The 222,806-nt window shown below is 65.2% G+C and carries 211 protein-coding genes, 2 tRNA genes, 7 pseudogenes and 1 riboswitch (2 of these 221 cut by a window edge); of the genes and pseudogenes, 115 read left to right on the top strand and 105 right to left on the bottom strand.

Annotated features, from left to right (window positions below; genetic code table 11):
• A pseudogene (locus AB7M16_RS30690) lies at positions 1 to 1,709 on the top strand (SulP family inorganic anion transporter); it begins 33 nt to the left of the window's first position.
• A gap of 184 nt (positions 1,710 to 1,893) precedes the next feature.
• Here AB7M16_RS30690 and AB7M16_RS30685 read toward each other — a convergent pair.
• From AB7M16_RS30685 to AB7M16_RS30665, 5 genes are all read right to left on the bottom strand, one after another.
• Positions 1,894 to 2,505 (bottom strand): DsrE family protein, encoded by a 612-nt coding sequence (locus AB7M16_RS30685; RefSeq protein ID WP_453946215.1) that lies wholly within the window; start codon positions 2,503 to 2,505, stop codon positions 1,894 to 1,896.
• A gap of 24 nt (positions 2,506 to 2,529) precedes the next feature.
• On the bottom strand, positions 2,530 to 3,159 hold the full coding sequence (locus AB7M16_RS30680) for a hypothetical protein (protein WP_453946213.1): 630 nt from the start codon (positions 3,157 to 3,159) through the stop codon (positions 2,530 to 2,532).
• On the bottom strand, positions 3,156 to 4,190 hold the full coding sequence (locus tag AB7M16_RS30675) for a TAXI family TRAP transporter solute-binding subunit (protein WP_439363887.1): 1,035 nt from the start codon (positions 4,188 to 4,190) through the stop codon (positions 3,156 to 3,158). The genes AB7M16_RS30680 and AB7M16_RS30675 overlap by 4 nt, the downstream gene beginning before the upstream one ends.
• A gap of 62 nt (positions 4,191 to 4,252) precedes the next feature.
• The gene (locus tag AB7M16_RS30670) at positions 4,253 to 5,881 is read right to left on the bottom strand and encodes a hypothetical protein (RefSeq protein ID WP_453946211.1); all 1,629 of its coding nucleotides are present in this window, start codon (positions 5,879 to 5,881) and stop codon (positions 4,253 to 4,255) included.
• 967 nt (positions 5,882 to 6,848) lie between these two features.
• Positions 6,849 to 7,160 (bottom strand): hypothetical protein, encoded by a 312-nt coding sequence (locus tag AB7M16_RS30665; protein WP_212254743.1) that lies wholly within the window; start codon positions 7,158 to 7,160, stop codon positions 6,849 to 6,851.
• A gap of 169 nt (positions 7,161 to 7,329) precedes the next feature.
• On the opposite strand from AB7M16_RS30665, the gene AB7M16_RS30660 reads away from it, so the two are divergent.
• The gene (locus tag AB7M16_RS30660; RefSeq protein ID WP_172783897.1) at positions 7,330 to 8,373 is read left to right on the top strand and encodes a medium chain dehydrogenase/reductase family protein; all 1,044 of its coding nucleotides are present in this window, start codon (positions 7,330 to 7,332) and stop codon (positions 8,371 to 8,373) included.
• Between the two features lie 88 nt (positions 8,374 to 8,461).
• On the opposite strand, the gene AB7M16_RS30655 is transcribed toward AB7M16_RS30660, so the two are convergent.
• Together AB7M16_RS30655 and cax are read right to left on the bottom strand one after the other, a co-directional pair.
• The gene (locus AB7M16_RS30655; RefSeq protein WP_453946208.1) at positions 8,462 to 9,463 is read right to left on the bottom strand and encodes an ABC transporter substrate-binding protein; all 1,002 of its coding nucleotides are present in this window, start codon (positions 9,461 to 9,463) and stop codon (positions 8,462 to 8,464) included.
• A gap of 423 nt (positions 9,464 to 9,886) precedes the next feature.
• A complete protein-coding gene (gene cax / locus AB7M16_RS30650; protein ID WP_172783895.1) occupies positions 9,887 to 10,990 on the bottom strand; it encodes a calcium/proton exchanger in 1,104 nt (367 codons plus the stop codon).
• Positions 10,991 to 11,419: 429 nt separating this feature from the next.
• Between cax and AB7M16_RS30645 the strand changes: the two genes are divergently transcribed.
• The 3 genes from AB7M16_RS30645 to AB7M16_RS30635 all read left to right on the top strand — a co-directional run bounded on the left by AB7M16_RS30645 (position 11,420) and on the right by AB7M16_RS30635 (position 13,826).
• Complete coding sequence (locus tag AB7M16_RS30645; RefSeq protein ID WP_453946206.1) at positions 11,420 to 11,833, top strand: pyridoxamine 5'-phosphate oxidase family protein; 414 nt, start codon at positions 11,420 to 11,422, stop codon at positions 11,831 to 11,833.
• Positions 11,834 to 11,845: 12 nt separating this feature from the next.
• Positions 11,846 to 12,121 carry a hypothetical protein gene (locus AB7M16_RS30640; RefSeq protein ID WP_172783893.1) on the top strand — a complete coding sequence of 92 codons (276 nt, stop codon included), beginning with the start codon at positions 11,846 to 11,848 and terminating at the stop codon, positions 12,119 to 12,121.
• 316 nt (positions 12,122 to 12,437) lie between these two features.
• Positions 12,438 to 13,826, top strand: coding sequence for an MFS transporter (locus tag AB7M16_RS30635; protein WP_453946204.1), 1,389 nt, complete (start codon positions 12,438 to 12,440; stop codon positions 13,824 to 13,826).
• A 4-nt stretch (positions 13,827 to 13,830) separates the two neighbouring features.
• On the opposite strand, the gene AB7M16_RS30630 is transcribed toward AB7M16_RS30635, so the two are convergent.
• A complete protein-coding gene (locus AB7M16_RS30630; RefSeq protein WP_212254738.1) occupies positions 13,831 to 15,435 on the bottom strand; it encodes a B12-binding domain-containing radical SAM protein in 1,605 nt (534 codons plus the stop codon).
• Between the two features lie 340 nt (positions 15,436 to 15,775).
• On the opposite strand from AB7M16_RS30630, the gene AB7M16_RS30625 reads away from it, so the two are divergent.
• The 10 genes from AB7M16_RS30625 (at position 15,776) to AB7M16_RS30580 (ending at position 25,065) form a co-directional block, all read left to right on the top strand.
• Positions 15,776 to 16,225, top strand: coding sequence for a (2Fe-2S)-binding protein (locus AB7M16_RS30625; RefSeq protein WP_212254737.1), 450 nt, complete (start codon positions 15,776 to 15,778; stop codon positions 16,223 to 16,225).
• A gap of 12 nt (positions 16,226 to 16,237) precedes the next feature.
• Positions 16,238 to 18,424 (top strand): molybdopterin cofactor-binding domain-containing protein, encoded by a 2,187-nt coding sequence (locus tag AB7M16_RS30620; RefSeq protein ID WP_453946201.1) that lies wholly within the window; start codon positions 16,238 to 16,240, stop codon positions 18,422 to 18,424.
• A gap of 105 nt (positions 18,425 to 18,529) precedes the next feature.
• Positions 18,530 to 19,798: an FCSD flavin-binding domain-containing protein gene (locus AB7M16_RS30615; protein ID WP_453946199.1), complete on the top strand. Its 1,269-nt coding sequence runs from the start codon at positions 18,530 to 18,532 to the stop codon at positions 19,796 to 19,798.
• A 124-nt stretch (positions 19,799 to 19,922) separates the two neighbouring features.
• Positions 19,923 to 20,339, top strand: coding sequence for a sulfur oxidation c-type cytochrome SoxX (gene soxX / locus AB7M16_RS30610; protein WP_260382718.1), 417 nt, complete (start codon positions 19,923 to 19,925; stop codon positions 20,337 to 20,339).
• A gap of 4 nt (positions 20,340 to 20,343) precedes the next feature.
• Complete coding sequence (locus AB7M16_RS30605) at positions 20,344 to 20,811, top strand: SoxY-related AACIE arm protein (protein WP_453946197.1); 468 nt, start codon at positions 20,344 to 20,346, stop codon at positions 20,809 to 20,811.
• On the top strand, positions 20,811 to 21,128 hold the full coding sequence (gene soxZ, locus AB7M16_RS30600; protein WP_212254734.1) for a thiosulfate oxidation carrier complex protein SoxZ: 318 nt from the start codon (positions 20,811 to 20,813) through the stop codon (positions 21,126 to 21,128). Before AB7M16_RS30605 ends, soxZ begins: the two co-directional genes overlap by 1 nt.
• Positions 21,125 to 21,904 (top strand): sulfur oxidation c-type cytochrome SoxA, encoded by a 780-nt coding sequence (gene soxA, locus AB7M16_RS30595; RefSeq protein WP_453946195.1) that lies wholly within the window; start codon positions 21,125 to 21,127, stop codon positions 21,902 to 21,904. Before soxZ ends, soxA begins: the two co-directional genes overlap by 4 nt.
• A gap of 79 nt (positions 21,905 to 21,983) precedes the next feature.
• Positions 21,984 to 23,309 (top strand): ABC transporter substrate-binding protein, encoded by a 1,326-nt coding sequence (locus AB7M16_RS30590; protein ID WP_212254732.1) that lies wholly within the window; start codon positions 21,984 to 21,986, stop codon positions 23,307 to 23,309.
• Positions 23,306 to 24,244, top strand: a complete 939-nt coding sequence (locus AB7M16_RS30585; RefSeq protein ID WP_453946193.1) for a carbohydrate ABC transporter permease — start codon at positions 23,306 to 23,308, stop codon at positions 24,242 to 24,244. The genes AB7M16_RS30590 and AB7M16_RS30585 overlap by 4 nt, the downstream gene beginning before the upstream one ends.
• Positions 24,241 to 25,065 carry a carbohydrate ABC transporter permease gene (locus AB7M16_RS30580; RefSeq protein ID WP_260382714.1) on the top strand — a complete coding sequence of 275 codons (825 nt, stop codon included), beginning with the start codon at positions 24,241 to 24,243 and terminating at the stop codon, positions 25,063 to 25,065. Before AB7M16_RS30585 ends, AB7M16_RS30580 begins: the two co-directional genes overlap by 4 nt.
• 57 nt (positions 25,066 to 25,122) lie before the next feature.
• On the opposite strand, the gene AB7M16_RS30575 is transcribed toward AB7M16_RS30580, so the two are convergent.
• The 3 genes from AB7M16_RS30575 to AB7M16_RS30565 form a co-directional block, all read right to left on the bottom strand.
• Positions 25,123 to 26,775, bottom strand: coding sequence for a regulator (locus tag AB7M16_RS30575; RefSeq protein WP_453946190.1), 1,653 nt, complete (start codon positions 26,773 to 26,775; stop codon positions 25,123 to 25,125).
• A gap of 11 nt (positions 26,776 to 26,786) precedes the next feature.
• Positions 26,787 to 27,485, bottom strand: coding sequence for an isochorismatase family protein (locus AB7M16_RS30570; protein ID WP_439363897.1), 699 nt, complete (start codon positions 27,483 to 27,485; stop codon positions 26,787 to 26,789).
• A 317-nt stretch (positions 27,486 to 27,802) separates the two neighbouring features.
• On the bottom strand, positions 27,803 to 28,744 hold the full coding sequence (locus AB7M16_RS30565) for a hypothetical protein (protein WP_453946188.1): 942 nt from the start codon (positions 28,742 to 28,744) through the stop codon (positions 27,803 to 27,805).
• 165 nt (positions 28,745 to 28,909) lie between these two features.
• On the opposite strand from AB7M16_RS30565, the gene AB7M16_RS30560 reads away from it, so the two are divergent.
• Positions 28,910 to 32,386 (top strand): indolepyruvate ferredoxin oxidoreductase family protein, encoded by a 3,477-nt coding sequence (locus tag AB7M16_RS30560; protein WP_453946186.1) that lies wholly within the window; start codon positions 28,910 to 28,912, stop codon positions 32,384 to 32,386.
• Positions 32,387 to 32,564: 178 nt separating this feature from the next.
• Here AB7M16_RS30560 and AB7M16_RS30555 read toward each other — a convergent pair whose 3' ends face one another.
• The 3 genes from AB7M16_RS30555 to AB7M16_RS30545 all read right to left on the bottom strand — a co-directional run bounded on the left by AB7M16_RS30555 (position 32,565) and on the right by AB7M16_RS30545 (position 35,916).
• Positions 32,565 to 33,584, bottom strand: coding sequence for a S1C family serine protease (locus AB7M16_RS30555; RefSeq protein WP_172783877.1), 1,020 nt, complete (start codon positions 33,582 to 33,584; stop codon positions 32,565 to 32,567).
• A gap of 91 nt (positions 33,585 to 33,675) precedes the next feature.
• Positions 33,676 to 34,122 carry a hypothetical protein gene (locus tag AB7M16_RS30550; RefSeq protein WP_453946184.1) on the bottom strand — a complete coding sequence of 149 codons (447 nt, stop codon included), beginning with the start codon at positions 34,120 to 34,122 and terminating at the stop codon, positions 33,676 to 33,678.
• Between the two features lie 195 nt (positions 34,123 to 34,317).
• Complete coding sequence (locus tag AB7M16_RS30545) at positions 34,318 to 35,916, bottom strand: GMC family oxidoreductase (RefSeq protein WP_453946182.1); 1,599 nt, start codon at positions 35,914 to 35,916, stop codon at positions 34,318 to 34,320.
• Positions 35,917 to 36,118: 202 nt separating this feature from the next.
• On the opposite strand from AB7M16_RS30545, the gene AB7M16_RS30540 reads away from it, so the two are divergent.
• Positions 36,119 to 36,907 (top strand): thermonuclease family protein, encoded by a 789-nt coding sequence (locus AB7M16_RS30540; protein WP_212254724.1) that lies wholly within the window; start codon positions 36,119 to 36,121, stop codon positions 36,905 to 36,907.
• Positions 36,908 to 37,136: 229 nt separating this feature from the next.
• On the opposite strand, the gene cyoD is transcribed toward AB7M16_RS30540, so the two are convergent.
• The 4 genes from cyoD to AB7M16_RS30520 are packed head-to-tail and all read right to left on the bottom strand — an operon-like array spanning position 37,137 to position 40,984.
• Positions 37,137 to 37,523, bottom strand: coding sequence for a cytochrome o ubiquinol oxidase subunit IV (gene cyoD, locus AB7M16_RS30535; protein WP_172783873.1), 387 nt, complete (start codon positions 37,521 to 37,523; stop codon positions 37,137 to 37,139).
• Complete coding sequence (locus AB7M16_RS30530; protein ID WP_212254723.1) at positions 37,520 to 38,161, bottom strand: cytochrome (ubi)quinol oxidase subunit III; 642 nt, start codon at positions 38,159 to 38,161, stop codon at positions 37,520 to 37,522. Before AB7M16_RS30530 ends, cyoD begins: the two co-directional genes overlap by 4 nt.
• Positions 38,161 to 40,161: a cytochrome o ubiquinol oxidase subunit I gene (gene cyoB, locus AB7M16_RS30525; protein WP_453947285.1), complete on the bottom strand. Its 2,001-nt coding sequence runs from the start codon at positions 40,159 to 40,161 to the stop codon at positions 38,161 to 38,163. Before cyoB ends, AB7M16_RS30530 begins: the two co-directional genes overlap by 1 nt.
• Positions 40,151 to 40,984 (bottom strand): cytochrome ubiquinol oxidase subunit II family protein, encoded by an 834-nt coding sequence (locus tag AB7M16_RS30520; protein ID WP_212254721.1) that lies wholly within the window; start codon positions 40,982 to 40,984, stop codon positions 40,151 to 40,153. Before AB7M16_RS30520 ends, cyoB begins: the two co-directional genes overlap by 11 nt.
• A gap of 243 nt (positions 40,985 to 41,227) precedes the next feature.
• On the opposite strand from AB7M16_RS30520, the gene AB7M16_RS30515 reads away from it, so the two are divergent.
• On the top strand, positions 41,228 to 42,028 hold the full coding sequence (locus AB7M16_RS30515) for an SDR family NAD(P)-dependent oxidoreductase (RefSeq protein ID WP_453946179.1): 801 nt from the start codon (positions 41,228 to 41,230) through the stop codon (positions 42,026 to 42,028).
• Between the two features lie 51 nt (positions 42,029 to 42,079).
• On the opposite strand, the gene AB7M16_RS30510 is transcribed toward AB7M16_RS30515, so the two are convergent.
• On the bottom strand, positions 42,080 to 43,384 hold the full coding sequence (locus tag AB7M16_RS30510) for a PQQ-dependent sugar dehydrogenase (RefSeq protein ID WP_453947284.1): 1,305 nt from the start codon (positions 43,382 to 43,384) through the stop codon (positions 42,080 to 42,082).
• A 259-nt stretch (positions 43,385 to 43,643) separates the two neighbouring features.
• Here AB7M16_RS30510 and AB7M16_RS30505 point away from each other — a divergent pair, with 259 nt between their 5' ends.
• The 3 genes from AB7M16_RS30505 (at position 43,644) to AB7M16_RS30495 (ending at position 46,191) form a co-directional block, all read left to right on the top strand.
• Positions 43,644 to 44,834 (top strand): urate hydroxylase PuuD, encoded by a 1,191-nt coding sequence (locus AB7M16_RS30505; protein WP_453946177.1) that lies wholly within the window; start codon positions 43,644 to 43,646, stop codon positions 44,832 to 44,834.
• A 146-nt stretch (positions 44,835 to 44,980) separates the two neighbouring features.
• Positions 44,981 to 45,838 carry a VOC family protein gene (locus tag AB7M16_RS30500; RefSeq protein ID WP_453946176.1) on the top strand — a complete coding sequence of 286 codons (858 nt, stop codon included), beginning with the start codon at positions 44,981 to 44,983 and terminating at the stop codon, positions 45,836 to 45,838.
• 77 nt (positions 45,839 to 45,915) lie between these two features.
• Positions 45,916 to 46,191 carry a hypothetical protein gene (locus AB7M16_RS30495; protein WP_453946174.1) on the top strand — a complete coding sequence of 92 codons (276 nt, stop codon included), beginning with the start codon at positions 45,916 to 45,918 and terminating at the stop codon, positions 46,189 to 46,191.
• On the opposite strand, the gene AB7M16_RS30490 is transcribed toward AB7M16_RS30495, so the two are convergent.
• Complete coding sequence (locus AB7M16_RS30490) at positions 46,188 to 47,198, bottom strand: L,D-transpeptidase family protein (protein ID WP_453946172.1); 1,011 nt, start codon at positions 47,196 to 47,198, stop codon at positions 46,188 to 46,190. The genes AB7M16_RS30495 and AB7M16_RS30490 overlap by 4 nt on opposite strands.
• Before the next feature lie 204 nt (positions 47,199 to 47,402).
• Here AB7M16_RS30490 and AB7M16_RS30485 point away from each other — a divergent pair, with 204 nt between their 5' ends.
• Positions 47,403 to 48,365: a lytic transglycosylase domain-containing protein gene (locus AB7M16_RS30485; protein WP_453946171.1), complete on the top strand. Its 963-nt coding sequence runs from the start codon at positions 47,403 to 47,405 to the stop codon at positions 48,363 to 48,365.
• A 42-nt stretch (positions 48,366 to 48,407) separates the two neighbouring features.
• Here AB7M16_RS30485 and AB7M16_RS30480 read toward each other — a convergent pair whose 3' ends face one another.
• Positions 48,408 to 49,475: a DUF1236 domain-containing protein gene (locus tag AB7M16_RS30480; RefSeq protein ID WP_453946169.1), complete on the bottom strand. Its 1,068-nt coding sequence runs from the start codon at positions 49,473 to 49,475 to the stop codon at positions 48,408 to 48,410.
• Between the two features lie 106 nt (positions 49,476 to 49,581).
• Here AB7M16_RS30480 and AB7M16_RS30475 point away from each other — a divergent pair, with 106 nt between their 5' ends.
• Positions 49,582 to 50,040 (top strand): NUDIX domain-containing protein, encoded by a 459-nt coding sequence (locus AB7M16_RS30475; protein ID WP_453946167.1) that lies wholly within the window; start codon positions 49,582 to 49,584, stop codon positions 50,038 to 50,040.
• Between the two features lie 9 nt (positions 50,041 to 50,049).
• Here the strand turns inward: AB7M16_RS30475 and AB7M16_RS30470 are convergent, their stop codons facing one another.
• Positions 50,050 to 51,033: a Bug family tripartite tricarboxylate transporter substrate binding protein gene (locus tag AB7M16_RS30470; protein WP_453946165.1), complete on the bottom strand. Its 984-nt coding sequence runs from the start codon at positions 51,031 to 51,033 to the stop codon at positions 50,050 to 50,052.
• 427 nt (positions 51,034 to 51,460) lie between these two features.
• Between AB7M16_RS30470 and AB7M16_RS30465 the strand changes: the two genes are divergently transcribed.
• The 6 genes from AB7M16_RS30465 to AB7M16_RS30440 all read left to right on the top strand — a co-directional run bounded on the left by AB7M16_RS30465 (position 51,461) and on the right by AB7M16_RS30440 (position 57,637).
• Positions 51,461 to 52,066 (top strand): hypothetical protein, encoded by a 606-nt coding sequence (locus AB7M16_RS30465; RefSeq protein ID WP_453946163.1) that lies wholly within the window; start codon positions 51,461 to 51,463, stop codon positions 52,064 to 52,066.
• Complete coding sequence (locus tag AB7M16_RS30460; protein ID WP_453946161.1) at positions 52,063 to 52,332, top strand: HGGxSTG domain-containing protein; 270 nt, start codon at positions 52,063 to 52,065, stop codon at positions 52,330 to 52,332. Before AB7M16_RS30465 ends, AB7M16_RS30460 begins: the two co-directional genes overlap by 4 nt.
• A 129-nt stretch (positions 52,333 to 52,461) precedes the next feature.
• Positions 52,462 to 55,566, top strand: coding sequence for a hypothetical protein (locus AB7M16_RS30455; protein WP_453946159.1), 3,105 nt, complete (start codon positions 52,462 to 52,464; stop codon positions 55,564 to 55,566).
• Positions 55,567 to 55,738: 172 nt separating this feature from the next.
• Positions 55,739 to 56,218 carry a CYTH domain-containing protein gene (locus AB7M16_RS30450; RefSeq protein WP_453946157.1) on the top strand — a complete coding sequence of 160 codons (480 nt, stop codon included), beginning with the start codon at positions 55,739 to 55,741 and terminating at the stop codon, positions 56,216 to 56,218.
• On the top strand, positions 56,125 to 57,252 hold the full coding sequence (locus tag AB7M16_RS30445) for a CYTH and CHAD domain-containing protein (protein ID WP_453946155.1): 1,128 nt from the start codon (positions 56,125 to 56,127) through the stop codon (positions 57,250 to 57,252). Before AB7M16_RS30450 ends, AB7M16_RS30445 begins: the two co-directional genes overlap by 94 nt.
• 16 nt (positions 57,253 to 57,268) lie before the next feature.
• Entirely contained in the window at positions 57,269 to 57,637 is a 369-nt protein-coding gene (locus AB7M16_RS30440; RefSeq protein WP_453946153.1) for an avidin/streptavidin family protein, read from the top strand.
• 274 nt (positions 57,638 to 57,911) lie between these two features.
• On the opposite strand, the gene AB7M16_RS30435 is transcribed toward AB7M16_RS30440, so the two are convergent.
• The 3 genes from AB7M16_RS30435 to AB7M16_RS30425 all read right to left on the bottom strand — a co-directional run bounded on the left by AB7M16_RS30435 (position 57,912) and on the right by AB7M16_RS30425 (position 60,061).
• Entirely contained in the window at positions 57,912 to 58,094 is a 183-nt protein-coding gene (locus tag AB7M16_RS30435) for a hypothetical protein (protein WP_172783856.1), read from the bottom strand.
• A gap of 170 nt (positions 58,095 to 58,264) precedes the next feature.
• Positions 58,265 to 58,489, bottom strand: a complete 225-nt coding sequence (locus tag AB7M16_RS30430; protein ID WP_172783855.1) for a hypothetical protein — start codon at positions 58,487 to 58,489, stop codon at positions 58,265 to 58,267.
• A 141-nt stretch (positions 58,490 to 58,630) separates the two neighbouring features.
• Positions 58,631 to 60,061, bottom strand: coding sequence for a TAXI family TRAP transporter solute-binding subunit (locus tag AB7M16_RS30425; RefSeq protein WP_439401047.1), 1,431 nt, complete (start codon positions 60,059 to 60,061; stop codon positions 58,631 to 58,633).
• A 236-nt stretch (positions 60,062 to 60,297) separates the two neighbouring features.
• Between AB7M16_RS30425 and AB7M16_RS30420 the strand changes: the two are divergent.
• The 4 genes and pseudogenes from AB7M16_RS30420 (at position 60,298) to AB7M16_RS30405 (ending at position 65,428) form a co-directional block, all read left to right on the top strand.
• Positions 60,298 to 61,541, top strand: a pseudogene (locus tag AB7M16_RS30420) (MFS transporter).
• Positions 61,542 to 61,608: 67 nt separating this feature from the next.
• Positions 61,609 to 62,802, top strand: coding sequence for a M20/M25/M40 family metallo-hydrolase (locus tag AB7M16_RS30415; protein ID WP_453946151.1), 1,194 nt, complete (start codon positions 61,609 to 61,611; stop codon positions 62,800 to 62,802).
• 148 nt (positions 62,803 to 62,950) lie between these two features.
• Positions 62,951 to 64,036: a mandelate racemase/muconate lactonizing enzyme family protein gene (locus tag AB7M16_RS30410; protein ID WP_453946149.1), complete on the top strand. Its 1,086-nt coding sequence runs from the start codon at positions 62,951 to 62,953 to the stop codon at positions 64,034 to 64,036.
• 243 nt (positions 64,037 to 64,279) lie between these two features.
• Entirely contained in the window at positions 64,280 to 65,428 is a 1,149-nt protein-coding gene (locus AB7M16_RS30405; protein ID WP_453946148.1) for an amidohydrolase, read from the top strand.
• 1 nt (position 65,429) lies between these two features.
• Here AB7M16_RS30405 and AB7M16_RS30400 read toward each other — a convergent pair whose 3' ends face one another.
• The gene (locus tag AB7M16_RS30400) at positions 65,430 to 65,645 is read right to left on the bottom strand and encodes a hypothetical protein (protein WP_212254704.1); all 216 of its coding nucleotides are present in this window, start codon (positions 65,643 to 65,645) and stop codon (positions 65,430 to 65,432) included.
• A 90-nt stretch (positions 65,646 to 65,735) separates the two neighbouring features.
• Between AB7M16_RS30400 and AB7M16_RS30395 the strand changes: the two genes are divergently transcribed.
• Positions 65,736 to 66,458 (top strand): DUF72 domain-containing protein, encoded by a 723-nt coding sequence (locus AB7M16_RS30395; protein WP_212254703.1) that lies wholly within the window; start codon positions 65,736 to 65,738, stop codon positions 66,456 to 66,458.
• 2 nt (positions 66,459 to 66,460) lie between these two features.
• On the opposite strand, the gene AB7M16_RS30390 is transcribed toward AB7M16_RS30395, so the two are convergent.
• Positions 66,461 to 67,648 carry a CaiB/BaiF CoA transferase family protein gene (locus AB7M16_RS30390; protein WP_453946145.1) on the bottom strand — a complete coding sequence of 396 codons (1,188 nt, stop codon included), beginning with the start codon at positions 67,646 to 67,648 and terminating at the stop codon, positions 66,461 to 66,463.
• Between the two features lie 328 nt (positions 67,649 to 67,976).
• Between AB7M16_RS30390 and AB7M16_RS30385 the strand changes: the two genes are divergently transcribed.
• Together AB7M16_RS30385 and ftsH are read left to right on the top strand one after the other, a co-directional pair.
• Positions 67,977 to 68,258 (top strand): hypothetical protein, encoded by a 282-nt coding sequence (locus AB7M16_RS30385; RefSeq protein ID WP_453946144.1) that lies wholly within the window; start codon positions 67,977 to 67,979, stop codon positions 68,256 to 68,258.
• 243 nt (positions 68,259 to 68,501) lie between these two features.
• Positions 68,502 to 70,343: an ATP-dependent zinc metalloprotease FtsH gene (gene ftsH / locus AB7M16_RS30380; RefSeq protein ID WP_453946142.1), complete on the top strand. Its 1,842-nt coding sequence runs from the start codon at positions 68,502 to 68,504 to the stop codon at positions 70,341 to 70,343.
• Positions 70,344 to 70,351: 8 nt separating this feature from the next.
• Here the strand turns inward: ftsH and AB7M16_RS30375 are convergent, their stop codons facing one another.
• Positions 70,352 to 70,699, bottom strand: a complete 348-nt coding sequence (locus AB7M16_RS30375; RefSeq protein ID WP_453946140.1) for a hypothetical protein — start codon at positions 70,697 to 70,699, stop codon at positions 70,352 to 70,354.
• Between the two features lie 296 nt (positions 70,700 to 70,995).
• Here AB7M16_RS30375 and rpoH point away from each other — a divergent pair, with 296 nt between their 5' ends.
• The gene (gene rpoH, locus AB7M16_RS30370) at positions 70,996 to 71,886 is read left to right on the top strand and encodes an RNA polymerase sigma factor RpoH (RefSeq protein WP_453946138.1); all 891 of its coding nucleotides are present in this window, start codon (positions 70,996 to 70,998) and stop codon (positions 71,884 to 71,886) included.
• Positions 71,887 to 71,940: 54 nt separating this feature from the next.
• Here rpoH and AB7M16_RS30365 read toward each other — a convergent pair whose 3' ends face one another.
• The gene (locus AB7M16_RS30365; RefSeq protein ID WP_439363920.1) at positions 71,941 to 72,624 is read right to left on the bottom strand and encodes an FCD domain-containing protein; all 684 of its coding nucleotides are present in this window, start codon (positions 72,622 to 72,624) and stop codon (positions 71,941 to 71,943) included.
• Positions 72,625 to 72,746: 122 nt separating this feature from the next.
• On the opposite strand from AB7M16_RS30365, the gene dctP reads away from it, so the two are divergent.
• From dctP to AB7M16_RS30335, 6 genes are read left to right on the top strand one after another with little or no spacing between them, the layout of a single operon-like run.
• Positions 72,747 to 73,778, top strand: a complete 1,032-nt coding sequence (gene dctP / locus AB7M16_RS30360) for a TRAP transporter substrate-binding protein DctP (protein ID WP_453946136.1) — start codon at positions 72,747 to 72,749, stop codon at positions 73,776 to 73,778.
• The gene (locus AB7M16_RS30355) at positions 73,775 to 74,332 is read left to right on the top strand and encodes a TRAP transporter small permease (RefSeq protein WP_212254699.1); all 558 of its coding nucleotides are present in this window, start codon (positions 73,775 to 73,777) and stop codon (positions 74,330 to 74,332) included. The genes dctP and AB7M16_RS30355 overlap by 4 nt, the downstream gene beginning before the upstream one ends.
• Entirely contained in the window at positions 74,329 to 75,684 is a 1,356-nt protein-coding gene (locus tag AB7M16_RS30350) for a TRAP transporter large permease (protein WP_212254698.1), read from the top strand. The genes AB7M16_RS30355 and AB7M16_RS30350 overlap by 4 nt, the downstream gene beginning before the upstream one ends.
• 17 nt (positions 75,685 to 75,701) lie before the next feature.
• On the top strand, positions 75,702 to 77,111 hold the full coding sequence (locus tag AB7M16_RS30345; RefSeq protein ID WP_212254697.1) for a malonyl-CoA decarboxylase: 1,410 nt from the start codon (positions 75,702 to 75,704) through the stop codon (positions 77,109 to 77,111).
• Positions 77,108 to 78,628 carry a malonate--CoA ligase gene (locus AB7M16_RS30340; RefSeq protein WP_453946133.1) on the top strand — a complete coding sequence of 507 codons (1,521 nt, stop codon included), beginning with the start codon at positions 77,108 to 77,110 and terminating at the stop codon, positions 78,626 to 78,628. Before AB7M16_RS30345 ends, AB7M16_RS30340 begins: the two co-directional genes overlap by 4 nt.
• A gap of 48 nt (positions 78,629 to 78,676) precedes the next feature.
• Positions 78,677 to 79,564: a VOC family protein gene (locus AB7M16_RS30335; RefSeq protein ID WP_453946131.1), complete on the top strand. Its 888-nt coding sequence runs from the start codon at positions 78,677 to 78,679 to the stop codon at positions 79,562 to 79,564.
• A gap of 28 nt (positions 79,565 to 79,592) precedes the next feature.
• On the opposite strand, the gene AB7M16_RS30330 is transcribed toward AB7M16_RS30335, so the two are convergent.
• The 6 genes and pseudogenes from AB7M16_RS30330 to AB7M16_RS30305 form a co-directional block, all read right to left on the bottom strand.
• Positions 79,593 to 80,642 carry a LacI family DNA-binding transcriptional regulator gene (locus AB7M16_RS30330; RefSeq protein WP_172783845.1) on the bottom strand — a complete coding sequence of 350 codons (1,050 nt, stop codon included), beginning with the start codon at positions 80,640 to 80,642 and terminating at the stop codon, positions 79,593 to 79,595.
• On the bottom strand, positions 80,639 to 81,283 hold the full coding sequence (locus tag AB7M16_RS30325) for a ThuA domain-containing protein (RefSeq protein WP_172783844.1): 645 nt from the start codon (positions 81,281 to 81,283) through the stop codon (positions 80,639 to 80,641). The genes AB7M16_RS30330 and AB7M16_RS30325 overlap by 4 nt, the downstream gene beginning before the upstream one ends.
• Positions 81,284 to 81,293: 10 nt before the next feature.
• A complete protein-coding gene (locus tag AB7M16_RS30320) occupies positions 81,294 to 82,391 on the bottom strand; it encodes a Gfo/Idh/MocA family protein (protein WP_453946128.1) in 1,098 nt (365 codons plus the stop codon).
• A gap of 19 nt (positions 82,392 to 82,410) precedes the next feature.
• Positions 82,411 to 83,256, bottom strand: coding sequence for a carbohydrate ABC transporter permease (locus AB7M16_RS30315; RefSeq protein ID WP_453946127.1), 846 nt, complete (start codon positions 83,254 to 83,256; stop codon positions 82,411 to 82,413).
• The gene (locus tag AB7M16_RS30310) at positions 83,249 to 84,190 is read right to left on the bottom strand and encodes an ABC transporter permease subunit (RefSeq protein ID WP_439401052.1); all 942 of its coding nucleotides are present in this window, start codon (positions 84,188 to 84,190) and stop codon (positions 83,249 to 83,251) included. Before AB7M16_RS30310 ends, AB7M16_RS30315 begins: the two co-directional genes overlap by 8 nt.
• 2 nt (positions 84,191 to 84,192) lie before the next feature.
• Positions 84,193 to 85,458 (bottom strand): annotated as a pseudogene (locus AB7M16_RS30305) (extracellular solute-binding protein).
• Between the two features lie 164 nt (positions 85,459 to 85,622).
• Here AB7M16_RS30305 and AB7M16_RS30300 point away from each other — a divergent pair.
• Both AB7M16_RS30300 and AB7M16_RS30295 read left to right on the top strand, forming a co-directional pair.
• A complete protein-coding gene (locus AB7M16_RS30300) occupies positions 85,623 to 86,381 on the top strand; it encodes an SDR family NAD(P)-dependent oxidoreductase (protein ID WP_453946125.1) in 759 nt (252 codons plus the stop codon).
• A gap of 495 nt (positions 86,382 to 86,876) precedes the next feature.
• Positions 86,877 to 87,155, top strand: coding sequence for a hypothetical protein (locus AB7M16_RS30295; protein ID WP_172783838.1), 279 nt, complete (start codon positions 86,877 to 86,879; stop codon positions 87,153 to 87,155).
• 349 nt (positions 87,156 to 87,504) lie between these two features.
• Here the strand turns inward: AB7M16_RS30295 and AB7M16_RS30290 are convergent.
• Positions 87,505 to 87,579, bottom strand: a tRNA-Gln gene (locus AB7M16_RS30290).
• 249 nt (positions 87,580 to 87,828) lie between these two features.
• Between AB7M16_RS30290 and AB7M16_RS30285 the strand changes: the two genes are divergently transcribed.
• The 9 genes from AB7M16_RS30285 (at position 87,829) to AB7M16_RS30245 (ending at position 99,103) form a co-directional block, all read left to right on the top strand.
• Positions 87,829 to 89,607 (top strand): acyl-CoA dehydrogenase, encoded by a 1,779-nt coding sequence (locus AB7M16_RS30285; protein ID WP_453946123.1) that lies wholly within the window; start codon positions 87,829 to 87,831, stop codon positions 89,605 to 89,607.
• A 221-nt stretch (positions 89,608 to 89,828) separates the two neighbouring features.
• Complete coding sequence (locus AB7M16_RS30280) at positions 89,829 to 90,587, top strand: enoyl-CoA hydratase-related protein (RefSeq protein WP_271500467.1); 759 nt, start codon at positions 89,829 to 89,831, stop codon at positions 90,585 to 90,587.
• Between the two features lie 179 nt (positions 90,588 to 90,766).
• A complete protein-coding gene (locus tag AB7M16_RS30275) occupies positions 90,767 to 92,419 on the top strand; it encodes a bifunctional metallophosphatase/5'-nucleotidase (protein WP_453946121.1) in 1,653 nt (550 codons plus the stop codon).
• A 122-nt stretch (positions 92,420 to 92,541) separates the two neighbouring features.
• Positions 92,542 to 93,471: a histone deacetylase family protein gene (locus AB7M16_RS30270; RefSeq protein ID WP_172787367.1), complete on the top strand. Its 930-nt coding sequence runs from the start codon at positions 92,542 to 92,544 to the stop codon at positions 93,469 to 93,471.
• A gap of 73 nt (positions 93,472 to 93,544) precedes the next feature.
• A complete protein-coding gene (locus tag AB7M16_RS30265; protein WP_008132970.1) occupies positions 93,545 to 93,796 on the top strand; it encodes an exodeoxyribonuclease VII small subunit in 252 nt (83 codons plus the stop codon).
• A 630-nt stretch (positions 93,797 to 94,426) separates the two neighbouring features.
• Positions 94,427 to 96,355: a 1-deoxy-D-xylulose-5-phosphate synthase gene (gene dxs, locus AB7M16_RS30260; protein ID WP_172787366.1), complete on the top strand. Its 1,929-nt coding sequence runs from the start codon at positions 94,427 to 94,429 to the stop codon at positions 96,353 to 96,355.
• A gap of 193 nt (positions 96,356 to 96,548) precedes the next feature.
• Entirely contained in the window at positions 96,549 to 97,103 is a 555-nt protein-coding gene (locus tag AB7M16_RS30255) for a nucleoside 2-deoxyribosyltransferase (RefSeq protein ID WP_453946117.1), read from the top strand.
• Positions 97,104 to 97,128: 25 nt separating this feature from the next.
• Positions 97,129 to 97,863 carry a TlyA family RNA methyltransferase gene (locus tag AB7M16_RS30250; RefSeq protein WP_172787364.1) on the top strand — a complete coding sequence of 245 codons (735 nt, stop codon included), beginning with the start codon at positions 97,129 to 97,131 and terminating at the stop codon, positions 97,861 to 97,863.
• A complete protein-coding gene (locus AB7M16_RS30245; RefSeq protein WP_453946115.1) occupies positions 97,856 to 99,103 on the top strand; it encodes a class I SAM-dependent RNA methyltransferase in 1,248 nt (415 codons plus the stop codon). Before AB7M16_RS30250 ends, AB7M16_RS30245 begins: the two co-directional genes overlap by 8 nt.
• Before the next feature lie 209 nt (positions 99,104 to 99,312).
• On the opposite strand, the gene AB7M16_RS30240 is transcribed toward AB7M16_RS30245, so the two are convergent.
• Positions 99,313 to 99,912, bottom strand: a complete 600-nt coding sequence (locus tag AB7M16_RS30240; RefSeq protein ID WP_453946113.1) for a hypothetical protein — start codon at positions 99,910 to 99,912, stop codon at positions 99,313 to 99,315.
• A gap of 111 nt (positions 99,913 to 100,023) precedes the next feature.
• Between AB7M16_RS30240 and AB7M16_RS30235 the strand changes: the two genes are divergently transcribed.
• A complete protein-coding gene (locus AB7M16_RS30235) occupies positions 100,024 to 100,869 on the top strand; it encodes a nucleotidyltransferase domain-containing protein (RefSeq protein WP_453946112.1) in 846 nt (281 codons plus the stop codon).
• Between the two features lie 3 nt (positions 100,870 to 100,872).
• Here AB7M16_RS30235 and AB7M16_RS30230 read toward each other — a convergent pair whose 3' ends face one another.
• On the bottom strand, positions 100,873 to 101,508 hold the full coding sequence (locus tag AB7M16_RS30230) for a hypothetical protein (RefSeq protein ID WP_172787361.1): 636 nt from the start codon (positions 101,506 to 101,508) through the stop codon (positions 100,873 to 100,875).
• A gap of 186 nt (positions 101,509 to 101,694) precedes the next feature.
• On the bottom strand, positions 101,695 to 102,558 hold the full coding sequence (locus AB7M16_RS30225; RefSeq protein WP_172787360.1) for a DUF1194 domain-containing protein: 864 nt from the start codon (positions 102,556 to 102,558) through the stop codon (positions 101,695 to 101,697).
• A gap of 231 nt (positions 102,559 to 102,789) precedes the next feature.
• Positions 102,790 to 102,866: riboswitch (Fluoride riboswitch) on the top strand.
• A 73-nt stretch (positions 102,867 to 102,939) separates the two neighbouring features.
• Between AB7M16_RS30225 and AB7M16_RS30220 the strand changes: the two genes are divergently transcribed.
• The 6 genes from AB7M16_RS30220 to AB7M16_RS30195 all read left to right on the top strand — a co-directional run bounded on the left by AB7M16_RS30220 (position 102,940) and on the right by AB7M16_RS30195 (position 106,557).
• A complete protein-coding gene (locus AB7M16_RS30220) occupies positions 102,940 to 104,184 on the top strand; it encodes an MFS transporter (protein WP_453946109.1) in 1,245 nt (414 codons plus the stop codon).
• Between the two features lie 19 nt (positions 104,185 to 104,203).
• The gene (crcB, locus tag AB7M16_RS30215) at positions 104,204 to 104,593 is read left to right on the top strand and encodes a fluoride efflux transporter CrcB (RefSeq protein WP_042336065.1); all 390 of its coding nucleotides are present in this window, start codon (positions 104,204 to 104,206) and stop codon (positions 104,591 to 104,593) included.
• A 6-nt stretch (positions 104,594 to 104,599) separates the two neighbouring features.
• Positions 104,600 to 105,025 carry a fluoride efflux transporter CrcB gene (gene crcB / locus AB7M16_RS30210; protein ID WP_453946107.1) on the top strand — a complete coding sequence of 142 codons (426 nt, stop codon included), beginning with the start codon at positions 104,600 to 104,602 and terminating at the stop codon, positions 105,023 to 105,025.
• A gap of 2 nt (positions 105,026 to 105,027) precedes the next feature.
• On the top strand, positions 105,028 to 105,369 hold the full coding sequence (locus tag AB7M16_RS30205; RefSeq protein WP_172787358.1) for a DUF190 domain-containing protein: 342 nt from the start codon (positions 105,028 to 105,030) through the stop codon (positions 105,367 to 105,369).
• Between the two features lie 43 nt (positions 105,370 to 105,412).
• On the top strand, positions 105,413 to 105,718 hold the full coding sequence (clpS, locus tag AB7M16_RS30200) for an ATP-dependent Clp protease adapter ClpS (protein WP_025034645.1): 306 nt from the start codon (positions 105,413 to 105,415) through the stop codon (positions 105,716 to 105,718).
• Between the two features lie 77 nt (positions 105,719 to 105,795).
• Entirely contained in the window at positions 105,796 to 106,557 is a 762-nt protein-coding gene (locus AB7M16_RS30195; RefSeq protein WP_453946104.1) for a hypothetical protein, read from the top strand.
• A gap of 17 nt (positions 106,558 to 106,574) precedes the next feature.
• Here the strand turns inward: AB7M16_RS30195 and AB7M16_RS30190 are convergent, their stop codons facing one another.
• The 4 genes from AB7M16_RS30190 to fabI all read right to left on the bottom strand — a co-directional run bounded on the left by AB7M16_RS30190 (position 106,575) and on the right by fabI (position 110,609).
• Entirely contained in the window at positions 106,575 to 107,765 is a 1,191-nt protein-coding gene (locus tag AB7M16_RS30190; protein ID WP_453946102.1) for an adenylate/guanylate cyclase domain-containing protein, read from the bottom strand.
• 114 nt (positions 107,766 to 107,879) lie between these two features.
• Positions 107,880 to 108,968 (bottom strand): chorismate synthase, encoded by a 1,089-nt coding sequence (gene aroC, locus AB7M16_RS30185; protein ID WP_172787355.1) that lies wholly within the window; start codon positions 108,966 to 108,968, stop codon positions 107,880 to 107,882.
• Positions 108,969 to 109,181: 213 nt separating this feature from the next.
• Positions 109,182 to 109,781: a histidine phosphatase family protein gene (locus tag AB7M16_RS30180; protein ID WP_453946100.1), complete on the bottom strand. Its 600-nt coding sequence runs from the start codon at positions 109,779 to 109,781 to the stop codon at positions 109,182 to 109,184.
• Positions 109,782 to 109,793: 12 nt separating this feature from the next.
• Complete coding sequence (gene fabI, locus AB7M16_RS30175; protein WP_080135587.1) at positions 109,794 to 110,609, bottom strand: enoyl-ACP reductase FabI; 816 nt, start codon at positions 110,607 to 110,609, stop codon at positions 109,794 to 109,796.
• 172 nt (positions 110,610 to 110,781) lie between these two features.
• Between fabI and AB7M16_RS30170 the strand changes: the two genes are divergently transcribed.
• On the top strand, positions 110,782 to 111,270 hold the full coding sequence (locus tag AB7M16_RS30170) for an RNA polymerase sigma factor (RefSeq protein WP_025034639.1): 489 nt from the start codon (positions 110,782 to 110,784) through the stop codon (positions 111,268 to 111,270).
• A 52-nt stretch (positions 111,271 to 111,322) separates the two neighbouring features.
• The gene (locus AB7M16_RS30165; RefSeq protein WP_172787353.1) at positions 111,323 to 112,093 is read left to right on the top strand and encodes an anti-sigma factor family protein; all 771 of its coding nucleotides are present in this window, start codon (positions 111,323 to 111,325) and stop codon (positions 112,091 to 112,093) included.
• A gap of 421 nt (positions 112,094 to 112,514) precedes the next feature.
• On the opposite strand, the gene AB7M16_RS30160 is transcribed toward AB7M16_RS30165, so the two are convergent.
• Both AB7M16_RS30160 and AB7M16_RS30155 read right to left on the bottom strand, forming a co-directional pair.
• Positions 112,515 to 113,474, bottom strand: a complete 960-nt coding sequence (locus AB7M16_RS30160) for a DnaJ C-terminal domain-containing protein (RefSeq protein ID WP_453946097.1) — start codon at positions 113,472 to 113,474, stop codon at positions 112,515 to 112,517.
• A gap of 167 nt (positions 113,475 to 113,641) precedes the next feature.
• Complete coding sequence (locus AB7M16_RS30155) at positions 113,642 to 114,049, bottom strand: RT0821/Lpp0805 family surface protein (protein WP_172787351.1); 408 nt, start codon at positions 114,047 to 114,049, stop codon at positions 113,642 to 113,644.
• Positions 114,050 to 114,162: 113 nt separating this feature from the next.
• On the opposite strand from AB7M16_RS30155, the gene pdxH reads away from it, so the two are divergent.
• Entirely contained in the window at positions 114,163 to 114,804 is a 642-nt protein-coding gene (gene pdxH, locus AB7M16_RS30150; RefSeq protein WP_172787350.1) for a pyridoxamine 5'-phosphate oxidase, read from the top strand.
• 26 nt (positions 114,805 to 114,830) lie between these two features.
• Positions 114,831 to 115,583 carry an SDR family NAD(P)-dependent oxidoreductase gene (locus tag AB7M16_RS30145; protein WP_172787349.1) on the top strand — a complete coding sequence of 251 codons (753 nt, stop codon included), beginning with the start codon at positions 114,831 to 114,833 and terminating at the stop codon, positions 115,581 to 115,583.
• Between the two features lie 214 nt (positions 115,584 to 115,797).
• Here AB7M16_RS30145 and AB7M16_RS30140 read toward each other — a convergent pair whose 3' ends face one another.
• Positions 115,798 to 116,016, bottom strand: coding sequence for a hypothetical protein (locus AB7M16_RS30140; RefSeq protein ID WP_172787348.1), 219 nt, complete (start codon positions 116,014 to 116,016; stop codon positions 115,798 to 115,800).
• 205 nt (positions 116,017 to 116,221) lie between these two features.
• Complete coding sequence (locus AB7M16_RS30135; protein WP_172787347.1) at positions 116,222 to 117,199, bottom strand: magnesium transporter CorA family protein; 978 nt, start codon at positions 117,197 to 117,199, stop codon at positions 116,222 to 116,224.
• A gap of 338 nt (positions 117,200 to 117,537) precedes the next feature.
• On the opposite strand from AB7M16_RS30135, the gene AB7M16_RS30130 reads away from it, so the two are divergent.
• Positions 117,538 to 118,218, top strand: coding sequence for a L,D-transpeptidase (locus AB7M16_RS30130; protein ID WP_453946094.1), 681 nt, complete (start codon positions 117,538 to 117,540; stop codon positions 118,216 to 118,218).
• 36 nt (positions 118,219 to 118,254) lie between these two features.
• Here the strand turns inward: AB7M16_RS30130 and AB7M16_RS30125 are convergent, their stop codons facing one another.
• Positions 118,255 to 119,337, bottom strand: coding sequence for an extensin family protein (locus tag AB7M16_RS30125; RefSeq protein WP_453946092.1), 1,083 nt, complete (start codon positions 119,335 to 119,337; stop codon positions 118,255 to 118,257).
• Between the two features lie 65 nt (positions 119,338 to 119,402).
• On the opposite strand from AB7M16_RS30125, the gene AB7M16_RS30120 reads away from it, so the two are divergent.
• Complete coding sequence (locus AB7M16_RS30120) at positions 119,403 to 121,031, top strand: fatty-acid--CoA ligase (protein ID WP_172787344.1); 1,629 nt, start codon at positions 119,403 to 119,405, stop codon at positions 121,029 to 121,031.
• A gap of 266 nt (positions 121,032 to 121,297) precedes the next feature.
• Positions 121,298 to 122,152, top strand: a complete 855-nt coding sequence (locus tag AB7M16_RS30115; RefSeq protein ID WP_453946090.1) for a DUF1499 domain-containing protein — start codon at positions 121,298 to 121,300, stop codon at positions 122,150 to 122,152.
• 71 nt (positions 122,153 to 122,223) lie between these two features.
• Here the strand turns inward: AB7M16_RS30115 and AB7M16_RS30110 are convergent, their stop codons facing one another.
• The 4 genes from AB7M16_RS30110 to AB7M16_RS30095 all read right to left on the bottom strand — a co-directional run bounded on the left by AB7M16_RS30110 (position 122,224) and on the right by AB7M16_RS30095 (position 127,664).
• The gene (locus AB7M16_RS30110; RefSeq protein WP_453946088.1) at positions 122,224 to 123,141 is read right to left on the bottom strand and encodes an MBL fold metallo-hydrolase; all 918 of its coding nucleotides are present in this window, start codon (positions 123,139 to 123,141) and stop codon (positions 122,224 to 122,226) included.
• A gap of 181 nt (positions 123,142 to 123,322) precedes the next feature.
• Entirely contained in the window at positions 123,323 to 124,537 is a 1,215-nt protein-coding gene (locus tag AB7M16_RS30105; RefSeq protein ID WP_036004014.1) for an acyl-CoA dehydrogenase, read from the bottom strand.
• A 131-nt stretch (positions 124,538 to 124,668) separates the two neighbouring features.
• Positions 124,669 to 125,745, bottom strand: a complete 1,077-nt coding sequence (gene ribB / locus AB7M16_RS30100; RefSeq protein ID WP_453946086.1) for a 3,4-dihydroxy-2-butanone-4-phosphate synthase — start codon at positions 125,743 to 125,745, stop codon at positions 124,669 to 124,671.
• 188 nt (positions 125,746 to 125,933) lie between these two features.
• A complete protein-coding gene (locus AB7M16_RS30095) occupies positions 125,934 to 127,664 on the bottom strand; it encodes a cation:proton antiporter (RefSeq protein ID WP_453946084.1) in 1,731 nt (576 codons plus the stop codon).
• Positions 127,665 to 127,731: 67 nt separating this feature from the next.
• On the opposite strand from AB7M16_RS30095, the gene AB7M16_RS30090 reads away from it, so the two are divergent.
• The gene (locus AB7M16_RS30090; RefSeq protein ID WP_439363942.1) at positions 127,732 to 128,259 is read left to right on the top strand and encodes a DUF3124 domain-containing protein; all 528 of its coding nucleotides are present in this window, start codon (positions 127,732 to 127,734) and stop codon (positions 128,257 to 128,259) included.
• 85 nt (positions 128,260 to 128,344) lie between these two features.
• Positions 128,345 to 129,577 carry an aminotransferase-like domain-containing protein gene (locus AB7M16_RS30085; protein ID WP_453946081.1) on the top strand — a complete coding sequence of 411 codons (1,233 nt, stop codon included), beginning with the start codon at positions 128,345 to 128,347 and terminating at the stop codon, positions 129,575 to 129,577.
• A 19-nt stretch (positions 129,578 to 129,596) separates the two neighbouring features.
• Here the strand turns inward: AB7M16_RS30085 and AB7M16_RS30080 are convergent, their stop codons facing one another.
• On the bottom strand, positions 129,597 to 129,869 hold the full coding sequence (locus tag AB7M16_RS30080) for a helix-turn-helix domain-containing protein (RefSeq protein WP_172787337.1): 273 nt from the start codon (positions 129,867 to 129,869) through the stop codon (positions 129,597 to 129,599).
• Positions 129,870 to 130,027: 158 nt separating this feature from the next.
• Here AB7M16_RS30080 and AB7M16_RS30075 point away from each other — a divergent pair, with 158 nt between their 5' ends.
• Together AB7M16_RS30075 and AB7M16_RS30070 are read left to right on the top strand one after the other, a co-directional pair.
• Entirely contained in the window at positions 130,028 to 130,480 is a 453-nt protein-coding gene (locus AB7M16_RS30075) for a hypothetical protein (RefSeq protein WP_453946079.1), read from the top strand.
• A 102-nt stretch (positions 130,481 to 130,582) separates the two neighbouring features.
• Positions 130,583 to 130,816, top strand: coding sequence for a hypothetical protein (locus tag AB7M16_RS30070; RefSeq protein WP_212254669.1), 234 nt, complete (start codon positions 130,583 to 130,585; stop codon positions 130,814 to 130,816).
• A 216-nt stretch (positions 130,817 to 131,032) separates the two neighbouring features.
• On the opposite strand, the gene AB7M16_RS30065 is transcribed toward AB7M16_RS30070, so the two are convergent.
• The 5 genes from AB7M16_RS30065 to AB7M16_RS30045 form a co-directional block, all read right to left on the bottom strand.
• Positions 131,033 to 131,851 carry an aldo/keto reductase gene (locus AB7M16_RS30065; RefSeq protein WP_453946077.1) on the bottom strand — a complete coding sequence of 273 codons (819 nt, stop codon included), beginning with the start codon at positions 131,849 to 131,851 and terminating at the stop codon, positions 131,033 to 131,035.
• Between the two features lie 147 nt (positions 131,852 to 131,998).
• Positions 131,999 to 133,564, bottom strand: coding sequence for an alkaline phosphatase D family protein (locus tag AB7M16_RS30060; protein ID WP_453946075.1), 1,566 nt, complete (start codon positions 133,562 to 133,564; stop codon positions 131,999 to 132,001).
• Between the two features lie 112 nt (positions 133,565 to 133,676).
• The gene (locus tag AB7M16_RS30055; RefSeq protein ID WP_260382663.1) at positions 133,677 to 134,096 is read right to left on the bottom strand and encodes a hypothetical protein; all 420 of its coding nucleotides are present in this window, start codon (positions 134,094 to 134,096) and stop codon (positions 133,677 to 133,679) included.
• A 110-nt stretch (positions 134,097 to 134,206) separates the two neighbouring features.
• The gene (locus tag AB7M16_RS30050) at positions 134,207 to 135,208 is read right to left on the bottom strand and encodes an NAD(P)H-dependent flavin oxidoreductase (RefSeq protein WP_172787331.1); all 1,002 of its coding nucleotides are present in this window, start codon (positions 135,206 to 135,208) and stop codon (positions 134,207 to 134,209) included.
• 62 nt (positions 135,209 to 135,270) lie between these two features.
• Entirely contained in the window at positions 135,271 to 136,008 is a 738-nt protein-coding gene (locus AB7M16_RS30045; protein ID WP_453946073.1) for an SDR family oxidoreductase, read from the bottom strand.
• Positions 136,009 to 136,183: 175 nt separating this feature from the next.
• Here AB7M16_RS30045 and AB7M16_RS30040 point away from each other — a divergent pair, with 175 nt between their 5' ends.
• On the top strand, positions 136,184 to 136,648 hold the full coding sequence (locus AB7M16_RS30040) for a winged helix-turn-helix transcriptional regulator (protein ID WP_453946071.1): 465 nt from the start codon (positions 136,184 to 136,186) through the stop codon (positions 136,646 to 136,648).
• Positions 136,649 to 136,669: 21 nt separating this feature from the next.
• Here AB7M16_RS30040 and AB7M16_RS30035 read toward each other — a convergent pair whose 3' ends face one another.
• Entirely contained in the window at positions 136,670 to 137,044 is a 375-nt protein-coding gene (locus AB7M16_RS30035) for a PRC-barrel domain-containing protein (protein ID WP_172787328.1), read from the bottom strand.
• 145 nt (positions 137,045 to 137,189) lie between these two features.
• On the opposite strand from AB7M16_RS30035, the gene AB7M16_RS30030 reads away from it, so the two are divergent.
• The 6 genes from AB7M16_RS30030 (at position 137,190) to AB7M16_RS30005 (ending at position 141,428) form a co-directional block, all read left to right on the top strand.
• On the top strand, positions 137,190 to 138,977 hold the full coding sequence (locus tag AB7M16_RS30030) for a thiamine pyrophosphate-requiring protein (protein WP_453946069.1): 1,788 nt from the start codon (positions 137,190 to 137,192) through the stop codon (positions 138,975 to 138,977).
• Between the two features lie 8 nt (positions 138,978 to 138,985).
• Positions 138,986 to 139,213 (top strand): hypothetical protein, encoded by a 228-nt coding sequence (locus tag AB7M16_RS30025; protein ID WP_172787326.1) that lies wholly within the window; start codon positions 138,986 to 138,988, stop codon positions 139,211 to 139,213.
• 85 nt (positions 139,214 to 139,298) lie between these two features.
• Entirely contained in the window at positions 139,299 to 139,850 is a 552-nt protein-coding gene (locus tag AB7M16_RS30020; protein ID WP_453946067.1) for a DUF4142 domain-containing protein, read from the top strand.
• A gap of 161 nt (positions 139,851 to 140,011) precedes the next feature.
• Positions 140,012 to 140,596 carry a phosphatase PAP2 family protein gene (locus tag AB7M16_RS30015; RefSeq protein ID WP_453946066.1) on the top strand — a complete coding sequence of 195 codons (585 nt, stop codon included), beginning with the start codon at positions 140,012 to 140,014 and terminating at the stop codon, positions 140,594 to 140,596.
• Positions 140,593 to 140,940: a DUF3147 family protein gene (locus tag AB7M16_RS30010; protein WP_453946064.1), complete on the top strand. Its 348-nt coding sequence runs from the start codon at positions 140,593 to 140,595 to the stop codon at positions 140,938 to 140,940. Before AB7M16_RS30015 ends, AB7M16_RS30010 begins: the two co-directional genes overlap by 4 nt.
• Positions 140,940 to 141,428 (top strand): DUF3147 family protein, encoded by a 489-nt coding sequence (locus AB7M16_RS30005; RefSeq protein ID WP_453946062.1) that lies wholly within the window; start codon positions 140,940 to 140,942, stop codon positions 141,426 to 141,428. Before AB7M16_RS30010 ends, AB7M16_RS30005 begins: the two co-directional genes overlap by 1 nt.
• Here the strand turns inward: AB7M16_RS30005 and AB7M16_RS30000 are convergent.
• Positions 141,425 to 141,592, bottom strand: coding sequence for a hypothetical protein (locus AB7M16_RS30000; protein WP_271500348.1), 168 nt, complete (start codon positions 141,590 to 141,592; stop codon positions 141,425 to 141,427). The two genes, AB7M16_RS30005 and AB7M16_RS30000, sit on opposite strands and share 4 nt — an antisense overlap.
• A gap of 162 nt (positions 141,593 to 141,754) precedes the next feature.
• Here AB7M16_RS30000 and AB7M16_RS29995 point away from each other — a divergent pair, with 162 nt between their 5' ends.
• Positions 141,755 to 142,000 (top strand): hypothetical protein, encoded by a 246-nt coding sequence (locus AB7M16_RS29995; RefSeq protein WP_271500345.1) that lies wholly within the window; start codon positions 141,755 to 141,757, stop codon positions 141,998 to 142,000.
• Positions 142,001 to 142,144: 144 nt separating this feature from the next.
• Here AB7M16_RS29995 and AB7M16_RS29990 read toward each other — a convergent pair whose 3' ends face one another.
• The 3 genes from AB7M16_RS29990 to AB7M16_RS29980 all read right to left on the bottom strand — a co-directional run bounded on the left by AB7M16_RS29990 (position 142,145) and on the right by AB7M16_RS29980 (position 142,857).
• Positions 142,145 to 142,348 carry a hypothetical protein gene (locus AB7M16_RS29990; protein ID WP_172787319.1) on the bottom strand — a complete coding sequence of 68 codons (204 nt, stop codon included), beginning with the start codon at positions 142,346 to 142,348 and terminating at the stop codon, positions 142,145 to 142,147.
• 71 nt (positions 142,349 to 142,419) lie between these two features.
• On the bottom strand, positions 142,420 to 142,548 hold the full coding sequence (locus AB7M16_RS29985; protein ID WP_257187568.1) for a hypothetical protein: 129 nt from the start codon (positions 142,546 to 142,548) through the stop codon (positions 142,420 to 142,422).
• 114 nt (positions 142,549 to 142,662) lie between these two features.
• A complete protein-coding gene (locus AB7M16_RS29980; protein WP_172787378.1) occupies positions 142,663 to 142,857 on the bottom strand; it encodes a hypothetical protein in 195 nt (64 codons plus the stop codon).
• A 96-nt stretch (positions 142,858 to 142,953) separates the two neighbouring features.
• On the opposite strand from AB7M16_RS29980, the gene AB7M16_RS29975 reads away from it, so the two are divergent.
• Entirely contained in the window at positions 142,954 to 143,472 is a 519-nt protein-coding gene (locus tag AB7M16_RS29975; RefSeq protein ID WP_453946059.1) for a DUF4142 domain-containing protein, read from the top strand.
• A gap of 3 nt (positions 143,473 to 143,475) precedes the next feature.
• Here AB7M16_RS29975 and AB7M16_RS29970 read toward each other — a convergent pair whose 3' ends face one another.
• A complete protein-coding gene (locus tag AB7M16_RS29970; RefSeq protein WP_172787317.1) occupies positions 143,476 to 143,769 on the bottom strand; it encodes a hypothetical protein in 294 nt (97 codons plus the stop codon).
• A gap of 279 nt (positions 143,770 to 144,048) precedes the next feature.
• Here AB7M16_RS29970 and AB7M16_RS29965 point away from each other — a divergent pair, with 279 nt between their 5' ends.
• The gene (locus AB7M16_RS29965) at positions 144,049 to 150,342 is read left to right on the top strand and encodes a HAMP domain-containing protein (RefSeq protein WP_453946057.1); all 6,294 of its coding nucleotides are present in this window, start codon (positions 144,049 to 144,051) and stop codon (positions 150,340 to 150,342) included.
• Positions 150,343 to 150,355: 13 nt separating this feature from the next.
• The gene (locus tag AB7M16_RS29960) at positions 150,356 to 151,843 is read left to right on the top strand and encodes an HWE histidine kinase domain-containing protein (RefSeq protein WP_453946055.1); all 1,488 of its coding nucleotides are present in this window, start codon (positions 150,356 to 150,358) and stop codon (positions 151,841 to 151,843) included.
• Here the strand turns inward: AB7M16_RS29960 and AB7M16_RS29955 are convergent.
• Positions 151,840 to 152,061, bottom strand: coding sequence for a hypothetical protein (locus tag AB7M16_RS29955; protein ID WP_453946053.1), 222 nt, complete (start codon positions 152,059 to 152,061; stop codon positions 151,840 to 151,842). The genes AB7M16_RS29960 and AB7M16_RS29955 overlap by 4 nt on opposite strands.
• A gap of 153 nt (positions 152,062 to 152,214) precedes the next feature.
• Between AB7M16_RS29955 and AB7M16_RS29950 the strand changes: the two genes are divergently transcribed.
• Together AB7M16_RS29950 and AB7M16_RS29945 are read left to right on the top strand one after the other, a co-directional pair.
• On the top strand, positions 152,215 to 152,478 hold the full coding sequence (locus AB7M16_RS29950; RefSeq protein ID WP_212254659.1) for a hypothetical protein: 264 nt from the start codon (positions 152,215 to 152,217) through the stop codon (positions 152,476 to 152,478).
• 95 nt (positions 152,479 to 152,573) lie between these two features.
• A pseudogene (locus tag AB7M16_RS29945) lies at positions 152,574 to 152,817 on the top strand (hypothetical protein).
• A 96-nt stretch (positions 152,818 to 152,913) separates the two neighbouring features.
• On the opposite strand, the gene AB7M16_RS29940 reads toward AB7M16_RS29945, so the two are convergent.
• The gene (locus AB7M16_RS29940; RefSeq protein WP_172787311.1) at positions 152,914 to 153,135 is read right to left on the bottom strand and encodes a hypothetical protein; all 222 of its coding nucleotides are present in this window, start codon (positions 153,133 to 153,135) and stop codon (positions 152,914 to 152,916) included.
• A gap of 115 nt (positions 153,136 to 153,250) precedes the next feature.
• On the opposite strand from AB7M16_RS29940, the gene AB7M16_RS29935 reads away from it, so the two are divergent.
• Positions 153,251 to 153,445, top strand: coding sequence for a DUF3072 domain-containing protein (locus AB7M16_RS29935; protein WP_172787310.1), 195 nt, complete (start codon positions 153,251 to 153,253; stop codon positions 153,443 to 153,445).
• Positions 153,446 to 153,613: 168 nt separating this feature from the next.
• On the top strand, positions 153,614 to 153,922 hold the full coding sequence (locus tag AB7M16_RS29930) for a DUF6496 domain-containing protein (RefSeq protein WP_453946051.1): 309 nt from the start codon (positions 153,614 to 153,616) through the stop codon (positions 153,920 to 153,922).
• 6 nt (positions 153,923 to 153,928) lie between these two features.
• Here the strand turns inward: AB7M16_RS29930 and AB7M16_RS29925 are convergent, their stop codons facing one another.
• Positions 153,929 to 154,291, bottom strand: a complete 363-nt coding sequence (locus tag AB7M16_RS29925) for a hypothetical protein (RefSeq protein WP_172787308.1) — start codon at positions 154,289 to 154,291, stop codon at positions 153,929 to 153,931.
• 263 nt (positions 154,292 to 154,554) lie between these two features.
• Positions 154,555 to 156,090, bottom strand: a complete 1,536-nt coding sequence (locus AB7M16_RS29920; RefSeq protein ID WP_453946049.1) for a Do family serine endopeptidase — start codon at positions 156,088 to 156,090, stop codon at positions 154,555 to 154,557.
• Positions 156,091 to 156,295: 205 nt separating this feature from the next.
• Here AB7M16_RS29920 and AB7M16_RS29915 point away from each other — a divergent pair, with 205 nt between their 5' ends.
• Positions 156,296 to 157,132: a universal stress protein gene (locus AB7M16_RS29915; protein WP_453946047.1), complete on the top strand. Its 837-nt coding sequence runs from the start codon at positions 156,296 to 156,298 to the stop codon at positions 157,130 to 157,132.
• A gap of 21 nt (positions 157,133 to 157,153) precedes the next feature.
• Here AB7M16_RS29915 and AB7M16_RS29910 read toward each other — a convergent pair whose 3' ends face one another.
• The 10 genes and pseudogenes from AB7M16_RS29910 to AB7M16_RS29865 all read right to left on the bottom strand — a co-directional run bounded on the left by AB7M16_RS29910 (position 157,154) and on the right by AB7M16_RS29865 (position 168,372).
• Positions 157,154 to 157,366, bottom strand: a complete 213-nt coding sequence (locus tag AB7M16_RS29910) for a hypothetical protein (RefSeq protein ID WP_439401065.1) — start codon at positions 157,364 to 157,366, stop codon at positions 157,154 to 157,156.
• Positions 157,367 to 157,531: 165 nt separating this feature from the next.
• Positions 157,532 to 159,389, bottom strand: a pseudogene (locus AB7M16_RS29905) (putative bifunctional diguanylate cyclase/phosphodiesterase).
• A 244-nt stretch (positions 159,390 to 159,633) separates the two neighbouring features.
• On the bottom strand, positions 159,634 to 160,371 hold the full coding sequence (rpe, locus tag AB7M16_RS29900; protein WP_453946045.1) for a ribulose-phosphate 3-epimerase: 738 nt from the start codon (positions 160,369 to 160,371) through the stop codon (positions 159,634 to 159,636).
• Positions 160,368 to 161,303, bottom strand: a complete 936-nt coding sequence (cbbX, locus tag AB7M16_RS29895) for a CbbX protein (RefSeq protein WP_453946044.1) — start codon at positions 161,301 to 161,303, stop codon at positions 160,368 to 160,370. Before cbbX ends, rpe begins: the two co-directional genes overlap by 4 nt.
• A 97-nt stretch (positions 161,304 to 161,400) precedes the next feature.
• Positions 161,401 to 161,805: a ribulose bisphosphate carboxylase small subunit gene (locus AB7M16_RS29890; RefSeq protein ID WP_453946042.1), complete on the bottom strand. Its 405-nt coding sequence runs from the start codon at positions 161,803 to 161,805 to the stop codon at positions 161,401 to 161,403.
• Positions 161,806 to 161,816: 11 nt separating this feature from the next.
• A complete protein-coding gene (locus AB7M16_RS29885; protein WP_453946040.1) occupies positions 161,817 to 163,277 on the bottom strand; it encodes a form I ribulose bisphosphate carboxylase large subunit in 1,461 nt (486 codons plus the stop codon).
• Between the two features lie 38 nt (positions 163,278 to 163,315).
• Positions 163,316 to 164,398, bottom strand: coding sequence for a class II fructose-bisphosphate aldolase (gene fba / locus AB7M16_RS29880; protein ID WP_260382647.1), 1,083 nt, complete (start codon positions 164,396 to 164,398; stop codon positions 163,316 to 163,318).
• A gap of 12 nt (positions 164,399 to 164,410) precedes the next feature.
• Entirely contained in the window at positions 164,411 to 166,429 is a 2,019-nt protein-coding gene (gene tkt / locus AB7M16_RS29875; protein ID WP_453946038.1) for a transketolase, read from the bottom strand.
• A 16-nt stretch (positions 166,430 to 166,445) separates the two neighbouring features.
• Positions 166,446 to 167,321, bottom strand: a complete 876-nt coding sequence (locus AB7M16_RS29870; protein WP_035716173.1) for a phosphoribulokinase — start codon at positions 167,319 to 167,321, stop codon at positions 166,446 to 166,448.
• Positions 167,322 to 167,334: 13 nt separating this feature from the next.
• Positions 167,335 to 168,372, bottom strand: coding sequence for a class 1 fructose-bisphosphatase (locus AB7M16_RS29865; RefSeq protein WP_453946036.1), 1,038 nt, complete (start codon positions 168,370 to 168,372; stop codon positions 167,335 to 167,337).
• 118 nt (positions 168,373 to 168,490) lie between these two features.
• Here AB7M16_RS29865 and AB7M16_RS29860 point away from each other — a divergent pair, with 118 nt between their 5' ends.
• Complete coding sequence (locus AB7M16_RS29860) at positions 168,491 to 169,468, top strand: LysR family transcriptional regulator (protein ID WP_453946034.1); 978 nt, start codon at positions 168,491 to 168,493, stop codon at positions 169,466 to 169,468.
• Positions 169,469 to 169,710: 242 nt separating this feature from the next.
• Here the strand turns inward: AB7M16_RS29860 and AB7M16_RS29855 are convergent, their stop codons facing one another.
• The 5 genes from AB7M16_RS29855 to AB7M16_RS29835 form a co-directional block, all read right to left on the bottom strand.
• The gene (locus AB7M16_RS29855) at positions 169,711 to 169,908 is read right to left on the bottom strand and encodes a hypothetical protein (RefSeq protein WP_172787295.1); all 198 of its coding nucleotides are present in this window, start codon (positions 169,906 to 169,908) and stop codon (positions 169,711 to 169,713) included.
• Positions 169,909 to 170,040: 132 nt separating this feature from the next.
• Entirely contained in the window at positions 170,041 to 170,457 is a 417-nt protein-coding gene (locus AB7M16_RS29850; protein WP_260382643.1) for a DUF4118 domain-containing protein, read from the bottom strand.
• A gap of 136 nt (positions 170,458 to 170,593) precedes the next feature.
• Complete coding sequence (locus tag AB7M16_RS29845; RefSeq protein ID WP_453946032.1) at positions 170,594 to 171,787, bottom strand: MFS transporter; 1,194 nt, start codon at positions 171,785 to 171,787, stop codon at positions 170,594 to 170,596.
• A 56-nt stretch (positions 171,788 to 171,843) separates the two neighbouring features.
• The gene (locus AB7M16_RS29840) at positions 171,844 to 172,464 is read right to left on the bottom strand and encodes a TetR/AcrR family transcriptional regulator (RefSeq protein WP_453947283.1); all 621 of its coding nucleotides are present in this window, start codon (positions 172,462 to 172,464) and stop codon (positions 171,844 to 171,846) included.
• Positions 172,465 to 172,702: 238 nt separating this feature from the next.
• Positions 172,703 to 173,650: an N-carbamoyl-D-amino-acid hydrolase gene (locus tag AB7M16_RS29835; protein ID WP_453946030.1), complete on the bottom strand. Its 948-nt coding sequence runs from the start codon at positions 173,648 to 173,650 to the stop codon at positions 172,703 to 172,705.
• Positions 173,651 to 173,928: 278 nt separating this feature from the next.
• Between AB7M16_RS29835 and AB7M16_RS29830 the strand changes: the two genes are divergently transcribed.
• The 4 genes from AB7M16_RS29830 (at position 173,929) to AB7M16_RS29815 (ending at position 175,153) form a co-directional block, all read left to right on the top strand.
• Positions 173,929 to 174,153, top strand: coding sequence for a hypothetical protein (locus tag AB7M16_RS29830; RefSeq protein WP_018648745.1), 225 nt, complete (start codon positions 173,929 to 173,931; stop codon positions 174,151 to 174,153).
• Between the two features lie 80 nt (positions 174,154 to 174,233).
• Positions 174,234 to 174,362: a hypothetical protein gene (locus tag AB7M16_RS29825; protein WP_453946028.1), complete on the top strand. Its 129-nt coding sequence runs from the start codon at positions 174,234 to 174,236 to the stop codon at positions 174,360 to 174,362.
• Positions 174,363 to 174,372: 10 nt separating this feature from the next.
• Positions 174,373 to 174,699 (top strand): hypothetical protein, encoded by a 327-nt coding sequence (locus tag AB7M16_RS29820; RefSeq protein ID WP_453946026.1) that lies wholly within the window; start codon positions 174,373 to 174,375, stop codon positions 174,697 to 174,699.
• Positions 174,700 to 174,856: 157 nt separating this feature from the next.
• Positions 174,857 to 175,153, top strand: a complete 297-nt coding sequence (locus AB7M16_RS29815; RefSeq protein ID WP_172787290.1) for a hypothetical protein — start codon at positions 174,857 to 174,859, stop codon at positions 175,151 to 175,153.
• 185 nt (positions 175,154 to 175,338) lie between these two features.
• On the opposite strand, the gene AB7M16_RS29810 is transcribed toward AB7M16_RS29815, so the two are convergent.
• Positions 175,339 to 176,250: a LysR family transcriptional regulator gene (locus AB7M16_RS29810; protein WP_172787289.1), complete on the bottom strand. Its 912-nt coding sequence runs from the start codon at positions 176,248 to 176,250 to the stop codon at positions 175,339 to 175,341.
• Positions 176,251 to 176,321: 71 nt separating this feature from the next.
• Here AB7M16_RS29810 and AB7M16_RS29805 point away from each other — a divergent pair, with 71 nt between their 5' ends.
• The 3 genes and pseudogenes from AB7M16_RS29805 to AB7M16_RS29795 all read left to right on the top strand — a co-directional run bounded on the left by AB7M16_RS29805 (position 176,322) and on the right by AB7M16_RS29795 (position 179,054).
• The gene (locus tag AB7M16_RS29805) at positions 176,322 to 176,951 is read left to right on the top strand and encodes an HAD-IA family hydrolase (RefSeq protein ID WP_453946024.1); all 630 of its coding nucleotides are present in this window, start codon (positions 176,322 to 176,324) and stop codon (positions 176,949 to 176,951) included.
• Between the two features lie 80 nt (positions 176,952 to 177,031).
• Positions 177,032 to 177,922, top strand: coding sequence for a tripartite tricarboxylate transporter substrate-binding protein (locus tag AB7M16_RS29800; RefSeq protein WP_453946022.1), 891 nt, complete (start codon positions 177,032 to 177,034; stop codon positions 177,920 to 177,922).
• A 2-nt stretch (positions 177,923 to 177,924) separates the two neighbouring features.
• Positions 177,925 to 179,054: pseudogene (locus AB7M16_RS29795) on the top strand (DSD1 family PLP-dependent enzyme).
• A 448-nt stretch (positions 179,055 to 179,502) separates the two neighbouring features.
• Here the strand turns inward: AB7M16_RS29795 and AB7M16_RS29790 are convergent.
• Positions 179,503 to 179,579 (bottom strand) — tRNA-Pro (locus AB7M16_RS29790).
• A gap of 68 nt (positions 179,580 to 179,647) precedes the next feature.
• Between AB7M16_RS29790 and AB7M16_RS29785 the strand changes: the two genes are divergently transcribed.
• The 6 genes from AB7M16_RS29785 to AB7M16_RS29760 all read left to right on the top strand — a co-directional run bounded on the left by AB7M16_RS29785 (position 179,648) and on the right by AB7M16_RS29760 (position 185,742).
• Positions 179,648 to 180,637, top strand: a complete 990-nt coding sequence (locus AB7M16_RS29785) for an L-threonylcarbamoyladenylate synthase (protein ID WP_212254643.1) — start codon at positions 179,648 to 179,650, stop codon at positions 180,635 to 180,637.
• Positions 180,638 to 180,653: 16 nt separating this feature from the next.
• The gene (locus tag AB7M16_RS29780; RefSeq protein WP_453946020.1) at positions 180,654 to 182,081 is read left to right on the top strand and encodes an FAD-binding oxidoreductase; all 1,428 of its coding nucleotides are present in this window, start codon (positions 180,654 to 180,656) and stop codon (positions 182,079 to 182,081) included.
• Entirely contained in the window at positions 182,078 to 182,521 is a 444-nt protein-coding gene (locus AB7M16_RS29775) for a GNAT family acetyltransferase (protein ID WP_453946018.1), read from the top strand. Before AB7M16_RS29780 ends, AB7M16_RS29775 begins: the two co-directional genes overlap by 4 nt.
• 188 nt (positions 182,522 to 182,709) lie before the next feature.
• Complete coding sequence (locus AB7M16_RS29770; protein WP_260382632.1) at positions 182,710 to 183,291, top strand: NUDIX domain-containing protein; 582 nt, start codon at positions 182,710 to 182,712, stop codon at positions 183,289 to 183,291.
• 293 nt (positions 183,292 to 183,584) lie between these two features.
• On the top strand, positions 183,585 to 184,514 hold the full coding sequence (locus AB7M16_RS29765; protein ID WP_439363992.1) for a glycine reductase: 930 nt from the start codon (positions 183,585 to 183,587) through the stop codon (positions 184,512 to 184,514).
• A 34-nt stretch (positions 184,515 to 184,548) separates the two neighbouring features.
• A complete protein-coding gene (locus AB7M16_RS29760) occupies positions 184,549 to 185,742 on the top strand; it encodes a CaiB/BaiF CoA transferase family protein (RefSeq protein WP_453946016.1) in 1,194 nt (397 codons plus the stop codon).
• Between the two features lie 110 nt (positions 185,743 to 185,852).
• Here the strand turns inward: AB7M16_RS29760 and AB7M16_RS29755 are convergent, their stop codons facing one another.
• Positions 185,853 to 186,617, bottom strand: coding sequence for an SOS response-associated peptidase (locus tag AB7M16_RS29755; protein WP_172787279.1), 765 nt, complete (start codon positions 186,615 to 186,617; stop codon positions 185,853 to 185,855).
• 63 nt (positions 186,618 to 186,680) lie between these two features.
• Here AB7M16_RS29755 and AB7M16_RS29750 point away from each other — a divergent pair, with 63 nt between their 5' ends.
• The 4 genes from AB7M16_RS29750 to AB7M16_RS29735 all read left to right on the top strand — a co-directional run bounded on the left by AB7M16_RS29750 (position 186,681) and on the right by AB7M16_RS29735 (position 188,574).
• The gene (locus tag AB7M16_RS29750) at positions 186,681 to 187,190 is read left to right on the top strand and encodes a hypothetical protein (RefSeq protein WP_453946014.1); all 510 of its coding nucleotides are present in this window, start codon (positions 186,681 to 186,683) and stop codon (positions 187,188 to 187,190) included.
• A 9-nt stretch (positions 187,191 to 187,199) separates the two neighbouring features.
• Positions 187,200 to 187,634: an NUDIX domain-containing protein gene (locus tag AB7M16_RS29745; RefSeq protein ID WP_439363995.1), complete on the top strand. Its 435-nt coding sequence runs from the start codon at positions 187,200 to 187,202 to the stop codon at positions 187,632 to 187,634.
• 45 nt (positions 187,635 to 187,679) lie between these two features.
• Positions 187,680 to 188,057 (top strand): TIGR02301 family protein, encoded by a 378-nt coding sequence (locus tag AB7M16_RS29740; protein WP_453946012.1) that lies wholly within the window; start codon positions 187,680 to 187,682, stop codon positions 188,055 to 188,057.
• Between the two features lie 250 nt (positions 188,058 to 188,307).
• A complete protein-coding gene (locus tag AB7M16_RS29735) occupies positions 188,308 to 188,574 on the top strand; it encodes a hypothetical protein (protein ID WP_025034564.1) in 267 nt (88 codons plus the stop codon).
• 176 nt (positions 188,575 to 188,750) lie between these two features.
• Here the strand turns inward: AB7M16_RS29735 and AB7M16_RS29730 are convergent, their stop codons facing one another.
• The 5 genes from AB7M16_RS29730 to AB7M16_RS29710 all read right to left on the bottom strand — a co-directional run bounded on the left by AB7M16_RS29730 (position 188,751) and on the right by AB7M16_RS29710 (position 192,884).
• Complete coding sequence (locus tag AB7M16_RS29730; protein WP_453946010.1) at positions 188,751 to 189,077, bottom strand: cupredoxin domain-containing protein; 327 nt, start codon at positions 189,075 to 189,077, stop codon at positions 188,751 to 188,753.
• A 9-nt stretch (positions 189,078 to 189,086) separates the two neighbouring features.
• Complete coding sequence (locus AB7M16_RS29725) at positions 189,087 to 189,620, bottom strand: DUF4142 domain-containing protein (RefSeq protein ID WP_453946008.1); 534 nt, start codon at positions 189,618 to 189,620, stop codon at positions 189,087 to 189,089.
• Positions 189,621 to 189,706: 86 nt separating this feature from the next.
• Positions 189,707 to 190,399, bottom strand: a complete 693-nt coding sequence (locus AB7M16_RS29720; protein ID WP_453946007.1) for an RNA polymerase sigma factor — start codon at positions 190,397 to 190,399, stop codon at positions 189,707 to 189,709.
• A 110-nt stretch (positions 190,400 to 190,509) separates the two neighbouring features.
• Positions 190,510 to 191,379 carry a sulfurtransferase gene (locus AB7M16_RS29715; protein ID WP_453946005.1) on the bottom strand — a complete coding sequence of 290 codons (870 nt, stop codon included), beginning with the start codon at positions 191,377 to 191,379 and terminating at the stop codon, positions 190,510 to 190,512.
• A gap of 170 nt (positions 191,380 to 191,549) precedes the next feature.
• Positions 191,550 to 192,884 (bottom strand): dihydroorotase, encoded by a 1,335-nt coding sequence (locus tag AB7M16_RS29710; protein ID WP_453946003.1) that lies wholly within the window; start codon positions 192,882 to 192,884, stop codon positions 191,550 to 191,552.
• A gap of 97 nt (positions 192,885 to 192,981) precedes the next feature.
• Between AB7M16_RS29710 and ygfZ the strand changes: the two genes are divergently transcribed.
• The 6 genes from ygfZ (at position 192,982) to AB7M16_RS29680 (ending at position 199,754) form a co-directional block, all read left to right on the top strand.
• On the top strand, positions 192,982 to 193,857 hold the full coding sequence (gene ygfZ / locus AB7M16_RS29705) for a CAF17-like 4Fe-4S cluster assembly/insertion protein YgfZ (RefSeq protein WP_453946001.1): 876 nt from the start codon (positions 192,982 to 192,984) through the stop codon (positions 193,855 to 193,857).
• Positions 193,854 to 194,480, top strand: a complete 627-nt coding sequence (locus AB7M16_RS29700) for a DNA-3-methyladenine glycosylase I (RefSeq protein WP_453945999.1) — start codon at positions 193,854 to 193,856, stop codon at positions 194,478 to 194,480. The genes ygfZ and AB7M16_RS29700 overlap by 4 nt, the downstream gene beginning before the upstream one ends.
• On the top strand, positions 194,477 to 195,091 hold the full coding sequence (locus AB7M16_RS29695; RefSeq protein ID WP_439364001.1) for a YfbR-like 5'-deoxynucleotidase: 615 nt from the start codon (positions 194,477 to 194,479) through the stop codon (positions 195,089 to 195,091). The genes AB7M16_RS29700 and AB7M16_RS29695 overlap by 4 nt, the downstream gene beginning before the upstream one ends.
• A gap of 145 nt (positions 195,092 to 195,236) precedes the next feature.
• A complete protein-coding gene (locus AB7M16_RS29690) occupies positions 195,237 to 195,743 on the top strand; it encodes a tyrosine phosphatase family protein (RefSeq protein ID WP_172787267.1) in 507 nt (168 codons plus the stop codon).
• 280 nt (positions 195,744 to 196,023) lie between these two features.
• Positions 196,024 to 196,992: an NUDIX hydrolase gene (locus AB7M16_RS29685; RefSeq protein WP_260382620.1), complete on the top strand. Its 969-nt coding sequence runs from the start codon at positions 196,024 to 196,026 to the stop codon at positions 196,990 to 196,992.
• Between the two features lie 50 nt (positions 196,993 to 197,042).
• Positions 197,043 to 199,754 (top strand): DUF2339 domain-containing protein, encoded by a 2,712-nt coding sequence (locus AB7M16_RS29680; RefSeq protein ID WP_453945996.1) that lies wholly within the window; start codon positions 197,043 to 197,045, stop codon positions 199,752 to 199,754.
• A 4-nt stretch (positions 199,755 to 199,758) separates the two neighbouring features.
• Here AB7M16_RS29680 and AB7M16_RS29675 read toward each other — a convergent pair whose 3' ends face one another.
• The 6 genes from AB7M16_RS29675 to AB7M16_RS29650 all read right to left on the bottom strand — a co-directional run bounded on the left by AB7M16_RS29675 (position 199,759) and on the right by AB7M16_RS29650 (position 207,170).
• A complete protein-coding gene (locus AB7M16_RS29675; RefSeq protein ID WP_439364005.1) occupies positions 199,759 to 201,447 on the bottom strand; it encodes a methyl-accepting chemotaxis protein in 1,689 nt (562 codons plus the stop codon).
• Between the two features lie 388 nt (positions 201,448 to 201,835).
• Positions 201,836 to 203,572, bottom strand: a complete 1,737-nt coding sequence (locus tag AB7M16_RS29670) for a methyl-accepting chemotaxis protein (RefSeq protein ID WP_453945994.1) — start codon at positions 203,570 to 203,572, stop codon at positions 201,836 to 201,838.
• Between the two features lie 206 nt (positions 203,573 to 203,778).
• Positions 203,779 to 204,024 (bottom strand): DUF6894 family protein, encoded by a 246-nt coding sequence (locus AB7M16_RS29665; protein WP_453945992.1) that lies wholly within the window; start codon positions 204,022 to 204,024, stop codon positions 203,779 to 203,781.
• A 161-nt stretch (positions 204,025 to 204,185) separates the two neighbouring features.
• Positions 204,186 to 204,773, bottom strand: a complete 588-nt coding sequence (locus AB7M16_RS29660) for a hypothetical protein (RefSeq protein WP_453945990.1) — start codon at positions 204,771 to 204,773, stop codon at positions 204,186 to 204,188.
• A gap of 114 nt (positions 204,774 to 204,887) precedes the next feature.
• Entirely contained in the window at positions 204,888 to 205,874 is a 987-nt protein-coding gene (gene acuI / locus AB7M16_RS29655) for an acrylyl-CoA reductase (NADPH) (protein WP_212254622.1), read from the bottom strand.
• Positions 205,875 to 205,916: 42 nt separating this feature from the next.
• Positions 205,917 to 207,170 (bottom strand): MFS transporter, encoded by a 1,254-nt coding sequence (locus tag AB7M16_RS29650; RefSeq protein WP_453945988.1) that lies wholly within the window; start codon positions 207,168 to 207,170, stop codon positions 205,917 to 205,919.
• A 347-nt stretch (positions 207,171 to 207,517) separates the two neighbouring features.
• Between AB7M16_RS29650 and nadA the strand changes: the two are divergent.
• The 3 genes and pseudogenes from nadA to nadC all read left to right on the top strand — a co-directional run bounded on the left by nadA (position 207,518) and on the right by nadC (position 211,130).
• Positions 207,518 to 208,625, top strand: a pseudogene (gene nadA, locus AB7M16_RS29645) (quinolinate synthase NadA).
• An 11-nt stretch (positions 208,626 to 208,636) separates the two neighbouring features.
• Positions 208,637 to 210,241, top strand: coding sequence for an L-aspartate oxidase (locus AB7M16_RS29640; protein ID WP_453945986.1), 1,605 nt, complete (start codon positions 208,637 to 208,639; stop codon positions 210,239 to 210,241).
• A gap of 10 nt (positions 210,242 to 210,251) precedes the next feature.
• Complete coding sequence (gene nadC / locus AB7M16_RS29635) at positions 210,252 to 211,130, top strand: carboxylating nicotinate-nucleotide diphosphorylase (RefSeq protein WP_260382612.1); 879 nt, start codon at positions 210,252 to 210,254, stop codon at positions 211,128 to 211,130.
• 186 nt (positions 211,131 to 211,316) lie between these two features.
• Here nadC and AB7M16_RS29630 read toward each other — a convergent pair whose 3' ends face one another.
• The 8 genes from AB7M16_RS29630 to AB7M16_RS29595 all read right to left on the bottom strand — a co-directional run.
• Complete coding sequence (locus AB7M16_RS29630) at positions 211,317 to 212,771, bottom strand: cell wall hydrolase (protein WP_453945984.1); 1,455 nt, start codon at positions 212,769 to 212,771, stop codon at positions 211,317 to 211,319.
• Between the two features lie 308 nt (positions 212,772 to 213,079).
• Positions 213,080 to 215,233, bottom strand: coding sequence for an NAD-dependent DNA ligase LigA (gene ligA, locus AB7M16_RS29625; RefSeq protein WP_453945983.1), 2,154 nt, complete (start codon positions 215,231 to 215,233; stop codon positions 213,080 to 213,082).
• A gap of 160 nt (positions 215,234 to 215,393) precedes the next feature.
• On the bottom strand, positions 215,394 to 217,067 hold the full coding sequence (recN, locus tag AB7M16_RS29620; protein ID WP_172787253.1) for a DNA repair protein RecN: 1,674 nt from the start codon (positions 217,065 to 217,067) through the stop codon (positions 215,394 to 215,396).
• 13 nt (positions 217,068 to 217,080) lie between these two features.
• Positions 217,081 to 217,971, bottom strand: a complete 891-nt coding sequence (locus AB7M16_RS29615; protein WP_172787252.1) for an outer membrane protein assembly factor BamD — start codon at positions 217,969 to 217,971, stop codon at positions 217,081 to 217,083.
• Positions 217,972 to 218,212: 241 nt separating this feature from the next.
• The gene (gene lpxC, locus AB7M16_RS29610) at positions 218,213 to 219,175 is read right to left on the bottom strand and encodes a UDP-3-O-acyl-N-acetylglucosamine deacetylase (protein ID WP_172787251.1); all 963 of its coding nucleotides are present in this window, start codon (positions 219,173 to 219,175) and stop codon (positions 218,213 to 218,215) included.
• A 364-nt stretch (positions 219,176 to 219,539) separates the two neighbouring features.
• Positions 219,540 to 221,327, bottom strand: coding sequence for a cell division protein FtsZ (gene ftsZ, locus AB7M16_RS29605; RefSeq protein WP_172787250.1), 1,788 nt, complete (start codon positions 221,325 to 221,327; stop codon positions 219,540 to 219,542).
• Positions 221,328 to 221,414: 87 nt separating this feature from the next.
• The gene (gene ftsA, locus AB7M16_RS29600; RefSeq protein ID WP_212254613.1) at positions 221,415 to 222,737 is read right to left on the bottom strand and encodes a cell division protein FtsA; all 1,323 of its coding nucleotides are present in this window, start codon (positions 222,735 to 222,737) and stop codon (positions 221,415 to 221,417) included.
• Positions 222,734 to 222,806, bottom strand: partial view of an FtsQ-type POTRA domain-containing protein gene (locus AB7M16_RS29595; RefSeq protein ID WP_439364017.1) — the 3' end only. Its footprint extends 956 nt past the window's final position; only the last 73 of its 1,029 coding nucleotides appear in the window; the start codon falls outside the window, past its right edge — the gene reads right to left on this strand; its stop codon occupies positions 222,734 to 222,736. The genes ftsA and AB7M16_RS29595 overlap by 4 nt, the downstream gene beginning before the upstream one ends.

The following is a 222,806-nucleotide window of genomic DNA, read 5'->3' as shown; positions in this document are numbered from 1 at the left end:
AACACGCTTCGCCACTACGAAGCTGATTGGCTTCGGCATGATGTATTCGCAGGTCTCGTGCTGGCGACCATGCTGGTCCCGGTCGGGATCGCCTATGCCGTCGCGTCTGGACTGCCGGGCATCCATGGCCTCTACGCGACCATCGTCCCGCTTCTGGCCTACGCGATGTTCGGTCCGAGCCGCATCATCGTGCTCGGACCGGACTCGGCGCTGGCCGCCGTCATCCTCGGTGTCATTGTCCCCTTGTCCGCCGGCGATCCGGTCCGCGCGGCCATGCTTGCCGCGATGATGGCGCTCGTTTCCGGAGCGGTGCTCGTTGTAGCGGGCATCGCACGGTTGGGGTTCGTGACCGAGCTGCTGTCCAAGCCGATCCGATACGGCTACATGAACGGGATCGCGCTGACCGTTTTGATCAGCCAGCTGCCAAAGCTGCTCGGCTTCTCGATCGAAAGCGAAGGACCGCTGAGAGACCTGTGGGCGATCGCCGTTGGGATCGGCGATGGCAAGATCAATTGGGCCGCATTCGCAGTCGGACTTGGCACGTTGATGGTCATCCTGCTGCTCAAGGACAACAAACGACTGCCGGGAATCCTGATCGCCGTCGTCGGAGCGACGCTTGTCGTCTCACTCCTCGACCTGGGAACCGGTTATGGTGTGAAAGTCCTGGGGCCACTCCCCCAGGGGCTGCCGGCCTTCTCCATCCCCAAGATCGGCTATAGCGATCTGATCCCCGTGCTGGCCGGCGGCTGCGCCATCGCTCTGGTCTCGTTCGCCGATACCAGCGTGTTGTCGCGAACCTATGCTGCTCGCTTGGGCGACAAGGTCGATCCGAACCAGGAGATGGTGGGCCTCGGCGCCGCCAACCTGGCAACCGGATTTTTTCAGGGCTTTCCGATCAGCAGCAGCTCCTCGCGCACGCCCGTTGCCGAAGCGGCCGGCGCCCGCACCCAACTCACCTGCGTCGTCGGCGCGCTTGCGATCGCGTTCCTTCTGTTGGCTGCGCCAAACCTGTTGCAGCACCTGCCGAATGCCGCCTTGGCGGCGGTGGTGATCGCAGCCGCGATCGGTCTGATCGAGATCGGTGACCTCAAACGGATCTACCGGATCCAGCGCTGGGATTCTGGTTGACCGTGCTGTGCTTCGTCGGCGTGGCCGTGCTGGGCGCGATTCCGGGAATCGGCCTCGCCATCGCGGTGGCCATCGCCGAGTTTCTGTGGGACGGCTGGCGTCCACACTCCGCGATTCTGGGGCGGGCGCACGGCGTCAAGGGCTATCACGACATCACGAGATATCCCGATGCCCGCCTGATACCCGGACTGGTGCTGTTCCGCTGGGACGCGCCGCTGTTCTTCGCCAATGCCGAGTTCTTCAAGGAGCGTATTTTGGCCGCGGTCGAAAAATCGCCGACGCCCGTGCGCTGGCTGGTCGTCGCCGCCGAACCGGTCACGAGCGTAGACGTCACCGCCTGCGATACCGTTGCCGAACTGGACAAGGCGCTGCACGCCAGGGGCATCGAACTTTGCTTTGCCGAGCTCAAGGATCCCGTGAAGGACAAGCTGAAGCGGTTTGGTTTGTATGCGCAGGTCGGCGAAGCCCAGTTCTTTCCGACCATCGGCTCGGCGGTCTCGAGCTACCTGGATATCAACAATGTCGAATGGGAGGACTGGGAAGATCAGGTCAAGGTCGGTTCGCAGCCCGTCGGATTGTAGAGCGAAAGCGAAACCGATCGTCGGAGCCGAGATGTCCTGCCAAAGCGGAATGGCTTTGCGTCGAAACGGCTGCCGCGGCCTCCCCCGCTTGCGGGAGAGGGAGTGCATCTCCGTCGACGCAGCGATCAAGCCTCACGCCATCATGCTCCAGCCGCGCATCCGATGGCCCCATTGCCGCCGGACCTCACGGCTTGACGTAGCTCCAGCCCTGTTCCTGCAGCTCCATGACGCGGACGACACCCGATTTGACCACCGTCGCCTGAGGAATCAGATTGATGTCCTTGCTCTCCGCCTTCCGCATATTGTCCTGGGTATTGCCGCAGGCTTTGAAGGAGATTTCGGGATTGCTCATCGCGAGCACCTCGATGCGTGGCTTTACCGGCGAGGTATCATCGCGCAGCATATGAAGACCCGGACCAAAGGTTACGATCTCGATTGACACTGGTTCACCGAGATCGCGGTAATATTGCGCGACATTGCTCGCATTGTTGAGCGTGAGGTTCATCATCGCGGGGTCGTTGGAATTGACCTGCAATATCAGCTGATGCGGCTTTTTGGCGATCTCGGCCTTTGTCGCCTGAGCCATCGCCGCCCTGGTCGCAGCGGTTTGCTTGCCCGTGCGAGTCTGTCCCGGCTTGCTCGCCTGCGCCTGTCTACTCGGTTGCTTCGGATCGCTTACTTGATTCGTCGCGCTCGAGTGCGGATTCAACTGGTTGTCCTGCTGCGCCTGCACGCTTGGTACGACCAGAAGCACCATCGCCAGGCTCGCTGCCATCGCCAACTTCGGATTGATCATCTCGTGTCTCCCGTTTCCTGACCATCACCTTCCTGGTCTGGCGACGCTATGTGGCCATTTGCATGCAGCCGCCATTCTCTTGCGCACGTTCCCAAATCCGCTGAGCAGGAATTGTCCGTCTTGCACCTGACCAGTGCGGGCGAAAAGGCGCACAACGATGTGACCTTCGTCGGGTAGCGCGTTCAGCAACTTTACGACGTCGCCCCCGAAAGCGACGCCGGAGCCGAATGACGGCGACGCTGCCGCGAGTTGCGTTGGCGTGTCCGCATTCAGCCGAAAGGAGATGACGTATTCGTTGGCGCTCCGTGACAGCGCCGGTCCGGCAATCGTGACTTCGGTGCGGCCTTTGCGGCAGTGGATTGCGAGCTGCATGGCGGCTCCATCGGAGCCGCCGACAGAGGATGTGGTGGCGGTGACGATCGGCGAATAGTCGACCGGCGAGGTGGTCTCGCTGACCAGCCAGTTATCGTCCGACACCCGCCGGGCAGGCGGTGACAGCTTGCGTGACGAATCTTGAAGACATTCCAGCCGGGCCGATCCGTCCATTCCCGAACAAGCCCGAAGTGCTTCCATGGAATCGCTCGCGCTTTGCGCGTAGGCAATTCCGCAGGCAACGTTGAAGACGACGGCGAGCGGGGCAACGGCAGTGTTCATGGCTTCGCCTGGGCGCTGCGCGCCTGGCGATCCAGCCATTCCTGCGCTGCCTGGAAGCGGGTCAGCCCCGGGATGGTTGCGGCAAGATTGATCGACCGCCATTTCGGATCAAAGCCTGGTGCCTGCAGGCGGTCGATCCGCGAGAACAGGTAGTCGACGAGGCGCGCCACGCGTTGATAGCGATTCGAGCCCGGCCGCCAGTTGAACGCAACGAGCGCTGTCGGCACCGCGATGGTCGAGACCCGGTCGCCCTGCTTGATCAGATTGGGATACTCGATCGCGTCCAAGGTCGCGGGCAGATAATAATCCTCGAATCTCCTGTCGTAGTGGACCGGGAGAAACTTGAATCCGGCCTCCCAACGACCGCGTACGAAGGCATCGACGGGCTTCGACGTGATGAACACGACGGCCGACATCTCACCCTTGCGCATCTGTTCCAGGGCAAGCTGATGCGGAATGAACGTCTTGTCGACGTCGATGCCGAGGCGGCTGAAGATCAGCGGTCCGGAATAGGCGGCTGCGGTGCCCTGGGTATTGAAGTTCACTTTCTTGCCGGCAAGGTCCTGCAGGCTCGTGATCTCCGGCCGTACGAAGATGTGCAGCTCGGACGGGAACAGATTGAGCAGGTAGGTAATGCGGCTTTGGATCTGCGGAACCTGAAGCTTGTACTCGTCGAGCGCATCGGAATTGATGATGGCGGTATCGACACCACGCAGATAGAGCAGCGCGTTCAGATTGTCGGTGGCGCCCCGGGTGACGATCGGCAGCAGATGCAGCTCTGCTCCGTCGTCGACGACACGGGCCATTTCTGCGGCGAGACGAATCGGCGCGCCCTCGAGCAGACCGCCGGCGAGCCCGACGGTCCAGGCGTTCATCCGGTCCTTTTCTCTCTCCTGAGGGAGCGGCCCTCGTGCATCCGCCTTGGCGGGTCTTGCGGTCTGTGCTTCCAGGCAAGCCGGTTGAAGCAGCACGGCAATCGGCACCAGCGCGACGAGCAGGAGCGACGAGAGCGACCTTGGCACCTTGTTCATGTCGTTCCTTTCCGGATGACCCACTGCAACCACTCGTCCCAGCATGAATGCAAAGCCCACGCTCAGTGATGCAATGCATCCAGTCGTTCCTTGGCTCCGCGGATGCCGCTCCTCTGTGCCTTCGCGTAGAGCTCTCGCGCCTTGGCCGCCTCGCCGCGCGTTCCATAGGCCCCCCAAGCGGACAGAACCGCGGGATCATATGTCTCCGCGAGCATGAAGGTCGCCTGCGCGATGTTCTTCTCGGCAGCGAGCTCGAGGACAATCCGCGCTGCACCGATATTGCCCTGATCGAGCAACGCTCTGGCACGCGGGATCAATCGGGCCTCCACTTCGTCCTGGCCTGGACTCGTCGGCGGCTCCGCTGCGGTCACGTTCTGCGCCGTCGATGGAATCGGACCGTCGTTTCTTTGCGCAACCGGGGCGCGCTCATCGGTGAGGCGCGATACCGAGGCGAGGCTTCTCTCCCTGGCTTCAGTCCTGCTCCGCTCCTGCTGCAGCGACTGCCGCAATTCGGCGATCTCCCGGTTCGCCGCCTGTCTCTGCTGCGAGGCTGCATCGTTCGCCTCGCGCAGATGCTCGTTCAGGGTTTCGATGTCTCCGCGCATTTGCGCAAGTTTGCCCTCCAGCGCGGCAGCGTGAGCCTGGGCCTCTTCGAGGGCACGGCGTTGTTGCTCGGCGTTCTCCGTTGCGGACCGCGCAGCGTCCTCCTGTTGTGCGAGGGCTGCGTTCTTGTCGCGCTCCCGCTGCAGGGACTGCCGCAATTCCGCGATCTCCCGTCCCGCCGCCTCGCTTTGCTCCGCCGCCGCATTGTCGGCCGTAGCCGATCCGCGAGCCATGCCGGCCAGCTCGCTCGCGAGCGCCGCGGCGCGTGACTGCGCTTCGTAGCGTTCTTGCTCGGCGCTTGCCGCTAGCGCCTGCGCGGCGCTCACTCGCTTCGCCTGGACGGCGCTCTTCTCCCGCTCCTGCTGCAGGGACTGCCGAAGTTCAGCGATCTCCCACGCCGCCGCATCCCTCTGCTGCGTGGCCACCTCGTCCGCGTCGCGCGCCTGCGCGATACGGGCCTCGATGTCGCGGCGGGTTCCGGCAAGTTCGTCTGCGAACGCGGCGCTGCGGGCTTGCTCATTTTGAAGTGACTGCCGCAGCTCCTCCGCGGCAATTTCCGCCGCGTGCGTGCGCTGGACCGCCTCGTCAAGCTCTCTGCGCGCGCCGGCCAGCTCACCGGAGAGCGCGTCACTGCGCGGAGCGTCGGCGTCGAGCCGTTGTCGAGGTCCCGCCGTGCTTGCCGAGACCGCCTGCGCCAGGACCTCGGACGTTTCGCTCTGAAGGAGTGCTAGCGATCCGGTCCCGATGTTCGGCCGCGGGTCGATGCTGGCGGCGCTCCCGCCGTCAATGCGTGTCATTTCGAGAGCCGTTTGTGCCTTGAACGGGTCGAATGCACCGAGCAGGGTCACCCCAATGAAGATGAGGGGGACCAGAACGACAGCCGCAACGAGCGAACTGCCCGATGTTGCCTCCTCCGGATCGACATCCTGGGTCTCAGGATCCAATGGGGTCGGTGAAAAGCCGATCGGCGAGCCGTCCTTGGCTACCCATCTGCCCGTCTCGAGCGACCCGTGACCGAGTTCCCCCGCCGCGTCTTCTATCCGGGTGTTTTCTCGATCCCTGGGTGCAGTATCGATTGATCGGCGCATGCATTACGCCTCTCTTGCGGCGCGGCGGGACGTCCAAATTAAATATAATAATTAACTGAAATACATATAATTTCGACGGTATTCAAGAGTCAAATTAAATATGCTCGTCGATGCCGTTACACGGCTCAATACATCGCATGGAATATAGGGCTGGCGCCCCGAATCTGCGTATCTGACCATGTTCTCGTCGCGTCTCGGCATCGAGGAGTGACCATGCGCATTGCATTGCCGTATTTGGGAATTGGCGTCTGTTTGTCTGTTGCTACCTGGTTGGCGCTTGGGCTTGTGCTCTAGCAGCGGTTTACCGCAAACGAGTTCGGAATCGACTTGGGACGGTCCCCCGAAATCACCGCTCCAACGGCGGTTTGACCTTTGGCTTGTCCGACCGCGTCGGCCACGTCTCCTCCCGCGCGTTGTCGACCCAATTCACACCTTGTGAATGAACCTGTGTTATAGTCATTAAGACTATAGGTTTGAGCCATTCTGTTTTGTCTGTTTTGTCGCCCAAGTCGGTCATTTTCTTAAAGGTCACAGTTTGGGGCGCGTCATGAGTACTCATGGTCAGTGCGACCGTATTGCGATTCTGCGTCAACGTGTTTCGTCTCTCAGCTCTCAACTGGCAGAGCTTCAGAACCTTCGTATCCGCCTGGAAAAAGCTCAGGAAAGACGAATCCGCAGACGTTCAAAGGTCACAGCTACCTCGGCGAGGCGACGCCGATCTTGGCAGTAGGGGCGCCTCGACAGCCAAGCCCGCGGGCGGCGGCGATCAGGCCGGCGAGAGCGAAGCGAACCCATCGACAACGTTCGCCGCCAAGCCTGATCGGCTTCGCAACGACTCTACCTATCCAACGCGCTGACCGAACTTCAACAAGGGGTCCGACTTCGGTGCCGGGCCAGCAGGTGACATCGGTCGTGCAGCAAGAGACCGCCCGAAGGCGGTCTCGTAGGCGCGAGGGAAGGCGCTCCTTCAAAGATCAACCTGGACGGCAACGTTGGAGCGCACCCAATCCGATTGCCCCGCCTTCAGCCGCTTGGCTTGAAATTCAACGAAAGCCGGATCGGCGCCCAGTGACGCCAAGGTGCGACCATAGGCTTCGACGCTATCAAAGCGGGCCACGAAGGCGTAGTTCCCGATCTCGCCACCGATCACCGACCAATAGCTGACATCGGCCCCGTGTTTCCTCCAGAGTGTCGCGCCCTCTTTTGCCAGCTGTAGGACCGTCGCAAGATCGCTACCGGGTCTTGGATGCGAAACGAACTGCATAATGACTGCAGGCATATTCCCCTCCAATGATGAATGATGGCGCCAGACAACCTAGTTTGGTCATTTGGCCCGAGGAGAATTCCAAGCGGTGCACGCTCAAGCTTGATCTGGATCAATCCACTGTTCAAGCTCGACTGCAGTCTGCCTCCCTTGCGCTGAATTGCGGCATTGCATGGAGATTGCCATGATGGAGCAGCGCAATCGAGTTGTTCAGGTCGGCAGCTTCGGTGATCCCGAGACGCTGGAGGTTGTCGACGGTCCCCTGCCGAACGCTGGCCGGGGCGAGGTGCGCGTTCGCGTGCTCGCATCGAGCCTCAACTACACCGAGGTGCTGATCAGGCGCCACCTATACCCGCAAACGATGCGCCTCCGGCCGCCGTTCGTGATGGGCTACGACGTCGTGGGAGCAATCGATCAGCTCGGCGAAAGCGTGCGCGACTTTCAGATCGGCGACCGCGTGGCCGACATGACGGTGGTCGGATCAAACGCCGAGTATCGCACGCTTCGGGCCAACGACCTGACCCGCGTGCCCTTGGGCGTGGACGCCGCTGAAGCGGCCGCTCTGATCTTGAGCTGGACCACCGCGTACCAGCTTCTACACCGCGCGGCCAAGGTGCGGCGAGGCCAACGTGTGCTCGTTCATGGGGCCGCCGGCGCGGTCGGCCAGGCTCTGCTCGTCCTTGGGAGACTGGCCGGTCTCGAGTTGTGGGGCACCGTACGCGGCGAGCACATGGCGCTCGTCCGAAACCTAGGGGCAGCGCCGATCGACTACCAGCATGAGGACTTCACGCGGATTCTGCCGGGTGGATTCGATGTCATCGTCGACGGCGTTGGCGAAGACGGCTATCGCCGCTCATACGCGGCGCTCAAGCCCGGTGGACTGCTCTGTGCCATCGGCTTTTCGGCGAGTGTGCAGGCACAGCGTCGGATGCTCCCTGTCATGATGGAGATCGCGCGACTGTACCTGTGGAGATTGTTGCCCGGTGGCAAGCGAGCCCGCTTCTACTCGGTCAATGCCATGCGGGCGCGACATCCCAGCTGGTTCAAGGAGGACCTGGAGCAACTGTTCGGGCTGCTGGCAAGTGGTGCCATTCGGCCGCGCATCGCCGAGCGGATCTCCTTCGAGGAGGTCGCCGATGCTCACCGTCGCCTCGAGGCTGGCGGTCTCGAAGGCAAGCTCGTGCTTTGCCCGGATCTCTCCTCGCGACGAAGCCAGCGCGCCGTCTGACACGACGGCACGGTGCACCCCACCGGCGCGACATCGAAGCCGCGCTCGCACGCGAACCCGCTTCGGTGCAGGAAGGCTGGTGGGCTGCTCATTCGATCACCTCGTCGGCGACCAAGAGAAAGTCTCGACCAATCGACAAGCCAAGCGTCCTGGCCGTTGCAAGATTTATGACCAGCTCGAACTTGGTCGGCTGCTGTATCGGCAATTCGGCCGGCTTTGCGCCTTTGAGAATTCTGGCCAGGTAGCTGGCGGTGGCACGCGACAAGTCAGGCAGGTTGACGCCGTAGGAAACCAGGCCCCCCAGATCCACTGCCTCTCTGGCGGCGTAGATCGCCGGCAGGCGGTTCTTCTCGGCAAATGGCACAATCCGCGCGTACTGGCTGTACAGCATCGGGCTGGGAAACAGGACGAGGCCATCGGCGCGCGCCTTGGCCAAGTCCGCGAACGCGCCTTCGAGATCGGCAGGACCGTCCGCCGACACAAGCTGAAGCTTGGCTCCGAGAGATTGAGCGGCACTCTCGATTTCGTTCAGCATCCCCTTCATCGTGCGCTCACCGTATGCCCGGGGGTGCCACAGCACGACGACGCGCGAAAGACCTGGAACGATCACCTTGAGCAATTGAAGCCGTTTGGACAACAGCTCCGGGCCAAGAAATGTCGTCCCGGTAACATTGCCGCCCGGCCGCGCCAGGCTGGAAGCGAGTTCGTCCTCGACGGGATCGGCCATGCCGATGCCGACAATGGGAACGGTGGAAGTCGCTTTCCTGGCGGCGCGGACAGCCGGGGTAGCCAAAGCAACGATTGCGTCGACCCGTTGCGCCACGAATTCCTGTGCGAGCTCGCTGAGCTTGTCGGCATCGCCGTCGGCGAATCTGCGGTGAAATGCGACATCCTTTCCTTCGGAATAGCCGAGCTCACGCAAGGCCGGGACAAACGCATCGAGCGTCTTCAGACTTGCGTCGGATTTGTCGCCACGGCCGAGCGAAAGGACGCCAATCTGGCGAAGCCTGGTCAATTGCTGAGCATGAGCTGCGAACGGCCACGTGGCAGCCACACCCCCGATGACAGTGATGAACTGGCGCCGTTTCATGGGGCCCTCAGCCAAAGCACGAAACATCGTACAGACAAAGGGCGCCGCCATGGAAGTGCAATCGGGCCGGGGAAAGCCCGCTTCGGGCCCGGTGCCCAACACGTCCGCCTGACAGGGGGCAAGTCGGCTTCAGAGGCGAAGCGCCGCTTCTTCGGTTCGGCAATCGCGTGCCTCGCCACGCCTCAAATGCTTGATCCAGATCAAGCCCGTCACGGCAGCGCCACACCGGAATAGGCCGGATGGCCGCGCAGTGGGGCTATCGCGGCTATGGCTATCGCGGCCTCGATTATGGCTTGGCCGGCGCCGTCGGCGGCGGCGCGATCGCGCGAGGATTGAGAAGCGCTTTCGCTTCTTCGGAGAATGGCTCGCCGAGAGCCGCCATTCTCCAGCCAACCAATTCAACCGGTGACGCGAAAGCCCCCTTCATCCCTGGCCCGCCGGCGGGACCACGTACAGCGTCAGCGCGAACACCGCATAGATGAAGATCATCAGGGCGCCGACGAACCAGGCCGAGCGCCCGCTGGCCGTGATGAAGGCCGACGTCACCGTCGCGATCATCACCATGGTGACGGCCCCCGGCCAGAACTGCAGGTCCATCGGCTTCGGCCCCACCACATAGCTGAGCAGCACCAAAGCGGGTGCGACGAACAGCGCGATCTGGGAAGCGCTGCCGAGCGCGATGCTGACGGCCATGTCCAGCCGGTTCTTGCGCGCCGCGGCGAAGGCCACCGCAAATTCGGCGGCGGCGCCGACCAGCGAGACGACGATGAAGCCGACGAAGGCTGGGCTCATTCCGAAGGTTTCCGCCGCCTTCTGCACCGATTCCACGAAGATCTCGCTGACCAGCGCCACCAGCACGGTGACAACCAGCAGCGTGCCGACGGCTGTTCCGATCGGCCAGTGCGCCTCCTTGTCGTCCTCGCCGTGATCGGCGCTGGCGAACAATTCCTTGTGGGTTCGAAGCGAGAACAACAGGCCGAGCCCGTAAGCGAGGATGAGCAGGATCGAAATGCCGAGGCTGAGCTTGTTGAGGATGCCCCCGCCCTGCGGCAGGTGGTCGAGTTCGGCAACCGCCGACGGCGCAAGCAGGGCAACGGTCGCCATCAGCAACAGGCCGGACGAAAGCCGCGCGCCGGCGCGGTTATACTCCTGCACGTGATAGCGCAGGCCGCCGAGCAGCAGGCAGGCGCCCAGCATGAACACCGCGTTGGTGACGATCGCACCCGCGATCGAGGCCTTCACCAGCATGTACTGGCCTGCGCGCAGCGCCGCGATGGCGATGATCAGCTCGGTCAAATTGCCGAGGGTTGCATTGAGCAATCCGCCCACGGCATCGCCTGTCTTCGCGGCGACCGCCTCGGTGGCGTGGCTGAGCAGCGCCGCCAGCGGCACGATGGCCAGCACCGACAGCACGAACAGCAGCGTGTGAGAATGCGGCGCCACCGCCTCGGCCACCAGCACGATGGGCACGAAGGCCAGCATCCAGAGCAAAGGGGTATTCCGGATTTCCCTGAGCAGGGTCTGCATGTGGGCCGCCCTTCCATCGATGCGCTGATAGGAGAGTCCGGCGCGTTCGCCGCGCGAGTCTTGATCTGGCTCAACGAGAAGGGATTAGAGGCGCCACCGCATGGCCAGAGGCGATGCTCAGGCCCGAGGCACGACGAGGATCCGTCCCCAGGTCATCGGGCATCAGGATGGCAGGGCTCGCGCCAACTGCAGCGCGGATTGGACGCCGTCCTCCAGGATTTGCCGTGCCCTGGCGCGGTCGGGCACCGCTCGCGCGATTTGCAGAATGCCCACCATGAGCCCGAAGATGGTCAATAGCGGTATCGCCGACACATGTTCGTGAGACCGGCTTGCGATTCACCAGCTGATATGTAGGCACGTACCCCATTCCATCCTTCTGGGAACACGGGCCTGATTCCGCAGTTGCTCCAGCTCACTGGAGAAAAATTCATGCCCAAGACATCGCTCGCCGAGATCGCCAAGGACATGGCCGGCATCGACATTGCCATTTTGTCGACCCACACCGAGAACGGCGAGATCGCCAACCGTCCCATGAGCAACAATGGCGACGTCGCCTATGACGGCACCTCGTACTACTTCACCTACTCGGATATCCAGCGCAATCCGAAAGTGGCGCTCGGATTTTCGTCGGAAGCGGGCCTTTTCTCGAAGGGGACCTACGTGGCCGTCGAAGGGACTGCCGAACTGATCTGGGACAAGGCGGCCTTCCAGCAGCACTGGACGAGCGATCTCGACAGATGGTTCGACGACGGGGTCGATACGCCGGGCATCGTCCTGATCAAGGTCAAGGCCAACCGCGTGACCTATTGGAAAGGTCGTGAAGAGGGTGAGGTCGAGCTCTGATCGGAAAGGATCGTGAGGCGGATTCTTGAGTGGTTCTTCCGGAGCCGCGAAACAGGCGCCATCACCATCGCCCAGTGGCCCAATCTCGTTCTATGGATCGTGATCGTTGCGGCCGTTCTGCTTTGGCTATGGCCGTCTGCCGGCAAGGCCAGCATCGGCTTGACGGTCGTCGTGAAAGGCGGACTCATCATGTGGGGCGCCGATGAGATCCTCCGCGGCGTGAACCCTTGGCGACGCTGCCTCGGCGCTGCCGTGGTGCTCTATGTGCTCGTGACGCTTTTGCCGTGAAGGCTTCTGTCCAGGCGCTCCGTCACGATAGCATCCTGCCAGTGTTTTGCCCGACGGGTCAACTTGATCGCGGCTGCGACCGCCGTTTGCGACACGGCGGGAAAATGCCTTGTCGATCAAAGGGCCTCCTACTGTGCATGGGGTTGTTTTTCGACTTTTTTGTTGTGGCCTCGCCCTGCGCACGCAGCGCGAGCCGCATCGCCTGACCTTCGCGCATACTCAGCATGCAAGCTTGCGCCTGTGGAAGCCGGCGCCTCCGTAGTACATGCCGAACATCCCACCATGGCTACGCCGCCGGAGCAGCGCGCCAACGAAAATGACGATCACGTTACCTGCCGCCGCGCGCGAGCCCGACCATCCCACCGCCGACGGCCTTCCGGCGACGCAGCGGCGCTGGGCGGTCGCGGCGATCTTCACTGCGCTCGCGATGGCCTCGCTCGACACCGCGATCGCCAACATCGCCCTGCCCTCCATCGCCGCCGACCTGCACGTCACGCCGGAGCAGTCGGTGTGGGTGGTCAACGTCTACCAGATCGCGCTGGTGGCGACGCTGCTGCCGCTGGGGGCGCTCGGCGAGATCATCGGGCACCAGCGCATCTATCTCGGCGGCCTGATCCTGTTCACCATCGCCTCGCTGTTCTGCGCGGTGGCATGGTCGCTCGACAGCCTCCTGGTGGCGCGCACCCTGCAAGGCCTGGGGGCGAGCGGCATCATGAGCGTCAACACGGCGCTGGTGCGCTTCGTCTATCCCGGCCGCATGCTCGGCCGGGGTTTCGGTCACAACGCGCTCGTGGTCGCGACCGCCTTCACCTTCGGGCCCTCGATCGCCTCCGCCATCCTGGCGCTCGGACCGTGGCCGTGGCTGTTCGCCGTCAACATCCCGTTCGGCCTCATCGCCATTGGCATCGGCTTTGCGATGCTGCCGAAGACCCCGCGCGCCGATCACGGCTTCGACTTGCTCGGCGCGATCCTGGCCACCGCCTGCCTCGGCCTGTTCATCACCGGCATCGGCAGCGCCGCGCACAATCTGTCGCCAATCGTTGTCGGCATCGAGCTGGTCACCGCCCTCGTGCTTGGCGTGATCCTGACCCGCCGCCATGCCGATCATCCCGCGCCGATGCTGCCGATCGACCTGTTCGCCAGGCCGATGTTCGCCCTGTCGGCGGCAACGGCCGTGTGCTCCTTCGCAGTCCAGGGGCTCGCCTTCGTCTCGCTGCCGTTCTATTTCGAGGACGTGCTCGGCCGCTCGCAGGTCGAGACCGGCTTCTTCATGACGCCGTGGCCGCTGGTGGTCGGCATCATGGCGCCGATCGCAGGCCGTCTCTCCGACCGCCATGCCGTCGGCCTGCTCGGCGGCATCGGTCTCGTGCTGCTCGGTCTCGGCATGGCGCTGCTGGCGGCACTGCCGGCCAATCCCGCGATCCCTGACATCATCTGGCGAATGGTGATCTGCGGCACGGGGTTCGGCTTCTTCCAGGCGCCGAACATGAAGGCGGTGATGGCAAGCGCGCCGGCTCACCGCAGCGGCAGCGCCTCCGGCATCGTCGCGACCGCGCGCCTGACGGGGCAGACGACCGGCGCGGCGCTTGCCGCCGCCTGCTTCGCGCTCGCAGGTCATGACGGCGCGACACTGGCACTGGCGCTCGGCGCGGGCTTTGCCGCGCTCGGCAGCGTGATGAGCTTGCTGCGGCTCGCGGTGAAGTAAGCCGTCAGGCCGCCGTCACGCCGACGGCCACCGGAGCGACGGTCTCGTTGTCCAGCGCGGCCAGGCGCTCGTCGATGGCCGCGATGACCTTGCGCGAGTACGGTCCGAGATGTGCATAGGCCGCGATCATCTGCACGGCGATGCGCGCCGACGACGTGTCGCGCTTGGCGCAGTTCATGAAGGTCTGCCAGAGCGGCGCCCGCGCCTCGGGAAGGGCGGAGACCACCTTGTGCACGGTCTCCATGGCGCCGAGCTTGGAGCGGATATCACCTTCGGCAAGCTCGGAACGCTGCCTGGACCGGTCGAGCAGCGTCATCAGGCGATCGACGCGTGCTGCGTAGGCGGCCGGGCTGTAGACGTGCTCCAGCACCCGCTTGTAGTCCGTCAGGATGTCGCGCAACGGGCGGACCGGATCGAAGTTGATGCCGGCCGTGCACTGATCGGCACCGATGGTCGGCGCCACGTCGTGGCCCGAATGCAGCCGGCCTTCGCGCTCCAGCCGGCGCGTGAGCTGCGTGTTCGGCAAGGCATAGAGCAGGCCGACCATGGCTACGGGGATAGCCGCCTCCTCGATGAACTCGATCATCGACTCCGCCATCGAGACCTTCTCGTTGTCGAAGCCGACGATGAAGCCCGCGGTGACGAGCATGCCAGCGGCGTAGATCTTGTGGATGCTCTCGGCGATGTTGCGCCGCGTGTTCTGCTTCTTGCGCATCGCGACCAGCGTCTCGGGGTCCGGACTTTCGATGCCGACGAAGATGCCGAAGAAATTGGCCGCACCCATCAGCTCCAGGAGCTCCGGATCGTCGGCGAGGTTGACGGAGGCTTCCGTGGAGAATTCGAACGGATAGCCGTGCGTGCGCTGCCATTCGGCGAGCTTCGGCAGGAATTGCCGCAGCGACTTCTTGTTGCCGATGAAATTGTCGTCGACGAAATCCAGATGGCCGCGATAGCCCATCTTGTAGATCGTCTCGAGCTCGACGAACATCTGCTCGATCGTCTTGGTCCGCGGCACGCGCCCGTAGAGCTCGATGATGTCGCAGAACTCGCAGGTGAAGGGACAGCCGCGCGAATACTGCACCCCGAGATAGAGATAGTCCTCGAACTTGAGCAGGTCGAAGCGAGGCACCGGCGTCTTGGTGACGTCGGCCTGGAACTTCGGCGCAGTGAAGACGCCGGACCGCGCGCCGCTCTCCCAGGCCGCGATGAATTCGTCGATGACGCTCTCGGCCTCGCCGAGCACCCGGAAATCGGCCCGCTCGTAGATGTGGGGGCTCGAGGTCGGATCTGGTCCGCCGACCACGACCGGCTTGCCCGCGGCGCGGCAGAGCTCGATCAGGCGCAACGTGTCGGCCTGCTGGGGTAACATACCGCCAGTGAACACAACGTCGGCCCAGGCGAGATCCTCCTCGCCGAAGGGCGCCGTGTTGCAATCGATCAGCCGGACCGTCCAGCTCTCGGGCAGCATCGCGGCAACGGTGATCAGGCCCAGGGGGGCGGCCGGGCGCTTGACACCCAGCACTTTGCAGGATTCGCCGAAGGTCCAGAAGGACTCTGCCGAGAACAGCGGGTAGAGCATCAGTACGTTGCAGGGACTCGGCACGTTCATGGAACTCCTTTTGCGTCGGCGCAGTGTACCAAAGCGCCCGCGACTTGCACCCCGGCAAAAGAGACAAACTGTCGCCGCTGCGCAAGCCGCGCAGGGCCCTGGAACCGGCCTTCGCAGCCGGACGTCGCCTCAAGCCACGGATTGACGCCCTCGGAATAAGGCGTCAACCCGAATCGATTGCGAAGGGATGAGCCAAAACGGCGTCCCGGTCCATACTCCAGAGCGACACGGCCATGCGTCCCCGCCACCCCTCGGACTGTTGATTTGAACCGTTCCAGTTTGCCGGACAGATTGCGCCCCTGAGTTCAATCGGTGGATTGGGCCAATCAGGGGACTTGCGATGGCAAACCTAACAATCAACGGAAAAACCTTCACGCTCGACGTCGAGCCGGATACGCCGCTGCTCTGGGCGATCCGCGAGAATGCCGGCCTGACCGGCACCAAGTATGGTTGCGGCATTGCACAATGCGGCGCCTGCACGGTTCACCTCGACGGCGTCGCGATGCGCTCCTGCGGGATCTCGGTCAGCGAGGCCGAGGGCAAGAAGATCACCACTATCGAGGGGCTCGCCTCGGGCAATGCGCTGCACAAGGTGCAGGAGGCCTGGATCGCCCAGGACGTGCCGCAATGCGGCTATTGCCAGAGCGGCATGATCATGGCGGTGGCCGCGCTCTTGAACGAGAAGCCGAAGCCGACCGACGCCGACATCGACGAGGCCATCACCAATATCTGCCGCTGCGGCACCTTCCAGCAGGTCCGCGAGGCGATCCACACGATCGCGAGCGCGTAAGGAAATCCTCACATGAACAAGCATATCTCGCCGCGGCTCAATCGCCGCGCCTTCGTCATTGGCACGGCCGCGGTCGGTGCGGGCCTCGCCATCGGCCTCGACCTCCCCTTCGGCGGCCCCGCCGTGGTCCGCGCGGCCGACGGCTCGCCCGAGATCGGCGCCTGGGTCGTGGTCAGGCCGGACGACACCGTGGTGATTCGCATCGCCCGCTCGGAGATGGGCCAGGGCTCGCTGACCGGCCTCGCCCAGCTGGTGGCCGAGGAGCTCGAATGCGACTGGACCAAGGTCACCACCGAATATCCGACGCCGGGCCAGAGCGTCGCCCGCAAGCGCGTGTGGGGTGATTTCTCCACCGGCGGCAGCCGCGGCATCCGCTCCTCGCAAGACTATGTCCGCAAGGGCGGCGCCACCGCGCGCGTGATGCTGATCCAGGCCGCCGCCGACGCATGGAAAGCGCCCGCCTCCGAATGCAAGGCCGAGAACAGTGTCATCACCCATACGCCGTCGGGCCGGACCACGACCTACGGCAAGGTCGCCGAGGCTGCGGCGAAACTGACGCCGCCGGCGGACGTCAAGCTGAAGGATCCGAAAGACTGGAAGCTGATCGGCAAGGGCGTCAATCGGCTCGACACCGCCGACAAGACCACCGGCGCGATGGTCTACGGCATCGATGTCAAGCTGCCGGGCATGCTGAACGCCGCGATCAAGGATTGCCCCGTGTTCGGCGGCAAGCTGAAGAGCTTCGACGAAGCCAAGATCGCCGGCATGAAAGGCGTCAAGAAGGTCGTCAAGGTCGGCGACACCGCGGTCGCCGTCGTCGCCGACACCTGGTGGCACGCCAAGACCGCGCTCGAGGCGCTGCCGATCGTCTGGGACGAAGGCGACAACGCAAAGGTTTCCAGCGAGTCGATCGCGAAATGGCTGGCGGAGGGGCTCGACAATTCGCAGCCGGCCTATGTCGGCAACAAGAACGGCGACGCCAAGGCTGCGATTGCCGGTGCCGCCAAGAAGGTCGAGGCTGTCTACGCCTATCCCTACCAGAACCACGCCACCATGGAGCCGATGAACGCCACCGCGCTCTACACCGCGGACAAATGCGAGGTCTGGTGCGGCACGCAGAACGGCGAGGCGGCGTTTGCAGCGGTGCTGGAAGCGTCCGGCCTGCCGGCCGAAAAGTGTGACGTGCACAAGGTGATGCCAGGCGGCGGCTTCGGCCGGCGCGGCCAGACCGACTATGTCCGCCAGGCCGTCATGATCGCCAAGCAAATGCCGGGCACGCCGATCAAGCTGTTGTGGTCGCGCGAAGAGGACATGGCGCACGGCAGGTATCACCCCATCACCCAGTGCAAGATGACCGGCGCGTTCGATGCCAACAACAATTTGATCGCCCTACACTACCGCCTGTCCGGGCAATCGATCCTGTTCTCGCTCCGCCCCGAAGCGTTGCAGAACGGGATGGACCCCGCGGCATTCCAGGGCGTCGCCCAATCCGGCGAAGCCGCGTTCGGCTATTCGGTGCCGAACCTTCTGGTCGAGCATGCGATGCGCAACCCGCACGTCCCGCCCGGCTTCTGGCGCGGCGTCAACGTCAATCACAACGCGATCTACATGGAATGCTTCATGGACGAGCTCGCCCAGGCCGCAGGCCAGGACCCGCTCGAATTCCGCCGCAAGCTGATGGGCAACCACCCCAAGCACCTTGCGGTGCTCAACGCGGTTGCCGAGAAGATCGGCTGGACCACGCCGGCGCCGCAAGGCGTCTATCGCGGCATCGCGCAGGTGATGGGCTACGGCAGCTATGTCGCCGGCGCCGCCGAGATCTCGGTGACCGATGGCAGCAAGATCAAGGTGCATCGCATCGTCGCCTCCACCGACCCCGGCTACGTCGTCAATCCGGCGCAGGTGGAGCGACAGGTCGCCGGCTCCTTCGTCTATGGCCTCTCCGCGCTGTTCTACGGCGGCTGCACGGTGAAGGACGGCAAGATCGAGCAGACCAACTTCGACACCTACAATTCGATGCGCATCAACGAGATGCCGAAGGTGGAGACGGTGATGGTGCCGAGCGGCGGATTCTGGGGCGGCGTCGGCGAGCCGACCATCGGCGTCGCGGCCCCGGCGGTGCTGAATGCGTACTTTGCCGCGACCGGCAAGCGCATCCGCCAGGTGCCGCTGCGCGACCAGAACATCACCTTCGCGTAAAGCATGATCAGGAAAAGTGTGGAGCGGTTTTTCCGAAAGGATCATGCTCAAACGACAAATCGCGGCGGCCATATCGGCCGCCGCAGCATTTTCCGGACAGGTCTCATGAATGCGCCGGTGACGCGGCGGAATGCCGTTCTCGGCATCGCCGTCGCGGCCACATCGCTCGCCGCACCTTCGATCCTGCGCGCGCAATCGGCGGGGCGCGTCGTCGTGGTCGGCGGCGGCTTTGGCGGCGCGGCTTGCGTCCGCGCGCTCAAGCGCGCCGATGCAAAATTGCAGGTCACCCTGATCGAGCCGAACAAGACCTACGTCTCCTGCCCCTTCAGCAACGAGGTGATCGCGGGCCTGCGCGAGATCGAGGCGCAGCAGTTCGGCTATGACAAGCTTGCCGCCGGGGGCATCGGCATCGTCACCCAGGCTGCGGCGGGCATCGACACGCAAACGCGTGGTGTGACGACGGGCGATGGCACCACGTTTGGCTATGACCGCCTCGTGCTCTCGCCCGGCATCGACTTCCATCTCGAAGCCCTGCCCGGCTACGACGAGGCCGCGTCGGAGACGATGCCGCACGCCTGGAAAGCCGGCGCGCAAACGCTTTTGCTGCGCCGGCAATTGGAAGCGATGGAAGACGGCGGCACGGTCGCCATTGCAATCCCGGCCAATCCTTCCCGGTGCCCGCCAGCGCCTTACGAGCGCGCGAGCCTGATCGCGCATTACCTGACGTCGAGAAAGCCGCGCTCGAAAGTTCTGATCCTCGACGCCAAGGACGCGTTCTCGCAGCAGCGGCTGTTCGAGAAGGCGTGGAAGGAGCTCTATGGCGACATGATCGAGCGCGTCGCACTGTCGCAAGGCGGCCGCGTCACCTCGGTCGATCCGACGACGCGAACCATCGTCACCGAATTCGGCAACTACACCCCTGATGTCGCCAACGTCATCCCGCCGCAGCGCGCGGGGCGCATCGCCGGCGTCGCAGGCGTTGCGGACGCGACCGGCTGGTGCCCGATCGATCCCGTCACGTTCGAGTCAAAACTCGTTCCGAACGTCCACGTCGTTGGCGATGCCTGCCTCGGCGGCGGCATTCCCAAATCGGCGTCCGCTGCGAGCGCGCAAGGCAAGGCTTGCGCTAGCGCGATCGTGAATCTCCTCGCCGGCCGCGCGCCGGACACGCCACGCCTGACCGGCGTCTGTTACAACGTCGTCGCGCCCGGCTACGGCTTCTCGCTCGCCGGCCACTACCAGCCGCGCGGCGACATCTTTGCCGAGGTCGAGGGCGGCACCAGCCCGGTCGATGCACCGCGCGAATTGCGCGCCCGCGAGGCCACGGAAGCGGAGCGCTGGTTTGAGACCATCACGGCGGACACCTTTGGCTAGGGCCATGATGGAAAGAGCCCTCACCCGGCGCTGCGCGCCGACCTCTCCCGCAAGCGGGAGAGGTAAGTGGAGCTCGCGGCGACCTCAGCCATCCTATCCGGTAGCTGCGATCGCCGCGCTCATCGTGGCAAGCCTCGCCCTCGCCTTGCCGACCCAAGCCGAAGAGCTCGTGCCCTACACAATCGTCGGCGACGGCATTCCCGACTCGCTCACAGGCTCACCCGGCGATGCCGCGCGCGGGCGCGCGCTGGTGCTCGCACGCACGACGACCTGCATCCTCTGCCATTCCGGCCCATTCCCGGAAACGCGGTTCCAGGGCGACCTCGCGCCTGATCTCGGCGGTGCCGGGAACCGGTGGTCCGTGAGCCAGTTGCGGCTCCGACTGGTCGATGCCTCCCGCTTCAATCCGGAGACCATCATGCCGTCCTATTATCGTAACGACGGCCTCGTTCGGGTCGGACGCAATTTTGCCGGGAAGCCAATCTTGTCGGCTGCGGAGATCGAAGACATCGTGGCTTTTCTTGCAACGCTTCGGGACTAGTTTCATGCCAACCACGCGACGACAATTCTTGAACCTCGCCGGAGGCGTGACAATCGCGGGGACGATTCCAATCGTAACGCTGCGCCCGATTCAAGCGACGCCGGCGATGCTCAACACCGCGATCCGCAACGTCGTCGGCGAAGCACAGCTTCGCAGCGGCCGGGTCAAGCTCGACATTCCGCCGCTGGTCGAGAACGGCAACACGGTGCCGATGACGGTCAGCGTGATGAGCCCGATGACGGCGGACGACTACGTCAAGAGCGTCCACGTCTTCAACGAAAAGAACCCGCAGCCGAACATTGGCAATTTCTATTTTGGCCCATCTTCCGGCCGAGCCCAGGTCTCGACCCGGATCCGGCTCGCCGACACCCAGAAGGTCGTCGCGATCGCGCGCCTGTCAGACGACACGTTCTGGCAGGTTGCCGCCGAAATCGTCGTGACGCTGGCGGCATGCACCGAGGAGCTGAACTGATGTCCGCTCTCATCAACGTTCCCTCGAGAGCCAAACGCGGCGAGATCATCGAGATTCGCACGCTGACCTCGCACATCATGGAAACAGGCTTCCGCCACACCGCGGACGGCAAGCTCGTGCCGCGCGACATCATCACAAGCTTCGTCTGCCGCTACAACGGCGCCGAGATCTTTCGCGCCGACCTGTTTCCGGCGATCGCGGCGAACCCATATTTGTCGTTCTTTACGGTCGCCAAGGAGAGCGGCAAGTTCGAGTTCGAGTGGATCGGCGACAACGGCTATTCGTCCACCGCATCGGCATCGATCACGGTCGAATGAGCTCCTGGCGCGCGATAGCGGTGGCGATATTGCTCGTCACGGGCCCCGCCCTACTCGCCGGAGAGATCCCGTCGGATTCGCGCCGCTCCGGCTATTCGTTCATGGGTCCGGACACGCGCGCGATGCAGGATGACGACACCGCCAATCCCGGCATGCTGTTCGTGCTCGACGGCGAGCAGCTGTGGAAGAAGACGATCGGCACCGCCGACAAGGCCTGCGCGGACTGTCATGGCGATGCGCGCAGCAGCATGAAGGGCGTCGCGGCGCGCTACCCCGCCTTCGACAAGGCGCTGGGGCGCCCAATCACGCTCGATCAGCGGATCAATCTCTGCCGCGTCAATCACCAGCAGGCGACGCCGCTGCCCTACGAGAGCCGCGACCTGCTCGCATTGTCCGCCTTCGTCGGCCACCAGTCACGCGGCATTCCGATCACGGCGGGCGATGATCCGCAAGCAAAGCCATTCGTCGAGCAGGGCCGCGACCTCTTCGTGCAGCGCGAAGGCCAGCTCAACCTTGCCTGCACCAATTGCCATGACGACAATTTCGACAAGCGCCTCGCCGGCGCCCCGATCACGCAAGCGCAGCCGACCGGCTATCCGCTCTACCGCCTGGAGTGGCAGACGTTGGGCTCAGTAGAGCGTCGGTTGCGCAGCTGCATGAGCGGGGTCCGCGCCCAGGCCTATGATTACGGCTCGCCCGAGCTGGTCGCGCTCGAACTCTACCTGATGTCGCGGGCGCGCGGCCTGCCGATGGAAACGCCGGCCGTACGTCCCTGATGGCAGATTAGGACTAGGCAGGCGTGGTACGGCCGCTAGTATCCGTCCCAAAGAATATGAATCAAAGGGAGGATCTACATTGGCCAATTACGACATCTCGCGCCGTAGCCTGCTCAAGGGCACCGCCGCGGCCGGCGCGCTCAGCCTGACCGGCCTGCCCGCCCGCGCCGAGGTCAACTGGAAGAAATACGCCGGGACCAAGCTGGAGGTGATCCTCGCCAAGGGTCCGCGCGGCGACAACCTGCAAAAGAACATCAAGGAGTTCACCGAGCTCACCGGCATCCAGGTCGAGTCCGAGCAGATCCCCGAGCAACAGCAGCGCCAGAAGGTCGTGATCGAGCTCACCTCGGGACGGCCGAGCTTCGACGTGGTGCACCTCAGCTATCACGTGCAGAAGCGGCAGTTCGAGAAAGCCGGCTGGCTCGCCGACATGACGCCGTTCATGAAGGACCCGACGCTGACCGCACCGGATCTGGTCGAAAGCGATTTCTCGGCCGCGGGCCTGCAATACGCCAAGAACGACAAGGGCCAGATGCTGTCGCTGCCCTGGTCGGTCGACTATTTCATCCTCTACTACAACAAGGAGCTGTTCGAGAAGAAGGGCGTCGCGGTCCCCAAGACCTTCGACGAGATGGTCGCGGCCGCCGAAAAGCTCACCGACGCCAAGGACGGCACCTACGGCTTCGTCGGGCGCGGCCTGCGCAACGCCAACATGACGTTGTGGACCAATTTCTTCCTCAACTATGGCGGCGAATTCCTCGACGCCAAGGGCAACATCCAGACCGACGGCCCGGAAGCGGTTGCGGCCACAAAGCTCTATCAGACACTGCTGACCAAGGTCGCCCCGCCCGGCGTCGCCGGCTTCAACTGGATGGAGTCGATGGCTTCCTTCACGCAGGGACGTTCGGCGATGTGGATCGACGGCGTCGGCTGGGCGCCGCCGCTGGAGGATCCCGCCGCCTCGCGCGTCGTCGGCAAGGTCGGTTACACCGTCGTGCCGGCCGGACCGAAGGGGCAGTATTCGGCCACTTACGGCGACGGCATCGGCATTGCCGCGGCCAGCAAGAACAAGGAAGCCGCCTATCTGCTCTGCCAATGGGTGGTCTCGAAGAAGCAGGGTGCGCGGCTGCTGCAGGCCGGCGGCGGCGTGCCGTTCCGCAACTCGATCCTGAACGATCCCGAGATCCAGAGCGGCGTGAAGATGCCCAAGGAGTGGCTGCAATCGGTGATCGATTCCGCCAAGATCAGCAAGCTCGGCCTGCCCGTCGTGATTCCGGTCGCCGAGTTCCGCGATCTCGTCGGCGCGGCGCTCACCTCGACATTGTCAGGCGCCGATCCCGCAACCGAGTTGAAGAAGGCGCACGAACAATATCGGCCGATCCTGGAGCGTAGCGAAAAGGCGTGAGTGCGTTGACACAATCGACTCCGGCCGCGGCTTCGACCGAGGCCGCGCCGGAGAAGGAGCTGCGGCCGCCATCCTACTGGCCGTTCGTGGTGCCGGCGCTGGTCGTCGTGCTCGCCATCATCATCTTCCCGTGGGTCTTCACCATCTGGATGAGCCTGAACGAATGGAAGGTCGGCTCGCCCACCACCTTTGTCGGGTTCTCCAACTATCTGCGGCTGACGAGCGATCCGCGCTTTCTCGAGGCGGTCGGCCACACGCTTGTGTACACCGTGCTGTCGGTGGTGCTGCCGCTGATCCTCGGCACACTCTCTGCCGTGGTGTTTCACCAGAACTTCGCCGGCCGCGGGTTTCTGCGCGGCGTCTTCATCATGCCGATGATGGCGACGCCGGTGGCGATCGCGCTGGTCTGGACCATGATGTTCCACCCGCAGCTCGGTGTGCTCAATTACCTGCTGTCGCTGGTCGGATTCCCGGCGCAGCTCTGGGTGTTTCATCCCGCGACCGTCATTCCCTCGCTGGTGCTGGTCGAGACCTGGCAGTGGACGCCTCTGGTGATGCTGATCGTGCTCGGCGGCCTCGCCGCGATCCCGACCGAGCCCTATGAGAGCGCGCAGATCGACGGCGCCAGCTTCTGGCAGGTGTTCCGCTTCATCACGCTGCCGCTGATCATGCCGTTCCTGTTCATCGCGGGCATGATCCGCATGATCGACGCGGTGAAGAGCTTCGACATCATCTTCGCGATCACGCAAGGCGGACCGGGTTCGGCATCGGAGACGATCAACATCTATCTCTACAGCGTCGCCTTCACCTATTACGACCTCGGCTACGGCTCGGCCATCGCGGTCGTGTTCTTCCTGCTGATCGTCCTGCTTGCGGCGGTGATGCTCTACGCCCGCCAGCGCATGCTGTGGACCGAGATCGCGAGCGGCGCATGACACCTCGTCAGATCATCGGCAAAATCGGCCTGTGGCTGTCCGTGCTCGTCATCGTCTCACCGGCGATCCTGTTCTTCCTCTGGATGCTCTCGCTGTCGCTCAAGTTCGAGGTCGACAATGCAGCCTACCCGCCGGTGTTCTTTCCGGATCGCATCGCCTGGAAGAACTATGCCGACGTGCTCGCCTCCAACCGCTTCCTGACCTATTTCATCAACAGTCTGATCGTCACCGGCAGCGCGACGGTGCTGGCGCTCATGGTCGGCGTCCCCGCCGGCTACGGCATCGCCCGCATGGCCGCGCACAAATCCGCGATCGTGATCCTGATTGCCCGCATCACGCCGGGCCTGTCCTATTTGATCCCGCTGTTCCTGCTGTTCCAATGGCTCGGCCTGCTCGGCACGCTGGTGCCGCAGATCATCATCCATCTCGTCGTCACCGTGCCGATCGTGATCTGGATCATGATCGGCTATTTCGAGACGACTCCGATGGAGCTGGAGGAAGCCGCCCTGATCGATGGCGCCGGCCGCTGGCAGGTCTTCCGCCACGTTGCGCTGCCGATTGCCAAGCCCGGCATCGCGGTCGCCTTCATCCTCGCCGTGATCTTCTCCTGGAACAACTTTGTGTTCGGCATCGTGCTGGCCGGGCGCGAGACCCGCACCCTGCCGGTTGCGGTCTATAACATGATCTCGTTCGACCAGCTGAGCTGGGGACCGCTGGCCGCCGCCGCGCTGATCGTGACCTTCCCGGTGCTGCTGCTCACCGTGCTGGCGCAGCGGCAGATCGTGGCTGGGCTGACTGCGGGGGCCGTGAAGGGCGGATGAAAAATGAAGCGGCCGGACGCCTCCTCGTCGCCCGGCCGCTCTTGTTGCGATTTCGCCTTATTCCGCCGGCGCTGCCGACATCTCAGGATGCGCGGCGTAGTGCTCGCTGGCGCCGAGCTTGCTGGCGGCGAACAGGCCGGCGGCCACCACGGCGTAGGCCAGCGCGACCGCCGGCGTCACGCCAAAGCCGCCGCCAATACCGACGGCCTCGCCGTGCATGAAGCCGAAATAGGTCAGCACCGCACCGACGAGCGCGAACGCCGAGGCCTTCTCGAAATCGCGCTCGATGATGAAGACGCCGATCGCACCTAAGATGAGGCCGCCGAGGATGGAGCCGCCGCCCATCACCTCGAGGCCGTGATAGAACACGCCCTGCTGCGGCAGCGCGGCAATCGCGGCCGCCTTGACCGCGTCCGCCTTGTCGGCGGCGAGCCCGCCAACCGATGCCGCGGCCATCATGGTCGAGCCCAGCATGGTGTCGATCTGGAGCTTGGCCCAGGCGGCCAAATGCGGCGTCAGCGCCAGCACGATCGCGGGCGCATGCTTGACCGGCGTGGTCTGGAACGCCTGCGCGCCGATCAGCATGCCGATGTAGAGCAGGATCGGCGAGATCGCGACGACGGGCACCAGCGCCAGCAGCACCGAGATGATGCCGAACCAGGACAGCACCACCACCATGATGCCGGTCGCCGCCGAATAGCCGATGCGGCCGCCCATCGCCTTCCATCCGGGATGGCCGATATAGACGGCGTTGATGAAGGGATTGCCCATCAGGCAGCCGATCAGGCTGACGACACCGTCGGCGGTGAGCACCCGCGTGGTCGGATAGTCGTCGCCGGCAGCTTCCGCGCTCTCGACATTGTCCATGGCCTCGACGAGGTCGTAGATGCCGAACGGAATGGCGGTGACCAGGATGATGCCGAGGAACTCGAAGCCGGAGAAGACGTAGCCCACCGCCGGGATTGGCACCGAGAAGCCGAAATTGGCAAAGGCCGCGCCGACACCCGCGATGCTCAGGCCGCCGAGGCCGAGCCCGAACAGGTTCGAGCCCCAGGCGATGATCATGCCGGCCGCGATGGCGACGAGGCCCGCGGGAATGCCGCGCCAGTATTTCACGCCGCCGAACCAGCTCAGCAGGATGATGGCGAAGCAGACGAGGCCGATCTGCGGCGTCATGTACATCTCGAGCGCCGGCCGCATCGAGATGAAGGTGACGGAAACGCCGGCGAGCGTGCCGAGCAGCGCCGCGCGCGGCGTGATCTTGCGGATGAACGGCGCGATAAAGCCGCCGATCATCAGGATAAAGCTCTGGAAGAACACCCAGACGAGACCCGCCGACCAGCCCTTGAGCGGATCGCCGGTCTTGAGCGTGATCGGCAGCATGATCACGAAGGTGACGATGAACATGTGCGGCACGCTGACGCCCGACGGCAGCGCGCAGACGTCGTTGCGGCCGGTCTTCTGGGCGAGGCGATAGGCGAGATAGGCGTAATAGAAGGTGGACAGGCACATCATCAGCCCCAGCGCGGGCAGGATGCGGCCGAACACGAGGCTATCGGGCATCTTCAGCACGAAGCGCAACAGGCCCGTGAGCACCAGCATGTTGACGAGGATGTTGGTGCCGAAGCCGAAAAACGCGTTCCAGTCGCCCGATGTCCATAGCGCCGGCTTGAATCCAGACTTGCCGGCCGTCCCCGTCAATGTGCTCATGATAGTACCCCCTATGTGGTCGAAATCTTCATCGCCTCCAAAACTGCGGCTGAATCCGCGACCCAGCCGAAGATGCCGCCCTGGGCCTTGATCATCTTCAGGCCCATCTCGTGAAACTCGGGGAAGTAGGACGCACAGCCATCGGCAATGACGACGCAGCGATAGCCGCGGTCATTGGCCTCGCGCACCGTGGTGTTGACGCACACTTCCGTGGTGACGCCGCACACGAGCAAATTCTCGATGCCGTATTTCTCCAGGACCTCGCCGAGCTCGGTCGCGTAGAATGCCCCCTTGCCGGGCTTGTCGATCACGATTTCGCTGTCGAGCGGATAGAGCTCGGGAATGATGTCGTGGCCGGCCTCGCCGCGAATGAGGATGCGCCCCATCGGACCGGGATCGCCGATGCGAAGGCTCGGCGCGCCGCGCTCGACCTTCGCCGGCGGCGCGTCGGAGAGATCGGGCAGATGGCCCTCGCGCGTGTGGATGACCAACATGCCGCTGTCGCGCGCCGCCGTCAGCACTGCGCCGATCGGCTTCACCGCGCGCGCGAGCTGGCTGACGTCGTTGCCCAGCGTCTCGCCGAAGCCGCCGGGCTCCATGAAATCCCGCTGCATGTCGATGATGAGAAGCGCGGTGGCGGGCCAGTCGAGCGTGATCGGCTCGGGCTCGGCGCTGACGACGCCCTTTGTCGGCTTGGCTGAGTTCAACATGACGGCCCCGCGAGAACTCTCCTGGCCGGGAGTTCTGCAAGCGCCGTGCCATTGTGTACAATTGCGGTCCGGAGCACCGCGCGGGGAAATTTTCTGCGCTATCAAAATGTTATCGGAAGAGCCCGCGCCTGCTCATTCACTGTGCGACGGCTTTGCGACGTGCATTTGCTTAAAGGATAAGCGGGCCACGACTCTCGTTCCGCCGTCATTCCGGGGCGACGCGTCAGCGTCGAGCCCGGAATCCATCGGGCCGCGGTACGCGAGGTGAAATGGATTCCGGGTTCGCGCTAAGCGCGCGCCGGAATGATGAGCAGAGGCTACCGCCCTGCCCCATACAGCCGCCGATACTCCTCCTCATACGGCGCATAAGAGTCCTTCAACGTTGCCGCGTTGAGCAGCATGGTTGCGACCATCGTGCCCGCCTTGTCGAACACGCGCGTCTTGACCCAGGCGCTTTCGGTGCGGCGGCTGCCCGAGAGTGCGACCACTTCGCGCTCGACTTCGTATTCTTCGTCGACGAAGAGTGGGCCCTTCAGCAGGCGGATCTCCTGGTCGGCGAACAGACCGACGGCCGGGCCCTTGGCCGGCAGCGGATCGTCCTTGGAGCGGTACTGGAACAGCACGCTCAGCATCTCCATCGGAATGATCGGCTTGCCCCACGGATTGTCCGCGCCCGAATAGTACGGCGAGCTCTCGGTGATGACGGCGAGCTTCTGCCGAAGCGAGAACGGATAGAGGTCGCCCATGGTCTGGTCGAACGCCATGCGCACCGATTGCCGCTTGCCGGTCACACCGACTTGCACGTCGCGAAGGATCACCGGGTCGGCGAGCGGCTTGAGCTCGCGCAGACGCAGACCAAGAGCCGTTGGGCTGTCGACGATGGAAGCCGTGCCGCGCAGCACCTCGGTGCCGTCCCGCTTGACCATTTGAATTTGACACTCCGGTTGCTCACCCGAAGAAGCCATCAGGATCGCCTGCACCTCTTCACCCTCGTAGCAGACGCTGCGATAGTGGGCAGAAAGGCAACCTCTTTCGAACCAGACCTGCCCCCATTGCCGCTCGCAAAGCGGGGCAAATTGGCTGAAATGCGTCGGGCCCTCGATCGTCCCGCCCTTGAAGCCGAGCTTCTGCGCGGTGGCGTCGTCATGAATCGAGGCATGCGCGTCATAGGTTTGCGCCTGCAGCATCTGTCGCGGCCGGCGCCACGGCCCGACCAAGGCGCCTCCGGTCTGAGTGATCTCGGTATCGAACGCCGTCATGTTTTCCTCCGCTTGCAAGCCATGACTAGCAGGAGCGCCACGGATGCGGCCAGCGATATTGACTTCGCTGACCCATCCTTTTGACTGTCACAATTCGCGTCGCGCAGCCGCACTCCCTCCCGCAGCGCAAACCCCATGCCGAGCCAAGAGACGAGGACTCCCGAAATGACGCTGTTGCAGGTCGAGCTGGACGACAAATACCGGCTCGCATCGAAGCGGATCTTCCTGTCCGGCACGCAGGCCCTGGTCCGCCTGCCCATGTTGCAGCGCGAACGCGACCGGCTTCAGGGCCTCAACACCGGCGGCTTCATCTCGGGCTATCGCGGTTCCCCGCTCGGCATGTACGACCACGCCCTGTGGCGCGCGAAATCGCATCTCCAGCAGCACGACATCGCCTTCGTGCCCGGCCTCAACGAGGATCTCGCCGCCACCGCCGTCTGGGGCAGCCAGCAGGTCGGCCTGTTTCCCGGCGCCAAGGTCGATGGCGTGTTCGGCATCTGGTACGGCAAGGGCCCGGGCGTGGACCGCTCGGTGGATGCGCTCAAGCATGCCAATGCCGCCGGCACCTCGCGCAATGGCGGCGTGCTCGCGCTCGCCGGCGACGACCATGGCTGCCAGTCCTCGACGCTGGCGCATCAGAGCGAGCAGGTGTTCGCGGCGGCGCTGATCCCCGTCATCAACCCGGCAACGCTCCAGGACTATCTCGACCTCGGCCTCTACGGCTTTGCGCTGTCGCGCTTCTCCGGCTGCTGGGTCGGCTTCAAGGCGATCAGCGAGACCGTCGAGAGCTCGGCCTCGATCGACAGCGACCCGGAACGCATCAGGATCGCGCTTCCCGACGATTTCGAGATGCCGCCCGGCGGCCTCAACATCCGCTGGCCCGATCCGCCGCTGGAGGCGGAGAAGCGACTGTTCGGGCCGAAGATGGCGGCGGTGCAGGCCTTCGCCCGCGCCAACCAGCTCGACCGCATCGTGCTCGATTCCAAGCCCGCACGGCTCGGCATCGTCGCGACCGGCAAGGCCTATCTCGATCTGCGCCAGGCGCTCGCCGATCTGGGCATCACCGACAAGGACGCGCAGGACCTGGGCTTGCGCATCTACAAGGTCGCACTGACCTGGCCCCTGGAGGAAAGCGGCGCGAAGCGCTTCGCCGAGGGCCTGCAGGACGTGCTGGTGGTCGAGGAGAAGCGCGGCTTCATCGAAGACCAGCTGATGCGCATCCTCTACAACGTCGATGCGTCGAAGCGCCCGACCGTGACGGGCAAGCGCGACGAGCGCGGCGCACCGCTGTTGCCGAGCGAGGGCGAGCTGACGCCGACCATCGTCGCTGGCGCGCTGGTGGCGCGCTTGCGCAAGCTCGGCCATCACAGCCCGGTGCTGGAGCAGCGCCTGGCCCGGCTCGAGGCCTTCGACAATCCGGTCACGACGAGCACGCCGATCAAGCTCGCGCGCACGCCGTTCTTCTGCTCGGGCTGCCCGCACAACACCTCGACGCGCGTGCCCGAGGGCAGCCGCGCCATGGCCGGCATCGGCTGCCACGGCATGGCCCTGAGCATGCCGACCCGCCGCACCGATCTGATCTCGCATATGGGCGCCGAGGGCGTGAACTGGATCGGCCAATCGCCCTTCACTACCGAGAATCACATCTTCCAGAATCTCGGCGACGGCACCTATACGCATTCCGGCTTGCTGGCGCTGCGCGCCGCCTCCGCGGCCGGCATCAACATCACCTACAAGATCCTCTACAACGACGCCGTCGCCATGACCGGCGGCCAGCCGGCCGAAGGCGCCTTCAACGTCGCGCAGATCGCCCATCAGGTCTGGGCCGAAGGCGTCAAGCGGCTCGCGATCGTCTCGGACGATCCGAGCAAGTATCCGCAAGGCAATTACTTCCCGCAAGGCGCGACCATCCACCACCGCCGCGAGCTCGACGCCGTGCAGCGCGAGCTGCGCGATATCAAGGGCCTCACGGTCATCATCTACGACCAGACCTGCGCCGCCGAGAAGCGCCGTCGCCGCAAGCGCGGGCTCTATCCCGATCCCGCCAAGCGTGCCTTCATCAACGAGCTGGTTTGCGAAGGCTGCGGCGATTGCTCGCAGGCCTCCAACTGCGTCTCGGTGCAGCCGCTGGAAACCGAATTCGGCCGCAAGCGCCAGATCGACCAGTCGAACTGCAACAAGGACTTTTCCTGCATCGAGGGCTTTTGCCCGAGCTTCGTCACCGTCCATGGCGGCACGCTGAAGCGGATGAAGACCTCGGCTGTGGATTCAGGCCAGCTGTTCGCCGATCTGCCGCTGCCGCCGGCGCGTGAGCTGGACGGCCCCTACAACATCCTGGTCACCGGCATCGGCGGCACCGGCGTCATCACCATCGGTGCCCTCCTCGGCATGGCCGCCCATGTCGACGGCCGCGGCTGCTCGGCGCTCGACTTCACCGGCCTGTCGCAAAAGAACGGGGCGGTGATGAGCCATGTGCGCATCGCACGGAGGCCGGAAGACATTTCCGCGGTCCGCATCACCACGGGCGGCGCCCACGTCATCCTCGGCTGCGACATGATCGTCTCGGCCGGCCCGACGGCGCTGAGCCGGGCCGAGCGCGGCGAGACCAAGGCCTACATCAACGCCGATCTGCAGCCGACCGCGAGCTTCGTGCAAAACCCCGATCTCGACTTCGAGATGGGCGCGATGCAGACCGTGCTGCGCGACGCCATCGGCGACAACAACCTCGACATTATCGACGCCACAGGCATTGCCGCGGCGCTGATGGGCGATTCCATCGCGACCAATCCCTTCATGCTCGGCTTCGCGTTCCAGAAGGGCGCGATCCCGCTGTCGCTGGAGGCCCTGCTCCGCGCCATCGAGATCAACGGCGCCGCGATCGAGATGAACAAGCTCGCCTTCACCTGGGGCCGCCTCGCCGCCCATGACATGTCGCGCGTGCGCAGCGTGCTCCAGTTCAAGGCTCGCGCGTCCGCGCCGACCAAATCGCTCGACGACATCATCGCGACGCGCGCGGAATTCCTGACCTCCTATCAGGACAAGGCCTATGCCGACCGCTACCTTGCAGCCCTCGCCAAGGTGCGCAAGGCGGAGAGCGCGGTTTCGCCCGCGTCAACCGAGCTCACCGAAGCGGTTGCCAAGAACCTGTTCAAGCTGATGTCCTACAAGGACGAATACGAGGTCGCCCGGCTCTACACCGACGGCAGCTTCGCCAAGAAAGTGTCGGAGAAATTCGACGGCGATTTCACGCTGAAGTATCATTTGGCACCGCCGATCTTCGCCAAGCGCGACAAGGTGACCGGACATCTGCAGAAGCAGGAGTTCGGCAGCTGGATGATCCACGCCTTCCGCGTGCTGGCAAAACTCAAATTCCTGCGCGGCGGCGCGTTCGACCCGTTCGGCCGCACCGAGGAGAGACGGACGGAGCAGAAGCTGATCGAGGACTATTTTGCCATGATAGATCGTTGGATCGCCGGGCTGAGGGCGGAGCAGATCCCGCTGCTGGCGCGGCTCGCGCGCGTGCCGGAGACCATCCGCGGCTTCGGGCATGTCAAGGAAGCCAGTATCAGGCTGGCGGCCGCCGAGACGGCGCGGCTCGAGGCGGAGTTCGAGAACAGCCGCTTTGCGGCGGCGGCGGAGTAGCGGTTAAAGGCGCACAGCTCTCGCCACCGTCATTGCGAGGAGCCCTCGCGACGAAGCAATCCAGAGTCTTTCCGCGGAGACAGTCTGGATTGCTTCGCTTCGCTCGCAATGACGAGATCGTGGACACGTGCTCGCCACACCTTCTGCATCATCGCTGGACCGGGCGATTCAGTACAGTTCAGCGCGCCGGCTTGCGCTCTACGGGATCGATATCGATCGTCCGCAGGCGGCCGAGCCGCAGCACGTCCATGGCGAGCCGGCGACCGATCCGATCGCGGTCGAGCACGCGGATCAGGTCGTCGACCCCGTTGATCTCGACGCCGTCGAGCCTGATCACGACGTCGCCGGGCAACAGGCCTGCCTTGGCTGCCGGGCCGTCCGGCTCGATCTGCATCAACAGCGCGCCCATCTTGTTCTCGACGCCGGCCAGCACCGCGTGCCGCCGCGGCACCGGTGCGGTCTGCCCGGCGACACCGATATAGGCGCGACGGACATAGCCGTGGCGGATGATCTCCGACAGCACGAATTGCGCGGTGTTGCTGGCGACCGCGAAGCAGATGCCCTGCGCGCCGTTGATGATCGCCGTGTTGATGCCGATCACCTCGGCATGCGACGACACCAGCGGCCCGCCGGAATTGCCGGGATTGAGCGCGGCATCGGTCTGGATCACGTCCTCGATGGTGCGCCCGCTCACCGAGCGGATCGAGCGCCCGAGCGCCGAGACCACGCCGGCCGTCACGGTGGATTCGAAGCCGAGCGGATTGCCGATCGCGATCACGAGCTGGCCACGCCGCAACGTCTTGGAATTGCCGAGCGCGGCATAGGGCAGATCGCGCACGCCGTTGGCGCGCAGCAGCGCAAGATCGGTGTCGGGATCAACGCCGAGCACCTGGGCGTCGCCAACATGGCCCTCGACGTCGCGCAGCCGGATCTCCTTCGAGGTGCCGACCACATGGCTGTTGGTGAGCACGAGTCCGTCCGGCGAGATCACGATGCCCGAGCCGAGCCCGCCGCGCTCGCGTCTATCAGGCACTTTCGGCCCGGTCTCGACCCGCACGACCGCAGGGCCGACCCGGTCGGTGACGTCGATCACGGCATTGGAATAGGCGTCCAGCAGCGCCCGGTCATCGACCGGGGCGGCCGCCGTCGTTCGCGATGACGGTGCGTCATCGGCGATATCTGAGGTGAAATCCAACATGGCAATGGTCCTTGAGGCTCACACAAATGGTGGCCTGTTCCCGCCGGCGCAAGTGGCCCGCCTGGAGCGCAGGGCCGGACTGCCCAGATGGCTAGGGCGCCCGCCTCAGCGCGCCGCCCCTCGCCTTGACCGGATCGAGCAGCGACCAGTCGCCGTCCGGAAGCACATGGCCCTTGGGGAATGGCGCGCGCAGCTCGATCCCAAGCGAGCCCAGCACGCGGTCGTCGCGGTAGTAGCATTGCAGCACGACACGGACGAGGGTTGCGGCGGCAACGCCGTTATCGCGAAACTCCTGCGCCACCGCATCGCGCCTGGCGGCATCAAGCTCGGCGAGCGGCGCTCCGGCGAGCCGCGCCAGATGATCCAGTGCCGCCGCCACCAACTTGGTGTCGCGGCCGAGCGTTGCCAGCATGTCGGCCTGGATCGCTGGATCGTCGGCGCCCGGCACCTTGTACTCCTCGCTGGCAGGAATGATCATCGCGGCGATGGCGCGGAGATCGTCGCGTTGCCGCGGCGTGAGGGTGGGTTGATCAGACATGGCGTGCTCTTTCAAAGCTCGTGCGGCGATGACAGTGCGCTCCCTCCCCCGCTTGCGGGGGAGGGTTGGGGAGAGGGTGTCTCCGCGGAGGGATTCCCCGAGAGGAGGCAGCCCTCACCCGGCGCTCCGCGCCGACCTCTCCCGCAAGCGGGAGAGGTGCACCGAGGTCGCCGCTTGCTTGGATCCGCATCATGGTCAATCAAACAAATTGGCGAGGCGCTGCTTCATCTGGTCGGCGATGTAGAGCGCGAGGGCCTGGATGGTGGAGGTCGGGTTCACGCCGCCGGAGGTGACGAAGATGCTGCCGTCGACGATGAAGAGGTTCTTCACGTCGTGCGAGCGGCCCCATTCGTTGACGACGGAGCGCTCGGGGTCGGTGCCCATGCGCGCGGTGCCGAGCAGGTGCCAGCCGCCCCAGGGGATCGGCGAGTTGACGCAGATGTCGGTCGCGCCGGCCGTCTCGAGAAACTCGCGGCCGCGCGCCAGCGCATGCTCCATCATCTTCCGGCTGTTCTCGCTGATCGTGTAGTCGATCTTCGGCGCGGGTATGCCGTGGCTGTCCTTCAGCACCGGATCGAGCGTGACGCGATTGTGCTCCTCGGGCAGATCCTCGCAGATTGCGGAGAAACCAAGCCGGTGGCCGTTGAGCTTGCGGAAGACGCGGTGATGATCCTCGCCCCAGGGCAAAATGCCCTTCTGCTCGCTAACGACGGCCTCGAACACCGGCCCGGCTCCGCGCACGAACTGGACGCCGTAGCCGCGCACGAAGCCGCGCGACAGGTCGGTGTCATACCATTGCTTGCTCCACAGGCAGGTCGGCGGCGCGCGGTTAGAGTCGGTCGTCTCCTTCACATAGCCATAGATCTGCGCATAGGGATGGAACATCAGGTTCTTGCCGACGAGGCCGGAAGAATTGGCAAGCCCGTTCGGAAAGCGGCTGGACGCCGAGTTCAGCAGCAGCCGCGGCGTGCCGACGCCGTTGCAGGCGATGATGACGACATGCGCAGGCTGAAACTGCTCGAGGCCGTCCTTGTCATAATAGACCACGCCCGAGGCCATGCCGTTCTCGTCGGTGGTGATCTCGCGCACCCGGCAATGGGTGCGTAGCTCGACGCCGGCGCGGATCGCATGCGGCCAATAGGTGATGTCGGTCGAGGATTTTGCGCCTTGCGCGCAGGCCGGCGTGCAATGGCCGAGATTGATGCAGCGCGCCCGCCCCTCATAGTCCATCGTCGCGACCGTGGTGTCCGACGGCCACCAATGCCAGCCGAGCTTGTTCATGGCCTTGGCGATGATGGCCCCGGACAAGCCCATCGGCTGCTGCGGCATGGGCGGATGCGTCAGCGGCGAAAGCGGATCGCCTGATAGCCCCGACGTGCCCATCATGCGGTCGTTCTCCTCGAAGAACGGGGTCAGCGCGTCGTAGTCGATCGGCCAGTCGTCGGCGACGCCGTCCAGCGTCTTCACCTTGAAATCGGAGGGATGCAGCCGCGGCCAGTGCGCGGTGTACATCACGGTCGAGCCGCCGACGGCGTTGTAGTTCACGACCTTGATCGGAGAGTTGTCGTCGTTGATCGGATAGTCCTCGGGCCGGCCACGGACATTCGGGCTCGACGACCATTCGCCGTAGAACTTGGCCTCCCAGTCGCGGCCCGTGCTGGGATATTCCGCCGGGTTCATCCAGCCGCCCTGCTCCAGGCAGAGGATGTGCATCTTGGTCTCGGCCAGCGACCACGCCACCGCCGCGCCCGAAGCGCCGGCGCCGATGATCAGGACGTCCACGGGGTCTTTCATCGCAACCTTGTCCTCCCCCCTCGCCGCTTACCGGGCGATTCGGCCTTTCGCGCGTCGCGAGGGCCGGTAAACGATAGGGGCAGAGCGACGGCGGAGTAAAGCTGCGGGGCGGGAATGTCGCACTTCGCGCGGCGCAGACCATTGGTCTCGCCACATCCGGATGCTAGGAACAGGGCGCACGAGCCATCGATAGCGAGACCGTATGTCCTTCCAGAAATTCTTTGCCGCCGCCCGCGCTTTTGCGCTCGTTTCGTTTCTCGCCTTGTCCGGATTTCTGGCCTCGTCCGGACCGGTTTCCGCGCTGACCGGCGCCGCGACGGTCCGTGACGGCAACTCCATCCAGGTCGGAGACGTCACCTACCGGCTCGACGGCGTCGACGCGCCGGAGCTGGACCAGGTCTGCATCGACGATCACGCCGATACCTGGACCTGCGGCATCGAGGCCCGCGATCAGCTGGCCAAGCTGATCAACAAGCGGACGGTGCGCTGCGACGATGTCGGACCCGAGAAGAGTTTTGGCAAGCGCCACCGCGCCATCTGCACGGCCGAGGGCGACAAGGCCAGCTTGAACGAGCAGCTGATCAAGCTCGGCTTTGCCCTCGCCCGCGAGCCGATCAAGGCCAACGTGAAGCCGGCGGCCAACGAGGCCAAGACGGCGGCGGCCGGGATCTGGAAGGGCTGCTTTGTTGCGCCGCAAGATTTCCGCAGCGGCAAGAAGGACGGCGCACTGCTGGGCGCCGCCTGCCGGCCCGACCGCGACAAGGAGATCCGCGCCGTGCTGTTTCCGGAGGAGCTGACCATGCCGCCCAGCTGCAGCATCAAGGGCAAGCTCGCGGTGCGCGCCCGCGTCACCGGCAATATCGGCATCTATCATCTGCGCGGCTGCCCGAGCTATCCGGCGACCACCAAGCCGGACCGCTGGTTCTGCTCCGAGGACGACGCCCAGGCCGCCGGCTTTCGGAAGGCCTACAATTGCCGTCGGCCGAAGTGAACATTTCCTTCACGCACGCGTGAGTGGTAGTCCGAGACCGTATTGATCCGGAATTGAACTTCATCGGGAGTTGCGGCACTTATCAAAGTGCGCACGCGCTTTGCGCGAGCGTTTCCTTGGCAGACGATCCTCATCGGATTGTCTTTGCTCGGGCGTTTCCTCCCTAGACTTGGGCCGCTTGTCACCACAAGCGGCTCTTCTTTTTTGTGCGGCATTCGTGCGGGGTCTGTCACTGCGTCCGCATGATCTGGTCCATCGGCGGCATATTGGCGTTGAGATGCGCCATGATCCAGACCGTCCCGCCCACCACCAGGAACACCACCAGCAGCCCGAAGGCGAGCGCCAGCACGTTGTTGGTGTTGTCGGGGCCGGTGGTGATGTGCAGGAAGAATACGAGGTGCACGCCCATCTGCGCGATCGCAAGCACGATCAGCGCGACGGGGATCGAAGGCTGCCAGACCAGGTCGGTGCCGGCGATGAAGAACGACGTCGCCGTGAGCAACAGCGCCAGAACAAGACCGACGACATAACCCAGGATCCGCTCACCGACGCTATGCTGCTCTTCCTCGCCCGGTGCGAGGTCGCGCCCGGCCGGAATATGCGTCTGATCGCTCATGGGGCACCCCCAAGCAGGTAGACGACGGAGAACACCCCGACCCAGATGATGTCGAGTGCGTGCCAGAACAGCGCAAAGCACATCATCCGCCGCAGCACGTCGGCGCGAAAGCCTTTCGCGAAGACCTGGGCCATCATGGTGAGCAGCCAGAGCACGCCGGCGGAGACGTGCAGGCCGTGGCATCCGACCAGCGAGAAGAACGCGGTCAGGAACGCACTGCGTGACGGCCCGTAGCCACGGCCGACAAGGTCGGCGAATTCGCGGAACTCGATCACCAGGAAGATGAGGCCGAGCACGCAGGTCACGCTCATGCCGAGATAGAACCAGAACCGGTTGCGCACGTCGGCGGCGATGCTGGCCATGCCGCAGGTGAAGCTCGACAGCAGCAGGCAGACCGTCTCGATCGCGACGTTCCTCTGCTCGAAGATCTCCGCGCCCTTGGGGCCGCCGGCGGTCTGGCCTGACAGCACCGCATAGGCCGCAAAGAAGCAGGAGAACATCACGATGTCGGAGAGCAGGAAGACCCAAAAGCCGTAGGCGGTCACGATCCGCTTCGGCGCGGGCCCGGGATGCTCGATGACCACGCCGATGTGATGGGGATCGGCATGGGCGTGGCCGACGGTCGCGCTCATCGCCATCAGACCGCTCCCGCCATGCTGACGAGGCTGCGCCGTTCCTCGATATTGACGCGGTCGATCGCGGCGACCTCCGCGGCCGGAATGACGTACTCGTCATGGTCGCGCCAGGCGAACACGACGAAGGTCGCGAACGCGCCGATCCCCCCCAGGATCACCATCCACCAGATGTGCCAGATCAGGGCGAAGCCCATGATGGTGGCGAAGAACGCGCAGACGAAGCCGGTAGGAGAATTGCGCGGCATCTCGATGTCCTGATATTCGGGCTCTTCATGCTCGAACGATTGCTGCCGGGCATGCGCCTTCATCTCCCAGTAGGCATCCTCGCCACGCACATCTGGATTGAATGCGAAGTTGAACACCGGCGGCGGCGACGAGGTCGCCCATTCCAGCGAGCGACCGTCCCAGGGATCGCCGGTGCGGTCGCGCAGCGCCTCGCGATTGCGGATGCTGACCACGAGCTGCACGATCTGGCAGATCACACCCATCGTCAGCACGGCCATGCCGAGTGCAGCGATGATCATCCAGGGCCGCCAGGCCGCGACGTCATAGTGCTGCATGCGCCGGGTCATGCCGAGCATGCCGACGATATAGAGCGGCATGAAGGTGACGTAGAAGCCCGTGAAGGTGAACCAGAACGCCGCCTTGCCCCAGCGCTCGTCGAGGCGGAAACCGAACGCCTTCGGAAACCAGTATTCGAAGCCGGCGAAGGCGCCGAACAGCACGCCGCCGATGATGACGTTGTGGAAATGCGCGACCAGGAACATGCTGTTGTGGAGCATGAAGTCCGCCGGCGGCACCGCGACCAGGACGCCCGTCAATCCGCCGATGATGAAGGTGACCATGAAGCCGACCGACCACAACATCGGTGTCGCAAAGCGGATGCGGCCGCCATACATCGTGAACAGCCAGTTATAGATCTTCACGCCGGTCGGCACCGCGATGATCATGCTGGCGATGCCGAAGATGGCGTTGACGTTCGGCCCTGCCCCCATCGTGAAGAAATGGTGCAGCCAGACCATGAAGGAGATGACGCAGATCGCCATGGTCGCAAGCACCATGGAGCGGTAGCCGAACAGCGCCTTGCCGGAGAAGGTCGAGACCACCTCGGAGAAGATGCCGAAGGCCGGCAGCACCAAAATATAGACCTCGGGATGGCCCCAGGCCCAGATCAGGTTCATGAACATCATGACGTTGCCGCCGGCCTCGTTGGTGAAGAAGTGGAAGCCGAGATAGCGGTCGAGCAGCAGCATCGCGAGCGTCGCGGTGAGGATCGGGAACGCCGCGACGATGAGGAGGTTCGAGGCCAGCGTGGTCCAGCAGAACATCGGCATGCGCAGGTAGTTCATGCCCCTGGTACGCAGCTTCAGCACGGTGGTGACGAGATTGATGCCGGCCACCAGCGTGCCGACGCCGGAGATCTGCAGCGACCAGGCATAATAATCGACGCCGACGCCGGGCGAGTAGGACAATTCCGATAGCGGCGGAAAGGCGAGCCAGCCGGTGCGCGCGAACTCGCCGACCACGAGCGAGACATTGACCAGCAGCGCGCCGGTCGCCGTCAGCCAGAAGCCGACCGAATTGAGCGTCGGGAAGGCGACGTCGCGCACGCCGAGTTGGAGCGGCACGACGAGGTTCATCAGCCCGATCACGAACGGCATCGCAACGAAGAAGATCATGATGGTGCCATGCGCCGAGAAGATCTGATTGTAGTGCTCCGGCGGCAGATAGCCCTGCGACTGATAGGCCACCGCTTGCTGGATCCGCATCATGATGGCGTCGCTGCCGCCGCGCAGCAGCATCACCGATGCCAGCAGGATGTACATGATGCCGATGCGCTTGTGATCGACGCTGGTGATCCATTCGTGCCAGAGATAGGGCAGATGTCCCTTCACGACGACCCAAGCCAGCACGCCGAGGATGGCGACCAGCACTACCGCGCCGGCGACGAGCGGAATCGGCTGGTCGAACGGGATGGCCGACCAATCGAGCTTACCGAGCATCATGGCCTCCACTGTGCGACCGGCCTGCTTCGGACGCGAGCTCCGGCCCGGGCCCGGGCGGAATGTGCTGGGTCGCGATCAGATCGAACAGGCGCGGGTCTTCGAGGCGGTAGGTCGGCCGGCCCCGCTCGACACCCTGCTGCATCAGCTTCTTGTAGCTGTCCTCGTTCAGCACCGCATCCGTCTTCGCCGTATTCGCCACCCAGTCCGGAAAGGCGAGCGGCGAGATCACGTGGACGTCGAACATCATGTCCGGGAAGCCGTCGCCGGAGAAATGTGCCGACAGGCCCTGAAGCTTGCCTTCGTTGTCGGCGCGCAGGTTCAGCTTCGTCACCATGCCGTTCATGGTGTAGATCATGCTGCCGAGCTGCGGGATGAAGAACGTGTTCATCACGCTCGACGATGTCAGCTGGAAATTCAGCTCGGCGCCGGTCGGCACCGTCAGCGTGTTGACGGTGGCGATGCGCTGGTCCGGATAGATGAAGAGCCATTTCCAATCGAGCGAGACGGCCTGGATCCGCACCGGGCTGCCGGTACCGGGCACGGGCGCTGCGGGATCGAGCTGGTGCGAGCCGATCCAGGCGACGCCGCCGAGCAGGATCACGGTGAGCGCCGGGATCGCCCACACCACCATCTCGACGCGGCCGGAATAGACGAACTCCGGCTGATAGCGCGCCCTCGGATTCGAGGCGCGAAACCAGAACGCAAAGGCCAGAATCGCGAAAATGGTCGGCACCACGATCACGAGCATGATGAAGACGGAATCGACCAGGATGGTGCTGTTGGCGGCAGCCACGGGCCCTTGTGGGTCGAGCAGATTCATCGGCAAGCCACTGGTGGTTGGGAAGCCCCGGGGCTGAGCCTAGCGCGGGAAAGGCTCCGCAACAAACGCTGCGAGGTCGGAACGGTTCCGGGACTGCAACGGCCAGCCATGCGCGATGGGCCGGCCGCCACAGGCAATTCCGTGTGATGTCAATGACATGAAGGCGGAAAGCGCGCTCTTCTCTCCCATCAGGGCGATTGCTAGTCTGCACGAAAATAATGACGAGGACGGGAGTGAACCGAGATGCGCTTAAAGGACAAGGTCGCGATCGTCGTCGGGGCCGGGCAAAGCCCCGGCGAAGGCATGGGCAACGGCCGGGCGACTGCGCTCACCTTCGCGCGCGAGGGCGCCAAGGTTTTGTGCGTCGACCACAATCTGGAATCGGCGCAGGAAACAGTGGCGATGATCGCCGCGAAAGGCGGCACGGCCGCGGGCTTCAAGGCGGACGTGACCAAAGCTGCGGACATCAAGGCGATGGTTGCGGATGCGCAATCGCGCTGGGGGCGTATCGACGTGCTGCACAACAATGTCGGCGTCAGCCTCGCCGGCGGCGATGCCGAGCTGCTGCAATTGACCGAGGAGGCGTTCGATCGCGTCGTTGCCATCAATCTGAAGAGCTGCATCCTGGCGGCGAAGGAAGTGATCCCGATCATGCGCGCGCAGAGGAGCGGCGCCATCATCAACATCTCGTCGATGGCAGCAATCACGACCTATCCTTACGTCGCCTACAAGGCGACGAAGTCGGCGATGATCGCCTTCACCGAACAGCTCGCCTACCAGAACGCCGAATACGGCATACGCGCCAACGTCATCCTGCCCGGCCTGATGAACACGCCGATGGCCGTCGATACCCGCGCCCGCGAATGGCAGAAGACCCGCGCCGAAGTCGAAGCCGAACGCGACAGCAAGGTGCCGCTGCGCAGGAAGATGGGCACGGGCTGGGACGTCGCCAACGCCGCGCTGTTCCTGGTGAGCGATGAGGCGAATTTCATTACCGGTGTCACGCTGCCGGTGGATGGGGGTGCCAGCGTGAGGCGGGGGTAGGTCGTTCTTCTCCCTCTCCTCGCACGCGGGGAGAGGCAAAGAGTAAGGCGCTCATCGCGAATATGTCACCCGCCAGATCGTGCCGTTGCCATCTTCCGATACCAGCAGCGATCCATCCTTCGCCACAGCCATTCCCACCGGCCTGCCCCACACCTCGCTGTCGTTCACGACGAACCCCGTGACGAAATCCTCGTACTCGCCGGTCGGCTTGCCGTCCTTCATGCGGATGCGGATCACCTTGTAGCCGGTGCGTTTCGACCTGTTCCAGGAGCCGTGCTCGGCGGCGAAGCCGTCGCCCTGGTATTCGGGCGGAAACTGCGTGCTGTGGTAGAACGTCATGCCGAGCGAGGCCGAGTGCGGCTGGATCAGCACATCAGGCACCGTCACCTTGTCTTTGAGATCAGGCCGCGCGCCGGCGTGGCGCGGGTCTTCATTGTTGCCGATATAGAACCACGGCCAACCGTAGAACGCGCCCTCCTTCACGCTGGTGACGTAATCGGGCACGAGATCGTCGCCGAGGCCGTCGCGCTCGTTGGTCGAGCACCAGGGCAGCCCGGTCTGCGGCTGGATCGCGAGGCCCACGCAGTTGCGGATACCGGTGGCATAGATCTTTCGCTCCTTGCCGTCGGGATTGAAGGCCAGCACCGCGGCACGTTCGAGCTCGCTGGCCCATGTTGCGCCGAGCGGCTGCGTCTTCGACCACGCGTCCATCCCGCCCGGCGGTGTGCCCATGCCCTCGGCGACATTGCTGAGAGAGCCCACCGACACCAGCATACGCTTGTTGTCGGGCGTGAAGACGATATCGCGCGTGGAATGCCCGCCGTCATGCGGCAGGCTCGCGACAATCGTCTCCGCCTTGCCGCGCGCCTTGAGATCGCCGGCCTGGTAGGGAAAGCGGACGACGCTGTCGGTGTTGGCGATGTAGACCCATTGCGGATTGTCGCCATTGGGAAAGAACGCGATGCCGAATGGCTGCCGCAGGCCGCTGGCGAACACCTCGTTGGTCGCGACCTTGCCGCCCTCGCCCGCGCGCAGCACGCGGATGGTCCCGGCTCGTGTTTCGGCGACGAACACATCGCCATTCGGTGCCACGCGGATGATACGCGGCGCGCGCAGGCCTTCGGCGAACAGCTCGATCTTGAAGCCGGCCGGAACCTGGAGCTCGGCTTCCGGCGGACGCGGCACCACGCGCGACGAGCTCGCAACCGATCGCGTGGCGCCAGGCCTGACCAGATCCTGCGGCCGGATCAGCCTGACCGTGCCGGGCTTGTCGGCGCGCCAATCGCCATAGGCGTCCTTGCCTTGCAACACCGGCTCGGCCTGCGCGCCGGCCGCAACCAGCAGCGCTGCGAGCATCGCCACGAACGTTATTCTGTCGCTCACGTCGTCCTCCGCCTTGCCCGTGTCGTGCGTCAACGCCGATCAACCGAAAAAGGTCTGCGGCGAGTTTGGCGCCTGCCGAATCCCACGTCAGTTCATGCCCGCACGATGTGCATCAGCCGCAGCCCATCATACTGGAAAACGCGGTTGAACGGTGCGACACATTGTGGGGGCGGCGAGCGCCGGTTACGGTCATGGAGGCTGCGGCATCCAGGTCGCGTCGGATGGGGAGATCATGTGGGGATCCATCATATCGGAATGGGCGAGCCTGCTGCTGCGCTGGCTGCACGTGGTGGCCGCGATCGCCTGGATCGGCAGTTCCTTCTATTTCATCGCCCTCGACCTCAGCCTGAAGCCGAAGACGGACCTGCCTGACGGCGTGCAGGGCGAGGCCTGGCAGGTCCATGGCGGCGGGTTCTACCGGATCGTGAAATACCTGGTCGCGCCCAGCCAGATGCCGAACGAGCTGACCTGGTTCAAATGGGAAGCCTACACCACCTGGCTGTCCGGCTTCGCGCTGATGGTGGTGGTCTATTATCTCGAGGCCGACCTGTTCCTGGTCGACAAGTCGATCCTCGATCTCACGCCATTCCAGGCCGGGCTGTTCAGCTTCTGCAGCCTCGCGCTGGCGTGGCTGCTCTATGAGGCCGCCTGCCGCACCGGGCTCGCGCAGCGCGAGCTGCCTTTCGCCATCGGCGGCTATCTGTTCCTGGTCGCGCTCACTTACGCCTTCACACATGTGCTGAGCGGCCGCGGCGCCTTCAATCAGATCGGTGCGATCATCGGCACCATCATGGTGGCCAATGTCTTTACCCTGATCATCCCGAACCAGAAGAAGATCGTGGCCAGCCTGATCGCCGGACAGGCGCCCGACCCGAAGCTCGGCAAGGCCAGCAAGGAGCGCTCGGTCCACAACAATTACCTGACGCTTCCCGTGGTGGTGCTGATGATCAGCAACCATTATCCCCTGCTCTACGCCACGCGCTTCAACTGGATCATCGTCGCGATCATCCTGGCGCTCGGGCCGGTGATCCGCCACTTCTTCAACGAGCGCCATGCCGGCCGCCAATCGCCGTGGTGGGTGTGGGGCGTAGCCGCTGCCGGCGTGATTGCGATCCTCCTCCTCTCCGCCGCCGGCCCGCGCGAGGTGAAGACGGGCGCATTGTCGGCGCCGGTCACGGTCGCCAATGTCGAGGAGATCGTGATGTCCCGCTGCAGCATGTGCCATGCAGCCGAACCGGTCTGGGCCGGCATCGTCACCGCGCCGAAGGGCATTTTGCTCGACACGCCCGAGCACATCCATCGCAACATCCGCCTGATCGGGCGGGCCGCGGCCTGGTCGAATGCGATGCCGCCTGGCAACATCACGGAAATGACCGGCGAGGAGCGCGCCGTCCTCGCGGCCTATATCGAGCAGGCGCGCTGAGGCGCGTCCAACGAGGATGCCTTGCGCGGAATGAAATTCCGCTTCTCCCCGCCGAATTGAAAATGACTTGGCCGTTCATCCGGCGTAGACATGGCCGGCAGCCGCCGGCGCGGCGCAAAGTCAGCTTGCAATCGGGGATAAGAACAGTGGCCCTCAAGAACGTCATCGGTATCGACCACGCCGTCGTCATGGTGAAGGACCTCGACAAGGCCGCCGAGAATTATCGGCAACTGGGCTTCACCGTGTCCCCGCGCGGCACCCACAGCGTTCATATGGGCACCGGCAACTACACCATCATGTTCGACCCCGACTATATGGAGCTGCTCGGCGTGCTCGCCCCGACCGAGCTCAATGTTCCCGCGCGCGCCTTCCTGGACAAGCGCGGCGAAGGGATCGAGCGCATCGCTTTCACCGCGGTCGATAGCGCGGCCGGCGCCGAGGAGATCCGTGCACGGGGACTGGAGCCGATCGGCCCGACCGATTTCGAACGCCCTGTCACGCTGCCTGATGGTACGATCTCGGCAGCGAAATTCCGCACCTTCATGTGGCCGACGGCGGAAGCGCCCGGCGGCGTGCGCATCTTCGCCTGCCAGCACAAGACCCGCGAGACCGTGTGGATTCCCGACCTGATGATCCACGCCAATGCGGCCAAGCGGATCAAGCAGACGCTGATCGCAACGCCGGAGCCCGCCAAGGAGGCCGCGCATCTCGCCCGCCTGATCGACCGCGAAGCCAAGACCGACGCGGACGGCGCGGTCAGCGTGCCCTCCGGCGGCGATCGCGCCGACTTCGTCTATCTGACGCTGGACCAGCTCGCCAAGCGCTATCCCGGCGTGCCGCTGACCGGCCTCTCCGAGCGCGGCGGCGCCGCGCTGGTGCTGGTCAGCGGCGATCTCGCGGCGACCGAGATGGCGCTGGGGTCGGCCGCCGTGCGGAGCGGAGCTGCGATCTGCGTGCCGCCGGCCAAGGCCAACGGCACCCTGCTCGCCTTCGTTGCCGGCTGATTTGAACCAATTCTTTAACGGGTGTTTACCCGGCGGCTGTAGGCTTCGCGGCCATCCAAGCCACCGGGGCCAAACGCATGTTCAAAGAGGGGTCGCCGATCGCCTATGACGCGCCGGCCGAACTGAAGAAATGGCCGTCGCTGAAAGGCGAGAGGCAGAAGGATCGCGGTCCGCCCTATCTCGTCTACCACGGCACGCTCGCCGAATGCGTCCGCGAGCTCATGGGCAAGCCGATCAAGGGCATCTCGCTCTACGACATCATGACGACGCCGCAGGCCGCCTTCGACCAGACCGTGTTGTCGCCCGGCGACGCGGCGGAGATCGCGATGCGCAAGGATTTTCCCAAGGACTAATTCGCGGCACGCTTCGCAGCTGGCGTGCCCTGCCGCCTCGATGAGGATTCCGTCGGCGCATCGAGGAAGACGACTTGTGTACCGCGCTTCACGTTCTCGCCGAGCACACGCGCGTCCCAATTGGTCAGGCGGACGCAGCCGTGCGATGCCGACTTGCTGACCTTGTCCGGCTCTGCCGTTCCGTGGATGCCGTAGCCCTGGGCCGACAGGCCGATCCAGTATGCGCCCACGGGATTGTTGGGCCCCGGCTGGATGTCGAACGGCTTGTTGGATTTGACGCTCTTGAACTTGTACTCGGGATTGTAATGGTAGGTCGGCTGCGCGTTGGTGCCGGTGACCTTCAGCGTTCCAGTCGGCGTCGGGCGGTCCGGACTGCCGACTGACGCCGGATAGAACGCCAGCAGAGCGCCGCTGGCATCGAACACTTTCAAGGTCCCGTGCGTCTTGTCGACTTCGAGCCGGGCGATGCGCGGCAGCTCGCGCCGTGCCGGAACGTTGGTCACGACGATCGTCTCTCCTGCCTTGTCGAACGTCTTGCCCGGATTGAGCGCCCTGAGCAGATCCGCACTCGTGTGGAATTTCTCGGCAAGTCCTTCGAGAGGGCTGGTATAGCTCAGCGCCTTCAGCGATTTCATGTCCTCGAGCTTGCTCGGCAACTGCTTCAGGAACGGCCCTTTCACATCGGCGTCCGTGATCTTGTAGTCGACGAGAATGGGGCCCTCGCTCGCTGCGGTCAGCTTGTCCCAAAGCTCGGGCGCGAGAACCTTGTCGGATGCGATGCCGTTCTGCTCCGCGAACGCCTTGAGCGCCTTCTGCGCGTTCTCGCCGAACTTGCCGTCAATCTCGCCGGGCGAGAATTGCGCGCGATCGAGCAGCACCTGAAGTTTCACCACGGCTGCATTCAGCTTGTCGGTGGCCGGCGGCTTCGCAGGACGCGCAGCTTCGTTCACCGCAGCCGGATCGAGATTGCCTGCGAGCGCCGGGCCGACGAGCCACAGCGAAATCATAGCGCCAAGCATCCATCGCATCGTCATCGCACATCCCACTCGCAAGCGGCCCGCAAACCCGCGGAAGGTTTCTCTTCGGGAACACCGTACTAACACCGAAGGAACCGAGGAGACCGCAGCTTTGCCGCAATCGGACGGTTAAGAACTTCCTATCGCCGGCGCAGCGCTGGCCGTTCATCCCACAGTTCGAGGTTGTCCCAGCAAATGCGATTTGTCGTCGCGGCTTGCGCCGCGTTTCTGCTTCTGATGTGCGACCTCGATCCGTCGGCGTCCCGGCAAGCATCACGTTTCGACACTACTGTTCTCCAGAACAATCATGCCTCGTCACTTGTTCCGGTGGTCGAACTCTTCGTCGCCAGCGTGCAGGCGATCGAGCTCGCCAACGCGCACGCGGCCTATGAGCAGGTGATCGAGCCACCACGCGCGGTCGAGCCGGCGGTGCAGGCCGAGCCCTCGCCAACCGAACGATTTTGTCACGCGCTGCGCGCGGCCGCCGAATCCAGCGGCATTCCGGTGCCGTTCTTCGCACGCCTGATCTGGCAGGAGAGCCGCTTCAAGTCCAACGAGGTCAGCCACGCCGGCGCGCAGGGCGTCGCCCAGTTCATGCCGGGGACGGCGGCCGAGGTCGGGCTCGACGATCCCTTCGATCCGATGAAGGCGCTGCCGGCGTCGGCGAAATTCCTGCGCAAGCTGCGCGACGATTTCGGCAATCTCGGCCTTGCTGCCGCCGCCTACAATGCCGGTCCCGGCCGCATCCAGAAATGGCTTGCCAGGGAGAGCGAGCTGCCGCGCGAAACGCGCGACTATGTCCGGATCATCACCGGCACCAAAGCCGAAGACTGGATCGAACGCTCGGAGGCGCTCGCGATCAGGATCGACCTGCCGCGCGAAGCGCCGTGCGAAGGCATCGGCAGTCTTTCGAAAGCCAAGGACGTCGCCTGGGTTCCGGTGAACCTGACGCCTTCGGTTGCGGGCATCATTCGCAAGGCCGAGCAGCTCGCGGCCCGCCTGACGACGAACCGCGCGCGCAAGCAGTTCGCAACCTTGCTGCGGAAGAATGCCACAGGCCCCGGCAAAGCGCGCAGCATGATCGCGGCACGCGCGGCCGGAAAGAGCGCGAAGGCGCGCGCCGTTCGCATCGCATCGCGCGAACGGACGTCCGGCTAGCGATCGGAGCCGCTCGCTTGCGCGGCTCCGATCTCCACCGGCCTAGTCGATCTCCTCGATCACCCGCCGCTCGCGCGGCTCGATGACGTAGGTCCGGCTGTCGCGATGGATATAGCGATATTCGCGCAAGCCCGGCGCATCGCGGTAGACCGTGGTCGGGAATTCCTCGACCTCGACGGTCTCCGGGACCCGATCACCGATGCGCATCTCCGTGCGTGCGGTGCTGCCGGTGGTCCGCGCCTCGCTGCGTCCTTCGGTGCGGGTCTTCGCATGCTTGCGGATCACCTCGCGATCGCGATCCGAGAACTTGCTGGCGCTACGCTCGCGCGTGGTCGTCGTCGTTGTCGCCGTGGACTGGCCCGAATACGGCAGCACCGTTACGATCTTGTAGGTCGCCGGATCGACTACGACGATCTGATCTTTCACCAGCGCAAAGCTGTAGCCGCGATATTGCGGCACGATCTCGACGACGTCGGGCGGCAGTGTCGAGAGGTGCACGTCGCGCGGAACCACCGTGCCGACATTCAGCGAGAAATTGACGCTGGTCAGCGGCCGCACGTTGAGGTGCGAGATCGACGCGCTGATCCTGGTCTCCTGCTGCTTGCTGATATTGACGTCGGTCTGGGCGGCCGCCTGATTGCTTGTCGGCGCAGTCGGTGCCTGCTGGGCCTGGTTGGTTCCAGATGCGGCAGGTGCCTGCTGGGCTTGATTGCTGGCCGGCGGCGGATTGGACCGGTCCTGCGCCTGGTTGGTGTTCGCAGGAGGCGGGTTGGCGCTCTGCTGCGTTGCAGGCTGGTTGCCGGCTGCATTGGAATTTGCTGCACCGCTCTGTGACTGCGCGGTCGAGCCCGTATTGGCGGTGCCGGAGCCGGACGATGGTGGGTTGGCCTGCGTGGTCTGGGCTGGCGTTCCCGACGTCGTTGATTGCTGCGGTTGCGATGTGGTCTGCTGCTTGTCGGCCGCGCTCGAAGGCGAGGTCGCGGATGGCGCGGTGGTATTCGACTGGGACTGCGGCGTCTGCTGAGACGGCGTAGTCGTGCTCGGCGATTGCGCAAACGCGGCATTCGCCAGCACCACCCCCAAGGCGGTGGTTGCCAACAGGCGGATCATGGTTCACTCCCTTTCAACTAATGAAACTGGGCTACTAACCTGCGTTAAAACGAGCAGTTCCAGTTTTTCCCGAAGGAAGGCCGCGCTCTTTTCTGCGGAACCTGCAATGCCAGCGAAGAGTGCCGGGATCATCGCCTATCGCAAACGTGGGAACATCGAGGTGCTCCTCGTCCATCCCGGCGGGCCGTTCTGGCGCAACAAGGATCTCGGCGCATGGTCGATCCCGAAGGGCGAGTACGCGGACGGAGACGGCGCAGAGCTCGCCGCGCGACGGGAGTTCGCGGAAGAGCTGGGACTCGAGCTGTCCGTGCCGCTGACCCCGCTTGGCGAGGTCAGGCAGCGCGGGGGCAAGCGCGTCACCGCCTTCGCGGCCGAGCTCGATCTCGACGTGCGCAGCATTCGCAGCAACACGTTCGAGATGGAATGGCCGCCGCGCAGCGGCAAGCGGCAGGCCTTTCCGGAAGTCGACCGCGCCGAATGGTTCACGCTCGAGGCGGCGCAGGCGAAGATCAACGCAGGACAACGTCCGCTGCTCGACCGGCTTACGCTGCTGATCGGCGGCTAGCGCGCCGCCTCACTCCGCCTTGATGTTCGCGGCCGCGACCACCTCGGCGAGCTCCTTGGTCTCCTTGGCGATCTTCGCAGCGTAGTCAGCCGGGCTGAGCACGCTGACGACGCCTTGCGAGCCGAGCTTCTCCTCGGCCGCCGGATCCTTGGCGGCGGCGACGATCTCCCGGTGCAGCGTTTCCAGGATTGGCGCGGGCGTCGCCTTGGGCATGAAGAACCCGACCCAGAACGAGATGTCGAAGCCGGGATAACCGGCTTCCGCCACGGTCGGCACATCGGGCAGCGCCGGCAGCCGCTCGGCCGAGGACACCGCCAGCGCGCGCAGCTTGCCGGCCTTGACCAGCGGCACGGCGGAGAGCGGATCGAACACCGCCAGCACCTCCTGCGCGAGGATGCCGACCTCGGCGGCCGAGCCGCCGCGATAGGGCACGTGGATCAGCTTGATGCCGGCCTTTTGGCTGAGCAGCTCCATGGCGAGATGGGCGAGATTGCCGTTACCGCCGGAGCCGTAGGCGAGCGCGCCGGGCGCGGCCTTGGCCGCAGCGACGAGATCGGCGACCGACTTGACGTTCGCCGTCTTTGGATTCTCGGGGTTGACGACGAGGACGAGCGGCGCCGACACCACCGTGGTGAGCGGCGCAAAGTCCACTTGCGGATCGTAGCGGATATCCTTGAACAGCGTCTTGTTCAGCGTGATCGTCGACGAGTTGCAGGCGAGCATGGTGTAGCCGTCCGCATCCGCGCGCGCGACGCCCTCGGCGGCGATCATGCCGTTGGCGCCGGCGCGGTTCTCGACCACGAAGGGCTGGCCGAGCTTGTTGCCGAGGCGGTCGCCGATGATGCGCGCGACGACGTCGACCGGCCCGCCCGCGCTGAAGCCGACCATGATCTTGACCGGCCGCGACGGATATTTCTGCGCCGGGGCCTCTGTCGCCAGCGCCAAGGCGCAAAGTCCTGCGATGACTGCCAGCAGGCGGGCCGTTCGTTGCATTCGTTCTCTCCCAGACCTCTTGGCGCCGCTTGTGCATGCTTGTTGGTGCGACGCCTTGGAGTCATGAATAGCGGCCGTGCGGGATTTCGCAATCGCGTTTGGCTGCCGGCATTCCGTGGCACGGCACATGCGCGCCGCTTCCAAAACAAAAATGCGAAAACAACCCCATGCACAGTAGACCGCCCCTGTCAGAACAAGGACTTGCGGGCGGCGGACGAATTTTTCGGTTTCACGAAATAAATTCTGAGGCGTCGGGCAAAACAGTGGCATACTGGCATCATCGCAACAGTCGCGAGCGTCATGGCCCGCCAGGCCGAAGCCGTCCGACGCGGTTGCGCCTAAACCCTTCATCGACATTTCAAAATATCGCATTCGCGCCCGGCAGCGAACGGCCGTTCGCGCCTGCGCCGCCAGAAGGACACAGCACATGACGACAGCTCTCTCACGTCCCATCACTTCGCCGCTCGCGGCATCCGATCGTAGCGCCCCCACCGCGAACCCGCGCGTAAAACTCTACAAGCGGCGCATTGCGATCAGCCATCCCGACCCGCAAGCCGGCGAGCAGCTGCTGGTCGAGGCGCTCGGCGCCCCCGACCGTGACGCGATGCACGGCATATTGAGGCAATTGGTCAAGGCCAGCGCGGTCGGGCAGAAGCCCGACGAAGCCAACCTCGCCTTCATGATCTCGACGATCAGGAGCATCGCGCCGAAGGATTCCGTCGAGGCCATGCTGGTGTCGCAGATGGTGTCGGTGCACATGGCGGCGATGCGCTGTGCCTGCCGGCTGGCCTGCACCGACGATCTCGCGCAGCAGGAGGGCATCGCCCGCGCGTTGACCCGGCTCTCCCGCACCTTCGCCGCTCAGGTCGAAGCGCTGAATCGCCATCGCAACAGCGACGAGCGCGCAATCACGGTGCAGAACCTGTCGGTGCAGGACGGCGGACGGGCGATCGTGGGCAACGTCACGCAGCATGCGGGCGTGCTCGTTGCGGAGACAGGCCAAAGCGACGCAAGGCAGGGGCCGAGCCGATGACCGGCGCCCACGCCCGCAACACGGCACCGATGCAGTCGAGCCCTCGCTGCTGCGCGAGGACTCGCGACGGCGGCCCGTGCCGCGCCCCGGCCAGGCGGGGGAAGCAGCGATGTCGCATGCACGGTGGGGCAAGGCGATCAGGGGCGCCGAGAGGAAACCGGAACGCACAGAAGCACGGCCTGTTCACGCGAGCGGCCAAAGCCGAGTCGGGACAGCAGCGACTGCTGCTCGAAGAGGCGCAAAGACTGCTGGAGGAGCTGAAGTGATGCCGCTGTCACGAGCGGGGCCGGCTGCCATCCTCCGGTCCTGACGCGCGTGCTGACAGCCTCGCCCCTTAACAATTTACGCGTGTTTGTGAATTACTTCACACGCCCGTTATTCCCGTTATCGCTAGCTTGGGACCGATATCGGAAAAACAGCGGGAGGGTGTCATGGGCGCATTGAATCTTGCGCAGGTCCTCTGGGAGGAACGACGGGCGCTCCGCGGAGATCCTCTGGAATTCCCGCCAAAGACCGAGAACGATGGGGCGGCCAGCGCCCCGCCAGTCCCGGCACCGCCAGCGTCTGAGCCCTCTTCGATACTACCCTTCGACCTAACGATTACAAATCGGCTCGCCTCCTCCGAAATCCCGCCAGGGCCATTGCCGCCACAGACCGAGCAGGTCCCCGATCAGCTCCTAGAAATCTATCGGACCTTCAACGCAGACGACCGATGGGCGCTGTGCCTGTCCGGTGGCGGAATCCGCAGCGCGGCGTTTGCGCTCGGTATCCTGCAAAGGATTGCCGCGCTGGAGGTCACGTCGAAACGCAAGAACGAGAAGGCCGGCTCGGCCCTGAAGCAGTTCGAGTATCTGTCGACAGTATCGGGAGGCGGTTATATCGGCAGTTGGCTGTCGGCCTGGCTGTATCAGGAGCGCCAGCGCGAGAAGGGACGCCAGGCTCTGATTGTCCCCCCACTCTGCGGAACGGCCGGTCCAAGCGTCCCGCCGGATAAGGTGGTTCCAGCACTCACCATGCGCGAGAGCCGCGGTCCGCTCGGAGACCACGAGGAAGCCGAGCCGATTTCCAACCTTCGGCGCAACTCGCACTTCCTCTCTCCAAGCTTCTCGTCGCTTTCTCCCGACCTGTGGAGCGATGTCGCCAGCGTCCTGCGCAATCTGTTCCTGAACTGGATCCTGCTCGTCCCTCCGATGATCCTTGCGGTGCTCGTCACCAAGGCGCTCTACTTTGCGCTTATCGACGCCCACAGCATCACGGAAAGGTCGATATGGTTTCTGGTCGTGATGGCCATACCAACGCTGTGCTTGTTGGTTTCCCTGTCCTTCTCCGTCGCAAACCGCCCGGCGCGCGGCTGGATCAACGTCTCGCAGCCCCGCTTTCTCCTGTGCGATCTCGCTCCCTTCCTTGTCGGAGCCGCACTGCTGGTGCTCGTGCTGCAGAGCCCGTATGGTTTGAAGACGCTCACGGATGTGCTTCGCGTCAGCGGCTTCGAATTTATCGAGAAATTCAACAACCAGCATCCGGCCGCGGGGGTGCTGATCCGCGGAACGATCCTTGGCATGATCTTTTTCCTGGCGTCCTGGGCGCTGGCGCCCCTGTGGACGATCATCTTCGGGAGATCGTCCCGGCCGCCGCCCGAGTCGCGCCCCAAGCATCCGTGGATGGAGCTGATCGCCTGGGCTGTCGCCGGCGCGGCTTTCGGTCTGCTGAGCGCCGTGGGACTGATTTTGCTCTGGAGCATCAACCCCTCCGGCTCCGCCGCCACGGCAGCGGGTTTTGCCTGCGTATTCGGGTTGCCCTGGATCGTGCTGGCGCGCATCGTCGCCGACGTGACCTATATTTCGTTTGCCGAGTTCCTGTCCGAAGTGGATGTCGGGCTGGAATTTCAGGCGCGGTCGAGCGGGCTCTTCACGCTGGCCTATCTCGGCTGGCTCGTGTGGTTCGGGCTCGTGCTCGGCGCGCCACCGGCTGCAAGATGGATCGAGACCCAGATTGGCAGTGCAACCGTGCCCTCGCTCGCAGCCGGAGGAGGTCTTTCCGGCTTGCTCTCCATCCTCCTCGGAGCGAGCTCGAAGACCAAGACCGCCGCCGAGCAGATTTCAGGCTTGCGCCAATATCTCGGACTCAACACGATCGCGGCCGTCGCCGCGGCGATCTTCGCGGCCGTCTTGGTCGCTCTGCTGTCCATCGGCTGGGACGCAGCTTTCAGATCGCTTGCCTCCGGCGCAGACGGTCACATGCCCTGGACCATGGTGTTCCTGGCGGGCATCTTGCTCGGCGCGCTGATCTACGCGGCCGCACATGTCCTCAGCATCAACCGATACTCACTCCACGGCCTCTACCGGAATCGGCTGGTTCGCGCCTTTCTGGGCGCGTCGCGCAACGAGAAGGAGCGTGACAAGACGAAGAACGCCTTTACGGATTTCGACGGCCGGGACAGCCCGCTCCTGCACGAGCTTTGGGAGCATGGCGTCGCGCCGACAGGGGCCAAATGGAAGCCGTTCCACGTCATCAGCGGGGCGCTCAACCTCGTGTCATCCAAGAACCTGGCATGGCAGGAACGGATGGCCGCGCCCTTCACGTTCTCGCCGCTCCATTGCGGCAGCGGCAGCGCGGTCTTTTCGGACGGTGCATACCGAACGACCTACGCCACGGCCCACCAGCCGCAGCCTTACGGTGGAAAGCTGACGCTCGGGACCGCGATGGCGATTTCCGGCGCGGCCGTGAGCCCGAGCATGGGTTACAACTCCTCGCCGGGCGTCGCCTTCCTGATGGCGCTGTTCAATGTGCGGCTCGGCTGGTGGCTCGCCAATCCGCGCGGCGACAATCCCTACTATTCGGAGGTCAAGCCAACGAACGCGCTCCGACCGTTCTTCATGGAGATGTTCGGACTGACCAGCGAGACCGAGCGCTGGGTCTACCTCACCGACGGCGGGCACTTCGAAAATCTAGGCCTCTACGAGATGGTCCGCCGGCGCTGCCGCGTGATCGTGGTCAGCGACGCCGGCTGCGACCCCGATTATTCCTTCGAGGACCTCGGCAATGCGCTGCGCAAGATCTGGATCGATCTCGGAGTACGCATCGACCTGGACGGGCTTGACCTCCTCAAGAAGCGCTTCAAGGAACGTCCAACCCCCGCCGAGCAAGCGCCCTACTGGGCGATCGGCGACATTCTCTATCGTGAGGCCGATGGCGGCGACTCGCAGAACGGACTGCTCCTGTATTTCAAGTCGGGCCTGCACGGCACGGAGCCCATGGGTGTGTTGAGCTATGCGATAGCCCACGCGACCTTTCCGCACGAGACCACGCTGAACCAGTTCTTCTCGGAATCGCAATTCGAGAGCTATCGAGCACTCGGCTACGAGATCGCAGAACGTGCATTCGAGTGCGGCGAAGGTCTTTCGGTCGACGCGAAGACCGGGGCGCCCCCGACATTCCTCTCGATTGTCGAGAAGCTGAAAGCATCGCCGCCTTCGCCACCGCCCCCGCCGCCGCAATGAACTGACCGGATTCATTCTAGCCTGCGCCTCAATCGATTCGCGGCAAGTTCCGTGAATTTCCATAACCGGCGGACGCGGCAATTGGCCGACGCGCATCACCATCCGAAATGCGCGTTGCACACGGAACTTCTCGCGGTGGCGCCACTTTGAATGGGCAACGGAAGCGTGCCCGATGAATGCCGAAACGGAACTCAAATTCCGCCTTGCGCCACGAAAGCTGTCATCCGTCCTGCGCGATGGCGCGTTAAACGGACAGCGCGGCGACCGGTCGGAGCAGGATCTGGTGTCGACCTATTACGACACCAGCAAGCAGAAGCTCAGGCGACATGGTCTCACGCTCCGCATCCGCAAGGTCGGCGACCGCTATGTGCAGACCGTGAAGGCCGGCGGCGCCGGAACCGTGACGCGCGGCGAATGGGAGCATGAGGTCGCAGGCGCAAGGCCCGACTTCAAGCAGATCAAGAACACGCCTCTTGCGAATCTCGCGTCCAAGAAACTTCCGCGCAAGCTGCGGGCGGGTTTCGGACCGAGGTCCACCGCACGACTGAAGCAAGGCGGGTGCGACGGAGCCAGATCGAGCTCGCCGTCGACCGCGGCCGCATCGGCGCCGGACGGCGTTCCCGGCCGGTGGCTGAGCTCGAACTGGAGTTGAAGTCCGGACAGGCCGTCGACCTGTTCCGGCTGGCGCGCAATCTCGAACGCAGAACGGGCGCGGAGCTCGATCTGCGCTCGAAAGCCGAGCGAGGCTTTGAACTCGTGACGGGAAACGGCGCGGGCGCGCAACATGCCGAGCCGATCGAGCTGACACACGAGCTGTCGCCGCGCAATGCCTTCGGCGTGATCGCGCATTCGACGCTGCGTCAGATCACGGCGAATGCCGATCCGGTGCGGGACATGGATTCGGAAGGCGTCCACCAGATGCGCGTCGGCCTGCGACGCTTACGGGCCGCGATCTCGCTGTTCTCCGACATCCTGCCGCGCGCCAGCACGGAGCGGATCAAGACCGAGCTCAAATGGCTCACGGGCGAGCTGGCGCCGGCACGCGAGATCGACGTCTTTCTCAATGAAAGCATTCGGCCGATCGCCGATCAGGGCGTGCCGAAACGCGGCGCTCGCGCGATCGCCAAGAAGTTTTCCGCGGAGCGGAGGGCCGCCTTCGCGCGCGCCCGCCAGGCCGTCGAATCACCCCGCTACCGCCGCCTGCTGATCGACGTGCTCGAGTGGATCGAGACCGGACAGTCCCGCGCCGATGACGATCGGTCGATTGCTGCTTACGCCGCCTCGGTACTGGACCGCCGGATCAGGAAGGCGCGCAAGCAGGGCAAGCATCTGGACGATCTCGATGCGATGCAACGCCACAAGTTGCGGATCAGGATCAAGAAGATCCGTTATGCCGTCGACTTCTTCGTGAGCCTCTACAGTGATCGCGACCAGGGGCAGCTCGCAAGCCTCTCCGGCCGGCTGAAGGCGATTCAATCCGCGTTGGGATCGCTCAACGACTTCATGACGCATCGCGAGCTGGCGACGGAGACGGCGTTGTCGGCGCCGCCGGCGAACCGGCGCGCCCAGGCTTTCGCATCTGGGTTCATCGTCGGCCAGGAGCGAGAGGCGGCGCGCAGCCTGATGAAGGACGCCGCCGGGGAGCTGCATCGATTGCACCGGCTGCGCGTCGCGCCGGGCAAGTGACCGTGGGAGAACCGGAATGTCGTGGGTCGGCACCTGGCGAAATCAGTTCGGCTCCATCCTACGCATCATCAGCGAGACGGAGGGGCGCATCGAAGGCACTTTCGAGACGGCGCTCGAAGATAGCGGCTTCTATGGACAAACGGTGCAGGTCACCGGGTTTCACAGGGGCAATTGCATCGGCTTTGTCGCCGTGGGCTCGTCTGCGACAGGCGACCGCGTGGTTTCCTACACGGGGCTGTTGCGGCATGGAAAGATGGAGACCGCCTGGTTCGTCGTCGCCGACCAGGCGCTGAGTGCCGCCAGGGAGGGCGAGCCTGCCAGGCTCGAGCCGTTGAACTGGTGGTGCGCCGTGACGACCAACGTCGATAGTTTCGAACGGATCTAGCGCCTCCCCCGCCTGATGGAGCTTCAAGCCAGAAAGCCCGGTGCCGCAGCCATGGAGCTAGAGCGGAATGGCTTTGGGTCAAATCGATTGCCGCGGGCTCGGTGCAACCTCTCTCGCTTGCGCTTGCGGGAAAGGTCGCGCCGAAGGCGCGGGTGAGGGCTTTCTCCTCTCGGGGGCTATCCCACTGCGGAAACACCCTCTCCCCAACCCTCTCCCGCAAGCGGGAGAGGGAGTGCACTTACGTTGTAGCAATCAAACCTGATCTCATCACGCTCTAAGGCCGTTTGATCGCCGGATCCACAGGGACGATCTGCAGCCCAGCTGCGTTCAGCGCTTCAGTGATCTGCTTCGCCAGCAGCTTGGCTTCTTCAGTTCCGATTTGAGCGTCGGGAAGGTCCTTGAAGACCGCGCAGACCGTCGTCGCTATGATGGTATTGACCTGGTGCGGATCAACCATTTTGGTGCACGCGAGATTGCTTCACCGGATCGGTGGTGCGTCGGGCTGCAGGACCGTCGCGCTCATCGCAAGCCAAAGAACGAAAGAATGGCCGCGACCACAACGACGAGCCCTATGAGGTAGATCAGACCGTTCATCGCAATTCTCCTTTTCGACGTGATGGCTCGGATTCATTCGAGGGTTGTCGTCGCGTCCCTGGCATTACACTGCTGAGCGGCCAGTTTCTCGAGCTCCACTTCCTTCTCGATGGCCGTCAGAGAATTGCCGATCTTGTCGACGATCCTGACCAGATCGGCATTGGTGATGCGAAGGCGCCTGCGTACCGACTTGACCTGACCGGCGTTCGCAAGATCGAGCGTTGTGCGAATGGGCCGCGGTGGTCTCGAGGACAGCATGATCAGGTCTCCTTACCGAGGTAAGAGAGACGATGTCTTTTTTGTTCCTATATCCGCCGACGGAAGCGCTCGATGACGAAGACGAGTATGCCGAGGCAATTACTGCAACCGTCGCGCGCAGTACGGAGGCGCCACGACGCTTTATCCCCGCGGCGTAACGCCGTGGCTCCCTACCGCGCCCCGAACCGTTTCGAGGGTGGTACGTTGCAGTGCGGTTCGCCTCTCGGCAATGGCATTGCTCAAGAGGTCGAGCACCAGTCCGAATGCCGCGAGCTCCTCTTGCTCGATCGCGCCGTCATCATAGCATTCGAGCGTCTCGGCGATGATAATATCGGCCTCGCGCTGCAATGCCACAAGCTCCTGATTGGATTCCGCGGTCCTCGCGCTGGAAACCATGGCCAGGATTCTGTTGCGATGGCTGGTATTGTCGTCCCTTTCGTCGCGGTTCAAATAGCGCCGCAACCAAGCGGCAGCGGAGCCGATTCCAGAGAGAAGCAGGAGCCCGAACCAGAAAAAGTCGCCATACCGGTCGAGAAACGTGCGTTCGTTGCCGTCGATGACGGCCGCCGCGCCCCGGTGGACCTGCAGCTCGGCCTCCTTCTCGAGGTCGGGCTTGGTGATGTGTGCAGCGCCAGGGACCTGCCTCGCGATCGCCTGGCGAACGGCAAAGAGCTGACGGAAAAACGCGGCGACCGTCGCTTCGGGCAGGCTCTTTCTCGCCACGATCAGATGGCTGACGCTGAGAGTTTCAACCTTGTCACCTGGCCAAGCCGGATCCGCATTGAAGATGCTGGGTGGAATCTCCTCCGATTCATACCGGGGATGCTTGATGGCGATCGCTTCCGATGCCTCGATGGCGAGAAACTTCGGCTCGCCGCGCGCCCGCGCCGTGGCGGCAACGGCATCGGAGGTGATCTTGCTGTCGAGGGGCCCGACCGCCATGAAGGCATCGAGGGTGAGATCGCGCGCGAGCTCATCGATCTGGTCAGTGCCGAACTGCGCCACGGCGACCTTGTCGGGCTGCACTCCGGCGGCGCTCAGGATGACGCGCAGCAGCGCGGGATTCACCGGCGTCCGCCCGATCACCCCGACACGGCGCCCTGAGAGATCGGCGACCTCCTTGATCTTCGGCGACGGCTTTCTTTTCGAACTCTTGCCCGCAAGCCCGGAAGGTGCCCAGAGCACGACGAAGTTCTTGCGTACGACGGCGACGGTCTGCGCCTCGGCCGGCATGTCCAGGTCGCCACGGCCGACGGCAAGATCGGCCTTGCCAGACCCAAGCAGGGCGAGAGCTTCCATCGCTCCGTCGGCCTTGATCGGACGCAGCCTGACAGTTCGGCTTTCGCTGCCGAACGCATCGGCCATCGCCTGAATGACCTTGTAATCGTCGCTGCCAGGCGGCCCGACGGCGATCCGGAGAATCTCCGGCCGCAACGCGTAATAGAGTGCACCCGCTGCGACGCCGAAGACGAGAAATCCAACGGCGAGAAGCAACAGCAGAAAATTGCTCCTTCGCCGCTCCCGGCGGGCCGCGTCACTGGTCGTCTGACTTGTACTCTCGGACGAGGACATTGCCGCTGCCACCGCATGTCATGGCGCTTCCTGGTCTGCAGGATACCACGTTTTGCCGGCATAACGTCTTGGCGCTCGTTCAGGTTCACGACCGCCGCGACATGGATAAGCCTGCCAAGCGACTGGTCGCGACTGGAGAAGCCACATTCCGGCATGAGGGGGTCGCACTGCCGCCATTGGCGCCCGACCCCGCGATCATGTAACCCCACCCAAAACCTTCTCGGGACGGGACGCTCATGACCACGGCCGCCAACGACGCGGGCACAGCCACCCGCGCGCTGATCTTCGCGCTGGTCGCGCTCGCCTGCGGCCACATGCTGTCGACCCTGCTGCGCACCATTCCGGCGGTGAGCCTCGACCTGATGGCGGCGGATTTCCACATCGAGCCGCAGGCGCTGGCGAGCCTCACGTCGGTCTATCACTTCGCCTTTGCGGCTTCGCAGATCCCGGTCGGCGCGGCGATGGACCGATTTGGCGTGCGGCCGGTCTCGCTCGGTCTGCTGGCGGGAACCGTGTTCGGCGCGCGGTGGCCTCGGGATTTGCGACGGGGCCTGAGAGCTTCGCCGTCGGGCAGCTGCTGCTCGGCGTCGCCACCTCGGGCATGCTGATGTGCCCGATGACGCTCGCCGCCAAGCAATTGTCGGCGGCGCGGTTCGGATTGTGGTCCGGCGCCATCCTCTCGATCGGCAATATCGGCATGCTGCTGTCGGCGAGCCCGCTCGCTTTCGTGATCGACAGTTACGGCTGGCGTGCCGGATTCTGGCTCTCCGCGATCGGCGGCATCCTCGTCGCGCTCGCGGTGTTCGTGCTGGTGCCGCACCAGCCGGCCGAGCACAAGGATGATTCCTCGCCGTTGTCGCAGATGATCGATGTGGTCAGGCTCGGCCTGTCGCGGCCGCTGCGCGGCGTGATCGCGCTGGCGATGGTGTCGCTGGCGAGCTCGCTGGTGCTGCGCGGCCTGTGGGGCGGGCCCTGGCTGATGGAGATCAAGGGACTGACGCGGGTCGAGGCCGGCAACCAGCTCGGCGCCTTCACGCTGGCGATGATCGCAGGCCCGCTGCTGGTCGGCATGATCGACCGCAGGCTCGGCCACCGCCGTGAGCTGGTCGCCGGCACGCATGCGATCGCGGCGCTGCTGCTCGCGCTGATGGCGCTGGGAGCCCCGCACTTTGCCGTTGCATGGCTGTTCGGCGTGAACGTCATGCCGCCGTCCTACGATCTGGCATTGTTCGTGCTCATCGGGCTCTTCACCTCGGCGCAGCCGCTGCTGTTCGGCATGTCCAGGCAGCTCGTCGACGCGCAGGTCGCAGGGAAAGCACTTGCGGCCGTCAATCTCGCCTTCTTTCTCGGCACCGCGCTGATGCAGTCCGTCACCGGCGCGGTGGCCGCGCTCGCGGGGCTGCCGGCGGTGCTGCTGTTCATGGCGGCGGCGCTGGCGCTCGGCGTGCTGATTTTCCTGATCTACACACAGCGCGTCTGAGCCCTTGCGAAATGCGAAAGCGCAGGGGATGCTGCGCCGCCATCCGCATCAAGGGGAATTCGAGTCCATGCCTGTCGACACCAAAGCCGCCACCGATCGTCTCATGCGCTTCCTCACTGTAGAGGGCGTCACCGGACAGGAGGCGGCGATCGGGCGGGAGCTCACGGCCGCGCTGAAGGAGGCCGGCGTGCCGGCGAAGGCGATCCGGCTCGACGACGCCAACACGCGCATTCCGGTGCCGACCGAGACCGGCAACCTCATCGTCGACCTGCCCGGCCGCGGCGCGCTGCACAACCAGCCGCGGATCATGTTCATGACCCACATGGACACCGTGCCGCTGTGCGCCGGCGCCAAGCCGAAGAAGTCCGGGCGCAAGATCGTCAACGACGCCAGGACCGCGCTCGGCGGCGACAATCGCTGCGGCTGCGGCGTGCTGGTGACGCTGGCCGCCGAGCTCGCCAAGCAGAAGCTCGATCATCCGCCGATCACGCTTCTGTTCTGCGTGCGCGAGGAGAGCGGGCTCTATGGCGCGCGTCACGTCAAGCTCGACGAGCTCGGCTCGCCGGTGATGGCGTTCAACTATGACGGCGGCTCGGCCTCCAACGTCGTGATCGGGGCCGTCGGCGCCGACCGCTGGACCGTCGAGATTTTTGGCCGCGCCTCGCACGCCGGCGTCGCACCCGAGCGCGGCATCTCCTCGACCATGATCATGGCCCTCGCGCTGGCCGACGTGAAGGCCGGCGGCTGGTTCGGCAAGGTGGTGAAGGGCAAGCAGCAAGGCACCAGCAATGTCGGCCCCGTCACCGGCGGCGAAGGCCGCCCCGCGGGCGATGCCACCAACGTCGTCACCGACTACGTCCATGTGCGCGGCGAGAGCCGCAGCCATGACGGAAAGTTCTTCAAGGAGATCACCAAGGCCTACAAGGCCGCGTTCGAGAAGGCGGCCAAGAAGGTGACGAACGCGCAAGGCAAGTCCGGCAAGGTCAAGTTCAAGGCCGAGACCGACTATTATCCGTTCCGCATGAAGGAGAACCTGCCCGTCGTGAAGCGCGCGATCGAGGCGGTGTCTGCGGTCGGCGGCACCCCGAACGTGCGCGCGGCCAATGGCGGCCTCGACGCCAACTGGATGGTCCGCCACGGCGTTCCGACCGTGACCTTCGGCGCCGGCCAGAACGAGGCGCACACGGTCGACGAATGGATCAATCTCGACGAATACGACCGCGCCTGCGCGCTGGCGGTGCAACTCGCGACGACGCGATGAGTTTGGTTTGTAGGGTGGGTAGCGTCAGCGTAACCCATCCTCGTATGCATCCACGGCAACAGAAGTGGTGGGTTACGCCAGCGTTTGCGCTTCGCGCAACCGCTAGCTAACCCACCCTACGAAGCAAAAGAAAAAACAGGGAGGCTACATGCCGCGCATCGCAAACATCGAGACCGGGTTCTACCGGATCCCCCTCCCCGTCGCGCTGTCGGACTCCACGCATGGCGACATGACGGCGTTCGAGCTGATCACCTGCCGCGTCCGCGATGCCGATGGCGCCGAGGGCGTCGGCTACACCTACACGGTCGGGCGCAATGGCGGGGCTGTGGCCGACATTCTCAAGCGCGAGATCCCGCCGCTGGTCGAAGGGCGCGAGGCCGACGGCACCGAAGCGATCTGGCATCATGTCTGGTGGGGGCTGCATTATGGCGGCCGCGGCGGGCCGGCGGTGCTGGCGCTGTCGGCACTCGACATCGCGCTGTGGGATTTGAAGGCGCGGCGCGCCAAGCTGCCGCTGTACCGCCTGCTCGGCGCCTTCGATGCGCACGTGCCGTGCTATGCCGGCGGCATCGACCTCGATCTCTCCGTCGATGCGCTGCTCAAGCAGACCGACGGCAATCTCGCCAAGGGCTTTCGCGCCATCAAGATGAAGGTCGGCCGGCCCGAGCTCAAGTCCGACGTCGCGCGCGTCTCGGCGATGCGACAGCATCTCGGCGACGGCTTTCCGCTGATGGCGGACGCCAACATGAAATGGACGGTCGAGGAAGCCATCCGCGCCGCGCGCGCGTTCGTGCCCTATGACCTGACCTGGCTGGAGGAGCCGATCATTCCCGACGACGTCGCCGGGCATGTGCGCATCATGCAGGCCGGCGGCGTGCCGATCGCGGCGGGCGAGAATCTGCGCTCGCTGTGGGAGTTCAAGAACTACATCGCATCCGGCGCGGTGTCCTATCCGGAGCCCGACGTCACCAATTGCGGCGGCGTCAGCGCGTTCATGAAGATCGCGCGGCTGGCGGAAGCGTTCAACCTGCCCGTCACCAGTCATGGCGCGCACGACGTCACCGTGCACCTGCTCGCGGCCTGCCCGAACCGATCCTATCTGGAGGCGCACGGATTCGGGCTCGACAAGTACATCGAGCATCCGCTGGTGCTGAAGGACGGGCTGGCGCTGGCGCCTGACCGGCCGGGGCATGGGATCGGGTTCGATTGGAAGGGGCTGGCGAAGCTGGCGTAACACCCATGCTCGTCATTCCGGGGCGCGACGAAGTCGCGAGCTATGGTGCGCAATTGCGCACCTGAGAATCCATTGGGCCTCGGAGCGAGCTGCACCATGGATTCCGGGTTCGCGCCAAGAGGCGCGCCCCGGAATGACGGAAAAAGCACATTGCTGCACGCGAGGCATTCCAAGGCGCGGGGTGCATGGCGGTGATAATCCTTTATGGTGGCGGCAACCGACATCACTCAAGAGACACCTGCCTTGTCCCCCGAACTGCACCAGAAACTGACCGCGTGGCGCCGCCACCTGCATGCGCATCCCGAACTGTCGCTGCAGGAGAAGGAGACCGCCGCCTTCGTGCAGGACAAGCTCACCGAGCTCGGCATTCCCTTCGAGGCCAACATCGGCGGCCACGGCATCGTCGCGACCTTGACGCGCGGCCACGCGCAAAGGCGGGTCGGCCTGCGCGCCGACATGGATGCGCTGCCGATCACCGAGGACACCGCCCTGCCCTATGCTTCAAAGACATCGGGCGTGATGCATGCGTGCGGCCATGACGGCCATACCGCCTCGCTGCTGGGCGCCGCGGCCCTGCTCGCCGCCGACAGCGATTGGAGCGGCACGGTCGATTTGATTTTCCAGCCGGCCGAGGAAGGCTTTGGCGGCTCGCGCGCGATGGTCGCGGCCGGGCTGTTCGACCGTTTTCCGATGGAGCGGATCTTCGGCTTCCACAACTGGCCGGGCCTTGCCGCCGGCACCATCGCCGTGCACGACGGCGTCGTCATGGCCTCCGGCGGGCGCATCACCATCACGATCGAGGGCCACGCCGGGCACGCCGGCATGCCGCATCTGACGCGCGATCCCGTGGTGGCGGCCGGGCACCTCATCGTCGCGCTGCAATCGATTACCTCGCGCGGCGTCGATCCGCTCGACACCGCCGTGCTGTCGCTGTGCACCATCGAAGGCGGCACCGCGCCGAACCAGATCGCCGGACGCGTCACCATCCGCGGCACGCTGCGCTACCACCGCGAGGCGGTCAAGGACACCATCCTCGACGGCATCGAGCGCACCTGCGCCGGGATCGCGACCAGCTTCGGCGTCAAAGTCACGCCCGAGATCGTCTGGGGTGTCGGCGTCGTGATCAACACGCCCGATGAGGCCGACCTCGCGCGCATCGCCGCGGAGAAGGTGCAGGCGCCGGTGCGGCGCGATCTCGCCCCCAGCATGGCCGGCGAGGATTTTGCCCATTATCTGCAGCAGCGGCCCGGCGCCTTCGTCTGGATCGGCAACGGGCCCTTGCGCGACGGCGCGGAGCTGCACGGCCCGCGCTATGATTTCAACGACGCGATCCTGCCGGTGGCCTCGCGCTGGATGGCCGAGGTGGCCAAGGCGGCGCTGGCGTCGAATTAGCTCAGGAGATCTCGCGCGGCAGCTTCCAGTCCGGCCGCGGCGCGAATGTCTCGTCGACGCGCTCGACGTGATAGCCGTCGGGCAAGAGGTGACCGCCCTCCTCGTCGGCGACCGGGACATCGGTCACCAGGCCCTCGATCAAGGCGGCTTCCCACACCTCCTTCTCGGTCGGAAAGGGATTGCCGATCTGCTTGTTGCCTTCGAACAGCGCGTACATCGGTTCCGGTCCTCGTGTGGATGCCCACGAGAAACGTATCGGCCGTACGGACGTTCCCTCCGGCAAATAGCAACGGATGGCACGTGAAACATGGCGCGCGTTCTGATCGGAACTTCGGGCTGGCACTACGCCTCCTGGCGCGGCCCGTTCTTCCCCGAGGGCGTGACGCTGAAGCAGCAGCTTCGCTACTATGCCGGGCAGTTCGACACCACGGAGCTGAACGGGGTGTTCTACCGCACGCCGACGCCGGAGGCAGTGACGGGATGGCGCGAGCAGACCGGACGCGACTTCGTGTTCGCCTGGAAGGCGTCGAAATTCATCACGCACTGGAAGCGCCTGTCGGACCGCTCCGTCAACAGCCTCGAGCTGCTGGAGGACCGCATCACGCGGCTCGGCGGCAAGGCCGGCCCGATCCTGTTCCAGCTGCCGCCGCAGTTCGAGGCGAATGCGGACCGGCTCGCGTCGTTCTTCAAGCTGCTGTCACGAAAGCGGCGTTACAGTTTCGAATTCCGTCATCCGAGCTGGTATCAGCCGCGCATCCTGCGGATGCTGACTGAGGAGAACATCTCGCTGTGCCTGTCCGACCATCACGATGCGCCGGCGCCGTGGAAGCGCACGGCGGATTTCGTCTATGTGCGCGGACACGGGCCAAGCGGGCGTTATCACGGGCACTATACGAAGGCCACGCTGGCGCAATGGGCCAAGCGCATCACGTCGTGGAAGCGTCAGGGCTGCGACGTCTACGTCTATTTCGACAACGACCAGAAGAGCGCAGCCCCGGCCGATGCCAAGGCGCTGAAGCTGCTGCTGTGATGCTAGATGATGCCGGTCTGCCGGAGCGCCGCGATCTCGTCCGCATCGTAGCCGAGTTCGGCGAGGACGACATCGGTGTGCTCGCCGAGCGTCGGCGGGCGGCTTGCGATCTTGCCGGGCGTTTCCGACAGCCGCACCGCGGCGCGGGCGACCGGCGCCTGCTTCGGCAGGCCGGGATAGTCGACGTCCTGCATGAAGCCGGCGGCGCGGATATGCGGATGATCCAGCGCCTGCTGCGGTGAGAGCACGGGGCCGGTCGGGATCATCGCCTGGCCCAGCGTATCGACGGCCTCCTGCGTGGTGCGCTCGGCGCACCAGCGCGCCATCCGCTCGCTGATGATGCGGCCGTTGTTGCCGCGGCTGATGTCATCGGCAAAGCGCGGATCGTTCAGCCACACCTCCTCCTCGCCCATAAGCCGCGCCCAGCGCTTGAACAGCGGATGACCGGTGACCTGGCACAGCACCCAGCCGTCCCTGGTGCGGTAGATGTCGGCGGGAGCCGCGGTCTGGCCGAGATTGCCGGTCGGCACGCGGTTGACGTTGATGACGGCCTGCTCGATCAGCGTGGCATTGGTGAAGGACAAAGCGGTTGCGAGCAGCGCGCCCTCGACGATCTGCCCGCGCCCGGATTTGCCGCGCTCGATCAGCGCGGCAAGCGTGCCGAAGGCGCAGTGCAGCGCGGTGCCGAAATCGACCCAGTTCACCGCGGCCCGGTACGGCGGATCGCCGGTGCCTGTCATGTACACCGATCCCGACATCACCTGGCCGACGCCGTCGAAGCCGACGCGGTCGGACCACGGGCCCGGCCCGCCGAACGCTGTCGCCGTGGTCAGGATGATGTCAGGCTTGATCGCCTTCAGCGAGTCGTAGTCGAGCTTCATCGCGCGCAGGGTCTGCGGCGGCAGGTTGGCGACCACGACGTCAGCGGTCGCGATCAGGCGGCGCATCACCTCCTGGCCTTGCGCCTTCATCGGATCGAGCGTGATGCACTTCTTGTTGCGATTGACCTGGAGGAACAGCGCGCCCTCGCCGCCTTCGCCCACCGGCGCGACGAAACGATCCTCGCTGCCGTCGCGCTTCTCGATGCGGATGACCTCGGCCCCGAACTCGGCCAGTAAGGTGGCGCAATAGGGCCCGGCGATATAGCGCCCGAAATCGAGCACGCGCACGCCCTCCAAGACTCCCCCCATGGATTCCTTCCTTTGATGTTTCGCTCAAATTACAGCGGCCGGCTGTCTCCGCAAGGTACGACATCCGCTGGCCCAGGAATATGAGCCGCGGACATTTCGACGGGCGGAATTGGACCGGACATCCGGCAGTGACGATGTCGGCCAACGCTCTCGCCCGCGAGTGACGCTCCGGCGTCTGCGACCAAACGTCGGAGCCGCGGCACGAGACTTGAAGTCGTCGCGGCCAATCCTAAGTTCGAATGCTGCCGGACCCCGTGTTCGGCGAAACGAAACTCATGCAAAGGATCGAGAAGCCCGCTTGCGTGGACAAAAGTTCGAGGGAAGTCACATGAGAAAGCTTGCTCTTGCAATCGCCGCGGCAGCAACGCTCCTCATCGGAACGGTTGCGCCGGCTTCGGCCCATTGGCGGGGCCATCATCATCACTGGGGAGGACCGGGCATCGGTCCGGCCGTGGCGCTCGGCCTGTTCACCGGAGCACTGGCCGCCGCGGCCGCACCTCCGGTCTATTATGAGCCGGTCTATGGTCCGCCGGGATATTACTACGGGCCCCGATATTATCGGACCGTCCGGTATTATCCGGCGGCATACCCTTACTGGTATCCCTGGTGAGCCAAGCAAAGGCCCGGCCTGCAACCGGGCCTTATCCTGCCTGGCAACCCGATCGCCGAGCGCGGCCCTCCGGGTGCGAGGCGCCTCTCCCCCGAAGCGCGTCGGCATGGCAGGAACCGATAGCAGCAGGAGAAGTTTTGTCGATACGATGCAGGTCCGGACGCCGACCGGGCCCGAGCGAGCGCGCCAAGATGCGCCTCGACGCAGCGCGGCCCGCCTGACACGATCGGATCTGGTCTCCGCATGAACAAGAATGCCCGTTTCAATGTCGGATATGCCATCGCCGCAATTTTCGCGGTCTTCCTGATCCAGTATCTGATCTCGGCGGCGCACCAGATCGCCGTGATCCCCTACAGCGAATATCAGCAATTGCTGCGCCAGGGCAAAGTCGAGACGGTCGGCATTTCCGACCGCACCTTGCAGGGCACGCTGAAGGAGCCTCTGCCCGGCGGCCAGAAGCAATTCGTCACCACACGTGTCGACCAGGACGTCGCCCAGGAGCTGGAGAAACACAACGTACGCTTCACCGGGCAGATCGAGAGCACGTTTCTGCGCGACCTGTTATCGTGGGTCATGCCGGTGCTGCTGTTCCTCGGCGTCTGGTGGTACATCGGCCGCCGCATGGCCGAAGGCGGCGGGATCGGCGGCGGGCTGATGGCGATCGGCAAGAGCAAGGCCAAGGTGTATGTCGAGTCCAACACCGGGGTCACCTTTGCCGACGTGGCGGGGGTGGATGAGGCCAAGGACGAGCTGCGCGAGATCGTCGATTTCCTGAAGAACCCGACCGACTACGGCCGGCTCGGCGGCCGCATGCCGAAAGGTGTGCTGCTGGTGGGCCCGCCGGGTACAGGCAAGACCTTGCTGGCCAAGGCCGTGGCCGGCGAGGCCAGAGTGCCGTTCTTCTCGATCTCCGGCTCGGAGTTCGTCGAGATGTTCGTCGGCGTCGGTGCGGCGCGGGTCCGGGACCTGTTCAAGCAGGCGCACGACAAGGCGCCGGCCATCATCTTCATCGACGAGCTCGACGCGCTCGGCCGCGCCCGCGGCATCGGTCCCTTTGCCGGCGGTCATGACGAGAAGGAGCAAACGCTCAACCAGCTGCTGGTCGAGCTCGACGGCTTCGATTCACGCTCGGGCCTCGTCATCCTCGCCGCCACCAACCGGCCCGAGATCCTCGATCCGGCCCTGCTCCGCGCCGGCCGCTTCGACCGGCAGGTGCTGGTCGACCGGCCCGACAAGAAGGGCCGCATCGAGATCCTCAAGGTGCACATGAAGAAGGTGCGCGTGGCTGACGGCGTCGATGCAGACGCCGTTGCCGCACTCACTCCGGGTTTCACGGGCGCCGATCTCGCCAATCTCGTCAATGAAGCGGCGCTGCTGGCGACCCGCCGCGGTGCCGAGGCGGTGAGCATGAGCGACTTCAACAACGCGGTCGAGCGCATGATCGCAGGGCTGGAAAAGCGCAATCGCCTGCTCAACGCCAGGGAACGCGAGATCGTCGCCTATCACGAGATGGGGCACGCGCTCGTCGCGCTCTCGCTGCCGGGGACCGATCCCGTGCACAAGGTCTCGATCATCCCGCGCGGCGTCGGCGCGCTCGGCTACACCATCCAGCGGCCGATCGAGGACCGATTCCTCATGACCAAGGAGGAGCTGGAGAACAAGATGGCGGTGCTGCTCGGCGGGCGGGCCGCGGAGCTGATCGTGTTCGGGCATTTGTCCACCGGCGCGGCGGACGATCTGCGCCGCGTCACCGACATCGCCCGCAGCATGGTGACGCGTTACGGCATGTCGGAGCGACTGGGGAGCGTCGCCTATGAGCGCGATCCCGGCAACTTCCTTGCCGGCCCTGACCGTCCCTATCCGACGCGCGAGCGCGACTATGCCGAAGAGACCGCCGCCGCGGTCGACCACGAGGTGAAAGCCATCGTCGACGAGGTCTTCCAGCGCACCGAGGGCATCCTGACCACCCGGCGGCCGATCCTGGACCGCGCCGCAAAGAAGCTGCTCGAGAAGGAGACGCTGGAGCAGAACGACATCGATGCGCTGATCCGGGAGATGCCCAAGGAAGGACTGCGGGCAATCTAGGGTCCCCTTCACGCAGCGCGCTTGCGCCTGATCTCGGCAGGGAGTTCGATCATTCGCCTGTCCGGCGGCGAACCGTTCGAGATGAGCGGCGCGGGCGCGCCTTTCGGCGCCTCGATCCTCGTGCCGGGATCGGTATTTCCAGCGTGCCATTCGATCAGGAGATGGCCGGCCACCAACATCAATCCGGCGCAAAACAGCGCAAGGGCCGCGCTCACGAGATCACGATAGTCATCCATCCCACGAACCAAACATGCGTGCAGCCTCATCGGCGCCTGCGTGGACCAAATTGGAATGAAAGCTTCGCGTTTCAAGAGCTGCCTGCAGCGGAGAAGGAATACGGCAATCGCCATCGCCATTTTCAGTCACGACCATTCACGCTGGAACATTCTGGCCATTTCCAAATTCTAGTGGCGCCCACCGGCCTGAAGCGTCTGGGTGCCATGAACGGGCTCAGCGGGGCAGGCTCGCGGTGGTGCACCCATCTTGCTCTGTCGAGGATTTGGACATGAAACCTGCCTGCGCTCGGATCGCGCGGCCTGCCAAACGCGCCGCGCTGCCGACGGCGCCGCTCTCGGCGCTTCACCTGGATTGTCGCATGGATCGGCTACGCGCCCCCGACCGGCGCGAGCGGTGCTCGTGAAGGGAGGGCGCGATGTTGGTTGCCTCATCGCTTCCTGCGCTTCATTCCGAAGCCGGGCTATCCCGCTATCTCAAGGAGATCCATCGGTTTCCGCTGCTCGAGGCGTCGGAAGAAGCCGAATATGCCAGGCGATTGCGCGATTGCGGCGATCGGGACGCCGCCTATCGGCTGGTGACGAGCCATTTGCGGCTCGCGGCCAAGATCGCACTGCAATATCGCCGCTATGGCCTTGGCATCGCCGACCTCATCTCGGAAGCCAATGTCGGGCTGATGCTGGCCGTGAAGCGGTTCGATCCCGAGAAAGGCTTTCGGCTTGCGACCTATGCCGCCTGGTGGATCAAGGCATCGGTTCAGGACTACATCCTGCGATCATGGTCGCTGGTCAAGCTGGGCACCACCGCTGCGCAGAAGAAGCTGTTCTTCAACCTGCGCAAGCTGAAGAACAGGCTCGGCGTACCGGAGGACGGCGATCTTCGGACGGATCAGCTGACCTATATCGCGAGCCATCTCGACGTGAGAGAAGCCAACGTCGTCGAGATGAACGGCCGGCTGCGCGGCGACATCTCACTCAACGTGCCGCTCAGCGTCGAGACGGAGGGCGACCAATGGCAGGACCGGCTGGTGGATCCGTCTCCGGACCCGGAGAGTCTGCTGCTGGAAGCCGCCGATCGTGAACGCACCAAGGCTGCCCTCGCCGATGCACTCGCGGCGCTGTCACCGCGGGAGCGCAGCATCGTCGAGGCGCGGTATCTCGACGAACCGCACCAGACGCTGGACGCGCTCGCCGGCAAGTTCGGCGTCTCGCGCGAGCGCGTCCGCCAGATCGAGCAGCGGGCCTTGCAGCGGATCAAGGCAAACGTGTTCGCGCGTCTCGATGATGCGAGCCTCGTGACGTCACATTAGACGAACGAGAGAGAGAATGCTGCTGCGAGCCGCTCAAGATGCGAACGGCAACGCCTATTTCGCAGTCTCCCTCCTGCCTTCGGCAGGAGACTGGCCGGCGGGTGAAAGGCCGAGGACCATGTCCGAGAACCGTTCGCCCTGCACCAGGACGTGGTCGTGGAGGCGCGTTGCGGCCAATTGCTCGTCGCCGGCGCGGATTGCTTCCAGGATGCCGGCATGCTCCTGCAACGATTGCAGCAGCCGGTTGCGCGCCCGCAGCTGGATGCGGCGATAGGCGCTCAAGCGCTTGTGCAGGGCGAAGGCCTGATCGGCCAGGAAGCTGTTGCGGCTGGCGCGGTAGATCGCTTCGTGGAAGTTGCGGTTGTCGGCGTAATACTGCTCGCTGTCGCCGTTTCGCGCGGCCGTCTCGCAGGCCCGGTGCGCAGCTTCCATCGCCGCATCATTGTCCGGCGTCAGCCGCCGCGCGGCCAGCCGTCCGCAGGCGCTTTCGATCTCCGCCATGGTCTCGAACATCTCGAACAGCCGGGTCGGTGACGGGACGCTGACGATGGCGCCGCGTCGCGGGCGGACATCGATGAAGCCTTCGGCGCCGAGCTGCAGCAGCGCCTCGCGGATGGGCGTCCGCGACACGCCGAATCGCTCCGCCAGCGAGGCTTCGTCCAAGCGATCGCCGGGCTGAAATTCCCCTGCAATCACAGCGTCTTCGATCGACTGCTTCAGTCTGAAGGCCTGGCTCATTGTATACACCCGATCCTGCAATTCCATACCATACGCTTGACAAAACATACAGCATGCAGTTCATATATGAATTGTATGCAAGATTAGAAATAAAAAATGCAATCTGCAACGGGAGGTATGGAATGAGGATTTCAAGACGCCAAGCCTTGGCCCAAACTCTGGCCCTGGGGATCGCGACCCCGGCGCTGCTCCGGTTCGGAGCGGCGCGCGCGGCCACGGCCCTGAAGATCTCGCACCAGTTTCCGGGAGGCACCGCGACCGAGGGCGATTTCCGCGACCGGCTCTGCCGGCGCTTCGCGACGCTGATCCAGGAGCGCAGCAAGGGCGCGATGTCCGCCGAGATCTATCCGGGCTCGTCGCTGATGAAGACCAACGCGCAGGTCTCGGCGATGCGCAAAGGCGCGCTCGACATGAGCCTCATCCCGATCTCCTACGCCGGCGGCGATCTTCCCGAGCTGAACATCGGCCTGATGCCGGGCCTCGTCACCGGCTACGACGAAGGCCTCGGCTGGAAGAACAAGCCGATCGGCCAGGAGTTCACCAAATTCCTCGCCGCCAAGGGCCTCGTCATCGTCACCTGGATCTGGCAGGCCGGCGGCGTCGCCAGCCGTTCGCGCCCGCTGGTCGCGGTCGGCGATGCCAAGGGCATGAAGGTCCGCGGCGGCTCGCGCGAGATGGATCTGGTGCTGCAGGCTGCCGGCGCCTCGGTGCTGTCGCTGCCCTCCAACGAGCTCTATGCGGCGATGCAGACCGGGGCGTGCGATGCCGCTCTCACCTCCTCCACCAGCCTGACCTCGTTCCGTCTGGAGGAGCTCGCCAAGCATCTGACGACGGGCCGGGCCAAGAGCTACTGGTTCATGCTCGAGCCGCTCGTGATGTCGAAGGCGGTGTTCGACCGGCTGTCGAACGAGGAGCGCGACATCATCGTCTCGGTCGGCGCCGAGCTCGAAGCGTTCGGCCGCAATGCTGCGGTGGAGGACGACGTTCGTGTCGCCAAGGTCTACCAGACCGCCGGCGCGACGGTGCACGATCTCGACGACAAGACGGTTCAGGCCTGGCGGGATCTATCGCGCGAGACGGCCTGGAAGGATTACGCGGGCAAGAACGAGAACTGCGCCCGCCTGATCAAGCTCGCCATGGAGGCGGGCTCATGAGCGCGCACGGCATCGATCTCGGCCATTCCACCGCCGTGACGTCGGCGCGACCCGGCTCCCCGGTCGGACGCATCGCGCGCGCGATGACCCTGCTCAACAGGGCGATCGTCGTGCTCTGCTCGATCGCGCTCATCGTCTCGAGCGCAATCCTCAGCTACAGCGTGGCCGCGCGCTACTTCTTCAACGCGGCAACCTATTGGCAGGACGAGGCTGCGGTGTTCCTGCTGGTCGGCGCCACGTTCCTGTCCACCGCGTTCGTACAGGCCGGGCGCGGCCATATCGGCATCGAGGCGCTCACCGGCTACCTCTCGAAGCGCGGCAATGCGATCCGCATGCTCGCGGTCGACGCCGCGAGCCTATCGTTCTGCGCCTTCTTCGCCTGGAAATCCTGGACGCTGTTCCACGAAGCCTGGGTCGACGGACAGGTGTCCGGATCGACCTGGGCCCCGCCGCTGTGGATTCCCTACAGCATGATGTCGCTCGGCATGACGCTGATGACGCTGCAGATCGCGCTTCAGCTGGCCGCGAGCCTCGAGACATGGAGGAGCAAATGAGCACGCTTGCCGTCGGATTGATGTATGGTGGTGCGACCCTCGCCGTCATGGCTTCGGGCATGCCGATCGCGCTGGCGCTCGGCGCGGTCGCCGTCATCTTCATGTACTACTTCATGCCCGCCGCATCGCTCGATACGGTGACGCAGAACGTCTACGAGGAGATGGCCTCGATCACGCTGCTGGCGATCCCGCTCTTCATCCTGAAAGGCGCCGCGATCGGCAAGTCGAAGGCGGGACAGGACCTCTACAGCGCGCTCCATGTCTGGATGGGCCGCATCCCCGGCGGTCTCGGCATTGCCAACGTGTTCGCCTGCGCGCTGTTCGCCGCGATGGCCGGATCGTCTCCGGCCACCTGCTCGGCGATCGGCTCCGCCGGCATTCCCGAGATGCGCAAGCGCGGCTATTCCGGCGGCTTCGCCGCGGGCGTGATCGCCGCCGGCGGCACGCTCGGCATCCTGCTGCCGCCTTCGATCACCATGATCCTGTACGCGGTCGCAGCGGAGCAGTCGCTCGGACGTCTGTTCCTCGCCGGCATCGGGCCTGGCCTGCTGCTGGTGCTGCTGTTTGCGACCTATGCGGTGCTGAGGTTCAAGGCCGAGTACAAGGCGGCGCAGCGCGCCTATGCCGCCGATCCGGCACAGCATCCGATCCTGTCGAACGAGCGCTTCACCATGGCGATGCGCTTCGGCGCGCTGCCGCGCGTGCTGCCCTTCGTCGTGCTGCTCAGCGGCGTCATGATCGCGCTCTATGGCGGCTATGCGACGCCGTCGGAAACCGCCGGCCTCGGCGGCATCCTGGCGCTGGTCCTGATCGCCTCGATCTACGGCGTGTGGCGGCCGCGGGATCTCGGCCCGATCCTGGAATCGACGCTGAAGGAATCGACCATGCTGATGCTGATCATCGGCATGTCGCTGCTCTACTCCTACGTCATGAGCTATCTCCACATCAGCCAGGGCGCGGCGCAGGCGATCGTGGCGATGCATCTGTCACCATGGGTGCTGCTGGGCGCGATCCTGGTGCTGGTGGTCGTGCTCGGCTTCTTCCTGCCGCCGGTCTCGATCATCCTGATGACCGCGCCGATCATCCTGCCGCCGCTCAAGGACGCCGGCTTCGACCTGATCTGGTTCGGCGTGGTGATGACGATCGTGATGGAGATGGGCCTCATCCACCCGCCGGTCGGGCTCAACATCTTCGTCATCAGGAATATCGCGCCCGACATTCCCCTGAGGGACGTGATCTGGGGCACGCTGCCCTTCGTCGTGCTGATGGCGTTCGCGGTGGTCCTGCTCTGCCTGGTCCCTTCGATCTCCACCTTTCTGCCCAATCTGGTGATGGGCGCCCCGACGCGTTAACCGAGGAGGCATGAACCATGCTGAGCGACATCCGATCCGGACGCATCGCGGCGCCCGAATTCCTGCAAGGGCTGATCGACACGCTGACACAACGCGGCCGCGCGGTTCTCGGCATCAAGCCGGATCGCGAGGCGAGCGAGGATCGCGACCTCGCGCTTCTGGGCGAGGCGCTGCTGTCGCGTCGCGGCGAAGCCTCCGGCGTTGCGATCGCGCAATCGCTGCTTGCCGCGTTCGAAGCCGCGGCCGAGCCGCAGCGGCTCAAATTTCTATCCTCCCTCGCCGACCGGTTCGGGCCCGACCGCCGCGCCATCGAGCTCGCGATCGCCGCCTACCAGCGCAAGGAGGGTGGCGACGGCAGCAAGCTCGAGGCGCTCCATGCCGCCGCGGAGCCACGCCGGCAGGAGCTGATCCGGCGACTCAACCTCGCGCCGGGCGGAACGGCCTCGCTGGTGCGGATGCGCGAGGTGCTGCTCGCGCTGCTGCGCGAGCATCCCGAGCTGCAGGCCGTCGACGACGACTTCGTCCATCTGTTCTCGTCCTGGTTCAACCGGGGGTTCCTCGTGCTGCGACCGATCGACTGGACCACCTCGGCCAACATCCTCGAAAAGATCATCAGGTATGAAGCCGTCCACGCCATCCAGGACTGGGACGATTTGCGCAACCGGCTCGAGCCGCCGGACCGCCGCTGCTACGCGTTCTTCCATCCGCAGCTGGTGGACGAGCCGCTGATCTTCGTCGAGGTCGCGCTCACACGCGAGATTCCCGGCGCGATCGGACCGCTGTTGGACAAGTCGCGCCAGGCGATTGCCGCGCACGAGGCGACCACCGCCGTGTTCTACTCGATCTCGAACACGCAAAAGGGCCTCGCCGGCGTCTCGTTCGGCAACTTCCTGATCAAGCAGGTGGTGCAGGATCTCGCCCGCGAGCTGCCGAACCTGAAGACCTTCGTCACCCTGTCGCCCGTGCCCGGCTTTGCCGGCTGGGCGAGGCGCGAGCTCAAGAGCGAGGCATCGGCTGCGATCGACGACGATACGCGCCGAGCGATGGCCGCGATCGAGGACGGCGGCGATATTGCGCAGGCGAAAGAGGCCATCACCGCGCTTGCCGCCTATTACTTCCTGAAGGCGAAACTGCCGTCGGGCAAGCCGGTGGATCCGGTCGCCCGCTTCCACCTCGGCAACGGCGCACGCCTGGAACGACTGAATTTCCTCGGCGACGCCTCCGCCAAGGGCATGAAGCAGTCCTACGGGCTGATGGTGAACTATCTCTACGCGCTCGAGCACATCGAGGCGAACCACGAGGCCTTTGCGGAAGCCGGGACCGTCGTCGCTTCCGACAACGTGAAGAAGGCGCTTCGCGCGAAACTGTCGTCGCGCGACCTCGTTCCCAGTCCTCACACCAACTCGCAACGGAAGATCTCGTCATGAGCTCGAACCTGTACGACCGCCTGCTCGCCGGCGCGGAGTCCGACCAGTCCATCTGCATCGAGAAGGACGACGGCACGGCGTTGAGCTATGCCGAACTCGCCGCCCTCAGCGGCAGGTTCGCGAACTTCCTCGCCAGCATCGGCATCGGCCCGAACCACCGCGTCGCGGCCAAGGTGGAGAAATCCGTCGAGGCCGTCGCGCTCTATCTTGCAACGCTGCGCGCAGGCGCGGTCTATCTGCCGCTCAACACCGCCTATACGCCGGCCGAGACCGAGTACTTCATCCGCGACGCGCAGCCGACATTGATCGTGTGCGATCCCAGGGAAGAGGCCGATTTGCGCGTCATCGCCGCCAAGGCAGGCGGCCGGGTCGAGACGCTCGATCAGCGCGGCAAGGGTTCGCTCGTCCAGGCCGCGGCGGACTTCCCGGCGCGATTTGACACCCTCGCCAGGACGAACGACGATCTCGCCGCCATCCTCTACACGTCGGGCACGACCGGCCGCTCGAAGGGAGCCATGCTGACGCACGGCAACCTGTCTTCGAACGCGCTGACGCTCGTAAAGGAGTGGCGCTATTCGAGCAAGGACGTGCTGATCCATGCCCTGCCGATCTATCACGTTCACGGGCTCTTCGTGGCCTGCAACGTCTCCTTCGCCGCCCGCGCGCGCATCCTGTTCATGCAGAAGTTCGACGCCGAACGCATCCTGGCGACGATGACGCGCAGCACGGTTCTGATGGGCGTGCCGACCTTCTATGTCCGCCTGCTCGAGTGCCCTGACCTGAACGAGCGAAGCACCGCCAACATGAGGCTGTTCGTCGCCGGCTCGGCGCCGCTTCTGGCCGAGACACATCGGGCCTGGAAGGCGCGGACCGGGCATGCGATCCTGGAACGCTACGGCATGACCGAGACCGGGATGATCACCTCCAATCCCTATGAGGGGCCCCGCATTGCCGGCTCGGTCGGCCGGCCGCTTCCCGCCGTCGAGGTTCGCGTCACCGATCCGGAGACCGGCGCAATGCTCCCGGTCGGCGACGTCGGCATGATCGAGGTGAAGGGGCCCAACGTGTTCGCGGGCTACTGGAACATGCCGGACAAGACCGCGGCCGAATTCCGCGCCGACGGCTTCTTCATCACGGGAGATCTCGGCAAGCTCGATGCGGACGGCTACCTGCACATCGTCGGGCGCGGCAAGGACCTCATCATCACCGGCGGGTTCAACGTGTACCCCAAGGAGATCGAGACCGAGATCGACGCGATTCCGGGCGTGTCCGAGAGCGCGGTCGTCGGCGTGCCGCACGCCGATTTTGGCGAGGGGGTCACTGCGGCGGTGGTTCGCGCGCCGGGCTCGTCGGTCGACGAGCGCGCCATTCTCGCCGCGCTGTCGGGACGCTTGGCGAAATTCAAGCAGCCGAAGCGGGTCGTGTTCGTCGACGGCCTGCCGCGCAACGCGATGGGAAAGGTCCAGAAGAACGTCCTGCGCGAACGCTTTGCCGATCTCTATTCCGGCCGGGCGTAGCATGCTTTAAGATGCACGCGTTCGTCCCCCAGCGAGAAGTGCACACCCATGCCGCAACAATTCGACCGATCCGCAGAAGATCTCGGCAACGCCATCCATTTCGAGCACGTCAACATCCAGGTCCCGGACCAGCGCCTCGCCACGCTGTTCTACGTCGCCGGGCTCGGACTCACCCGCGACCCCTACCTGATGGTGTCCGACACCAACATGTGGATCAACGCCGGGCGGAGCCAGTTTCATCTGCCGAGCGGCCGGCCGCAGGTGCTGCGCGGGCACGTTGGCCTCGTCATCGAAGGCCGCGAGGCGCTGCTGGCGCGGCTCGGGGCGGTCGCAAAGAAGCTCGAGGGCACGGCGTTCGCATTCAGGGAGCACAACGACCATGTCGAGGCAGTTTGCCCCTGGGGTAACCGCGTGCGCTGCTACGAGCCCGACGCCGCGCGGTTCGGCCGGATCGCGCTCGGCATTCCCTATGTCGAGTTCGACGTGCCCAAGGGAACGGCGGCCGGCATCTGCGCCTTCTATCCCGAGATCATGGGCATGCCCGCGAGCCTGCGGAACGGCGAGGCCGCTGTTGCCGCCGTGACGACGGGCCGCAACCAGCATCTGCTGTTCCGCGAGACCGACCGGCCGCTGGGCGACTATGACGGTCACCATGTGCAGATGTACATCACCGACTTCTCCGGTCCCTACCGCAAGCTGCTTGCGCGCAAGCTGATCTCCCGCGAGGACAATCAATACCAGTACCGGTTCTGCGACATCGTCGACCTCGACAGCGGCAAGCCGCTGTTCACGGTCGAGCACGAGGTGCGCTCAGCGACCCACCCGATGTTCATGCGGCCGATGGTCAACCGCAATCCGGCGCTCAACAACCGCAATTACGCGTTCGGCCACGACGAGTCGTCCTGGGCGATGGGGCCGGACCAGTACGAGGCGTAATCCTCACGGCGCGCTTGCGCGCGTCTGCCTACGGCAGATTGTCCCGCAGGAAGATGTCGATGCGGATACGCTCCTGGTCGGGGCTGATCGGCTCGCCCGAACAATGCGCGAGCAGGACTCGCGCCGCAGACCGCGCCTCATGGCCGGCATCCTGGTTGATGACGGCGTCGAGCGTGCCGCGCACCAGGAACCGTCTGGTGTGCTCGGTCAGCTCATGTGTGATCCAGACCACCTCGCGCGCGCGGCCCGAAGCCTCGAGCGCATCGGCGATGCCGCGGTTGCCGGCGCCACAGCAATAGATGCCGCGGAGATCGGCATGGCGCGCGAGCAGCGCGGCCGTGAGGTCCCGCGTGCGGTCGCTGTCGTCGCGCCCCTCGATGACGGGGAGTGCGGACAGGTTCGCATACTCACTCGACAGGATCTGGTGGAAGCCGAACTGCCGTTCGGTGTGATCGCGCAGCGACAACGATCCCGCAATCACGGCGACGGTGCCCTCGCGCCCGGCAAGGAAGCGCCCCATCAGCGTGGCGGCGGTGCGGCCCGCGGCCGGATTGTCGATCCCGACATAGTGCACCCGGGACGAGCTCGGCGCGTCCGACACCAAGGTCACCACCGCGACCCCGCGCGCGACGAGCTCGTCGATCGCGGCGCGAACCCTGGGATGATCGAGCGCGATGACGGCGACACCCTGATAGGCCGGCGAGAGGTTCTCCAGCGCACCGGCAAGGACATCGGGGTCGAACACGTCGACATGGTGGATGTCGATGAAGCCGCGATGGCCGGCGAGCCAGCCCGCGGTGCGCGCGACCTGCTCGCTGAGATTGGTCATGAAGCTGTTGCTACCGGTCGGCAGCACGAAAGCAAAGCGGAAGGTCTGCCCGCGGGCGAGCCGCGCCGCGGCAACATCGGCGCGATAGCCGAGCTTTGCCACCGCGGCCTCGACACGCGCGACGGTCTTGGCACGAACACCCTCGCGCCGGTTGACGACGCGATCGACGGTGGCGAGCGAAACGCCCGCCGCGCGCGCGACGTCCTCGAGCGTGGCTCGAAGCACCGGCTGGGTCGCGCCTTCAGTCATTCGCGCGCGGCCCACAGCATGCCGCGGGTCATCAACGTCCGAATCTCCGGCACGTCGAGCTCGTAGGCGCGGTGGCCCAGCGAGGAGTAGAACACCCTCCCCGCGCCATAACGCTTCTTCCACACCACCGGCATCACCACGCCCTCGATCCAGGGCGCGTGCTCACCGGTGAAAGTCGTCGTTGCCAACACCTCGTTGGCGGGATCGACATGCATGTAATACTGCTCGGAACGATGCTCGAAGCTTTTCAGGCCGTTCATGATGGGATCGTCGGGCTTGGTCACGTCGACCTTGTAATCGATGATGTTGCCGGGATGCGCAACCCATTGCCCGCCACACAGGAACTGGTAGTCCACAGAATCGCGGAAGGCATCGCACATGCCGCCATGATGGCCGGCGAGCCCGACCCCGCTGCGCACCGCAGCGCAAAGATTCAGCGCATCCGCCTTTTCGATCTTGGACATGGTGTAGATCGGGATGATCAACGAGAGATCATGGATTTTGGGATCGCCGAATGCCTCGGTCGTGGTTTCGATCCGGACCTCGAAACCTTCCGCCTTCAGCCAGCCGCGGATCATCGAAGCGCAGAGATCGGGATCGTGTCCCGGCCAGCCACCCCATACAATCATTGCCTTGCGCATGGTCATTCCCTCAATCGATCTGTCCGGTTTCACGTCCGGCCGGCAGCATCGCCGGCCGCTCGACGCGGCTCTCGATCTTGACGCGGCGGCCCTCGTCGGCGGATGTCTGGAACGCCTCCATCACCTCCAGCACGTGGAAGGCGAGCGCGCCGCTTGCGCGATGCGGCCTGTCGTTCAGGATCGCGCCAGCCATGTCGGCGACGCCGATCGAGCGGAACTCGCCCTCGACGTGACCGTGCGTCAGCGGCATCACCTCCCATTCGCCGCCGGTCTTTGCCACCTGCACCTCGCCGCCGAAGCGATTTGGATCGGGCACCAGCATGCTGCCTTTGTCGCCGTAGATCTCGATCGGCGCATGCCGATGTTTCGGCACGTCGAAGCTCATCGTGATCGACACCACTGCGCCGCTCTCGAATTCCAGCGTCCCGGCGACATGGGTCGCGACCTCGACCGGAATCAGCGCGCCGTTCATCGGCTGGCTGGTAACGAGGCGCTCGGTCTTCGGACGCGCGGTCGAGCCCATCACGCTGGCGACCGGACCGAGCAATTGCACGAGATCGGTGATGTAATACGGCCCCATGTCGAGCATCGATCCGCCGCCGCGCAGGTAGTAGAAGCCGGGCGCCGGATGCCAGCGCTCGTGGCCGGGACAGCCGAAGAAGGCACTGCCCGCGACGGGCGTGCCGATCGCGCCCTCGTCGATCAGCTTGCGCGCGGTCTGATGGCCGCCGCCAAGGAACGTATCGGGCGCGCAGCCGACGCGCAGGTTCTTCTGTGCGGCGAGCTCCATGACCTTGCGCGCTTCCGCGACATTGATGCCGAGCGGCTTCTCCGAATGAACGTGCTTGCCGGCGTTCAGCACCGCCAGGCTGACGTCGGTGTGGGCGAGCGGCACCGTGAGATTGACGACGATTTCGATATCATCGCGCTTCAACAATTGGTCGACCCGCATTCCCGGCAAGCCGAATGCCGCGCCCTGGCGCTCGGCAACCTCGCTGCGCATGTCGGCGAGCGCCCTGAACTCCATGACCGGAAAGCGCTGGGCCGCCTTGAGGTAGGCGGTGCTGATCACCCCGCAGCCTATGATTCCGACGCCGACTTTTCTCATTATGATCTCCCCAGATGGCTCATCCCTTGACCGCGCCTGCGGTGAGGCCGGCCACGATGTGCTTCTGCGCCAGCAGGAACAGAATGATCGTGGGCAGGATGGTGAGCGTGATGAAGGCCAGGATCAGGTGCCATTCGGACGAGTATTCGCCCTGGTAGACCATGATGCCGAGCGGCCAGGGATACAGCGCATCGGTGTTCAGCATCACCAGCGGCAGCAGATAGGCGTTCCAGCTGTTGACGAAGGTGATGGTGCCGACGGTCGCCAGGATCGGACGCGACAAGGGCAAGGTGACATAGCGGAAGAACTTGATGTAGCTGCAGCCGTCGACCAGCGCGGCCTCGAGCAGCTCGTATGGAATGTCCTTGAAGAAGCGGCGCAGCAGCAGCACGCTCATGGCGAGGCTGAACGCCACCTGCGGCAGCGCGACGCCGAAATAAGTGTCGAGCAGGCCGAGATCCCGCACCTTGATGAACAGAGGCAGCACGGCGGTCGCAGCGGGAAACAGCAGGCCCAGCGTCAGATAGCTGAGCAGCATCGATGAGCCGAAGAATCTGACATGAGCGAAGGTGAACGCGGCCATCGAAGCCGTGATCAGGGTCAGCGTCACCGCCAGCGTCGAGATAACAAGCGAATTGCGCAGGAGCTGCCAGTAGCGCGCCGAGAACAGGATGTCGGCGTAGTTCTGCCACTCCCAATGCCGGGGCAGGCCGAACGGATTGACGCGAAGCTCGCCGAGCGACTTGAAGCCGCCGAGCAGGGTCGCGAGCAGCGGCACCAGGACGAAGATCGCGATCAGGCCGAGGAACAGCGCCTTGAACAGCACGGCGGGATCGAACGCGCTTCTGGCCCCGTCATTACTCATCGCGCATGAACCATCGCTTGTAGGTGAAGGCAAAGGTCACGCAGATCGCGAACAGGATGACGCCGATGGCGCTGCCATAGCCGACCCGCATGCGCGAGATGCCGTTGTTGTAGAGAAAGCTCACCATCGTGTTCGAGGAGTCGGCCGGTCCTCCGCGCGTCAGCGGCATGACGAGATCGAACAGCTGCAGCGAGCCGATGATGGCGAAGAACACCGACAGGCGGATCGTGGGATAGAGCAAGGGGATCACGACGTGGCGCAGCGTCTGCGTCCGCGTCGCGCCGTCGATACGGGCGGCCTCGACCAGGCTCTTGTCGAGGCTTTGCAGCGCGGCGATGAACAGCATCATGTGGAAGCCGAAATACTTCCAGACCACCACGATCAGCACCGCCAGCATCGCGGTGTCGGTCGAGGCCAAGAGATGCGGAGGCTCGGCGCCGAAGGCGCGCCAGATCGAGGCGACGAGGCCGTAGTCGCCGTCATAAACGAAGCTGAAGATCAGCCCGGTCGCGATCTCGGCGAGGATATAGGGCATGAAGAACAGCATGCGCAGCGCCACGGCGCCGCGAAAGCGCTCCGCCAGCATGAGGGCCAGCGTGAGCGCAAGCGGCAGCTGGACGGCGAGCGAAACGGCGATGATCAGCCCGTTGTTGCGCAGCGCGAGCCAGAAGGCCCGCGTCTCCAGCACGAAGCGGTAATTGTCGAAGCCGATCCAGTTCGTCGGCCTGCCGAAGCCGTTCCAGTTGAAGGCCGAGTACCAGGCGGCCTCGCCGATCGGCAGCACCACGAACAGCGTGAACAGCAGCAGCGCGGGCGGCAGGAACAGGATCAGGACCGTGAAGCGGCCATCCCAGCCGGGGCCACGAACCGCGACCTGAGGAGCCGCCTCGCCGGCAACGCCGATCGGCGAGGACATCGCGATCCGTCGCGCCACCGTCAGTTACCTTGCTTGTACGCCGCTTCGATGGCTTTCGCAGCGTCCTGCGGGCTCATGCTGCCGCCGGCGATCTCAGCCGTGACGTCGTTGACGACGCGGCCGACCGACGGGCCGAGGCTCTGGTCGTAGAAGTTCTGATGATAGTTGGACTTCGCCAGGTTGGCCGCGATCTGCTTCATGAAGGTGCTGTTGAGGCCGGCCTCGCCGCCCTTGACGACGGGAACGATGAAGTTGCCGGCCGCGAGCCGCGCCTGCACGTCCTTGGAGATGAAGAATTTCAGGAAGTCGGTGGCTTCCTTGGGCGCTCCCTTGGTGATCAACCAGCCGGTGATGCCGCCGAGCGTGTCTGACGGCTCACCCTTGCCGCCGGGTACGACCGGAAAATCGAACCAGCCAAGCTTGTCGTCGCTGAGACCGACCTTGTCGGCGGCGAGTGCGCGCTGGGTGTGATAGAAGGACGAGATGGCCAGGATCATCGCGGCCTTTCCATCACCGAAATAGCCGACGGCCTGCGGGTTCTTGAAGCCGAGGAAGCCGTTCTGGAACGGCTGCAGATCGACCAGCTGCTTGAACAGTTCGCCGGATTTCTGGAAGGTCTCCCCCGCGAAGCCGCCATTCTCACCCTTCAGCGCTGCATCGAAGGCCGGCTTGCCGCCGACGCGCACTGCGAGATGTGTCCAGTAGAAATGCAGCGGCCATTTGTCGGCACCGCCGACCACGATCGGCGTAACACCCGCGGCCTTCAGCGTTTTCACCGCGCCGAGCAGATCGTCCCATGTCTTGATCTTGCTTGCATCGACATTGCCCTTGGCCATCAAATCCTTGTTGTAGAGGAAGCCGACCTACGAGAGCGCGGTCGGCAGGCCATAGACCTTGCCGTTGCTGGTGAAGGCGGCGAGTGCTGCCGGTGCGATCGTGTCGCTGTAGCCGCCGCTCTTCACAGTATCGGTGATGTCTTCCAGGACGCCGGCCTCGATCTGGGTCTTCAGCACTCCGCCGGCCCAGCTATAGATGATGTGCGGCCGGTCCTTCGATTGCAGGATGGTCGGCAGCTTGGCCTTGTAGGCCTCGTTCTCGAGGAACTGCATCTCGACCTTCACACCGGGGTGCGACGCCTCATAGCTGCGCGCGACCTCCTCCCAGATCTTCACCTGGGCCGGGTTGACCTCGATGTGCAGCCATTTGACCGTGGTGTCGGCTGACGCGGAACTGGCCCAAAGCAGGCATGCGACAGCAGCGAGTCCCAGTTTCCCGAGCGATCTCATCACATCCTCCCAACCGACTGTTATTCTTTGACGCAATCCTGCCCTCAATTTTTGAGGTACGCAACACAAAATCTGATCTATGCACCTCACCAGCGGAATGGCTAAGGTTCAAAAAAGAGTCGGTCGCGGCCCGCCGCGCCGGCCGCAACAAAACGAGGTGCCCAATGGCCGCCATCTATTCCGACCTCGCTGGCAAGGTCGTGCTCGTCACCGGTGGCGCAGCCGGAATCGGCGCTGCGATCGTGCGCCGTTTTGCGGACCAGAAATCCAAGGTGGTGTTCTTCGACATCAAGATCGACGAGGGACAGCGCCTGGCACGTGAGCTGTCCGACCAGGGACTGGCCGCGCATTTCCAGCACGTCGATCTCACCGACATCGGCGCGCTGCGTGCCGGCGTCGTCGCGGCACGCAAGGCTCATGGCCCGATCAACATCCTGATCAACAACGCCGCGCATGACGAGCGGCACAACACCGAGGAGATGACGCCGGACTATTGGGACGACCGCATCGCGGTGAATCTGAAGCACCAGTTCTTTGCATCGCAGGCCGTGTTGCCGGACATGAAGGCGGCCAATGCCGGCGCGATCATCAATTTCGGCTCGGTGTCGTGGATCGCAGGACAAGGCGGCATGGCCGCCTACACCGCCAGCAAGTCAGGCGTGATCGGGTTGACGCGCTCGCTGGCGCGCGACTATGGCCCCTACAACATCCGCGTCAATGCGATCGCGCCGGGCTGGATCATGACCGAGCGGCAGCTCGAGAAATGGATGACGCCGGCCGGCGAGATCGAGCTGCAGCAGCGACAATGCCTGAAGCGCAGGCTCATGCCGGACGAAGTTGCGAAGTTCACCGTCTTCCTCGCCTCCGACGAGGCCTCCGCCTGCACCGCCCAGCATTACATCGTCGACGGCGGCTGGGTCTGAGATGTCGCGCGAGGCCGGCCGATGCCCTCGCTCAACGTCTTGCCGCTGGCGACATTGACGAAGTGCAGCGAAGCGCAAGCTGGACAGCGGACGGGGACGTGCGTGTCCGCGGCGTCGGAGGCTGTGCCGGGAAGCCAGTGCTGCACGTTCATGCCCGTGCGGGGGCACTTGAAGATGACGTTGCGCTCCATCCCGTAAATATGCGCGCGGCGCGGCGGCCTTGAAATTGCGGGCCAATACTTAGGCAAATGTCCTGAACGGAGTCACGCGGGAAGCGGCCAAGATCTCGCGCAGCGCTTGTGGGCAAGTTGCCAATCGAGAGCATCCGCGGCCTTGAGCTGGATCAAGACAGGTTTGTGACACGGACTATAGCCTTGTGTCGGCGTCGGGAACGCTTTTTCGAGGCCCCTTGCCGGAGCGAGCGACGTTCGGAATCCGAGGCATTGCCGGCGCCGCTTTCTCGGCAACGGACGACGCCCGATCAGGAGAACGGACATGCTTGCCGACATTGACACCGACGATCTCACCGAGGTCGTGCGCTATGCCCTGGAGACGACCCGCGCGACGACGGCCTGCCCCTTCCATTGCGACGTGATCGTCCGCATCGGCGATGACGCCGCCGAGAGCCACGCCTTCGAACGTGCCAAGCGGATCGTCAGATGCGACGGCGCGGAATGGGACAAGGAGGCCCTCAGGGCCGAGCTTGGCCGTCAGCTCGGCGCAGCCGCAGACGGGCGCTGCCCGAAGTGCGATCCGACCGCCTCGTGCACCTAAGGCCCGCCCCGGCGGCTTAACTTGTGTGAAGGCCGCAGATGCAATTGACCCTTAGCCTGCACGACGCGCGTCGTGCACCAGAGGTCAGACGTTCCGTGAAAGTGACAAAGCCGATCGCCTCCATCATCCGGGGCAGATCCAAGACGGATAGCCCGCCGCCGGACGGGGACGACGAACGTCAGCTGCCGCCATCGACCGAGAGGCGTCAGGTCGTCGATGAGTACGCCGAAAACCTGCGGAAAATCATCCGGAGACTGCTTGGAAGGCTGAACTGATCGCGCTTGGGCGCATCCTTGGGCGCTTTGCCCGAACCAGTCGACCGCCTTGCGATCTTGCTGAACGGGGAAGCTGGCTGGGGCGGGAGGGATCGAACCTCCGAATGGCGGAATCAAAATCCGCTGCCTTACCGCTTGGCTACGCCCCAACAGACGACGAACGGAACGGGTCGAACCGGCACCCGCAGATTCCCGTCGGTCGCTGCCGGTCTATAGGGAGCGGCGGGGCATTTCAACCGCCTGGAGGGGCAAAAAGGGCCAGGCGGCTGGCGGCCAACACTCTATTCTGGGCCCGAATGGCCTGCCCGTTCCGGCCAGACGATCCTGCGTCCCGGCAGTTGAGACCGCCCCCGTTTCATGGGAATACGGCGCCAACAATTGTTCTCGGGGAGTGAGCCATGACCTACCGCGCGCCGATTTCTGACATGCTGCTGTCGCTCAACCATGGCGCGGGCCTCAAGGCCGCCTTGGAGGCCGGCCATTACGGCGATTTCGACGCCGACATTGCCGCGGCCGTGCTGGAGGAAGCCGGCAAATTCGCAACCGACGTGCTGGCGCCGCTCAACAAGGTCGGCGACGAGCACGGCATCAAGCTCGAGGGCGGCAAGGTCACGACCGCGCCGGGCTGGCCTGACGCCTACAAGCGCTGGACCGAGGGCGGCTGGAACGCGGTGTCCGGCCCCGAAGATTTCGGCGGCCAGGGCCTGCCGCTCGCGATCAACGCCGCCTGCTCCGAGATCTGGAGCGCGGCCAACGTCGCCTTCGGCCTCTGCCCGCTGCTGACGGCGTCGGCGATCGAGGCGCTGGATGCCCATGGCAGCGACGAGCTGAAGACAATCTATCTCGAAAAGCTCGTCTCCGGCGAATGGACCGGCACGATGCAGCTGACCGAGCCGCAGGCCGGCTCCGACGTCGGCGCGCTGCGCACCCGCGCCGAAAAGCAGGCGGACGGCACCTATCGCATCAAGGGGACGAAGATCTTCATCACCTATGGCGAGCACGACATGACCGACAACATCGTGCATTTCGTGCTGGCGCGTCTGCCCGATGCGCCCGCCGGCACCAAGGGGATTTCTCTCTTTCTTGTTCCCAAGTTCATGGTCAACGCCGACGGCTCGCTGGGGCAGCGCAACGACATCTATGCCAGCGGCGTCGAGCACAAGCTCGGCATGCATGCCTCGCCGACCTGCACCATGACCATGGGCGATCATGGCGGCGCGATCGGCTTTCTGATCGGCGAAGAGAACCAGGGCATGCGCTGCATGTTCACGATGATGAACCAGGCCCGCCTCGGCGTCGGCCTGGAGGGCGTCGGCGTCGCCGACCGCGCCTACCAGCAGGCCCTGTCGTACGCGCAGGAGCGCCGCCAAGGCCGCGCGGTCGGCAAGACAGGCGACGGCTCGGATGCGATCTTCGTGCATCCCGACGTCAAGCGCATGCTGATGCGGATGCGGGCGCAGACCGCGGCCGCGCGCACCATCTGCTATGCGACGGCGGTCGCGATCGACGTCTCGATCCGCGCCAAGGATCCGAAGGTACGCACTGAAGCAGCTGCGCGCGCGGCGCTGCTGACGCCGATGGCCAAGGCCTATTCCACCGATATCGGCAACGAGGTCGCCTATCTCGGCGTGCAGGTGCATGGCGGCATGGGCTTCATCGAGGAGACCGGCGCGGCCCAGCACTACCGCGATGCCCGCATCACCGCGATCTACGAGGGCACCAACGGCATCCAGGCGATCGATCTCGTCACGCGCAAGTTAGCTGCCAATGGCGGCGCTTCGGTGTGGGCGCTGCTCGACGAGCTCTCGGCAACCGTCAAGAAGGTGGAGGCGTCCAACGATCCCGCCTTCGGCACCACGGCCGCCAAGCTGCGCGAGGCGCTGGAGGCGCTCACGCGCAGCAGCAAATGGCTGTTGGAGCGCGTTGCCTCCGCTCCGAACGACGCGCTTGCGGGCGCGACGCCCTATTTGCAGCAATTCGGCGCGACGCTCGGCGGCTGCCTGCTCGCCTCCGAAGCGCTCGCCGCCAAGGCCGAAGGCCTCGGCGATGCGCCGCGCTACGTCTCGCTGGCGCGATTTTTCGCCGAGAACATTACGGTGCAGGCCGGCGCGCTCGAGCGCACCGTGACGGAGAGCGCGGAATCGGTCGCGGCGGCGGATGCGGTGCTGCTGGGTTAAGAAAGCCTATGGCCCGGATGGCGCGGCAGCGTAATCCGGGCCGGCGTCTCTCGTGGGCGATCACCGATTCTTCCAAGCGTTTTGTCGCAATTGTTGCGATGCGCTACGGTGCCATGTGGGAATACGCCGAAAAGGTTGAGCCAGCGCATTGGCACGCCTGCGGGATGATGTAGGCTATTGCCCGGCGAGACTCGCGAAGCGGCGAGCGCAAGGGGGCTCTCATGGCGAATGGCAATATCGTCGTCACCGAAGAGCGCGGAACGCGCGTGATCACCCTGCGCCGCCCGGGCAAGAAGAACGCGATCACCCAGGACATGTACCGGGAGATGAGCCACGCCATCGACACCGCCCAGAACAATCCGGACATCCGCTGCATGATCATCACCGGCGGCTCGGGCGTCTTCACCGCCGGGGACGACATCGACGATTTTCTCCACGCCGACGCCTCGCGGCCCGAGATGCTGTCGAACGGCGTCAAATTCCTCTACTCGCTCGCCCTCAATGCCAAGCCGATCATCGCAGCCGTCGACGGCGCCTCGATCGGGATGGGCACCGTGATGCTGTTCCACTGCGATTATGTGCTGGCCTCGAACGCGGCGACCTTCTCCGCGCCCTACATCCATCTCGGGCTGGTGCCGGTCGGCGCGGCCAGCCTGTTGATGCCGAACACGATGGGCTATCAGCGCGCCTTCGCGATGCTGGTGATGGGGCGCAGCTTCACGGCCGCGGAGGCCCATGCCGCAGGCTTCGTCAACACCGTGGTCTCGCCGGGACACACCGAGGTCGAGGCGCGCAAGGTGGCGCGCGAGCTCTGCCGGCTGCCGGCCGAGGCTGTCGCGACCTCGCGCAAGCTGCTGCGCGCCCCACCCGAAGAGCTGACCCGCCGCATCGACCAGGAAGGCCATCTGTTCGGCGACCGGCTCAAGTCGGAAGAGGCGATTGCCGCGTTCAATGCGTTCGCGAACAGGAAGAAGCGGTGAGGTGCTGCGCGTCGCCCCACCTCCGGCGTCATTCCGGGGCGCGCAAAGCGCGAACCCGGAATCCATCAAGCGGCAGAACTGGCGGATGAATGGATTCCGGGCTCGACGCTACGCGTCGCCCCGGAATGACGGCGAGAACTTTCGTGAAATCTTCGCGCCGAACGACTAGACTCAATTCCATGCATTGCCCATCCATCCTTGCCGCACTCGCCCTCGCCACCCTGCCCGCCTCGGCCCAGAGCGCAGCCCCCGTCGAGCTGCGCGTTCTCGCGATCAACGATTTCCACGGCAATCTGCGGCCGCCGCCGGGCGGCATCCGCATCAATGACCCCGAGGACAAATCCAGGAAGGTGACGGTGGCGGCCGGCGGCGCCGAGTACATGGCGACGCTGGTGAAGCAGCTGCGCGAAGGGCACAAGAACACCGTCTTCGTCGCCGCGGGCGACCTGATCGGCGCGAGCCCGTTTCTGTCGGCGATGTTTCACGACGAGCCGTCGATCGAGGCGCTCTCGATGATGGGCCTTGCGATCAGCTCGGTCGGCAATCACGAATTCGACGAGGGCAAGACCGAGCTCCTGCGCATGCAGAACGGCGGCTGCCATCCCGTCGACGGCTGCCAGGGACCGCATCCCTTCGCGGGGGCCAAATTCCATTATCTCGCGGCCTCCACCGTCGAGACTGCGACCGGCAAGAGCGTGCTGCCGCCCTACGAGATCCGGGAATTCGACGGCGTTCCCGTCGGCTTCATCGGCCTGACCTTGAAGGAGACCGCCGGCATCGTCTCGCCAGCGGGCATTGCCGGGCTCGAATTCCGCGACGAGGCCGAGACGGTGAACGCGCTGGTGCCGCAGCTGAAGGCGCGCGGCGTCGAAGCGATCGTGGTGCTGATCCACCAGGGCGGCGATCCCGCCGGCGACTACAATGAATGCCCTGCGATCACGGGACCGATCGTCGACATCGTCAGGAAGTTCGACCGTGCCGTCGACGTCGTCGTCAGCGGCCACACCCATCGCGCCTATGTCTGCGATATCGACGGGCGTCTCGTCACCAGCGGCGACAAATACGGCACGCTCGTCACCGCGATCGACCTCAAGCTCGATCCCGCAACGCGCGACATCGTCGGCGCGAAGGCCGAGAACGTCATCGTCGCCAATGCTTCGCTGGCCAGGGATCCCGAGCAGACCGCATTGATCGACGCCTACGACAAGCTCTCCGCGCCGATCGCCAACCGGCCCGCGGGCTCGGTGACGCAGACATTGTCGCGCGTGCCGAACGAGGCCGGCGAAAGCGCGCTCGGCGATATCATCGCCGACGCGCAATTGCTCGCAACCCGCGATGCGAAGGATGGCAGCGCTGTCATTGCGCTCACCAATCCCGGCGGCATCCGCACCGACATCGTTCCGAAGGAGAACGGCGCCATCACGTTCGGCGACGTCTTCGCCAGCCAGCCGTTCCGCAACCGCCTCGTCACCATGACGCTGACGGGCAGCCAGCTCAAGGACATGCTCGAGCAGCAATGGCTGGACCCGAAGCGGCCGCGGATTCTCCAGGTGTCGAACGGCTTCAGCTATACTTGGGATGCTTCAAAGCCGTTCGGCGAGCGCATCAGCCTCGAGAGGATGACGCTCAACGGCAGGCCGATCGAGGCTGGAAGCGGCTACCGCGTCACGCTGAACGATTACCTCGCCGTCGGCGGAGATGGGTTTACCGTCGCCAAGCAGGGCACGGCGCCGCAATATGGCGGCTACGATGCGGACGCGCTGTTCGCGTTCTTTAGGGCGCACGGGCCGGTCGGTCCGCTGCCGCCCACCCGCATCCTGCGGGTGGATTGATCCGGATCAAGCGGGCAGGCCTTTGCCATTCCCGGCCAAGCGCCTAGATTGGGTTTTGCATTGCGTTTTGGCGCCGGATGCGCCAACGACGGCAAAAGCCCGCATCCCATGAGGCCGACCTGATGAGCACGCTTCTCCTTTCCCACAAGGCCTGCCTCGACCATGTCACGCCGCCGGGACACCCTGAGCGGCCGGATCGCCTGCGCGCGGTGGAAGAAGCTTTGTCGCATGAGCGCTTCCAGTTCCTGGCGCGCGATGAGGCGCCGGAGGGCGATCTCGATCTCGTCACGCTCTGCCACAACGAGCACTACGTCACCGAGCTGCGCCACATCGCCCCGACCAGCGGGCAGGTCTATATCGACGGCGACACCTCGATGTCCCCCGGCACGTGGGAGGCGGTGATGCGCGGCGTCGGCGGCGCGGTGGCGGCGACCGAAGCGGTGATGGCGGGCGAGCATCGCAACGCCTTCGTCGCGGTGCGCCCGCCCGGACATCACGCCGAGATCGGCAAGCCGATGGGCTTCTGCTTCTTCGACAACGTCGCGATCGCCGCGCGCCACGCCCAGCGCAAATACGGCATCAAGCGCGCGGCCATCGTCGATTTCGACGTGCATCACGGCAACGGCACGCAGGACATCTTCTGGTCGGACCCGACCGTGATGTATTGCTCGACGCACCAGATGCCGCTGTTTCCGGGCACCGGCGCCAAGGGCGAGCGCGGCGATCACGACACCATCGTCAATGCGCCGCTCGCCTCCGAGGATGGCGGCCCGGAATTCCGCTCAGCGTTCGAGAATCTGATCCTGCCGCAGCTCGAGAAATTCAGCCCCGAGCTGCTGATCATCTCGGCCGGCTTCGACGCGCATTATCGCGATCCCCTGGCTTCGCTGAACCTGCGCGCGGAGGACTATGCCTGGGTGACGCGCAAGCTGATGGATCTCGCCGACAAGACCGCTGGTAGCCGCATTGTTTCGGTGCTCGAGGGCGGCTATGACCTGCAGGGACTGAAAGAATCTGTTACGGCGCATGTCGGCGCCCTGATGGGCGCTTGACGCACCCGCCACATTACGCCCGCAAAACTCTGCTTTCTCCAAGGTGAAGCGAAGCGGGCAATCGGAAACGGATATGGCCGAAAATACGCAAGTCGACGTCTCCAGGCTCACCTTCGAGCGCGCGATCGAGGAACTCGAAACGATCGTGAAGCGGCTCGAGGACGGCAAGGTGCCGCTCGAGGAATCCGTGACGATCTACGAGCGTGGCGAGGCGCTGAAGCGCCGCTGCGAGGAGTTGCTGCGCCAGGCCGAGGCGCGCGTCGACAAGATCACCACCGATGCCAGCGGCCAGGCCACCGGCACTGCGCCGCTCGACGTCCAATAAAGAGTGCTTTCCCGCTCAGTCTCCTGACCACCCAGGGCCGCGCGAGACGCGACGACAGGTCCGCGCAAAATGTCTTCGCGGGGAGCGTGGCCGCTGCATCCTTTTGGGATCGCACGGCGCAGTTCCCGGCCGGCAGCGGTTCCGGGAGTAAATCGATAACGTCCCCGCCCCAGAATCGGGCCTTGAAGGCGAGAAAAGCTCCGTTCCGGGCAAAAAAGCCAGCCAGGAACCGAGCAAGGCCGGAACCCCTTACCCCCGGCCAAGGTTAACCACTCTGGCCCGCGAGTTGCACTTGCATACCCCTAATCGGCCCAGCGGGTTGGCTTTGGCCCAAGCTTTGGTGTAAAGCTGCGCGGAGTGTGGCTTTTTGCGAGCCTTGCGTGGGCACTGATTACCGACGACAAGTGCTTCAAACTGCTGTTGAAATTGGCTTGGGACGGACGAAGCCGATCTAAGTGACAGGGATCACAGAGACTGAACCGGAGCGCACTTAAGCTTACCTAAGCTTGAAGGCGGGGCCTTGCCCCGTGCAGGTGGCTCCGACGGTTATAGGACTCGCGCTGCGCCGATATTGTGCAAACCCATCGCGCACCGGAATGACCTTCCGGTGCTGACAAATTGGAAATCGCCGTGAACGCATACAGTAAGACGCCGCTTCTCGACACCATCCGGACACCGGAAGACCTGCGCAAGCTCAAGGTCGAGCAGGTTCGCCAGGTTGCCGACGAGCTGCGGCAGGAGACCATCGATGCCGTCTCGGTGACCGGCGGTCACTTCGGCGCGGGTCTCGGCGTGGTCGAGCTCACCACCGCGATCCATTACGTCTTCGATACGCCGCGCGACCGGCTGATCTGGGACGTCGGCCACCAGGCCTATCCGCACAAGATCCTCACCGGCCGGCGCGACCGCATCCGCACGCTGCGCACCGGCGGCGGCCTGTCCGGCTTCACCAAGCGCAGCGAGAGCGATTACGATCCGTTCGGCGCGGCGCATTCCTCGACCTCGATCTCCGCCGGCCTCGGCATGGCCGTGGCGCGCGACCTCTCCGGCGGCAAGAACAACGTTATCGCCGTGATCGGTGACGGCGCGATGTCGGCCGGCATGGCCTATGAGGCCATGAACAATGCGGGTGCGATGAACTCGCGCCTGATCGTCATTCTCAACGACAACGACATGTCGATCGCGCCGCCGGTCGGCGCCATGAGCGCCTATCTGTCGCGCCTCTACTCCGGCAAGACCTATCGCACGCTGCGCGATGCGGCCAAGCAGATCAACAAGCGCCTGCCCAAGATCCTCGCCAACCGCGCCAATCGCGTCGAGGAATATTCCCGCGGCTTCATGATGGACGGCGGCACGCTGTTCGAGGAGCTCGGCTTCTACTATGTCGGCCCGATCGACGGCCACAACCTCGACCATCTCCTGCCCGTGCTGAAGAACGTCCGCGACATGGAGACCGGCCCGATCCTGGTCCACGTCGTGACGCAGAAGGGCAAGGGCTACGGCCCGGCGGAAGCCTCCGCCGACAAGTATCACGCCGTCGTCAAGTTCGACGTCGCGACCGGCACGCAGGCCAAGGCCAAGCCGAATGCGCCGGCCTATCAGAACGTGTTCGGCCAGAGCCTCGTCAAGGAAGCGCAGAAGGACGACAAGATCGTCGCCATCACCGCGGCGATGCCGTCGGGCACCGGCGTCGACATCTTCAACAAGGCCTTCCCCGACCGCACCTTCGACGTCGGCATCGCCGAGCAGCACGCGGTGACCTTTGCCGCCGGTCTTGCGACCGAAGGCTACAAGCCGTTCTGCGCGATCTACTCGACCTTCCTGCAGCGCGGCTACGACCAGATCGTGCACGACGTCGCGATCCAGAACCTGCCCGTCCGCTTCGCCATCGACCGCGCCGGCCTCGTCGGCGCCGACGGCGCGACCCATGCCGGCTCGTTCGACAACGCCTATCTCGGCTGCCTGCCCAACATGGTGATCATGGCAGCTAGCGATGAAGCCGAGCTGGTGCACATGGTGGCGACCCAGGTTGCGATCAACGACCGCCCGAGCTCGCTGCGCTATCCGCGCGGCGAAGGCCGCGGCATCGAGATGCCCGAGGTCGGCATTCCGCTCGAGATCGGCAAGGGCCGCATGATCCGCCAGGGCAGCAAGATCGCGCTGCTCTCCTTCGGCACGCGCCTCGCCGAATGCGAGAAGGCGGCCGACGAGCTCGCCGCCCACGGCCTGTCCACGACGATCGCCGATGCGCGCTTCATGAAGCCGCTCGACACCGAGCTGGTGCTCAAGCTCGCGCGCGACCATGAGATCCTGATCACGATCGAGGAAGGCTCGGTCGGCGGCTTCGGCTCGCATGTCGCGCAGTACCTGACCGACCAGGGCGTGCTCGACAGCGGCATGGTCAAGTTCCGCTCGATGGTGCTGCCCGACGTGTTCCAGGATCACGACACCCCGGCCGCGATGTACGCCCGCGCCGGCCTCGACGCCAAGGGCATCGTCGCCAAGGTGTTCGAGGCGCTCGGCAAGGACGTGAAGGCCGAGACGGTCAAGCTGGCTTGATACGTCGTACGGGCACCGGACCCACCTCTCCCATAGGGAGAGGTCGGATCGCGCAAGCGATCCGGGTGAGGGGTTCAGGTCCCACGTGAGAGCGTAACCCCTCACCCGCGCCTTCGGCGCGACCTCTCCCTCCGGGAGAGGTTTTGCACCGCCGACGCCGCGGCAACTCGATGCCTTCTTGGTCGGTAGTCCCATGAAAATCTATCTGGCAGGTCCCGACGTGTTCCTGCCGGATGCCGTCGAGATTGGCCGGCGCAAGGTCGATATCTGCACGACGCACGGGCTGACCGGCCTCTATCCCCTCGACAACGCCGTCGACCTCTCTGCGCCCGACGCCTCGCGGCAGATCTTTTGCGGCAACGAGGCGATGATGGACGCGGCCGATGCCATCATCGCCAACCTGACGCCGTTCCGCGGTGCCGGCGCCGATCCCGGCACCGTCTACGAGCTTGGCTACATGGCCGGACGCGGCAAGTTTTGTCTCGCCTATTCCAACGACGGCGCCGCCTATGCCGACCGCGTCTCGCGCTTCATGGAGGTCACCTCCGAGGACGGGCGGCTGGTCGATGCCCAGGGGCTGACGGTCGAGGATTTCGGGCTCGTCGACAATCTCATGATGATCCATGCGCTGGAGCTGCACGGCTGCCCGCTGGTGACACCGGCCACGATGCCGATCGACGTCTGGCACGATCTTGCCGCGTTCGAGACTTGCGTCCGGATGGCGGCCGCGCGATTGATCGCTACATAAGCGCCAGTCCTTCTCGAGTGAACCGATGTCCCCTGCCCGCAAGCGCGCGGATGTATTGCTGGTCGAGCGCGGCCTGTTCGAGAGCCGGGCGCGGGCCCGCGCGGCCATCGAGGCCGGCCTCGTCACGGCCGACGACAAGCAGGTCTTGAAACCGTCGGAGACGATCGCCGAGGATGCGGTGATCCAGGCCGAGCCCGCGCACCCCTACGTCTCCCGCGGCGGCGTCAAGCTCGCCGGTGCGCTGGAACGGTACCCGATCGACATCGAGGACCATGTCTGCCTCGACGTCGGCGCATCCACCGGCGGCTTCACCGAGGTGCTGCTGGCGAACGGCGCGAGCCTGGTGTTCGCGGTCGATGTCGGCACCAGCCAGCTGCATCCCTCGCTGCGCGATCACCCCAAGATCGTGTCGATGGAGGAGACCGACATCCGCAGCTATGACGGCAAACGCCTGCCGGCGCGCCCCGATGTCGTCGTCATCGACGTCAGCTTCATCTCGCTGAAATCAGTGCTGCCGGTGGCGCTGTCGCTGGCGGCCGCGCCGATGAGCCTGCTGGCGTTGATCAAGCCGCAATTCGAGGCTGACAGGAAGCACAACAAGAAGGGCATCATCCGCGATGCCGCCGTGCACCGGGAGATCTGCGACGACATCGCGGCCTTCGCGGCGTCGCTCGGCTGCACCGAGATCGAAATATTCCCCTCGCCGATCACCGGCGGCGACGGCAATATCGAATTCTTCCTGGGCGCGCGCCGTGGTTGAGCGCATCAAGATCGATCATGTCGGCCATCGCGGCGACGGCGTCTGCCGCGACGCCGGCGAAGCAATCTATGTGCCCTACACGCTCGGCGGCGAGACCGTCGAGGTCGATCACGTCGTGGGCCATCATCCCGACCGCCGCAAGCTGCTGGCGGTGAAGCTCGCAAGCCCGGAACGCGTCGAGCCGTTCTGTCCGCATTTCGGCGTGTGTGGCGGCTGCGCCATCCAGCATTGGGCGGCGGAGCCGTATCGCGCCTGGAAGCGCAGCATCGTGGTGGAGACGCTGGCGCAGGCCGGCATCGATTGCGATGTGGCGCCGCTGGTCGACGCCCACGGCGCCGGGCGCCGGCGCATCACGCTGCACGGCCGGTTCGGCACGCACGACATCCTCAAGGTCGGCTTTTCGGCTGCGAGCTCGCACGACGTCATCCCGATCCATCGTTGTCCGATCCTCGATCCCGCGCTCGACGGCGCGCTCGATGCCGCCTGGGCGCTGGCGGAGCCGCTGACGTCCAAGATGCCGGTGACCAAGCCATTGGACATCCAGGTCACCGCGACCGCAGGCGGCCTCGATGTCGACGTGCGCGGCTCCGGCCCGCTGCCGACGGCGCTCGCTACGGCGCTGTCGCGCGTCGCCGAACAGCACCGCCTGGCGCGGCTGACGCGGCATGGTGAGCTGGTGCTGCAACGGCTGCCGCCGACGGTGCGGATGGGCCGCGCCGAGGTGACGCTGCCGCCGGGCTCGTTCCTGCAGGCGACCGTGGCGGGCGAGGAGACGCTTGCGGCACTCGTCGCCGAGCGCATCGGCAAGGCCAGGGAGGTTCTCGACCTCTTCTGCGGCGTCGGCCCGTTCGCGCTAAGGCTCGCGGAGAAGGCGCGCGTCACCGCCTATGACAGCGACGCGGGTGCCGTCGCGGCGCTGGCGAAAGCCGCGCGGACGCCGGGCCTGAAGCCGATCAAATGCGAGCCGCGCGACCTGTTCCGCCGCCCCCTGGTGCCGCAGGAGCTGCGCGACTTCGACGCCGTGGTGTTCGACCCGCCGCGCCAGGGCGCGCAGGCGCAGGCGCTGAAGCTTGCCGCAAGCAAGGTGCCGGTCGTGGTCGCCGTGTCCTGCAACGCCGCAACCTTTGCCCGCGACGCACGGCTGCTGATCGACGGCGGCTACCGGCTGGAGGCCGTGGCGCCGGTCGATCAGTTCCGCCACACGCCGCATGTCGAGCTGGTGGCGAAATTTAGTCGCTAACGCCGAATGGCTTTAGGTTGATTCGATTGCCACGGGCTCGGTGCAACCTCTCCCGCTTGCGGGAGAGGTCGCGCCGAAGGCGTGGGTGAGGGCTTTCTCCTCTAGGGGATTGTCCCATTGCTGAAGCACCCTCTCCCCAACCCTCTCCCGCAAGCGGGAGAGGGAGCGCACCTCCGTCGTTGCGCGATCAAGCCTCATTTGATCACGCCCTAGCGCCGAAGGCCGCTCAGCGCCGGCGATTCGCCTGGCAGCATGTTCGATCTGATATCGCTGTCCATGCGGCCCGAATCCTGCTGGGTGTAACCGACGCCGAACGACAGGCTGAGATTTGAGGTCGGCTTGAATTCGACACCAGCAAACCCGCCATAACCGGGCGCGGCGCTGGAGGTGAGCGGCGCCAGCGAGCTGCCGATACCGTTGCCGTATTTCAGCGTGTCGAATCCGGCAAAGAAGGTGACGGGCATGCCGCCAGCCGTCTTCATGTTGTAGCCGAACCGCGTGCTGTCATAGGAGAGCGCGCCGGAATTGCCGAACGAGCCCGCCTGGTTGAAGCCGCTCAATCCGAAATCGGCGCGTTCGCGGCCGATGAAGAAGCCGTTCGCAGAGCTCGCACGCCAATCGGCCTCTCCGGCGTTGAAGCTCGCAAGGTTGCCATAGGTGTCTGAGCTCAAGCCGGCAGCACCGCCAAGGCCGAAAGGCCCGCCGGGAATCCAATATCGCAGCGGCGCGACTTGCGCATGAACCGTCCCTCCGCCGAGGCAGAGCAATGCGAGAGCTGCAAGAGCGCATGAACGTGCAAGGTCGAACATTCTGGCTACCGTCTAAAACGCTGCAAAACTATACTCCCCGACCATCATCAATGCCAGCGGAGTGACCGCGCCGGCCCTCGCGGCCGCAAGTCTTTCGGGGAACCGCGTCTGATGCCGCACGATCCGTTGCTCACCCGCCTCACACCCGTTCTTGCCGCGGTACCCGGCGTCCAGGCCGTGGTGCTCGGCGGCTCGCGCGCGCGCGGCACTGCGCATTCCTCCTCCGACTATGACATCGGGCTGTACCGCTCCAACGCCGCTCGGTTCGACACGGATCGACTGCTGACAGTGGTGAAGAACATCGCCGACGATCCCGACGCCGCGATCGTGACGAGAATTAACGAATGGGGATCGTGGATCGTCGGCGGAGCGTGGCTTTCGATCGAGGGACGAAAGGTCGATCTGCTGTACCGTAACGTCGATGATGTCGAGCGCGTCATGTCGGCCTGCCGGTACGGTACGGTCCTCATGACCTACCAACCCGGCCATCCGCATGGCTTCTGCTCGGCGATCTGGATGGGCGAGATCGCATATTGTCAGCCGCTGCACGATCCGAATGGCGTGATCGCCCGGCTCAAGTCGATCGCACTTCCCTATCCGGAGCCTCTGCGCAGCACCCTGATCCGGCGCTTCCAATGGGAGGTCCTGTTCAGCATCGAAAATGCCGAGCTCGCCGCCGCACGCAACGAGCGGACCCATATCGCCGGGTGTCTCTACAGATCACTCGCCTGCGTCGCGCAGGTGCTGTTCGCACTGAACGAGCGCTATCTGATCAACGAGAAGGGGGCGCTGCAGGAGGCAGCCGGCTTGCCGCTGACGATCCCGCACCTCGTGGAGCAGTCCGACCGGATCTGGCAACTCGTCGCTGATGGCAGTTTCGCGCAGGCCTGCGCAATGCTGCGGCAGGTGGACCAGCAATTGAAGATGCTGACGCGACCCGGCGGCAGCGCGCCGTGAACGCTATGCCGTCCTGTCGACGGACGACGACGAATCCGCCGGCGGATATTTCGTCACCGGCACCACGAAGGATTTGGTGCCAACCTGGTAGGTGATCTTGCCGTTCTGCCCGTCATCGCTCGCGATCTGCGCCTGGCCGAACATGATGACGTTCTTGTAGACGTAGCCGGTGCCCTGGCGGGTGACGCCGTCGGTGGTGACGCTGACCTGGGCTTCCTTGCCATTGACGGCCAGCACCTTGAAGCTCGCGCTCTTGCCGTTCTCGCTGGAATAGCCACCCCAGCTTCCCATGAGGCGGCTGTCGGAGGCCGGGGGAGCCTGCTTCTCCAGATTGGCGGTCTGCTTGCCGGCGCCGCCGAAGGAGAACAGCATCACCATGTTCTTGCCGTCCTTGGTCCCGACCGTGACGCCGCCAAAGGTGATGAGCGTGCCCTGAACTTCGGCAAAGCCGCGCTCGGTGTGACCGTTATGGGTATACTCGACCTGCGCCCGGGCACCGCGGATGTTGACGACCTTGAAGCCGACCGGCTGGTTGTTGCCCACCCAATTGCCCTTCCAGTCGCCGATCAGAGCGCTCTGGCGATACAGCCGCTCGTTGGCGGGGGAAATCTGGCTGGTGCTCGATGTGACGGTGGCCATTGGATTGCTCGGACGGGCCTGACAAACCCGTTTTCGCTCGCTGGGGCATGTCAGGATGCCGGCGGGAACGAACAGAAACCATGCGATTAGGGCCACGCACCCGTTAACGAGCCGTTAAGCGCGAGCATCGGCCGGGCGGGCAAAAGGTCTCAGCGGGCATGATCCCGCCGGGATACCCCGTCACCCTCACCGTCCCCAGCGATCGGACCAGATCTTCTCGCCGATCAGGCAATTGACGCGCGGCTCCTTGTCGGCGACGCGCATCACCGGGCGCTCCGGCGTGCGGCCGGCGACTTCCATCAGCAGCTTGGTGCGGATCGCTTCCTTGAACTTGTCGCGGTCCTTGATCGTGATGACGAAGGAGCCCGGCCCTCCGATGACGCAGTCCTCGTAGTAGAAATCGAGATTGTCGATATCCATGGTCGAATAGGACGGCTCCTTGACCATGATCGGCAGGCCGTTGATGACGATGCCCTTCTCCAGGGCGGCATCGCGCGCCACCGTGACCGGGCCGCCATTGTTGTTCGGACCGTCGCCGGAAATGTCGATGACACGGCGCAGGCCGCGATAGGGATCCTCGTCGAACAATGGCATCGCGAAGTTGATCGCGCCGGAGATCGAGGTGCGCGAAGCGCGCCGGATCGGCGTCTTCATGATCTCGGCGGCAACCGCATCCGCCGTCTCCGGACCATCGACCAGCCGCCAGGGAATGATGATCTTCTGGTCGCTGGAGGCGGCCCACTCGAAATAGGTCACCGCGATGCGGCCGTTCGGGCCGAGCTTCAGCGCCTGCAGGAACTCCTTCGACTGGATCGCCTGTGCGTAGCCCTCGCGCTGGATCGCGAGCTCGTCCATGTCCATGGAGTAGGATACGTCGACCGCGAGGACCAGCTCGACATCGACGGTCTGCGCGTCCTTGTCGGCCGCAAGCCGCTGCGGTTGACTTCTGGACGATTCGAATTTGGGTCCTGGTGCCGCGATGCCCGCGACGTCCCCCCCGGCAAACATGCCGGCCACCAGCACAGCCCCGATCGAGAACAGCAAACGCATCGCAGTCTCCCGTCGTATGACGCGATGGTGACATGCAATCGGCTTGCCGCAAAGCGCGAAGATCGCTTGTGCTTCACATTCAAGTGCATCGCTGCTGCGTGTTGCGGCCATAGGGCTGACAAGCGGGGAACAGGTGCGATCACTCGCACAGTCATTCCGGGGCGGCTCGAAGAGCCAGTGGAGGCGCGACCCCGCCCACTTGTCCGGCACGATTTCCATGCTAGGGTTGGTCGCACAGATGGGGATGGAGTCCCCCGACAACCGCCCGGCGGTCGATGACCTCGTGGGCTGATGACTCCTGCTTGAGGAGAGGCAATCTTGAGCCTCGGCCTTTGGCGGGAGCATGGACATACCCGCCGATGGCGGGTTTTTTGTTGCCTGATGACGAAGGCCGGCGGGCCGGAGGACGATGAAGACGTGACGATGACGACACCGAAGGCCGTGCGCGCGACGCTGCCCAGAGGGATCTGGGTGCTCGGCTTCGTCTCGATGCTGATGGACATCTCCTCGGAGATGATCCACGCGCTGCTGCCGGTCTATCTCGTCACCGTGCTCGGCGCCTCCACGCTCACCGTCGGCTTCATCGAGGGCATTGCCGAGGCGACCGCCTCGATCACCAAGATCTTCTCCGGTGCGTTGTCGGACTGGCTCGGCCGCCGCAAGCTGCTCGCTGCCCTGGGCTACGGACTGGCCGCGCTGACAAAACCGCTGTTCCCGCTCGCGCCCAGCGTCGGATGGCTGGTCGCCGCGCGCTTCATCGATCGCGTCGGCAAGGGCATCCGCGGCGCGCCGCGCGATGCGCTGATCGCCGACATCGCCCCCGTCGGCCTGCGCGGCGCGAGCTTTGGCCTGCGGCAATCGCTCGACACGATCGGTGCTTTCGTCGGACCGCTCGTGGCGATCGGCCTGATGTGGTGGACGGCTGACAATTTTGCGCTCGTGTTCTGGGTGGCGGTGCTGCCGGCGTTCCTGTCCTTTGGGTTGATCGCGTTCGCGGTGAAGGAGCCGGAGCCCGATCCGAGCCGCAAACCTGCAGAAAATCCGCTCAATCTCGCCGCGATGCGCCAGCTCGGCGCGGTCTATTGGCGCGTCGTCGCCGTCGGTGTCGTATTCACGCTCGCGCGCTTCAGCGAGGCCTTCCTGATCCTGCGCGCGCAGAACATCGGGCTCAATGCGATGTGGGTGCCGGCCGTGCTGGTGCTGATGAATATCGCCTACGCGCTCTCCGCCTATCCGGCCGGCGTGCTGTCGGACCGGATCAACCGCACCGGCCTGCTCGCACTCGGCATCGTCTTCCTCGCCGGCGCCGACCTCGCGCTGGCTCTGCTGCCGAACCTGGCTGGCCTCGCGCTCGGCGTCGTGCTGTGGGGACTGCATATGGGATTGACGCAAGGGCTGCTCTCCGCCCTTGTCGCCGACGCCGCGCCGCCCGCGCTGCGCGGCACCGCCTTCGGCTATTTCAACCTGTTCACCGGGCTTGCCTTGCTAGCCGCGAGCGTGATCGCGGGTGCGCTGTGGGACGCCTATGGCCCGGCGGGAACGTTTCTTGCCGGGCTCGGCTTCGCGCTGGTTTCGCTGGTGGGGCTGCTCGCCGTCGGCAAGGGTCTTGCGGTAGGGAGCAAGTGATGACGGGGGACTGTTCGTCTTGCTGAGCGGGGCAATTGCGATCGTGATCGGCAGCGCGCTGGGCGGTTGCGCGCGCTATTTCGTCTCCGGTGCGATCGCGCGGCGGCTGGGTGAAACGTTTCCGTGGGGCACCATGACCATCAACGTCACCGGCGCCTTCCTCATCGGCATTTTCGGCGCGCTGGCGACGCATCCGGGCTCGGTCTTCGCCTCACCCACACCATGGCTGTTCGCGGTGACCGGGTTTCTCGGCTGCTACACCACGGTGTCCTCGTTCAGCCTGCAAACGCTGACGCTCGCGCGTGGCGGCGAGCCGCTCTCGGCGCTCGGCAATGTCGCCTGCTCGGTCGGGCTGTGCCTCGCCGCCGTCAGCTGCGGCTTCCTGCTTGCGGATCGCCTGGGAGGCTAGAGGCTGATGAGCTCACCTTCTGCCGAACGCTGGCGCAGCCTTGTGCTCTACGCCTGGGTTGCCGCCGGCAGCATCGTCGGCGGGCTGACGCGCTACCTGGTCGGGCTTGTGCTCGACACCGGGCCGGGCTTTCCTGTCGCGACGCTGTTCATCAACGCGACGGGCTCCCTGATCATCGGCTTCTACGCGACGCTGACCGGCCCGGACGGCCGCGTGCTGGCGCGGCCCGAGCACCGACAATTCGTCATGACCGGGTTTTGCGGCGGCTACACCACCTTCTCGGCCTTCAGCCTGGAGACCTTCCGCCTGCTCCACGGCGGCATGAAGTACACCGCGCTCGCCTATGTCGCAGCGTCCGTGATCTGCTGGCTGGTGTCGGTGTGGGCAGGGCATATGATGGCGAGCCGCTACAATCGCCTGGCAAGGAGCTGACCATGCAAATCCCCGATCAGGCAGTTTCGCTCCGGATCTTCATCGGGGAGAGCGACCATTATGACGGCAAGCCGCTCTATGAGGCGATCGTGATGACTGCGCGCGAGCGACATCTGGCCGGCGCCACCGTGCTGCGCGGTCCGATGGGCTTCGGCAAGTCCAGCCGGCTGCACACCTCGAAGATCTTGCGGCTGTCGGAAGACCTGCCGCTGCTGATCGAGATCGTCGACAGCGAGGACAACATCAACGCATTCCTGCCCATCCTGGACGGCATGATGTCGAGCGGTCTGATCACCTTGGAGAAGGTGCAGGTCCTGCAATATGGTGCGAAGGCCGCGAGCTAATCGCTTCCGGCCGGAACCCGAGCCCGCCGTGCCAGGAGGCGGAATGAACGACACCGTCACCAAGCCGAAAACCAGGACGAAGACCAAGGTCGAGCGGCCGAAGCTGCACAAGGTCATCCTGATCAACGACGACTACACGCCGCGTGAATTCGTCACCATGGTGCTGAAGGCCGAATTCCGCATGACCGAGGATCAGGCCTACAAGGTGATGATCACCGCGCACAAGCTTGGCGCCTGCGTGGTGGCCGTATTCACCAAGGACGTCGCCGAAACCAAGGCAACGCGCGCCACCGACGCCGGCCGCGCCAAGGGCTATCCGCTATTGTTCACCACAGAGCCGGAGGAGTAGGCGCCGAGTGCCTGCTTCGGGTCAATTTTAGCGATCCGTGCTACCGCAGGTTTAGTCTCCTGTGTCACCACAATGCGATGACAGTCGCACTGCGCAAACAGCTCGAACTCAAGCCGGCCCGCCAGGAGACCTCGTTCGGTCCTTTCAAGCTCCTGCATGCCCTGCCCTGGTTGATCCTGGCGGCTGCGATGCGCGTGATCGCGTTCGGCGGCGGCGCCGTGGCGCTGCCCGCAATCATCATTTCCAACATTTCGGTCCTGCTGGCCTTCTTTGCGACGGCGCAACAATCGATCGAGGCAGCGGGCGGTCAATCCTCGCTGGGTACGCTGACACTGGGCGAGCAGTTCAAGCTCTCCTTCTCGATCCTGTGGCGGATCATGCTCTTGATGATCGCGGCGGCGCTGAGTGCCAAAGCGGCCGGCATTGAGGCTTCGTACCATCTCTTGGCGGGCCTGGACGGCATGGCGTTCGACCAGTTCACCCATGCCGGGCGATTCTGGAGCGCATGGATCGCGGCCATCGTCCTGCACATGATCATCCGTGCCGAGCGCGATGACGGCAAGGTCGCCCTGTTTGCCGCGATCGGCGAATTCGCACGGCGTGGGCTGTGGCTCGGCGCCGCCGTCATCATCCTCGGCCTCATCGACGTCGCCCTCGCCTATGGACAGGAAGCGGTGCGGACCGCGATCTGGAACTTCTGGCAGACCTCGTCGGCGACGCAGTTCACGAAGAACCTGATCTACTTCGTCTTCATCTTCAGCTTCGCCATGCTACGGCTGTGGATCACCTTGAGGGTGCTGACGCTCGGTCTGAGGCAGTCCTATGTTCGTGGCGGCTAAGGCGGTCGTCGGCGCCTCTAGGCCATCACCACCGGCGTCTCCTCCGCCAGCCCATATACGCGCTGCGCCTTGGAAAATCCCGCGATCGGAAACTCGCCGAGCTGGTGCCAATCATGGCGGCAGACATTGGCAAAACCTTCCGAGGCCACGACGGTCCGCCCCAGGCGTCCCGTGATCTTCTCCAGCCTTGCGGCGAGATTGACCGCCGGGCCGATGCAGGTGAAGTCGAGGCGGTTGCCGCCGCCGATATTGCCGTAAAGGATGTTGCCGACATGCAGCGCGACGCCGAAGCGGAAGCGCTCGACGACGTCGCCGACCGGAACGGCGAGCGCCTCGACGCTGGCGCGGGATTCGCGCGCGGCCTCCAATACGCGCGCGCAGACATGGGCGGCATCGCCGACATATTCGTCGATCGGAAACACGGCGAGCAGGCCGTCGCCCATGAATTTCAACACCTCGCCGCCATGGCCGCGGATCGCGGCGACCTGGCAGTCGAAATACTGGTTGAGGATCTCGACCACCGTCTCGGCCGGCAGCCGGTCCGACAGCGCGGTGAAGCCGCGCAGGTCCGACAGCCAGATCGCCGCCTGCATGGTGTCGTTGTGACCGCGTCGGATCTGGCCGCCGAGGATGCGCGCGCCGGCGCGATTGCCGACATAGGTGTCGAGCAGCATCTCGGCGGTGCGGCGCAGGCTGATGATCTCGCTGACGCGCGCGAGCGGGGCTATGACGGCTCGGATGGCCGCGATGTCGTCGTCGCTGAAGCCATCGGGATGCTGCGTGATCCAGCTCGTTGCGTGGACGGAGCCGTCGAGAAAGCGCAACGGCACCGCGATATAGTCGGTCGCGCCTTCGGCATGCATCTCTTCGAGGAACGGAAATCGCCTGCTGTCGGGATCGCTTGCGCGGCCCCTGACCTCGATGCCCTGCTCGAACACGACGCGAAGCGGGCTGCGGGCGAATTGCGGTGTGTCCAGGACCTCGAAATCGACGCTGCCGATTTCGACATCCTGGCCCTGCCGCCAGATGAAGTTGCGGCCGAAGACTTCGGGATGCAGCGTGCGGATGAAGATGCCGAAACGCGACAGCGGCAAGCCGGCGGCGACCAGACGTTCGCAGAAATCGGCGATCATCTCGGCCGGCTCCTGAGCCGACCAGACGCCGTCGATCAGCCAGTTGCAGACGCGCTGAAGCTCGGAGCTGTTCATGGCTGCATTTGCGGACGAAGTTGCGGGGTCGTCAAGCTGCACGGTGGGCTAGTACCGCGACATTGTCACCGAGGTGTCTTCACCTCTCCCCAGCGGGAAAGAGGTGGAAGGGCGTCAACGTCCTACCTGCCCGCGATCGCGCAGGAAGTGATCGGCCAGCACGCAGGCCATCATGGCCTCGCCGACGGGGACGGCACGGATGCCGACGCAGGGGTCATGGCGGCCCTTGGTGAAGATCTCGGTCTCGGTGCCTTGCCGATCGACGGTGAGACGCGGCTGCAGGATCGACGAGGTCGGCTTCACCGCGAAGCGCACCACCACCGGCTGTCCGGTGGAGATGCCGCCCAGCACGCCGCCGGCGTGGTTGGACAGGAAGCGCGTGCCGTCATTGCCGGAGCGCATCTCGTCGGCGTTCTCCTCACCGGTCAGTTCTGCCGCGCCAAAACCGGCGCCAATCTCGACGCCCTTCACCGCGTTGATGGTCATCATCGCACCCGCCAGATCGGAATCGAGCTTGGCGTAGATCGGAGCACCAAGACCTGCCGGCACGCCTTCGGCGACGACCTCGATCACCGCGCCGATCGAGGAGCCGCTCTTGCGGATGCCGTCGAGGTAGGTCTCGAAGAACGCGGCCTTGTCCTTGTCGGGACAGAAGAACGGATTTCTGGCGATCTCGTCCCAATCCCACTTGTCGCGATCGATCTTGTGCGGACCGATCTGCACCAAGGCGCCCCGCACCTTCACGTCGGGCAGCACTTTCCGCGCGATGGCGCCGGCGGCAACGCGCATCGCGGTCTCACGCGCCGAGGAGCGCCCGCCGCCGCGATAATCGCGCAGGCCATACTTCGCCTCATAGGTGAAGTCGGCGTGTCCGGGACGAAACTTGTCCTTGATCTCGGAATAGTCCTTCGAGCGCTGGTCGGTGTTCTCGATCAGAAGGCCGATCGGCGTGCCCGTCGTCACCTGCACGCCGGTCTCCGGATGCGCCATCACGCCGGAGAGAATTTTGACCTGGTCCGGCTCCTGGCGCTGGGTGGTAAAGCGCGACTGGCCGGGACGCCGGCGGTCGAGATCCCGCTGGATGTCGGCCTCGGTGAGCGGGATCATCGGCGGGCAGCCGTCGACCACGCAGCCGATCGCCACCCCATGGCTCTCGCCGAAGGTGGTGACGCGGAACATGTGGCCGAAGGTGTTGAAGGACATCGCTACTCGCAGGTTCGATCCCGGCGTGTGGTAACGCGCTCTCGATGAGGGGTCAAATGGCCGCCAGCGTCGTCATGGCCGGGGCCGTCCCGCCTGCGCGGCCGAAGCCGCTTCGGCGAGGCGAAGGCCCGGCCATCCACGTTCTTAGGTCGGGAGGTAAAGTGCGTGGATGCCCGGGACAAGCCCGGGCACGACGATGGGGATGGGGCTGCCCTAAGTGAACTTCTCCAGCCGCCCGTCGCGGAACACGTAGACGGCGCCCTGCTCTATATAGAGCTCGGCGGCGCTGGCGGGTGTCTCGAGCCCCAGGGACACCATCAGAGCCCGGCAGGTCCCGCCATGGGCCACCGCGACGGTGTCGGTCCGGAGCTGGTCGTACCAGGCGCGCACGCGGACCTGCACGTCGGCGTAGGTCTCCCCGCCCGCAGGCCCCACGGTCCATTTGTCGGCAAGGCGCCTTGCGTAAATGTCCGGATCCTTCGCCTCGCTCTCAGCCAGCGTCAGCCCCTCCCAGGTGCCGTAGCCGATCTCGCGCAGACGATCGTCGAGCGCGTAATCGGCAGGCGGCAATTCGAGCTTGCCGCGCGCGAGCTCCATGGTCTGGCGCGCACGGCCGAGCGGGCTCGACACGTAGGGCAGCGCGGCCTTGTCGCGTCCGTCGCGCTTGAACAGTTCGGCCAGAACGGCGCCGGCGTGCACGGCCTGGCTGCGGCCTCGTGCGTTCAGCGGAACGTCCCTGGTGCCCTGAAGCCTGCCGAGCGCATTCCACTCGGTCTCGCCGTGGCGAAGATAGTAGATCGTAAGCCCGGGCATTTGAGCTAGTGGTTAGTCCTTCCCGCCAAGCGAGATATCAGGCGCATCCGGCCGCTTCATGCCGAGCACGTGATAGCCGGAATCGACGTGGTGCACCTCGCCGGTAACGCCGCGCGAGAGGTCGGAGAGGAAATACAGTGCGCTGCCGCCGACGTCTTCGGTGGAGACGTTGCGCCGCATCGGCGCATTGGTCTCGTTCCACTTCAGGATATAGCGGAAGTCGCCGATGCCGGACGCCGCCAGCGTCTTGATGGGGCCTGCCGAGATCGCGTTGACGCGGATGTTCTTCTCGCCGAGATCGGCGGCGAGATAGCGCACGCTGGCTTCCAGCGCCGCCTTGGCCACGCCCATCACGTTGTAATGCGGCATCCACTTCTCGGCGCCGTAATAGGAGAGCGTGATCAGCGAACCGCCATCCGTCATCAGCTTCTCGGCGCGCTGCGCCACCGCCGTGAACGAATAGCAGGAGATCAGCATCGATTTCGAAAAATTCTCCTGCGTGGTGTCGACGTAGCGGCCGTCGAGCTGCTCGCCATAGGCGATCGCATGCACCAGGAAGTCGATCTTGCCCCACTTCTCCTTCAGCACCGCGAAGGCGGCATCGATGGTCGCGGCATCCGTGACGTCGCAATGGCCGAGCACGAGGCCGCCGATCTCGGCGGCGAGCGGCTCGACGCGCTTCTTCAGCGCATCGCCCTGATAGGTGAAGGCGAGCTCGGCACCCGCGGCGTGGCATGCCTTGGCGATGCCCCAGGCGATCGAGCGGTTGTTGGCGACGCCGAGGATGACCCCGCGCTTTCCTTGCATCAGACCCGAATTCTGCGCCATTTTTGCACGTCCCGTCGAACTCTCGTTGAGGTCTGGAGGTACACCAGCCCTCCCCCGCGGTACAGCCCAAATCCGCGGCGTTAACGCTGTTTCGAGGACCGGAATAGCCGTTCCGCTCGGGTGTTATGATCGCTATAGGCGCGCGCCGAACGCCAGGGACGTCAAGACTGCAATGAATGCGTTTCGCCAGAGTGTGGAAGCCATGATCCCGGCGTTGCGCCGCTATGCCCGCGCGCTCACGCGCGATGCGGATGCGGCCGACGATCTGGTCCAGGATACGTTGGTACGCGCGCTGCGTTCGGAGCGGCTGTTTCTCGGAGGCGATGTCAGGAGCTGGCTCTATACGATCCTGACCAACCTCAACAAGAATCGGCGGCGTTCCCTGGCAAGGCGGCCGCAATTCATGCCGCTGACGGACAACAACCCGGATGCCAGCGGGACCGAGGCCGAGGGACGCGACATCGAGAAGGCGCTGGCTACTCTCGTCGAGGAGCAGCGTTCGGTGCTGCTCCTGGTGATGCTGGAAGGCATGAGCTACCGCGAGGTTGCCGACATCCAGGGCGTGCCGATCGGCACCGTGATGTCGCGCCTGGCACGCGCTAGGGCCCACGTCAAAGCCTCGCTCGAGGGTGAACGGACGGCGCTCAGGCGGGTGAAATGATGAGCTGCGCGAAACTGACTTGCAGAAGATATTTTGGGCCGCAGAGACCGATATGAACGACCGCAACATCCCAGTGACCGAGGACGAACTGCACGCCTATGTCGACGGCGAGCTGCCGGCTGAGCGACGCGCCGACGTCGAGGCCTTTCTTGCCGCCCACCCCGACGACGCCGAGCGGGTGCAGTCCTGGCGGACCATGGCCGAGATGCTGCACGCCCGTTACGATTCGGTGGTCCATGAGCCGGTGCCCGCGCGGCTCGAGCTCGAGCGGCTGGAGCGTCGCCCGCGGCAATGGCTCTATGGCGCCGCCGCGGCCGTGCTGGTTGCCTTCGTCGCCGGCGGCACCGTCGGCTGGGTGGCGCATGGCGCCGCCAACGCACCCTCGACCTTCCAGAGCTTTACGGCGGACGCGCTCGGTGCGCACCGCCTCTATGTCGTGGAGGTCCGCCATCCCGTGGAGGTCGGCGGCAACGAGCGCGATCACTTGCAGGCCTGGCTGACCCGGCGCTGCGGCTGGACCGTGTTCGCGCCGAACCTGGAGGCGAGCGGGCTGAAGCTGGTCGGCGGCCGACTGCTGCCGGGCCCGAACGGTCCGGCGTCGTTCCTGATGTACGAGGGCGCCTCGGGCGAGCGGTACACGATCTACTCTGCCAAGACCGAGAATGGTGCAACGCAAATGCGCTACGCCAAGACGGACAAGGACGGCGCGTTGTTCTGGTCCGAGCGCGGCGTCGGCTACGTCGTCAGCGGCAGCAGTGATCGCGAGCGACTGACTAGGGTGGCGCAGGCCGTCTACGACCAAGCAGAGAAAAACGGCACCTAGACAACTGCACAGGCGCGGTGCCTAGATTCCGTCATCGAAAATTTGGAATCAGGACATCGACGCGTCTCATTATCGCACCGGGTGTTCACGCGATTATGAGTGGCGTTCGATCCGCCGATCGACGCGGGCGGCCTCGATTGGGGTTTTTGGTACCGCGCTGGTCCCCCTCTCGAGGCCGCACCTTTTCATCGGCTGCCCCGCCGGACAGCCGACACGTCGAAACCATGAAGCGCGACCCACGCCTCAGGCATATGATGAGCATCATCTCCGGATGACGCCGTGGTCCTTTAGGAGAACCCCTTCAGTTCGATCGCGCCCTAAAGCGCGATGACTCGCGCTTTTGCTCTTTGTTTGCGCATGATCTTTGCGGAAAACCGCGACGCACTTTGCGCTAACGCGGCCCTCCGGGTCCGGATCATGCTTAGCCAATCCCGCTACGTGGATTGTAGGGGTGTTGGTCCCGCCACTTCTCCATCAATGCTTCAAGCTCGGCGTCGTTCCCGTCCGGTAGCATAATCCTGATGGTGACGAAGAGATCCCCAGTCCCGCCAGATTTCGGCAGGCCCTTGCCCTTGAGGCGGAAGGTCCGGCCGCTGGAGGTGTTTTTGGGGACCGAGAGCTCCACGGCATTGCCGAGGGTGGGCACGCGGACCTTGCCGCCGAGCACCGCCTCGTAAAGCGTGACAGGCAGGTCGATCCTGAGGTCGGCGCCCTCGACCTTGAAGAACGGGTGCGGCGCGATGTTAATGGTGATCAGGAGATCGCCGGGCGGATGGCCCTGCGCGCTTTCGCCCTGCCCGCGGAGCCGGATCTGCTGGCCCTCGGTGACTCCGGCCGGAATCTTGACGTTGAGCTCCTTGCCCGTCGGCAGCCGGACCCGCTTCTCGCCGCCCTTGACCGCCTCTTCCAGCGAGACGCTCATGGCGACGTTGACGTCGAGATCGAGCCCGACACCGCCGGTGTCGAACTCGAACTGGGCACCGCCGCCGGCTCCGGGCCGCGCGCCGCGCATTCCGCCGCCGAACATGCTGTTGAGGATGTCCTCGAACGCGCCGCCGCCCGGGCCGCCCGCACCGCCGCTTCGGAACGTATAGCTTTCGAACCCGCCAGGGCCGGCGCGGCCGCGAGGGCCGCCGCCCGGAAAACCCTGGAAGCGCGGCTTGCCATCGGCGTCGATCTCGCCGCGGTCAAACTGCTTGCGCTTGTCCTCGTCGCCGAGGATCTCGTTGGCCGAGTTGATCTCGGCGAAGCGTTCGGCCGCCTTCGGATCACCCTTGTTGCTGTCCGGATGATGCTTCTTGGCCAGCTTGCGATAGGCGCTCTTGATCGCGGCAGCGCTGGCGCTCCGCGGCACCCCCAAGACCTCATAGGGGTCGCGCATTCGTCACGTCTCCTTCAAGAAATCGAATTGTTCAAAGGGCTCCCCGCCCCACCTGCCGGTCATGTGGGAAGAGAGTGGCATTTTTGCAACTAGGAACGCGAGCTGAAGCTCAATGTTTGGAGCATGGCCTTATCGGAAAACCGGTTCCCGCTTTTTCCGGATCGTGCTCAGCTCCGCCACGGCTTTAGCGTATGAATCTCCCAACGGCCACGGCTGCTTTGGCAGCCGGCGCCCTGGAGCCAGCTTTCGGTGTTGCCGTTGACGTAGCTCGCCAGGAAGTCGCGGCATTTGCGCCCGTCCTCGGCGGCGTAGGACTGGGCGATGGGCGTTACCGAGCCGCGCGCCCCGGTCTCCGGATTCTCCCAATGCTGGCTGGAATCCTTGTCGCCCTTGCTGAGCACGTCGGAGGCGGCGTTGCGGGTGAAGGCGAGATCGGTCTCGGTCGGGGGAGCGTCCTTTGCCGGCCGCGCGATCGAGCCGGTGAGGTCGCTGTCGTCGCCCTTGGCATAGGCGGTGCTGTCGTTGCGGGAAAAGCTGCAGCCGCCGGCGCCGAGCCCGATCAGAATCATCGTCATGACGAAGCCGGACGGCCGGATCGCCGATAGGCCAACGCGTCCCCATGCCCTATATAGGGCGGTAGCGGACAACAACGCGTTTTGGGCCGCGGGACGCAACTCGGACTCCGGACATGACCGACACGACCTCGATGAAACACCAGACACCCTTAACATCCGGTGATTTCACCGCCGCCGACGAGCCATTTGCGTTGTTCGAGGCCTGGCTGAACGAGGCGATCAAGAGCGAGCCGAACGATCCGAACGCCATGGCGCTCGCAACCGTCGATTCCGACGGCTTGCCTGACGTGCGCATGGTGCTGATGAAGGGCTTCGATACCGAGGGTTTCGTGTTCTACAGCCACATCGCGAGCCAAAAGGGCCGCGAGCTCGCCGCAAATCCTAAGGCAGCGTTACTTTTTCACTGGAAGTCGCTGCGCCGTCAGGTCCGCATCCGCGGCAACGTGACGCCGGTGACCGACGCGGAGGCCGACGCCTATTTCGCGACGCGACCGAAGCAGGCCCAGATCGGCGCCTGGGCGAGCAAGCAATCGCAAGAGCTGGAGAGCCGCTTCGCGTTCGAGCAGGCCATCGCCAAGGTCGCGGCCAAATACGTCATCGGCGAAGTGCCGCGGCCGCCGGGCTGGAGCGGCTGGCGCATCACTCCGCTCCGGATCGAGTTCTGGCACGACCGCCCGTTCCGCCTGCACGACCGCATCGAATTTCGCCGTGACGCCGCCGGCCAACCGTGGTCCAAGACGCGGATGTACCCGTAAGCTTTGGGCCGACCTGAAAGATGTCCATGCCGCATTCGTCCAATGCGCCGCGCCGTACGCTGCTCCTGACCGGAGCCAGCCGCGGCATCGGCCACGCCACCGTGATCCGTTTCTCCTCGGCGGGCTGGCGCGTCATCACCTGCTCGCGGCATCCTTTCCCGGAGGACTGCCCCTGGGACGCGGGGCCGGAGGACCACATCCAGGTCGACCTCGGCAATCCCGAGGACACCGCGCGCGCGATCTCCGAGATCCGCAGCCGGCTCGAAGGCGGCACGCTGCATGCGCTGGTCAACAATGCCGCGATCTCGCCGAAGGGCCCCGGCGGCTCCCGCCTGGGCTCGGTCGACACCGACCTCGACACCTGGACGCACGTCTTCCATGTCAACTTCTTCGCGCCGATCATGATGGCGCGCGGGCTGATCGAGGAATTGAAGGCGGCCAAGGGCTCGGTCGTGAACGTCACCTCGATCGCGGGTTCGCGCGTGCACCCCTTCGCCGGCGCCGCCTATGCCACCTCGAAGGCGGCGCTCGCCGCGCTGACGCGCGAGATGGCCTCCGACTTCGGCCGCATCGGCGTGCGCGTCAACGCGATCGCCCCAGGCGAGATCGACACCTCGATCCTGTCGCCGGGCACCGAGAAGATCGTCGAGCAGCAGATCCCGATGCACCGCCTCGGCACGCCCGACGAAGTGGCCAAGATCATCTACGTGCTGTGCACGGACACCTCTTCTTACGTCAACGGCGCCGAGATCCACATCAACGGCGGCCAGCACGTGTAGGCAATCCGCCATCCTTTGTTATTGCGAGCGCAGCGAAGCAATCCAGACTGCCTCCGCGGAGACAGTCTGGATTGCTTCGTCGCGGAGCCTGTCATCCGGCCCGCCGGAGGCGGGACCGGGTGGCTCCTCGCAATGACGAAATTCAGCGCTTAGGGAAGCAAGGCGATCCAGACAACGCCGCCGCAAGACCTGGATCGCCCTTACCTTCCGTTCCTCAATCGAGTCGAATCCGACGTGACCTCTCGCGCGGACGCGGAGCGGCCGTGCTGAATGCAGTCGAGCAGTCGTCGTCGTTCTCACCATCGAGCAGCGGAGCACCACAGTGCCGGCACAGGCGTGCCGACATCGACGGCGCCTTGCCGCTCGTCACCGCCTGACGATAGTGCGCCAGCTCGATGACGTTGCGGGGCGTCGTTATGTGTTTTTCAACCATGGCTGTTCCTCGCGGCTACGCCATGCTTATCGCAGACAAGTTTCGCGCAAACGTTCAGCCCACCGCTCAAATTTTACCGGAGGAATTGCGGCATGACACACACATCACCGCGTCGCCGCAATGCCGATCTATTCTGCGACACGATCCACCGTGTCTATGCGAGCAGCGTAAGGTCTCGGTAGGTATCTTTGCTGGAGCGTGATTCCTACAGCCACTTCTTGAACTTGAAGATCCAGTACGGAACGATGGCAGCGATCAGCATCATCACCAGCGCCATCGGGTAGCCGTGCACCCATTCGAGTTCCGGCATCACCTTGAAGTTCATGCCGTAGACCGATGCGATCAGCGTCGGCGGCATCAGGACAACAGCCATGACCGAAAACAGCTTGATGATGTTGTTCTGCTCGAGATTGACGACGCCGAGCATGGCATCGAGCACGAAAGTGATCTTGCTGGAGAGATAGGAGGCGTGGTCGGTCAGCGAGGCCACGTCGCGCTGCATGGTCTTGAGCTGCTCGCGCATGTCCTTCGACCATTTCACGCCCTCGACCACCGCCGACAGGAACGTCACGACGCGGCCGATCGACACCAGGCTCTCGCGAACCTTCGAGGTCAAATCGCCCTTGCGGCCGATCGAGATCAGGATCTGGGAATATTGCTTGGCATGGCCGTGGCGCTCGCTCTCCGGCTCGAAGATGTCGTGGGAGACCTGGTCGATCTCGGCACCGCAGCGCTCCAGAATATCGGCGCAGCGGTCGATCACGGCGTCCAGGAGCTCCATCAGCACCATCTCGCCGGTGATCGACGGCGTACAGGAGCGGGCGAGCTTGGCTTCGACCAGGGCGAAGGGCTTGGGCAGGTCGTAGCGCACCGTCACCAGGCGATGGTCGCCGAGGATGAAGGTCACCGCCGTGGTCCGGGGCATGTCGGTATCGGAGTGGCACATCAGCGTCGCGGTCATGTAGCGCGCGCCGTTCTCCATATAGAGCCGGCTGGAGATCTCGATCTCCTGCATGTCTTCCCGGGTCGGAATGGCGATGCCCGCCAGCCGCTCCACGGCCTTGTCCTCGGCGGCCGTGGGGTTGACGAGGTCGATCCAGACCGCGTTGTCCGGCAACGCCGTGAGATCTTCGATAACCGCCTTCTTGAGGGAGGCCTCGGAGGGAACGAACGCCCAAAACATCAAAAGCTCCAGAGATCCTGCGACAGAACGACAGCCCTTAGCGCGATTCTGGCAGGTTCACGATGACAACAACATTAACGGAGCGTTTGCATTTGCGGCACCGCCGGGGCTCAACTGTGGCGCGGAAGGAACAGTTTGGCGCGTCTGGCCAAAAAACTTTCGCAGCAACCCCAAATTTGCGGCAGAAAAGCCACAGCTGGGGTCTTGCAGCGCGGGAAAACGGCTTCAGCGCTGGAATTGTGGCAGATTTCAACGATAATGGGATTAACGGAGTCGAGGAACTTGGGCGCTAAGCTCAGGCCCCTTCCGCACGGTATTGTTTTGATTGGAACCAAACCATGTCGTCGCTGAAAGTTATGTTTGGGATTTTGGCCGCTGGCCTGATGCTGTCGGGCTGCATGCAGGCCACTCATTATGAGGCGGCCGACACCAAAGCCTTCAAGCCGAAGGACAAGGAACTCCTCGCCAAGGTCCGGTACGAAAACACCCCGGTCGCCGAGCCGTTCCGCCGCGCCATCGTCCAGTACCACCGCAAGGAAACGCCCGGCTCGATCGTGGTCGATTCCGACAACCATTACCTCTATTACGTGCTGGATGGCGGCAAGGCGATCCGCTACGGCATCACCGTCGGTGAAGAGGCGATGGCCTGGTCGGGCATCGCCAAGGTGGGCAGCAAGACCGAGTGGCCGGCCTGGCACCCCACCCCCAGCGAAATTTCGCGCCTGGGTGTGCCGACCTATGTCGCGCCGGGTCCGGACAATCCGATGGGCTCCCGTGCGCTGTACCTGTATTCCGGAGGCAAGGACACGCTGTTCCGCATCCACGGCACCAACCAGCCGGAATATATCGGCGCCTCGATCTCGTCCGGCTGTATCCGCCTGACCAACGAGGACGCGATCGATCTCTATGAGCGCGTCAAGGTCGGCACCCTCGTCGTGGTGCTCGAGCCGAAGCACGGCGATTCGCCCTACAATTCGCGCCTCGCGCTCCAGGGCGGCGGTTCCAGTTCATCCTACTGAGCAGGCCTTGCCTGAGGCTTTTCAAAAGCGCCGGTTTCACCGGCGCTTTTTTGTTGCCGATTGGTGCGACCGGCCTTTGTTGCCACCCGCCGCCGGCTTGTCTGCCGGCGCAGGAGGTGTCTCCGCCCCTCCGTCGTGGGCGCCCTCCTTTGCCTCGGGTTTGGCCGCGACCTCGCGCGGCGGTGCTTCCTCCGGACGTTCCGCCGGCAGCAGCGGAGCGACCTGAGGCAGCGGATCCCAGACGTTCCACTGGCAGATCCGGTAGTCGTTGCGCCGCTGGGCGAGATCGAGATGGATGTGGTCCTCGTGGTACCAGTCCGAGCCCGGACCGAGCACGGTGGAAAAGCGCGCGCAGACCGAATGCAGCACGCGCTCGCGCACATCGCGCGCCGTGGCGCGGTCGGTGAGGCCGATCGACTGCCCATTGGCGAGCTTGATGGCGCGGATGTCGATGGCATTGGCTTTGCCGTGCTCGGACAGCATCGCCCCAGCGACGCGGTTGCGGCCGCGGCACTCGAAGGAATCGAAATTATCGAGGTCGCTGATGGGCGAGCCGAGGCTGGCGGCCAGGGGCACGATGTCCTTCCGCAGCCAATCCGCGAGCGCGGACGCCATGGTGCAGCGGAGGATCGCCGCCGGCTTGACCGTCACCTTGCGCTTGTCCGGCAGCACGATGGCCTCCAGCCGCACCAGATCCTCGCCGCCGCAGGCGCCGGGGCCGCGGATATCCGGAATGGACGGCGCGATCGCGATCTCCTCGGTCAGCGCCAGCCGGCAGGCCGAGGCCTGCTTCTCGGGCGGCGGCGCGGCCTCGGCGGGCTTGTCCGCGCCTGGCTTGTCGGGGGACGGCTTGCCGTCTGCCTGCGGCGCCCCCTCATCCGGCGCTTTGGGGGCGTCCTCGGGACGCGGCTTCGGCAGCGGAATCCTGGCGGGGCGAACGGTTACGCGGGGCTTTGGTGCTCCAAGGTTGAAGATATCGAGCGGCGCAGGATATTTCCGCGCCTCTGCCCTTTCGGCGAGCAGCAATAGCCCCGCCGCAGCGGTAACCATTGCCGCGCCAGCGGACATATAGCCGCGACAAGACCATTTGCGGCGAAAGTCCGGCAGGCTAAAACTCATGTCAATTCTTTGGCCCAACGCTGAGAGCGACAATGCGCCCAGCGACTTCTCGGAGGAACGTCGGAATGCTTGGTTTGATGCAAGATTGGCCCCTGCTCTGCCACCGAATCATCGAACACGCCGCCAGGATTCATGGCAAGCAGGAGGTGGTCACACGCTCGGTCGAGGGTCCGATCCATCGCACCACCTACGCCGAGATCCACCAGCGCGCGCTCAAGGTCTCGCAGATGCTGGAGCGCGACGACATCAAGCTCGGCGACCGTGTCGCAACGATCGCCTGGAACACCTGGCGCCATCTCGAGGTCTGGTACGGCATCATGGGGATCGGCGCCATCTGCCATACCGTCAATCCCCGCCTTTTCCCCGAACAGATCGCCTGGATCATCAATCATGCGCAGGATCGCATCGTGATGACCGATCTCACCTTCGTTCCGATCCTGGAGAAGATCGCGGACAAGCTGCCAAGCGTGGAGCGCTACATCGTGCTCACCGACAAGGCGCACATGCCGGAGACCACGCTGAAGAACGCGGTGGCCTACGAGGACTGGATTGCGCAGGCCGACGGCAAATTCAAATGGAAGGACTTTGACGAGAACACGGCGGCGGCGATGTGCTACACCTCCGGCACGACCGGCGATCCCAAGGGTGTGCTGTATTCGCATCGCTCCAACGTGTTGCACGCGCTGATGGCCAACAACGTCGACGCGCTCGGCACCAGTGCGTCCGAGACAATGCTGCCGGTCGTTCCGCTGTTCCATGCCAACAGCTGGGGCATCGCCTTCTCCGCCCCCTCGCAAGGCACCAAGCTGGTGATGCCGGGCGCCAAGCTCGACGGCGCCTCGGTCTATGAGCTGCTCTCGACCGAGAAGGTGACGCACACCGCCGGCGTGCCGACGGTGTGGCTGATGCTGCTCCAGCACATGACCGCCAACAATCTCAAGCTGCCGGATCTGAAGATGGTGATCTGCGGCGGCTCGGCGATGCCGCGTTCGATGATCAAGGCCTTCCTCGACATGGGCTCGAACGTCCGCCATGCCTGGGGCATGACCGAGATGAGCCCGATCGGCAGCGTCGCGGCGCTGAAGCCGCCGTTCCAGAATGCCACCGGCGATGCCAGGCTCGACGTGCTGCAGATGCAGGGCTATGCGCCCTTCGCCGTGCAGATGAAGATCACCGACGATGCCGGCAAGGAGCTGCCCTGGGACGGCAAGACGTTCGGCCGCCTCAAGGTCTCCGGGCCTGCCGTCGCCAAGGCCTATTACCGCGTCGACAGCAACATCCTCGATGAGGACGGCTTCTTCGACACCGGCGACGTCTCGACCATCGACGAGGACGGCTATATGCGGATCACCGACCGCTCCAAGGACGTGATCAAGTCCGGCGGCGAGTGGATCTCCTCGATCGACCTCGAAAACCTCGCGGTCGGCCACCCCGCCGTGGCGGAAGCCGCCGTGATCGGCGTGTTCCACCCGAAGTGGGACGAGCGGCCGCTCCTGATCGTGCAGCTCAAGCAGGGCCAGCAGGCCACGCGCGAGGACATCCTCAAGTTCATGGACGGCAAGATCGCCAAATGGTGGATGCCCGACGACGTCGCTTTCGTCGACGGCATTCCACACACCGCCACCGGCAAGATCCTGAAGACGGCGCTGCGCGACCAGTTCAAGGATTACCGCTTCCCGAACGCTGCGGCGTAATCGTTGGTGCCACCCTCCCCTGGAGGGGGAGGGTCGGCTCGCAGCGCGTCAGCGATGTGAGCCGGGGTGGGGTGACAGTCTCTCCCCAATAGCGGTGCCCGTGCGGAGAGATCACCCCACCCCGCTCGCGCTGCGCGCGATCGACCCTCCCCCTCCAGGGGAGGGTGATCGACCCTTGAATTTGCCCCCGCGCCGTGGTCTCAACGGTCCTATCGTCGCGCCAGATCGGCCGGCATCGCGCCCAACATCCGGCAGAGCTTCACCCGATGGCCCGCAGGTTTTCCGCTCCCTACCAGTCGGAGCCCGTGTCCAGCCTCGCGAGCTGGGCGCGCAATCTGGCCGTGTTCGCGGTGGTGGCGGTGGTGGTGTCGATCATCGTCGTCCGCTTCGATTTCCTGGAGCCGAAGCCGGCGCTTGCGACGTTCATCGGCGGCATCGCGATCGCCGGCCTCTCGATCCTGTTCGGGCTCGCCGGCTTTGCCGCGATCTGGCAGAACGGCTCGCGCGGCATGGCCCGCATCCTGCTCGCCTTCCTGATCGACGGGGCGATCCTGGCCTACCCCGCCTATCTGGCCTTTCAATATCGCAAGCTGCCGTCGATCTACGACATCACCACCGACCCGATCGATCCGCCGCGCTTCGACGCGCTGGCGCGCCTGCGCACCGGCGAGGGCACCAACACCGCGGTCTATGCCGGTCTCTATTCGGCGGAGCAGCAGCGCCATTTCTATCCCGACATCGAGCCCGTCGAGCTCGAGATCTCGGTCGACCGCGCCTATGCGATCGCGCTCCAGCTCGTCCACAAGCGCAAATGGATCGTGATCGACGAGCGCGCACCGCAGCCGCCACGCCGCATCGGCCGCATCGAGGCGGTCGCGCGCACGCCGATCATGGGTTTCCGCGAGGACGTTTCGATCAGGGTCGTGCCGGATGGCGATGATTCCCGCGTCGACATCCGCTCTGCGTCGCGCAATTTCGACAGCGACCTCGGCAGCAACGCCGCGCGCGTCAAGAAATTCATCGACGACCTCAACACCGCCGCCGATGCCGACGCGCTCAAGCCGGTGAAGAAGACCCCGGTCGCACCGCCCAAGGCGCCGGCGAAGACGGTGAAGAAGTGAAATTGGCGAATGGGGAGTAGCGAATAGCGGATGGAGCCGCCCAACCGCTACTCCCCATTCGCTATTCGCCCTCAGGCCATCCGATAGGTCCCGCCGATCACGGGATCGCCATCCGTCGCCACCACGCCGCGCGCGACCAGGTCTTCGAGGTGCGCCAGAACGGAATAGCCCGCCGCCGTCGTCAGGCGCGGATCGATACCGATATAGATCGCGCGGACCATGGTCGGGATGTCGGTCTCGCCCTTGGCGAGGCGGTGCAGGATCGAGGCCTCGCGCGCCTTGCGGTGACGGATTAGGAAGCGCACGAAGCGCTGGCCGTCGGGAATCTCGGGGCCGTGGCCCGAGAAATAGAGATCCTCCTCGCGGGCCGCGAGCCGGTCGAGCGAGTCCATGTAGTCGATCATCGAGCCGTCCGGCGGCGCCACGATCGAGGTCGACCAGCCCATGACGTGGTCACCCACGAAATTGAATTTTCGCTCGGGCCAGGCGAATGCCAGATGATTGGCCGTGTGGCCGGGCGTCGCGACGGCCTCGAGCCGCCAGCCGTCACCTTCCACGACGTCGCCGTGTGCGAGGCTGACGTCCGGGGCAAAATCGCGGTCGGCGCCGGATTCCGGATTGTGCTTCTCGCTCTCGAACCGCGGCCGTGAGGCGCGATGCGGACCTTCGGCATAGACCGGCGCAGCTGTGGCCTGCTTGATGCGCGCGGTGTTCGGCGAGTGATCGCGATGGGTGTGGGTGACGAAGATATGGCTCACCGTCTCGCCGCGCACGGCATCGAGCAGCGCCGCCGCATGCGCCGCATCGTCTGGACCGGGATCGATGATCGCGACATTGCCCTTGCCGACGATGTAGCTGACCGTCCCCGTGAAGGTGAACGGGCTCGGATTGTTGCAGAGCACGCGCCGCACGCCGGGGCGGACCTCCTCGACGATGCCGGGCTTCAGCGGAAAGTTGCGGTTGAACGGGACGTCGTCATTGTCGGACATGGGACTTCCTGTCGCCACACTCTCTGCCATCATACCCCGCGAAGGCGGGGTATCCAGTACGCCGCGGCGCCAGTGACAAAAGCGAAGTCTCTGGGATACTGGATCGCCCGCCCCAGTGCGCAACTGCGCACAAGGCGGGCGATGACAGTGGAGCAACTAGCCGCGGCGGAAAACACAATGACTAGAAAAACGCCTGAATGCCCGTGATCGCGCGGCCCAGGATCAGGGCGTGGACGTCGTGGGTGCCCTCGTAGGTGTTGACCGTCTCGAGGTTATGGACGTGGCGCATCACGTGATATTCGATCGAGATGCCGTTGCCGCCGTGCATGTCGCGGGCGGTGCGGGCGATGTCGAGGGCCTTGCCGCAATTATTGCGCTTCATGATCGAGATCATCTCGGGCGCGAACTTGCCCTCGTCCATCAGGCGGCCGACGCGAAGCGAGCCCTGAAGGCCGAGCGCGATCTCGGTCTCCATGTCCGCGAGCTTCTTCTGCACCAGCTGGGTCGCGGCGAGCGGCTTGCCGAACTGCTTGCGGTCGAGCGTGTACTGACGGGCGCGATGCATGCAGTCCTCGGCGGCGCCCAGCGCACCCCAGGAGATGCCGTAGCGGGCGCGGTTGAGGCAGCCGAACGGGCCCTTGAGCCCGGAGACGTTGGGCAGCAAGGCGTCCTCGGGGACCACGACGCCGTCCATCACGACCTCGCCGGTGATGGAGGCGCGAAGCGAGAGCTTGCCGCCGATCTTCGGCGCGGACAGGCCCTTCATGCCCTTCTCCAGCACGAAGCCGCGGATCTGGTTGTCGTGCGCGGCCGACTTGGCCCAGACCACGAAGACGTCGGCGATCGGCGCGTTCGAGATCCACATCTTGCTGCCGGTGAGGCGATAGCCGTCCGACACCTTCTCGGCGCGGGTCTTCATGCCGGCCGGATCGGAGCCGGCATCGGGCTCGGTCAGGCCGAAGCAGCCGACCCACTCGCCGCTGGCGAGCTTGGGCAGGTACTTCTTGCGCTGGTTCTCGTCGCCATAGGCGTAGATCGGGTACATCACCAGCGAGGACTGCACCGAGTTCATCGAGCGATAGCCGGAATCGACCCGCTCGATCTCGCGCGCGACGAGGCCATAGGCGACGTAGCTCGCATTGGCGCAGCCATATTCCTCGGGCAGCGTGATGCCGATCAGGCCGAGCTCGCCCATCTCGTTGAAGATCTCGCGGTCGGTCTTCTCCTCGAGATAGGCCTTGGAGACGCGCGGCAACAGCTTGTCCTGGGCATAGGCACGGGCGGTGTCGCGCACCATGCGCTCGTCTTCGGTGAGCTGCTCGTCGAGCAGGAACGGATCGTCCCACTGGAAAGAAGCCGCAGCCGGCTTGTCCTTGGCCTGAGGGCGCACGCTCATGAAACGTCCTTTCGCGTCTGGTTCCGTCTAAATATTGCCCGACAAATTAAAGCGCCGGAGCAACAAGTGCAATTGCATCGTAGATTCGGTCATTCCGGGTCGCGCAACGGCGCAAACCGGAAACGATGCGGTCAGATTTCGAGCTGCTCGTTGGCGACGATCTCGATACCGAAGCCCGACAGACCCTTGTAGTCGTGCACCGACGAGGTGAGATGCCGGATCGAGGTGACGCCGAGGTCGCGCAAGATCTGCGCGCCGACACCGACCTCGCGCCACTGGCGGTTGCGGTCGGCCTCCGTCGACGTCTCGTCCGGCAGCGGCGAAACGGGCACGCCGGCCGCGCCGTCGCGCAAGTAGACCAGCACGCCACGGCCGGCCGTCTTGAAATGCTCGAGCACGGCGGCCATGCGCTTGTGGCCGGTGAAGGTGTCCTTGACGATGTTCGGCTTGTGGAAGCGCGTCAGCACGTTCTTGCCGTCGCCGACGCCGTTGTAGACGAAGGCGACGTGGGCGATGGAATCGAACGGCGAGCGGTAGGCGTAGCCCTGCAGGGGGCCGATCGGGCTGTCGGTGACGAAGGTCGAGACCCGCTCGATCAGCTTCTCGCGCGCCTGGCGGTAGGCGATCATGTCCGCGATGGTGACGTGCTTGAGCTTGTGCCTGACCGCAAACTGCGCGACCTGCTCCCCCTTCATCACGCTGCCGTCGTCGTTCATGAGCTCGCTGATGACGCCGACCGGCGGCAGGCCGGAAAGCTTGCAGAGGTCGACGGCGGCCTCGGTGTGGCCGGAGCGCAGCAGCACGCCGCCGTCCTTGGCGATCAGCGGGAAGATGTGGCCGGGCCGGGCGAAGTCGTTGGCGCCGACATTGGGATTGGCGAGCGCGCGGCAGCACGAGGCGCGCTCATCGGCGGAGATGCCGGTGCCGCCGTCGGGCTTATAGTCGATCGAGACCGTGAACGCGGTGGTGTGCGCGGAATCGTTGTGGGCGACCATCGGATCGAGCCGCAGCCGGCGCGCGTCCTCGGTCGTCACCGGCGCGCAGACGATGCCGGAGGTATGGCGGATGATGAAGGCCATCTTCTCGGCGGTGCAGAGCGAGGCGGCGACGATCAGATCGCCCTCGCCCTCGCGGTCCTCGTCGTCGGTAACGACCACGAGCTCACCCCGGGCAAAGGCCTGCAAGACTTCCTGAACGCTATCGGGCATTTCCCAATCTCTATCGGTTATGGCCGGGAGGCTTAGCCGGACTTGGGTCGGGGCGCTAGTCTCCCCAGCGCAACCACATATGCCTGAGGGCGGGCCTGCCGATCGGTTTCAGGCTTGCACCGGGCATACCAGCGATATAGGCGCGGATTGCCCGCAAGGAAGGCGGCAAGGAAGACGACCCGACGCCGTCAGGGCAGCACCTCGCGGCGCTCGCCGAGGCGCTGATCGAGCTCGGCGCGCTTGTCCGCGAGCAGGCCGGCCTGGGCGGCTTCGATCACGGTAAACAGCTCATGTGCATCGCTGAGCCGGGTCACGGTGACGTAGTTGGCACCGGCCTCGTAGAGCGCTTCGACGTCGGCCAACAGGTCGGCCGTGGCGACGATCAGGGCGGTCGGATTGAGCGTGCGGACGTGGCGGACCAGCTTCTCGTTGGTGGCGCCCTTCAGCAGCGAATCCGGCACGCTGAGGACGATCATCTCGGACTTGCCGATGCCGGCGTGGATCAGCGTGTCGACATTGCTGATGTCGCCGTAGATCACGTGCAAACCGCGCGAGAGCAGGGTCTTGTACACATTGGGGTTGAAATCGACCACGGTGATCTGCTCGAGCAGCACCGGCGTCTGCCGTTCGATCTCGGCTAGAAGCGCGCTCGCCGCACGGAAAAAGCCGAGGATGACGATGCGGCGGGCCTCGCCATGGCCGCCCTCATGGTCCTCCTCGGCATGGCCGTTGCCATGGTCGAGATCGCGCAGGCCGATCCGCTTCAACGGGCCGATCGCCCAGCGGGTGATCTCGTCGCTGCGGGTCATCACGAAGGTCGAGAGCACCGCCAGCACCACGAAGGCGAAGGAGGCCGCATTCGCCGTCTCGGCCGCGATATGGTGGTCGGTGACGCCGGTCTGGATCACCACCAGCGAGAATTCGGAGATCTGCGCGAGGTTGAGCGCCGGCAGCAGGCTGGCGCGCAGGCCCTGCTTCATCAGGTAGAGCGGCGTGAACGTCGTGACGAGGCGGCTTGCCACCGTGAACGCCGCGATCATCAAGGCAAGACCGATCACCGAGAGGCCCGGCACGGGAATGGTCATGCCGAGCGCGACGAAGAACAGCGTGATGAAGAAGTCCCGCAGCGTGGTGACCTTGGCGGTGACGTCGAGCGCGTAAGGGAAGGTCGAGAGCGAGACGCCGGCGATCAGCGCGCCCATCTCGCGCGACAGCGACAGCCGCTCGGCGGTCTCGGCGACGAGAAAGCACCAGGCCAGCGCGCCGAGCAGGATCAGCTCGGGCCGCCTGGCGATCTGGTGGAACAGGCGCGGCAGCACGTAACGGCTGACCAGCAGCGCGGCGGCGACCAGCACCGCGACGCGGCCGATCGAGAGCAGGATGACGCTGACCTGCAGATTGGCGAGACTCGGCTGCACCGCCAGGAACAGGATGGCGAAGATGTCCTGAAGCACCAGCACGCCGAGGGTGATGCGGCCCGGCAGCGTGTCGAGCTCGCGCTTCTCGTAGAGCACCTTGACGATGATGACGGTGCTGGAGAGCGCGCAGGCGACGCAGAGATAGACCGCATCGAAATGCCCGCCGCCGAGCGACAGGCCGATGCCGACGAAGAACAGAACCCCGAGCAGGCAGCCGCCGAGCAGCTGGCTGCCCGCCGCGAAGAGAATCACCCGCCCTGCCCGCACGATCTTCTTCAGGTCGATCTCGAGCCCGATCATGAACAGCATGAAGATCAGGCCAAGCTCGGAGATGACGCTGATCGATTCCTGCGAATGGACCCAGCCGGCGCCGAATGGACCTATGCAGAAGCCGGCGATAAGGTAGGCCAGGATCAGCGGTTGCCGGGCGAAATGGGCGAGCAGGCCCAGCATCCAGGCAAACAGGATAGAGAGAGTGATGTCGCGAATGAGCTCGTGCATGCCAAATTGGTCCGTTTTGCCGCACCCTAGAGACGGGTTGCGGTGCGGCAAGCGAGCAATTCGTCACATGCGGAATGGGCTCATCGCAGCCATGCTGCTCAGTCCCCTCGCCTTTGCCGTGCCCGCCGCCGCGCAATCCAAGGTCAATATCGAACAAAACTTTGCCGAATCGCTCACCCCACTGCCGAAGGAAGACCTCGCCGTTTCCGGCGGTTTCTACGTGCCCGCCTATTCCAGCGTCGCGATGAGCCAGGGCAAGCTGCGTGTCGACTTCTCGGTGACGCTGAGCGTTCACAACGCCTCCGAGACCCAGCCGCTGGTCATCAAACGCATCGCCTATTTCGACACCGCAGGCAAGCAGGTCGAGAGCTATCTGAAGACGCCGGTGGCGTTGAGGCCGCTCGCCACCGTCTCGATCTTCATTCCGACCGACGACGTGCGCGGCGGGACCGGTGCCAATTTCCTGGTTGACTGGGCCGCCACGGGCGAGATCGCCGAGCCGGTGGTCGAAGCCTTGATGGTTGGCGGCATCGCCAACGCGCATTACGCTTTCATCAGCCAAGGCCGTCCGACCAGGACGGCCACAAAGAAGTGAGGCCGTCCGACCAGGACGGCCGGCAAGAAGTAAGGCGGCCGGCGCAAAGCCGACGCTCAACAAGAACAAAACGAGGAACGCTCCCATGACGTCCAGCTTCGATTTCGCGCCCCTGTTTCCAGCAGGGCTGCCGGCCCCTTCTGCGCGCTGGACGGGCCTTGCCAAATACAGCTTCGTCGGCGGTAACAACGATTCCGAACAGGTGCCGCTCGACGAGCTGATCGAAGCGGCCACCACGGTGCTGCGGCACGAGGGCCGCTCGCTCGCCACCTACGGGCTGGCGCATGGGCCGCAGGGCTACCTCCCCTTGCGCGAATTCCTGGTGGCGAAACTCAGGCGCGATGCCGGAATCAGCTGCACGGTCGACGATCTCCTGATCGTCTCCGGCTCGCTCCAGGCGCTCGACCTCGTCAACGCCACCCTGCTGACGCGCGGCGACACCGTGATTTTCGAGCAGGAGAGCTATCAGGGCTCGCTGACCCGACTGGCGCGGCTCGGCGTCAACGTCGTCGGCATTCCCCTCGATAAGGACGGCATGCGCATGGACCTGCTGGCCTCCACGCTGGCCGACCTGAAGCGCCGCGGCATCCGGCCGAAATACATCTACACCATTCCGACGGTGCAGAACCCGACCGGCAGCATCATGCCCGAGAGCCGCCGCACCGAGCTGGTGCGGCTCGCGACCGAATATGGCGTGCCCATCTTCGAGGACGATTGCTATGCCGACCTCGTCTGGTCGGGGCAGCGGCCGCCGGCCATCTACGCGATGAGCCCGAACGGCGGCGTGATCCATATCGGCTCGTTCTCGAAATCGATCGCGCCGGCGCTGCGCGTCGGCTTCGTCGTGGCGCCCTGGGAGGTGATGTCGCGGATGCTGGCGCTGAAGACGGATGCGGGCTCCGGTGCGCTGGAGCAGATGGTGCTCGCCAGCTATTGCAAGCCGCATTTTTCAAGCCACGTGCCGGCCCTGACCAAGGCACTGCGCAGCAAGCTCGACACGCTGATGGAAGCCCTGAACGAGCAGTTCGGGACCGCCGCCGAATTCGAGGCGCCCAAGGGCGGCATCTTCCTGTGGGTCAAGCTCCCCGACCAGGTCGATACGCTGAAGCTGTATCAGGCCGCGCTCGCCGCCGGCGTCTCGATCAATCCGGGGCCGGAATGGTCGACCAACAAGGGCCATTCCGCATCGCGGCTGCGGCTGTGCTTTGCCAGCCCCTCGCACCAGCAGATCCGCGACGGCGTCGCCGTGCTGGCCGAAGTGTGCCGCAAGGAGTTCGGCGTGCCGGCGCGTAGCGCCAATGTGGAGAAGCGGGCCTGAGGCCTGGTCGAGCGTCTCCTCATGCCGCCTGTGGCTGACTGCCGTGGATCGCGGAAGCGAGCCGCAGCAACAGGACGATGGAGACGTTGCCCTTGCCGGCCTCGATCTGGGCGATATAGCGCTCGGAAATCCCGGAGCGGCGGGCAAGCTCCCGGCGCGACAGGTCGCAGCGGGTGCGCGAGGACCTCAGGCGGTCACCCAGCTCGGCCAGAAACGCGGTCTCCGAATAGGGCGGCACGGCGCAGCTCCCCGGCAGCACTTCGCCCGCAAAATCCATGACTTGATTCAGCATTGCTCTATCCACGTTCGCCTTCGGGAAATGCCATCTTACCTTCGAAACGCCCTGCCTCATTGACGCGGATCAAATTCGCGCGCGATCGACGACTGCCGTGGACGACCGCGCGCGGAATGCTAGACTTTGGAATTCGTCGAGGCGGGGTTTCTCAGGACATGATGCGTTGTTCGGGTCGCTGGATCGCGGCTGCGGTGCTGTGGGTCGCGTTCACCTCCACGGCCGGTGCCGAGACGCTGGCCGTGACCGTGGAGCAATGGGGCCTGCTCGGCTCCTGGGCGGTCGATTGCTCTGCCCGGCCAGACCGCGACAAGGGTGCACTCCTGAGTTACGAGATCCGAAAAGACGGCCGGGTGATGTACCGGCGCAATTTCGGCGAGGCCATCGACGAGAACGAGATCGTGTCCGCCACGGTCAATGCCGAGGGCCTGCTCAATGTGATGGTCTACTTCCCCTTGCTGCGTCAGGCGCGCGAGTTCGGGTTGCTGTTGCAGAAGGACGGCCGCCTGCGCGCGATCTATAATCGCAGCGAGCGCGGCGAGTACACGATCAGGGACGGCAAGTACGTCGCAACAGGTGCACCGACGCCCGCGCAGCAGCGCTGCGACTAGCACGCCTTCGTCTGAACATCCGTTCAGAATTCTCTCGCCGTTTCTCCGGAACGTTCGCGCAAATCTGCGGTTTAGATGTGCATTCGTTTGGAGGAGGACAGCATGAAGAAGCTTGGTTATGTGGTTGCGGCTCTCGGCGCGATCGTGATTGCGGCGCCGACGCTGGCCAGCGCAGAGACGGTGGTGATCAAGCGCGGTCATCATCATCACGGCCCGTACGGCGCTCGCGCCGAATACCGCATGCACCATGACCGTGGCTGGCATCATGGCTGGCGCCATCGCGGCGACAAGGTCGTCGTGATCAAGCGCAGCCATCGCCACCATCATTGGGACTAATGCGCAACGCGACAAGGAATGGCCCCTCACGGGGCCATTTTCTTGCGTTCTTTTTTCCTTCTCCCCTTGTGGGAGAAGGTGGCGCGAAGCGCCGGATGAGGGGTTGCGTCAGCGAGTCCGAAAGTGAAAGACTCATGCGCGGAGAGAGACCCCTCACCCGTCTCGCCGCTTCGCGGCGAGCCACCCTCTCCCACAAGGGGAGAGGGTGAAGATCGATTAATCCCACGCCGGCGCGAAGCCTGGATTGACGCAGCGTCTGTCCTTCGCCAGCGCGGCGATCTTCTTGCGGTCGGCATCGTCGAGCGTGATCTTCAGCGCGTCGAGATTGGCCTGCTGGCTCTCGCGACGCGAGGCCTTCGGGATCGCGGCGACGCCGTCCTGGTCGAGCAGCCATTTCAACGCGACCTGCGCGGCGGTGGCGTTGTGCCTGGCGCCGATGTCGGCCAGCACCGGGTCGGTCGCGAAACGTCCCTGCGCGAGCGGACAATAGGCAACCAGCGGGATCGACCTCGCCTGGAGATAGGCGAGCACCTTCGATTGATCGAGCATGGCGTGATATTCGACCTGGTTGCAGGCGATGGGCGCCTTGATCTCCTCGACCGCGACCTTGAGCAGCGCGGTGGTGAAATTGGCAACGCCGATGGCGCGCGTGCGCCCCTCCTCCTTGAGCTTCATCAGGGTCTCGAACACCGCGCCCCAGTTCGCGGCCTTCGACGGCCAGTGCACGAGATAGAGATCGACATGGTTGAGCCCGAGCTTCCTGAGGCTGGCGTCGAAAGCGCGGCGGATCGCATCGGGGCTGAGGTTCTCGTGCCAGACTTTCGTGGTGACGTGCAGCTCACCGCGCAGCACGCCGGACGCGGCGATGGCCGCGCCGATCGCCTCCTCGTTGGCGTACATCTCGGCGGTGTCGATGTGGCGATAGCCGATGGAAAGCGCGCTCTCGACCGCGGCACGGCAGGCATCGCCCTGCATGCGGAAGGTGCCGAGGCCGAGCTTGGGCATGCTGATGCCCTGTGTTTTCAGATGGTCCATGAAACAGGCTCCCGAGATATTCAGCCCACCGGATGCGCGCGGCGATGCCGCGTGAGCAGACCTTTGGGGTGAGGGAAAAGAAGTGGTGGGAGCCCTTACCCTAGCGCGGGAGGAGCATGGCGGCCAAATCAAGATCGGGTTAGCAGCCTACGAATGCTGCGCCACCAGCGACGGGTGCATCTGCGGCTGCGGCACGATGTCGACCGACCAGAGGTCGCGATTGTCGACGTCCTTCAGGGTCACGGTCATCACGCCGCTGCGGCCGTCGATGTCGACCCGGCCGAAGAACTGCAAGCCGAAGCAGGGCGCCAGATTGTCGCCCTGCGCCGCGCTGCAGCCATGCTGGTACATCGCGTCCGGGCCGAAGGTGTTGTCGAGCTCGCCCGGGCCCCAGCTGCCGGCATGCAGCGGGCCGGAGACGAACTCCCAGAACGGCTCGAAATCCTGGAACTGCGCCTTGTTCGGATCGTAATAGTGCGCGGCGGTGTAGTGCATGTCGGCCGTGAGCCAGACGATGTTGCGGATCCCGGCGCGCTTGATGGAGGCGAGCAGATCGGCGATCTCGTGCTCGCGCCGGTCGGGCGGCCCATCGCCGAGCGCGACCGCATCCAGGCTGATCAGGCCGATCGGCAAATCGGCCGCGATCACCTTCCAGGTCGCGCGTGAGGCGGCAAGCTCGCGCTTCAGCCAGGCGAGCTGCTCGGCGCCCAGGATCCAGCCGCGGCGATCATCGCCCTTGTTCCAGCTCTCGTCGCGGTAGCTGCGCATGTCGATCATGAAGACGTCCAGCAGCGGGCCATAGGCGATCTTGCGATAGACGCGGCCGTGCCGCGCGCCGACGTTGCGGATCGGCATGAAGTCGAAGAAGGCTCGGCGGGCCCGCGCGACCAGGCGCGGGGTACCGTCGTCCTCGTAACCGGTCTCGTCATAGGTCCCGATCGGCGACCAGTCGTTGGTCACCTCGTGATCGTCCCATTGCGCGAACATCGGCACCTCTGCATGGAAGGCGCGGAAATGTTCGTCGAGGTGGTTGTATTTGTAGTTGCCGCGGAACTGCGCCAGGGTGTGCGCGATCTCGGATTTCTCTTCGGTGACGAGGTTGCGCCAGGTCTCGCCGTTCGGCAGCTTCTGTTCGGAAGGAATCGTGCAGTCCGCGTAGATGTGGTCGCCGCAGTGGATGAAGAAATCCGGACGGTCGTCGAGCATGGTGCGATAGCTGCGATAGCCGCCGCGGGAGACGTCGATGCCCCAGCCCTGCCCCGCGGTGTCGCCGGACCACAGGAACGAGATCGACTGGCGCGCTGCCGGCGCGGTGCGGAAATGGCCGACGCGGCCTTCGCCGACGAGACCGGTGGCGATGTCGTCGAAGCGGACGCGGTAGAAGATGTCCTGCCCGGGCGGCAGATCCGCCAGCAGAAGCTTCGACGTGAGATCGGCGTCAGGCAGCGCATCGCCGGAAGCCGAGGCGATGATGGTCTTGAAGCTCTCGACGGTCGAGCACTCCACCTGCATCCGCGCGGGACGGTCGGCGCGGGCCCAGACTACGGCAGAGCCATCCGAGACATCGCCGGACTGGATGCCACCTGCGATCTGAGGCCGGTCAGCGGCGCGGCTCAGCTGAGGCTTCGCGAGCGAGGCGATGGCGAGACTGGAAGCGGAGCGGACCAGGAACTGCCGCCGGGTCCATGCGCGCGAGGCGCGGAGCGTTGCCATTCAGGAGACCTTCGTCGAATCGCGACGGAAGGTGCCTGCGCTCCTTGACTCCCAGCTTACGGTTTCTTGACTCCGCGCCTACGGTTTTGCGACGCGGGGATGACGCCTGTGATCACCGCTTCCAGTTGCAGATGCCGCCGGAGCGGCATGGCCAGGTCTGGATGCGGGTGTCCATCGCCTGCGCATCGAGCGGATTGCCCCGGCGGTGCGCAAGCTTGGCACGGGCCGCGCCGCGCGGCGGTGTGCTCGCCGCATGCGCGGCCTTCGGCTCGGCCACACGAACGCGTTCGGCGGCAACCTTCTTCGGCACCTCGACGGGCTCAGCGCGCGCCTGTGCCTCGTTGCCGCCACGCGCTTCGAGCGCAACCGGGGCGAAGTGCGTCTCCGGCCCGAGACGTTTCGGCGACAGCAGGGCCTTTGAGAGATCGAGGCCGAGATATTCGTCGGGCTTGTAGTCGTCGGCGCGCGCGACACCGGCCCCTGCGACCACGAGGGCAAAGGCAATTGCGAAGTGAACACTTTTCAGGACCACGGATGCCTCCTGAAATCGATTTATGAAAGGGGCAATTTACCCCTATCTAGGAGGCGCCGCGCGCAATTCCAGCGGTCAAATGCCGCCGTGGTTAAGAAGTTTGACGGGTGTCAGGCGACCTTTCGCGTCGCCCCCGTCCCGTCCAGGAACCCCAGCAGGCGGCTGCGGATGATGGTTTCCGCTTCGTCCATGATGCGATCGATCAGCTCCTTGCAAGACGGGATGTCGTGGATCAGGCCTGCGACCATGCCGCAGCTCCAGGCGCCGGCGTCCATCTGGCCGTCCAGCATGATCTTGGGATAGACGCCCGCGACCTGGTCGTGAATGTCGTCGATGGTGAGCTTGGCGCCCTTCTCGCGCTCGATCTCGAGCAGGCGGTCGACATTGGCGTTCTTCAGGACGCGCTCGGTATTGCGCAACGCCCGCATGATCAGGCGGGTGTCGAGCTCGGTGGCCGCGACCAGCGCGTCCTTGACGTTCTGGTGCACCGGCGCTTCCTTGGTGGCGATGAAGCGCGTGCCCATGTTCATGCCCGCCGCGCCCAGCGAGAGCGCCGCGACCAGGCTGCGACCGTCGGCCATGCCGCCGGAGGCGACGAACGGGATCTTCAACTCCTCCGCCGCACGCGGCAGCAGGATCATGTTGGGGATGTCGTCCTCGCCGGGATGGCCGCCACACTCGAAGCCGTCGACGCTGACGGCATCGCAGCCGATGCGCTCGGCCTTCAGCGAGTGGCGCACCGAGGTGCATTTGTGGATGACCTTGATGCCGGCGGCCTTCAGCGCCGGCATGTAGGCTTCCGGGCTGCGGCCTGCGGTCTCCACCGCCTTGATGCCGCCCTCGACGATGGCCGCGATGTATTCCGGATAAGGCGGCGCCGAGAAGGCTGGCAGGAAAGTGAGATTGACGCCGAACGGCTTGTCCGTCATGTCGCGGCAGCGCGCGATCTCCTTGGCGAGCAGCTCCGGCGTCTTCTGCGTGAGACCGGTGATGATGCCGAGCCCGCCGGCATTGGAGACGGCCGCCGCCAGCTCGGCGAAGCCGACGAAATGCATGCCGCCCTGGATGATCGGGTGCTCGATGCCGAACAGTTCGGTGATCGCGGTCTTCACTGAAGGTCCTCCCGGAATTTGCTTGATGTTGAGATCAGTCTAGCCGGACTTTCCCGCCGCGGTCACCACTTCTCTCCGAAGGGGCGGATCTCCATCTCGAAGGTCCAGGCGCTCTTCGGCTGCTGATAAAGCTGCCAATAGGCGTTCGCGACCGACGACGGCGGCATCAGGAGGTCGGGATCGTCAAGCGCATTCGGGCCGAGCGCCTCGAGCCGGCGCTGGCGCACCCATTCGGTGTCGACGCCGGAATCGATGATGAGATGGGCGACGTGGATGTTCTTCGGCCCGAGCTCGCGCGCCATCGCCTGCGCCACCGCGCGCAGGCCGAACTTGGCGCTGGCAAAGGCGGCAAAGCCGCTGCCGCCGCGCAAGCTTGCGGTCGCACCCGTGAAGAAGATGCTGCCGCCGCCGCGCGGCAGCATCAGCCGCGCCGCCTCGCGGCCCGCGAGGAAGCCGGAATAGCAGGCCATCTCCCAGACCTTGCGAAACACGCGCTCGGTGGTGTCGAGGATCGGGAAATTGACGTTGGCACCGACGTTGAAGATGCAGACTTCGAGCGGTGCATGCTTGTCGGCGTCGTTCAGGAAGGCGATGACCTCATCCTCCTTCCGCGCGTCGAGCGAGCGGGCGTGGATCTCGCCACCGTCGGCTTCGATCTCTTGCACCAACGGCGCGAGCTTATCTCCATTGCGGCGGCCGGCGAAAATCGAGAACCCTTCGGCGGCAAACTTCTTGGCGATCTCGGCGCCGATGAAATCGCCGGCTCCGATGACGGCCGCAGTGGCGTTTCGCTTGGACAAGATCGCCTCCTCCGGTGAGCCGCACTGTGGGCGTGCGGCGTTTCATGTGCCGGAGGCTATAGTTCAAAAATAGAACTGTCAAACTGAGCAGCCGAATGCTAGCTTTCGGCATAAATCTCTCTGACTGATCAACTTAGTTCCTTTTTCAGACTGACGACCTGCAGGAAACCGCATCATGAAATGGGACACGCTTGAGGAAGAGCCCTGCTCGCTCGCCCGCACCGTCGCCGTGATCGGCGACCGCTGGACGTTGCTGATCCTGCGCGAGTGCTTCTTGCGCGTACGGCGTTTCGAGGGCTTTCAATCCTCGCTCCAGATCACGCGCCATCTTCTCTCGGAACGGCTGAAGAAGCTGGTCCGCTTCGGCATCCTGCGCCGCGTCCCCTATTCCGAGGCGCCGAAGCGCTACGAATACATCCTCACCCAAAAGGGGCTCGACCTCTACCCGATCATCATGGCGATGGTGCATTGGGGCGACACCCATATGGGCGACGAGCGCGGCCGCCCGCTGCTGCATGAGCACAAGAGCTGCGGCAAGCTGTTCGACCCCGTCATGGTGTGCTCGGAATGCGGCGAAGTGCTGCATGCCAGGCAGGTGCATGTGCATGCGGGCCCGGGGCGGAGGGAAGTGGCCGGCTGAGTGAGGCGCACCTCACAAAGCTCAGGCGAAGGGAACGCCGTAATAGGAGTTAATGCCGCGCACGGCGGCGTCATCGCCCCAGTTCCAGTCGGTCTTCTCACTATATTTCGGCGCGCCTTCCAGATCCTTGGCGGTAATCGCGGTTACGTAACCGCCGAGCTCGGTGTCGTACTTCAGCGACTGCCAGGGCAACGGATAGTGATCATTGCCGAGGCCGAGAAAGCCGCCGAAACCAAGCACTGCATAAGAGACCTTGCCGCTGATCTTGTCGATCATGACCCGTTCGATCGATCCGATCTTGTTACGATCGGCGCCGTAGACGGCGGTTCCCTCGACCTTGTCGCTTCCGATCAGCCGGCCCATCTCGTTGCGGTCCAGTTCACCCTGATTCAGCATCGTCATTCTCCACTCAGCCATTTGGGAATCAACCGAAAGGGGTGAGCGATCGTTCCGGCGCGTGTTCCGCAAATGCTTGGGAACATCGCCACAAAGAACCGGTTCTCTGAGACGACCGAGGCCGCAACAAAGAGAGCCGCCCGCAATGTCCCAGACCGTCTCCGACTTCATCATTCAGCGCCTGCACCAATGGGGCGTGCGCCACATCTTTGGCTATCCCGGCGACGGCATCAACGGCGTGTTCGGTGCGATGAACCGGGCCGACGGCAAGATCGGCTTCGTGCAGGCGCGGCACGAGGAGATGGCGGCGTTCATGGCAACCGCCTACGCGAAATTCTCGGGCGAGCTCGGTGTCTGCATTGCGACCTCCGGTCCCGGCGCCTCGCATCTCGTCACCGGGCTGTACGACGCGCTACTCGATCACCAGCCGGTGCTGGCGATCGTCGGCCAGCAGGCTCGCAATGCGCTTGGCGGTCACTATCAGCAGGAGCTCGACCTTCTCTCGATGTTCAAGGACGTCGCAGGTGCCTATGTCATGCAGGCCTCCTCGCCTGCACAAGTGCGACACCTGATTGATCGATCGGTGCGGATCGCACTGGCGCGGCGGACTCCGACCGTCATCATCTTGCCCAACGACTTGCAGGAGGAGCCTTACGAGGACCCGCCGCGCGCGCACGGCACGCTGCACTCCGGCGTCGGTTACAGCGCACCTAAAGTCATCCCTCGTGATGCCGATCTCGACCGTGCCGCGGAGATCCTCAATGCCGGCAAGAAGGTCGCGATGCTCGTCGGCGCCGGCGCACTTGGCGCCACCGACGACGTCATTGCGGTCGCCGACCGGCTGTCGGCCGGCTGCGCCAAGGCATTGCTCGGCAAGGCCGCGCTGCCCGACGACCTGCCATGGGTCACCGGCTCGATCGGCCTGCTCGGCACCGAGCCCAGCTACAACATGATGATGGAATGCGACACGCTGCTGATGGTGGGCTCGGCCTTTCCCTACGCCGAATTCCTGCCGAAGGAAGGCAGCGCGCGCGGTGTGCAGATCGACATCGACGCCAGCCTGATGTCGATCCGCTTTCCCATGGAGGTCGGCCTCGTCGGCGATGCCGCCGAGACGCTGCGCGCCTTGTTGCCGCGGCTGAAGCCCCGGAGCGACGGCGCCTGGCGCCAGAGCATCCAGGAGGATGTCGCGACATGGTGGAAGACATTGGATGACCGCGCGCATCAGCCCGCCGCGCCGGTCAATCCACAGCTCGTCGCCTGGGAATTGTCTCCGCGCCTGCCCGACCGGGCCATCATCACCAGCGATTCCGGCTCATGCGCCAATTGGTTCGCGCGGGACCTCAAGATGCGGCGCGGCATGACGGCCTCGCTGTCCGGCGGCCTCGCCTCGATGGGCGCTGCGGTGCCTTACGCGCTCGCGGCCAAATACGCCCATCCCGACCGCCCCGTGATTGCACTCGTCGGCGACGGTGCCATGCAGATGAACAACATGGCCGAGCTGATCACCGCTGCGAAGTATTGGCGCGACTGGAAGGACCCGCGTTTCGTCGTGTGCGTCTTCAACAACGAGGATCTCAATCAGGTCACCTGGGAGCAGCGCATCATCAACGGTGATCCCAAGTTCGAGGCTTCGCAGCGCATTCCCGATGTCTCCTATTCGCGCTTCGCCGAGCTGATCGGCCTGCGCGGCATCTTCGTCGACAGCCCACAGCTGCTCGGCTCGGCCTGGGAGCAGGCGCTTGCGAGCGAGATGCCCGTCGTGCTGGAGGTGAAAACCGATCCCGAGGTGCCGCCGCTGCCGCCGCACATCACCTTGCAGCAGGCCAAGAACTTCTCGCTCGCCCTGATGAAGGGCGACCCGAACGAAAGCGGGATGATCAAGGGAGCCGCGCGGCAGGTGCTGGAATCGATTCTGCCCGGAAAACAATGAGGTGAGCCATGAGTGACTTCCGCGATATCAGGCACGGCGTCAACGACCCCGTCGATGGCGTGGACGTGAAGTACCACATCAACGACAATCGGACGCCGCACGAGCGGGCGCAGCGCCATGCTGACGTCCGGGCCGACGCAACCGCTGCGCCGGCCGAACCGTTCCTGCCCGAGCGGCTTCGACGCAAGCCGACAGATCCGATCAATCCGCGCACCGGACGCAATCCCGCGGATTAGCCGTTAGGAACCTCGGCCCCGGCGGCGTGTTGGTCGGCGCACATCGCCGGCAAGCGGCCGCGCGACCTATCGGAAGGATTTGACCATGAAACGCACAATCATCGCGCTTGCCTGCATGGTTCTCGCAGGCCCGGCCCTCGCCCAGTCGCTCGGCGAAAAGACCGGCGTGAATTCGGTGCTCGGCGTTGCGCCTGCAACCGCCGACTTCGTGACCCAGGTCGCGATCAGCGACATGTTCGAGATCGAATCAAGCAAGCTTGCTCAGCAGAAGGGCAACGCGGAGGAGAAGACCTTCGCGCAGCAGATGATCACCGATCACACCAAGACGAGCAGCGAGCTCAAGGGACTGGTCGGCAATGGCAAGGTTCAGGCCACGCTGCCGACGGCGCTCGACGGCTCGCATCAGAGCAAGATCGACAAGCTCAAGAATGCGAGCGGCAAGGATTTCAGCTCGGACTACAATTCCTATCAGGTCAGCGCGCATGAAGATGCCGTGTCGCTGTTCGAACGTTACGCCAAGGGTGGCGACAATGCCGAGCTCAAGGATTGGGCCGGCAAGACACTCCCGGCGTTGAAGCACCACCTCGACATGGCCAAGAACCTCGGCAGGGCGCCGAGCGTCGGCCAAACCAAGTAACGCATTGCTGCAGGACGCCGGCCGTCCCGGCGTCCTTCCCGGCAGCGCGATGAGAAACGTCATCGCGCTGCCGCTGCGCGGGCCTGTCGGTTGCGCCCAGGAACCTTCCTTGTCTCCAGGCTTTACAAAACCGTCATGGAGGATATCTCGCCGACGGACCGATGGCCTTAGTAACAGTCAAACCCACCCGGATCGATACGGCGATCGCCAACGAGATCGCGCACAATACCAACTCGGGGCTCGAGCATGCCGCCCAGGCCCTGACCTGGGGTGCCGACGAGCATATCCTGGTCGCACTCGCGGCGACGGGATGGCTCTACACCCGCCTCCGGCATCCGCAGCAGCGCCCCCTGGCCGATCACGTTCTGATCGTGTCGCTGGTGACGGCCGTGTTGCCGCATGTCTTGAAATCCGTGTTCGATCAAACGAGGCCCGACCGGCTGACGGTGAGCGGCCACTGGCGCGGTGTTCCCTTTTCGGGGCGGGCCCGCGACGCATTTCCCTCAGGTCACGCCGTGCATATGGGCGCGCTTGCCTCGGCCGCCGGCCTGTTGCCGCCGGCTCGCCGCAGCCTGGCGCGCTCCTTTGCCGTAGCGCTGTCCCTGACGCGCCTCGCGCTGCTCGCGCACTGGGCCAGCGACGTCGTGGCAGGCTTCACGCTCGGCATCATCGTCGAGCGATTGCTCAGGCCGTTCACACTGGCGACGTCACGGCAGCGGCGCGAGGGCTCGGAGGGACAGCCATGACCGAGTATCTCGTGCGCTTCGTCGCCGGCGGTCTGATCGTATCCGTCTTCGCGATCTTGGGTGACATGCTGCGGCCGAAGAGCTTTGCCGGGCTGCTTGGCGCAGCGCCGTCGGTGGCGCTGGCTACTCTCGGCATCGCCGTGGTCCAGCACGGCCCGCAATATGCTGCGGCCGAGAGCTGGACGATGATCTATGGCGCCATCGCGCTCGCCTGCTACAGCATCGTGGTCTGCCACCTCCTGATGAGGCTCAGTCTCGGCGCGCTTCCAGCAACGATCCTCGCCTTTGCCGCATGGCTCGTGGTCGCCTTCGGCCTGCTCGCCGGCCTGGGAGGTGCGGCCTGATGCTGGTGAAGCTATCGACATCGGCGCTGAAACAAACGCGGTGGTACGAGTACGCCATTCGCTTCTTGCTCGGCGGCGGTGCCACGGTGCTCGCGGGCGTTATCGGCTCGAAGTTCGGCACGGCCGTCGGCGGGCTCTTTCTTGCTCTTCCGGCCGTCTTCTGCGCCAGCGCGACACTGATCGAAAGCCACGAGCGTCACGCCAAGGAGAAGGCCGGCCTGAGCGGGCGCCGTCGCGGGCAGAAGGCGGCGGCGCTCGACGCCGCAGGTGCCGCACTCGGCAGCATCGGCCTCGCCGCGTTCGCCGCCATCTTCTATGCCATCGTCGAGGCAAGCGCCGTATTCGCTTTCATCGCGGCGCTGACGGTCTGGGCCATCGTTTCCGTGTCGGCATGGTGGCTCAGGCGCAAGCTTCGCATTGTCTCCCACAAATCGCGCCGATCAGGCCATTCGCCGTCGGCAACGGGCTCTCGCTACGCGAAGCCCTAGTTCGCTTTCGCCCCCGTCGAGGGCTGCGATTGCGGCGGCTGGAGGCCCGGGCTGTTGGCCCAGCGCTCGACCTCATCGATGATCTTCTGCTGGCTTGGCCGCACCGGCCCGGGCGCCGCGGGCTCTTCGGAAAGCTTGCGAGGCAACCTGACTTCGTCCGTCATGGTCTCTCTCCCTTCCGGGAACAATGCCTCACGGCGTGCCGCGTTTCTAAATCATTGATTTCATTTTCTTACTCATTTGGAGGCTTTGTCGGGTTTCGCGGAACTCTCACCAAGTTGGTTCGTTGAGTAAACTACTCAACCTACTCAATTTGCGTGATCGCCATGAACGACCTTCGCGCCGAGCGCCTTCAGGTCATGCTCTCGCCGGAAGAGTTGGCCGCCGTCGACGATTTCCGGTTCAAACACCGCATGCCGACGCGGGCGGCAGCCGTCCGCGAACTCCTCAAGTTCGGACTGGCCGCTGTGGGCGTCGATGCCGCTGCCGGCGTGAAGTCGAGCAGCTTCGGCGTGTTCGGCCGCGGGCCTGAGGGACATACTCAGGGGGATCCGGAGAGCGGCGGCGGCTGACGCACATAAGCCTCTTCCACAAGCAAACGACCCCGGCACGGTGGGTGCCAGGGCCGTCCTTGGAGATGCTTCCGGCGCACCGGGGGCATGACTACCGGAAGCAATCCGTCGACTCTTCCCGCGCGAATTCGTTCCTGGTGAGAGCTAGCCTGTGGCGTCGCTCGAGCCGTCCGGCATGGCGCCGGAGCCCGGCGTCTTGCTGTTGTCGTTCAGCTTGGGATCGCGCGTCGCTTCACGCGAGGGCGAGCCTTTCGGATCCGTCTTGTGCACGGATTGCGCACGTTCCTTGTCGCGTGGCTGCACCTCCCCACGCTTGTCCTTGACGATGCCTTGGTCGGAATGGGCCATGATGCGTTCTCGCTTCTCCTGATGTGTCGGAGCGCTTACGCATTACGGCCGCGAATGTTCCGCTGCTGCAATCAGCTGCGCGCGGCGTGAACGGCAGATGCGTTCTCGAGATGCACCTGTCGCACCGTCGTCACCGTCGCGAAGGCGACGGAGACGCCAAAGGCGAGAATGAGGGAAAGAAGAGCCAGACGTGGAGCCATCGCCAAACCTCCTTCTGCAACTGGAAATCGCCGCGATCGACGTTCCCCGGATGATCCCAAATCAGTTGCGTGCCTTCCGTGAGCGGTCTCACATGCAGGTTCGTGAGGCCGAGCTCACCCGTTCCGCTTTGGGGCTGCATGAGCCGGGACGGGCGAAATTTCGCCATCGAGCCAATCCTGCTCGTTGGCCAGCGCCGTCCAGGCGTCGGCCATGCGCGAATAGCGCTTATGGGCGGGCTGTCCGTCGGCACGCTCGGCAAGCTGAAGACAATTGTCGGCATTGTCTCGGAAGATGTCAGACTGTTTCATATAAAAGACGTGGGGACGGAACTCCTGCGTCGCAACCCGCTTACCGGATCGTAATGGTTCAGGGAACTTTCGCACGGAGTTGGTCATTGAAGATCGATGCGAGTTGTCGCCGCAATCATCCTGGCATTCATCAGCACCTCGGCGCTTGCCGACAGCGTTGCCGAACGAAAGCCCGGCGAACGGCCACCCTCCGCGATCGAGGTGATCAGCGCCGTCTACAATTTCAGCCGGTTTCAACAGGGGCTGCTCGAGAACACCGACCTCAAGGGCAACGCGGAGGTCAAGAATCTCGCCGCCTTGCGCGCCGAGGAAGCGGTCAAGCGCGACAAGAAGCTGAAAGAGGTCCAGGAGGCCATCGGCGCGGAACTGCAAATCGGAAAGGCAGCACTCGCCTCTCCAAGCGCGAGCCTCGTCGAGCCCGAAATGTCGGACGGCCCGGCCTACGTCAGAAGCTTCTATGCGGCGCAGATTCCCGAATATGAATCCATCATCGGCCTGCTCGAGCGCTACCTGGTGGCGCCCGACAACGCGGCGCTCGCAGCGTTCGCGCGCGAACAGCTGCCGCTGCTGCGCGCGCAGGTCAGGGACGCCGAGCGCACCATGGCGGACAAATAGCCTCTACTTGTCGCTCGGACGTTGCTGGCTTTGCGGCCGCACGGTGCGGTCACTCTCCGGCATCTTGTCGCGGCCTGCATCGCCGTTGTCGTCCTTGCCGCCGGACGACGACGTGCCGCTTCCGCTTGGATTCGAGCGGGTGGCCGCTCCGGTGGTCGGCGTGTCCGCCCGCGGGTTGGCGGAGCTTGCGGCGGGGTCGCCCGTCACCGACCCGCGCCCGCTCGGCGCACCGCCCTGCGCCAGGGCCGATCCCGCGGCAAGCACGATAATGGCGATGGCGGCAAGTCCTGCTTTCATATCCGTTCTCCCTGTCTGCGCTGGCTAACCGTCGGGCTCGGCGCTCCGTTCCGAAGGATGGGCGCTGACGGACGCAGGGGGCGACCGGACCCGGGAGGCATTTTCTTTCCGAGCGGTGTGGAACCAAATCGGGGCATCGTCGTTAGCTCGGTCGGGCTGAGCAAAGCGGGTTCCATTTCCCGGCGCCATACGTTGGCGCTTGATTTCGAATTTGGCTGACGCTCTATTCGACCAACGCGTCTTGCCTCGGATTCGGCCGACGCCTGCGGGGGAATCAGTATGAGCGACCTCGATCCCGGAACTGCATCACGCTCCGGTCGTCGCGTCCCAAAGCCAAAAATCAACGGTACGTCCGAGTCGGATTCGCGGGGCGAACTGCTACTCGCCTTGCAGGCGATGCGCAGCGGTGACTTTTCGGTCCGCATGAGCGGCGACTATCTCGGCATTGACGGCAAAATTGCCGACACTCTTAACGAAATCATCGCAGCCAACCAGCGCATGGCACAGCAGCTCGAGCTGGTCGGCCAGGTGGTGGGGCGCGAAGGCAAGACCCGCCAGCGCGTGAAGTTCGGCCTCGCCTCCGGCTCCTGGGCCGACATGGAAGGTTCGGTCAATACGCTGATCGACGACCTGTTGTGGCCGACGCGCGAGGTGACGCGCGCCGTCGCCGCCGTGGCACAAGGCGACCTGCTGCAGACCGTCAAGCTCGACGTCGACGGCCGTCCGCTCGGCGGCGAGTTCTTGCAGTCGGCGACCATCGTCAACACCATGATCAAGCAGCTCGGCGTGTTCACCTCGGAGGTGACGCGCGTCGCGCGCGAGGTCGGCACCGAGGGCAAGCTCGGCGGCCAGGCCCAGGTGCCCGAGGTGACCGGCGTCTGGAAAGACCTCACCGAGAGCGTCAACTCGATGGCGAACAACCTGACCAACCAGGTTCGCAACATCGCCGAGGTGACGATCGCGGTCGCCAACGGCGACCTCTCCAAGAAGATCACGGTCGACGTCCGCGGCGAGATCCTCCAGCTCAAGGAAGCCATCAACACGATGGTTGACCAGCTGCGCTCGTTCGCCTCCGAAGTGACGCGCGTTGCGCGCGAGGTCGGCACCGACGGCAAGCTCGGCGGCCAGGCCATCGTGCCGGGCGTCGCCGGCACCTGGAAGGACTTGACGGACTCGGTCAACGCGATGTGCGGTAACCTCACCGCACAGGTGCGCAACATCGCCAACGTCACCACCGCCGTGGCGCGCGGCGACCTCTCGCGCAAGATCACGGTGGACGTGCGCGGCGAAATCCTCGAGCTGAAGGACACCATCAACACCATGGTGGACCAGCTCAACTCGTTCGCCTCGGAAGTCACGCGCGTCGCGCGCGAGGTGGGCACGGAAGGAAAGCTCGGCGGTCAGGCCCAGGTGCCCGGCGTGGCCGGCACCTGGAAAGACCTCACCGACAACGTCAACTTCATGGCCTCGAACCTGACCGCGCAGGTCCGAAACATCGCCGACGTCGCGACCGCCATCGCGAGCGGCGATTTGTCGAAGAAGATCACGGTGAACGTCTCGGGCGAAATCCTTCAGCTGAAGGAGACGCTCAACACCATGGTCGACCAGCTCAACGCCTTCGCCGGCGAAGTGACGCGCGTCGCGCGCGAGGTCGGCACCGAGGGCCGGCTCGGCGGCCAGGCCAACGTGCTCGGCGTCGCCGGCACCTGGAAGGACCTGACCGAGAGCGTCAACTCGATGGCCTCGAACCTGACCGCGCAGGTCCGCAACATCGCGGAGGTGACCACCGCAGTCGCCGGCGGCGACCTCTCGAAGAAGATCACCGTGGACGTGCGCGGCGAAATTCTGGAGCTGAAAGACACCATCAACACCATGGTGGACCAGCTCAACGCCTTCGCCGGCGAAGTCACGCGCGTGGCGCGCGAGGTCGGCACCGAAGGCAAGCTCGGCGGCCAGGCGGTGGTGCGCGGCGTCGGCGGCACGTGGAAGGACCTCACCGACAGCGTCAACTCGATGGCCTCGAACCTCACCGGCCAGGTCCGCAACATCGCCGAGGTCGCAACCGCGGTGGCGAAGGGCGACTTGTCCAAGAAGATCACGGTGAACGTGTCGGGCGAAATCCTTCAGCTGAAGGAAACGCTCAACACCATGGTCGACCAGCTCAACGCCTTCGCCGGCGAAGTCACGCGCGTTGCCCGCGAGGTCGGCACCGACGGCAAGCTCGGCGGCCAGGCCGACGTGCCCGGCGTCGCCGGCACGTGGAAAGACCTGACCGACTCCGTGAACTCGATGGCGGGCAACCTCACCGCCCAGGTCCGCAACATCGCCGAGGTCGCGACCGCGATCGCCGGCGGCGACCTGTCGCGCAAGATCACCGTGGACGTGCGCGGCGAGATCCTTCAGCTGAAGGACACGCTGAATACGATGGTCGATCAGCTCAACCGCTTCGCGGGCGAGGTGACGCGCGTGGCGCGCGAGGTCGGCACCGAAGGCCGCCTCGGCGGTCAGGCCAACGTGCCCGGCGTCGCCGGCACCTGGAAGGATCTCACCGACAGCGTCAACTCGATGGCGGGCAACCTCACCGCCCAGGTCCGCAACATCGCCGAGGTCACGACCGCGGTGGCGCGTGGCGACTTGTCGCGCAAGATCACCGTCGACGTGAAGGGCGAAATCCTCGAGCTGAAGAACACCATCAACACCATGGTGGACCAGCTCAACGGCTTTGCCGGCGAAGTCACGCGCGTGGCGCGCGAGGTCGGCACCGAGGGCAAGCTCGGCGGCCAGGCCGAAGTGCCCGGCGTCGCCGGCACCTGGAAGGACCTCACCGACAACGTCAACTTCATGGCCTCCAACCTGACGGCGCAGGTCCGCAACATCGCCGAGGTCGCGACCGCCATTGCCGGCGGCGACCTGTCGAAGAAGATCACGGTGGACGTGCGCGGCGAGATCCTGCTGCTCAAGGACACCCTGAACACCATGGTCGAGCAGCTCCGCTCCTTCGCCGCCGAAGTCACGCGCGTGGCGCGCGAGGTCGGCACCGAAGGCCGGCTCGGCGGCCAGGCCGTCGTGCCCGGCGTCGGCGGCACCTGGAAGGACCTCACTGACAACGTCAACCTCTTGGCTGCGAACCTCACCACCCAGGTCCGCAACATCGCCGAAGTCACCACGGCGGTCGCGCGCGGCGACCTCTCGCGCAAGATCACCGTGGACGTGAAGGGCGAAATCCTCGAGCTGAAGAACACCATCAACACCATGGTGGACCAGCTCAACGCCTTCGCCGGCGAAGTGACGCGTGTCGCGCGCGAGGTCGGCACCGAGGGCAAGCTCGGCGGCCAGGCCCAGGTGCCCGGCGTCGCCGGCACGTGGAAGGATCTCACCGACACCGTCAACTTCATGGCGGCGAACCTGACCGAGCAGGTCCGCGGCATCGTCAAGGTGGTGACCGCGGTCGCCAATGGCGATCTGAAGCAGAACCTCACCGTGAAATCGAAGGGCGAAGTCGCGGCGCTCGCCGACACCATCAACAACATGACCGAGACGCTCGCGACCTTCGCCGATCAGGTGACTTCGGTGGCGCGCGAGGTCGGCGTCGAAGGCCGGCTCGGCGGCCAGGCCAACGTGCCCGGCGCCGCCGGCACCTGGAAGGACCTCACCGGCAACGTCAACCTGCTCGCGGCCAATCTGACCTCGCAGGTGCGCGCGATCGCGGAAGTCGCAACCGCGGTGACCAAGGGCGACCTGACGCGGTCGATTCAGGTCGACGCCCGCGGCGAAGTGGCAGAGCTGAAAGACAACATCAACACGATGATCACCAACCTCCGTCTCACGACGGACGTGAACACGGAACAGGACTGGCTGAAGACCAACCTCGCCAAGTTCACCAACATGCTCCAGGGCCAGCGCGACCTCACCACCGTCGGCCGGCTGCTGCTCACCGAATTGTCGCCGCTGGTGAACGCCCACACCGGCGTGATCTACCAGGTCGAGAACGAGAACGATCCCCAGCTCCTGCTGCTCGCCTCCTACGCCAGCGACGGCGTCTACCCCTATCAGCCGGTGCTGCAGTTCGGCGAAGGCCTGATCGGCCAGTGCGCCTTCGACAAGCGGCCGCGCGTCGTCTCCGACATTCCGTCGGACGTGGTGCCGATCAACTCGGCGCTGTTCCGCGTCGCGCCGAAGAACCTCGTCGTGCTGCCGGTCCTGTTCGAAGGCCAGGTCAAGGCCGTGATCGAGCTCGCCTCGCTCGTCTCCTTCACGACCTCGCAGATGACGTTCCTGGAGCAGCTCACCGACTCCATCGGCATCGTGCTCAACTCGATCGAGGCCACGATGCAGACGGAAGGTCTGCTCAAGCAGTCGCAGCAGCTCGCCGGCGAGCTGCAGACCCAGCAGCGCGAATTGCAGCAGACCAACGACCAGCTCGAGCAGAAGGCGCAGCAGCTCGCCGAGCGCAACGTCGAAGTCGAGCGCAAGAACCAGGAGATCGAGCAGGCCCGCCGCGCGCTCGAGGAGAAGGCGACCGAGCTCGCGCTGACGTCGAAGTACAAGTCCGAATTCCTCGCCAATATGAGCCACGAGCTGCGCACGCCGCTGAACTCGATCCTGATCCTCGGGCAGCAGCTCAGCGACAACCCCGATGGCAACCTCTCGGCCAAGCAGGTCGAATTCGCCCGCACCATCCACGGCGCCGGCACCGACCTCTTGAACCTCATCAGCGACATTCTCGATCTCTCCAAGATCGAGTCCGGCACCGTGACGGTCGACGCCGAGGAAATCCTGACCGCGAACCTGCTCGAGACCGTCGGCCGGCCGTTCCGGCACGAGGCGGACAACCGCAACCTGTCGTTCAAGATCGACGTCGATCCGAACCTGCCGCGCAGCATCGTGACCGACTCCAAGCGGCTGCAACAGGTTCTGAAGAACCTGCTCTCCAACGCCTTCAAGTTCACCGCCGACGGCGAAGTGCGCCTGCAGGTCACCGGCGCCATCGGCGGCTGGGGGACGGATCATCCGGTGCTGAACTCCGCGCCGGCCGTGATCGCCTTCGAAGTGTCCGACACCGGCATCGGCATTCCCCTGGAGAAGCAGAAGCTGATCTTCGAGGCGTTCCAGCAGGCCGACGCCGGCACCAGCCGCAAATATGGCGGCACCGGCCTCGGCCTTGCGATCAGCCGCGAGCTGGCCAGCCTGCTCGGCGGCGAGATCCACCTGCGCAGCGCGCCGGGCAAGGGCTCGACCTTCACGCTCTATCTGCCCTTGAAATATTCCGGCCCGACCCTCGCGCCGCGGGCGCCAGCGCCGCAGCAATACAGCCAGCCGCCGGCGCTGCAGCCGGCCGCGCCTGACCAGCAGCGCGTCATCGAGCAGCTGCCCGACGACCGCCTCAACCTCGAGCCCGGCGACACCATCCTCCTGATCGTCGAGGACGACCCCCATTATGCCCGCGTGCTGGTCGATCTGGCCCGCGACAAGGGGTTCAAGGTCCTGGTCGCCGCGCGCGGCGCCGAGGCCCTCGAGCTCGCCAAGCAGTACCAGCCGACGGCCGTCTCCCTCGACGTCTTCCTGCCCGACATGCTCGGCTGGACCGTGCTGAGCCAGCTCAAGCACAATCCGCTCACCCGCCACATCCCGGTCCAGATCATTACGCTCGACGAGGACCGCCAGCATGCGCTGGCGCGCGGCGCATTCTCCTTCGTCAACAAGCCGACGACGACCGAGGGCGTCTCGGCCGCGCTGACGCAGATCAAGGAATATGCGCGGCCGCGGCGCAAGCGGCTCTTGATCGTCGAGGACAACGAGGCCGAGCAGCTCTCGATCCGCGAGCTGCTGCACCACGACGACATCGAGATCCTGGCCACGGATACCGGGGCCGGCGCGCTCACGACGCTGCGCGAGCAGCCCTGCGATTGCGTGGTGCTCGACCTCAGGCTGCCCGACATGAGCGGCTTCGAGGTGCTCGATCAGATCCGCAACGACGAGGCGCTGTCGAACATCCCCGTCGTGGTGTTCACCGGCCGCGAGCTTTCCGCCGAGGAGGATGCCGAGCTCCACACCATGGCGCGCAGCATCGTGGTCAAGGGCGTGGAATCGCCCGAGCGCCTGCTCGACGAGACCGCGTTGTTCCTGCATCGCGTGATCACGGAGCTGCCGGTCGAGAAGCAGCGCATGCTGGAGAAGCTGAACAGTTCCGACGAGGACCTGATCGGCAAGACCGCCCTGCTCGTCGACGACGACGCCCGCAACATCTTCGCCCTGTCCAGCGTGCTGGAACGACGCGGCATGAAAGTGCTGACGGCGACGACGGGCAGCGAGGCGGTGACACTGGTCGAATCCAATCCGGAGATCGCGATCGTGCTGATGGACATCATGATGCCGCAGATGGATGGCTACCAGACCATCGGCGTGATCCGCGAGAACCCGGCCTTCTCCCGTCTGCCGATCATCGCGTTGACCGCCAAGGCGATGAAGGGCGACCGCGAGAAGTGCCTCGAAGCCGGCGCGTCCGATTACCTCGCCAAGCCGGTCAACACCGACCAATTGCTGCTTGCGATCCGCATGTGGCTGCATCGCTGAGTTGGACCCGCGTATGGACCAGGAAAAGGTCAACATCCTGCTCGTCGACGATCAGCCGGCCAAGCTGCTCGCCTATGAGGTGATCCTGAAGGATCTCGGCGAGAACCTCGTGATCGCCTCCTCGGGCCGCGAGGCGCTGGAGGTGCTGCTCAAGACCGAGATCGCGGTGATCCTGGTCGACGTCTGCATGCCCGAGCTCGACGGCTTCGAGCTCGCCGCGATGATCCGCGAGCATCCGCGCTTTCAGAAGACCGCGATGATCTTCATCTCAGCCATCCAGGTCAGCGACATCGACCGGCTGCGCGGCTACGAGATGGGCGCGGTCGATTACGTGCCGGTGCCGGTCGTGCCGGAGGTGCTTCGCGCCAAGATCAAGGTGTTTGCCGAGCTCTACCGCAAGACGCGCGAGCTCGAACGGCTGAACCACGAGCTCGAGGACCGCGTCCGCGCCCGCACCGCGGAACTGGAGGCTTCCACCGCGAAGCTGCGCGAGAGCGAGCAACGGCGCAGCATGGCGATCGCGGCCGGCAAGATGGGGTCCTGGGACTGGGACTGGATCAGCGGCGATTGGATGTGGGACGAGGGGCAATACCGCATCTTCGGCGTCAGCCCCGAGGATTTCGAGGTCACTCCGGCCAGCGTTCAGGCCCTGTTGCACCCCGACGACGTCGATCAGTTGCGCAAGGCGATCGCGGAATTCAACAAGGGCACGCGCGCCTACGAGACGGAGTTTCGCATCGTGCGGCCCGACGGCGAGGTGCGCTGGTGCGTCGGCACGGCGGCTGCGACGATGGACGAGAGCGGGCGCGTGGTGCGCGTCAGCGGCGTGACCGTCGACATCACCGAGCGCAAGCGGGCCGAGGAGCGGCAGAACCTGCTGGCGCGGGAAGTCGATCACCGCGCCAAGAACGCGCTGGCGCTGGCGCAATCGATCGTCCGCCTCACCCGGGCCGACGAGGTCAAGGCCTATGTCAACGCCGTCGAGGGGCGCATCAATGCACTGGCGCGCGTGCACACCATCCTGTCGTTGTCGAGCTGGCAGGGCGCCGAGCTCTCCAGGCTGATCGACGAGGAGCTTGCGCCCTATTCGCTCGGCGGCCAGATCAAATTGGCAGGGCCCGAAGTTCAGCTGGTGCCGGCGACGGCCCAGACGCTGGCGCTCGCATTGCACGAGCTCTTCACCAACTCGGCCAAGTACGGCGCGCTCTCGACCCGATCGGGGCGGCTCGCGATCGACTGGCAGGTCGACGCCGAGCGGCTCACGCTGAGCTGGGAGGAATCCGGCGGTCCCCTGGTCAAGACCCCGAAATCCCGCGGCTTCGGCACGCGAAGCCTGCTTGCGAGCATCGAGTCCCAGCTTGGCGGACAGGCGCAGTTCGATTGGCGCGCCGAGGGCCTGTTGTGTCGTCTGGAGGTGCCGTTGACACGCAAGAGCGCGACGACCGCACCCGGCAAGTTCGACACCGCGGGCGCTGCCGAATTGCAGCGCGCATCCGGCTAGCCGGACGCTGCGCTCGTCATGCGCTGAGCCGTGCGCGGTTCGCGCGCGACGCGCCCTTCGAGCCAGGCTTCCGTTCGCGCGAGATCGCGCAGCGCCCTCGCGTAGCGGCGAGCCGCGCTCCGCTCCGCGCCACGCGGGAGCTTGCGCGCCTTGCGCAGGATGTCCGCGGCTGCGTTGCGATAGGCCAGCGAGCGGTAAAGAAAGACGACCTTACCCATGTCGATGTTCCCCGTCGATGTTCCCGTTTTGCCGGCGCTCATCTTGGCAAGCCCGGCATGAACGCCGGATGAAGCGGGCGATGACAATTCCTTCAGCGGAACGGAACCAGGGAATCACGAGCGCGTTGGCGTGGCAGTTCGGGATGCCGTCGCATGCGCACCAACAACAAGAAGTCGTCCGAGCTGATCTCTGCCAGCGGCCTTATCAGGCTGATGACGCATGCAATGATGGGCGCAGCGCTCGGCCTCACCTTCAGCCTCACGCTCGTCCTGTCCAATCCAGCCGTGGCCAACCTGCTGAACAACGGCGGGGGCCAGGCCGCGACGGTCTTCGCCCTCACCTTGGTAACGACCTTCGCGATCGGCGCGACGCTCACCGGCGCCGTGTTCATCCTGGCCGAGGACAAGCAAACTTGAAGCGTGCGTGACGCACGGAAGATGCCTTGCCGGGAACTCCTGCCGCGAGGCGCGGTTTGCTGCCTGCGTCAATTTAACACAGGGAGTTCCCCCGCATGAACACGACCAAGCTCGCTCTCGCCGTCATGGTAGCAACCCGGCCTTGCCGCCACGCCGTTCGCCGCCCAGGCCAAGTCGCACAAGGCCAAGCATGGATCCTCGACGTCATCGTCGCAGACCACCGGCGCCAACACCAAGTCTTCCAAGGGCGCTGACCCCACGGGCCAAGGCGGCGCCGGCCCGGGCTCCGATCAGAGCGGCACCATGACGAACAAGGGCAGCATGACCAACACTAAATAGGCGCTCCCAAATCATGGAGGGCCCCGCCATTGCGGGACCCTCTGTCTTCCATCTCATCTTGGGGTCGGCACTTGGCGGTATCCGGCGCCAACGATCTCAGCGGCGCTCGGCTGCGCGCGCGGGATTGCCGCCTGTCTTCACGGGACGAAGGCGCACCCGGTCGCGGACGTCAGGCAGAACGTCGCTGCCGCCGGCCGCCTTCCATTCGGCAATCAGGAGGTTGATTTTCCGGCGCAGGTCCATCTGCGCCAGGGCCCTTTCCGTGCAGTCGCGATCGCGCTCGACGAGGTCGCGCACCGACGCCTCGACGTCGGCCATCTCAAGCCTCAAGGCTCTGATTTTACGTCGAATTTCATTAATTCTGTTGTCCATGGCTTGTTAGAACAAAATAAGAACATATAGTCAAGTCACGATTTCAGGACGGAGACGCCAGATGCAGGTTCAAGGTAAATACGACGCCAGATTTGTACTTGGCGAGCAGATGACGCGGGCGCAGGGCCTGAAGCTGAAGCGGCTGAGCGATGAGGCCTATCAGCCCGGCCAATATGCGCGGGATCTGTCCTTTAGCGAGGCCGCACGGCGCATCCAGGCGCTGGAAGCGGAGATCGAGCTGGCAAATTCCTTCTAGAGCATGGTCCGGAAAAGTGTGCGGCGATTTTCCGAAGAGATCATGCTCGAACAATAGCCTAAAGCGCGATGACGGTTCATCCTAATCGCATCGCGCTTTAGCTGCGCCGCCCGCGCTCCCGGAACCATGGTTGTGCCGAATGGTTCTCCTCGCCGAGGGAGAACATGCATGGCACGCAAGGCAAAGAAACGCCGCTACTCAAGCAGCTCGGGCAGCGATGTCGCCAGCGAGATGCGGCGCTACAAGAAGGGCACCGCGAAGAGCGGCCGTGGCGGGCGCGGCGGCCGCGTCAAGAGCCGCAAGCAGGCGATCGCGATCGGATTGTCGAAGGCACGCAAGAAGGGCAAGAAGGTCCCGAAGAAGGCTTCGAAGCGCAAGACCGCCAAGAAGACGTCCAAGAAATCGTCGAGGACGTCGTCCAGGAAATCATCGAGCAAGAAATCATCGAAGCGCAAATCATCCAAACGGTCGCGCTGACCGGTCTCAGATCATGCTCCCCGGCATGAAGCAGCGGATCGAAATCCCGAACGCAGTCTTGACCGGCCACACCATGGTGCGGCCGGCCCGGTTCGGCTCGGTGATGACGGCTTCATCCGGCACGTCGATCCACTGCCCGTCGAGCCGCACACGGTAACGCCCGTTGTGCGACTCCCAGTCGGGATCGGCGACGGCGAAACCGTCCGCATCCGAGCAGCACGGACCGAGATGGCTGCGCAAACTGTCGAACCATGGCTTCAGAGGGGAATCCGCGTAGCGGCCGTCGTCGCGCCCGAGGGCGTTTCCGCCTGAGAGCACCAATGGCGCCACCAGCAGCGCACTCCTCAGCGAGACCTTCAATCGATCCATGTCGGCACCGATCTCATGTGAACCGCCGGCGAGTTCCACAAAGCGCCGCGAGGTTCGAAGTTCCACGCTTGCAACCCCTCTCAGCGGCGACGTTGCCGCAGAGCACCGAGGCACCTGGCGAGTGTGATCAGCGAACACGGCTTTTTCGGACGCACCCGGTCACCCTACCTGCCGTTAACGAGAATGTTATCGGACCTGGCGAGCTCGTGTGCGAAAGGCGGCCCGAGGCCGCCTTTCTGGATTTGTAGCGGTCGAGGTTCGCGTTAGGCGAGTGGCACCGCGACGAAGCGGGTGGCCTCCGCGCTTCTGATCTGCAGCAGCACGCTGCGCTTGCCCGACGATTTGGCCTGCGCCAGCTCGGAGCGCACCTCGCCGACACTGCTGACAGCCTTGCCGCCGACATTGAGGATGACGTCGCCGGTCCGGATGCCGCGTTGCGCGGCCGGGCCTTGCGGATCAACCTCGGTGACGACCACGCCGTTCTGGCCTGCGCCCTGAACGTCACCTGCCGGCGCCAGGCTGAGGCCGAGGCGCGGCATGCCGGCACCCGGCTGCCCCATGCCCTCGTTGCCCTTGGCCTGCCGCTCGTTCGGCAACTCGCCGAGCGCCAGGGTCACGGTCTTGCTGCCACCCTTGCGGAAGACATCGAGCTTCACGGACGTGCCCGGCGCTAAGCCGGCGATGGTGCGGGCGAGATCGCGAGAATCCTTGATCGCGGTGCCATTGACGGCGGTGATGACGTCCCCCGCCTCGATGCCGGCCTTCGCCGCCGGGCTGCCATCTTGCGGATTGTCGACGATCGCGCCGCGTGCCTCCTTCAGGCCGAGGCTGTCGGCCATATCCGAGGTCACCGGCTGCACCTGCACGCCGAGCCAGCCGCGGGTCACCGCGCCCTTGTCCTTCAGCTGCGCGACGACGAGCTTGGCGGTCGAAGCCGGGATATCGAAGCCGATGCCGACCGAGCCGCCCGAGGGCGAGAAGATCGCAGTGTTCACGCCGATCACGTTGCCGTTCATGTCGAAGGCCGGGCCGCCGGAATTGCCCTTGTTGATCGGCGCATCGATCTGGATGAAGTCGTCATAAGGACCATTGCCGATATCCCTCCCGCTGGCCGAGACGATGCCCGCGGTCACGGTGCCGCCAAGACCGAAGGGATTGCCGACGGCGACCACCCAGTCGCCGATGCGCGGCTTCTGGTCGGAGAAATTGACGAACGGAAAGTCCTTCTTGCCCTCGACCTTGATCAGCGCGGGATCGGTCTTCGGATCGGTGCCGACGACCCTCGCGGTGTAGGTCGTGCCGTCGTCCATCGTCACCTGCACGGACTGGGCGCGATCGACGACGTGATTGTTGGTCACGGCATAGCCGTCCGCGGAAATGAAGAAGCCGGAGCCTTCGCCCGTGATCATCTGGTGGCGCTGGCGCGGCATGCCGTTCGCACCGCCCGGGAAGCGGAAGCCGAACTGCCGCGAGAACTGGTCGAACGGCGTGTCCTCGTCCGAATCCATCCGGTTCTGCTGCAGCATCGCGCTCTTGTCGTTGTCCTGGTCGATTTTGACCCGGACCGAGATCACTGCGGGTTTGACCTTGCTGACGAGATCGCCGAAGCCGGGCGGCGTCGCGACGGCTTCGGCCGCCTGAGCCGGCGCAATCAAGGAGGTGATGCCGTACGGCGAAGCGCCCGGCGCAATGGCCAGGGCGGCCACGCCCAGCGCGGCCACGGTGCCGAGCAGCGCGAGCCGGCGCGGCCGCAAGATGTTGCGAGACGTGGTGATGTCGGAATTGACGCGATCGTTCATGTCGAAATATCCATGTTGAGCAGGTGTCGCCTTGCCCTCAACATGGTCGCTGCCACCTTACGGCGTCCCGTCCGTCCGATTAAATCTCGGCAAAGAATGGATGAGCGGGCGCAGCAGGCTATCCCGAGGTTTGATGCAGCTCAACGCGCCGCCTTCGCGCAGTGAAAAACTGCGACCATCCGATGATGCTCAGCGGAGGCGCGCCATGTACAAAGACATTCTCGTCCACATTCCCACCGAACGTCCCATGCGTCCTGCGATCGAGGGCTCGATCTCGCTCGCGGCGAAGTTCAACGCGCATCTCGACGCGGTCGCGGTCGGCTATGTCGCCACCAGTGCAGCCTACGTCATGGAAGGTGGCGCGGCCGTGGCGGCCGTGTTCGAGCTGGAGCGCGAGCGCGCCGTGGAGCGGGCCGAGGCTGCGCTCGCGGTATTCAAGAGCGAGGCGGCGAACGCCGGCATCTCCTATACCTGCCACGCGCTCGGCGCGATCCCGGTGGATGCAGCCGGCTCGCTCGGCGAGATGGCGCGTTTGCACGACCTCAGCATCGTGCTCCAGCCCGATCCGGCGCAAGGCGCGTTCGACAACGACGTGCCCGGCGAGATCCTATTCCAGGCGGGCGGCCCGGTGCTGTTCCTGCCCTACACGTTTCGAGGAGCCTTCAAGGCGAACCGGATCGGCATCTGCTGGGACGGCAGTCGCCTTGCCGCCCGCGCCATGCGCGACGCAGCCCCGTTCATGGCCCGCGCCGAAGAGATCGTGATCATCAGCGTCAACGAGACCGACGCCGTCGCCGGTGAAGCTTCAGCACGCGGCCTGGCCAGACATCTCGGCCGGCGCGGACTGTCGACCCGCATCGTCGGCCGGACGGCAACCCGCGCCGACATTCAGCCGATCATCCTGTCGCTGGCGGCCGACGAGAGCCTGGATCTCCTGGTGATGGGCGGCTACGGCCATTCGCGGTTGCAGGAGCGCGTTCTCGGGGGCGTCACCCGCGCCATGCTGGAAGCCATGACGGTCCCGACGCTGATGTCCCATTGAGGCGAGCCCGGCTTGGCGCCGTCACGCCGCGACGGGAGCTTTCCATGTCGCCGGCGCGGCGGCGTCTTTGTCGCGGTGCACATTGCACGCGTCGAAATGCGCCTGGAGCTCGATTTCAGCGAGATATTCGAAATGTTCGGCCTGGCCGAGGAGTTCCCAGGTCTGGAGCGGCCGATATGCCGCCTGCTGACGGCAGAGGGACGCCAGCGCCCGGTAGCGACGTACGTTCTCCATGAGACCCTCCCTCGCGTTCACAGGCTTATTCTCCTGATTTGCGTCAGGCCGATGGCGCTTATGCAAAACATTTGCTGAGCGCTCGCGCCTAAGCCAAGTTAATTTTCGAGAAACGCCGGTAAGGATTTTAGTTCCAAATGTCTGCTTGGAACTGTGTGCCCGACCCTAGGCGTAGAGGCGGCGCTCCACGGCGACGCCGACCAGGTCGAGATAGCGTTCGATCAGGTCGGGACGGCCGACGAGATAGCCCTGCATCTCCTCGCAGGCCTCGCGCGCCAGAAAAGCACGCTGGGCTTCCGTCTCCACCCCCTCGGCAACGACCGGGATCTTCAGCGCGTGCGCCAGGCTCAGGACGGCGCGGACAATTTCGGCCGATTGCGGCGTCGCCTCCAGGTTGGAGATGAAACTGCGGTCGATCTTGATCTTGTCGAACGGGAACGACTGCAGATAGGACAGCGAGGAATAGCCAGTGCCGAAATCATCCATGGCGATGCGGATGCCGAGCGCCTTCAGCCGCCGCAGCAGATCGAGCGCGCGGGTGAAATCGCCGATCAGCACGCCCTCGGTGATCTCGACCTCGAGCCGCGTCGGCGTCAGCCCCGTCTCCAACAGGATCTGGTGGATCGAGCGCTCGAGATCGCCCGCCTGGAACTGGACCGGCGACAGATTGACCGCGACCTGCAACGGCCTGGGCCAGGATGCCGCCTCGCGGCACGCCTCGCGCAGAACCCATTCGCCGATCTCGACGATCAGCCCATTCTCCTCGGCGAGCGGAATGAACTGGTCCGGCGGCACGAAGCCCCGCGTCGGGTGATTCCAGCGCAGCAGCGCCTCGAAGCCGATGACCTCGCCATCCACCCGCGCCTGCGGCTGGAAATAGACGAGGAGCTGGTTCTGCTCCAGCGCCTGCCGCAGATCGTGCTGCAACAGCCTGCGGTCGCGCAGCTCCTGGTCCATCTCGGATTCGAAGCAGCGGACCCGGCCCCTGCCCTCGCGCTTGGCGCGGTAGAGAGCCGAGTCGGCGTTGGCAAGCAGCGTCGCCGCGTTCACGCCATCGTCCGGATAGAACGCGATGCCGACGCTGAGGCCCACATGGGAGAGATAATCGTCGACCTCGAGCTCCTTGCCGATCGTCTCGACCAGGCGTTCGGCCAGCGTCAGAACATCCTCACGGGTGGCATCGTCGGGCATCAGGATCATGAACTCGTCGCCGCCGATGCCGGGCGACGAAGGCGCCTTCGGCCTCCGCGGCAAGCCGGTCGGCCGTCGCCCGCATCAGCATGTCGCCGACGGGGTGACCGAACACGTCGTTGACCTCCTTGAAGCGGTCGAGATCGAGGCTCAGCACGGCGAAACTGGTCGACGCCTCCTGCGCCCGCTCCAGCCGTTCGTCGAGCGCCGCGGCGAAGGCGCTGCGGTTCGGCAGGTCGGTCAGCGCATCATGATATGCCAGGTGGCTGATGCGTTCCCGGGTGGTGACGCGCTCGGTGACGTCCTCGATCACGCCGACCAGATATTGCGGATCGCCGGCGTCATCGGTGATCAGCATTTTGCGTGAATTGACGACGCGGTCGTGACCCTTGACGCCTATTTCGAGCAGGTGCTCCTCGAGGAACATCGGCATGCCGCTGGCAACGACTCGACGATCCTGCTCGTTGACGATACGGGCGACGTCGGCCGGAAAGATCTCGTCGGGTGTCCGGCCCAGCATCTGCTCGCGGGGCATGCCATAATAGCTCTCGCCGGCGCGGTTGAGCAGGATGTAGCGCGAATCCTTCGCGCATTTCGCGAACACGGCGATCGGGATGTTTTCGACGATAGTGTCGAGGAACTCCTGCGTCCGCAGCAGATCTTGCTCGACCTCATCGTGCGTGTGCGCGCGTGCCTCGATCATTCGCTGGCGGTCGCGCTCGCTAGCCACATAGGCCGCGCTGACGAGTTCGCCCAGCTTGACCACATCGACTCCTCCGCTGGCGTCTGTGGCGCAGCGAAGCTGCTCGGCGAACAGGCGATGCATGCTCATGGCATCGCCTCGCGCCGCGTACAGGCCTCATGCCTGCCAATTTGCTGGATCCGCATCCCCGCGCTCTCTCGCGTTCCTGGACCGCAGACTGCGACGCACAGCATTGCCCGGGCGTTAATCGAAGCTTCGCGTCAAACCCGTTGGTTACCCCGGCCTGAAAGACTTGCCCGCTAACTTCGTCGAAAGTGCCACGGCTTGGGACAACCGGCACGCCGGATCTTCCGATGCGTGAACCTCCCGTAGTCTACCGGATACGGCCTCCATCGCTTACGCGCTTCGGCTGTACGGAACTATCTTGCAGTTTCGGAACCCGTCCCGCCTCCGCAGCGATCCGAATGGCGGCGATGTTGGCGGCGTAATCGGCGCTGCCCTTGCCGCGGAACACCGCGGAACCCGCCACCAGCGTATCGACACCGGCGGTGGCAACCGCTGCAGCATTGTCGCGCGTGATGCCGCCATCGACCTCGAGCCGGGTCGGCCGGTCGCCGATCATGCTGCGAATGCGCCGGATCTTGTCGAGCTGGGATTCGAGGAAGGCCTGGCCGCCGAAGCCCGGATTGACCGTCATCACCAGCACGAGGTCGAGACGATCGAGCACATATTCGATCGTGCTCTCCGGTGTCGAAGGACACAGGCTGACGCCGGCTTTCTTGCCGAGCGCCCGGATCGCCTGGAGCGAACGGTCGAGATGCGGACCCGCTTCGGCGTGAACAGTGATGACGTCAGCGCCCGCCTTTGCGAACGCTTCGAGATAGGGATCGACCGGTGCGATCATGAGGTGCACGTCGAAGACCTTCTTCGTCAGCGGCCGGATCGCCTTGATGACGTCAGCACCAAAGCTGATGTTGGGGACGAAATGACCGTCCATGACATCGCAATGGATCCAGTCGGCGCCGGCCGCGTCGATCGCCGCGATCTCCTCACCGAGACGCGCGAAGTCTGCGGCCAGGATCGAGGGAGCAATAAGGATCTCGCTGGTCATGCCTTCACGCTCCTTTCCGCGACCGGACCGCCGCTGAAGACGCGGCTTGCAAGGACATCCGCCGGGTCGATGGTTTCGAGGTCGGCGACATCGAGCATGCGATCGAGATCGGACACCAGCCGATCGGCTTGCCGCAGGCGGATGCGGTCGACGGCGTTGCGGATCGAGCGCGCATTGGAGAAGAACGGCTGCGTCCGGCGCAGCGCGATGTATGTCTCGAACGCCTCGCGCGCCGCGGCCGAGAAGCGATAGCCGCGCTCCTTCAGCATCAGCTCGGCAATGACGAGCAGCTCGGCCTCTGCATAGTCAGGGAATTCGATGTGGTGGGCGATGCGCGAGCGGAAGCCGGGATTGGAGGCGAAGAAGCTCGTCATCCGCTCGCCATAGCCGGCGAGGATCACGACGAGGTCCTCGCGCTGGTTCTCCATGACCTGGAGCAGGATCTCGATCGATTCCTGGCCATAGTCGCGCTCGTTGTCGGGACGATGCAGGTAATAGGCCTCGTCGATGAACAGCACGCCGCCCATCGCCTTCTTCAATATCTCCTTCGTCTTCGGCGCGGTGTGGCCGATATACTGGCCGACGAGATCGTCGCGCGTCACCGAGATCACTTGCCCGCGCCGCACGAAGCCGAGCCCGTGCAGGATCTTGGCCATGCGCAGCGCCACGGTGGTCTTGCCGGTGCCGGGGTTGCCGGTGAACGACATGTGCAGCGTCGGCGGCGCCGATGCCAGCCCGGCACGCTGCCGGATGCGCTCGATCAGCAGCAGCGAGGCGATCTGGCGCACGCGGTTCTTGACCGGCTTGAGCCCGATCAGCTCCTGATCGAGCTGCTGCAGCGTCTCGGTGATACCGGCCGCCTCGGCCTCCTTGCGGAGATCGAACTGGGTCTTGCCTGGTTCGGCCGTGGTTGCGTGGGGGACATCGAGCATGGCTACCCTCGAAGAAAAGAGCTTCGCCGCGGGAGGCGGCGAAGCAGTGGTCCGCCAGGATACGAAGCAGGGAGAGCTCCGCGCGGAAGCGGATGACCTAAGCTGGTGCGGGCGCCGGCTTTCGAGCCGTGGTGTAGCGGATCGCGCGACCACCGACCTCCTGGCGCACCAGCTCGAACTCCGTCTCTTGCTTCGGCCGGTTGACGAGGAAGGAGATCCGCACCGATTCCCAGCCGTGGCCGGAATCGAAGCCGCTGATGCGGATGTAGCGGTCGCTATAGACCCTGCGGCACTCGGCGAGCTCCATCATCACGCCGGCGGCGTCCTGGAGATCGAACATCGGCAGGCCCCACATTTCCCAATAGGTGTTGCGGGGATGCGGATCGTCGGTGAACTCGATGTTCACCGCCCAGCCATTGGCGAGACAGTACTGCACCTGGCTGGTGATCTGCTCGTCGGTCAGATCCGGCAGGTACGAGAAGCAGCCCTGGGTGATCTTCATCTCAAATCTCCTCAGACGGTTTCCAGCGCCGTCGGCACGAAGTCCGGCGTGTCGGTGGATTGATAGTTGAAAGTGACGTCCTTCCAGACCTCGAGCGCGGCCTTCAGCGGCGTGCAGGTCTGGGCTGCCTTGGCCAGGATCTCCGGGCCTTCGTGGACATAGTCGCGGCCCTCATTGCGGGCGAGGATCATCGCTTCCAGCGCCACGCGATTGGCGGTCGCGCCGGCCGCAATGCCCATGGGATGGCCGATCGTGCCGCCGCCGAACTGCAGCACGACGTCCTCGCCCAACAGGTCGAGCAGCTGGTGCATCTGCCCGGCATGGATGCCGCCGGAAGCTACCGGCATCATCTTGTTGAGGCTCGCCCAGTGCTGATCGAAGAACAGGCCGTGCTCGAGCTTGGTCGGATTGAAATCCTCGCGGCAGACATCGTAATAGCCGCGCGTGGTGTTGGGATCGCCTTCGAGCTTGCCGACCACGGTGCCGGCGTGAATGTGGTCGACACCGGCGAGCCGCATCCATTTGGCGATGACGCGGAACGACACGCCATGGCTCTTCTGCCGGGTATAGGTCGAATGACCGGCGCGATGCAGATGCAGGATCATGTCGTTGCGGCGCGCCCACTTCGCCATCGACTGGATCGCGGTGTAGCCGATCACGAGGTCGATCATGACGATGACCGAGCCGAGCTCCTTGGCGAACTCCGCGCGCTCGTACATGTTCTCCATCGTCCCCGCGGTGACGTTGAGGTAAGTGCCCTTCACCTCACCGGAGGCGGCCTGCGCGCGGTTCACCGCCTCCATGCAGTAAAGGAAGCGATCGCGCCAGTGCATGAAGGGTTGTGAGTTGATGTTCTCGTCGTCCTTGGTGAAGTCGAGCCCGCCCTTCAGCGCCTCATAGACCACGCGGCCGTAGTTGCGGCCAGAGAGCCCGAGCTTCGGTTTCACAGTTGCGCCCAGCAGCGGCCGGCCGAACTTGTCGAGCCGCTCGCGCTCCACCACGATGCCGGTCGCCGGCCCCTGGAACGTCTTCACATAAGCGACGGGAAAGCGCATGTCCTCGAGCCGCAGCGCCTTCAGCGGCTTGAAGCCGAACACGTTGCCGATGATGGAGGCCGACAGGTTCGCGATCGAGCCCGGCTCGAACAGGTCGAGATCGTAGGCGATATAGGCGAAATACGAGCCCGGCGTGCCCGGCACCGGATCGACTCGGTAGCATTTCGCGCGATATTTCTCGGCCGCGGTCAGGCGATCGGTCCACACCACCGTCCAGGTCGCGGTCGAGGATTCGCCTGCCACAGCAGCTGAGGCCTCGATCGGGTCGACGCCCTCTTGCGGCGTGACGCGGAACAGCGCGATGACGTCGGTGTCCTTTGGCGTGTAGTCGGGCTCCCAATAGCCCATGCGCTTGTACTCCATCACGCCGGAGCGATAGCGCTCTTTGCCGCGGACCGTGCCTGCATGTGCGTTCATGTCTCTCTCCTGCTCTTTTCTCTCTTCTTGCTGATTGGTTAAGCGGCAACAGGCTCGCGGGTGATGCGCGGGTCCAATTCGCCCGCCCGATAGCGCCGCGCCATCTCGCTCATCGGGACCACCTTGATCTTGCTGGCGTGGCCTGCGGTGCCGAACTGTTCGAACCGCTCGCGGCACAATTCGCGCATCGCGTCCATCGCCGGCTTCAGGAACTTGCGCGGATCGAACTCGGAGCGCGTTTCCGCGGCCACTTTCCGGAACACGGCGGTCATCGCGAGACGGCAGTCGGTGTCGATATTGACCTTGCGCACGCCGCTTCGGATCCCGCGAACGATCTCCTCCACCGGCACGCCCCAGGTCTGCGGCATCTCGCCACCGAACTGGTTGAACATGTCCTGCAGCGGCTGCGGCACCGAGGAGGAGCCGTGCATGACCAGATGCGTATTCGGCAGCCGGCGGTGAATCTCCTCGACCACCCGCATCGCCAGGATGTCACCATCAGGCTTGCGACTGAACTTGTAGGCGCCGTGCGAGGTGCCCATCGCAATCGCCAGCGCATCGACCTTCGTCGCGCGGACGAAGTCGACGGCCTGGTCCGGATCGGTCAAGAGCTGGTCGTGGCTGACCTTGCCCTCGACGCCGTGGCCATCCTCCTGCTCGCCGCCGCCGTGCTCGAGCGAGCCGAGCACGCCGAGCTCGCCTTCGACGGAAGCGCCAACCCAATGGGCGAGATCGACGACGCGGCGCGTGATCGCGACGTTGTAGTCATAGTCAGCCGCCGTCTTGGCGTCGGCCTTGAGTGAGCCGTCCATCATGACCGAGGTGAAGCCATGCGCGATGGCCGAGGCGCAGGTCGCTTCGTCATTGCCGTGGTCCTGGTGCATGCAGAGCGGGATGTCGGGATAGGTCCGCTCCAGCGCGTCGATCATGTGCGAGAGCATGAGATCGCCGGCATAGCTGCGCGCGCCGCGCGAGGCCTGGATGATGACGGGCGCATCGACCGCAGCCGCCGCCTGCATGATCGCGATGCCCTGCTCCATGTTGTTGATGTTGAACGCCGGCACGGCGTAGCCGTGGCTGGCAGCGTGATCGAGCAATTGGCGAAGGGTGATACGGGCCACGGGTCGTCCTCCTTATTGGCTCTTGCGGGCGATCGCCCGGCGGGCCGCTTCCGCAATGCTTTGCGGCGTGATGCCGAATTCGCGGTACAGCACCGGCGCCGGCGCCGAGGCACCGAAGCCGCCCATGCCGACGAATTCGCCGTCAGCCCCGATCCAGCGATGCCAGTCGCCGGCGACAGCGGCCTCGACACCGACACGCGGTGCGGTGCCGAGCACGGCGGCGCGGTAGTCCTCCGGCTGCTCCTCGAACAGCGCGAGGCACGGCGCCGAGACCACAGCCGCACGAATATGTTCGGTCGCGAGCAGGCGCGCGGCTTCCAGCGCGATGGAAACTTCCGAGCCGGTTGCGATCAACGTCACGTCGCGGCCGCCATCCGGCGAGACGACGAGATAGGCACCGTTCGCGACGCGGTTTCTGCCGCGGGCGTCGCTGCGGAAGGTCGGCAGCGCCTGCCGCGACAGGCACAGCACGGACGGACGGTTTTCGGAGCTGAGTGCGCAGTCCCAGGCTTCCAGCGTCTCCACCGCGTCGGCAGGACGGAACACCAGGAGGTTCGGGATCACCCGCAGCGCGGCAAGGTGTTCGACCGGCTGATGCGTCGGGCCATCCTCGCCGAGCCCGATGGAGTCGTGCGTCATCACATGGATGACGCGCAGCCGCATCAGGGCGGCAAGTCGGATCGCCGGCCGGCTGTAGTCGGAAAACGCGAGGAACGTGCCGCCATAGGGGATGAAGCCGCCATGCAGCGCGAGGCCGTTCATCGCGGCGGCCATGCCGTGCTCGCGGATGCCATAGTGGATGTAGTCGCCGGCGAACGCACCGCTCTTGACCGGCACCTGCGCCTTGGCGTGCGTCAGGTTCGAATGGGTGAGGTCTGCCGAGCCGCCGATCAGGCCGGCTATCGTTCCAGCAATCCCGTCGAGCACCTGCTGCGAGGCCTGCCGCGTTGCGAGCTTCGGCCGCTCGCTGGCAAAGCGCTCGCGCAATTTCGCCGCGGCCAGCGCATACGCCGCCGGCAGCGCGACGGCCTTGCCTTCGATGAACAGGTCACGCTGCTCCGGCGTGGCGTTTTCGTAACGATCAAGCCAGGCGAGACGGTCGACCTGCCCGCGCTGCCCGATCATCCGCCACGCCTTGAGCACCGGGATCGGCACCACGAAGGGCTGATAGTCCCAACCCAGAGTCCGGCGCGCCGCTGCCGTCTGCTCGGTGCCGAGCGGCGCGCCGTGCGCCTTCTCGGTGCCCTGCCGATCAGGCGCGCCATAGCCGATGATGGTGCGGCAGGCGATCAGCGACGGTTTTGCGGTCTCCCGCTCCTCGGCAATCGCTTGCGCGACGGCTTCGGGATCATGCCCGTCGACACGGCGCACCGACCAGCCGGAGGCAGCGAAACGCGCGAGCTGGTCGTCCGACGTGGCCAGCGAAGTCGGACCGTCGATAGAGATGCCGTTGTCGTCGAACAGCACGATCAGGCGGCCGAGCCCGAGATGGCCGGCGAGCGAGATCGCCTCCTGGCTGATGCCCTCCATCAGGCAGCCATCACCCGCGATGACATAGGTGAAGTGATCGACGAGCCCGTCGCCATGCCGCGCGTTGCCCATGCGCTCGGCGAGCGCCATGCCGACCGCGGTTGCAATGCCCTGCCCCAGCGGCCCCGTCGTGGTCTCGACGCCGGGCGTATGACCATATTCGGGGTGCCCCGGCGTCTTCGAGCCCCACTGCCTGAAGGCCTTGATGTCGTCGAGGCTGACATCGCCACCGGTCAGGTGCAGCAGCGCATAGAGCAGCATCGAGCCGTGCCCCGCCGACAGCACGAAGCGGTCGCGGTCCGGCCAGTTTGGGTGGGCCGAGTCGAACTTCAGGAAGCGCGAGAACAGCACGGTTGCGACATCAGCCATGCCCATGGGCAGCCCGGGATGGCCAGACTGCGCTGCCTCGATGGCGTCGACCGCAAGGAAGCGGACGGCATTAGCGAGATCGTTGTGCGTGACCGCATTGAGGTCGGCTTCGGCGTGGACGGAGATGTTCATCGGAGTCTCTCCCTGTTCACTTCAGGCTGCGCTTGCGCTCGATCAGCTGCATGATCAGCGGCGTCAGGATGAGCTGCATCGCCAAGTCGAGCTTCGCGCCCGGGCACACGATTGAATTGGCGCGGGACATCCAGCTTTGCGGCAGCATCGAGAGCAGATAGGGGAAGTCGATACCGCGCGGGTTCTTGAAGCGGATCACCACCATCGATTCATCAGGCGTCGGGATCCAGCGCGCGATGAACGGATTGGAGGTATCGACCGTCGGCACCCGCTGGAAGTTGATGTCGGTCTCGGTGAATTGCGGGCAGATGTAGTGGATGTAGTCAGGCATCCGCCGCAAAATCGTGTCGGTGACGGCCTCGGTCGAATAGCCACGCGCGCTGCGGTCGCGGTGCAGCTTCTGGATCCATTCGAGATTGATGACGGGCACGACGCCGATCTTGAGGTCGGCATAGCGCGCGACGTTCACCTTGTCGGTGACGACCGCGCCGTGCAGGCCCTCGTAGAACAACAGGTCGGAGTTCTCCGGCAGCTGCTTCCAGTCGGTGAAGGTGCCGGGTGCCGCGCCATGCAGCGCCGATTCCTCGGCGTCGTGGACGTAGTGGCGCGTCACCGCGGTGCCGGTCTCGCCATAGTCGCGGAAGGCGCGCTCAAGCTCCTCGAACAAATTGGTCTCGGGGCTGAAATGGCTGAAGTGCTTGTTGCCGCGCTCGGCCTCCTTCGCCATCTGCGCACGCATCTCGGCGCGGTCGTAGCGATGGAAGGCGTCGCCCTCGATGTAGGCGGCATTGACCTTCTCGCGGAAGAAGATCTGCTCGAAGGTCTTCTTGACCGAGGTGGTGCCGGCGCCGGAGGAGCCGGTGATCGAGATGATCGGATGTTTCCTGGACATGGCGTGACCTCGCTCAGAGCCGGAAGAATCCGCGCCGCGCGAACAGCGGCGCCGAGACGCTGGCGACCAGCAGCGGATCGCAATGCAGCTCCTCGACGCGCCGCACCTCGTTGCTCGAGCCCATGATCAGCGGCACGCGCTGGTGCAGGCTCTGCGCCGACAGATCGAGGATGCGCTCGCGGCCGGTCGAGGCCGAGCCGCCGGCCTGCTCGATGATCATGGCCATCGGATGCGCCTCGTAGGTCAGGCGCAGGCGGCCGTCGCCGTAGCCGGGACGCGCATCGGAGGGATAGAGGAACACGCCGCCGCGGGTGAGGATGCGATAGGCCTCCGCGACCAGCGAGCCGATCCAGCGCATGTTGAAATCGTGGTTCGCGGGCCCGTCGACGCCGGCGAGGCATTCGTCGATGAAGGCGCGCACCGGCGGATCCCAGTGCCGGCGGTTCGAGGCGTTGATCGCGAACTCCTCGCAGGCTTCGACGATCTGCACGGCGCTGCGCGCGAGGCGGAAGCAGCCCGCCTTGCGATCGAGCGTGAAGATGTCGACGCCTTCGCCGAGCGTCAACACCAGCGAGGTCTGCGGGCCGTAGGTGACGAAGCCCGCCGCAAGCTGCGCCGAGCCGCGCTGATGGAAGGCCAGTGAGAGATCATCGGGGGCCGGCAGGATCGAGAAGATCGTGCCGACGGTCATGTTGATGTCGATGTTGGAGGAGCCATCGAGCGGATCGATCGCGATGCAGATGCACCCCTGACGATCGACGATCTGGGCCTCGCGCATCTCCTCCGACGCCAGCGCGGCGATCGGCAGCCGGCCGAGGCAGCGGCGCAGGATCGCGTCCGCCTGGACGTCGAGGTCGCGTTGGAGATCGCCGTCGCTGTTGCGCCCGGTGGTGAGGCCCGAGGCGTCGGCGAGATCGCCGCTGGCGATGAGACCGGCAATCTCGATCGCCGCCGCCGCGATGGCGTCGACGGCGCCGGCCACCGCGAGCGCGTGAGGTGCGGTCTCGGAATACCGTTGAAGGTGGTCGTCCAGCCTGAATTGCCCGGTCATCTGCGTCCATCCCCTGGGCCGGTGCCGCATCCGTTCCCTCCACTCTGGAGTCGGTGCGGTCAGTCCCGGCATCAGGAGATTGACAGCGGCGCCTTAATAAGGAAAATTTCTATTCATAATGAGCCTCAAAGAATTTTCTTATAATGGTCCCGGCCATACGGCGGCCCAGCTCCGGCATTTGACGATCCGGCAGCTGCGCTCGCTCGCGGCGTTGTCGGCCAAGGGCAGCGTGACGGCGGCGTCCGGCCATCTCGGGCTGACCCAGCCGGCCGTGACCCAGCAGCTGCGGCAGCTTCAGGACCTCGCCGGCCTGCCGCTGGTGCAGCGGACCGGCGACGGCATGCTGCTGACCGAGGCGGGCAAGGAAGTGCTGGCGCTGGCCGAACGAGTCGAGGCCGCGATCACGGATTGCCAGGGCGCGCTCGACCTGCTCGCGGGGCGGACCGGCGGCACGGTGCATCTCGGTGCGGTCTCGACGGCCAAGTATTTCGTGCCGCATGCGATCGCGGCGTTCTCCAAGCGCTACCCCAAGATCGAGATCAAGCTCACCATCGGCAATCGCGAGGAGATCCGCGAGGCCATGCACGGCTACGACCTCGACTTCGCGGTGATGGGTCGGCCGCCGGCCGACGTCACCGTCGACGTCCGCCAGCTCGGGCGCAACCCGCACGTCATCGTCGCGCGCAAGGGGCATTGGCTGGAGAAGGATTCCGGCCTCAGCCTGACCGACCTCGTGCACGAGACCTTCCTCACCCGCGAGCCCGGCTCGGGTACGCGGACGCTGATGGAGGGCATGTTCCAGAAGTCCGATCTCGAGCCGATCATCGGCATGGAGATGAGCAGCAACGAGACCATCAAGCAGGCGGTGATCGCCGGGCTCGGCATCGCCTTCATCTCGGCCCACACCGTGGCGCATGAGCTCGCCGAGGGCCGGCTGGTCGTGCTCGACGTCGCAGGCCTGCCGATCGTCCGGCAATGGTACGTGATCCGCCGCAGCGACAAGGTGCTGCTGCCGCCGGCGCAGGCGATGTTCGATTTTCTCGGCTCGGAAGGCTCGAATTATCTGCCCGACGTGCCCGAACTCGGCGGGCGGTAGCCGGCCGGCGCTCAGCTCAACAGCTTCATGGCAAGGGTCGCCGCCAGCACCACGATGATCTGGAGCAGGCGCTCCGTCGTGAAGATGCGGTTGAACGTGGTCATCTTTTGCCCCGGCCGTCGTGAAGTAGATTTCGATCGGCCCGTTGCTAGCACAGAAGGGCGCGGAGACAACTCCGTAATCGCCCCGTGAGGGATCTTGCCTGCGGCGCGCCGGTTCACGGCCGCGCAGGTCGTTAACGATCAGGCCGCGAGCGGGACGGCATGGTCCGAGCGCGAGGCGAAATAGGCTTCCAGCTCCGACAGCGCCCGCGCTTCCCACTCCCTCGCCTGCTCCAGCAGCGACCAGCTCTGGCCTGGGCGGAATGCTGCGGTCTGGCGATAGAGCGATGCGATGCCGCGGTAGCGGCGCACGTTCTCCAAGATGGCGTGACCGTTCATGTCCGAAAACTCCCTCGTCATTCCCGCGGGAGAAACTGCGGCCAAATCTTTTTCGAAAAGTTAGCGGCGCGCGGCAAGTCCGCGGATGGTTGCCGGACTGTTGCGCAGCCGCAACGCGCGCGGCGCGATCTATTACGGATTCGTTGCCGCGCTCTCGCCCGAGGGCTTCAGCCCACCGCTTCTGACGATCGTCATCGTGGCGCGGCAGAGATCGGCAAGGCCGATCAGGAGGACTGCGAGAAGACAGAACAGGTTGATGGAATCGGCATTCGCGCTGGTCAGTGCGTTGAACTCGAAAAAGGGCGGGATGAACGCCCACCACACCAGCGGCACCGTGAGCAGCGCGGCCAACGCCGCCGCCGGTGCGCCCGTCATGAGCGCAAGCACGAACAGGCCGGGCAGGAATGCTGCGAAATAGAACTTTGCGCCGAGCACGACGCAGATACCCTGAAGCACGGCCGACATCGCGACGACGGCCAATCCGAGCAGAAACGCCTGCCACGACCATGGCCGTACCCGCGGTACGCCAAACAGCCCCGCACGCTTCATCAGCCTCCCCCTGCCGCCCGTTAACCAGGTGCGTTTGCGACGAAAGTACTACAACCGCAACCCATCCGCGAGATGGAAATTGCCTCATCGCGCGGTTGGTGAACGGCTCGCATAGCGCCATCCCGGCGACCGGCCGCTACTCGGTCACCGCGTAGAGCAACCCCGCGACGGGCAAAGCAAGGCCAATGGCCGATGCGAGCATCCAGCCGCCCTGTGCGAACGCCCAGGCTCCCACTGCGGAGCCGGCCGCGCCGGCGGCGAAGAACGTCGCCATGTAGAGACCATTGAGGCGACTGCGGTGCTCATGGCCGAGCGCGAAGATGGCGCGGAAACCCAGCACTACGTTGCCCTGGACACCGATGTCGATCGCAATCGCGGCGACCACCAGACAGGCGAGGTTCAGCATCGAGCCGGGCGCGCCGATGACGGTCACGAGGAAGCCGGCGGCCGTGAGCAGCATCGCGACCAGCGTCGCGATACGGCTATGGCCGCGGTCTGCGAGGCGTCCGGCGATCGGTGCGGCGAACACGCCGGCGACACCGGCCAGCGCGAACAGCGCGATGCCGCGCTGGGAGAAGCCGAACTCGCCGGCGAGCTGGAGCGGCGCCACCGTCCAGAACAGGGTGAAGGCGCCGAACAGGCTCGCCTGGTAGAGCGCGCGGCGCCGCAGCAGGGGCGTGGCCCGCACCAGATCCGGCATCGACAGCAGCAATTGGCCGTAATGCATCCGCGTGACCGGCTTGCGCTTCGGCAGCGTCATCCAGAGCGCGGCCGCGAGCACGATCATCAGCGCGGCGGAGGCGAAGAACACCGCGTGCCAGGACAGCAAGGCCGTGACGAAGCTCGACACCGGACGCGCCAGCATGATGCCGAGCATCAGGCCGGTCGAGACGTTGCCGACGACGCGGCCGCGGATGGCTTCGGGCGCCAGATGCGCCGCATAGGGGATGATGATCTGCACCGCGACCGAGCCGAGGCCGATGAACAGCGCCGCGAGCAGGAACGGCAGCGCATGGGTTGCGAACGCCGCGGCGATGAGCGCTGCGGCGCCGAGCATGATCACCGAACAGATCAGGGCGCGGTTCTCGACGAGATCGCCGAGCGGCACGATCAGCAGCAGCCCGGTGCCGTAGCCGATCTGCGTCATGGTCACGATCAGCCCGCTAGCTGCATGCGACAGGCCGAGCGCGGCGCTGATCGGGGCGATCAGCGGCTGCGCATAATAGATGTTGGCGGCGACCATGCCACAGGCCGCGGCGAGCACGAAGGTCAGGCGCTGCGACACCGCATCCGGCCCGGGCGCGGTCTCGATCGTGGCATTCATGGTCATTTGCATCGACTCCAGATATTAATAGGGAATGATCATTCCCTATCATGACGATAAATTCAGGCGAGCAGCTTCATGGCGACGCCGACGAGGCGCTCGCCTTCGAGCGGCACGCGGGCCTTGCCGACGACGCGCAGGCCTTGCGTGATGCAGATCATCAGCCGTGCGGTGTCATCGGCCGCGACGTGGCGGGGAATCGAGCCGTCGGCCTGGCCCTCGCGAATGAGGCCGGCGATGAAGCTTTCGTTGCGCTCGAGCTGCGCATTGACGCGGGCGCCGACGACCGGATCGACCGCGGAGAGCTCGACGGCACTGCCGACGACCAGGCAGCCGCGCCGCCCCTCGCTACCCTGGGAATGCTCGACATAGGACAGCAGCAGGTGACGGATGCGCTCGCGGCCGTTCGCGCCGCGCGCCGCCGCGCTGCGGGTCTGCTCCTGGCGCAGCGCCGCGTAGCGCTCGAAGGCGGCGAGGAACACCGCATGCTTGTCGCGAAACGCCTTGTAGATGCTTCCCGTGGCGAGCCGCATCGCCGCGGTGAGCTCGCCGATCGAGGTGGCATGATAGCCGCGCTCGCGAAACACGCGCACGGCGCGGTCGAGCGCGGTGTCCATGTCGAATTCCCGGGGGCGGCCGGGCGGACGTGCGGCAGGCCGGGAGCGGCGGGCGGTGTTTTGCATTGCGGGATAATAGGGAATGAACGTTTCCGAATAAAGACACGTGGTTGTGAAGGGGAACATGATGGTGACGTCATTCTCGCGTCCCGGACAAGCTGCAACGCGTAAGCGTTGCGGCGCAGAGCCGGGACCCAGGGCGACACGGCGCGGTGCGGATAGATGGGCCTCGGCTCTGCAGCGCACCGCTACGCGCTGCGCTGCGTCCGGGGCACGAGAGCGGAGCGTGGTGCGCGCACTCTCATCACCCCTTCGGCAGCACCGGCGTGCCATCCGCCATCGTCGTCACGCCCTTCCGCTCGACGATCATGCCGTAGGCCCGCGGCTGGCGGTGGACGTCGAAATTGAAGGTGGTGCGCTTGTAGGAGATGCAGAGATCGAGATCGCAGCGCGCCAGCGCGATCTCGTCGCCCTTGGTGGTGCAGGCCGCAATGATCTCGCCCGAGGGCGCAATGACGCAGCTGCCGCCGATGTGATCGACGCCTTCCTCGTTGCCGGCCTTGGCGACGCCGACCACGAAGGTGCCGTTCTGATAGGCGCCGGCCTGCATCACCAGGTGATTGTGGAATAGCGAGAGATCGTCATGCTCCGGCGCGGGCGGATTGTGCACCGGCGTGTTGTAGCCGATCAGCACCATCTCGACGCCCTGCAGCCCCATGACGCGATAGGTCTCGCTCCAGCGGCGATCGTTGCAGATCGCCATGCCGATCACGCCGCCGAAGGCATCGACCACGCCGAAGCCGCTGCCGGGCTCGAAATAGCGCTTCTCCAGGTGCTGGAATTCGCGCCAGGGCTCGTGCTCGGCATGGCCGGGCAGATGCACCTTGCGATATTTCAGGACGATCGCGCCGCTCTTGTCGACGAGGATGGACGTGTTGTAGTGCCTGACGATCCCGGCCTCGACGGTCAGCTCGGCGTAGCCGAGGCAGAAGCCGATGCCGAGCTCGCGCGCGAGATCGAACAGCGCCTGCGTCTCGGAGCCCGGCATCTCGCGCTCGAAGAAGCTGTCGATCTCGGCCTGGTCCTCTAAGTACCAGCGCGGGAAAAACGTGGTCAGCGCCAGCTCGGGATAGACGATCAGATCGCAACCGCAAGCCCGTGCCTCGCGCATCAACGCCATCAGCCGCGCCACCACCGCGGTCCTGGTCTCGCTCTTCGCGATCGGTCCGAGCTGGCCGGCTGCGATGGTCATAATTCTCGCCACGCGTCATTCCTCATCTTTTTCGAGTGCGCCGGGCCCGAGCCTATCGGGCGGCGCACCGCGCGCACAGGCCGCCTCGGCCCTCCGTGCCGAGGGCACAATCAAATTCCGTGCCTGCGGGTATCATCTTGCGGCGCTGGGTGAGCACCTGGACGGGAATTTCGTTGCCGATCTGCAACGGTTCCCCACCGTCTGAAGCTGGACAAAACAAACTCCCATTCCGGCCACGAACCGCTCTCACAAGGCCGTGAGACTATCAGGGGAAGACGATGCGTGCACAACGCGTTTGGAAAGTGAATGGGGCCGCCAGCATCGGGCAGCTCCAATCCAGGCTGGACGATCTGAACAAGCGCCTCAGCCAGCTCGAAAACCAGAATCCGGAGAATTGGAAGCTGGAAGAGCTGAGATCGAGCGCGCTCAGCCTGTCGCGCGAGATCGACGACATCCGCTGCGCCGAGGCGACGGCGGCCTTGAGCGAGCTGCTGCGGAAATAACCAGGCCTACCGATTCGCGCCGCGCCAGGGGGAACCAAGCGCGGCGGCGGCCATTTCCATGCAAAGCATGGAGCGAGATCATGAGCAGGCACCCGACGCGCGCCGATCTCGCGCGCGGCGTGGCCGGCGCGGTATCCACGCTGGTCCTGTGCGCGGCGGCGTCTTCATCTTCGCGCGCCATTTCGCGTTATGAAGAATTCGGCTTGTGAGGGATTTCGCATGACGTCCGATCCCGAGGAGCAGGTCAGGCTGCAAGGCTACGGCGAGATGACGCTGCGCACGGCCGTCGAGACCTTGATGCTGCTCGCGCCGCGCGAGCGATCCGAGGCCGCAATCTTTCGCGTCCGCGACGGCGTGCGCCTCGCGCAAAGCGAGATCGCCGAGCTCGCATCCAGCTGGGCGCTCGAGCCCGCCCCAAACGTGCGATCGCCGAAACTGGTGCCGGAGCAGCACTGGCAAGACGTGGTCCGCGGCATGGTGCGCGACGCCCCGCTGCCGTCGCTGCTGGTGGCCTTCGTGGTGGGTGTGCTGATCGCGCGCAGATGATGATGCGCTCGCGACGACGCGCTCACATGAATGGAATCACCGCGTTCCGTGAAACCCGAGGAAACCCATTTGCTCGCGACATCGCGACCGTTCCGCGCGGAACGTCTCGCGGCAGGAGGGATTGGTCCCCCGTTGAAGCCCGAACATGGAGACAACCATGACACGTACGAAACTCGTGAGCGTCGCCGCAACTCTTGCCGCGATTTTGCCGCTCGCAACTGCAAGCCCCAGCCTCGCTGCGGGACGCGGTCCCGGCTGGTGCACGACACCTAGTGGAGAAGCTGTCGGCGCCGCCGGCCCGGCGATGAGCGGCGGCCAGTTGATGGCCGGCGTCGGCCAATGCCAGCGCATCGGCGGTTGGCACCCCACCAACACCTACGGCTATCAGGGCCCGGGCTACGGATATGACGAGCCCCGCTGGGGCACATCAGCCTACGCACCCTACGAAGACTAGGGGCCCTTCCATCGCAAGATCACAGCGGCGCGGCCAATCACGGCCGCGCCGCTGTCCCGCCACGGCCCGGCTCCGGGTCATGACCCGCTCTCTCGCGCTGATAGCGGACATTGCTGGACGTGTCCCCACGGCAAGGGCCAATCGCTCGGCCGAACCGTCAGCAAGGCGGCTTCGAGCGCTGCACGTCAAATACTTCGCCAAGGCGGCCTCGGTTGAAAGCGGGTTTTCAGGCTTTCAACAAAATGCGAGACACGGGCTGAGACCCCGCGACGCGTTGGCACCAAGGCCAGAATATCGGCGCCTTCGAATTCATATTCACGAAACAGCCGACGCAGTTCGCCCTTCTTAACCGATGGCGCCACGTCCCATTCGGACCTGAGTGCGATGCCCAACCCTGCAATAGCCCACTCGCGAACAACCTCACCATTGTTGCTGGTGAGTGCCGGAGTTATTCGAAGCGCTTCTGATCGCCGGGATGATGCGTGGCTATTCCTGTAGCGCCAAAGCGTCACGTCCTCTTCGTTTTCGCGAACGGAGAGACATGCATGCTGGGCCAGGTCGCGGGGATGTGACGGCGTTCCGCGTCGTCGAAGATAGCCGGGACTGGCGCACACCCAGCGCGCGTTGCGGGCAAGAAGGTGAGCGATCCACGAGGAATCCCGGACTGTCCCGATATGGATGACGACGTCAGCTTCGACATTGCTGTTCCAGGGGGTTTCGGAAAGATCCAGCGTCGCACGCACCTGTGGGTAGTCGCGAATGAATGCCGCCATGACGGGCGCGACATGAATCCTGCCAAAGCCAAAGGGCGCGACAACCCGTAGGGGGCCGGCAAATGCGCCACCGCTGAGACTGTTCCCCAGATCATCGATACGCGCCAACAGGGACTGGGCTTCATGAACGAGCCGTTCGCCTTCCGGCGTGAAGCGCAGGCCTCGGGAGTTGCGGACGACAAGATTGATTCCGAGAACGGCCTCCAGCTTTTTCAATCGCATGGAAAGCGCCGGCGGCGTGACATCGAGCGCCCTCGCCGCCCCGCTAAGCGAGCCGGTTCGGCTCAGGGCTACCACAAATCGAAAATCCTCAAGCGCAATCATTCAATTTTCCTGAAAGGATGAGATAATCATACTTAAACACAACTGATCCCCGAAGTGATAGAAGTTTGACAATGACCATGCCCCGCGCCGTTCTTTTCGATCTTCTCACGGCGCTCCTCGATTCCTGGAGCGTCTGGAATGCCTCCGCCGGATCCGAAGCGTCGGGCCGAGCCTGGAGGGCCGAGTATCTCCGCATGACCTATGGTTGCGGTAGTTATGTTCCGTATGAGGATCTGGTCCGCCAGGCTGCGCGCGCAACTGGTCTCGCTTCGTCGGCGGCAGACGCCCTCGAAGCAAATTGGATGTCCCTCCCGGTCTGGAGCGGCGCGCAGGCTGCGCTAGACCAGTTGGCCGGACGCGCGCGCCTGGCAGTCGTCACCAATTGCTCGACGCGCCTTGGACGAATGGCTGCCGCCCGCCTCCGCACACAATGGGATGTCGTGATCACCGCGGAGGAGGCCGGCTTCTATAAGCCCGACACCCGCCCCTATCGTCTTGCGTTGGACATGCTGGGCGTGTCGGCTGCGGACGCAGCGTTTGTCGCAGGCTCCGGCTACGACCTCATCGGCACCTCAGCCGTCGGGCTGCGCACCTACTGGCACAATCGCGTGGGCTTGGCTCGTCCGGAGGGCGCACCGGCAGCCGAGAGAGAATCTCCGAACCTCGATGACCTCGTTCCCTGGCTGGAGGACTTTTTGTGATATCTCGCACGTTGGCCGCCATGTTCGCGGTCGGATTGAGCATCTCTGCGGCAACGGCCCAGGAGTTTCCCGAGAGGCAATTGACGCTGATCGTTCCGTTTCCCGCCGGTGGCCCGAGCGATGCACTTGGCCGGGCGGTGGCTCAAGCCATGGCCGCCCACTTGAAGCAGTCGATCATCGTAGAAAATATTGGCGGCGCCAGCGGCACCATCGGCCTAACCAAATTGCTAAAGGCGCCTGCGGATGGATACTCGCTCGGATTTGGCACCATCGGCACACATGTCGCGAATGTCGCGTTCTACAAACGCCTTCCATACGACCCAATCGCCGACTTCGAGCCTGTGGGCCTCGCTGGGATGGCTTCCACACTTCTTGTCGCGAAGATGGACCTGCCGGCATCCAATCTACATGAGTTCGTCACCTATGCCCGTGCCAACGGCGAGAAACTCACCTATGGCAGCGCTGGCGTCGGATCGATTTCGCACTATGCCTGCGTTCTGCTGCTGTCAAACCTGAAACTGAGCATCACCCATGTTCCATATCGCGGCATTGCCCCAGCGATGAACGACCTCATGGGTGGTCACGTGGACTTCATGTGTGACCAGACCACCACAGCGCTCCCTCAAGTGCTCGGCGGAACGATCAAGGCAATCGCAGCGCTGAGTGATCAGCCCCTGCCGCAGGCGCCTCAAATATCCACTACGGCAGAGGCCGGCTGTCCGGGCGTGAAACTCCGCTCCTGGAACGCGATCTTCGTGCGAAGGGGAACGCCCGTTCCGGTGCGTCAGAAATTAAACGACGCCTTGCGCGCAGCACTCGTCGACCCGGATGTCATGCGGCAAATGACAGCGGTGGGTGTCGAACTGCCACGGGGAGCGGATCTCGAGCCCGGTGCCGTCAGCGCGCTGATCGCCCAAGGACTGGAGCACGACGTGCCAGTGCTGCGCGCCAAGGGCGAATATCTGGACTAAGCATGACATCTTTTTCCGACATCGAAACGCCCGCTGCCATCGTCGACGTCGTGCGCATGCAGCGTAATATCGCCCGCATGCAGGACCGGATGAACGCCTTGGACGTCAGTTTCCGTCCCCACGTCAAGACGACCAAATGCTTCGCTGTTGCGGACAGGCAGCGCGCCGCGGGCTCGAACGGCATCACCGTCTCGACCCTGCGCGAAGCCGAGGAGTTTTTTGCCGCGGGCTACGACGACATCCTCTACGCGGTCTGCATCGCGCCGCACCGGCTCAGCCGGGCCCAGCGACTGCGTGATCGAGGCTGCCGCCTCAAAATTCGGTCGACTCGGTCGAGGCTGCGCAAGCCGTCGTCGAGGCGCAGTCCCATCGCGATCCTTTCCACGTCCTGATCGAGGTCGACACTGACGGACACCGCTCGGGTGTAGGCCCCGAGGATGAGCGTCTCATCGAGATCGGCCGCATTCTTCACACCGGCGGCGCCACACTTCGCGGCGTGCTGACTCATGCCGGAAACTCCTATGAGCTCGACGAGCTCGGGGCCCTGGAGCGGTTGGCGGAGCAGGAGCGTGCCTTGAGCGTTCGCGCGGCCGAACGGCTTCGCGCTGCCGGCCTTCCATGCCCGGTCGTGAGCGTCGGATCGACCCCGACAGCGCTGTCCGCCCGCGCCTTGGACGGCGTTACGGAAGTGCGCTGCGGCGTGTACGTGTTCTTCGATCTATTCATGACGAATGTCGGCGTCTGCGCGTTCGACGATATCGCCCTGTCCGTGCTGACGAGCGTGGTCGGCCATCAGTCGGAGAAAGGCTGGATTATCGTCGACGCCGGATGGATGGCGATGAGCCGAGACCGCGGCACTGCTCGACAGCGCCGTGATTACGGATACGGGATCGCATGCGATTTAGAGGGGCGCCCGCTCAAGGAAGACTTGGTGATGATCGCAGCAAATCAGGAACACGGAATCCTTGCCGTAAGAAACGGTCCTGTCATCTCTCTTGAAAATTGCTTTCCGATTGGCACACGACTTCGAATACTCCCGAATCACGCCTGTGCTACCGGAGCACAATTCTCCGAATATCATGCCGCCACGGACAACGGCATTGAAAGATGGCGCAGGTTTAATGGCTGGTGACATTGCCTGCCTAGAACCTCACGGAGTGGCGGCCCCAGGTGGGTACGACAGTCATGCGGTGAGAGCCGGTGCTTTTGTCTTTGTTTCCGGACAATTGCCGATCTCCGCCAATGGCGCGAGGCTTGCTGACAAGGACCTTCATCCGGATGAAGAGGCTGCGTAGGCGTTTGGAGGAAGGCGCTGAGTTGAACTCTATCCCCCGCGCGCCATTCGCGCCCGGAGGTCAGCCAAAATAGGCCCGTAAGTCCGGAGGGAGCATTTGTGATGCTCGATCATGTCCTACGTGACATCCCGCCAGGGTTCGTTTAGGTCGTCCCGCATCAGCCTGATCTGCTCCTCGACGCCCTTGGCATAAGCCTTGGGATCGACAGGGATGGCTGCCGTGCCTCAAATCATTGCGCATTTCATTGCGTGGGAAAAACGTAGAAAGTATAAGTACTTGAAATGATGGTCGGAGTGGCAGGATTCGAACCTGCGACCCCTGCGTCCCGAACGCAGTGCTCTACCGGGCTGAGCCACACTCCGACAAGAAGGCGGCTTATAGCGTCGGGTTTGACGCACTGCAAGCGGCCGAGCTGAGGAATTTTGCCCTCGTGAAAACGGGTGTTGAAACGCTGATTTTGCCGGCCGGCGCGGCCGGCGCGGAAGCCGCCGCCCGGCGACTTGCGGCCGGCGGGCTGGTCGCGTTCCCGACCGAGACGGTCTACGGGCTCGGGGCGGATGCAGCCAATGCCACCGCGATCGCCCATCTCTACGCCGCCAAGGGCCGGCCGGCGTTCAATCCGCTGATCGCGCATGTCGCGGACCTCGAGGCCGCGCGGCGGATCGGGCGGTTCGACGCGCGCGCGCTGGCGCTGGCGGAAGCGTTCTGGCCGGGGCCGCTGACGCTGGTGGTGCCGAAGACCGAGGACTGCCCGGTGGCGGATCTTGCCACCGCCGGCCTCGACACGGTCGCGATCCGCATCCCCGCCCATCCCGTCGCGCAGGCGATCCTGCGCGCCTTCGGCGGCGCGGTGGTGGCGCCGTCGGCCAACATCTCCGGCCACGTCTCGCCGACGCTGGCCGCCCATGTCGAGAGCGACCTTGCCGGGCGGATCGACCTGATCGTCGATGGCGGGCCTGTTACGGTCGGCGTGGAATCGACGATCGTCGGCTGCCTCGACGCGCCGATGCTACTTCGTCCTGGCGGGCTGTCACGCGAGCGGATCGAGGCGGTGCTGGGCGCGCCGCTGGCGCGGCCGCCGGCGGAGGCCGAGAGCGACGACGGCCAGCCGCTGGCGCCGGGCATGCTGGCCTCGCATTACGCGCCGCGCGCCCATGTGCGGCTCGATGCGCGTGAGATCGCGCCGGGCGAGGCGCTGCTGGCGTTCGGCCCCGCGCGCCTGCCCGGCCTTGACGCCGCGTCGGCCGTCATGAATTTGTCGCCCACCGGTGATCTCGATGAAGCCGCCGCCAATCTGTTCGGCTATCTTCGCAGCCTCGATGCGAAAGGGCCGCGGGCGATTGCGGTAATGCCGATACCCGAAGATGGTCTGGGCGAGGCGATCAACGACCGGCTGCGCCGCGCCGCGGTGGCGCGGTGAAGCAAGAGACGAGGACATGAACATCAACAAGCCTGCCACCCCGCCGCTTGCCCCCGAATTGATCGCGCAATTCCGCAAGATCGTCGGCGACCGCCACGCGATCACCGATCCGACCGATATCGAGCCTTACGTCACCGAGGAGCGCAATTTGTTCCACGGCCGCTCGCCGCTGGTGCTGCGCCCGGGCTCGACGGCGGAGGTCTCTGCGATCTGCAAGCTCGCCTCCGCGCACAACATCGCGCTGGTGCCGCAGGGCGGCAACACCGGGCTCGTCGGCGGCCAGACGCCGCATAATGGCGAGGTGGTGGTGTCGCTGCGCCGGCTCGACAAGATCCGCGAGGTCGACACCGCCTCCAACACCATGACGGTCGAAGCCGGCGTGGTGCTGCAGATCGCGCAAGCCAAGGCGTCCGAGGTCGACCGGCTGTTTCCGCTGTCGCTCGGTGCCGAAGGCAGCTGCACCATCGGCGGCAATCTCTCCACCAATGCCGGCGGTACCGCGGCGCTCGCCTATGGCGTCGCGCGCGAGATGGCGCTGGGGCTGGAAGTGGTGCTTGCCGACGGGCGCGTGCTGAACGCGCTGTCGAAGCTGAAGAAGGACAACACCGGCTACAATCTGCACAATCTCTTCATCGGCGCCGAAGGCACGCTCGGCATCATCACCGCGGCGACGCTGAAACTGTTTCCGAAGCCGCGGGCGATCGAGACCGCCTTCGTCGGGCTGAAATCGCCGGCGGCGGCGCTGAAGCTGCTGACCATCGCGCAAGGCGAGGCCGCCAATGCGCTGACGAGCTTCGAGCTGCTGTCGCAGCTGGCGGTGGATTTCTCCGTGCGCCACGGCATCGACGTGCGCGATCCGCTCGCCGAGAAGCATCCCTGGTACGTGCTGATGGAATTGTCATCGCCAAACGAGGATGCCCGCACGCCGCTGGAGACGATCCTCACCCGCGCCATGGAGGAGGAGATCGTCGACGATGCCGTGATCGCGGCGAGCCTCGCCCAGCGCGCGGCGTTCTGGAAGCTGCGTGACGAGATGTCGGCGGCGCAGAAGCCGGAAGGCGGCTCGATCAAGCACGACATCTCCGTCCCGGTTGCGGCCGTGCCCGAATTCATCGCGGAAGCCGATGCGGCCGTGGTGAAGCTGATCCCCGGCGCCCGGCCGGTGCCGTTCGGCCATCTCGGCGACGGCAATCTGCATTACAATGTCAGTCAGCCGATCGGCGCCAACACCGCCGATTTCCTCGCGCGCTGGCATGATGTGAACGCGGTGGTGTTCGAGATCGTGCTGCGCATGGGCGGCTCGATCTCGGCCGAGCACGGCATCGGCGTGCTCAAGCGCGACGAGTTGCCCGAGGTGAAGGACAAGACCGTGTTCGAGCTGATGCGACAGGTCAAGACGATGCTCGATCCGCTCGGCATCATGAATCCGGGGAAGGTGCTGTGAGCACCCTTGAGATCGATGCGATCACCGACTCCGATGTCGAGCCGGTCGTCGCCCTGTGGCAGCGCTGCGGCCTGACGCGGCCCTGGAACGATCCGCATGCCGACATCGCGCTGGCGCGGCGGCGGACCAATTCCACCGTGCTGGTCGGCCGCGAGAACGGCGCGATCGTTGCCACCGTGATGGTCGGCCATGACGGCCATCGCGGCTGGGTCTATTACGTCGCCGTCGATCCCACCTGTCAGAAGCGCGGCTATGGCCGCATCATCATGGCCGCGGCCGAGGACTGGCTGCGAAGCGCCGGGATTTCGAAGCTGCAGCTCCTGGTCCGCCGCGAGAACGCGCAGGCCAACGCGTTCTATGGTTCGCTGGGCTTCGAGCTCTCGACCTCCGTGATGTTCCAGAAGTGGCTCGACGGCCGCGCGACCACGCCAAGCAATTGAGATCGAGATGCGGCCGCGAACGCAACTGCGCCCCCTCGCCCCGTTCTTACGGGGAGAGGGTTGGGGTGGGGGGCTTCTCTCCGCACGTGAGATCGTCGATGGACCTGTACCCCCTCACCCGCATCCCATCTCCGATGGGATGCGACCTCTCCCCGCAAGAGGGGAGAGGTGAAGAAGAGAGAGACCTCATGACCATTTCCGACCGCGTCCGCATCAAGGACGTCCGCGTGCTCTCGGACGGCTGGACCACGCTGAAGACCACGACGTTCGAGTACCGGCGCGCCAACGGCGAATGGCAGACCCAGCATCGCGAGACCTATGAGCGCGACAACGCCGCCGCCGTGCTGCCCTACAATCTCGCGCGGCGGACCGTGATCCTGGTCCGCCAGTTCCGCCTGCCCGCCTTCATCCGCGGTTACGACGACCTGTTGATCGAGGCCGCCGCCGGCGTGCTCGACAACGCCGAGCCCGAGGAGCGCATCCGCGCCGAGGCGGAGGAAGAGACCGGCTATCGCCTGCACCACGTCCACAAGGTGTTCGAGGCCTTCATGAGCCCCGGCGCCATCACCGAGAAGCTGCATTTCTTCGTCGCCGAATATGAGCCCGAGATGCGGGTGAGCGACGGCGGCGGCCTCGAGCACGAGGGCGAGGACATCGAGGTGTTGGAGCTTTCCATCGACGAGGCCCTGGCGATGATCGCCGACGGCCGCATCATCGACGCCAAGGCGATCATGCTGCTGCAATACGCGGCGCTGCACGTGTTCAGGTAGGTGGCGCTCTTACCCTCCCCTGGAGGGGGAGGGTCGGCTCACATGCAGCGCAGCGAAATGTGAGACGGGGTGGGGTGACGGTCTCTCCACATCCAACAGTGCCCGAGTGGAGAGATCACCCCACCCCGCTCGCGCTGCGCGCGATCGACCCTCCCCCTCCAGGGGAGGGTAAGAGGCACCGTCGGCGCCGCGCCATCCTCGTCTGCAATTCTGACCTGCGCCGCCGCTCCCCCGGTTGAGCTCACTCCCGACTATCTCTACTCTGGCCCCAACCAAGAACCAGGAGACGCGCCATGTCTGCTCCGCGCGATGACGAATTCGGCTTTGCGCCCGACTACGATTCCCCCGTTCCCTACATGCAGCGCACCCGCGATTATTACGCGGCGATCGGCTACACCACGCCGTACCGCTGGGCGCATTACACCGAGGCGCCGTTCCAGCCGCTGAAGAAACCGCTGGCCCAATCGCGCGTCACCATCATCACCACCGCTGCGCCCTACGATCCGGCCAAGGGCGACCAGGGGCCGGGCGCGGCGTATAATGGCAGCGCGAAGTTCTATCAGGTCTATGACGGCGACACGTCGAAAGAGCACGACCTGCGCATCTCGCACATCGGCTACGACCGCAAGCACACCTCGGCCACCGACAGCGGCACCTGGTTTCCGCTGCCACAGCTGTTGAAAGCGTCCGCTGCGGGGCGGATCGGCGAGATCGCCCCGCGCTTCTTCGGCGCGCCGACCAACCGCAGCCATCGTGTCACGCTCGACACCGACGCGCCGGAGATCCTGGCGCGCTGCCTCGCGGACAAGGTCGATGTCGCGGTGCTGGTGCCGAACTGCCCGGTCTGCCACCAGACCACCGCGCTGGTGGCGCGGCATCTGGAGCGCAACGGTATTCCGACCGTGATCATGGGCTGTGCCAAGGACATCGTCGAGCACGCCGCCGTGCCGCGCTTCCTGTTCTCTGATTTCCCGCTCGGCAATTCTGCCGGCAAGCCGCACGACATCGCCTCGCAGGCGCAGACGCTCGAGCTCGCGCTCCGGCTGCTGGAGACCGCGAGCGGTCCGCAGACCACGATGCAGTCGCCGCTGCGCTGGAGCGAGGATGCCTCATGGAAGCTCGACTACAACAACGTCGCGCAGCTGAGCCCTGAAGAGCTGGCGCGCCGCCGCGCCGAATTCGACAAGCAGAAGGAGATCGCGCGCGGCAACCGCGCCGCCTGACGTCCTCCGATAACAACAATCAAGGGAGAGCGACGTGACGCGACCGTTCGAGGGCGTGAAGATCCTGGATTTCACGCAAGTGCTGGCCGGCCCCTATGCGAGCTATCAGCTTGCGCTGCTCGGCGCCGACGTCATCAAGGTCGAGCGGCGCGAGGGCGAGGACATGCGCCGCACGCCGCTGTCCCGCGAATGGGCCGAGCGTGGCCTGGCGCCGGCATTCCAGGCCATCAACGGCAACAAGCGCAGCCTGACGCTCGATCTGCAGAAGCCGGAGGCGATCGCGATCGTGAAGAAGCTCGCAAGCCGCGTCGATGTCGTCATGGAGAATTTCCGCCCCGGCGTGATGGACAAGCTCGGCGTCGGCTATGAAGCGCTGTCGGCCATCAATCCGAAGCTGATCTATTGCGCGGTGTCAGGCTTCGGCCAGACCGGCCCGGATCGCCTGCGCCCCGGCTATGACGGCAAGATGCAGGCGCTGTCGGGCATCATGGCGATCACCGGCCACCCCGAGACCGGACCGACCCGCGCCGGCTTTGCGGTGTGCGACGTGCTGTCGGGCGCCACGGCCGCGTTCGGCGTGTCGAGCGCGCTCTACCAGCGCGACCGCACCGGCAAGGGGCAGCTGATCGACGTCTCCATGCTGGAGGCGACGCTGGCGTTTCTCTCGGGCCAGATCGCGGACTGGTCGGTCGCCGGTCATCGGCAAACGCTCTCGGGCAATCAGGCGGTGAGCCGCCGGACCACGGCGAATTTGTTCAAGTGCGGCGACGGCCATATCCTGCTCGCCGTCAACAACGAGAAGCAATACCTCGCGTTGATGGCTGCGCTCGGCCGCGAGGACACGCTGTCAGATCCGCGCTTTGCCGACTGGTTCTCCCGCAACGAGAACGAGCCGGCGCTCCGCGCCATCATCGAGGAAGCGCTGGCGAAACGGCCGGCACGCGAATGGGAGACGATCCTGGAAGACGCCGGCGCGCCATGCGCCAGCATCTGGAAGGTCGAGGAGGTCATCGACCATCCGCAAGTGAAGGCGCGCGGTGCGATCCAGGAGCTGGACACGCAATACGGCCGCCTGCGCTTTGCCGGCAGCGGCTTCAAGCTCGCGCATGGCGGCGGCAGGCTGGATCGCATGGCGCCGGAGCTGGGCGCGGATACGGACGCGGTGCTCGGCGAGCTGGGATTCGACGCGGCGGAGATCGCGGGCTTACGGGCGAGGGAGATTGTCTGAAGCTCCGTGCCGTAGCGTGGGCAAAGCGAAGCGTGCTCACCACCGCGTACTGAAGAGAGAGATCGTGGGCACGGCGCGTTGCGCCTTTGCCCACCCTACGGCACTGCCGCCTAGAACAACGATCCCTGCCCGTCATCCGCCGGGCTAGCCGCAGTCTTCCGCACCGCTTTCTTCGGCTTCGTCGCCTCGGCCTCCGCCTCGATCTCCTCCGCACTGATCGGCAGCACGAGCTGCTCGTCATCATTGGCGACGCGGTTGACGCGGGTAGAGACCGGGTGCCAGGCGAATTCGCCGACGTGCGGGGGCCTCATCAGCGGCAGGATCGCATCGACCTCGTCGCCTTTGATGTCAAGCCAGCGCTCGAAGTCGCGCGGGCTGATGGTGACGGGCACGCGGTCATGCAGAGCGGCGAGATCCTCGCCCGCCGCCGCGGTGACGATCGCGACCGTGTCGAGCTCCTCGCCGTTCGGCCCGACCCAGGTCTCGAACAAGGCGGCAAAGCCGAGCGGCGCACCGTCGGCGCGGTGGATGAAAAAGGGCTGCTTGCGGCCGGCTTCCGTCTTCCACTCGTAATAACCATCAGCCGGGATCAGGCCGCGCCGGCGGCGAATCGCGTTCTTGAAGGCGGGTTTCTCCAGCACAGTCTCGGAGCGGGCGTTGATCAGGAGCGTGAACCCGCGGGGGTCCTTGACCCAGCTCGGCAGCAGACCCCAGCGCATCAGGCGGAAATGGCGCGCGCCGTTCTCGACCAGCACCACCGGAATCGGTTGCGTCGGGGCGACATTGTACCGGGGCGGGAAATTCGGCTGCTCGACATAGCCGAACAGTTGCCGCAAAGCCGCGGGGGCCGAAGTTATGACGAAGCGTCCACACATCCTTGGGGGCCTATATAGGGTCCGTTCAGGTCCTTTTAACCCCGAACGTTAACACTGCGGCAGATGAGCTCAACGGCCACCCAACCCGCGCGGACGTATGTACAGACGGGCCCCGAGGCGGCCGCCTGGGCCGAACGGCTGCGCGTGGCCAACATCAACCCGCGGACCGGGCTTGCCACCGACTATCTCAACCATTTCAATGAAGCCGTGATGCTGCTCGAGATGGTGCCGGATATGCCGGAATGCGCGGATGACTTCCTGACCTGGACGCCGCTGTCCTACGCCGAGCATTTCACGGCGTCGAATTTCAAGGCGCGGGATTTGGCGATCGAAGCCTATGAGAAAGCCGATCCCAACGTGCGTGCCCAGTTCGACCACATGACGGATACCATGACCTCGATCCTGACCGCGGTCGGCTCGGCCATGCGCGAGGTCGAGAAGGACTCGACCCGCGTGCGCCTCGCCGAGCAGGCCACCCTCTGGGTCAAGCCGCTGATCGCGGCCTGCGGCGGCATCATCAATGGCGGGGCGGAAGCCGACGTCGACACCATCATGGCGAACTCGGCCCGATAGGTGGCGCGATTGACTGCAATTGTCCATCCTGCCCATCCCCAGCTCGCGGTCAGCGCGGCGATCTTCCGCGACGGCAAGGTGCTGCTGGTCCGCCGCGCCCGCTCGCCCGCCAAGGGCTTCTATTCGCTGCCGGGCGGCCGTGTCGAGTTCGGCGAATCGCTGCATCAGGCCTTGAGCCGTGAGGTCGACGAGGAAACCGGGCTTCGTATCGAGATCGTTGGCCTTGCCGGCTGGCGCGAGGTGCTGCCGGCCACCGCCGGCGCCGGCCATTACCTGATCATGTCCTTTGCCGCCCGCTGGACGGCCCGGGAGCCGGCTCTCAACGACGAGCTCGACGATTACCGCTGGATCGCCCCGGACGCCATGGCGAGCCTCGGTGACCTCAAGCTGACCGGGGGGCTGGAGGAGGTCATCCTGTCGGCTCACCGGCTGCTTGGGGCCTGACGGCCCGCCTTGCGCCAGCCGTCCCGAGGGGGCATACAGCCGCCGATGTCGATGCGATTTCTGGCCATTTTTGTCGTGATTCTCGCCTGCGCCTCCGGGCCTGCGAGAGCCCAGGACGTGGCGGCGCCGTTTGACGGCGGACTGCAGCGGCTGGCCGAGATCCTGGGCGGCCTGCACTATCTGCGCGGCATCTGCGGGGCGAACGAGGGCAACAAATGGCGCAACGAGATGCAGGCGCTGATCGATGCCGAGACCCCCTCCGGGGAGCGCCGCACCCGCATGATCGCCGCCTTCAACCGCGGCTATAACGGTTTTCAGCAGACCTATCGCAGCTGCACGCCGGCCGCGACGGTGGCGATCCGCCGCTATATCGGGGAAGGCTCGAAGATCTCGCGGGATCTCACGGCGCGCTACGCGAACTGATTTCTCGTCATTCCGGGGCTCGACGAAGTCGAGAGCCCGGAATCCATCGAGCCGCAGAGTTGGTGGCCTGATGGATTCCGGGCCCGCGCTGCGCGCGCCCCGGAATGACGAGTGCTGGAACCCTGTCATCGACTTTGTTCACAGCCGTTAACCGTTCCTAAAGATGTGGCCTAGCGGTCGTTAACGCCCGTGCTACACCTTCTCGCACAGCGCATCGCCGTGGATCGCGCCCCAGCCCTGACCGAGTTTCATGAGCCAGCCGATTTCCTACGCCCCCGCCCGCGCGCCGCTGCCCGATCACGAGCAGAAACAGGCTGCGCTGAGCTATCTCAACGAGGCCTGGGCCGAGGCGCGCCATGACGGCGTCGACGGCGACTGCCTGGCGCAGGCGAGCCTGTTCGCGGCGCTCGCCGAGCTCGTCGGCACCTATGGCGAGGACGCGGTGGCGAAGTTCGTCGAGGGCTTTCCCGGCCGCATCCGCAACGGCGAATTCTCGGTCGGCATCTCCAGGCAGTAGGCCGCTCCGAAAAATGACCCCGCCACGCGGGCGGGGCCAGTTGCGGATGAATGACTTGGCGAAAGGCTTCGCGAAGTCTGCCGCTCTTATCGCACGGAAGCCGCTTTCAGCGGACAAGCATTAGTCTCGCGGCCGTCGGGAGATGTTCCCGCAGCGCGCGGGAATTCGCTCCCTCGTCACGGCTCGATCTTGAGCGTCGCTTTCATGTTGGGATGATAGCGGCAGTAATACTCGACCGTTCCGGCCTTCTTCAGAACTGATGTCGCCGATTTCTTCGGCGGCAGCGGCACGTCGAAATCGCCGTTCCTGGCGGTGGCGGTGTGGGCGAAGACGTCCTTGTTGACCCAGGTGATGGTATCGCCGATCTTCGCCGATACCTCAGCCGGAGCAATCACGAGATTGTCCATCGTGATCGTGATCTCGATCGACGCGGCGCGTGCCGGGACGATCGTCGACAGGAGGACGACCGCAAGCGCGATCGAGGCGAGGCGTCCCGGCATCATGCGAGGCTCCTATTTCAGCTCGGCCGCAACGTGCTCGGCGTGCTGCTGATGGCCTTGGAAGATCTTCAGCCCGGTCTGCAGCAGGCTCTTCAGCTCGGCATTGCTCGCAGACGGAATGAGTTGCGTCTCCAGGCCGCCATTGACTGCCTTGTGGTAGGCGACCTCGTTGGCGACGTAAGCCTTGTCGAACGCCGCGCCATCGAGCTTGTCGAGCTCGGCCAGCTTGTCGGCCGCCTGCTTCGATAGCGCCTTGCTGGTGTCGTTGTCCTCCGGCGTGACGTTCAGCTTCTTGACGAGCGCGAGGGCCTGCTTGTTGACCGCCTCGTGGTCGCGCAGCATGTCTTCGGCGAACGCCTTGACATCCTTGTTCTTGGCCTTCTTCTGCGCCTGCTTGGCAGCGTTGATGTCGATCACGCCCGCGATGTAGGCGATATGCGCGATCTGGGGATCGGTGGGCTTGTCGGCTGCGCTGGCGACGTGCAGCAAAACGGGACTCGACAACATCATCGCTGCGGCGGCCGCCGCGCTCCATCGGATCAGCATGGCTTGGCACTCCTGTGGGCCGGAAACGTTCCGGACTGTTGCTTGCACAGGTTGGATGCCAATTCCGCGCGAACGTTCCCGAAAAATTAGGCCCCGATGCCAAGCCGCCTGAGCACGGCCTCCGTCAGGCGCTCGCAACGCTCACCGGCGAACGGAAACGCATCCATCACGACCGGACCGATCTTCTTCTCGACGTTCTCGCGCAGCATCGCGCGCGCACGGTGCAACCGAGTCTTCACCGTCTCGGGCTTGATGCCGAGCAGCTCGGCGGTCCCCTCCACGCTCATCCCCTCCATCACCCGCGCGATGAAGACCATGCGGAAGGTCTCGGGCAGTTCATCGACCGCGCGTTCGACGACACGCTGGATCTCGCGTTGGGCCATGGACTTTTCCGGATCAGTTGCGGCGGACGAAAGCGGAAACTGGATGATTTGCGCTTCGAGCGTTGCCTCCGGCACCGATCCCAGCTCGACCTGCGGCTTCCGACCGCGTGCGCGTCCGAGCGCTTCGTTGATGGCAATGCGCGACAGCCACGTCGACAGCGCCGACTCGCCAAGGAATCCGTCGAGATGCGTGAAGGCGCGGACATAGGTCTCCTGCACAACGTCCTCCGCGTCGCTGTCGCTGCGCAGGATGCCGCGGGCGAGCCTGAAGAGCCGGCGGTTATTGGCCTGCATGATCTCGCGCAACGCGGCCTCGTCGCGGCGCCGCGCGCGGTCCACCAGCGCGGCTTCCGAAGTCCTGGCGCCGGCGGTCAGGCCGGCTGCGGTCCCTGACATGGCGGGTTTCCTGTCTCCAATTGGCTCCGGACATTGGATGCAGCCGCAGAGGAAAGGTTCCCGATTTTCTTCCCCGGGATCTTACCTTCCTGGTGGGTAAGGACCGCCTCCTAGTCTGTCTCGATCGGCAGCGAGGGATCCCGCGCCCATTCGCCCATCGATCCATCGTACAGCGTCAGCTTCTCGTAGCCGAGCTGCGTCAGCAGCAAGAGGTTGATCGTCGCCGAGATGCCTCCCCCGCAATAGCAGATCACGGTCTTGTCGCGCGTGACGCCCTGGGCAACGAACTTTTCTTCCGCGTCCGCAAGATTCGTCAGCGTCTTGTCGGCATTAACGAGTGTTGGGGCGGGAACATTGACGCTGCCCGGCACGCGGCCGGGCCGACCATAGCGGCTCGGCTCGAGGCCCTGGTGAAATTGCGGCAAGAGCGCGTTGACGATGACCGTCGAGGCATCGCCGATGCGCGCCTTCACTGTGTCCTTATCGACGAAGAAGCCCGCGCGCGATGCGGCCACGAAGGTCGTGGCCGGATAACCCTTCGGTGCACCGGTCTCAATCGGCCGCCCCTCTTCCTTCCACTTGTCGAGGCCGCCGTCGAGCACGCGGGCATCGACGCCGAGCGAGCGCAGCATCCACCAGAACCGCGTCGACCACATCATGGTGCCGATGCTGTAGAGCACGATCGTCTTGCTCGCATCGAGGCCGTGGCGACCGAAGGCGGCCTCGAGCTGGGCTACGTCAGGCATCATGAAGAGCGGGCGCGCGGAGGTGTCGGAGAATTCGCCTTGCAGGTCGAGGAAATCGGCTCCGGGAATGTGGCCGGCCGCGAACGTCTTGTCGCCTGGCACCGCGCGATAGGGCACGTCGCTACCGGACGGCACCGGCTCGTTGTAGGTCGTGCAGTCATAAAGCCGGAGATTGGGATCGCCGAGAATAGCGGCGAGCTGCTCCGTGGTGATGAGGGGCGTGGGTTGGGGCATTGACTGCACTCCAAATTGCGCTCGCGCTGCCGGGCACTCTGTCATTGCCCGCGAAGGCGGGCAATCCAGTATTCCAGAGGCGGCGGCAATTGAACCGAGAAGCCGCGGCGTACTGGATGCCCCGCCTTCGCGGGGCATGACAGGGGAACGAGGAGCGGGACCCTGCCCGCCTACTGCTTCAGCGTCTCCAAGAACCGCACCGGCTCGCCTTGCGCGGCCGTCACCAGCTCGCTCTGCCACATCACGCGGCGGCCGCGGATGAAGGTGCCGACCGGCCAGCCGGTGACGCGAACGCCGTCATAGGGCGTCCAGCCGGCCTTGGACGCCACCCATTTGTTGGTGATGGTCTCGCTGCGCTTCAAATCGACGATGGTGAAGTCGGCATCGTAGCCGGCGGCGATGCGGCCCTTGCAGGCCATGTTGTAGAGACGTGCCGGGCCGGCGCTGGTGAGGTCGACGAAGCGCGCCAGCGAGAGCCGACCCGCGTTGACGTGATCGAGCATCAGCGGCACCAGCGTCTGCACGCCGGTCATGCCGGAGGGCGAGGCCGGATAGGTCTTCTGCTTCTCCTCCAGCGTATGCGGGGCGTGGTCGGAGCCGAGCACGTCGATGATGCCCTGCTCGATGCCGCGCCAGATGCCGGCGCGATGATCGGCGCCGCGCACCGGCGGGTTCATCTGCGCCAGCGTGCCGAGCCGCTCGTAGCATTCGGGCGCGACCAGCGTCAGATGGTGCGGCGTCGCCTCGCAGGAGGCGACATCCTTGTGGTCGCGCAGGAACTCGATCTCCTCCTTGGTCGAGATGTGCAGCACGTGGATACGCTTGCCGGTCTCGTGCGCGAGCTTGACCAGGCGCTGCGTCGCCATCAGCGCCGCGGTCTCGTCGCGCCAGACCGGATGCGAGCGCGCATCGCCCTCGATGCGCAGCGATTTGCGCTCGTTGAGGCGGTATTCGTCCTCGGCGTGAAAGGCGGCACGGCGGCGGATCACCTGGAAGATGCGGCGCAGGCTCTCGTCGTCCTCGACCAGCAGCGCGCCGGTGGACGAGCCGATGAACACCTTGACGCCGGCGCAGCCGGGTGCGCGCTCCAGCACGGGCAGGTCCTGCACGTTCTCGCGGGTGCCGCCGATGAAGAAGGCGAAATCGCAATGCATGCGGTGATGGGCGCGCTTCACCTTGTCGGTGAAGGTGGCCTCCGTCACGGTCAGCGGCGAGGTGTTGGGCATCTCGAACACCGCGGTGACGCCGCCCATCACGGCGCTGCGCGAACCGGTCTCGAGGTCTTCCTTCTGCTCCAGCCCGGGCTCGCGGAAATGCACCTGCGTGTCCATCACGCCGGGCAGGATGTGCAGGCCCTTGCAGTCGATCACCTCGGCGGCCGAGCCTTGCGACAGCGGGCCCAGCTCCGCGATGCGGCCGCCCGCGATGCCGATGTCGCGGACACCCTCGCCGTCCTGGTTGACCACGGTGCCGCCCTTGAGGATCACATCGAAACGCTGGGTCATGGGGCCTCTCTCATCCTCAGGGCGCAGGGCTCGAGGTCTTGTCGTTTATGCGTTGCGGGCTTACGTTCCGGAGCAACATGTCGCAAGAGATTTTCGCATGAAATCGGCGTTTCTTCCCGATCGGGGCGTGATCAAAGTCGCGGGTGAGGATGCGCGCAACTTCCTCAATGGCCTCGTCACCACCGACCTGGACCGGCTGAAACCTGGTCTGGGGCGATTCGGCGCATTGCTGACGCCGCAGGGCAAGATCATCGTGGATTTCCTGATCACGGAAGCGCCCGCGGGTCACGGCGGTGGGTTCCTGATCGACTGCCCGAAGGCGCTGGCGGACACCCTCGCCACCAAGCTGAAATTCTACAAGCTGCGCGCCAAGGTCACCGTGGACAACCTCGACCTCGGCGTGCTCGCGGCATGGGACGGCGAGCCGGCGGCCCAGCCCGACCTTGCCTTCGCCGATCCGCGGGCCGATGGGCTCGGCACCCGCATCCTGATCCCGGAAGACCTCAAGCAGAAACTGTCGGACCTCATCGGCGCCGAGTTGGTCGATGCGGCCGGCTACGAGGCGCACCGCATCGCGCTCGGCGTGCCGCGCGGCGGGCTCGATTTCATGTACGGCGATGCGTTCCCGCACGAGACCAACATGGATCGCCTCGCCGGTGTCGATTTCGACAAGGGCTGCTATGTCGGCCAGGAGGTCGTCTCGCGCATGCAGCATCGCGGCACCGCGCGCACGCGCAGCGTGAAAGTGCTGCTCGAGGACGCCTCGCCCGAGCCGGGCACGACCATTCTCGCCGGCGACAAGCCGGTCGGCACCATCGGCTCGACGGCCGGCGGCAGGGGCATCGCGCTGGTCCGCATCGATCGCGTCGCCGACGCGCTCGATGCGGGCCAGCCGCTCACCGCTGGGGGGCTGGCTTTGACGCTCGCTGAACCCGACGTCGTCCGCATTCCAGCCAAGCAGCCCATCGCATGAGCCGCGCTGCACGTCTGCATCCCGACGGCGTGAAGCGGTGTCCGTGGCCGGGGGAAGATCCGCTTTACGTCGTCTATCACGACACTGAATGGGGCGTGCCGGAATTTGACGACCGCGCGCTGTACGAGAAGCTGATGCTGGACGGCTTCCAGGCCGGCCTGTCCTGGATCACGATCCTGCGCAAGCGCGACAATTTCCGCAAAGCCTTCGACGATTTCCAGCCGGAGAAGATCGCGCGCTACAATGCCAAGAAGGTTCACGCGCTGATGAACGATGCCGGCATCGTGCGCAACAAGGCCAAGATCGACGGCGCGATCCTGAGCGCGAAGTCGTATCTCGACATCATGGAGAAGGGCCCGGGCTTCTCGAAGCTGCTGTGGGACTTCATGGACGGACGGCCCAAGGTCAACCACTTCAAGACCACGGGAAGCGTGCCGGCCTCGACGCCGCTGTCGGTGCAGATCTCCAAGGAGCTGTCCTCGCGCGGCTTCAAATTCGTCGGCCCGACGATCGTCTACGCCTTCATGCAGGCGACCGGCATGGTCAACGACCACCTGGTCGATTGCCATTGTCATGCGACCTGCGGCAAGACGCAGCGCAAGCCGCGCCTCAAGGCCAAATGACGGCGAAGAAGGCGACGCGCAACGAGGAGGTCCGCGCCTGGCAGCGCATGCTGTCGGGCCGGCGGCTCGATTTGCTCGATCCCTCCCCGCTCGACATCGAGATCGGCGACATCGCGCACGGGCTGGCGCGGGTGGCGCGCTGGAACGGTCAGACCCTCGGCGCGCACATCTTTTCGGTCGCACAGCATACGCTGCTGGTAGAGACCGTGCTGCGGCTCGAGATGCCCCGCGTCGACCAGCGCGTGCGGCTCGCGGCCCTGCTCCATGATGCGCCGGAATACGTCATCGGCGACATGATCTCGCCGTTCAAGGCCGTGCTCGACGGTCATTACAAGGCGGTCGAGAAGCGGCTGCTCGGTGCCATCCACATCCGCTTCGGCTTGCCGCCGGTCTTGCCTGACGACATCACGCAGGCCATCAAGGCCGCCGATCGCGGTGCGGCTTATCTCGAGGCAACCGAGCTCGCGGGCTTCAGCGCGAGTGAAGCGCGGCGCCTGTTCGGGAAGGATCCGGGTCTCTCCGACAGCGTCCGGCGCGACTATCTGACGCCCTGGACCGCGGCGCGGGCCGAGAAGCAGTTTCTGGAGCGGTTTGGCGCCGTGTTTGCGTAGGTCCTGTAGGGTGGGCAAAGGCGCTCTTGCGCCGTGCCCACCAAACTAAGCGCGATGCGCGCAGTTGCGAAATGGTGGGCACGGCGCGATGCGCCTTTGCCCACCCTACGAGCGCTCGCTATAATCGGGCGCAAAAAGGCCCGCCATGATCCACGTCTGTTCCCTCGCCGCGCTTCCCGAAACCGTCCGCATCACCGGCGCCAGCCATGTGCTGACCGTGATGGCCAATGTCGAACAGGTGGCGCGGCCGGTGTCGGTGCTGCCGGCCAACCATCTCAAGGTGTCGATGGACGACATCACCGAGGAGATGGACGGCTTCGTCGCGCCGTCGGAGACGCATATCGAGCAGGTGCTGAACTTCGTGCGCGGCTGGGACCGCAGCGCCCCGCTGGTGGTGCATTGCTATGCCGGCATCAGCCGCTCCACCGCCAGCGCCTTCGCCGCGGTCTGTGCACTCAATCCGCATCGCGACGAGATCGAGATCGCAAAGAAGATCCGCGCGGCTTCACCGATCGCCTCGCCGAACCGGCGCATCGTCGGTCTCGCCGACCGCGCGCTGGGACGCGAGGGCCGCATGCTGCGCGCACTCGACGAGATGGGCCCCGGCGCGATGATGGTCGAAGGCCGCCCCTTCGTGATCGAGCTCGAATGAGGCGGGAGTCGAATAGCAACCACGACGGGACCGCGCCCCCTCTCCCGCTTGCGGGAGAGGGTTGGGGAGAGGGTGTCTCCGCAACGGGACAATCCCCTAGAGGACAAAGCCCTCACCCGGCGCTATGCCATAGCCGAGGCTTTGCCTCGGCGTCTCTAGTTACGGCCGCCGAGGGCGGCCTACGCCTCTCCCGCAAGCGGGAGAGGTTGCAGCTTGCCCGCGGAGCGACCGGCTCAACCAACGAAGACATTCTTCTCGCAACACCTGCGATCTCAGCCGCATGAGCGAGACGCTGCTGACACCGATCGAGATCGGCCTGACCGCCGCGATCGTCGCGATCGAGGACCATGAGCCGCTGATCCTGACCGCGCGCGGTGCTGACGGGCTGGCCGGCCTGCCGTTCGGCCCGTTCGACGCGGTGAGCCATCGCACGTTCGAGATCGGCCTGCGCGCCTGGGTCGAGCGACAGGCGGGGCTGCGGCTCGGCTATGTCGAGCAGCTCTACACGTTCGGCGACCGCGGCCGTCATGCCGAGGCCGGCGACACCGGTGCCCATATGGTGTCGATCGGCTATCTCGCGCTGACGCGCCCCGTCGATGGCGAGCTCGCGGCAAACGCGGCGAGCTTCGCGCCCTGGTATCGTTTCTTCCCCTGGGAAGACTGGCGCGAGCAGCCGCCGGCGATCATCGCCCGCGACATCATCCCCGCCCTGACCAAATGGGCCGAGGAGGAAACGCCGGAGACGACGCGCGCGCTGCCGCGGAAGGATCGGGTGCGATTCTATTTCGGTCTCGACGGCGCGCCCTGGGACGAGGAGCGCGTGCTCGACCGCTACGAGCTGCTCTACGAGGCCGGGCTGATCGAGGAGGCGCGCCGCGACGGCCGTCCTGCGGCATTAGCGCGCAAGACGCTTCCCCCGCTCGGGACCTCGATGCGGTTCGACCACCGCCGGATTCTCGCCACGGCAATCGCGCGGCTGCGCGCAAAGCTGAAGTATCGTCCTGTCGTGTTTGAACTTTTGCCGGCTGAGTTCACACTTACTGAACTGCAGCATACGGTGGAGGCGATCTCCGGCCGGCACCTGCACAAGCAGAACTTCCGCCGCCTGGTCGAAATGGAAGCCCTGGTCGAACCGACCGGGGTGATGTCGACACAGACGGGCGGACGGCCGGCGGCGCTCTACCGCTTCCGCCGCGAGGTGCTCCAGGAGCGGCCCGCGCCGGGCTTGCGCGTGCGCTCCCGGCGCTAGATCCTGATATTTTGGTACCGGCCCCTGCCCGCCGGTTGCCTGGAGGCTTCATGTTCGACGGCCCGTTTGACGCCTTTGCGCTGATCATTGCGATCATCGCCTTCCTCATTGCGATCAAGGCATCCAGCCAGGCGACCGAGTTGCGCCGCCGGCTCAACTCGCTCGAAGAGATGCTTTATGCGCAGCGGCCGGTGCAGCCGCCGCCGCTGATGCCGGCGCAGGCGCAGGCCGAAGCAACCGCGACGACTGCAGCCGCCGAGCCGCCGCCGCTGGCGCCGGAAGCTGAAACGACGCCGCCTCCGCTCGTTACCGAAGAGATTTCGCCGCCACCGCTCGAGCCGAGCACTGGCGCCGATGCGCCCCCTCCGGTCCCGGAGGCAGCACCCGGGTTCGAAGAACGACTCGGCACCCGCTGGGTGGTGTGGATCGGCGGGCTTGCGCTCGCGCTCGGCGGCTTCTTCATGGTGCGTTATTCGATCGAGGCCGGCCTGCTCGGCCCGGGCGTGCGCGTGTTCCTCGGCGGCCTGTTCGCCGCTGCACTGCTGGGCGCCGGCGAATGGACGCGGCGCAAGGAGAGCATCTCGAGCATCGCGGCGCTGCCGATCGCCAACATCCCCGCGATCCTCACCGCGGCCGGAACGGCGGTGGCTTTCGCGACCATCTACGCGGCTTACGCGCTCTACGGCTTCCTCGTGCCTGCGACGGCCTTCGTGCTGCTCGGCATCGTTGCGATGGGCACGCTGGCCGCAGCGCTCCTGCACGGCCCCGCGCTCGCGGGGCTCGGCGTCGTCGGCGCCTTCGTGACGCCGATCCTCGTCTCCTCGGGCAAGCCGGATTATTGGGCGCTCTACATCTATCTTGCGGTCGTGACGGCCGCGAGTTTCGGTCTCGCCCGCATCAGGCTGTGGCGCTGGCTTGCGGTCACGACCATTGCCTTCGCGGTGCTCTGGATCTTCCCGGGTCTCGATACCGAACAGGTGCAGGTCGCGCCGCACGCCTTCCACGCCATCGTCGGCTTCGTGCTCGCCGCACTGCTCGTCGTCTGCGGCTTCATGTTCGGACCCACCTTCGAGGACGGCGAGATCGAGCCGGTCTCGTCGGGCGCGCTCGGCGCCTACCTGTTCGGGGCGATGCTGGTCGTACTGTCGAGCGCGCATGCGGATCTCGCGCTGATCGCATTCACGCTCCTGGTCGGCGGCACGCTGTTCGTCGCCTGGCGTGCACCGGCGGCGACCGGCGCGCTGGGCGCAGCCGCGGCGGCCGTGCTCATCGTGTTCGCCGAATGGGCGGTGCGCGCCAATCCTGACATGCTGGTGCTGCCGGGCGGCCCGATGCCCGGCGTCGGCCCTGTTGCGACCGACAGTTCAGTGACGCTGCACCTGGTGACGGCCGCGATCTTCGCCGCCGGCTTCGGCGTCGCGGGCTTTTTCGCGCAGGGCCGCTCGAATTCGGCGATCATTCCCGTGGTGTGGTCGGCGGCGGGCGTCGCGACGCCGATCGCCATCCTGGTCGCGCTCTATGCGCGCATCGCCCATCTCGACCGCTCGATCCCGTTCGCGATCCTCGCCGTGCTGCTCGCCGCGGCCTTTGGCGCGGCGACCGAGGCGCTGATGCGCCGCGAAGAACGCCCGGGCGTTGCCACCTCGGTCGCGCTGTTCGCGACCGGCACGCTCGGCGCGCTGGCGCTGGCGCTGACCTTCGCCCTGGAGAAGGGCTGGCTCACCATCGCGCTCGCGCTGATGTCGCTCGGCACCGCCTGGATCTCGTTGCAGCGGCCGATTCCGGTGCTGCGCCGGTTGGCTGCCATCTTCGCCGCGATCGTCACCGCGCGCATCGCCTATGATCCGCGCATCGTCGGCGATGCCGTCGGCACGACGCCGATCTTCAACTGGCTGTTGTGGGGCTATGGCCTGCCGGCCGCCTCGTTCTGGGGCGCGAGCATCTTCCTGCGCCGTCGCGCCGACGACGCGCCGCTGCGCGTGGTCGAGACCGCCGCGATCCTGTTCACCGCGCTGCTCGCCTTCACGGAGATCCGGCATTTTGCGACCGGTGGCGACATGATCTCGCCGCCCTCGCTGCTCGAATTCGCGCTGCAGGTCTGCGTCACGCTCGCCATGGCGATCGGGCTGGAGCGCCTGCGGCTGCGCAGCCACAGCATCGTGCACGATGTCGGCGCGGTCGTGCTGACGGCAATCGCCGGCCTCATCAGCGTGTTCGGCCTCCTGATCCTGGAGAACCCGCTACTGTTCTCCAGCGTCAATGTCGGCGGCCTCGTGTTCAATCTGCTGCTGCTCGGCTATGCGCTGCCGGCCGTGCTGATGCTGCTGCTCTCCTACGCGGTGGCGGGACACCGCCGTGTCGCATATGCAAACACGATTGCGGGTGGCGCCCTGGTGTTCGCGCTCACCTATGTGACGCTCGAGATCCGCCGCTTCTATCACGGCCCGGTCCTGCTCTACGGCGGCACCACGAGTGCCGAGCAATACACCTATTCGGTCGGCTGGCTCGCCTTCGGCGTGGTGCTGCTCGGCGTCGGCATCCTGGTCAATTCGGAGCGTGCGCGCCTGGCGTCCGCCGCCGTGATCGCGCTGACGATCCTGAAGGCCTTCGTGATCGACATGTCGACGCTGACCGGCGTCTATCGCGCGCTCTCGTTCATGTGCCTCGGCGTCGTGCTGGTCGCGATCGGCTGGCTCTACCAGCGCATCCTGTTCCGGCGGCAGATCGCACCGCCGCCGGCTGCGCCGCAGACCGGCAGCTGAAGCGTCAGGCCGCGCGGACCGATTCGAGGAACTGCGCGACCTCGACCTTCAGGCGGGTGCTGTCGGTCGCCAACGACTTCGCCGCCGACAGCACTTCGCTCGAGGCCGAGCCGGTCTCGATCGCACCGCGCTGCACGTTGGTGATATTGGACGACACTTCCTGCGTGCCGAGCGAGGCCTGCTGAACGTTGCGCGAGATCTCCTGCGTGGCCGCGCCCTGCTCCTCGACGGCGGCGGCGATCGCGGCGGACACCTCGGACAGCCGCTCGATGGTGCCGCCGATCTCCTGGATGGCGCTGACGGATTCCTGCGTCGCCGCCTGGATGCCCGAGACCTGCGCCCCGATTTCGCCGGTCGCTTTCGCCGTCTGCTCGGCCAATGCCTTGACCTCGGAGGCGACGACGGCAAAGCCGCGGCCGGCTTCGCCTGCGCGCGCCGCCTCGATGGTCGCGTTCAGCGCGAGCAGGTTGGTCTGGCCCGCGATGGTGTTGATGAGCTCGACGACGTCGCCGATGCGGGCGGCGGCCTGCGACAGCGCGTTGACGCGCTCGTTGGTCCGCGCCGCCTGCTCGACCGCCTCCGCCGCCATCCGCGCCGAATCCTGCACGCGGCGGCTGATCTCGGTGATGGAGGACGACAGCTCCTCGGAGGCTGAGGCCACCGCCTGGACGTTGGTGGAAGCTTCCTCGGACGCTGCCGCAACGACGGTTGCGAGTTCCTGGCCGCGCTGCGCGGTGCCGCTCAGCGTCGCCGCGGAGGCCTCGAGCTCGGTCGAGGCCGACGACACGGTCTCGACGACCTCGCCGATCATGACCTCGAAATTGCGGGTGATGGCGTCGACGCGGCGGCCGCGCTCGATCTTGGCCTCGGCGTCGCGCGCCGCGGCCTCGTCGGCGGCCTTCTTGGCGATCAACGCCTCCTTGAAGATCTGGAGCGCATCCGCCATCGAGCCGATCTCGGTCTTCTCGCCGCGATGCGGCACTTCGGCCGAAAGGTCGCCCTCGCCGAGCGACTGCATCGGGCGAATGATCGAGGCGATGCCGCGCGAGACGTCGCGCACGAGATAGTAGGCGGCGCCGATCGCGATCACGACGGCAGCGACGATGATGCCGACCAGCACGCGGAACACGGTGGCGTAGCTGTCGGCCGCCTGCTTGGTCTCCAGCTCGGCGCCCCTGTTGTTGAGCTCGATGCCCTTCTGCAGCAGGGGATCGGCGGCCTGCGCCATCTTCGCGACCTTGGTCTGCAGCAGCTCGTTGGCATCGGTCGGGAAGCGGCCGACGCTCTTGCGCGACAGCGCCATCACGTCCTGCACGCCATTCAGATACTCGGCCCAGGCCTTGGTCCATTGCTCGTACAGCGAGCGCTCCTCGGCGACCGTGATCAGCGGCTCGTAAACCTTGCGCGTCTTCTCGATGCGCTCACGCAAGCCTGCCAGCCGCTTCTCCGCGGCCTCCTTGCCTTCGGCGGTGTCCTGCATCAGGTGCAGACGCAGTGCGACGCGGAGCTCGTTGATGTCGGCACGCATCGAGCCGAGCGCACGCACGCTCGGCAGCCAGCTCTCCGCAATCTCGACGGTGTGGGCGTTGATGTTCTGCATCGTGCCGATCGCCATCACGCCGACGCCGGCAAGCGAGAGCACCAGGATCGACAGTACGGTCAGCAGCTTGAAGACGATCGACAACTTCGACATCACAACAATCCCGATGATTACCCGGCAACGCGCACATCACCTGCGCCGCAGCGTCACGACGGACGACCGGGCGGAGGTCAGTTCAACAATGCTGGCTGGTTCTTTTTCCCGAAGGATTGCGCCCATACTCGCAAACAGGCGTTAACAGGAGCCTACGTAAGAATACGGCTCGCGCGCAGCGATCGTGTTGTCTCTGCAACTCTTTCTTGCAGCTGCATCGGCTTCTCGCGTTGCGATGCGGGCGCAACTCGGTGCAGCGCAGCATTCGCGCCGGCTGCCGTCACGCCGCCCGCACCGATTCCAAAAAGCGCGCGACCTCGCTCTGCAACCACCGCGCCCCCACGCGCGGCGGTTGCAGATCAAGCCTGCCTGAAGGCCGACGCCGCCTTCAGGCGGCGCGCACGGTGCCGAGGAATTTGCCGACCTCGAGCTTGAGCCGGCTGCTGTCGCTGGACAGCGATTGCGCCGCTGCCAACACCTGCGTGGATGCGGACCCGGTCTCGCTCGCGCCGCGCTGCACGTCGGTGATGTTGGAGGACACCTGGTGGGTGCCCGTGGCCGCCTGCTGCACGTTGCGGGAAATCTCCTGCGTTGCCGCGCCCTGCTCTTCCACCGCGGCTGCGATGGTCGAGGAGATCTCCGACAGCCTCTCGATCGTGTGGCTGATGTCCTTGATCGCGCCGACCGAATGCTCGGTGGCGGTCTGGATGCTGGCGATCTGCTGGCCGATCTCGCCGGTCGCCTTCGCGGTCTGCTCGGCAAGCGCCTTGACCTCGGAGGCGACGACGGCAAAGCCGCGGCCCGCCTCGCCGGCCCGCGCCGCTTCGATGGTTGCATTGAGCGCCAGAAGATTGGTCTGGCCGGCGATGGTGTTGATCAGCTCGACCACGTCGCCGATCCGCGCCGCCGCCGCGGAAAGCTCGCCGACACGATCGGTCGTGCTGCGGGCCTGGTTCACCGCATCGCCGGCGACGCGGGCGGATTCTTGCACCTGCCGGCTGATCTCGGTGATCGACGATGACAGCTCCTCGGTCGCCGACGCCACCGACTGCACGTTGGTGGATGCTTCCTCGGAAGCGGCAGCAACCATGGTGGTGACCTCCTGCCCACGCGCCGCGGTCGCGGTCAGCGTCGAGGCGGAAGCTTCCAGCTCGGTCGCGGCCGAGGACACGGTGTCGACGATTTCACCGATCGCGGCTTCGAAGCTGTCGGCCAGCTTGTGCATCTCGGCCTTGCGCTGCGCGGCCGCAAGCTGGTCCTGCCTGATCTTGGCTTCAGCTTCCTCGCGCGCCTTCTGCTCAGACACGATCTTGAACTTTTCGACGGCCGCCGCGACGCCGCCGACCTCATCCTTGCGGCCGAGACCGGGCAGAACCACGGAGAAATCGCCACCGGCGAGCTTGTCCATGGCGATGGTGAGCGCGCGGATCGGCCGCGCGATGGTCAGGAACGACATCAACCAGGAGCAGACGAGGACGAGCATGGCGAGCGCGCCGACCACCATCCCGACCTGCTCGCTCGATCTCATCTGAGCGGTGGCCGCGGCGTTGTTCTCTTCGGATTTGTGCCTCGCATAGTCGGCGATCTGCTCGATCAGCGCGTCGAGTTGAGCTGCGATGGGCAGGGTAACCTCTCGCGCGATGCGAATGGCTTCTTCATTGAGCTTCGCGGCGCGCCAAGCGCCATCAGCGCCGCTCGCGGCGAGGGCTTCGGCGCGCACCGCGGCGATCTGCTGTGCAGCCTTGGTGTAGTCCGCGGCGAGCGATCTCAGCTTCTCCATGCGCGCCCGATTTTCGGCCGAGTGAGAAAGCTTCAGCATCTCATTGACCAGCGAGCCCATCGCTTTCTGCTGATCCTCCAATCTCTGGGTGGCCTTCTGAAGGTCGGCCGCGCTATTGGCGAGACGAAGATCTCGCACCGCGAGTTGCATGCCGCGAACGGCAACCTCGGCCCGGACGGCGTCGCGCACGATTTCCTGCTGTTCAAGTGCGCTGTGGCTGGTCTCGCGAATGCTCGCATTGCCACGCATCTGGCTCGCGATCATGGCGCCAACCAGGAGCACACCGAGCGCCGACGCAACCGCCAGCTTGGTCCCAATCCTCAGATTCTGAACAAGGCTCAGCATGGGCATGTTTCCCCCTAGGGAATGCGCAGCCAAGTCATTGTCGGCTGCCCTTGGCGTTGACCGCGCCGTTGCCCAAAAAGTGAGCGCTTCACATTCCGATTTGGTTAACGAGAGCCCTCGCAGAAATACTGACTTTGTACGCTAAATGATTGAGCGCGAAAGGAAATGATCTCGTCATAGTTGTAAATTGCAGCTTCAAGTCGGAGCTAGGACGCTTTGCATCCGATGGTCTCGCCCACGAGGCTGATGCGGAAGACCGGCTTCTTGTCCTCGTCGAGCAGCTCCATGCACCACTCGGCGTTCGGCTTCAGGCTGCGCGCGATGCCACTGAGCAGATTGGCGCACACCTCTGTCATCTCGGTCCAGGCGGCTGCGCGATCCTCGAACTCGTACGGCAGGTCGGCGGCGCCGGAATAGCGGCCGGTGCTGATGCGGAAGAAATAGAGCGACATCGTTGAACCCTTGCGTGGGACCGCCCCCGGCCGCGCGCAAACTGGGGCGCGAAACGCTACCAAGGCGTGAAGGCCGCGGTCCGTATGACTACGGCGCGCCGGCTTGGTGTTCGATGATGTCTTCGACGATCAATGGCGCGGGTTGTCCCGCGCAGGCGAGCTCACTGCGTCGAGCGGCGCAGCTCCAGCGGGCCCTCGTTCTTCGCCGGCTCGGACTTGACCGGCTCGAGCCGGCTGCCCTCGACACGCGGCGTCTCCACGCGCGCGGCGACCTCGGTGGTCGAGGCGGCAACCGAACCGGTATGCTCCGGCCTGTGCAGCGAGCGCGGCCGCGCCGCAGCGCGCGCCATCAGCATCTGATTGCCGCCCTGGTGATGGAAGTCGCAATAGGCGAAGCCCATGCCCGACACCGAGCCGCGGAAGCTGCGGTCGTCGGTCTTTTCCAGGTTGAAGCAGGGCTCGAACGGGATGCCCTTGATCGAGGCGCAGACGTTCTGGCCGCGGATCTGGAGCGTATTGCCGGGCAGACGGAGATGACGAACGGGGCCTGCGCCCGAGAACTGCACCGCACCTGCGGCGCCGAGATCGTCGAGGATGCGGCCTGCACCCTTCGTGCCGTCGAAACAGGTGAATGCGAACACCTTGCCGGCGACGAAGCGGCGCGCCTCGTCGGCGTTCATGCTTCCAGCGATGGCCGGCGCAAACGTCGCTGCCGCCGTGACAGCCCCCAACACAATACGCGCAAGCATGCTCAACTCCGAACCAACCCCCGCAGCGGGCGATGCCTTTATCTCTTTACCCGCTGCTTACCATACCAACCATGGCGACATTGAAGCAGCTTGGTTGGTAAAGTCTGAACGCCGTTAGACAATTTTTACCACGACGCGGCCGCGAACCTGGCCGGCCAGGATTTTCGCGCCCCACCCCGGAATCTGGTCGAGCGAAATTTCCTCAGTAATTTCAGATAGTTTCGTTCGATCCAGGTCAGAGGCCAAACGCTGCCAGGCGGCTTTCCGGGGCTCGATCGGGCACATCACGGAATCGATGCCGAGAAGGCACACTCCGCGCAAAATAAACGGCGCCACCGAGGACGGCAGGTCCATGCCGGCCGCCAGGCCGCAGGCCGCGATCGCGCCACCATATTTCGTCATCGAGAGCAGGTTGGCGAGGGTGGTCGAGCCGACGCTGTCGACGCCGCCGGCCCAGCGCTCCTTGGCGAGGGGCTTTGCCGGCGCCGACAGTTCGTTGCGGTCGATGATCTCGGCAGCTCCCAGCTGCTTCAGGTAGTCGGCCTCGGAGACGCGGCCGGTCGAAGCGATGACGTGGTAGCCGAGCTTGGACAGGACGGCGATCGCAACCGAGCCGACGCCGCCGGCAGCCCCCGTCACCACGACCGGGCCGCTCTTTGGCGAGATGCCGTGCTTCTCCAGCGCCAGCACCGAGAGCATCGCCGTGAAGCCGGCGGTGCCGATCGCCATGGCGTCGCGCGCCGACAGGCCCTGCGGAAGCGCGACCAGCCAGTCGCCCTTCACCCGCGCCTTCTCGGCATAGGCGCCGAGATGGGTCTCGCCCATGCCCCAGCCGGTGCAAACGACCTTGTCGCCCGCCTTCCACTGCGGATGCGAGGAGGCTTCGACCGTGCCGGCGAAATCGATGCCGGCGATCATCGGGAAGCGGCGCACCACCGGCGCCTTGCCGGTGAGCGCAAGGCCGTCCTTGTAGTTCAGCGTCGACCATTCCACGCGGACGGTGACGTCGCCCTCCATCAGCTCGGCTTCGTCGAACTGCGTGAGCTGCGTGGTGGTGCCCTTGTCCGCCTTGTCGATCCTGACAGCCTTGAATGTGGCCACGACTGAACTCCCTGACTTTGTTTGTCGGGGATGTTTAGCCGATCAGGCCGGCTGCGCAACCGCCCGTGCCACAGGTTTCTCCACGATCGGAAGATTGATCAGCGCCGAGAGCACGCCGAACAGGATCGAGAGCCACCAGATCGGCGTGTAGGAACCGAACTTTTCGAACACGATGCCGCCCAGCCAGACGCCGAGGAAGCCACCGACCTGGTGGCTGACGAAAGCGAAGCCATAGAGCGTGGCGAGCCAGCGCGTTCCAAACATCAGCGCCACCAGCGCCGAGGTCGGCGGCACCGTCGACAGCCAGGTCAGGCCGGAGATCGCGCCAAACGCGATCGCCGAGAACGGCGTGATCGGGAACGTGATGAAGGCGAGCGTTGCCAGCGCACGCGTGAAATAGATGGTCGAGAGAATGTAGCGCTTGGGCAGTGAGTTCTGGAGATAGCCGACGCTGAGCGAGCCGATGATGTTGAACAGGCCGATCGCCGCGATCACCCAGCCGCCGGTCTGCGCGGAGATGCCGCGATCGACGAGGAAGGCCGGCAGATGCACGGTGATGAAGGCGAGCTGGAAGCCGCAGGTGAAGAAGCCGAGCACCAGGAGCACGTAGGAGCGATGACCGAAGGCTTCGGCAAGCGCCTTGGTGATGGTCTGGTCATCCGCGGGCGTTGCGCTGCTCGCGGTTGTCACCGGCGGCGTCGAGAGCGCCAGCGACAGCGGGATGATCAGCAGCATCAGGAAACCGAACACGGAGAGCGCCTGCTGCCAGCCGAAATTGTCGATCAAGGCGACGCCAATGGGCGCGAACAGGAACTGACCGAACGAGCCCGCCGCGGTGCCGGCGCCGAGCGCAAGCCCGCGCTTCTCTGCCGGGAGGAGCTTGCTGAAAGCCGACAGCACCAGGTTGAACGAGCAGCCCGCGAGACCAAAGCCGACCATCACGCCCGCACCGAGATTCAGCGACAGCGGCGTCGAGGAATAGCGCATCAAGAGTAGGCCACCGGCATAGAGCAGCGCGCCGACGCACATCACCCGGAACAGGCCGAAGCGATCCGCAACCGCACCGGCGAACGGCTGGCCCAGTCCCCACAACAGATTCTGCACGGCGATGGCGAGGCCGAACACGTCACGGCCCCAGCTGAATTCGTGACTCATCGGCTGCACGAAGAAGCCGAGCGCCGAGCGCGGGCCGAAGCCGAGCATGCCGATGGCACAACCGCAGAGGATGATGGCGGCCGGGGTACGCCAGTTGGAGGAACGCAAGGCCGGTGCGAGTTCGCCGATCTGTGTCGACATGGTTTTCCTCGTCTGTCGTTGGCGGATCCGCAAATCAGCAGCCGCGGGACAGCCCGTTTAATGCATCTGCATGAAAATCCCAAGCCAAAAACGGTTGCATTCCACGAAGAGCTGACGCGGGAGCATTGCGTTTCAATCTGGCCTCGTCTGGCAGGTGCGCAGTGACGGGAATGTGTGCGACAGGCTCTGGCGGCACGCGCGGGTGCGTGCTATGTTTGATTTACTCAGATTGAGCATATTTGGTAGCAGCGACGTTCGCCCGGCCTTCTCGGCCGGATTTCTCGGGCCCCCTATATTCTCAAGTTGAGCATAATAACCACTCGATTGGCCACACCTGGGAGGCTTCAATGCCGATCACTGGAATTTACGGTCCCGACGACTTTGCCAACCGGCCGCAAGGCCAGCCCATCGCCTCCTCCCGCGCCGCGCCGGTACCCCCCGGACCGCCATGGCCGATGCCGTCACTGGAATGGACGGCGGCGGTCGAACGCGCCACCGCGCCGCTCTATGACCGTGTCAAGCACGTGATCCCGTCGATCGAATGGCCGCTGATGGCGCCGACGATTCACGCGATCAACGAGCTGAAGCGCGCGCGGGGCGCGGTCATCCTCGCCCACAACTACCAGGCTCCGGAGATCTTCCATTGCGTCGCCGATATCGGCGGCGACTCGCTCCAGCTCGCGGTCGAAGCCACCAAGGTGCAGGCGGACATCATCGTCCAATGCGGCGTGCACTTCATGGCGGAGACCTCCAAGCTGCTCAATCCGGACAAGACCGTCTTGATCCCGGACTCGCGCGCGGGCTGCTCGCTTGCCGCCAGCATCACCGGTGCGGACGTGCGGCTGCTGCGGGAGAAATTCCCCGGCGTGCCTGTTGTCGCCTATGTCAACACCTCGGCGGAGGTGAAGGCCGAGGTCGACATCTGCTGCACGTCCTCGAACGCCGTGCAGGTGGTCGAGAGCCTGAACGTCCCGGCCGTGATCTTCCTGCCCGACCGATACCTTGCCACTTACGTGGCGTCGAAGACCGACGTGAAGATCATCGCCTGGAAAGGCGCCTGCGAGGTGCATGAGCGCTTCACGGGCGAAGAGCTGCGCAGCTTTCGCGAGGCCGATTCCACCGTGCAGATCATCGCGCATCCGGAGTGTCCGCCGGACGTGCTGGCGGAAGCCGACTTCACCGGCTCGACCGCGCACATGATCAACTGGGTGCGCGCAAAGCGGCCGCGGCGGCTGGTCATGATCACGGAATGCTCGATGGCCGACAATGTCCGGGCCGAGCTGCCCGATGTGGAGATGCTCCGCCCCTGCAATCTCTGCCCGCACATGAAGCGCATCACGCTCGCCAACATCCTGGAGAGCCTGCTGACGCTTGGCGAGGAGGTGACGATCGATCCCGCGCTCGCGGAACGCGCGCGGGCGCTCGGTCGAGCGCATGATCAATCTGAGCAATTGAGGGCGAGCAACATGCAACACGACATCCACCATCTCGCCCGCACCGACGACGTCCTCATCGTCGGCGGCGGCCTTGCCGGACTGTTCTGCGCGCTGAAGCTCGCGCCGCGGCCGGTGACCTTGATCTCGGCAGCACCGCTCGGGCACGGCGCATCCACCGCATGGGCGCAAGGCGGCATCGCTGCGGCCGTGGCTGAAGGCGACACGCCGGAGGCACACGCCGCCGACACCGTCGCGGTCGGCGGCGGCCTCGTCGATGAAGCCGTCGCGCTCGGGATCGCGCGCGACGCGGCGCCGCGCATTCACGATCTTCTCGCCTATGGCGTTCCGTTCGATCGCGATCTCGACGGCAGGCTTGCCGTCGGACGTGAGGCTGCGCATTCCGCGCGCCGCATCGTGCATGTGCGCGGTGATGGCGCTGGCGCCGCGATCATCGCCGCCTTGAGCGAGGCCGTGCGCCGCACGCCCTCGATCCGCCTGATGGAAGGCTGCGTCGCCGAAGCATTGCTGACCGAGGACGGCGCGGTCACCGGGCTGCAATTGCGCGAGGCCGGCAATCCCGCGGCACGGCCGCTCGTGCTCGCCTCACGCGCAGTCGTGCTGGCGACCGGCGGGCTCGGCCATCTCTACGCCGTCACCACCAACCCGCCGGAAGCGAGCGGCTCGGGCCTTGCGATCGCAGCCCGCGCCGGCGCCGTGATCGCCGATCCTGAATTCGTGCAGTTCCACCCCACCGCCATCATGGTCGGCCGCGACCCGGCACCGCTCGCCACCGAAGCGCTGCGCGGCGAAGGAGCAACGCTGATCAATGGCAACGGCGAGCGCTTCATGAGCGCCCGCCACCCGCTCGCGGAGCTCGCGCCCCGCGACATCGTGGCCCGCGGCGTGTTCGCCGAAATCGCGGCCGGGCGCGGCGCCTTCCTCGATGCGCGCCAGGCGCTGGGCGCGCGCTTCGCGACGAGGTTTCCGACCGTGCATGCGAGCTGCATCGCCGCCGGCATCGATCCCGCGGCGCAGCCGATTCCGATCGCGCCGGCCGCGCATTACCACATGGGCGGCATCGCGGTGGACGCGCACGGCCGCAGCTCGATCGACGGCCTCTGGGCCGCCGGCGAAGTCTCCTCCACCGGCGCGCATGGCGCCAATCGGCTCGCCTCGAATTCCCTGCTCGAAGCCGTCGTCTATGCCGCCCGCATTGCCGACGACATCGCCGGCCGCACCGTGCCCCCGCCCGCCCAGCTTCCCGACGGTTTGGTGACGCCGCGCGCTGGCACGGTGGATGCTGCAGAGGTGAAGCGGTTGCGCGCGGCGATGAGCGCACATGTCGGCGTGATCCGCGACGGTGACGGGCTGGCCCTAGCGGTGCGCTATTTCGCCAGGCTCGAGCGCAAAGTCGGACACGGTGCCCTCGGCAACATGGCGATCTCGGCCCTGCGCGTTGCGGCAACGGCCTGGACGCGGCGCGAGAGCCGCGGTGCGCATTTCCGTTCCGATCACCCGGCCGAAAACCCGGCGCCGGCGCAGAGAACGATGACCACGCTCGCCGCAGCGCGCGAGGTCGCGGAGAGCCTCGATGAACGCCCGCGGCCACGCATTGCGCAATCCATGATCGCCTGAAGGAGGCCCCATGATCACCCCGACCTCACTGCTCTATCCCGATGCCTTCCTCTCGCCGCTCGCGATCGAGGCGGCCGTTGAGCGCGCGCTCGACGAGGACCTCGGCCGGGCCGGCGACATCACCTCGCTCGCGACGATCCCGGAAGCGACGCGCGCGCAGGCTATCCTTGTCGCGCGCCAGTCCGGCGTGATCGCCGGATTGCCGCTGGCGCTCGCGACCTTGCAGAAGCTGTCGCCCGACATCGAGGTGCGCGCACATGTCCGCGACGCCGCGCGGGTTGCGCGCGGCCAGCACGTGCTGACGATCTCGGGCCCTGCGCGCGCCATCCTCACGGCAGAGCGGACTGCGCTGAACTTCGTCGGCCGCCTGTCGGGCATCGCCACGCTCACGGCGGACTATGTCGCGCGCACCGAAGGCACCAGGATGCGCATCTGCTGCACGCGCAAAACCACGCCGGGACTGCGGGCGCTGGAGAAATACGCGGTGCGTTGCGGCGGCGGCTTCAACCACCGCTTCGGGCTCGACGATGCGATCCTGATCAAGGACAACCACATCGCGGTGGCCGGCGGCATCCGCCCGGTGCTGGAGCGCGCCCGCGCCCATGCCGGCCACCTCGTCAAGATCGAGATCGAGGTCGATACGCTGGCGCAGCTGCGCGAGGTGCTCGACAGCGGAACGGCCGACGCGGTGCTGCTCGACAACATGGACATTGCGACGCTGCGCGCGGCGGTGAGGCTCAACGAGGGTCGCCTCGAGTTGGAGGCGTCCGGCGGCGTCACGCTGGACTCGATCGCCGCCATCGCGGCAACCGGCGTCGACTATGCATCGGCCGGCGCCCTGACGCATTCAGCGCCGAATTTCGACTGCGCGCTGGACATCGAGGCGTAGTGTCTTCGCCTCTCCCCGCCTGCGGGGAGAGGCCGGAATGCGCGCGCAGCGCGGATTCCGGGTGAGGGGGAGTCTCCGCGAGTCCAACTCTCACCGTCCTCGCGGAGAGTCCCCCTCACCCCAACCCTCTCCCCGCAAGCGGGGCGAGGGAGCGCAGTTGCGCAAGCGGGAGGAGATGAAGAAAGACTACCTCCGCTCGCTCACACCCATCTCCGCCGAGCTCTTGGCTTCCTGGGCAAGCTCGGCCGAAAGCGCCGCGGTCTGGGCCGGGGTGCCCCAGCTCGGTTCCTCGCTGCCGTCGCCCCAGTTGCGCGGCCGGTAGAAGGTGTGCACGCCGGTCTTGTACATCTTCTTCATCTCGGCGACCCAGGACGGGCGCACCCAATAGGCGTGGTAGTGCGTCGACTTGCCGACCTCGGGCAGCCAGATCTGGCCGTCGAGCATCGCCTTCGAGATCTTCTTCGCGCGTTCCCACATCTCGGGCTCGCGGATCACGTCGGGATTGTTGTCGCAGGCGAAGGTGAACTGGCAGGCGAAGTGGCGGTACTTGTTCTGGTAGACCACACCGCACACCGTATCAGGGTATTTGCCGGAGAACACGCGGTTCATCACGACTTGCGCGACCGCCATCTGTCCGCGCACGGCCTCGCCGCGGGATTCGAAATAGACGGCTTCGGCGAGACACTTTTCCGACTTCGCGCGCGCCTTCTCGTCGAGCGCGAGCCGCTCCGCCGGCGACCTGGTGCGCTGATTGTCGGCGTTGACCTCGCCCTTCGGCGCGACGCTCTCGCCGCTCTCGATGTCCCTGGCGATCTCCGCCGTCGGCGGGGTCAGCGAGGCCGTGACCTTCATGTCGGGGTCGGGCATCACGATCAGCGGCTCGGCGCCGGGCTGCCAGCTCTCGATGCTCTCGAGATTGCCGCCGAGCGAGGAGCTGCCGAAGAACAGGCTCGAAGTCTTGACGCTGAAGGGATCGCGCACGGGCGTCGTCGGCGCAGTGGCCCGCTTCAGGGCCTCCAGCGGCTGCACCGCGAAAGAGCGCGCGACGTCGCTGGCCTGCGGAGGATTGGAATACTGCGGCAATGGCGGCGCGCGCAGCGCTTCCGCAAGCTCCGGGTCGAGCGCGGCCGCGGACTCCGGCGACATCGCTTGCGGCAGTGCGGCGGTCTTGGCGCCGAACACCGAGCTGTTCGACGTCGCGGGATCTTCCTGCGCGGGCGTCGCGGCGGGCGCCGCAGTCTCGGGGACCGGCGCGGGCGTAGCCGTCGCGAGGCGATCACCCTTCAGCGAGCGATCGACCTTGGGAAAATCTGCGGCCTGATAGCGCGGCGCCGCCTGCAGCGCCGGATTGCGGCTGATCGCACCGGTGACATCGCGGCCATCGATGCTTGCGAGGCGAACCATCGCGCTCTGCGGAACCGAAGTGCCGATCGGGCGGGAAAAACTGTAGGTGGCGAGCTGGATCGAGGACGCCGCGGAGAACACCTGCTTCTGCCAACGCTCGGCGACGCCGGGCTGACGCGCCAGCAGAGAAGCAATGTCCTGATAGCCGGTCTCTCTCGGCATCAATGCGAAGATGCAGAGACCGATGCCGAAGGACGCGAACCGCGCGCCCTTCGGATGGTTACGCAACACAGACATCGATACACTCACGCTACGCTTACGCTCGTCCGATCGAACTCAGTACATCCGTGCAATTCGATCTTTATTGTGAGTATCTAATTTAGGTTGCCGGGGCGTTAATCGGCGTTGCGCATGCGGCACACTCAAGCGAATGCAGGTGTTTTCACGGGGCGACGTCGCGCATTGGTAAATGCGGCCTGACGTGAAGCGGTAAAGATCGGGTCAACGCGAAAGGTGAAGGAACTCTTGCCGCCGCGTATCATTACGGGACGTTTGTTACAGGAGCCTCGGCGATGGCGACGGAACGTGAGGAGCCGACGTGCCCCTCACTCCGCGATCAGCTTCAGCCACTCGTCTTCGGTCAGCACCTTGACGCCGTGCTTGTTCGCATCCGCGAGCTTCGAGCCGGCGCCGGGGCCCGCGACGACGAGATCGGTCTTTTTCGACACCGAGCCCGACACCTTGGCCCCTAACCGCTCGGCCGTCGCCTTGGCTTCATCCCGCGTCATCCTCTCCAGCGATCCCGTGAACACAACGGTCTTGCCGGCGACGGCCGAATTGCTCTTCGGCTTCTCGGCGTCGACGATCTCGACCTCCCTGGTCAGGCGTTCGACGATGCCGCGATTGTGGCTCTCGCCGAAATAATCGGCGATGCTCTTGATCACGGTGTCGCCGATCTGGTCGAGCGCATCCATCTCGGCCATCGCCTCCTCGTCACCTTCAGCAACTTTCAGGCAGGCATCGTGGAACGCATCCCACGAGCCGTAGCCGCGCGCCAGCGCCAGCGCCGTGGTCTCGCCGACATGGCGCATGCCGAGCGCGTAGATGAAGCGCTCCAGCGCAATTTTCCGCCGGCTCTCGATGGCGCCGAACAGGTTGCGCACCGAGGTCGCGCCGTAGCCCTCGACCTCCTCGAGCTTCAGCTTCGCGTTGCGCTTCTCCAGCGTGAAGATATCGGCGGGCTCCTTCACCCAGCCCTCGTCGAAGAAGTACTGGAGCTGCTTCTCGCCAAGGCCGTCGATGTCGAAGGCCCGCCGCGACACGAACAGCTTCAGATGCTCGATCTTCTGGTAGGGACAGGCGAACTCGCCGGTGCAGCGGGCGCGCGAGCCCTCCTCGCCCGTCGCCGTCTCCTCGCGCACGACGTCGGTGTGCAGCGGACACGGGCACTTCTTCGGGAAGTGGAATTCCCTGGCGGTCTTCGGCCGCTTGTCCAGGACGACGTCGACCACCTGCGGGATGACGTCGCCGGCGCGCTGGATCACCACGGTGTCGCCGATCCTGATGTCGCGCCCCTCGCGAAGCACCTCGCCCTTGTTGCCGATGCCCTTGATGTAGTCCTCATTGTGCAGCGTGACGTTCTGCACGATCACGCCGCCGACGCCGACCGGCTCGAGCTTGCCGACCGGCGTGAACGAGCCGGTGCGGCCGACCTGGATCTCGATGTCGCGCAGCACCGTCATGGCGCGCTCGGCCGGGAATTTGTGCGCGATGCCCCAGCGCGGCGTGCGCGAGACGAAGCCGAGCCGCTCCTGCCAGTCGATGCGGTCGACCTTGTAGACGACGCCGTCGATGTCGTAGTCGAGTTTTGCGCGCTGCTCCTCGATCGCGTGATGAAAGGCGAGCAGCTCCTCGACCGAGTGACAGAGCTTGGTCAGCGGATTGGTCTTGAAGCCGCAGCGCTCGAACCAGCCGATCATGCCACTCTGCGTGTCTTCCGGCATCGCGCTCATCTGCCCCCAGGCATAGGCGAAGAACCCGAGCGGGCGCGAGGCGGTGATGGTCGGGTCCTTCTGGCGGAGCGAGCCGGCAGCCGAATTGCGCGGATTGGCGAAGATGGTATCGCCTGCCGCCTTCTGCCGTTCGTTGAGCGCCAGGAACGCCTTCTTGGTCATGTAGACCTCGCCGCGCACCTCGCAGATGTCGGGGATGTTGCGGCCCTTCAGCTTCTGCGGCACGTCTTCGAGGGTGCGGATGTTGGCGGTGACGTCCTCGCCGACCGCGCCGTCGCCGCGCGTCGCGGCGGTGACGAGCTCGCCGCCCTCGTAGCGCAGCGACATCGAGAGGCCGTCGATCTTGGGCTCGGCGGAGAAGTCGATCTTGTCGTCGTCGAGCTTCAGGTAGCGCACGATGCGACCAACGAAGTCGCGCACGTCCTCCTCCGCAAAGGCGTTGTCGAGCGACAGCATGGGCACGGCATGCGGGACTTTCTTGAACCGCCCCGACGGTGTGGCGCCGACTTTCTGCGAGGGCGATTCCGCGGTGACGAACTCGGGAAAGCGCGTCTCGATCGCGTTGAGGCGCTGGCGTAGCGCGTCGTATTCGGCATCGGTGACGGTCGGCGCATCCTCCTGATAGTAGCGCTCGTTGTGCCCCTCGATCTCGAGCGCGAGCCGCATATGCTCGACCTTGGCCTGCGCCTTGGTGAGGTCGGCGACGTCGCGTAGCGGTGTAGCTTTGGATTTTGCTGCTCTGGCCATGATGCTTGGATACGACGTAGCGGGCGGGAGGGTAAAGGCTTGTGGAAATCTCGTGCCCCGGACGAGCGCGGCGCCTCTTCGGCGGTGCGCTGCAGAGCCGGGGCCCATGCGACGAGAGCTCTGTGTCCCGGCTCGCGCTTCGCGCGTCCGGGACACAAACCTAAGCCGTCGCCGCCTTCAGCAATCTCTCCGCCGCCGCCCTCGCCTCGGCCGTGATCTCGGCACCTGCGAGCATGCGGGCAATCTCCTCGCGGCGGTGGTCGGCGGCGAGTGCATTGACTCGGGTGGCGACGCGCTTGCCCTTGTCGAGGGCGTCCTTGGAGATGAGCAGGTGCTGGTCGGCGCGGGCGGCGACCTGCGGGGCGTGGGTCACGGCCATGACCTGGACCTTGCCGGCAAGCCGCGCCAGGCGCCCGCCGATGGCGTCGGCCACCGCACCACCGACGCCGGTGTCGATCTCGTCGAACACGAGCGTCGGCGCCGAGCCGCGGTCGGACAGCACGACCTTGAGCGCGAGCAGGAAGCGCGACAGCTCGCCGCCGGAGGCGACCTTCATCAAGGGACCCGGCTTGGTGCCCGGATTGGTCTGCACCCAGAACTCGACGCGGTCGAAACCTTGCGGCCCGGGCGCAGCCTCGTCGGTCTCGACCTGGGTCATGAACCTGGCGCGTTCGAGCTTGAGCGGGGCGAGCTCGGCATTGACCGCCTTGTTGAGCTTCTCCGCCGATTTCTGCCGCGCCAGCGACAGCTTCTTGGCGGCCGCAGCATAGCGGCTGTCTGCCTCGATCGCGGCCTGCTCCAGCTTCTTCAAGCGCGAGGCGCCGGCATCGATCAGGACGACGTCGGCGGCATATTTGGCGGCCAGCGCGGCGAGCCCGTCGACCGGCGTCGAATATTTGCGCGAGGCGGCGCGCAATGCGAACAGCCGCTCCTCGATGCGTTCGAGCTCGGCCGGATCGAAATCGGTTGCGGCCAGCGCGGCCTGGAGATGCTGGTCGGCTTCCTCCAGCGCGTTGATCGCGGCGTCGATCGCCTTCACCGCGGGCTCGACCAGGGCCGGCGAGTTGACGCCGCGGCGCTCCAGCCGGCGCACCGCTGCCGAGAGGGCTGCGACCGGCGAATGATTGCCGCCGACCGCTTCCTGCGCCTCGCGCAGGTCGGAGGCGATCTTCTCGCCCTGCATCATGGTGGTGCGGCGGGAGGCCAGCGCAGTCTCCTCGCCGTCCTTGGGCGCGAGCTGCTTCAGCTCGTCGGAGGCGTGGCGCAGATAATCGGCCTCGCGCGCCGCGCTCTCCATGGCGGCGCGATGCTCCTCCAGCGCGGTGTTGGCGGTGCGGCGCGCGTCCCAGAGCGCTTCGACCGCCGCGACGTCCTTTTCGAGGCCGGCAAAAGCGTCGAGCAGGCGGCGGTGGGTGGCGGCATCGACCAGCGCGCGCTCGTCGTGCTGGCCGTGGATCTCGACCAGGGCGGTGCCGACCGCCTTCAGCGTCTGCACGCTGATCGATTGGTCGTTGATGAAGGCGCGGGTGCGGCCGTCGGCGAGCTGCACGCGGCGGAGAATCATCTCGCCGGTGTCGTCCAGGCCGTTCTCGGCCAGGATCTTCGTCGCAGGGTGATTCTTCGGGACATCGAACACCGCCGTGACCTGCCCCTGCTCCGCGCCGTGACGCACGAGGCCGGCATCGCCGCGGCCGCCGAGCGCCAGCGCAAAAGCATCGAGCAGGATGGATTTGCCTGCACCGGTCTCGCCGGTCAAAACCGCGAGGCCGGAGGCGAATTCGATATCGAGCCGTTCGATCAGGACGATGTCACGGATCGACAGACGCGCCAGCATGGAACCAAATTTCCTAGCCGAGACCCATCTTCTTGAAGGTCCGGCTGATCCAGGACCCCTGATTCTCGCTCGGTTCGAGACCGCCGGATTTTACAAGATTATAGGCGTCCTTGTACCAGCGGCTGTCAGGAAAATTGTGCCCAAGCACGGCCGCCGCGGTCTGGGCTTCGCCGACGATGCCGATCGCCATATAGGCCTCGGTCAGGCGGAACAGCGCCTCCTCGACATGGCGGGTGGTCTGGTACTGCGTGACGACGGTCTTGTAACGATTGATGGCGGCCGTGTAGTCGCGCTTCTGGGCGTAGTAGCGGCCGACGTTCATTTCCTTGCCCGCGAGCTGGTCGCGTGCGCCCTCGATTTTGGCCTTGGCCGAGGTCGCATATTCCGAGTTCGGATATTTGCGCACCACCTCTTCCAGCGCCGCGATCGCCTTTTCGGTGCGGGTCTGGTCGCGGCTGATGTCCGGGATCTGGTCGTAATGGGAGGCGGCGATCAGATATTGCGCATAGGCCGCGTCCGGGCTGCCGGGATGCAGCGTGACGTAGCGGGTGGCGGCGCCGATGCAGCCGTCATAATCGCCGCCCTGATAGGACGCATAGGCCGACATCAGCAGCGATTTGCGGGCCCATTCGGAATAAGGATGCTGGCGGTCGACCTCTTCGAACTTCTTGTTCGCCGCCTTCATGTCCTTCTTCTCGTTCATGAGGTACAGGCCCTCATTGTAGATCTTGTCGGCGGGCTCCTCGACGAAGGTGTCGTCCTTGGCGGTGAACTTGTCCCAGAGCGCGCCCGTGCCACATCCGGCGAGCGGCAGCGCGAGCATGATGAAGGTGACGGCCTGAAGCAGCCCGCGGGCTCGCGACGAGACCGAGAAATATCCGCGCGTCATACGCTGTGCCGACATGAGTTTAAGCCCTGACGCCCTGTGATGCGGTGTCCGCAAGCCCACGAACCCCTCATGGGCGCGAATGTAACCGTGGTGCCTGCCGTGCGACCACGCCGATGTATCCGAAAAACGACCGTTAACGAACCGGATAGGGAGGCATTTCGCCCGGATTAAGGCGAACCTGCCGCAATGCTAGCCGATCATGGTTACCAGGAGTTTCCCGGGGCCGCCAACCACGTTCCGAAGGCGGCAGGCCGCGTCAGGACACATCCGGTCCGAAGGCCGCAGCGATCCGGCCGCCGACGATGCCGCGACCGACCTCACCCACGGGACGCGTGGTGCGGCGGGCAGCCTCGCCCTCGACCACCCGCCAGGCGGTCCGGTCGGCGAGCAGCGCGGTCAGGACGGCGTGGTTGACCTTGTGGCCACCACGCACCGAGCGGTAGGCGCCAAGCAGCGGCAGCCCGGCCAGCGAGAGATCGCCGATCACGTCCAGCACCTTGTGGCGGGCGCATTCATCGGCGTAGCGCAGGCCTTCGGTGTTGAGCAGCCGCTCGTCGTCGAACACGACGGTGTTGTCAAAGGAGGCGCCGAGGGCATAGCCCGCGCTCCAGAGCCGCGCGACATCGCTCATCAGGCCGAAGGTCCGGGCCCGGCCGACTTCGCGGCGGAAACCTTCAGGGTTGACGTCGAAGGCGTAAGCCTGCTGGCCGATGACGGGATTGGTGAAATCGATCTCGACCTCGACGCGGAACCCATTGGCGTGGGGCCTGATCTCGCCGAAGGAATCGCCGATCTTGACCGAGATCGGCTTCAGAACCTGAATGAAGCGGCGCTGCGCCGGCTGGGTGACGACGCCGGCCTGGTCGATCGCCGCGATGAAGGCCGCGGCGCTACCGTCCATGATCGGGACTTCGGGACCGTCGATCTCGATGGTGGCGTTGTCCACACCCATTCCCCGCAGCGCAGCAAGCACATGCTCGGCGGTGGACACCAGCGGACCGGTGCGGTCGCCGAGGACGGTGGCAAAGTCGGTCGCGATCACCTGGTCGGCGGTCGCCTGGACTTCGCGGTCACTTCCCTCAAGTCCGGTCCGGACAAAAATAAAACCTGCGTCGACAGGCGCAGGCCCAAGCGTGACAGTAACGGGAAGACCGGAATGAACGCCCACGCCTGCCACGGAGGCTTGCGCACGAAGCGTTGTTTGCCGGCTAAATTTCATCAGGAACCCGCCCCACTACGACCCACTGCGACTTATACGAGACCCGCTTGGCCGGCCAGAGCCGACACTACCGAATCCCCGTATCCCCAAGTCACGGCAAACCATAGTTGCTGCCTCAAACAGCGCCAACTCACGCTTTTTTACCGATTGTTACCCCAAACCTGCCGTATTCGCGCCAAGGCTTAACCAAATTGCGCCGGTGTTCGGGGTCCCTGTCGGCAGTTTTACTGAACCACCGAATGCGTAATTAATGATTTAAAATCAGTTGCTTGGCTGCGCAATCCGGACATGCCCGGGGCAAAAGGAAAGGTCCCGGCAAGCTTCTCGCCGGGACCTTTTTTCGTCTGCCTTATTGTAACAATCCTCAGGTCGCCTGCCGCCGCAGGAAGGCCGGGATATCAAGATGGTCGTCACCCTGTGGCGCCGGCGCAACAGGTGCAGGGCGCCCATGGACGTCCAGGCCCTGCGGCGCAGGACGGCGGGCATACTCAGATACCGGCTCGCTGGATGCGATCTGCTGCGCCACGGTCTTCTGCGGCCGGCGCTCAGGCAGCGGCGGCATGGCGGGACCGGCGGTGCGGGCCGCGACCGGCGGCTCGCTTTCCTCGTCGCGACGGCCGAGGCCGACATTGGCGAGGCGCTGCAACAGCGACAGGCGGGTTTTCTGCGGGGTTTCTTCCTCAGCCTCGCCGCGGGCCTGCCGAATCTCGGCCTGGGCCGGCATTGGCAGCTCCTCGATTCGCGGCATGCGTGGCGCGCGGGCCGGACGCTCGGCCTGCGGCGGGATGAAGGTATCCGGCGTCATCGGCTCCTGCACCGCGACCGGGGCCATGTCGGGCTCCGGGAACAGGGTCGGCTTCTGCGCGATCGGGCGCACGGTGACGTCGCCATAGGTCTGCGGCGCGGGCGCCTGCGGCACCTCGGCCACGGCAGCGGCGATGGCGGCGAGCGCAGCGCGCTCGACGTTCTGACGGGGCGCGGCGACAGCGGGAGCCGGCGCGGCGACCGGGGTCTGGGCTTCGAGCTTCTGGGCACGCTCGGCCAGACGCTGGTTGTCGGCCCGGAGCCGGGCGGTCAGGTCGGCGAGACGGCTCTCGGCAGCGGCGGCCGGGGCGGCAGCCTGCTGCACCTGCGGCGCCGGGTTCGCGACGGGCGCGGAGGTGGCCTGGCTGTTGCGGGCGATCGCGGCCTGCTCGATGCCGGTGGCGACGACCGAGACGCGGATCAGGCCGTCGAGCGCTTCGTCGAAGGTGGCGCCGACGATGATGTTGGCATCCTGGTCGACTTCCTCGCGGATGCGGGTCGCGGCCTCGTCGACCTCGAACAGGGTGAGGTCCTTGCCGCCGGTGATGGAGATGAGGAGGCCCTTGGCGCCCTTCATCGAGCTGTCGTCGATCAGCGGATTGGCGATCGCGGCTTCCGCGGCGGTCAGCGCGCGCTTGTCGCCGGAGGCTTCGCCGGTGCCCATCATCGCCTTGCCCATTTCCCTCATCACCGCTCTCACGTCGGCGAAGTCGAGGTTGATCAGGCCTTCCTTGACCATCAGGTCGGTGATGCAGGCAACGCCCGAATAGAGCACCTGGTCGGCCATCGCGAAGGCGTCGGCAAAGGTGGTCTTCTCGTTGGCGACCCGGAACAGGTTCTGGTTCGGGATGATCAGGAGCGTATCCACGACCTTGTGCAGCTCGTTGATGCCGGCTTCAGCGGTGCGCATGCGGCGGCCGCCTTCGAAGTGGAACGGCTTGGTCACGACGCCGACGGTGAGGATGCCCATGTCGCGCGCGGTCTTGGCGATCACGGGAGCCGCGCCCGTGCCGGTGCCGCCGCCCATGCCGGCGGTGACGAATACCATGTTGGCGCCCGAGAGATGGTCGCGCAGCTCGTCGATCACCTCTTCCGCCGCCGCGGCGCCGACGTTCGGCTGCGAGCCGGCGCCGAGGCCTTGCGTGACGGCCGTGCCCATCTGCACGATGCGCTGCGCCTTCGACATCGTCAGCGCCTGCGCGTCGGTGTTGGCGACCACGAAGTCGACGCCCTGCAGGCCCGCCGTGATCATGTTGTTGACGGCGTTGCCGCCGGCGCCGCCGACGCCGAATACGGTGATCCGGGGCTTCAGTTCGTGAATATCAGGAACATTGATGCTGATGGTCATGGTTGCCTCTCGATCACGCGCGCGTGGGTTCGCCCCGGCCGGTGGCCGCGGGAGTTGGTGAAAATCGAAGATTGCAGAATGCGGTCATCAGAAGCCCTCGCGTAGCCATCGTCCGACCTTTCCGAAATATCCGCCGGTCCCTGTCTTGACCTGCTGCCGCGTGTGCCGCGGTTCGACATGTTCGAGGTGAACATATTGCGGGTAGACGAGAAGTCCGGTCGGCACCGCGAACGCGGCGTTCTTCGCCTCGTTGGGCAGCCGGCCAAAACCGAGCGGACGGCCGACCCGCACGGGGCGGCCGAGAATCCGGGTACCGAGATCGACGAGACCGGTCAGCTGCGAGGCGCCGCCCGAGAGCACGACGCGGCCGTTGGGCTCTGCGGCGAAGGGCGAATCCTTCAGCTTGTCCCGAACCATTTCGAAGACTTCCTCGGCACGGTGCTTGACGATGTTCGCGATGGTGGCGCGGGAGACGATCTGCGGCAGATCCTGCTCGTCACCGGCTGTCGGCACAGACATCAGCTCACGCGAGTCCGATCCGCCGGTGATGACGGTGCCGTATAAGGTCTTGATTCGCTCGGCATCGGCAATGGTCGCCGAGAGTCCGCGCGCAAGATCCATCGTGATGTGTTGCCCGCCGACCGCAAAACCCGCCGCATGCACAAAGCGGCCGCCCGAATAAACGGCAATCGTGGTGGTGCCGGCGCCCATCTCGACGACGGCGGCGCCGAGATCGGCCTCGTCGTCGGTCAGCACCGACAGGCCGGCCACATAGGAGCTCGCTGCCATCGCTTCGACATTGATGTGGCAGCGCTCCACCGCCAGCATCAGGTTGCGCGCCACGGTGGCGTCACAGGTGACGACGTTCATGTCGACGCCGAACTGGTGCGCAACCATGCCGCGGGGATCGCGGATGCCCTTGACGCCGTCGAGCGTGTAGCCGACCGGCAGCGCGTGCAGCACGGTGCGGCCTTCGCCGGTGGCGTGGCGCATGCCGGTGGAGGTGACGCGGCTGACATCGGCCGGCGTCACGGCGCCGCCACGAATGTCGGCGGCGGCTTCGACCAGCTGGCCGGCGAGCCGGCCGCCGGAGACCGACAGCAGCACCGACTCGACCCGCACCTTGGCCATCTTTTCGGCAAGCCCGACGGCCTGGCGCACCGCCTGCTCGCATTCGCCGAGATCGATCACCGCTCCGGCCTTCATGCCGCGCGACTGGATCTGGCTGTAGCCGATCAATTCCACCGCATGGGTGCGGCCGCGCAGCGCATCGCTCGGCGGCGACGGCTTCAGCCGCGCGATCATGCAGGCGATCTTGCTGGTTCCGATGTCGAGGCAGGCGACGATGCCGCCGCGCTTGTGCGGCATCGGGCGCGTCTTCGGCGTCTGGGTGCGATCGAGACCGGTCATGCGGAATCCCCGGCCTTCTTTTTCTTCTTGTCCTTGAACAGCTCCTCGCGCGCCTTGGCGGCGTCCTCG

The organism is Bradyrhizobium sp. USDA 372, assembly GCF_053629095.1.
Note: the sequence above shows the minus strand (reverse complement) of the source record. Positions and strands in the feature narration are given on the sequence as shown.

Bases quoted from the DNA above. Each gene is read 5' to 3' on its own strand.
- AB7M16_RS30685 (WP_453946215.1), bottom strand. From the start codon at position 2,505: ATGATCAATCCGAAGTTGGCGATGGCAGCGAGCCTGGCGATGGTGCTT.
- AB7M16_RS30680 (WP_453946213.1), bottom strand. From the start codon at position 3,159: ATGAACACTGCCGTTGCCCCGCTCGCCGTCGTCTTCAACGTTGCCTGC.
- AB7M16_RS30675 (WP_439363887.1), bottom strand. From the start codon at position 4,190: ATGAACAAGGTGCCAAGGTCGCTCTCGTCGCTCCTGCTCGTCGCGCTG.
- AB7M16_RS30670 (WP_453946211.1), bottom strand. From the start codon at position 5,881: ATGCGCCGATCAATCGATACTGCACCCAGGGATCGAGAAAACACCCGG.
- AB7M16_RS30665 (WP_212254743.1), bottom strand. From the start codon at position 7,160: ATGCCTGCAGTCATTATGCAGTTCGTTTCGCATCCAAGACCCGGTAGC.
- AB7M16_RS30660 (WP_172783897.1), top strand. From the start codon at position 7,330: ATGATGGAGCAGCGCAATCGAGTTGTTCAGGTCGGCAGCTTCGGTGAT.
- AB7M16_RS30655 (WP_453946208.1), bottom strand. From the start codon at position 9,463: ATGAAACGGCGCCAGTTCATCACTGTCATCGGGGGTGTGGCTGCCACG.
- cax (WP_172783895.1), bottom strand. From the start codon at position 10,990: ATGCAGACCCTGCTCAGGGAAATCCGGAATACCCCTTTGCTCTGGATG.
- AB7M16_RS30645 (WP_453946206.1), top strand. From the start codon at position 11,420: ATGCCCAAGACATCGCTCGCCGAGATCGCCAAGGACATGGCCGGCATC.
- AB7M16_RS30635 (WP_453946204.1), top strand. From the start codon at position 12,438: ATGACGATCACGTTACCTGCCGCCGCGCGCGAGCCCGACCATCCCACC.
- AB7M16_RS30630 (WP_212254738.1), bottom strand. From the start codon at position 15,435: ATGAACGTGCCGAGTCCCTGCAACGTACTGATGCTCTACCCGCTGTTC.
- AB7M16_RS30625 (WP_212254737.1), top strand. From the start codon at position 15,776: ATGGCAAACCTAACAATCAACGGAAAAACCTTCACGCTCGACGTCGAG.
- AB7M16_RS30620 (WP_453946201.1), top strand. From the start codon at position 16,238: ATGAACAAGCATATCTCGCCGCGGCTCAATCGCCGCGCCTTCGTCATT.
- AB7M16_RS30615 (WP_453946199.1), top strand. From the start codon at position 18,530: ATGAATGCGCCGGTGACGCGGCGGAATGCCGTTCTCGGCATCGCCGTC.
- AB7M16_RS30605 (WP_453946197.1), top strand. From the start codon at position 20,344: ATGCCAACCACGCGACGACAATTCTTGAACCTCGCCGGAGGCGTGACA.
- soxZ (WP_212254734.1), top strand. From the start codon at position 20,811: ATGTCCGCTCTCATCAACGTTCCCTCGAGAGCCAAACGCGGCGAGATC.
- soxA (WP_453946195.1), top strand. From the start codon at position 21,125: ATGAGCTCCTGGCGCGCGATAGCGGTGGCGATATTGCTCGTCACGGGC.
- AB7M16_RS30580 (WP_260382714.1), top strand. From the start codon at position 24,241: ATGACACCTCGTCAGATCATCGGCAAAATCGGCCTGTGGCTGTCCGTG.
- AB7M16_RS30575 (WP_453946190.1), bottom strand. From the start codon at position 26,775: ATGAGCACATTGACGGGGACGGCCGGCAAGTCTGGATTCAAGCCGGCG.
- AB7M16_RS30570 (WP_439363897.1), bottom strand. From the start codon at position 27,485: ATGTTGAACTCAGCCAAGCCGACAAAGGGCGTCGTCAGCGCCGAGCCC.
- AB7M16_RS30565 (WP_453946188.1), bottom strand. From the start codon at position 28,744: ATGACGGCGTTCGATACCGAGATCACTCAGACCGGAGGCGCCTTGGTC.
- AB7M16_RS30560 (WP_453946186.1), top strand. From the start codon at position 28,910: ATGACGCTGTTGCAGGTCGAGCTGGACGACAAATACCGGCTCGCATCG.
- AB7M16_RS30555 (WP_172783877.1), bottom strand. From the start codon at position 33,584: ATGTTGGATTTCACCTCAGATATCGCCGATGACGCACCGTCATCGCGA.
- AB7M16_RS30550 (WP_453946184.1), bottom strand. From the start codon at position 34,122: ATGTCTGATCAACCCACCCTCACGCCGCGGCAACGCGACGATCTCCGC.
- AB7M16_RS30545 (WP_453946182.1), bottom strand. From the start codon at position 35,916: ATGAAAGACCCCGTGGACGTCCTGATCATCGGCGCCGGCGCTTCGGGC.
- AB7M16_RS30540 (WP_212254724.1), top strand. From the start codon at position 36,119: ATGTCCTTCCAGAAATTCTTTGCCGCCGCCCGCGCTTTTGCGCTCGTT.
- cyoD (WP_172783873.1), bottom strand. From the start codon at position 37,523: ATGAGCGATCAGACGCATATTCCGGCCGGGCGCGACCTCGCACCGGGC.
- AB7M16_RS30530 (WP_212254723.1), bottom strand. From the start codon at position 38,161: ATGGCGATGAGCGCGACCGTCGGCCACGCCCATGCCGATCCCCATCAC.
- cyoB (WP_453947285.1), bottom strand. From the start codon at position 40,161: ATGCTCGGTAAGCTCGATTGGTCGGCCATCCCGTTCGACCAGCCGATT.
- AB7M16_RS30520 (WP_212254721.1), bottom strand. From the start codon at position 40,984: ATGAATCTGCTCGACCCACAAGGGCCCGTGGCTGCCGCCAACAGCACC.
- AB7M16_RS30515 (WP_453946179.1), top strand. From the start codon at position 41,228: ATGCGCTTAAAGGACAAGGTCGCGATCGTCGTCGGGGCCGGGCAAAGC.
- AB7M16_RS30510 (WP_453947284.1), bottom strand. From the start codon at position 43,384: ATGCTCGCAGCGCTGCTGGTTGCGGCCGGCGCGCAGGCCGAGCCGGTG.
- AB7M16_RS30505 (WP_453946177.1), top strand. From the start codon at position 43,644: ATGTGGGGATCCATCATATCGGAATGGGCGAGCCTGCTGCTGCGCTGG.
- AB7M16_RS30495 (WP_453946174.1), top strand. From the start codon at position 45,916: ATGTTCAAAGAGGGGTCGCCGATCGCCTATGACGCGCCGGCCGAACTG.
- AB7M16_RS30490 (WP_453946172.1), bottom strand. From the start codon at position 47,198: ATGATTTCGCTGTGGCTCGTCGGCCCGGCGCTCGCAGGCAATCTCGAT.
- AB7M16_RS30485 (WP_453946171.1), top strand. From the start codon at position 47,403: ATGCGATTTGTCGTCGCGGCTTGCGCCGCGTTTCTGCTTCTGATGTGC.
- AB7M16_RS30480 (WP_453946169.1), bottom strand. From the start codon at position 49,475: ATGATCCGCCTGTTGGCAACCACCGCCTTGGGGGTGGTGCTGGCGAAT.
- AB7M16_RS30475 (WP_453946167.1), top strand. From the start codon at position 49,582: ATGCCAGCGAAGAGTGCCGGGATCATCGCCTATCGCAAACGTGGGAAC.
- AB7M16_RS30470 (WP_453946165.1), bottom strand. From the start codon at position 51,033: ATGCAACGAACGGCCCGCCTGCTGGCAGTCATCGCAGGACTTTGCGCC.
- AB7M16_RS30465 (WP_453946163.1), top strand. From the start codon at position 51,461: ATGACGACAGCTCTCTCACGTCCCATCACTTCGCCGCTCGCGGCATCC.
- AB7M16_RS30460 (WP_453946161.1), top strand. From the start codon at position 52,063: ATGACCGGCGCCCACGCCCGCAACACGGCACCGATGCAGTCGAGCCCT.
- AB7M16_RS30450 (WP_453946157.1), top strand. From the start codon at position 55,739: ATGAATGCCGAAACGGAACTCAAATTCCGCCTTGCGCCACGAAAGCTG.
- AB7M16_RS30440 (WP_453946153.1), top strand. From the start codon at position 57,269: ATGTCGTGGGTCGGCACCTGGCGAAATCAGTTCGGCTCCATCCTACGC.
- AB7M16_RS30435 (WP_172783856.1), bottom strand. From the start codon at position 58,094: ATGGTTGATCCGCACCAGGTCAATACCATCATAGCGACGACGGTCTGC.
- AB7M16_RS30430 (WP_172783855.1), bottom strand. From the start codon at position 58,489: ATGCTGTCCTCGAGACCACCGCGGCCCATTCGCACAACGCTCGATCTT.
- AB7M16_RS30425 (WP_439401047.1), bottom strand. From the start codon at position 60,061: ATGTCCTCGTCCGAGAGTACAAGTCAGACGACCAGTGACGCGGCCCGC.
- AB7M16_RS30415 (WP_453946151.1), top strand. From the start codon at position 61,609: ATGCCTGTCGACACCAAAGCCGCCACCGATCGTCTCATGCGCTTCCTC.
- AB7M16_RS30410 (WP_453946149.1), top strand. From the start codon at position 62,951: ATGCCGCGCATCGCAAACATCGAGACCGGGTTCTACCGGATCCCCCTC.
- AB7M16_RS30400 (WP_212254704.1), bottom strand. From the start codon at position 65,645: ATGTACGCGCTGTTCGAAGGCAACAAGCAGATCGGCAATCCCTTTCCG.
- AB7M16_RS30395 (WP_212254703.1), top strand. From the start codon at position 65,736: ATGGCGCGCGTTCTGATCGGAACTTCGGGCTGGCACTACGCCTCCTGG.
- AB7M16_RS30390 (WP_453946145.1), bottom strand. From the start codon at position 67,648: ATGGGGGGAGTCTTGGAGGGCGTGCGCGTGCTCGATTTCGGGCGCTAT.
- AB7M16_RS30385 (WP_453946144.1), top strand. From the start codon at position 67,977: ATGAGAAAGCTTGCTCTTGCAATCGCCGCGGCAGCAACGCTCCTCATC.
- ftsH (WP_453946142.1), top strand. From the start codon at position 68,502: ATGAACAAGAATGCCCGTTTCAATGTCGGATATGCCATCGCCGCAATT.
- AB7M16_RS30375 (WP_453946140.1), bottom strand. From the start codon at position 70,699: ATGGCGATGGCGATTGCCGTATTCCTTCTCCGCTGCAGGCAGCTCTTG.
- rpoH (WP_453946138.1), top strand. From the start codon at position 70,996: ATGTTGGTTGCCTCATCGCTTCCTGCGCTTCATTCCGAAGCCGGGCTA.
- AB7M16_RS30365 (WP_439363920.1), bottom strand. From the start codon at position 72,624: ATGAGCCAGGCCTTCAGACTGAAGCAGTCGATCGAAGACGCTGTGATT.
- dctP (WP_453946136.1), top strand. From the start codon at position 72,747: ATGAGGATTTCAAGACGCCAAGCCTTGGCCCAAACTCTGGCCCTGGGG.
- AB7M16_RS30355 (WP_212254699.1), top strand. From the start codon at position 73,775: ATGAGCGCGCACGGCATCGATCTCGGCCATTCCACCGCCGTGACGTCG.
- AB7M16_RS30350 (WP_212254698.1), top strand. From the start codon at position 74,329: ATGAGCACGCTTGCCGTCGGATTGATGTATGGTGGTGCGACCCTCGCC.
- AB7M16_RS30345 (WP_212254697.1), top strand. From the start codon at position 75,702: ATGCTGAGCGACATCCGATCCGGACGCATCGCGGCGCCCGAATTCCTG.
- AB7M16_RS30340 (WP_453946133.1), top strand. From the start codon at position 77,108: ATGAGCTCGAACCTGTACGACCGCCTGCTCGCCGGCGCGGAGTCCGAC.
- AB7M16_RS30335 (WP_453946131.1), top strand. From the start codon at position 78,677: ATGCCGCAACAATTCGACCGATCCGCAGAAGATCTCGGCAACGCCATC.
- AB7M16_RS30330 (WP_172783845.1), bottom strand. From the start codon at position 80,642: ATGACTGAAGGCGCGACCCAGCCGGTGCTTCGAGCCACGCTCGAGGAC.
- AB7M16_RS30325 (WP_172783844.1), bottom strand. From the start codon at position 81,283: ATGCGCAAGGCAATGATTGTATGGGGTGGCTGGCCGGGACACGATCCC.
- AB7M16_RS30320 (WP_453946128.1), bottom strand. From the start codon at position 82,391: ATGAGAAAAGTCGGCGTCGGAATCATAGGCTGCGGGGTGATCAGCACC.
- AB7M16_RS30315 (WP_453946127.1), bottom strand. From the start codon at position 83,256: ATGAGTAATGACGGGGCCAGAAGCGCGTTCGATCCCGCCGTGCTGTTC.
- AB7M16_RS30300 (WP_453946125.1), top strand. From the start codon at position 85,623: ATGGCCGCCATCTATTCCGACCTCGCTGGCAAGGTCGTGCTCGTCACC.
- AB7M16_RS30295 (WP_172783838.1), top strand. From the start codon at position 86,877: ATGCTTGCCGACATTGACACCGACGATCTCACCGAGGTCGTGCGCTAT.
- AB7M16_RS30285 (WP_453946123.1), top strand. From the start codon at position 87,829: ATGACCTACCGCGCGCCGATTTCTGACATGCTGCTGTCGCTCAACCAT.
- AB7M16_RS30280 (WP_271500467.1), top strand. From the start codon at position 89,829: ATGGCGAATGGCAATATCGTCGTCACCGAAGAGCGCGGAACGCGCGTG.
- AB7M16_RS30275 (WP_453946121.1), top strand. From the start codon at position 90,767: ATGCATTGCCCATCCATCCTTGCCGCACTCGCCCTCGCCACCCTGCCC.
- AB7M16_RS30270 (WP_172787367.1), top strand. From the start codon at position 92,542: ATGAGCACGCTTCTCCTTTCCCACAAGGCCTGCCTCGACCATGTCACG.
- AB7M16_RS30265 (WP_008132970.1), top strand. From the start codon at position 93,545: ATGGCCGAAAATACGCAAGTCGACGTCTCCAGGCTCACCTTCGAGCGC.
- AB7M16_RS30255 (WP_453946117.1), top strand. From the start codon at position 96,549: ATGAAAATCTATCTGGCAGGTCCCGACGTGTTCCTGCCGGATGCCGTC.
- AB7M16_RS30250 (WP_172787364.1), top strand. From the start codon at position 97,129: ATGTCCCCTGCCCGCAAGCGCGCGGATGTATTGCTGGTCGAGCGCGGC.
- AB7M16_RS30240 (WP_453946113.1), bottom strand. From the start codon at position 99,912: ATGTTCGACCTTGCACGTTCATGCGCTCTTGCAGCTCTCGCATTGCTC.
- AB7M16_RS30235 (WP_453946112.1), top strand. From the start codon at position 100,024: ATGCCGCACGATCCGTTGCTCACCCGCCTCACACCCGTTCTTGCCGCG.
- AB7M16_RS30230 (WP_172787361.1), bottom strand. From the start codon at position 101,508: ATGGCCACCGTCACATCGAGCACCAGCCAGATTTCCCCCGCCAACGAG.
- AB7M16_RS30225 (WP_172787360.1), bottom strand. From the start codon at position 102,558: ATGCGTTTGCTGTTCTCGATCGGGGCTGTGCTGGTGGCCGGCATGTTT.
- AB7M16_RS30220 (WP_453946109.1), top strand. From the start codon at position 102,940: ATGACGAAGGCCGGCGGGCCGGAGGACGATGAAGACGTGACGATGACG.
- crcB (WP_453946107.1), top strand. From the start codon at position 104,600: ATGAGCTCACCTTCTGCCGAACGCTGGCGCAGCCTTGTGCTCTACGCC.
- AB7M16_RS30205 (WP_172787358.1), top strand. From the start codon at position 105,028: ATGCAAATCCCCGATCAGGCAGTTTCGCTCCGGATCTTCATCGGGGAG.
- clpS (WP_025034645.1), top strand. From the start codon at position 105,413: ATGAACGACACCGTCACCAAGCCGAAAACCAGGACGAAGACCAAGGTC.
- AB7M16_RS30195 (WP_453946104.1), top strand. From the start codon at position 105,796: ATGACAGTCGCACTGCGCAAACAGCTCGAACTCAAGCCGGCCCGCCAG.
- AB7M16_RS30190 (WP_453946102.1), bottom strand. From the start codon at position 107,765: ATGAACAGCTCCGAGCTTCAGCGCGTCTGCAACTGGCTGATCGACGGC.
- aroC (WP_172787355.1), bottom strand. From the start codon at position 108,968: ATGTCCTTCAACACCTTCGGCCACATGTTCCGCGTCACCACCTTCGGC.
- AB7M16_RS30180 (WP_453946100.1), bottom strand. From the start codon at position 109,781: ATGCCCGGGCTTACGATCTACTATCTTCGCCACGGCGAGACCGAGTGG.
- fabI (WP_080135587.1), bottom strand. From the start codon at position 110,609: ATGGCGCAGAATTCGGGTCTGATGCAAGGAAAGCGCGGGGTCATCCTC.
- AB7M16_RS30170 (WP_025034639.1), top strand. From the start codon at position 110,782: ATGAATGCGTTTCGCCAGAGTGTGGAAGCCATGATCCCGGCGTTGCGC.
- AB7M16_RS30165 (WP_172787353.1), top strand. From the start codon at position 111,323: ATGAACGACCGCAACATCCCAGTGACCGAGGACGAACTGCACGCCTAT.
- AB7M16_RS30160 (WP_453946097.1), bottom strand. From the start codon at position 113,474: ATGCGCGACCCCTATGAGGTCTTGGGGGTGCCGCGGAGCGCCAGCGCT.
- AB7M16_RS30155 (WP_172787351.1), bottom strand. From the start codon at position 114,049: ATGACGATGATTCTGATCGGGCTCGGCGCCGGCGGCTGCAGCTTTTCC.
- pdxH (WP_172787350.1), top strand. From the start codon at position 114,163: ATGACCGACACGACCTCGATGAAACACCAGACACCCTTAACATCCGGT.
- AB7M16_RS30145 (WP_172787349.1), top strand. From the start codon at position 114,831: ATGCCGCATTCGTCCAATGCGCCGCGCCGTACGCTGCTCCTGACCGGA.
- AB7M16_RS30140 (WP_172787348.1), bottom strand. From the start codon at position 116,016: ATGGTTGAAAAACACATAACGACGCCCCGCAACGTCATCGAGCTGGCG.
- AB7M16_RS30135 (WP_172787347.1), bottom strand. From the start codon at position 117,199: ATGTTTTGGGCGTTCGTTCCCTCCGAGGCCTCCCTCAAGAAGGCGGTT.
- AB7M16_RS30130 (WP_453946094.1), top strand. From the start codon at position 117,538: ATGTCGTCGCTGAAAGTTATGTTTGGGATTTTGGCCGCTGGCCTGATG.
- AB7M16_RS30125 (WP_453946092.1), bottom strand. From the start codon at position 119,337: ATGAGTTTTAGCCTGCCGGACTTTCGCCGCAAATGGTCTTGTCGCGGC.
- AB7M16_RS30120 (WP_172787344.1), top strand. From the start codon at position 119,403: ATGCTTGGTTTGATGCAAGATTGGCCCCTGCTCTGCCACCGAATCATC.
- AB7M16_RS30115 (WP_453946090.1), top strand. From the start codon at position 121,298: ATGGCCCGCAGGTTTTCCGCTCCCTACCAGTCGGAGCCCGTGTCCAGC.
- AB7M16_RS30110 (WP_453946088.1), bottom strand. From the start codon at position 123,141: ATGTCCGACAATGACGACGTCCCGTTCAACCGCAACTTTCCGCTGAAG.
- AB7M16_RS30105 (WP_036004014.1), bottom strand. From the start codon at position 124,537: ATGAGCGTGCGCCCTCAGGCCAAGGACAAGCCGGCTGCGGCTTCTTTC.
- ribB (WP_453946086.1), bottom strand. From the start codon at position 125,745: ATGCCCGATAGCGTTCAGGAAGTCTTGCAGGCCTTTGCCCGGGGTGAG.
- AB7M16_RS30095 (WP_453946084.1), bottom strand. From the start codon at position 127,664: ATGCACGAGCTCATTCGCGACATCACTCTCTCTATCCTGTTTGCCTGG.
- AB7M16_RS30090 (WP_439363942.1), top strand. From the start codon at position 127,732: ATGCGGAATGGGCTCATCGCAGCCATGCTGCTCAGTCCCCTCGCCTTT.
- AB7M16_RS30085 (WP_453946081.1), top strand. From the start codon at position 128,345: ATGACGTCCAGCTTCGATTTCGCGCCCCTGTTTCCAGCAGGGCTGCCG.
- AB7M16_RS30080 (WP_172787337.1), bottom strand. From the start codon at position 129,869: ATGCTGAATCAAGTCATGGATTTTGCGGGCGAAGTGCTGCCGGGGAGC.
- AB7M16_RS30075 (WP_453946079.1), top strand. From the start codon at position 130,028: ATGATGCGTTGTTCGGGTCGCTGGATCGCGGCTGCGGTGCTGTGGGTC.
- AB7M16_RS30070 (WP_212254669.1), top strand. From the start codon at position 130,583: ATGAAGAAGCTTGGTTATGTGGTTGCGGCTCTCGGCGCGATCGTGATT.
- AB7M16_RS30065 (WP_453946077.1), bottom strand. From the start codon at position 131,851: ATGGACCATCTGAAAACACAGGGCATCAGCATGCCCAAGCTCGGCCTC.
- AB7M16_RS30060 (WP_453946075.1), bottom strand. From the start codon at position 133,564: ATGGCAACGCTCCGCGCCTCGCGCGCATGGACCCGGCGGCAGTTCCTG.
- AB7M16_RS30040 (WP_453946071.1), top strand. From the start codon at position 136,184: ATGAAATGGGACACGCTTGAGGAAGAGCCCTGCTCGCTCGCCCGCACC.
- AB7M16_RS30035 (WP_172787328.1), bottom strand. From the start codon at position 137,044: ATGCTGAATCAGGGTGAACTGGACCGCAACGAGATGGGCCGGCTGATC.
- AB7M16_RS30030 (WP_453946069.1), top strand. From the start codon at position 137,190: ATGTCCCAGACCGTCTCCGACTTCATCATTCAGCGCCTGCACCAATGG.
- AB7M16_RS30025 (WP_172787326.1), top strand. From the start codon at position 138,986: ATGAGTGACTTCCGCGATATCAGGCACGGCGTCAACGACCCCGTCGAT.
- AB7M16_RS30020 (WP_453946067.1), top strand. From the start codon at position 139,299: ATGAAACGCACAATCATCGCGCTTGCCTGCATGGTTCTCGCAGGCCCG.
- AB7M16_RS30015 (WP_453946066.1), top strand. From the start codon at position 140,012: ATGGCCTTAGTAACAGTCAAACCCACCCGGATCGATACGGCGATCGCC.
- AB7M16_RS30010 (WP_453946064.1), top strand. From the start codon at position 140,593: ATGACCGAGTATCTCGTGCGCTTCGTCGCCGGCGGTCTGATCGTATCC.
- AB7M16_RS30005 (WP_453946062.1), top strand. From the start codon at position 140,940: ATGCTGGTGAAGCTATCGACATCGGCGCTGAAACAAACGCGGTGGTAC.
- AB7M16_RS30000 (WP_271500348.1), bottom strand. From the start codon at position 141,592: ATGACGGACGAAGTCAGGTTGCCTCGCAAGCTTTCCGAAGAGCCCGCG.
- AB7M16_RS29995 (WP_271500345.1), top strand. From the start codon at position 141,755: ATGAACGACCTTCGCGCCGAGCGCCTTCAGGTCATGCTCTCGCCGGAA.
- AB7M16_RS29990 (WP_172787319.1), bottom strand. From the start codon at position 142,348: ATGGCCCATTCCGACCAAGGCATCGTCAAGGACAAGCGTGGGGAGGTG.
- AB7M16_RS29985 (WP_257187568.1), bottom strand. From the start codon at position 142,548: ATGGCTCCACGTCTGGCTCTTCTTTCCCTCATTCTCGCCTTTGGCGTC.
- AB7M16_RS29980 (WP_172787378.1), bottom strand. From the start codon at position 142,857: ATGAAACAGTCTGACATCTTCCGAGACAATGCCGACAATTGTCTTCAG.
- AB7M16_RS29975 (WP_453946059.1), top strand. From the start codon at position 142,954: ATGCGAGTTGTCGCCGCAATCATCCTGGCATTCATCAGCACCTCGGCG.
- AB7M16_RS29970 (WP_172787317.1), bottom strand. From the start codon at position 143,769: ATGAAAGCAGGACTTGCCGCCATCGCCATTATCGTGCTTGCCGCGGGA.
- AB7M16_RS29965 (WP_453946057.1), top strand. From the start codon at position 144,049: ATGAGCGACCTCGATCCCGGAACTGCATCACGCTCCGGTCGTCGCGTC.
- AB7M16_RS29960 (WP_453946055.1), top strand. From the start codon at position 150,356: ATGGACCAGGAAAAGGTCAACATCCTGCTCGTCGACGATCAGCCGGCC.
- AB7M16_RS29955 (WP_453946053.1), bottom strand. From the start codon at position 152,061: ATGGGTAAGGTCGTCTTTCTTTACCGCTCGCTGGCCTATCGCAACGCA.
- AB7M16_RS29950 (WP_212254659.1), top strand. From the start codon at position 152,215: ATGCGCACCAACAACAAGAAGTCGTCCGAGCTGATCTCTGCCAGCGGC.
- AB7M16_RS29940 (WP_172787311.1), bottom strand. From the start codon at position 153,135: ATGGCCGACGTCGAGGCGTCGGTGCGCGACCTCGTCGAGCGCGATCGC.
- AB7M16_RS29935 (WP_172787310.1), top strand. From the start codon at position 153,251: ATGCAGGTTCAAGGTAAATACGACGCCAGATTTGTACTTGGCGAGCAG.
- AB7M16_RS29930 (WP_453946051.1), top strand. From the start codon at position 153,614: ATGGCACGCAAGGCAAAGAAACGCCGCTACTCAAGCAGCTCGGGCAGC.
- AB7M16_RS29925 (WP_172787308.1), bottom strand. From the start codon at position 154,291: ATGGATCGATTGAAGGTCTCGCTGAGGAGTGCGCTGCTGGTGGCGCCA.
- AB7M16_RS29920 (WP_453946049.1), bottom strand. From the start codon at position 156,090: ATGAACGATCGCGTCAATTCCGACATCACCACGTCTCGCAACATCTTG.
- AB7M16_RS29915 (WP_453946047.1), top strand. From the start codon at position 156,296: ATGTACAAAGACATTCTCGTCCACATTCCCACCGAACGTCCCATGCGT.
- AB7M16_RS29910 (WP_439401065.1), bottom strand. From the start codon at position 157,366: ATGGAGAACGTACGTCGCTACCGGGCGCTGGCGTCCCTCTGCCGTCAG.
- rpe (WP_453946045.1), bottom strand. From the start codon at position 160,371: ATGACCAGCGAGATCCTTATTGCTCCCTCGATCCTGGCCGCAGACTTC.
- cbbX (WP_453946044.1), bottom strand. From the start codon at position 161,303: ATGCTCGATGTCCCCCACGCAACCACGGCCGAACCAGGCAAGACCCAG.
- AB7M16_RS29890 (WP_453946042.1), bottom strand. From the start codon at position 161,805: ATGAAGATCACCCAGGGCTGCTTCTCGTACCTGCCGGATCTGACCGAC.
- AB7M16_RS29885 (WP_453946040.1), bottom strand. From the start codon at position 163,277: ATGAACGCACATGCAGGCACGGTCCGCGGCAAAGAGCGCTATCGCTCC.
- tkt (WP_453946038.1), bottom strand. From the start codon at position 166,429: ATGAACATCTCCGTCCACGCCGAAGCCGACCTCAATGCGGTCACGCAC.
- AB7M16_RS29870 (WP_035716173.1), bottom strand. From the start codon at position 167,321: ATGTCCAGGAAACATCCGATCATCTCGATCACCGGCTCCTCCGGCGCC.
- AB7M16_RS29865 (WP_453946036.1), bottom strand. From the start codon at position 168,372: ATGACCGGGCAATTCAGGCTGGACGACCACCTTCAACGGTATTCCGAG.
- AB7M16_RS29860 (WP_453946034.1), top strand. From the start codon at position 168,491: ATGAGCCTCAAAGAATTTTCTTATAATGGTCCCGGCCATACGGCGGCC.
- AB7M16_RS29855 (WP_172787295.1), bottom strand. From the start codon at position 169,908: ATGAACGGTCACGCCATCTTGGAGAACGTGCGCCGCTACCGCGGCATC.
- AB7M16_RS29850 (WP_260382643.1), bottom strand. From the start codon at position 170,457: ATGAAGCGTGCGGGGCTGTTTGGCGTACCGCGGGTACGGCCATGGTCG.
- AB7M16_RS29845 (WP_453946032.1), bottom strand. From the start codon at position 171,787: ATGACCATGAATGCCACGATCGAGACCGCGCCCGGGCCGGATGCGGTG.
- AB7M16_RS29840 (WP_453947283.1), bottom strand. From the start codon at position 172,464: ATGCAAAACACCGCCCGCCGCTCCCGGCCTGCCGCACGTCCGCCCGGC.
- AB7M16_RS29835 (WP_453946030.1), bottom strand. From the start codon at position 173,650: ATGACCATCGCAGCCGGCCAGCTCGGACCGATCGCGAAGAGCGAGACC.
- AB7M16_RS29830 (WP_018648745.1), top strand. From the start codon at position 173,929: ATGCGTGCACAACGCGTTTGGAAAGTGAATGGGGCCGCCAGCATCGGG.
- AB7M16_RS29825 (WP_453946028.1), top strand. From the start codon at position 174,234: ATGAGCAGGCACCCGACGCGCGCCGATCTCGCGCGCGGCGTGGCCGGC.
- AB7M16_RS29820 (WP_453946026.1), top strand. From the start codon at position 174,373: ATGACGTCCGATCCCGAGGAGCAGGTCAGGCTGCAAGGCTACGGCGAG.
- AB7M16_RS29815 (WP_172787290.1), top strand. From the start codon at position 174,857: ATGACACGTACGAAACTCGTGAGCGTCGCCGCAACTCTTGCCGCGATT.
- AB7M16_RS29810 (WP_172787289.1), bottom strand. From the start codon at position 176,250: ATGATTGCGCTTGAGGATTTTCGATTTGTGGTAGCCCTGAGCCGAACC.
- AB7M16_RS29805 (WP_453946024.1), top strand. From the start codon at position 176,322: ATGACCATGCCCCGCGCCGTTCTTTTCGATCTTCTCACGGCGCTCCTC.
- AB7M16_RS29780 (WP_453946020.1), top strand. From the start codon at position 180,654: ATGAACATCAACAAGCCTGCCACCCCGCCGCTTGCCCCCGAATTGATC.
- AB7M16_RS29770 (WP_260382632.1), top strand. From the start codon at position 182,710: ATGACCATTTCCGACCGCGTCCGCATCAAGGACGTCCGCGTGCTCTCG.
- AB7M16_RS29765 (WP_439363992.1), top strand. From the start codon at position 183,585: ATGTCTGCTCCGCGCGATGACGAATTCGGCTTTGCGCCCGACTACGAT.
- AB7M16_RS29755 (WP_172787279.1), bottom strand. From the start codon at position 186,617: ATGTGTGGACGCTTCGTCATAACTTCGGCCCCCGCGGCTTTGCGGCAA.
- AB7M16_RS29750 (WP_453946014.1), top strand. From the start codon at position 186,681: ATGAGCTCAACGGCCACCCAACCCGCGCGGACGTATGTACAGACGGGC.
- AB7M16_RS29740 (WP_453946012.1), top strand. From the start codon at position 187,680: ATGTCGATGCGATTTCTGGCCATTTTTGTCGTGATTCTCGCCTGCGCC.
- AB7M16_RS29735 (WP_025034564.1), top strand. From the start codon at position 188,308: ATGAGCCAGCCGATTTCCTACGCCCCCGCCCGCGCGCCGCTGCCCGAT.
- AB7M16_RS29730 (WP_453946010.1), bottom strand. From the start codon at position 189,077: ATGATGCCGGGACGCCTCGCCTCGATCGCGCTTGCGGTCGTCCTCCTG.
- AB7M16_RS29725 (WP_453946008.1), bottom strand. From the start codon at position 189,620: ATGCTGATCCGATGGAGCGCGGCGGCCGCCGCAGCGATGATGTTGTCG.
- AB7M16_RS29720 (WP_453946007.1), bottom strand. From the start codon at position 190,399: ATGTCAGGGACCGCAGCCGGCCTGACCGCCGGCGCCAGGACTTCGGAA.
- AB7M16_RS29715 (WP_453946005.1), bottom strand. From the start codon at position 191,379: ATGCCCCAACCCACGCCCCTCATCACCACGGAGCAGCTCGCCGCTATT.
- AB7M16_RS29710 (WP_453946003.1), bottom strand. From the start codon at position 192,884: ATGACCCAGCGTTTCGATGTGATCCTCAAGGGCGGCACCGTGGTCAAC.
- ygfZ (WP_453946001.1), top strand. From the start codon at position 192,982: ATGAAATCGGCGTTTCTTCCCGATCGGGGCGTGATCAAAGTCGCGGGT.
- AB7M16_RS29700 (WP_453945999.1), top strand. From the start codon at position 193,854: ATGAGCCGCGCTGCACGTCTGCATCCCGACGGCGTGAAGCGGTGTCCG.
- AB7M16_RS29695 (WP_439364001.1), top strand. From the start codon at position 194,477: ATGACGGCGAAGAAGGCGACGCGCAACGAGGAGGTCCGCGCCTGGCAG.
- AB7M16_RS29690 (WP_172787267.1), top strand. From the start codon at position 195,237: ATGATCCACGTCTGTTCCCTCGCCGCGCTTCCCGAAACCGTCCGCATC.
- AB7M16_RS29685 (WP_260382620.1), top strand. From the start codon at position 196,024: ATGAGCGAGACGCTGCTGACACCGATCGAGATCGGCCTGACCGCCGCG.
- AB7M16_RS29680 (WP_453945996.1), top strand. From the start codon at position 197,043: ATGTTCGACGGCCCGTTTGACGCCTTTGCGCTGATCATTGCGATCATC.
- AB7M16_RS29675 (WP_439364005.1), bottom strand. From the start codon at position 201,447: ATGTCGAAGTTGTCGATCGTCTTCAAGCTGCTGACCGTACTGTCGATC.
- AB7M16_RS29670 (WP_453945994.1), bottom strand. From the start codon at position 203,572: ATGCTGAGCCTTGTTCAGAATCTGAGGATTGGGACCAAGCTGGCGGTT.
- AB7M16_RS29665 (WP_453945992.1), bottom strand. From the start codon at position 204,024: ATGTCGCTCTATTTCTTCCGCATCAGCACCGGCCGCTATTCCGGCGCC.
- AB7M16_RS29660 (WP_453945990.1), bottom strand. From the start codon at position 204,773: ATGCTTGCGCGTATTGTGTTGGGGGCTGTCACGGCGGCAGCGACGTTT.
- AB7M16_RS29650 (WP_453945988.1), bottom strand. From the start codon at position 207,170: ATGTCGACACAGATCGGCGAACTCGCACCGGCCTTGCGTTCCTCCAAC.
- AB7M16_RS29640 (WP_453945986.1), top strand. From the start codon at position 208,637: ATGCAACACGACATCCACCATCTCGCCCGCACCGACGACGTCCTCATC.
- nadC (WP_260382612.1), top strand. From the start codon at position 210,252: ATGATCACCCCGACCTCACTGCTCTATCCCGATGCCTTCCTCTCGCCG.
- AB7M16_RS29630 (WP_453945984.1), bottom strand. From the start codon at position 212,771: ATGTCTGTGTTGCGTAACCATCCGAAGGGCGCGCGGTTCGCGTCCTTC.
- ligA (WP_453945983.1), bottom strand. From the start codon at position 215,233: ATGGCCAGAGCAGCAAAATCCAAAGCTACACCGCTACGCGACGTCGCC.
- recN (WP_172787253.1), bottom strand. From the start codon at position 217,067: ATGCTGGCGCGTCTGTCGATCCGTGACATCGTCCTGATCGAACGGCTC.
- AB7M16_RS29615 (WP_172787252.1), bottom strand. From the start codon at position 217,971: ATGTCGGCACAGCGTATGACGCGCGGATATTTCTCGGTCTCGTCGCGA.
- lpxC (WP_172787251.1), bottom strand. From the start codon at position 219,175: ATGAAATTTAGCCGGCAAACAACGCTTCGTGCGCAAGCCTCCGTGGCA.
- ftsZ (WP_172787250.1), bottom strand. From the start codon at position 221,327: ATGACCATCAGCATCAATGTTCCTGATATTCACGAACTGAAGCCCCGG.
- ftsA (WP_212254613.1), bottom strand. From the start codon at position 222,737: ATGACCGGTCTCGATCGCACCCAGACGCCGAAGACGCGCCCGATGCCG.